Source organism: Marinomonas primoryensis, assembly GCF_013372285.1.
Lineage (GTDB): Bacteria > Pseudomonadota > Gammaproteobacteria > Pseudomonadales > Marinomonadaceae > Marinomonas > Marinomonas primoryensis.
The window spans coordinates 1631102-1861787 of sequence record NZ_CP054301.1 but is presented as its reverse complement, the minus strand read 5'-3'; the positions used below and the strand labels follow the sequence as shown (position 1 = coordinate 1861787).

Genomic DNA, 230686 nt, shown 5'->3' with positions numbered 1-230686 from the left:
AGAAGTTGGCATGCATGAATCAACAATTTCTAGAGTAACAACACAAAAATACATGCACACACCAAAAGGTATTTTTGAACTCAAGTACTTTTTCTCAAGTCATGTCAACACAGCGTCAGGTGGAGAATGTTCTTCTACCGCAATACGAGCTATGATTAAGAAACTTGTGGCTGATGAGCCAGCAAAAAAACCACTAAGTGATAATAAGTTAGCCGCTGTTTTGGCTGACCAAGGCATACAGGTTGCTAGACGAACTGTGGCCAAATATCGAGAGGCGATGAATATCCCTCCTTCCAATGAACGAAAACGACTGATCTAAACGGAAACCATTTCATCATGTCCTTGAAATCATTATTAAAAGCTGAGCTCGTTCTGGCGAAGCAAGATATTGTTAGTAAGAAACGAGTTTTAGAAAGTATCGCCGACGTTGCATCCAATCGGTTGCATTGCAATAACGAGGCCGTTTATGACGCCCTATTAGGGCGAGAAAAACTTGGAAGTACAGGCATAGGTAACGGCATAGCTATACCCCATTGCCGCCTAGAGTCTGCAAACCATACCGCTATTGTCGTTATGTCATTACAAACTCCAATAGATTTTGACTCGATTGATAAGAGAGCCGTTGATCTTATATTCGCCTTAATCGTTCCGCCTAATGAATGCGATCAACATCTTGCAACACTGGCTCAGATCGCAGAATTAGCTCAATCGCCTGAAGCGCTCGACAAGCTACGAACCGCTCAAACCAGCGAAGATCTATTTAATATTTTTGACTCATTAATATAGGAAGTAAAGCATGCAGGAAGAGTCCATCACCATCATAAATAAACTTGGCTTGCATGCTCGCGCTGCTGGCAAATTAGTGGAAACGACGTCACGCTTTTCTTGTGATATCACTATAGAAAAAGACAGTCGCAATGTGGACGGCAAAAGCATTATGGCAATGATGATGCTTGCCGCTGGAAAAGGAACGAGCATTCGAATCAAAACCAATGGAGAAGATGAAGAAGAGGCAATCAAAGCCGTTGTTGAATTAATTAACAATCGTTTTGGTGAAGACGAGTAATACGGCCATGTCAGAGAAAACCACTCTTAATCATCTTAAAACGATTACCGAATCACTCGAATCCGGCGCCACGATGCAAATCCGTTATTTACTTAACGGCGCCTTGCCAGTGCAAGATGTTGCTCGATTATTAGAGTCCTCTCCACCAAAAGAACGTAAGCTTCTCTGGGAGCTAATCGAAGCAAAGAATGAAGGCGAGGTTCTACAATATCTCAGCGAAGATATTGGTGTTCAATTCATGAAGAATATGGATACAGAGCGACTTATCGCCGTATCCGAACATTTTGAAAGCGATGACTTAGCTGATTTATTACAACACTTACCAGAAAAAGTTGTAACAGAAGTCCTTTCTTCAATGACCTCGCAAGACAGAGCGCGGGTCGAAGCACTATTAAGCTACTCGGAAGACTCTGCCGGCGGCTTAATGAATACGGACACGATCACTATACGTCCGAACCTAACGCTAGACATTGTCTTTCGCTATTTGCGCAGACACTCTTCACTGCCCGACATGACAGATAACCTACTTGTTGTCAGCCGCTCCAATCGACTGTTAGGGACACTCCCTCTCACTAAATTATTAGTTTCAGATGTTAGAGCCACCGTTCGCGATGTAATGGAAACAGAATATACCGTTATTAAAGCCGAGACACCGGCGAGTGAAGTGGCTCAACTCTTTGAAAAAATGGATCTTGTTTCTGCACCTGTCATTGATGGCACCACTAAAAAACTACTTGGTCGGATTACCATCGATGATGTGGTTGATGTTATTCGAGATGAAGCCGAACACTCAATGCTAAGTATGGCAGGTCTTGATGATGATGAAGACACCTTCGCCCCCATCATGAAAACCACAAAAAGACGAGCTGTGTGGCTTGGAATCAACCTTATTACCGCGTTCATTGCCTCTTATGTAATTGGACTGTTTCAGAACACCCTTGATCAAGTGGTAGCACTCGCCATTCTTATGCCGATCGTTGCCAGTATGGGCGGCATTGCCGGATCTCAAGTACTAACACTTGTCATACGTGGTATTGCATTAAATCAAATTGGCTCTACAAATACTCGCTGGCTTTTAAACAGAGAGCTGATTGTTGGCCTCATTAACGGCCTTCTTTGGGCAACCGTTATTGCCGCTCTCACCGCACTTTGGTTTGACAACATAAAGATTGCCTATATCATTGCAGGCGCTACCATAATAAACCTGCTATTTGCGGCCGCCACTGGTACACTCCTGCCCATTCTACTAAAAAAGATTGGCATAGACCCAGCGCTTGCTGGCAGCGTAATTTTGACTACCGTGACCGATGTTGTTGGTTTTCTTTCCTTCCTCGGCCTCGCTACTATTTTTCTAATATAGGTTCCCATGACAGACTTTGATCAACTTGAAAATGACGACGAACTCCCTAAAAGCAAATCCCAAGTCAAACGCGAAATGGATGCCTTGCAGGAAGTTGGTAAAAAACTATTAAGCCTGAGTAAAAATCAACTTAAAAAAATTGAAATGTCTGACACATTAAAAGATGCCATTGAAGAATCTGGACGCATAAAACAAAATGAAGCGAAAAGAAGGCACTTACAATATATCGGTCGAGTAATGCGTACAGAAGATCACGAAACGATAGCACAACGTGTCGCTTTACTTGATACAACATCAGCAGCCTACAACAAACTATTTCATCAACTAGAAATAAAACGAGACGCGCTCATTGGCGAGAACAGTAAAGAAGTTTTGTCTCAATATTTAGATGACAACCCAAACCTTGAAGAAATTCAGTTACTTAGACAGCTAATCCGTCTTTCTCAAAAAGAAGCGTCACAAGAAGGCAACACCTCTAATCGAAAGAAACTCTTCCGCCTTTTACGCGAAGTTGAAGAAAAGCGTCTCGGTTTAAAAGGCTAATACTAAACAGTCTTAAGTTAACTGCTTTAAGTTAACTGCCCCGCCCTAAAATACCTTGGCGGTTATTGTTAAGCCAGTATGGAATCCATACTGGCTTTTTCATGCGCTTCTTCTGGCATTTTATTTCACACCAATACGCGCTTTCAGGTCGAGGAACCATTACCTCCCTTTTTGAACTTGATACATTAGTAATCGCTGAGCTTAAAAAATAATTTATTAGCCACTTTTCTATCAATCTAATAGATGTATCACGCACAAAAAAAACCAAACATTTATCCATAATGAAACCAACTCACCGGCCACCACAGAACACCGATACCCTGCTTTGCCCCCTGCGGTGACACTGTCGATGGACCAGTTGTCTTTCATTTCGGGTGGGAAGGTGTCGTTTAGGGTGAGGATGCCTTCTGCGACGAGTTTGGGGTTGCCTGGTAAATCAAGTGTGACGTTGGTGCCTTGGCTGTTGCCTTATTTTTCGGCTATTCACAATTTTGATAGTGCTAAGAAGTTAGCCTCATTTTGTGGGGTTGCACCTCGTGAGTACCAATCGGGAACCTCAATAAATGGTCGGGCAGCAATGTCAAAGATAGGCTCAGCACATTTACGCAAATCGCTTTTACTTCCAGCAATGGTGGCACTAAAATACAATCCAGCTCTTAAAGGGCTGAAAGATCGACTTAGTGAAAAAGGCAAAGCAAAAATGGAGATCATCGGCGCAGCGATGCGTAAGCTCATTCATATCATCTACGGTGTACTTAAAAGTGATGAGCCTTTTGACGAAAATAAAGTTTTCAACGCTTGAAGTTTAAGACGGTATCTGGCCCCAAATTCAGAGAAAAGCGATATTTAGGTTAGGAGGAAGACCATTAGGCCAGTCAAAAAACTTGATCTGACTTAATGGTCTAGGCCACTGCAAAATTGACAGGGTGAACATTCGCTAAATTTAGATGTTGCTTAGCCTGCCAAAGATCATAGGCATCCTGCATGGCCAGCCAGCTCTCTGGTGTTCTGCCAAGCGCTTTAGACAAACGCAATGCCATTTCAGGCGACACAGCGCTCTGCCCTTTCAGCACACGGCTTAACGTGGACGAAGCGACATCCAATTGCTTGGCCAAAAAGCGGCAACTAAAACCCGCTGGCTCAAGATAAACATCGTAAATAAATTCGCCTGGGTGTGGCGGGTTGTGCATATTCATTAGTGATAGTCCTCATAGTTGAGAATGTAAGCATTACCATCAACAAATTCGAAAGTAATACGCCAATTCCCGTTCACAGTAATAGACCAAATCCCATCTCGGTTTCCCTTTAACGGATGCAAGTTAAAACCGGGTAAATTGATATCCTCAATCTCTTGGGCGGTATCGATCGCAGCAAGTTGCATACGTATTTTACGCTGATGCTTTGCTTGAATACCGGAAACGCTTCCTGTTTCGAAGTATTTTTTAAGGCCTTTGTGTTTGAATGTTTTGATCATAAAATAAGTGTAGCGTGGTGCGCATCAACAATCAATAAAAAGCCCACATCGGCGGGCTTTGCTTTTGTTACTTGAAAAGGCTTGTTGCTTAGAGGTCTGTGAAGTTACGTTGGGCGTAGTCTTTGACGCGGGTGATGTTGTCGTTTACCCAGTCTGACTTACCTGAATTAGAAAGCTGAATTAAAAAGCTAGTCGTGCTATTTGCTGTTGCTTTTTTTGTTAGGAAAGTGCGGACGGCTTGGATTAGGTCGATGAGTTCTTTTGATGGAACGATGTTGTTGAGCAGTTGCCTTCCTTGGAGGGAATAGCTGTCTGTTTTCGCTAGTGCTAAGTTGTCTGTGGTTGGTTTTGCTCGTGGAGCTGTTTGGAGTAAATGAAGGCTAGGTACTATTTTTCATTTGACCCCAAATTCAAGTGCTTAACAAACGTATTTACATACGAAATAAAAAATAATCCTAGTAGGGCTATGACAGACCTACGGATTATATCAATACTTTGCTCGGGGAGTTCGCCGCCAATGAAATATGATAGCCACATCATGGAACCACTCAAAATTAACATGGCAGAGTAAAACTTAATAGCTGTTGAAAACCATGTAGTACGGCGAAAATACCCAAAAATAACAGCACTATTTACTGCTACTGAAAGTATCGCTACTAAATCTCCTTGCAACAAAGCCATGATGCTTAGAGCAAGGCTAAGAAAGCACAAAAACAATAATAAGCTGATGAACAGTTTACCTAGTGGTGGTATTGAGTATTCCATATTTGAACCTAATATTTTAATAGTGTGCATTCTCGTTTACACATTCATTGATACTAAAAGACTTTCTCGTTTCCTACCAGTCCAAACAACAACTAAAGCCCACTTAAGCAGGCTTTAGTTGTTTGCTGCTTAGAAGTCTACAAAGTTGCGTTGGGCGTAGTCTTTGACGCGGGTGATGTTGTCGTTTACCCAGTCTGCGTACCTGAATTAAAAAGCTAGTCGTGCTATTTGCTGTTGCTTTTTTTGTTAGGAAAGTGCGGACGGCTTGGATTAGGTCGATGAGTTATTTTGATGGAACGACGACGGGGTCGCTTTGTATCTGCATGGATTTGACGATGTTGTTGAGCAGTTGCTTTCCTTGGAGGGAATAGCTGTCTGTTTCCGCTAGTGCTAGGTTGTCTGTGGTTGGTTTTGCTCGTGGAGCTGTTTGGAGTAGATAAAAACTAAGTACTATTTTTCATCTGCTCCAAACCTACTTTTTAAAAAAATAACGAAAGATAGCTTTACCATTATAAAAAGCATTTTGAAGACCATAAGTTATTGAAAAGCTTAAAGTGCCATATACGAATAAAGCGCCGATAAAGTAAGTGAAACCGTCATTAAAACCGTTAGCAAATACAAAAAAGGGGAAGCTTACTAAGCTACTAAATAATGCATAGAGCCGAGCATACTCCTCAATCTGAGCAGAAAGAACACCTGAAACTAAGCAAATTAAAATTGCTATTAAAATCCCATACTCTAAATTTTGCATATTAATTAAGGCAATGGATAATCCCATAAAAATACCGATTGCTGTCGATCTAACTAAGTTTCGATTCATATTCAAGTACATATAACAGCCTAATAGTCCACATGCTCATTTGAAGATTTATTGATATTAAATCACTACCAGCCTAAACAACAACTAAAGCCCACATCGGGCTTTAGTTGCTTGCGGCTTAGAAGTCGACGAAGTTGCGTTGGGCGTAGTCTTTGACGCGGGTGATATTGTCGTTTACCCAGTCAGGTGTTTGCAGTCGTGCTATTTGCTGTTGCTTTTTTTGTTAGGAAAGTGCGGACGGCTTGGATTAGGTCGATGAGTTCTTTTGATGGAACGACGACGGGGTCGCTTTGTATCTGCATGGATTTGACGATGTTGTTGAAGTTGGTACTTGTCGGTTTCCGCTAGCGCTAAGTTGTCTGTGGTTGGTTTTGCTCGTGGAGCTGTTTGGAGTAGATGAAGGTTAGGTACTATTTTTCATCTGACCCCAAATTCGATAACAAGAAAGCTATACGCCAGACATAAAAAAACCGCATTACGCGGCATTCATATCCGCTGTTAATCGGAACGCCAATCCCGAGCACTGGAATTTGCCAGTGCAAGAGAAATACTAGATCAAGATTCGGGTGGGGTCAATGGTGAAAAGCAAACCATGACTTGTTTGAGTGGATGGGAAGAGTTAACTATTCAATCAGCGACGCTTCAGCGGTCGGCTGCATTGACTTGTTAGAGCTTCCCAATTGTGTAACTGAAACAGTTAATGAGACTGTTGAAACAATCAAAGCAAGAACAGCAACCGCTGTCCCTATCCAAAACTTCTTTTTCTCTTGGCGTAAGCCAGCCAAAATGGAAGTCATAAGAGGGAAATTTACACACTTTGAATCATTTCCAACTTTGAAAGCAAAGAAATGAACATTACTTCCATTATCCTGTTTGTAACCGTACTGCTTCTCTAGATGGTAATACAAGCGGCCAAATACAATATCAGAATCAACTTTCAGCTCGCCTGCAACCTTCTTGCAATCGATCGGGACATAGATTTTCGAATCCCGAGACCCATCACCTCTTTCGAAAGCAACAAAGTCAGAATGATATATACGATAAATCGTATTTAATATTTCTAGATCCGTTGGAATTCTCATATCTCTCCTTGAACTCTGACGCCTCATTAAGTGGAAACTAATGGTTGGCTATGTTTATACCTACGATTCAAATTTTATTGTTCTAACGGATTCTACCTGTTCAAAATCGATGGTAAATGTTTTATGGACAGCCTTATCAGGACACACATGCTAAGAACCTTGAAACACTGATTTTTTAGGTGTGTACCCCATTCAATTCAAGGGGTCAGCAATTCAACGACTCTGACCCCTTGAATCTATGACCCCTTGAATATTTTAGAATATTTTAGAATATCAATTCGGATTATATGGGTAAGCAAATCAATTTAATTTATAGAAATCATGAGATACCCTATATGTAAGGCCAAAATATTTTTATTCAATTTCTATTCCTCATTAAAGACAGCTGTTTTTTCATTTTAAAATTTTTTTCGCCCCTATTAAAATCCATATTTTTCTTTTCTTCTATTAAATGCATCCTCGCCACCTTCAAGAATTTTGGCAGCAAGATTCTGGATATTTGGCTGATCTATTGAGCCTTGATTCTGAATAGGCAAAGTTGCATTTTCATTCGTTGACTCCAAAACTCCAATCCACTCCGCGTCACCAAAAACAGGGATGTTTGCGTTATGAGTAGCAAAAATAAACTGTCTAGTTAGTTTAGCATCTCGCACCTGAGTAACAATTCGCTCTGCTATAAATGCATTGTCTAGATTATCTTCTGGTTGATCCAAAAGTAGAGGGTCTTGGTTATCAAGTAAGAGCATGTGCAATAATGCTGTGCACTGTTGACCTGTTGATAATGAATCAAGTTTTTTATATAAAGGCTCTTCACTACTCGAAACATTCAACTCAATGCTAACCAGATCATCGATCTTAAACTCTTCAATTTCCATTATTTGTTTATTGCTGATTTTTGATAATCTATCAGCGGTAGTAGAAGTCATTCCCCAATTTTTTTCTAATAAAGCAGCCGGTCCTTTCTTAATAGTTTCTGCTAGTAGAGGGGCCGAGAACTCCTCTACTCCTTTCATCCAAGAAAGTCTTCCCTCAGCAACATCAGGTAAACGATAGCTTACAATAAGCTTTATTAATCCAAGTCTATTTCTTTCTGCTGAGTAATTTACCTTTATATTACCCTTTAATTTTCTATTCAGCCTTTTTACGCCCTGTTCAAAGGCAGTAGCTCTGTTTGTTTTTTTCTCGGACAACTCAGCCAGTAGATCCTTTCTTGTAACTATTTCTTTTTTCAGTTTACCTTGTTGAATTAAAAGTTCCGCACGCTTGGGTTTTAATCTCTCGATATTTTTAATTAGATCCCGATATTGCTCACCAATTTGTTTTCCAGTTAAACCTTCAACAGGGGCCAACTTTTTAAACTCTTTACTGATGGAGTCTTCTTGTTTCTCTATGCTTTCTTGAAGCTCTTTATCAAGTAGATCTATCTTCTTCTGAGAATTTTCTGAATCTATCTCCATTTTATCAATAGATAGATTGATATTGTTTTTTAATTCAAATAACGCCAATTTAGAATTTTCAAATATTTTTTTATCGGGAAATTCCTTAATCAATTCCTCAGTTATAAAGTCACCGCATGGGATAGATTCAGAGAGCTCTTTTAGTGCTTCCTTTAACGCGTCCATTTTGTTTAAAACGATTTTAAAAGTACTTCTTTCTGACTCAACGATTGGTAGTAGTTTCAATTTTTGATCTATTCCAAGCTCTTTATATCTATTTTCATCTTCCTCGTGAGCCTTCAAGTCTTCTACATCAGATTCCAAACTAGAAACATTAGATGTTAAATCAAATATATTATTTCTTGTTGTTACTAACAATTCTTTAACTTTTGAAATACCTGACTCTTTCTCAATTTTATCTGTATTTAGAAATCGCTCTACTACTTTTAATTGTTCACTTGATTCTTTAGCAATTTCGTGAATTTCATTTTGACCAAAGATTTCAATATCAGGCAATAAGTCTTTAGGAGAAAAAGTAGAAACAGATCCACTTTCATCTTTTACTATCGGGGATTCACCATAGCGTCTTGATATTTTATATAATTTTCCATGTTTTACTGCTGATTTAACAGTCAACTCAGCAAACCCTGAACTAAGATTCTGCTTTATAACTTTAAGGTGTTGTGCTTTTGTTTCATTACTAATAGGTTCAATATTTAACACATAACGAATTGACTCTATTAAAGTCGATTTACCTGTTCCTCTACCGCCTATTAAAGCATTTAAATGCTCGGAATAGTTGATATGAATTCCATTGAGAAATCCACCAACAAACCTTACAGACTCTATTCTAGAGTAATATTTTTCTTTAATATCAGAGTTGAGGCGAACACGGGATTCAGAATCTGAAAACGCTAATTTAAATGACGAAAAACAAGGTTTTGACATTTTCACCAAACAAGTCGCATTTTCTCTCCTTAATGTTTCAGGATCTTCTATATCTTTAGCATTTATAATAGCAATTTTTTTATCTCGTTTATAATCAGGATTTTTATTTAGAATAATCTGGTAATTTGCTTGATCACCTTGCTCTTTAAGTGCATCTAATGAAGTAGGGATTTGTGCAGCATATAAATTCGGGTTTTTCCAAATATTGTTTAATTTTTGTTTTAAAACTCCGCTATCATCTGTGCAATGCGCAGCATACACAAAGCCACCTTTACCTATAACAGTTGACAAAATAAAGTCTGCACTTTTAGTTGATGGATTTGTACCATTAGAAGTATCAATATCAAACTCGTATAAGTAATTATTTAAAGTTTGAAGACTTGTGTCTTCTGGATATAAGCAAACCAAATGTATTTTTTCACTAGATGCAATTTCAAATCCCGGAAATACAATGACTCCTTGAGAATTAAACGTTTCTTTGATTTTCTCAATAGAATCAACATTACCATGATCGGCTATCCCTACAACTTTTATAGATTCCTCAAGGCAGACTTCTAATAGTTTCTGATTATAATCATCTTCTGAAACATTCTGATTTTCACCACGGTACTTTATATAACTTGCAGGGTTTACTTGTAATGCGCACTTCCAGAATTTTGCCATAGTGTGTTCAAAATCTACATTCATATATTCATCCTTAAATTAAATACCGAGGCTAGCAAGGCTTAATATTTTAATAGTGATTATGCACAATATCACATCTCTTTATTAGAAAAAACAGGGCGTTAATTCCTAAAAAAGAGCGACACCATGAACTCTTACCGATTGATTGTAGTCGTTTTTTTATATTTAACTCAAAAGATTAAGCATTGAATTAATTATTATTTAGACAAACTGAGCCTAATTTTGGGCAATCAAACAATAAACGGTCTAACTCTTAACTCCCCCGCGTATCCGTCAATCTCCCATCGGCCATTGTCGCCACGTCCATGTTGCCCATCATTCCCTGTGTGAATTCGGCTTTGAGTCTTTCTATTACTTGGTCACTGACTTGTTGGTCGTAACTTGGGTTGCCTGTCGGTGTTAGGTGGATTACGGGCGCGAAGGTGATGCTTTTGTTGTTGTTTTGTAGCTGTTGGCTTTGCTTTGCGATGGCGTCTGGTGCGGGTTGGTCGGTTTTGTCGTCTTCAAACCAACCGCCTATGTTACTGCCGATCCATTCTCCTAATGCGCCACCACCCATGCCGCCTGCGATGGAGCCGACAATGCCCCCAATGGCGGTGCCAATAATGGGCACGACGGAACCTATGGCGGCTCCGGCTAATCCGCCAGCGGCGGCACCACCCATTCCCCCTACCATGTCGCCTGCGGTTGCGCCTATTTCGGTTCCGCTGCCGCCTGACATGGCAGAGGCAAGGCTTACACCTTGCATGGCCATGTCCAGTGGCCGAAAGAATCGCCCTGCGCCTTTTAAGGCACCGAGTTTTCCAAATTTGCCAAATCGGCCGCTTGCGCTGGTGCGTCTGGTTGGGTTGTTGCGGTCTGAAATCTGATCTTCATAACCTCTTAGACCTGCGAGTCGGTTACCAATTCGACTGTGTCGCTCACTGTTTCCTAGTGTCTTTCCCCTTGTTCCTCCCTTTCTTCCTGCTCCTGCTCGACCACGTCTTTTTCCTCCTATTCCTCCATAACCCGCGCCTGCGCCGAGTCCGTTTAGTTTGCGGTTGAGTCTATCGAGGGAGCGTGATGCTCGGTTGGCGCTTTGGGTGGTTTGGTCGGTGGTGCTGGTGAGTTTGGTTTTGCCGAGGTTGAAGCGATCGCGCCCGTTACCCAAGGTGAGTTTGGCGAGTTTAAAGGCGATGGCACCGGCTTTGACCACGGCGATGGCGGCGGCCACGCCAAGTAATCCGAAAGCAAGTTGTGGGTTGGCTTCGGCAAAGTCGGCCACGCTGTCCACCACGGACATGAGCGGCGGTAACACGGCGTCGAGCACGGGTAAGAGTCGGTCGCCCAGTACGATGGTCATGCGGTCGAATTTGGCGCCGAGCATGGCGAGTTTGTGGCCACGGGTGGCGGCGCGGTTGGCGTATTCGTCGTTGACGCTGTTGGTACGATCAGCTTGGTTGGCGACTTTGGCAAAGGCGGCTACGAGGCCGTTTTTGTCGTCGTCCAGTGTGGTGACGAGTTTGGCGACGGCGCCTTTTACTTCTTCCCCAAAGAGTTGCGAAATCACCGCGCCTTGGTCTGTGGCGTTGACGTCTTTTAGGCCGCGCATGACTTCTACAAGAGTGCCTTGGGCGTCTTGTTGCATCATGTCGGCCAGTTCTTCGGCGTTGAAGCCGATGCGCCCCATGGCGGTGGAGCCTTGGCGCACCATGACGGCGGCAATGTCCTTTGCCTTGGCGTTCATGTTGTTGCTTAGGTAGTTGGTGGCGTCGGCGAGGTCTAGGGCGTTCTTTTGGGTGAGTCCCATGGCCGCGCGCCATGTGGCGAGGGTGGAACCGGCCTCTTCTGCCGATACGTCCCACGCGACGCTCATTTTGGTGGCGGATTCAGCAAACTGGAGCAGTTGACTTTTTTCGATGCCGGATTGCCCTGCGGCGGTGACGATGTCGGCAATGCCGTCTTGCTTCTTAGCTATGGCACTCCTAATAAGACAACACATTGTTTCAATCAAACAAACTGATGACGCCCTATTTACTCTTATCTGTACACTTTAAGGTTGTTTTTCCCGTTAATCTGAAACTAGACTCACTTGTCCCTTAGAAATCTTGTAATTTTATGACATAATCAAACGTAACAACCGAGAACGCATGAAAATGCCTTTTTTAGAGGGTGTTATAAAAAATGCTACAAAACTAATTTTAGCATTTCTTTAGCACTGTAATACCAAAACACCCTTAAAACGACCCCAAAAAGACGATTAAATGCTAATAGAAAAAACATCAAAAATAGAGCCAAAGCCTTTAAATTCAAGGGATACAGTAGATAGGCGCTTTAGCATTGCACCCATGATGGATTGGACGACTTCAGATTACCGAGTCTTTGCTAGAACGCTTAGCAAAAACACGCTGCTTTATACCGAGATGGTGACCACAGGCGCTTTGTTGCAAGGTAATCATCCTGAAAGATTCTTACGATACGATGAGTGCGAGCACCCTATTGCGTTACAGCTTGGTGGATCAGACGCCGTTGCGTTAGGAAAATGCGCGAAAATGGCTGAACAGGCAGGCTTCGATGAAGTAAATCTAAACGTTGGTTGCCCAAGCGATCGAGTTCAAAACAGTTTGATCGGCGCCTGTTTGATGGCTCACCCTGACAAAGTGAAAGACGCTATGCGTGCGATGCAAGATGCGTGCAGTATTCCGGTGACAATCAAACACCGTATTGGTTTGGATGAGCAAGAAGAATACAGCGTGGTGCGCGATTTTGTTGGTGACATAGCCACTACTGGCATCACGACCTTTATTGTTCACGCGCGTAATGCCATTCTGCAAGGCTTGAGCCCGAAAGAGAACCGTGAAGTACCACCATTGAAATATCATTATGTGCATCAGTTGAAGAAAGATTTCCCAGACCTTGAAATCATCTTAAACGGTGGCATAAAAACCTTAGAAGAATGCCAAGAACAATTAGCACACGTCGATGGCGTTATGGTTGGACGTGAGGCTTATCATAATCCTTGGATACTAAGCCAAGTTGATGAGCAGTTGTTTGGCGGTCAAGCGCTTGTTCATGATCGCTATGAAGCGTTAGACGCTTTTGTTCCGTACGTGGAGCGTAAGCTAGAAGAAGGCGAGCGATTATTGCACCTCACCCGACATATTTTGGGTATTTTTCAAGGAGAAGCAGGCGGCAAACAGTTCCGTCGTTATCTTTCTGAAAATGGTCATAAAGCCGACGCAAAGATAAATGTATTATTAGAGGCCATTGAATTGGTCAAACATCATCAACAAAAAGGATAAAGCAATGAGCAATAAGTTATCTCAACTAAAAGAGTTCACGACCATTGTGGCTGACACCGGCGATATCACGGCAATCAAAGACTTTTTACCTGAAGATGCAACCACTAACCCATCTTTGATGCTTAAAGCCGCGCAAATTCCAGAATACGCTCCTTTCCTTGACCAAGCGGTTGCTTGGGCAAAAACTCAAAGCAACGATAAAGATCAGCAAATTTTAGACGCTGGCGACATGCTTGCGGTGATCGTTGGTACTGAAATCCTGAAATATGTTCCAGGTCGGATATCTACTGAAGTAGATGCCCGTTTGTCTTTTAATAAAGAAGCGACGTTAGCAAAAGCACGTAAATTGATCGCTCTGTATGAAGACGCTGGTGTTTCTCGTGAACGCGTTCTAATCAAAGCCGCGTCTACTTGGGAAGGCATCAAGGCCGCTGAAGAACTAGAAAAAGAAGGCATCAACTGTAACCTGACCTTGCTTTTCTCTTTTGCTCAAGCCAAAGCTTGCGCTGAAGCCGGTGTTTACCTGATTTCACCTTTTGTTGGTCGTATTCTTGATTGGTACAAAAAGTCGACTGGCCAAGATTACACCGCAGAAACCGATCCAGGTGTGGTGTCTGTTACTGAGATCTACAACTACTATAAAGAACATGGTTACAAAACCGTTGTGATGGGCGCAAGCTTCCGTAATATCGGTGAAATCGAACAACTTGCTGGCTGTGATCGTTTGACTATTAGCCCGAACCTGCTTGAAGAATTGAAAAAAGACGAAGGCAAGCTTGAGCGTAAGTTGATTCCAACCACTAATGTGAAACCAGCGCCTGCTGCGGTTACAGAAGCAACTTTCCGTTGGGCTATGAACGAAGACGCAATGGCGACAGAGAAATTGTCTGAAGGTATTCGTAACTTTGCTGCCGATCAGCGTAAGTTAGAAGTCACTTTGGCCTCTATGCTGTAATCATGGCGACTGCGGAAAAAGTTAAAAACGCGACCTAGGTCGCGTTTTTTATGCCCCTTTATTTTATGCTTGCATGCTTCTATCCTACATAAAAGCCACCATGTAACGAGCAACTGATAATGACTGAATTTGAAAAAATGATCCGTGGTGATACTTTTAATGGGATTGATACAGACCTTCGCCTGCGCAGAGAAACCGCTCGTCTAGCGTGCGCCAAATTCAATGCGCACCCAAGTAAAGGCAATTTGCGCCATATTACTCGTTTGTTTGCTGAGTTTGGCAGCGTTGTCATCGAACCCGGTTTTCAGTGTGATTACGGCTCTCAAATTCACCTTGGTAAAAACGTGTTTATTAACTTCCATTGCGTCTTTCTAGACAGTGCACCTATTCATATTGGCGATGATGTCTTGATTGGCCCAGGCGTGCATCTTTATACGGTCGATCACCCAAGAGACGCGAAATTACGTGCTTCGGGTGAATGCTTCACACGACCTATCACGATTGGCAATAATGTGTGGATTGGTGGCGGCGCCAAAATCTTACCCGGCATCAACATTGGCAATAACGCCATTATTGCCGCAAATGCCGTCGTTACTCGCCACGTAGAAGAAAATGAGCGCTATTTCGGATAATCGGCTCAATGTTTTTTTTGCATAATTACGCTAAAAAACCACACTTTCATGCTTTAACGAACGTTCGCTGAACTCTTTCTACAACTGGGTAAGTAATCGGCAATTGTTAAGGAAATACCCTCTTCGCCCCTCTTGTCTCGACAATTTTCTATATACTGCACTGAAACACGCGAGAGAGGTCGCTTTATGAAAAATTGGATTCTATTTTTAGCTAGTCTTGTGGCGCTTGGTGCAAACGCCTCAGATGTCGACATTGGCAATGATTCCTTAAACATCGATCAAATTACACAGTTTAATGGTACTCCATGGGGTATCGCCGTGCTTAATGATCAAGAAGCCATCATCACTATAAAACAAGGTGATGCCTACCGAGTCAATTTAGTCACAGGTGAAAAACAAGCGCTGACCGGACTCCCTACTGTCGATAACGCCGGCCAAGGCGGTTTACTGGATGTGGCTAAGTCGCCCGTATTCACCGAACAAGGATGGTTGTATTTCACCTATTCAAAGCCGTCGAATGAAGGATCACGCACCACGCTCGCACGGGCTAAGTTGGTTAATAACACCCTTACCGAATGGCACGACTTACTCGTCTCAGACTCTGCCACGACGGAAACAAAACACTATGGCGGACGCATAGCCTTTGACGATCAAGACCATGTGTTTTTCTCGGTCGGTGATCGAGGCGTCAGAGAAAACGCGCAAGAACTGACCAATCACGCTGGCAGCATTATTCGCTTAAGCTTGGATGGTCAAGTGCCAGCGGACAACCCTTTTGTAACGCACGCCAACATCAGAAATGAAATTTGGAGTTACGGACATCGTAATCCTCAAGGTTTATTTTATGACACAAACAGCCATACTTTATGGTCAAACGAACATGGACCAAGAGGCGGTGATGAAATTAATCTGATTCGTCCAGGTGCTAACTATGGTTGGCCAATTGTGTCTTACGGCAAGGAATATTGGGGACCTATCGATGTGGGCGAAGGCACAGAAAAAGAAGGTATAGACAATCCTGCTAAAGTGTTTATTCCGTCGATTGCGCCCAGTAGCTTATTACGCTATCAAGGTATTTTGTTTTCCAACTGGAACGGTGACTTTCTATCGACGGCACTCGCATTAAGGCATTTAAATAAGGTGAAAATTGAGGCTAACGGTGAAGTAACAGAAACACGTTACCTTCAAAACTTAGATGAACGACTGCGCTCTATTGCTCAAGATTCAAAAGGGGCACTCTATATTGGTACGGACTCTGGAAAGCTTTTAAGAATCACGCTGACCACGGCCACCACCCTTAAAAATTAAGTTAAGGGCATCCTTTGCTGCCCTTAACATCACTAAAATTTACACTTCTAGAACAACGCAATTTCGTCCGCTGTTTTTGGCTTTATATAAACGTTGGTCAGCAATCGAATATAAATGCTTAAAATCACCACCGTCTTCGTTACTGCTTGAAACACCAATACTAGCCGTATAACAAATATCATGGCCATTAAAGCGAAAAGGCGTGTCGTGAATATACTGACAAAACGACACTGCCCATGCCTTGCTTTTCGACGCTGACATCAGCACACAAAACTCTTCGCCACCTAAACGAAACAGTTGTTCGCTGTCTCCCTCATGAGCTCTCAACCTTTCAGCAAAATCAACCAAGACAGCGTCGCCAATGTCGTGACCATAGTTGTCATTCACTCTTTTAAAATGATCCAAGTCGATTAAAACAAACGCCAGCCCATCGCCATCTTTTTTTGCCGCTTTAAACTGTTGCTCATATTTAGCGATCATATTCCGGCGGTTAGCAAGGCCCGTTAAAGGGTCTGTTGAAGCCACTACCGTTAAGGTAGCCAACATTTTTTTATATATTTTTTCTGCGCCATGAGTAAGCCCCCAGAGAAAAAGATAGGCAAAGACTAAATTGATCACAACACTAACGAGTTGAATACCATGTGGTTCATAGAAGCGTAAATATAAAATTATCGCCACTAACGCGAGGCAACCACCGTTCAACCACACCGCAATACGACGCCCCAACATTAAGTAGGAACTCATAGGAAAAATTAACACCCACACCTGTCTTCCTGAGAACAAAGGCGAAAATGCAACCGTGGCCAAAATGCCTAAAAATATGAAGGACACATAAAAGAAAACGACCCATTGGTAATATTGCCATCGCCTGGGAAGAAACCACACACTGATTGTTAAAATAAGAAGAAAGGTTTCAATAAATGCAACAGTATAATGTTCCGCAAGGATATTGAGAGAAACAAGAATAAGACAGGAAACGCCAATCACCAGTAAAAAAACCTTTAATAAGGTTTCACTGAAAAGGTCATCGTTAAACCAATGAGATACTGGAAGCTTCTTATTCATTCATCACCATTGCTCCAATTATTCAGACCAGCTCGTCTCTTCAGGCTGGTCATTATTAGAAAACGCTTCATCGTCACCCCAAGAGTCATCGCCCCAGGAATCGTCATTGCTATCCTCGCCCCAACTACCATCAACCGAGCCTTCATGTGATTGCTCTTTTCGTGGGGGGTTACCGTCATAAACATCATACGCTCGACTCTGTAAATACACGTCTCGGATAAAGCTGTACCGGTCTCCTACAATCAAAGATTCAGCGCTAAGCAAACGAGCACGAGTATCGACAACATCCAGAGCCATCAATCCCAATTTATCATCACGGCTCAAATTAAGAGCTTCTGTTTCGTCAATATACGTGTATTCAACCGCTAAGCCCGAACCATCACGGACGGTTGAAGGACCAAAAAATGGCAATACTAGATAAGGACCAGATGAGACTCCCCAGTATCCTAACGTTTGGCCGAAATCCTCTTTATAATGTTTTAGCCCCAGCTCGCTTGCGACATCAAAAATACCAAACCAGCCTGCGGTACTATTAATCAAAAAACGAAAAGTGGAAGAGGCCGTCTCATCCCATTTTCCTTGTAATAGATTATTAGTGATGTTTCCAATTTCGCCAAGGTTAGAGAAAAAATTGCTTACCCCTTTTTGCACGGGATTAGGCGTTACCGCTTTATATCCTTTCGCAATGGGCTTTAAAACGGCCCCATCAATGGCATCATTAAAGGTAAACATAGAGCGATTGAAACCCTCCCATGGGTCCTCTTCGGTTGCTGCCACCGCCGCTTGCGAAAGTAGCAGTAAACTCAAAAACAAAGAACCAATCACATTTAGCATTGTATTTTACACACCTTTAAAATGACCTTAATGGAAAAGACACGAACTCTTCCGACACTAAACCAGTTTTTTCACTTCTTGCCATTGCTTTGCCAAACGCTTCTCAGATATTGACTCCAAAGTGCCGACAGACTGGGCAAACAATGAAATACGATACTCTTCTAACATCCAACGATATTTCACTAATTCAGGATCATATAACACTTTATCATCGTGCGCTTTTTTCTGGCGAACATAGGTTTGCCACAAATTTTCTAATTCCGTCACATAGGCATTTTCTTTATTCAAATGGTTTTGAAAACGCTCTAACCTGACTTCAATCCCTTTAAAATATCGCGGCAACTGCCCAAGCCAAAATAACGGTGTATTGCCAATAAAACCAGGATACACCAGCTGACCTAACTGAACTTTAATATCACCGTACACTCTTGTCCAAGGCAGAGGAATACTGCCTTTCATTTTTTTAGCCACGCCCTGATAAGAAGACAATACCCGATACAGCTGTTCTGCCATCTCGTTGGCAACACTCACCAAACTAAGCTTATGTGTCGACACGCACTGTTCAAACTCTTCTTTTGTGCGCGGTAAAGATCGTCCATCTAAAAACACCTTGTCTAACACGGCATTCAACAGATCATCCAATAACGTTTCTTTCTGCCCCAGTGGCGAAAAGATCAACATGGACTCTCTTAAATGCGGTAGGTTCTTTTGTAAATAGCGCATTTCCTTACTTAAAGTCAATTTTAGTAGCGTAATAACGCCTTTTCGGTGTGTTTCTATCGCCGTGTTACGGTCATCAAACATTTTTAAAGCAACGCTTTCCCCTTGGGCGACCAAGGCAGGAAATGCGGTGACTTTAATACCTGCCTGCTTAATTTCTTGGCGCTCTGGAATGCCTTGCTCTGGCCAAGTGGTTAATCCTTCTTGCTCATGTTGCTTCGTACCAAACTTGGCAAAGCTCTCTTGAACAAGATCACTAAATTGCGTTTGGAGTTGCGCAAGATTTTTACCCACTCCTAGCACCTTGCCACGTTCATCAACAACTTCTAGATTTAGAGTAAGATGAGAATCTAGTTTTTCTGCATTCCATTCATTCAGAGGAATATCAATCAGGGTTTCGCGCTTAATCTGCAAGCTAAGTTGCTCAAGCAGGTCACCCTTTTCTTTCGACAAGTTGGGATAGACACGATCCACAAACTGAGGAATCGGCACAAAACGACGACGTAATACTTTGGGGAGCGCTCTTAATAGCGCTTCACAGCGCTCCTTAATAAAGCCCGGCACCGCCCACCCTAGATCTTCTAAACTTAACTGTCTTAATAATCCAACAGGGACTTTTAACGTCGCGCCGTCGGTTTCTTTGCCCGGATCAAACTGATAATCAATCGGTAACGCCACGCCATTCAAACCAAAAGAGTCTGGAAACGCGACGTCGTCCACATGAACGTCTTGATTAACCAAGTCATCACGGGTCATAAGCAGCGCATCGGGAGACTTTTTAACAAAGTATTCTAGGCTTTTTAAGTTACGTACATCCGCGGGTAAACGCTGATCATAAAAAGCAAACACCACTTCATCGTCCACCAAAATATCGCGTGTACGCAGTTTAGCTTCTTGCGTTTCGAGCCCTTCAATCAACGCTTTATTTTTACGAAAAAAGGCTTGTTTGGTACGAAGTTCACCTTCCACCAATCCTGAACGAATGAAAATTTCACGCGACTCTTCAGGGTTTACGTGGCCGTAGTCCATGCGCCGTTTAGCCACAATGACCAATCCATACAAAGACACTTGCTCTTGAGCCATGACGCGCCCTTGAGTGCGCTCAAAGTGCGGATCAAAATATTGACGTTTCACAAAAGGTGCGGCGTATTCTTCGATCCAAACAGGATCAATTCGTGCCGTGACACGCGCATAAAGCTTGCTGGTCTCGACTAATTCGGCGGCCATTATCCATTGTGGTGGTTTTTTAAATAGCATAGAACCTGGAAAGATCGCCAATTTACGTGAACGGCAACCGAGCATTTCCTTGCTGTCTTCCATCTTATTCGCGACTTGTGTAAATAAGCCGGCCAATAAAGATCGATGGATGGCTTCATAATGACGCTCTTCATGCTGAACCTCTTTGAAACCAAGCTGCTTACAGGCAATCATGATTTGACGATGGATATCTCGCCATTCTCGCATGCGCATAAAATTCAAAAATTGCTTACGGCAATATTGACGAAGTTGATTCTGAGATAATTCTTGGCGTTGGGTTTCATAACGCTCCCATAAATTCAGAAAAACGGCAAAATCTGAGTCTTCGTCTTTGTCTACAGCATGCGCTTGGTCAGATTGCGCTTTTTTATCTTGAGGACGCTCCCGTGGATCGGGAACGGATAACGCACTGACAATAATCGCTACTTCTTTTAAGACACTGTGCTGTTCGGCAGCAATCAAGATCCGCCCCAGTTTCGGGTCAATCGGTAATTTGGCGAGCTGTCGGCCGACGGTTGTCAATCGTTCATTTTTCAAAGCGCCCAGTTCTGTCAATGCTTGATAGCCATCGTTGATCATGCGTTTTTCAGGCATTTCAAGGAAAGGGAATTTTTCAACTGGCCCCAACTTCAAATTCGCCATCTGCAAGATAACTGACGCCAAATTAGTACGGAAAATCTCTGGATCCGTAAATTCAGGGCGATTACTGAAGTCTGCTTCGTCATAAAGGCGAATACAAATACCGTCTGCCACACGACCACATCGCCCTGCTCGTTGATTGGCGCTGGCTTGGCTGATTTTTTCGATGGGCAGTTGCTGAACTTTGGATCGCACACTGTAGCGGCTCATACGCGCTAAACCGGGATCAATCACATAACGAATACCCGGAACGGTTAACGAGGTTTCTGCGACGTTGGTCGACAATACAATGCGACGTCCAGAATGAGATTTGAAAATACGCTGCTGCTCGCTCGCACTTAATCGAGCGTACAAAGGCAAAACTTCGGTGCCACGCAACTCGGCTCGGCGTAAAATTTCAGCGGTCTCACGAATTTCACGTTCACCCGGTAAAAACACCAAAATATCACCGGCACCGCGATAGCCTGACGTTCTTTCTTCGGCAATCAATAATTCCACCGCGTCCAGAACTCCATGTTCCATGCTTTGGTCTTCGTCCAGCTCTTCCGAATCTGACTTACTCAATAACGGCTGATAACGCACTTCTACCGGATAGGTTCGACCAGACACCTCAATAACCGGCGCCTTATCGAAATGCGTTGAAAAGCGCTCTACATCGATGGTCGCAGACGTCACAATGACTTTTAAATCAGGACGTGCCGCTAGTACTTGTTTTAAATACCCCAGCAAGAAATCGATGTTCAAGCTTCGTTCGTGGGCTTCATCGATGATAATAGTGTCGTATTTATAAAGCAGTTTATCTTGCTGTATTTCCGCCAGCAAAATACCGTCTGTCATTAATTTGATCAGCGTTTCTTCATTACTTTCGTCGCTAAAACGGACTTGAAAGCCAACTTGCTCACCAAGCTTAACCTGCAGTTCATCACTGATTCGTTCCGCCACACTGCGCGCCGCAATTCGACGGGGCTGAGTGTGCCCAATAAGACCCGCTAAGCCACGCCCTGCTTGCAAACACATCTTAGGCAACTGAGTCGTTTTACCGGAGCCCGTTTCACCCGCAATAATGATGACTTGGTTTTCTTGAATCGCCTTGATAATTTCATCGGCGCGGGCCGCAACAGGCAAACTCTCGTCATAGGTGATTTTAGGCATACGAGCCGTACGCGCTTGGTGCAACGCACTCGACTTTTCGATAATAGCGTCAAGTTCATTTGCCATACGGTCACTGGGTAAACCGTCTTTTCGGCGCTTAGCAAGTTGCTCTTGTTTACGGACAATAAGATGACGATCACGTGTCATCACAGGATGATTTGGCATGGTATTAAAAAAGTATCCTAATTGATTGGCACTGGTGTTATTTGATAAGTGCGCAGCGGGTGCCGTTTCTATCTATATAATTGGAAATTCTAACATTAATCCCCATGAAGAGGTTATAGTGAAACCAATATGCTGCATTTGATCGGCAGCAACCACTCATTGACCAAAAAAGGAAATGGTATGTCTAATCACGTATTTGAAGATAACTCTCTTACTATTGGTAATACGCCACTGGTACGTTTAAACCGCATTGGTAATGGCAATATTTGGGCGAAGCTCGAATCTCGTAACCCTGCTTTCTCGGTAAAATGTCGTATCGGTGCCAATATGGTGTGGGATGCGGAGAAAAAAGGCATTCTAAGCAAAGGCAAATCGATTGTTGAAGCATCCAGTGGCAACACAGGTATCGCCCTGTGCTTCGTTGCGGCGTCTCGTGGTTATCCTATTACGATCACAATGCCATCCAGCATGAGCATAGAGCGTCGCCAAGTTATGAAAGCTCTCGGCGCGACCATCGTATTAACGGAACCAGCGAAAGGCATGAAAGGCGCGATTGCCAAAGCAGAAGAAATTGCACAAGACGAAAACGTGGTACACCTTCAACAATTTGATAATTCCGCCAATCCAGAAATTCATGAAAAAACCACAGGCCCAGAAATCTGGACAGACACCAATGGCGAAATTGACGTTTTCGTAGCTGGCGTTGGTACGGGCGGTACGATCACAGGCGTGAGTCGCTACATTAAAAACACCCAAGGCAAAGCCATTATCAGCGTTGCCGTAGAACCCACCAGCTCCCCTGTTATTACACAAACCATGAAGGGCGAAACGCCATCACCATCGCCTCATAAAATCCAAGGCATTGGCGCAGGTTTTATACCGAAAAATTTAGACCTGTCTATGGTGGATCGAGTTGAGCAAGTGACTAATGAAGACGCGATTGACATGGCAAAACGTCTAATGCGTGAAGAAGGCATTTTATGCGGTATTTCTTGTGGTGCCGCCGTGGTGGCGGCAGAACGATTAAGTAAACTGGCCGAGTTTAAAGACAAAAAAATCGTCGTGGTATTACCTGACTCTGGAGAACGTTACTTGTCTACAGCTTTGTTTGAAGGTGAGTTCACCGACAACGAACTAGTACAGTAAGCTTCCTTATGGCATAAAAAATCCCGCTTAGGCAAACGCTTAAGCGGGATTTTTTGCATCTAAATTAGCGTCATTTATTAATGCACTTTTTTCGTACCGTAACGAACCATGTCTTTGCCGTTTTCATACACATCTGCACTCACCCAGCGCCCCAAGAGCAATTGCTGATTATCATCCAGCACAGCAAGGAATGGGCGGCCGTTTGTATTATTTGTGGCCAACGCAACACCAGCTGCATTAGCAAGGCCTAAGCCTCCGTTTTCTATCGCACGTAAAAACGTCTCAAGCTCGGCTAAGGTTTCAATTACATCGTTGTCATTAATCATTCTATCTACTCTGTTGCATCAATAATGGCGCTAGAATAACAGTTATTGCAGCTCGATAAAAACAGGAAGGTAAGACACATTATGTTGAGAAATGAAAAGTGACGTTTTATGGACTAAAAATGTCTTTAAACATAACAAGATAAAAAAATATGGGGACTCCTCCAAGAAGCCAGCCAAGAATGGAAAATAAAAGACCGGAGTAAATCCCCCCATTAGCAGCAAACTGAGATATTAATATTACCGCCACATAAGATGAAACGATAAAACTAGACACCACGAGAAATAACGCAAGGCTAATTAGAGGACTGTCTAAACTCTTCCCGTAAGCCAACATATAAATACCAAGAACGCCTGCGAAGGATAAAACCGGCACCAAGTATAGAATCAAAAATTTTACGACGGTACTCATGCTTCTTCCTTTGCGTAATGTGTACTCAACAACCTGTTGTGTTGCACATTCGAAGTGGCCCCAGTTAGAACCTATTTCCAGAGAAAATTTAGATTATGAAGCCTCAAAAAGACAAAGCAAAACCCTAAAACGAAGTCAAACGACAGTGTCCAGCGATTGGGCTTGCTTTGGCGAAGGTGCTTTTAAGCAAAAAGGGGTCCGACCCTTTTGCTGTTTTTCTACAAAATGACTTATTTACTTAGTTCAAAACGGTCTTTAGAACGGTTTTAATATACCTTTAATTTATATACAATTCATACCTAAATTTTAATTATCTGGAGTGCTCTGATGCGCCAATTTATAACTCTGATGGCTTTGTTCTTGGGTGGTTGGAGTAGTTTAGTAGCCGCTGCTGACAAAACCCTTGAAATTGGCTATATGCCTATTATTCCTATTTCCCAAGCGTTTATTGTTTTAGAGGGTGATACCTTGGAAAACGCGGGGGTTAGCGATCCTAAATTGTTTCAGTTTCAAAATGGTCCAGCCATTGTACAAGCGCTGTTGGCCGGTCAGTTAGACGTTGCTTATCTTGGTATTGGGCCAGCCATGGTTGCTCGCGCTAAAGGAGCGGATATTAAAGTAGTCGCTTCTAATATTGTTGAGCAAATCAGCATGGTGGCGTTAGGTAGCTTGTCTCCATACTTTGATAACGGTGATGCGAAAACTGCGTTTGCCCGCTTCAAGGCTGATAAAGGTCGTAACGCGGTTATTTCCACTTTCCCTAGAGGGTCTGTGCCAGAAACGGTGTTGCAGTATTGGTTGCAAAACCAGTTAGGCATGAGCCGTGATGAGATTAAGCAAAACATCGACATTATTTACCAAGGTGCCGCTCAAGTTCAACAAGCTCTAATGACCGAAGCTGTAGACGGCGCGGCGATTTTGGAGCCGGTAGTCAGTATCATTCGTGACCGAAAATCCGATGCGAAAGTCGTCGCATCTGGCTCTGGTATGTTCCCAAATCAGCCCGGTGCGGTGTTGGTTGTGCGTGAATCATTAATCAATGAGCATCCTGAGTTGGTGAAAGCATTAGTAAAAGCGCACATCGCGGCAACCGACCAATTGCGTAATGATCCAGAAAAATCGCTGAAATCCGTTGGTAAATATGTCGGTGGCGGTCGCTTACCAGAAAAGATTGTCTTAAATGCGTTGAAAAACTCACATAATCAGTTCCAAGCCGATCCGAATGCCATTATTGACGGCACTCGTATCATGCATGATTTTCAAGCCAGCCAAGGCACACTTAAAGTCAAAGTCGACCTCGAAGCCTTGTTTGATATTCGTTTTTATAACGATCTAGTTAAGGAGTAATTCCCCGTCATGGCATCACAGGCTCATCCTTTAACACGTACCCGATTAGGACGTGCTTTACTGGGAATCATCGGTGTGGCGGCGTTTGTCATGCTCTGGAAATACGCCCAATCAGCAGGTTGGGCAGCAGCAGGCACCATACCAGACCCATTTAGATTGCCACAAGCATTGGCCGATGAGTGGACATCCGAGCGTTTGATGCCAGCGGTTCTTTCTAGTTTGATTCACTACGCTTGGGGCTTGGCGATTGGGACTTTTCTTGGTTTCTTAGTCGGTACATTGGCAGCCTCCTCCTCCTTGCTAGACGCGTTACACGCTTGGTTAGCACGAATTCTTCGACCCATCCCTCCTTTGGCTTGGGTCGTCTTTGCCATTGCTTGGTTCAAAGTCAGCCATGCCGGAGCCGCCTTTGTTATTGCTATAGGCGTGTTCTGGGTAAACTACTTTGCGACCTATTCTGCTGTACGCAACGTGGATTCTCGTTTTTATGAGTTAGCGCGTGCTTTTGGTCAGAATGGGCATTTACGTCAGGCGCTTCAAGTGACTTTACCGGGAGCGGCAACGGGTATTTTCTCAGGCATGCGAACCGGAATCGGTCAAGCTTGGATGACGTTAATCGCCGCTGAGTTGTTGGGCGTTCCAGGTATGGGACAAGAGATGAATTCAGCCGCTGGCGTAGGTGCTTACGAAGTGGTGGTGGTTTACATGCTGATTATTTCTCTGGTTTACACCCTGAGCGATACCCTATTTGGTTTCATTGAAAAGCGAGTGTTAACATGGCGCCCATCCTAAATATTGAAGACTTAAGTTATCACTATGATAACAATCCAGAGCCAGTTTTTGCTGATTTGAATCTTCGAATGGAAGACGGTGAGTTCATCGCGGTCGTGGGTGGCTCTGGTGTTGGCAAATCGACTCTGTTGCGTTGTGTTGCAGGTCTAGCGACGGCAAGTCATGGCAACATCTCTCTTCATGTTGAAGAAGATGATACTCGACGCTCTCGTGGGGTTGTGTTTCAGGATGGTCGTTTAATGCCTTGGCGTCGATTGCGTAGCAATGTGGCTTACGGCCTAAAAGGGCTTAAATTGACGGCAGATGAGAAACGCGCCCGCGTGGATGAGGTGCTGAAACTGGCTAGACTTGAAGAGTTGGCCGAGCGTTGGCCACACCAATTGTCTGGTGGGCAAGTTCAGCGTGGCGGCATTGCCAGAGCATTGGCGGTCCAGCCTCACTTGTTATTAATGGATGAACCTTTCAGTGCGGTAGACGCCATCACCCGTCAACATTTACAAGATCAGTTATTGGCGATCTGGGAACAGACTCGCAAAGCGGTGATGTTTATTACCCATGACATTGAAGAAGCGATATATTTGGCAGACCGTGTCGTGGTGCTGTCTGGCTCGCCTGCGAACATAGTGTTAGACAAACACATAGACCTGCCTCGTCCGCGTCGTCGCGGCACAGACGCATTGCAAAAATTAGCTCAAGACATTGCAAACGCACTTTAATTTTTAAAAGGATACAGTTATGGCTGTTACTCAGTTGTTGATCCATGCGCCAACAGTGGATGCTTTGAAACGAGCTCAGAATAACGCTCGTAATTTGCTTAAATTGGAATCTGATGCCCAAGTGGAAATCGTCGTCAATGGTCCTGCGACGGCGTTGGCTGTCACTTTAAATGACGAGGATATTTTAAGTCGATTGGTAATTTGTCGTAATAGTCTGCAAGCTCAAACACTTTCCGCTCAACCTCAGGTTAGGCAAGTCGACGCAGCGGTTCAGTACCTTGCTCATCAGCAAGCAAAAGGTTGGTCTTACATTCGCGCCTAAGCTGTTTTTCAATCGCCTAGTAAACTACTTTGGTGTTTGTTAATTCGAGGGGGAACCCCATCTTCCGTCTTCCCCTTAAAGAAAGGGGAAGAAACTGAGTGATTTATTGCTTCACCTTCCGTCTTCCCCTTGAAGAAAGGGGAAGAAACTGAGTGATTTATTGCTTCACCTTCCGTCTTCCATTGAAAAAGTGGAAGAGACTGAGTGATTTATTACTCTCACCTTTTGTATTAGTTCGCTTTGATCTGGCAAACCACTTCACCACCTTCAAACACACACAATTCACCTTCTTCCATTTGTTGCCAAGTCTCATCATGGGTCAAAGGTTGTGTGGCGATAACGGTGACGACGTCTTTGTCTGTGGTGACTTCTTTGAAATCAATAATGACGTCTTCGTCTGATAAGGTGGCTTTTTTGAACGGCGCACGCCGGGTGATCCAATGCAATTTGGTGGTACAGAAACAATATAAACGCACACCGTCGGACAGCATCATGTTGAACACGCCACGACTCTTTAGTTGTAAGGCTAATTCAGACAGTATGGTTGATATTTCGTCCAGTGATGGTTCGCTTTCGCCCAAGCGCGCTTGAAGCTGTTCAATGATCCAGCAAAAAGCCCGTTCAGAATCGGTGTTACCTAGTGGATGATACAGTGTGATTGGCAGTGCGTTTGCATCTTCTAGTTGTCCATTGTGCGCGTAAGACCAGGTTTTATCCCACAATAAGCGGCTAAATGGATGCGTATTTAACAAACACACTGCGCCTACGTTGGCTTGTCGAATATGGCTAATGACGATGTCACACTTTAATGATGTATTACTGATTACTTCCGCTATGTCTGAGTCTGCACTAGGGCTTGGGTCATGCAGTGTCCACACATTAGTATCACGATACATTGCCATCCCCCAGCCATCTTTATGAGGACCAGTGCGCCCACCACGAGCGCGTAAACCAGAAAAACTAAAGCAAATATCGGTTGGCACATTGGCACTCATGCCCAATAACTCACACATCGTCTGTATCATCACTCTTAAGGGATTTGTTTTTTTGCATACGTCGATATAAGAATATACCAGCGGCGATAATCAAAATACCGCCTAGATTTAAGCCTATGTACATCATCCATTCTGTTTTTGACAAGCTATCTGTCTTTTCAACGGCCTTAACAACATCTGACGTTTGAATGTCAGCGGCATCAGTTTCAGAAGACAGCTCACCATCTTCTTCCACTTCATTAACCACCGAGACCGCAGGAAGAACCATGACTGGCATCAAATCTCTGTTGGATGAAGGGATCGACATTAATAACATGCTAGTAGGATCAACATCGTCCAATCCTACCGTCGGCGCTTCATCCCCTTTCCGGTTAAAGTGCCAAAAGGGTGTCCAATAGTCGAAACGCAATCCAGTTTGGGTCATGCCAATGAGCTTAGCTCGAACTTTCACATTGTCGTCCGCGGACACTGGAATAATTTTTTCCCAATAACCTTGGCCAACCAATTGCATCTCTTCTGTTTCAGTCGTGCCATTGTTGTAGGTAAACTCAAGCTTTATATTTGAACGTGATACATTCAGTTTCAGGTTGACTGGATGGGCAGAAAAAGCAATTAAATTACCGCCTGGGTTTGTGCCTTTAAAGTCGATAGCAGGATGCACGGTAAAATATTGGCTGAGCTGCCGCGAAAATGTTTTGCCATCCAACAGACTCACTAATTCATAGTTACCCGGTTCAACAATACCTTCTAAGCGCTGCTTAAACTGTCCATTGGTTTGAGTCATATCGTGGGACAAAATCGTTTCTTTTTGCTCTCCACTCAACCGTATTAAGGTTTGCTTTACCGTCACCAAATTCAGAATATTATCATCTTTAATGATCACGTTTTTTTGGAACAAACCAACGGTTGAATAAATAGGTTCATTCACAAATACAATGGGAGCAATTTTAGTAGCTTGGGAGCTTAGGTTGGTAATCACCCTAATGCTGCTACGCTCAAGGTCCACATTATTGACTTGCCACACACCAGCATCCGGCATACGCACTGTGATTAGTGTGTAATGGTCCGATGCCGCAACGGAAGCATTACGATCATTAACCAGAGACAAAAGTGAACCATCTGGCTTAACGACGTGCGGTTGTACGCCATCTTCATGAAATACCACTAACGTTAGCTCATCAATTGCATCATCAACAACAAATTGATTGCCATCAAACGGCAATTCATCAGAAGGTGATGCCTGCGTAAAAATTCGATCAAAGGTATCGAGTAAATCTTCTGGAATGGCGACTTCTGTATGAGTCGCATCGGTTCTTAGCGAAAGAGATTCAAGTAGGTCTTTATCGGTATAACCTGTCATAGACACTGTATGAAGATGAATGTCTCGCTCTTCTAACCTAGCCATTAACTCATTTAAAATACGATCACGAGAGGCTTTGTTCACCACCTCATCCAAACTAATGTCAACCATACCGTCCGTCACCAGAATCCAGTGGCGGTTAAATTCAGGCGCTAAGTTTCCTGAGTCCGGTGTGTCCAGCAAGAGTTTAATAATGGCTTCTAGGTCGGTTTTCACATCCTGCGTGACGTAGCTGTTTACATAGCTGGCTAATTTAGACTTTGTGGCTTTGTTGACGATAGATTCTGGCAACAGCACACGAGGCTCTTCACCAAACAACCAAATGCCTAAGGTCGCTTCTTCTTCAGGGGCGAGATTTGATATAAGACGGAGCGCTTCCGAAGTGAGCTTATCAGGATCACTGATCAGCATACTGCCAGAAGCATCCACAATAACGCGGAATTGAGTGTCCGCCTGACTCAACGGCGCCCAAAAGGACAATACAGCCGATAACAACACAGTATTTATTTTCAACCACTTCACGTTTGCGAACTCCTTGAACTACTTTGCTGAAATTAGCGACCATTCACCGCAACTAAGTTATATCATACGGTTCGGGTGTACCATGTACCCACTTGATAATATGGGTTTCCCATTCTTCTTCGTCAACTGTTTGCTCGTTTACGGCATAGTGTCGAACCGTCAATCCTTGTCGAAGCATTTCTTTGTTACTACCAACCACCAAAGGGTGCCAATTTGGCAACGCTTTCGTTTCGTGTAAAACGCGATAACTGCAAGTATCTGGTAACCATTGAAACTCATCAATTTGATTCGGTGTTAACGTAATACAGCTCGGTACTTCCGTTTTTCGAGTCTCATATACCTTACATTGGCAACTTGCAGCATTCAGCTGATGACAAGAAAGGTTGGTATAAAAAACCTCTTCTGTATCATCATCCTGCAACTTTTGAAGACAACATTTTCCACAACCATCGCAAATAGATTCCCACTCTACAGGAGACATTTTCTCCAATGGCGTGGTTTTCCAAAAAGGTTCGTAACGCTTTGCAATCATTATCTGAACCCGAGTAGTTAATAAACAGCTTGTGTCGGAGTTTTATACAAATCCAACAGATACTCTTCTTTTACTGGCGGTAGCTGCAAGTAAAAGCCTTTTTCCCGAATGCCTTTAATCACATTTTCAGGGTTCGCTCTCGCCAGCTTACTTTCTGCTGTTAAAAGCATGACCATTGCGCTAATCCCCTTTCCAAAGCGTGTCATTAGCTCTTCAGGAATGTCCTTAAGACCTAGGCTTTTCTCTACATACAAATACATCCCGTCATGTTTTGAAGAGCGAAATACTTGTACGATTAAATGCTGTTTCATAAATTTCTCTTAACTAGTTTTGCGCCATCTTAGGACTTTTTTTAATTTTTTCTATTTTTTAAACGTATTTAATATGGGGTCAACAATAACGTCTCGTCGCCACCCTTTTATGGCGGGGTTCTGCCAGTCCACAGGACTACCATCAAACAAGTGTCGCACTAAAGGATCTAACAGTTTACGCTTCATCATGGCTTCTGGCGCAATCTTTAATGTTTCAGATTGTTCGCGAACAAAAGACTTAATCGATTTGGTTAAATCTCCCGCTTGAGAAGGCAACGGCACATCCAACGGCAACTGGTACTCATCCGCAGACAATTCGTTTACCAAAGCGACATTTTGTAAGATCACCTCACCGTATAAACGATGTTGACGTCCAGTCAGTTCTTCTGCCTCAGAAACCGCTTTATGATGAGTCGGTAAGGTATTCGCCAAAGACCATAATGTACGATCTTTTAATATTTGACCTTTAGGAACGTCTTCTTTGCGAGCTTGTTCATCACGCCAAATAAACAACAATCTCAACAGTGTTAAACCGGCTGGAGACAAACGCCACGCCGTTTTAATACCAGCCCAATTCTGCTCAGGGTCAGAATTCATCTGATATTGCCACTTCAGCGACTCACAGTCTTCCAACACCCACTCAAGCATGTTTTTTTCTTCTAAGCGGGCAATTTGCATTGGATACATTTTTGCCAAGTACACAACGTCTAGCGCCGCATAACGTTTTTGTGCATCGGTCAATGGACGTTGAACCCAATCCGAACGCGTTTCGTCTTTTGCGACTTCGATCTGCAAATATTCATGAATCAGCTTCACGTAACTCAGCGACCATTGGGCGCTCGCATAGGCTTCACCGATCTGAGTGTCGTAAAACGGTATTGGTAATACGCCCAATAAACGATCAAATACATCGAGATCTTCAGAACACGCGTGAAACACCTTCATCACAGAAGGGTTCACCATTAAGGTTCGAAGCGGTTCCCATTCGTCGATACTCAATGGATCAATTAGCACGGCTTTATCGCCTTCACTAATTTGAATGAGCCCCGTAATAGGAAAATAGGTCGTGCGGCGAATAAATTCCGTGTCAACCGCAATGACTGGCAACTGCGCCCAGTAATCACACCATGTCGCCAGCGAGTCGTTATCCGCAACCCAAATAATATTCAGAGCATCATCTTGATCATTCATACTAGAGTTTCTTCCGTCCCTCTAGCGCCAACGCCAGAGTATTCCCATCCACGTATTCCAGTTCACCACCCATAGGAACTCCATGAGCAATTCGACTGACGTTGATGTTCAATGTTTTTAATTTCTCGGCGATATAGTGACAAGTGGCTTCACCTTCTACCGTCGAGTTAGTGGCAATAATCGCCTCTTCTACTTCGTTATGCTGTACTAAGGCTTCAAGACGATCTAAGCCCAACTCTTCAGGACCAATGCCATCAATCGGTGACAAGTGCCCTAATAAAACAAAGTAACGTCCTGTGTAAGTACCCGCCGACTCAATTGCCACAACATCCGCTGGCGTTTCAACAATACACAGGCGCTTAGCGTCGCGCTCGGGATCTCGGCAAAGTTGACACTCTGACTCTTCCGTCAATGTACGACAACTTGAACAACGCCCGACTTTGTCGAGCGCTTCACGCAATGAATTCGCCAGTCTATCGGCCCCTTGATGACCACGTTCCAATAAATACAGCGCCATTTTCTGAGCCGATCTTGGACCCACGCCCGGCAAACAGCGCAATGACTCAATTAACTCTTTTATTAAGGGACTGAACAAAGCAAGCTCCTAGAACGGCATTTTGAAACCTGGTGGCAAGGACATACCCGCCGTTGCAGATTCCATTTTTTCTTTTTGACTCACTTCAATATTACGCACCGCATCGTTAACCGCAGCGGCAATTAAGTCTTCTAGCATTTCTTTGTCATCCGCGAACAAAGAGTCATCAATAGACACACGCTTTACATCATGACGGCCTGTCATGACAATTTTCACAAGACCAGCACCCGCTTGACCTTCAACTTCCATATTGGCAACTTCTTCTTGTGCCTTTTGCATGTTTTCTTGCATTTGCTGCGCTTGGCGCATCATGTTACCCATACCACCTTTAAACATAATTTTCTCTCCAAATTAAGCTTTAACTTTAACTGTATCGTAAACCAACTGTGCGCCCATCGTAGCCGATAGCGCCTGCACAACTGGATGTGAATTTAAATGTTCGATGGCGACCTGCAATGCTTCCGCGCGTTTACTCGCCGCAAATTCCTCTGCCGTAACACCACTGGTGTCTTCCACCGTATCTATGATCAAAGGCACAGACATAGCGAAGAAATCGCTTAGTGCCCCTTGCACTTGCTCGTAGCGCACTTGATTGAGCATGTGCCCATATTCCAAAGGCACTTCCAAGCGAATGCCTTGATCACTGGCATCCACTAAGCTGGAATTCATTAAAATATTCTGCACCAATCCCGTCAAAGATAAACGCGGCGCCACCAGCCACCACAACTTCATGGTCAATTCATTATAGTGACTTAACGCAGGCATCGGCATGGCTAATGCGGGTTGCGCTATAGTATCAGGGACTTTTGACAACCGCGTGTCAGGCTCTTTGTTTTCTTCGATCTCGGGTGACGCAATAGGTTCCGCCCCTAATGCATCAACTAAGTCTGCTGCTGGATTAAAGGGATTAATAATATCTGCAATTTCTCGCTCTTCGGCTTCTTCTTCGTCCTCATCATCCTCGTCTGTCGCCGCGTCTAAATACTCAGCTTCCGCGACGACGAACGGCTTATTGTTTTGCTCCGATGATAGAATCGGCTCTGGCTCACTAGCAATCGATTTTTCTTCTGTTAGCGGTGAAACTTGCTCTAATGCTTCTATCACTTGTAGCGGTGTTGTTTCTTTTAACGGCACGGCTTCTTGTGACTGCACGGCTTCAGCTAATTTAGTATCCTCCGACGTGATTGGGATGATTGACTCATTCACCTCAGCCGCCAGCGGTTCAATACTCTCAGCCTCAAAAGAAGATGGCGCCTCAGTAAGAGAAACCTCTGGTGCGTCTTCCCAAGGTGGATGTTCCGCGACAGCAGACGCGAGCGTTTCTTTCTTGTCTATTACTGTTGTCGGTGTCGCCGGCATTATGGATGTCGATGGCGTTTCTATAAGGTCATCGACGGCAACGCCTACTGACTCATCGTCGGGTGTTTTTTTTTCTGTTGTGGCTTGCGGCGAGGCGTCAACTTCCGGCGCTGTTTGGATTGCTGCCGGTGCGCCATGGCTTATCACCATAGGTGGCGTGGGACGGAAGGCAATTAACCTTAACATCAGCATTTCAAAACCAGCACGGGCTGAATGCGCTAGGTATAAATCACGACGGCCAATCAACAAACTCTGATACATAACTTGTATTTCTTCAGAGCTTACATTGGCAGCAATAGTTTGAATTCTAGCCAAATCTCCAAGCTGATCAGCCAGAGCGCCCGGCACCTGTTGCTCTATCGCTACGCGATGCAAGGTGTCCAATAAACTGCCACAAATCGCAGTGAAATCAGGTTGATAATCAGCAAGTTGTTCTATGAGAGACAGTACTTGTGCGGCATTTTTAGAGGCAACCACTTCCAATAAATCCAACACCTGGGCTTGGTTAATCAGGCCCAACATAGCCGTCACACCAGATTCAGAAATAGTGCCATTACCAAATGCAATCGCCTGATCCGTCAAACTCAACGCATCACGCATACTGCCATTAGCCGCTTGACCTATTTGCCATAGCGCGGGCTGATCAAAATTGACCTTCTCTGCATTAAGCACAGTTTGCAAATAATCGACCACGCGCTGTGGTGTCATGTTTTTAAGATTGAATTGCAAACAACGGGATAACACAGTGACAGGGAGTTTTTGCGGGTCGGTTGTCGCCAATAAAAATTTAACGTGTTCTGGCGGCTCTTCAAGTGTTTTTAATAAGGCATTGAAGGAGTGAGTGGACAGCATGTGCACTTCGTCTATCAGGTAGACTTTAAAGCGGCCACGAGTCGGCGCGTACTGCACATTTTCTAATAACTCACGGGTATCTTCTACTTTAGTACGAGAGGCCGCATCAACTTCGATAAGATCAATAAAACGACCTTCCGTAATCTCACGGCAACTGTCGCATGTACCGCAAGGTTCGGGTGAGATTCCATTGGTTTCACAGTTCAAGCATTTAGCAAAAATACGGGCAATGGTGGTTTTACCAACACCACGTGTTCCGGTAAACAAATAGGCATGATGTAAACGCTGTTGGCGCAAAGCATTGACCAACGCTTGGAGTACATGGTCTTGCCCAGCCATTTCAAGAAAATTTTGTGGGCGCCATTTACGTGCTAAAACTTGATAACTCATGATGGATACTGGCTGATAAAAAGCGATTTTTTATTGTACGGCAGTCCGAAGCATTTCGAAACCACTCTTAGTCTACTGTACGACAGGTAATGGGGAGAAATAACAAAAAACTTCACTATAAAGATCAATAGCTTGTATTTAGAACAAAAATTCGCCCAACGCAGTCGGGCGAATGCCAAGCAGACTAGCTCGTTTTGGCTTCATGTACCTTACGCTGACGCTCTTTTTCCAAGGCTTTTTCGACACGATGTTTCTCAACAGCGTCAAACACTTCCGCACCGATATGCTCTTCACCACGAGAACGCGCAAGTTGAACTTGGTGCTCACGCTCGATAAAACGCTGGCGCTGCTCGTCGGTAAACTTATCAAAACAATGCACACAACTCACGCCCTGGACATAGCGTTCGTCTTGCTTTTCGGCTTCCGTGATTGGCATACGACAAGCATGACATTGGTCGTATTCGCCTTTTTCTAAGTCGTGGTTGACAGAAACGCGATTATCAAACACAAAACATTCGCCTTCCCACATAGTGTCTTCTTTCGGCACCTCTTCCAAGTATTTCAAGATGCCACCTTCAAGATGGTAAACCTCATCAAAACCCTGCTCCAACATGTACGCCGTGGATTTTTCACAGCGAATACCGCCAGTGCAGAACATGGCAACTTTTTTGTGCTTAGCAGGGTCTAGGTTTTCTTTTACATAGGTAGGAAATTCGCGGAACGTATCAGTTTTAGGGTTAACTGCATTTTTGAATGTACCGATTTGCACTTCGTAATCATTACGCGTATCGACCAAAACCACATCGGGATCAGAAATCAACGCATTCCATTCGCTTGGTTTAACATACGTACCTACCACGCGTTTAGGGTCAATACCTTCAACACCCATGGTGACGATTTCTTTTTTAAGTTTCACTTTGGTGCGGTAGAACGGCATGCTTTCGTCATAAGATTCTTTGGAAACAATATTGTCTAGGCCGGGTTGCAGATCCAACCACGCCAATAAAGCATCAATACCTTCACGAGGCCCTGCCACGGTGCCGTTAATGCCTTCGCTTGCCAATAATAAAGTGCCACGAATAGCATTATCTTCTAATGTTTTTTGAAGCGGTTCGCGAATGGACTCGAAATGAGGCAGTTCAACAAATTTATAAAGGGCACAAACAACGACGTTAGACATATTCTTTCTCCTATGCGATCTGGAACGTAAAACCAGAGCAATTAAACAAGGCGCGCATTATAGAGATTTACAACGACCTTTTCGAGACTATTACTATAAAAACCTGATACATCATGTGGATTAAAAACAAACATATTGTTTTATTGATCTGGATCAAGCGTCATACTGGTGGTGTTATTAATGCGAAACCAACCCGCAATACTGTGGCGAGTTCGATTGGCCACAACAACCTCATGATAAAAACACTCACTCAAAAAAACCGCCAAACGCCCCTTTTTAGGATAGAAACGCCCTATTTCAATCGTTGGGTCGTTCTCATCGTAGATAACCAACTCACCCCCCTCTCCTTCTTGCCAACCTTCGTTCAAATACAAGACAGTCGATAAAATACGGTTACTTTCACCTTTAAAGGCATCTATGTGCTTTTCATAAAAAGCGCCGGTTTCATAACGAGCAAAATGCGCCTCATAATCAAACAAGCCCAAAAACAATCGACGATTAAGCGCGACACGCAAATCTTCCATCATCTTCAAGAAATCTTTTTTAATCGGTTTGTCCGGGTCGATCCATTGAATATAATCACGGCGAGTGTCTAGAACCACTTGATGATCTTGCTTTCGCCCTACACCTGCTTGCTGCATGTAGGCGATGTGAATATTCTCCACTTCATCCATCAAAGCCTGAGTAAAATCCGTTGAAAAAAAGTCATCCTGAACACTCCAGCCTTTTGTCTGTAAATCTGTCAATACATTGGAGAAAGGCGCTTCACGACTAAACGCTGGGATCGAATTTTCCACATAAAGATGGTTAGTCATAAAGACATCGGTAGACATAGATAGATTAATCACTTTTAAAAAGGCAAAATTGCCACGGGCGCTATGATACTGTAGCCACAACGCCAACACATCAAGATTTCGCCACATAGATTTAAAATAAGATGAGCCAACCGTTCGTATTACGAGACTATCAAAACCAAGCCGTTGAGGCGTCTCTCGCTCACTTTCGCAGCAGCGACGATCCTGCTGTTATTGTTCTTCCTACTGGCGCGGGTAAAAGCCTTGTTATTGCAGAGTTGAGCCGCCTTGCAAAGGGGCGAGTCATTTGCCTTGCTCACGTTAAAGAACTGGTAGAACAAAATCACGCTAAGTTTCTTGCCACAGGTTCTTCCGCTGGTATTTTTTCCGCCGGTTTAAGCCAAAAAACCAGTTCAGCAAAAACGACCTTTGCCAGCATTCAATCCATTTCTGCAAGCCTCACCGCCTTCGATGAACCAGTGAGTCTAATCATCATTGATGAATGCCACCGGGTCAGTATGGAAGAAAGTGGCCAATACAACAAAACCATCGAGCACTTTAAGACGCTCAACCCTAAGGTTAAAATCCTTGGTTTAACGGCAACACCGTATCGACTAGGAAGCGGCTGGATTTATCATCGTCATTACCATGGTTACACTCGCCAATGCACAGACTCTATTTTTAAAAAATGCATTTTTGAATTACCCCTGCAACATATGGTAAAAAAAGGCTATTTAACACCACCGATTCACTATGATGCTGCCATTGCTCACTATGACTTCAGCCTTCTCACAGAAAGCTTAGACGGCGAACAAAACACCGATGATATCGCGTTAAACGAGCTAATCCACAAACACCCTCGCGTCACCAAAGCTGTGGCTGAGCAAATCCTTCAGCTCAGCCAAGATAGACAAGGTGTAATGATTTTCGCGGCGACAATCGATCACGCCAAAGAAATTGCCAGCTACTTACCAGAAGAACAAACCGCCCTTATTACGGGCAAGACTAAAATCAAACAGCGCGACGCGTTAATAGCAAATTTTAAGGCCAGAGAAATAAAATTTCTCGTGAATGTCTCTGTGCTAACTACGGGGTTTGATGCGCCCCACGTAGACGTAATCGCTATTTTACGGCCAACTCAATCCATCAGTTTATTCCAACAAATTGTCGGTCGCGGCCTACGATTAAGCCCAGGTAAAAAAGACTGTTTGATTCTGGATTACACCAATAATGGCTATAATATATTCCAACCGGAGATTGGCGAAAAACGCCCCACTCAAGATTCAGTCGCCGTGCAAATACATTGCCCTGAATGTGATTTTGCCAACACCTTTTGGGGAAGAAAAGACGCCGAAGGTAATATCATTGAACATTTTGGACGCCGCTGTCACGGGCTAGTAGAAACCACTGAAGGTGAAGTGCAATGCTCGTATCGCTTTCGCTTTAAATGCTGCCCCTATTGCAATGAAGAAAATGACATTGCAGCAAGACAGTGCCAACACTGTTCAGAAAAGCTCATCGATCCTGACGATTTATTAAGAAGTGCGCTAAACCTAAAAAACAACAAGGTATTGCGTTGCTCTGACATTACGCCGGAGATCGATGTAAAAGACAAAAGCATCAAAATCACCTATCACGATGAAGATGGATTAACGCTTTCTGAGACGTTTCGCTTTAACTACAAGAAGTCACGACAGGCTTTTAATGATCTTTTCGGCCGCCGCATCGCCAATGGCATCCAATCGGTTCAATTCGACACCCTAGAAGAGGTTGAACCCTTCTTACCCTACCTTCCCACTCCAGATTTCGTCATCGCAAAAAAACAAAAGCAACATTGGCAAGTAACAGAGCACCTATTTGACTACCAAGGCCCTTATCGAAAGGCCAATGAATTACAGTAGAAACGCTAGCCTTTATTTTTAAGCGCATTTCGATAAGACATTTCAAATGGCAGATTCATCCGTTCCAAGTGCGTCATTGCAGCTCCCCCTAACGCCCCTTTCGGCACTCCACTTAACAATACAAACCAGTAGTTGGATATCATGTTCTCAGCAAAAATACCCGCTGTTTTATCATCCACTCCAACTTGTTTGAATCGTTTTACAATACCGTCTGAAATTACCGCCATTTGGTTCGTATGAAAACCGCCTTTTGCCAAGCTATCCAATAATACCTGTCGAGTAAATTCCACATACTCATCATAGAAATCAAACAGCACTTGCGCCATTTGCTGCAAGTAATCCATTGGTGATGAACTGGCTTTTTGAGCAACAACCGCAGCACGAAGTGCCACATCCATCTCATCAAAAAAAATGTCTTTTACTAAGGATAATTTATCGGGAAAGTGAACAAATAGAGTACCGACCGCAATGCCAGCTTGCTCGCTCAAATAACGAGTACTGGTTGCTTCAATGCCTTGTTCTAAAAAGGCGCGCTTAGCGATTGCTTTAATTTTGGATCGGGTATTGGCTTTTTGCTGCTGACGAAGACTCACTTGAACGTTCCTTGAGTAAGATATAAGGAGAGTCTAGCGTGTCTGATTTTCGAAGACGAGTAGAAAATTAACGAACTGAATTTACATTGGGCATAGAAGAACGAGTCAAGGAGCCAGTTAAATCCGACATAAAGGATTCAATACGTTGCGCATTAACACCATAGTCACCGCGACCGGTTCTTGAACAAGAGCGCATATCCACTTGTACCTTGTCAGGTTCTATTTGAGTAATACGAATAACAACGTCATCGCGAAAACCGAAAATAGGTGTACGAGCCGTCGCCTCGACAATGCCGGCTTGCGAGTACTTTGCAACCACTTCCCAGCCACGACTTTCGATAAGATCAGTGACGACCGAATAAACAAAATCTTTACTTTTACTCGTATAAACAGGGAGAACTTCTGGATAATACTTATGCTGAATGGCCGCCCATTCAGGATTATAACTGAGGTTATTTTCGTTGTACTTTCGAATGAAATTAACATTCAAATAAGCAGGAGGAGAATCGGTATCGGTCGTAATATCATTAATCTGAGGCAACCCAGATCTTTGCAAATAAAACCCAATCCACATTGTGCTGTAAACCAAAGACACAATTAATACGAGAAAGAAAAAACGCTGACTCGCAATATTCTTTTCTTTCCGACAAAGCCCTAATGACAACACAGCAAGAAAAGATAGGAATAAAGAGGCAAACACGCTTTTGCGTAACATGGAGAAACCTGTTAATGGCTCAAAAACCCCAATTCGCACCCCAGCAATGGATATAAATGCGACACACCCTACCAACATCAGAAGAATGTATAAAACCGGAGAGATATAACGACTCATAAACAGCTCATATCGAAAAATAATATCTCAACCATATCGTGACTTGATGACAACGAACAGAAGCAAGAAGCTCGTTTTAAATCATTCCTTTGTATTTGCATAATTTCTGTAAGGTTTTCTACAAAAAAGACCCAGCATGGATCTAGACTTGAATCATTATAATCCCGTTTTATCAATGCTTAAGGAACACTACGGCGAAACATATCAACTTCAATATAGAAACAAACCCTCTAGACATGACAGACAAAAAGTCGATAATGTCGCCGTCGAAAAATAGAGCATTCAAGTCATGAAAATAGTGCCAACCAAACACTGCGTCGACATATTACGCGAAGAATGTAAAACGCAATCCATGAGGCCGTTCAAAGCCAGAGGGTCTAACGCCATTCGCTGTCCACATTGCCTAATGGCCGAATTTTCCTGTTTTTGTCATCTTAGAGTAAACCAATCATCCCCTATCGAATTTATCTTACTTTTTCATCGAGATGAAATACATAAGCCAACCAATAGTGGAAGACTCATCGCAGATCTGTTTCCCAACGACACACAAGCATACCTATGGAGCAGAACGGAGCCATCAGCAACACTATTGAACCAACTAAAAAATCGACAAGGACACTGCACACTGCTATTTCCAAATACGCAAACGGCACAAATACAAAAAAGACAACAGCGAAGCCTTGTCCCACAGACAAACAAAACCGATGTAAAACATACTTTTATTATTTTGGACGGGACATGGAAACAAGCAAGCAAGATGTTTCATCAAAGCGAGTGGCTAAAAGACATCCCTCATCTTGAAATAAGCAGCGAGGCGAAGCGCTCTTTTCTTGTGCGCCATTCAAGCCATCAAATACAGTTTGCCACCGCCGAAGTCACCGCCATGTTACTCGACACACTAGGGCACAATGACCACAGTCAGTTGCTGCTTAATTACTACCAGTCATTCAATGCGCATTGCCTCGCAAGTCGAAAACGGAGTCTCAGCCTTCCTATATGAAAGTAAATCACCAAAAAGACAAAACAGAGTGCAAATAACAACCGGCTCTCTAACCCACTTTTAGGTTTCTCTAAATAACAAATTTACCCAACCGTTAGAATGAAACTGCGCTGCTTGCTTCTTCTTTTTACCGACTAAAACAGGCCCGTTATCTAAGAACAAAAAGGTCTTCCACGTACGTTTGAAAACTCCCCACTTAAGTTCAAAAATCAACTCGTTGTGACAGCAAAAAAACACGGTGGTGTCATCACCCCAAGCATCAAAATGTGCCAAGAAACCATCTGGTAGCGACGTCTGATCACTGTCCCATGATTTTTCCCATTGAAGCTTAGTAATTGGCGCTTTATCAGTGGTTTTTTTCAACCAATCTTTATCGGTAAAGTGATCCGGATGCACTTGCTCATCACTAATATAATCTCGCCAAATTTGGGCGGCTCGTTGCTCGCTCAAAAGACGTATTTCTTGCAAATCTTCTGGCTCTACTTTTGGGTCGTTTCGCTTAAAAATCCAATTTTTGGAAAAACATTCTAACGGTTGATACAAGGCGGTTTCCTTAAGAAATCAAAATGATGAAAAAAACTAATCTAACAAGTGAGAAAGGATCGTTTGTTCAATCGGTCAAGCTTATCTAGTATAAGCATTGTTGTAATAAAACAACATTTTAAATAAACATAGCAGGAGAATACCATGGACTCTCAACAACAATATGAAGCACTTTTAGCAAAATGGGGTTACGTCGACACCACAGTTGAAGACCACGCTCGCCGCCAATTGCGCGCTCGCCGTGTAAAAACAGTTGTCGCATTTTTCAAAACCACGGTAAAAGCAATCAAAAAAATCAGCGCTCGTCCACAGCATCTTGGCCAAGCAAGCAACTAAAACCTATAAGAGCAAAACCCATCATTAGTTGGGTGCTAGTATATCGTAAATAGCATTTTTTTAGGGGAGAAAAATAATAAAACCCCTCCCTTCCTTAACACCCACCAAATTCGTTATCATCAATCATTCACTCATAACGAAACATCTTTTCTATGACTTACTCTTACAAAGCAATAATATTTGATTGTGATGGCGTTATTGTCGACACGGAAAATATATCAAATAACATTCTAAAGTCCATGCTGAGCCAATATGGCCTTGAACTTGATGACGAAACATTGCATGCAAAATTTACCGGATTCACCAATCAAGAAAACCTCGCCAACGCCGAAAAATTGTTAGGTAGAGCCCTACCTGAAAATTTTGACGACGATTACCGAAAGCAGTTCCACACCATTATTGAAGCAAGCTTAGAGCCCATTCACGGCGTACGTAATTTGCTCGATAAAATCACCACCCCCATCGCGATGGCTACCAACGCTCGCCGTAAAGAAATGAACTTCAAATTGGATAAAATCCAATTATCTGAACGATTTGCCACACGCTTTTGCGTTGACGACGTTGAAAACGGCAAACCGGCTCCAGATCTCTACCTAAAAGCCGCAAAAGCACTGAATGTCGACCCAAAAGATTGCTTAGTGATTGAAGATTCTATTGCAGGCATTATGGCAGGTAAGGCGGCAGGTATGCGAGTACTGGCGTTTAGTGAAACTATCGATGCAAAAATACAAGCTGCCGCTGGCGCGACAGAGTGCTTTAATACCATGGAAGAACTTGAAGGCTTATTAGGTCTTTAACAAGCCTTCCGATGCTCACTTGAGTAGTGCGGCGTATTCAATAGAAAATCTAGTTAGACATAGACTGCAATTGCTTGAGCAGACTCTTTGGCAACTCTTTAATAACAAGCGTTCCAGAGTCTGCATCAAATACCACCGACTCTCCCAAAAGCTCACTATCAAAACTTAACGTCAGAGCACGTGAACTTCCAGATAATCGTGTGAGTTTTTTCAGTGCGGCTTTTTCGACAAAAATTTCTTTTTCCATCTTAAAGCTATCAGAGTCTGCGATTTCCAAAAACTTATTCGCCTGCTCTATAGAAAACCGAGATTCAACCTGAGAAGCAATGTCCTTGATAGCCAAAGGTTCACGATCTTGAGCTTTCGCCTTACAATGCTCAGAAACCACTTTCTTAAATTCATTTGCCTGCTTAGATGGCAAACCCTCTGATTGACAAAACGCAGAGGTCAAATCCACTAGTTTACGCGTTTCTTTTGCCGCAACTTTAGGCTCATCACAACCAATAAACTGAGTAAAATATTCACTTTCGGACTTAGGAGCACGGCCAAAACGAAACGAGATATAACGCCCTTCGTCACCGGCTTGCCAAGCCGTCAAATTGATACGTAAAGACATGTGCAGCTTTTCTGTTTCAATTTGTTCTATTTGAGACAAACTAAGATCAACACTAAGTCCAATGCCTTTTTTACGCTTCAACATCACTATGTATAAGAAATGCGTGTCGTGCAGCTCATAATGATTAAACCACAACAAACCACCTTCAGCTTCCTCAACAGGCTCTAAGTATGTCAGATACTCTGCTGCACAATCTTTAGTAAACCCTGAAAAATCGACAAAGGTATCGTCCTTAAAATGCTTGGAAAGCAAAGTCGGTAGTTGCGCGCCTTCATCACTTCCTTGCGGATTAACAAAACGCCCTGTATTCATACCTGAACGATTAAATAAATTCGTTACCTGAGCAGAAAGCGCTTCCGCTTGCCCATCAACAGGATTTTCATTCGGGCGTGCGATTAAGATGGCTTTACGCTCACCTTCATGTTTTTGAATCTCATGCACAATTAAGTTGCTAATAGACACCAGCTACCTCTTACGTTTAATATGGATAAATTGCGATCAATTTTTAACCCATCGATTTACAGTAGGATATAGTCCACACCTTAAACACTATGATAAAACCCAAGACCACAAAGAAAGACACAAGAAAAGAGCTAGAGTCTCAGGTAGATCAATTTATCAAGGCGAATGGCACTATCCAACAAGTCAATATGGGTGAGTCCGGTTTAGTTGATGGAAAGTATAGCACGAGCCACATCGGCTTTAACGAACCAAAACAAGACCGCACACCATTAAACCACGTTGTAGCCGCTATTCAACAAAGAAAAAACAGCAAAACGCCACCCACGCCTCCTGCTAAAAAGAGACCTAAGAAAGTCGTCATCTATGATGACTTTGGAGAACCATTGAGATGGGTATGGAAAGAATAAGTAGATAATAAAAGTCTCTTACTCATTCCTTTGAATTACTCCGCCGATACTGCAATAATACTCCGTAGTTTAACTAAATTAAGGAGTTATCATGTCCATTCGATATCTGCACGCCATGATAAGAACGGATAAACCTGAAGAAAGTCATCAGTTTTATACTGAAGGCTTGGGGTTAATTCAAACAAGACGCATGGACAGTGAAAAAGGTCAATTCTCATTGATCTATTATGCAACGGAAAAAGGCGCCCCAGAGGTAGAACTCACCCATAACTGGAGCGACCGCAGTTACATAAGTGGTGATCAATTTGGCCACCTAGCCTTTGAAGTTGATGACATTTATCAAGTTTGCGAAAAATTGCAATCTATGGGCGTCACTATATTGCGTCCACCTCGTGACGGACACATGGCGTTCATTAAAGACCCTAACAATATTTCCATCGAACTTCTCCAAAAAAATGGATCACTTGAAATTATCGAACCATGGGCTTCAATGGAAAACGTAGGAAGCTGGTAGTTACATAAAGTTACATAAAACCATCTTCGTTAAACAAAGCTACAAAAAGGCAATAGTAATATTGCCTTATTCTTTTTAAACTAAACAAATCGTAGAACACAAAGAGTATTCATCACTTCATGAAGACATTCATTAAAACCATCAGCCTCATAGGGGTATTATTTACCTTAAGTGATTTTGCTGTCGCAGAAAGCCTATACGCCTCAAGTGTACAGACTCGTCTTGCTGATGCGGATAGAGATGGTGTTATTGATGCTCGAGATCTCTGTCCAGATACACCAGAAGGCTCAGCTATTGACAACTATGGCTGCCCAAACCAAATAACAAAGTTACTCTCTGTTGAATTAAACGTATTGTTTGACTCTGGTAAAGCCGATATAAAACCTCGATTCTATTCAGAGCTAAAAGACCTCGCGAAATTCTTACAAGATCATCCAGCAAGCACCGTTATCATTGAAGGCCATACGGATAGTAAAGGCTCAAGCGAACTGAACCGTTCACTATCTCAAAAACGCGCCTCAGCAATCGCCGATGTACTTGTTGATAGCTTTAGAATCAAACCAGATAGAGTAAAAGGTATTGGTTATGGTGAAACTCGCCCTATCGCCAGCAACGATACAGACACTGGCAGAAAACAAAATCGTCGAGTAGTAGCAGAAGTTTTTTCAAAACAGCAGCTGTCTAACGAGCGATGGACAATTTATAGCGTAGACCAGAACACAAGTACCGCATTAAACAAAAATTAATTATCGCTCTCCAAAACACGAATAGCTAATGACATTAAAAAACCGGATGCTTAAATAGCACCCGTTTTTTAACACTTGCCTTTACTGTAGATTAATCCCCTTCTTTTTAGAGAAGGCAAGCCAGCGAATACAACTGAAAACACTATTTTATTAAAAACAGTATCTTATTAAAAACAGCACCTTACCCCTTCAATAGACCTTCATTTTTAAACTCAACGGTATAACGTTTTCCACTCATAATTCATCTTATTCTATCTATTATATGACTATGAGATGTCTACAAAAGCGAAGGGCATTCTTACCACAAACTGGCAGCAGCCCCCTCTGAAATTTAAGAATGACTCGATCTTTACGCCTATCAAACACTAGAAAATTCAAATCTAGATAAATCTGCTCACAAAAAAAGCCTACAGTCATGTAGGCTTTTTGAAGTCTTCATTCCGGTGTTACTTAAACATCACACTGAGCTCTCAAGGACATCGCTTTCTGGTAAACGCTCCGAGCGGTAGTGCGTCCCTCTTGCTCAATACGGTCCAGATATGACTCAGTACCTTTTTTCAACAAAGGCCCCCAATCGGAATCATTCATTGGATCATTGACAACATGAATAACGTCCCCTTGATCTTCCGCTTCTTGAAGGCCTTCTTTATCCAACTGATCAAATACGCTCGCCGCTTTCATAGACCATTTCATACCACTATTATCATCAATGACTTTTTTTATCGCTGGTGACAAGCGGTTATAAGAACGCTTATTCATGGTCACTGCAAATAGCCCACTCGCGTATGGAATTTGAAGATGGTAGTTAACTAACTCGTTAACGCGAAAAACCTTCATCGCTTCAAACGGAAAGCTCAAGCCATCAACAACACGTCGTTCAAGAGATTGATAGATATTAGGTGCAGACATACCAACGGGCGACGCGCCCATTTGAACTAGCATCTCCCCACCTACAGCATTGGGTCGACGGATTTTTAAACCTTTAAAATCACTAGGCTTTTGGATGTCTTGATCACGGGTATGAAGATAAGCAGGCCCTGTAGTGAACAAAAATAAAACATGACTATCATCGTACTCTTGATTAATATCACCTTCGTCGTACAGCGTTTGTAAAATACATGCTCCTTGAGGTGCAGAAGAGGAAATACCAGGTAATTGGACTATTTCAGATAAAGGGAAACGCCCTGCATTATACCCCTGAACCAGCGCACTTATATCCGCCAATCCATTCACAGCACCATCATAAGCTCTATTTGCCTTCACGAGTGTTTGAGATGGGTACATTTCAATTTTCAACTCCCCATTTGATTCCTTCGACACTGTTTTTGCCCACTCACTAAATAGCTTAGCCTGTACATCAGAGGTAGCTGGCCAAAAATGCGCGAAACGAAGTGTTGTTTCTGCTAAAACAGAAACTGAAGATAAAGAGATGGACGCCATAATTACACAGCTGCTCATTATTTTTTTCATTTGTCTCTCTTCCTATTACTATTATTTTTGTTTTATTGAATCTGTGTAATAAGCCATAAATACAGATGTAAATATGGTCTTAAAAATACAATTTTTATCTCATATTGAGTGTTTGATCACTTAATACACAAAAGCTCATTCCTTAGTATTAAGACTAACCTGCTCTGTTAATTTTACTAATTGCGCTAACGTACGATTAACAGGGGCATCTAATCCAGCACTGACAGCGGCTTCAACAATTGCACCGTTGATAGCATCGATTTCTGTTGCACGAGCCGCTTCAATATCCTGTAACATTGACGGTTTGTGATTCGAATGATCACGCATGGCCATCTCAACGTTCTCCCAAATGTAATTTTCATTTAAAGAAACCCCATTGGCCTCACCAACGAGAATCGTTTCATGCACAATATTTCGAGCCAATTCTTTAAAAACAGGTGATGGAGTCAGTCTACTAGGCGCAGTACCTGTGATAGCACAGATGGCATTCAGCGCCGCATTAAATGCAACTTTAGACCAAATCACAGCCATGATTTCAGGGTCAATATCTGTTTTTAACGACGCATCATTGAGTAATTTTGCCAAATCAGACAACCAAGCAGGATGTTTCAAACTTGCATCCATGACATGCGAACTAGATGGCCCATGTGAAGCGACATGACCAGGCCCTTTAAGATCTGCTGGTACCAAGGTTGTACCTATCACAATACGATCACGATTAATAAACTTACTGATCCGCTCAGCATTACCAAGCCCATTCTGCAAAGATAAAACCACGGTATTAGACGTGAGAAGGTGGCGAATAGATTCCATTGCCGCCTGGGTGTGCAAGGTTTTAGTAAACAAAACAACAAGGTCAGCTGACTTCTCGATGTCTTTTGCCAGCGCTGCTTTGGCAGGCATTACATAGCGACCTTCGTCTGTTTCTAAAATCACGCCACGTTCATTTATAATCGCAATTTGTTCTGGATTCACATCCACGAACGTAACTTGGTGACCGGCATTGATCAACATGCCACCAAAGTAGCACCCCATCGCACCAGCACCTACCACAGCAATATGCGGTTGATGACCCATTGCGCCATAGTTTTTATCTGATTGTGAAGACATAATGTCGCCCCTACCTTAAGACACTAACCACCCATTGATGGTTATTAAAAATGACTAGATCGGATAATGTCTTGGTCCCATCTGGACCGTCATCCAACGTAATTCGGTAAACTCTTCGATGCCATACTTCCCACCGAATCGCCCATAACCACTGGATTTAACACCACCAAATGGCATCTGAGGTTCATCGTGAACGGTGGGTGCATTAATATGGCAAATGCCGCTTTCTATTCTCTTAGCAACTTTCATCGCTCGCGCTAGGTCTTTGCTAAACACCGCAGCAGACAGACCATACTCACTATCATTTGCGATACAAATAGCTTCTTCTTCATTTTTTACGCGCATCATTGCGACCATAGGCCCAAATGATTCTTCAGTATAAATACGCATCTGTGATGTAACGTTATCGATCAGCGTTGCTGGCATGACAACGCCTTCCGCTTTACCGCCACTGAGTAGTGACGCGCCTTTAGCAAGCGCATCCGCCAAAAGACCATTCAATTTTTTACCTGCTTCAGCTGCAATCAAGGTACCCAATGCATTGCTTGTATCCAAAGGGTCGCCGGCTTTCAACGTGGCCGCTTTTGATGCTAACTTCTGTGCGAATTCGTCTGCAACTGACTCGACGACAATCAAACGCTCAGTAGACATACAGATCTGCCCTTGGTTGAAGAAAGCACCAAACGCTGCAGCCTCTACAGCAGCATCAATATCGGCATCTTCCAGCACAATAAACGGTGCTTTACCCCCCAACTCCAGCAACACAGGCTTAAGATGACGAGCCGCTCGTTCAGCAATAATTCGCCCTACTGCTGTGGAACCAGTAAAGTTGATCCGACGCACTGCAGGTGCATCAATCAATGCACCCACTACGTCCGCAGCGTCCTTTGGTGCATTGGTAATTACGTTAACGATCCCATTACCAAGCCCCGCTTCTATCAACACCTGACCAATCAAATGATGTGTCGCCGGACATTGCTCGGAAGCTTTTAAAATTACCGTGTTACCACATGCAATAGGGGTAGCGATGGCACGAGTTGCCAAAATAATAGGTGCATTCCAGGGAGCAATCCCAACTACTACACCGCAAGGCACACGAATACCCATGGCAAGACTGTCAGGAACATTAGACGGAATAATGTCACCACCAATTTGCGAGGTTAGTGACGCGGCTTCACGCAACACGCCAGCAGCAACCATCACGTTAAAACCAGCCCAAGTAGGCGTAGATCCTGTTTCTTCAACCATGCATTCGATAAACGCATCTTTGTAGGATTCCATCAAGTCAGCGGCCTTAAGCAACAAGCGTCTACGCTCACCGACGCTCGAATCTGACCATGTTTCAAAAGCCACAGATGCAGCGTCTACAGCGGCATTCGCATCGGCAATCGATGCCGCCGCCGCGTCAGTAACGACTTGGCCACTCAATGGATTCATGCGCTGGAAGGTGGCATTGGCCGCTGCGCTACGTGCTTCACCTGCGATTAAAAGTTGATGTGTTTTCATAATTCACCTTTTTTTGGGTTCATTTTATTTTTCGGCAATTTTATCTAAAACTTGTTTTTTATGGCTCAATAGTCGTAGTCGGTACTTCAATCAACATGGGGCCCTGTGCGTCTAATGCTTTCTTAAGTGCCGCTCTAAATTCTTCACGAGTATTGGTTAGTATTGCTTCAACGCCGTAACCTTTTGCGATGGCACAAAAATCCAACCCTGGAACATCAAGACCTGGAGCCGTTTCCGCCTCTAACAAGCGCGAAAACCAACGTAACGCACCATAAGTACCGTTTTTCAAAATAATAAACACCACAGGCACCTTATATTGCGCCGCCGTCCAAAGCGCGGTAATACCATAGTTAGCCGACCCATCACCAATAACCGCGATTACTTGACGATCTGTTGCTAACTGAGCCCCTACTGCGGCAGGCAAACCGAATCCAAGGCCGCCTGAAGCAGGAAAGAAATAGCTCCCTTGATGACGCATTTCTACACGCTGCCAGAAAGCCGTTACCGTCGAAGTCGATTCCTTGACATAGACAGCATCTGCAGGCGCTAATTCGTTTAAATCATCGAAGACTTCTTCAGGTGCTAATGGGCCGTGCTGTGTCGTAGGATAAGGCAAAGGAACAGGCAAACCTTTTGGCATAGGTCGCATAGTTTGCTTTATTTCTGGCAAAACAGATTTCAACATGGCCGCAATATCCGCCACATAAGCATTCCCCATCGGTGCACGAGCAGCTTCTTGCAAATCGCAGGTAACATGAATCAACTCAGCATTTTTAGGTAAATAACGACCCGGTGCATGCTGATGATAGCGAAATACTGGCGCACCAATAACGACGATCAAATCATGACCGTCCAGTTTTTGAGCAATACCCGCCAGCGACGCAGGCAAGGCGCCACGAAAAAGAGCATGACGAGTGGGAAATGGGCAACGCGGCGCAGAAGGCGCAACCCAAACAGGCGACGCCATTTTTTCGGCCAACATAATAGCCAGATCATTTGCTTGATACGCATCCACATCAGGACCCAGCACAAGAACAGGATTCGTCGCTTTATTGATGCGCTGTGTTAATGACGCTAACTGTTCAATAGACAGTGAGCCAGCCGTAGTTACTTCCCGCTCTGCCAATAGCAGCGCATCCTCATCGATCTCTTTATCCCAATCATCATGCGGGATGGAAACATACACAGGCCCTTTTGCTGGCTGATTCGCCATATGAATCGCTTGGCTAATCGCCCTTGGCACATCACCAGAGCAAGATGGCTCATAGCTCCATTTAACCAATGGCTTGGGTAATTGTGCAGCATCTACATTGGATAACATGGCTTCTACGCCCATTAAAGAGCGCGCTTGCTGCCCCGCCGTAATTACCAACGGTGAATGGGAATACCAAGCATTGGTCAAAGCCCCCATCGCATTACCAGTACCCGATGCTGCGTGCAAATTCACTAATGAAGGTTGCTGACTCACAAGAGCGTGACCATCGGCAATACCCACAACAGCGCCTTCATGAAGCGCCAGTATGTACTCGAAATCTGCAGGGAAATTTTTCAGAAAAGGAAGTTCATTCGAACCTGGATTGCCAAACACTTTCAACATGCCATTTTTACGTAAAAGTGTGTAGGTTGTAGAGTGCACTTTATTCATATTGATTATCTCTATGTGATTTCACTATTGAATAACCTTAGCCCCCCTGATTTAATTGAACCAATCAATAGTTTTTCTAACCGAAATAGATAGTATTTATTATGGCTAATATAGATCTGAATCTTATTCGCACTTTTGTAATGCTTTACGACACTCGAAGTGTGACCATAACAGCGGAACAACTCTTTGTGACTCAACCATCGGTTAGCTATGCACTATCGAGATTGAGAGACATATTTAAAGACCGCCTATTTATCAAAACAAAAGGTGGTATGGAGCCCACGGCAACGGCTCTACAACTTTATGATGAGTTAAACCAATCCCTCAGCAAGATAGAAAATACCATAGCCAACGTGCTGCATTTTGATCCTGCTCAGTCGCAAAAACGTTTTTGTGTTGCCATGACAGACTTAGGCGAAATGGCGCTGCTTCCACCTATTTTTGCCCGCTTGCAAAAAGAAGCCCCTAATGTCGAAATGGAAGTCGTACCGCTTGAAATAGATAAAGTGGATGAATGGATGTCATCAGGAAAGATCGATGCTGTGATATGCAGCAGGCAGCTAAATAATCAAAATATCGAACGCCACATCATATTTGAAGAGCGCTATGTCTGTATTATCAATGAAAAATTTGCACCACTGAGCCATGAATTAACCATGCTGCAATTCATGTCACACAAGCACGCTTTGGTTACTCGAAGTCAAGGGCATGGCGCCACAGAAGAAGTTCTTTCACGTTTAGGAGAAAAACGTAAAGTCAGTTTAGAAGTATCTCACTTTTCAATTTTGCCATCAGTTCTAGCAAAAACCGAACTAATCGCAATACTGCCATATAAAATTGCCACCTTCTTTTCTGAAAGTAATCCGCTGAAAATATACGAATTACCTTTTACAGTACCCGCTTTTGAAGTCGCTTTACACTGGCAGTCTCGTCACAACCAATCCTTGTCTCATCGTTGGTTTCGCAACCTTATAGCCAATGCCTTATCTGACCCTCAAAGTCACTAAAAAAGGCTAATTAGCCTTGTTTAGTGACAATAAAACGATAACATCGCTAAGTTGGGATGCCTTTTTTAAAGCGTTCAAGCAATTTAGTACGATAGCTCGACCTCATCGCAGACCCCCAAGGCTTTTTAAGGTTAGTCGAGCATATTACGTAGCACGTACTGTAAAATGCCGCCATGCTTGTAGTAATCCCACTCTTTAGGCGTATCGATACGTACGTCGGCACTAAAGCTGACTTTTTTACCCTCGCTATTCGTCGCGACTAGGGTTACGTCATCGGTTTTATCGTGCAAGCCATCTACATCAAATTGCTCTTGCCCTGTTAAACCAAGTGATTCATAGCTTTCGCCGTCTTTAAATTGCAGGGGCAAGACACCCATACCAATTAAATTAGAACGGTGAATTCGCTCATAACTTTGTGCTACGACGACCTTTACACCTAATAACAGTGAGCCTTTAGCGGCCCAATCACGCGATGAGCCTGTTCCGTACTCTTTACCTGCTAAAATAATAAGCGGCGTATTATTTTCTTGATACGCCATTGCTGCATCGTAAATACTGGCTAAGTTATCGTCGGGTTGAGTGCGAGTAACGCCGCCTTCAGTGCCCGGTGCAAGTAAGTTTTTAAGTCTTACGTTGGCAAAGGTTCCGCGCATCATCACTTCGTGATTGCCTCGGCGAGAGCCATAAGAATTAAACTGCGCTTTTTCTACGCCATTTTCTTGCAAGTATAAACCGGCAGGGGAATCGGCCTTAATCGCACCAGCCGGAGAAATATGGTCGGTGGTGACTGAGTCACCCAGTTTGGCTAAACAGCGTGCTCCTTTAATGCTTGGAATGCCCGGAGGATCGATACTCATGTCATCAAAAAAGGGGGCCTTTTTAATATAAGTTGACGCATCGTTCCAGTCGTAAAGTTTGCCATCCGGTATTTGAATTTGCTGCCAGTGGCTGTCGCCTTCGTATACGTTGGCGTAGCTTTTTGCGAACATTTCTTTAGTAACGGTTTCTTTAACCAGATCGCTGACTTCTTTGACACTTGGCCAAATGTCTTTAAGGTAAACATTTTTGCCGTTGGCGGCTTGCGCTAGAGGCTCCTTATATACGTCTATATCAGTACGACCGGCAATGGCATAGGCAACAACAAGCGGAGGCGAGGCTAAAAAGTTCATTTTAACGTCTTGGTGAATACGCCCTTCAAAATTTCGATTGCCTGATAAAATAGAGCTAACGATGAGTTTGTGTTTTTGGATGGCATCGGATATTTCACTCGCTAATGGGCCCGAGTTACCAATACAGGTGGTACAACCATAACCCACTAAATTAAAGCCAAGACTTTCTAAGTCCTCCATCAACCCTGCTTTTTCTAAGTAATCTGTTACTACTTTAGAGCCTGGCGCCAATGAGGTTTTAACCCAAGGTTTTACATTAATACCCAGTTGTTTCGCTTTTTTGGCAACCAAACCAGCCGCTAAAATAACACTTGGGTTTGATGTGTTTGTACAGCTAGTAATAGCCGCAATAACACAGGCCCCGTCGTTTAACTCAAATTCTTGGCCTTTGAATTTAACTATGGCAGCGCCCTTAATTTGCGCTTCATCAACGGACTCATTAGGGCTAGTTACTGGGCCTTCATTTTCTATGCGTGCTTGCCCTTCACTACTTTTATCGTGACGAGCCATACGTTCATCTTGAAAGTCTTTTAGATGATGGCGAATAACGTCACCCGCTTTATCAAGAGCTATTCTGTCTTGTGGACGCTTAGGTCCTGCAAGACTTGGTACAACATCATCAAGTTTTAACTCAAGTGCATCGGTGTAATCAGCTTCATCACCATTGTTGCGCCACAGACCTTGGTGTTTAGCGTAATTTTCAATGAGTTTAAGTTGCTCTTCATCACGGTTTGTTAAACGAAGATAGCTAATAGTTTCATCATCAATGGGGAAAATACCACAAGTCGCACCGTACTCTGGTGCCATATTGGCAATGGTGGCTCTGTCAGCAAGCGGTAAGTCAGCAAGGCCATCACCGTAAAATTCCACAAATTTACCGACTACGCCGTGGTTACGCAGCATTTCGGTGACGGTAAGGACTAAGTCTGTGGCTGTGGTGCCCTCTGGTAGGCGGCCACTCAACTTAACACCGACAACCTGAGGGATAAGTAAACTAATAGGTTGACCCAGCATAACCGCTTCAGCTTCAATGCCGCCAACACCCCAACCTAGTACACCTAAACCATTAATCATCGTCGTATGAGAGTCCGTGCCCACCAGTGTATCTGGGTACGCAAACTTTTTGCCGTGACGGTCTTCATTAAACACAACACGGGCTAAATATTCTAAATTGACTTGGTGCACAATACCGGTGGCTGGTGGCACTACTTTTAGATTGTCAAAGGCAGTTTGACCCCAACGCAAAAATTCGTAGCGTTCTTTGTTTCTTTCATATTCAAGTTTTGCATTTAGATCAAACGCACCATTATTGCCATAACCATCCACTTGTACTGAGTGGTCAATAACAAGTTCGACGGGAGAAAGTGGATTGATTTTTGCTGGATCGCCGCCCAGCTTTTCCATCGCGTCGCGCATTGCGGCTAAATCAACAATGGCAGGCACACCCGTAAAATCCTGCATGACTACGCGTGCCGGTGTAAAGGCGACTTCTATTGCGGGTTTGGCATGTGGATCCCAATCCAATAACGCTTGAATGTCTTGCTCTTTAACATTCACGCCATCTTCATTGCGAAGTAGATTTTCGAGTAATATTTTTAAAGAAAAGGGCAATCGTTTTGCTTTGTCGCCAAACCCCTTGAGAGAATGAATGTGAAATTGCTCATCATTAACAGTGAGCTGTTGTTGAGTGTCGAAACTATTGTTCATTATTTTCTCCTTATGACAATTGGATAAATATTTTTAAACGAACCTCTATTGTTTTTTTTAAAGCTGAAAAATACATAGCAGCGTAAAACAGTCTGACATGAATCTAGATTAGGTGCGAATAAGTTTTCTTAACTTCAAGCTTTCAAAAGAGTCGTCAATTAATGGACTTTCCAGACTTTACTAGACACCTATTAACGTTAAAATCTAGTTTTCCAAAAAAGTTGCATTCAGCTAGCCTGAGTCATAAGGTTGGTACTAGAAGCAAGCTATTACTGTATTAACAAACTAATAATGGAGCGTCACCATGGTATGGACCCACTTTTGTAGACATCTCATAGCTATATAATAATAGGTAAAGATGAGGTGAATTATGAGTGGGAAACGCTATACCGAAGAGTTCAAAATTGAAGCCGTTAAACAAGTAACAGAGCGTGGTTATAAGATTGCTGAAGTGGCTGAGCGACTTGGCGTTAGTTACAAAAGTATGCATGATTGGATTGCTCGATACCGCAAACCTGAAGCAAGTCGAAAAGCGGAAGATTCCGCTCAGTCAGAGATCCAACGGCTCAAAGCGGAGCTTCAGCGGGTGACCGAAGAGAGGGACATTCTAAAGGAGGCCGCCGTGTACTTTGCCGGGGAGTCAAAGAAAAGTACACGTTCATAAAATCACGGCTCAACGACTATTCTATTGTTGTCTTATGTCGAACACTGCAAGTCCATAGGAGCGGTTTTTACGCTTGGCTGGACCGCCCAAAAAGTCGACGAGAACAAGAAGATGACCAACTTGCCGTTACGATTAAAATGCATTGGCTTGAGAGTGGTTGTGTTTACGGCTACCGCAATATCACCAAAGACCTAAAAGGAGAAGGTAAGTCTTGTGGAAAGAATCGAGTGCTAAGAGTGATGCGCCGTGAGGGCCTAAAAGCGCTCATAGGCTACAAACGTCACCCTGTTTTTTATAGTGGCGCTGAGCGTAACACAGCGCCAAATACACTAAATAGAGAGTTTATTGTCCCAGAGCCAGATCAAGTCTGGGTAACTGATTTTACGTATATCCGGACAAAAGAAGGCTGGCTTTACGTCACCGTCGTTGTGGATCTATTTTCTAGATTGATCGTAGGGTGGTCAATGAGATCAAGAGCAACAGCGGAGTCGGTTATTGATGCTTTACTCATGGCTATTTGGCGGCGACGTCCCACAAAAAAAGTACTGGTACACTCTGATCAAGGCGCTCAATATACCTCGAAAGATTGGCAAACCTTCTTAAAAGATAATAATCTGGAAGCCAGTATGAGCCGTCGTGGTAATTGCCATGATAATGCCGTTGCGGAAAGCTTTTTCTCATTGTTAAAAAAAGAAAGAGTACGCAATCGAACCTATCAAACAAGAAGCGATGCTCGTTCAGAGATTTTTGATTATATCGAGTGCTTTTATAATCCAAAGCGACACCATGGATCCAATGATGGATTATCGCCACTGCAATATGAAAAGCGATATTTTACGGAGCTAGAAACTGTCTAGGAAACTGGGTCCATACCACCAATGGGATCTGACAATACTCATAAAAACAAACTAAGTATTGCGAACTTTGCAGCTATAAAAACAGCCATAGCAAATAACGAAGAACAATTGCTAAAAGAGTTATTAGCAGACCAAGCGATGCAAGACCTTGAAAAAAACTACCTCATTGACTTAGCAAAACTAAGTAACAACCTCATTATTTTAAAGCTACTTGAAGATATTCCTGAAAAAGTATAGGTCAAATCAGTAAAAATCTTAGTGGTTATATCCTAACCAGCGTCAACGATATTTTCATATGATTTCCATTGCGCTGTTGTTTTTCAAGTACCTACCTTCAACACAACTAATCATAAGTATCTTGTAGATTTTCGAGGTTAAAAAAAAGTACTTTAAAGAGTAATAAAAAGGGGATCATTATAGAGTTAATTTGATCTTTACACCCTTATCGTCCCTACTGGGATGCGTTCAAAGATGCGTCACATCAAACTTGAACTCATGTTTAGCAAGAGGGTTAAAACCCAATGGTACAGTTTCATTCGCTAGCCAGTACCGTTTAATATACAGTAGCACTACAGATACACTTCAGCCGCTAGCGGTTCATTTCCGCTACTGCCTGAAAAGCTATTCCGCCAGCACCCGAAATTTCCTGATCAACCACTATCAGTGATGTATCTAACCATCGGCGTGATGATGGCTTTAGTCGGTGCTGTACATGCAACAACCAACAAGGTGTCAGTCGGCGCGGTGTGCTCACACCAGCTGATCGACCGGAATCTGTGAAGGGGCTTAGCCTAGTCGTATAAATGCGATAAAATAATACTAATCATGGAACAACACATATAAGTATTTATGATTACCAAAGACACCCAGTCATGACTTCCTGCAACCTAAATAACCTCCGCAGTTATCTGCGGTAATGCTAGAATTTTTCTTGTAAACCAATAAACAAGGATAATTTAATTTGCGTTATGTAGTCGAAGTGCCACGCCTGTTAGCGTGAATTCTCAACAAAGCTAACACCACTATTATAGAACTTATTCAGATGCCTAAGATGCCCAACGACTCTAAAAATGTATTGCAGCGTGGCTTAGAAAATATTCACCATCCATTTTCCAACTTCATTCGTGCCCAAACAACCTCTAGCCTGTTACTTCTGCTGTCCACAGTCGTAGCCCTTTGGTGGGCAAACTCAGCTTATTCTTCTACCTATTTGAATTTGGTACACACACCGATTGGCCTAATTTTGGGTGAGTTTGAACTGCAAACGTCACTTAAGCATATTATTAATGATGGTTTAATGGTGATATTTTTCTTACTGCTTGGGCTTGAAATTAAGCGCGAAGTGCTTGCCGGAGATCTCGCTAATCCAAACAATAGACGCATGCTGATTTTTTGCGCCTTAGGTGGAATGGTGTGTCCGGCTGTGATTTATTCATTGTTCAACTGGTCATTGGATTCACAAACCGGTTGGGGTATACCTATGGCAACTGACACCGCATTTGCACTGGGTGTATTGACCATCGTGAGAAAAAAAATCCCCGTTAGCTTGTTAGCATTTATTGTTGGCCTCGCCATCGTCGACGATGTCGGAGCGATACTTGTCATCGCAATATTTTACACTCATGAAATATCTATAATATATCTGGCGAGCGCATTTGTGCTTCTTGCTTTTTTGGCGCTAGCTAACTATGCAAGCGTAAGACAACCGCTTTTTTATATCATCGGAGGTGTCGCAACTTGGTGGATGATGCTCAAGTCTGGCGTTCATCCCACAGTAGCCGGGGTCGCCATTGCTTTGACGGTGCCTGCAAGACCAAAGCTAACATCAGAAAAATCGCTTGATAAGGCAAAATCAATAATCAGCTCTATACAGAAAAAAACACATGAAGTGGACGTTCTTGGCCGAAGTGAAGACCACGAGCAGATACAGAAGGTTCGAGATCTATCTGAACGAGCCAGTACCCCCTTGCGTCGATGGGAAGATGCATTGGACTTGCCGGTAGCATTATTCATATTGCCACTGTTTGCACTGACCAATGCTGGCGTAGTATTTAGCATAAGTTCATTTATGGATAGCATTCAGCACCCCGTTGGACTAGGGATCCTTACTGGGCTTGTACTCGGTAAATTTATTGGCATTTCTGGCGCTTGCTGGCTAGGCCTGCGCTACAATATAGGCAGTTTGCCGGCTGGCATTAATTTTAAACACGTTATTGGAGCTTCATTGATTGCAGGGATTGGCTTCACCATGTCCACATTTATTGCCACGCTGGGATTTGATGTGCAGCCTAATCAACTTCATATTGCAAAAACATCGATCTTAATTTCTTCGGTTCTTTCCGCATTTCTTGGTGTGTTATATATCTGGATCATTTCTTCAAAACAACATAATGAGGTAGCTGAGGATCTCTAACCCTCAGCGCCACAAAACCGGGAAAAAATTTAAAGCCATGATGCTCCTTAACATTTTCACCGCTTTTATTGATCAAATAATCTATTACCTATTACGCTAATTCAACGCTAGTCCACTCCTTTTAACAGACCATAAATATCACTTTCGGTCGTTAACACTAACGTGGTATTGGCGTCAATTACACTTCTATAGGTTTCTAGCGTCTTAACAAAGGTATAAAGTTCTTGTGAGTACTTCGATTGATTATAAGCCGATGTATAAATTGCTGTTGCCTTTGCATCAGCAACACCTTGGATAGTTTGAATTTCTTGATAGGCCTCAGACTCTATACGTTGGAGCTCTTTTTCCTTACTACCTATAATTTTTGCTGCCTCGCCAGCTCCTTCGGAACGAAATCGTTCAGCGATTTGCTGTCGCTCACTAATCATTCGCGCGTATATTTTTTGCCTAACACTTTCATTATAATTAATGCGTTTAAATCGAATATCTAACAATTCGATTCCAAATTCTGATAATTTCCCTGATGCCGCCTTATAAATATCTTCTTCTATTTGACGACGCCCCCTTTTTATCGTTAAAAGCCTACCCCTATCAGCATTGACCAAAAGTGGATCAACCTCCGATTCTCTTCCCTTGGTCGTACGAATAATCTCTATTAGCTTATGCTTAGCAACAGCATTACGCGTCTCACCCCCTAGAATATCATCTAACCTTGATTGGGCGCTTCGCTCATCTCTTAATCTTAAAAAATACTGAAGAGGGTCTTTTATGCGCCACCGACCAAACGTATCAACTGTGATATACAGCTTATCCTTTGTTGGCATGTCATTAGCGACCCCGTCCCATAATAGAATTCTTTTTTCAATTCGGTTAGCTTTTTGAATAAAAGGTACTTTTATCTTTAGGCCAGCGTCATTATCAATGCCGCCAACCGGTTTCCCAAACTGGGTAATAATAACCTGTTCCGTTTCATTGACACGATACAACGATCCGTACCCAGCAATGAGTAAAATTATAAAAAAAGCAATGGCGACGTAGATATATTTTTTCATTTAACATCTCCTTTAATTTTATTCAGCTGTAACAGTGGCAATATCGACGCTGCTTTGTCGTCGAGTACAACCTTGTTGGTCACCTTGGGGAGGACTTCTGCCATCGTTTCTAGATACAATCGACGCTTAGTGACTGCCGGAGCTTTTATATACTCTTTAAGTAACGCATTAAATTTATTCGAATCCCCTTCAGCTTCGTTAACGCGCTGTATAGCGTAGCCTTCTGACGACTGTACTTTCTGACTTGCTCGCCCTTTTGCTCTAGGAATCGCTTTATTATATTCACCCCGAGCAACATTGATCACCCGCTCTCGCTCTTGCTTTGCTTCATTAACCTCATCAAATGACGCTTGCACCAGCTTGGGTGGATTTACATTTTTCAGCTGAACCTGATCAATGCGTAAGCCCATTTCATAAAGACTGGTAACCGCTTGCATTTTTATCTGAGCACTAGCTTCAATGTCCTGTCTACCAATGGTAAGTACTTCATCCACTGTTCTATCGCCGACAACCTCTCGCATTACCGATTCTGATATGTCACGAAGCGCCGCGCCCGGATCCCGTACTTTAAAAAGGAAATCAAAGGCATTTACAATCCGAAATTGAATAACCCATTCCACTAAAGCTGTATTTAAATCGCCAGTGACTATCGTTGTTTCCAACTTCCACTCCTTTGGATTTGCTATTTGCTCTGTGAACGTTGCGCCAGGCGTACCAAAACCAAACTCTTCTTTCAGCTGCCTTTTAATTGGTACCTCAATAACGCTATCGACACCAAAAGGAATTTTAAAATGTAAACCCGGATCAACCGCATATTGATACTCGCCGAAGCGCTGCACGATACCAACAGATTCAGCAGAGACGGTATAATAACTGCTGTAACCGATATAGAGTACCAAGGCTATTACAATGCTCATGCCTATTTTTTTCGGCGTAATGGGTATATCCGGTAATTGAAAATCTGTCTTATCCATCAATATTTCCTTTTAAATTTTATTAATTTTTGGTGAATGTTTACACAATTCATATTCTTTAATACGAACAGGCATAATATTAAAATGATTGAGGGGAATATCGGAGAAAAAAGCTTAAAGGCTACGATTTCAGTGGTCGATACAATATCATCAGAAACTGTGTTCTGGTCAAAACAGTCGTTTTAGTCATTATTGCTTACTCAGCTACTACATATACGAACGTACGTTTTTTTTGCTTGATAATTCTATGAAAAATTAAGATGAGTACAGACGTGATGATTATTTAAGTAAACATAGGAAGAACAGATATAACACGTAACGCTTTCAATAGTAACCTTGTTAATTTTTACAACATTTAGACTGACGATGTCCTATAAGGATTTTAAATACAACGTATGGATTTTAAATACAACAGAACGATTTTACACACTAATTAATAATGGACTGCCATATAAAAACATTATCTACTGAAAACTTAATGAACAATATTTAATCACAAATTTATTTTCGTACTATTAAACCTCAAGCCCTAACTTGATGAAAATTTGAACGAGCCAGATGCAATGTAAAATAGTCACTGGAACGCTCGGTAACTAAACCAAATGGATGCCCGCCCCCTAACCAGTGAATGTGTGTGTTACCGTATAGCCTTACCCAAGAAACGGAGGCACATATGCTTGAACGCCTGCAACGCCGATTGGGACTGCAGATTATACTGGGGGTGTCTTTCACCTCGGCAGGTATAGCTGCGCTTTTCGTTATCCTCGCGGTTCCGTTTGACGAAGTCGTTGCCGAAAGTTTCGGGGGTTAACTGGGTGGGTAGCTCGCGATTTGCGGTTGGTTCAACATTGCTCCGTTAGTGCCCATTGTTATTCTTGATCAGCTTGGCATTCAGCCACTATGGTAACATCCGCCTGGGCGCTGACGACAGCCGCCCCGATTACTCTAATCTCACCTGGTGGTATGGACCATTTTTGCTGTGCCGAGGCTTGCTATGGCTTACTTTTTCCTATCACCATAACTTACCCATGCGTATTAGTAATCTGTTCTATCCAATCCTCTGGGAACGCACGTTCAGCCCTGGGGCTGGACAGTAATGTGATCGCCGCAACTCTGTTACTGGCTGGCTGGCGGGCTAGATGCCCTGCAAAACGTGATTACCTCTCTCGGCCTACCCTTCTGCTTTCTTCTAGTTTTTATGACTGTGGCACTTTTTAGAGCGCTCCGGGCAGATTCTAGGGGGTACAGCATGAATGAATTGGTCCAGGGAAGAGCTTTTCTAAAGTAGTAACCACCTCTGAAACCAAATAAGAGAACGACTATGTATCAGAAACTGTTGATTGCTATTGATCCCGAAGACGACGGTGAGGCTAAGTTTGCTCTGGCGACGGCCATAAGCATGCTACCTAAGGGCGGTGAGCTCCACCTTGCCAGTATTTACAGTCCTGGAGATAGCGGTTTTTTCCGTACGTTACCTCCATCACCCCGGAGCAGAAGAAGGCCGAGGTTAAGGAGTCACTTAATCTGCTTGTGCACAAATAATTACCTTTTAATCTTAACGTGAGTCTGTATGTGGTGGCGGGCAGCGCCGGTGAAACACTAGTAGACTTAGCAGGTCAGCTCTGTGCCGATCTGTTGATTTTGGTATCCCGTGGAAGTAACAGTCACTGGCCCCTACGCAAAGTAACTGTGGAGTATATTTCGGTGAATGCACCATGCCCCTTACTTGTGTTGCCGTTACTGGAGAAGGCAGCCTCTTAAGCTAAAATCGAAGAGAGTTATTGAAAAGCCGCACAATGACCATTAATTACTAGATTAATAGATATCTCTTATTTTAGATGCCTAAACACTCCCAAGTGAGTGCCAATATCCATCACCAAATAAAATATGATTTCAAACGCAGGAAATTAAATCAAAAAATGAATTAAGGCTGCCTGAACACTATTGCCTTAAGCTTTCTGCGGAAGCAAACCTATATCTCCAGCAAAAAGAAATATTGAACATTTTCACCTAAGAGCAGGAGCTAAATGAAATAGCGACAACGATAAATACAAATAAAAAATGCCCTTCATTTCAGCCATCTGACTAGTTAAAGCAAATAATACTGCAACGATCAAGCTCAGTGAATTTCTTGCGTATTCATTGCTCTTCTTTTGGGTATTTTCGGAGTCGCTTGTCTGAGCGTTGCCACCTTAATCATTTGAATTTAAAAATTCTTTGGCTTTCGCTATAGAATAATTTACGGCTTGGGACAATTCGAGTTTTGGCGGCATAACCAATTCATCTGGATCGACATGGACATCAAGCACACAGGCATCGGTGCTAGTAAACGCTTCTTTCAATGCATCTACTAACTGTTCAGGGCGACTTACACTCCAACCTTTACCACCACATAAGCGAGCAAACTCGGCAAAATCTGGATTTTTTAATGACGTTTTATAGTCAGGATAACCACTACTTTCTTGCTCGAGTTGAATTAACCCCAACTTAGCATTGTTAAAAATAATAACCTTTATTGGTAATTTTCGATTGACTGCCGTAATAAAATCTTGCATCAACATGCTAAACCCACCGTCACCGATAAGTGCTATCACCTGCCGCTCAGGGAATTTTAATTGCGCGCCTATCGCACCAGCCATACTAAATGCCATCGTAGCTAAGTTTCCCGAGAGGGTAAATAATTGTTGTTCAGTAACCGGCAAATGCCGTGCGACCCACGCGGTCACAGTACCTGTGTCACAAAGAAATATTGCATCTTTGTTCGCAAGCTCCCCAACTGAACGTGCTAGGAGCTGAGGTTTTATTGGCGTGTCTTGCAAATTTTCCTTTTTACCTTGCTCTCTTGACCATTTCATTTTCTGGTGACGACATTCGGTGAGAAAACTGTCGTTATCTTTTTGAGCTAAATCGACAACTAGTTGGTCAAGTACCTCACTTACCTCTCCTACTATTGATACATCAACAGGGCAACGTCGACCTATGTGTCGAATATCTTTATCCACCTGAATGACTTTCGCATTTTTAGGATAATATTCTTTGTAGGGAAAATCGGTACCCAGCATTATAAGTAAATCACAATTCTCTATTGCCTCAAGAGATGGTCGGGTGCCGAGTAAGCCAAGCCCACCTAAGGAGTATTCATGCTCATCCGGCAGTAGTACTTTTGCTTTCAACGACCTTATAAATGGTGCATTACATTTTTTCAACAATGTAAGTAGCTGTTGACGCGCTGAAATAGCGCCAATACCCGCCAGAACAACAACTTTTTCAACCTGCTCAATTAAGCTAAGCGCATTGTTTAATGTTGACGCTAAAGGTTTTGTATTACCCGTTTCAGTGCCCGCTACTGGATGACAGCGAATATTTGCTTCTACTTGCTCCGTGGCAACGTCCGCTGGCAACGCAATATGAGCCACTCCCTTTTCAATTAGCGCACTATTACACGCTTGCTGTATAATCTCGGGGGCACTATCAGAGGCAAACAACGTTTGATTAAATACAGCCACATCGGAAAACAGAGCCGTTGAATTGATTTCTTGATGCGAATGGTTGCCAATTTCGGAACGTGGCAACTGTCCCGTTATTGCAAGGACAGGCGCGTGGTCCAATTTCGCGTCGTACAACCCGTTAAGTAAATGTATAGCGCCTCCTCCAGCGGTACCAACACAAACAGCAAGTTTACCTGTTAACTTTGCTTGAGCTGATGCGGCGAATGCCCCGGTTTCTTCATGACGAACTTGTATAAATTCGACTTTTCCATGACGCCGTATTGCGTCCATCAAATCATTAATCGCATCGCCTGGAATACCAAAGACATGTCGGACACCGTATTTATAAAGTGTCTCCACGATGTGATCGACAACTTTGTGTGTTTTTGTTACAGCCATAAATAACTCTCCAGTCCTAAATAATCTTGTCGATATGCTATTAATAATGGTGTTCGATATTGCAGTTTGCCTTCAATAGCCAAACCAACTGCTCTTCACTATTTTCTATCGAACCTTATCAAGCAAGCTCTCTGCACCTCCAATACCTTAAAGGAGAAATACTATGGAGACAAATGGGGGCATGTTGACCGTATGTTCATCGTAAGCGTCGGTCTGGTTTTAATCGACTGCACACCTTCTTATGACACATCACTCGCTAAAATGGCGCTGGTGATAGCCAACTAGGGGTATTAACAGCAAGTGTATTAGATGCGAAGCTAAAGAATGATTTTGATCCCCCTCGGTATTTTTATAGGCACGTCTTCTGATTAATAAATCTGGTAAGATTGCGGACAATGTATTGAAACGTCAATTAAACCCTAACACACAACATAAAGTGTAGTTCAGCAACATCGTATATGTCAGGACTCATGGAGGTTTTTTGCGCATGACTGCAGTATCAGATTTGCTCTCGACGTATTGTGGGCTGGTCGTTGAATAAAGTGATGGACCGGCATTCTGTCATGAATGCTTTATTGATGGCTGTCTGATAGAGAAAGTCTAGACACAAAGTATTGGTACACAACGATCAGGATAACCAATATATGAGTGCTGATTATTTGGTTTTTATGAAGACACATAATTTGGCTCCGTCAAGGAAGTTCTCTGGACTTGCCAGAATTTGATAGCGCGACTAAGGTGGCGAATCCTGCTAGGTCACCTACGCTGCCAGCAAGTTAAACTGTCTTAGTTCTAATTTCGAATTTCCTTACAATTGCCTTCGTTTAAACTGAGAAAATCCATCAAACATACTGCCCAGCACAATACCCACTCGCCCAAGCCCACTGGAAGTTGTAGCCACCTAACCAGCCAGTCACATCCAACGCTTCACCAATAATGTATAGGCCATTTTGTTTTTGCGATTCAAAGGTTTTAGAGGACACTTCATTGGTATTGACGCCGCCTAACGTCACTTCAGCGGTTCGGTAGCCTTCCGTTCCATTAGGCGCGATATCAAAATGAGTAAGGTAATGAAACAGGTTGTCTATCTGTTCGTTTGAGGTTTGCGCACTGCGCTCTGTTAACCAAGGAAATTCTGTTTTGATGGTGTCTACTAAACGCTTTGGAAGCAAGCTTGATAAGAAACCTTCAAAGCTTTTCTTCGGGGTACTCTGACGCACATCTATTAGCTCCTCCAATGATAAGGTCGGAGAAATATTGATACTAAGCGCTTCGCCAGGTTGCCAAAAATTGGTAATCTGAAGAATAGAGGGACCACTGACACCGCGATGAGTGAACAACAAAGGCTCTTGAAATGTAACGCCATTGGCTGTCGCGGCGATATCACAGGCGATTCCAGAGAGCTCAGCAAGTTGGGCTTTACGATCAGGCTGCACGGTAATCGGCACTAAACTAGCACGTGTTGCTAAAATATTATGGCCTACTTGTTTAGCAATGTCATAACCAAAGCCTGTTGCGCCCATGCTTGGTATCGATAAGCCACCTGTCGCGACAACAAGCGACTCGCAAATAAAATCACCTTGGTTTGTTTTTACCACTGTGTGGCCATCTTGAAAATCGATATTATGGATTTTAGTGTTCAGCTTAAGTCTTGCTCCAGACCATTCTAATTCTGTTAGTAAGATATCGAGTAAGTCTTTGGCCGAGTGCTCGCAGAACAATTGTCCTGGTGTCTTCTCCACATAGTCCAATCCATGACGATCTACTAGATCAACAAAATCTTGTGACGAAAAACGACGTAGCGCCGAGATACAAAAATGCGGGTTGTCGGATAAAAAATGCTTGGGAGCCGCATCCATGTTGGTGAAGTTACAACGCCCCCCTCCAGACATAAGAATCTTTTTACCTGCTTTATTTGCATGATCCAACACCACCACGCTCTTACCTCGATAGCCCGCTGTTGCTGCACACATTAAACCGGAAGCACCAGCACCTATTACGACCACGTCAACTTTATCCACAACCTACCTCATCACTTATTTATGGCTGCATTATAGTGTCTAGCCCTTTTATTGCCATCGAATCTAGTAAGTTTCACGTTTAAAAAAATAAAAAAAAAGGCATAAAAACTTGTCCACAGAAACCGTTAAGAAGGCTGTGGGAATCATAAAAAATCACTTATTTTTCAATCAGATGAATAAAATCAAACATTATTTAATAATTTTTAAAAAACACCTACATCCTGAAAACCATAAAATATTTTTTAGAAAAGCAAACTGTTTTTTATAAATAGCGCTATACAAAATAACTGTTTATATATACAGTACTGTATAAACAACCAGTTAAATAATTCTAGGATGTGGATATGATTAAGCTAATGAGTCCTGTTCGTAATATTCAGAAAGTCGCACTTTTAGGTGTGATTGCTTTAGCCTTGTACGCCCCTGCAAAAGACCTAATTCAATACGTTGAAATGCATTTAGCAAGAGAAAATATTCAAATAGTAGACGCTTCTTTTGGAACTAATATGCCATGGCAAGAATCAAATTCGGCCTACCTAAAAGTAAGCCAGAATGCACAAGCAAGCTTATCCCGTTCTCAAATTATCTATACTAAATTACGCCTAACCAACCCAACTTCTGAGCCGAAGACATACCGTAAAATTTGGCTTAACTTTTCTCATGATAACGGCGATCAGGAATACACAACAGATTACACTTTATACAATACTGAAACACGTCAACGTCTAATTGGACACTCGATCCAATTAGGACCAGACAGTGCAATTGATGTTGTCGCGGCTTATCGATTCATACCAAGCTATAAAAATAAGTCGCCAATTAGTATGAGTGTCTCATGGGAAGGTCAAAACTTATTGAGAGAAAATGCTTGCCAATATAACCTTAAAACTGCGGCGGGTAATACTTTCCAATACCAGTGCGGTGATTGAGTTCTCCGCTCTAGAATTGTAAGGAATGTGCAAAAACACTCATTGATAATCGTTTTCATTTCTAATATCATGTTAATACAACATTCTATTGGAGCTTCAAACATGAAACGGTTATTTACCCCTATCGCAGTCTGCATTACAGGTGCGATGCTTACAGCTTGCGGTCCAGCTGCTGTAAAAAATGAATCCTCTACTGCTACAGCGGATTCTGTTGTCGTTCATTATGCCAATATTGCTGAGGCTATCTATAGTGATTCTTTAATGACAGCAAAAGCATTACGCTCTTCTATTAATGCTCTTCTAGCCGAACCAACTGAAGCTAATTTAAAAGCCGCTCGTACCGCATGGATTGCAGCTCGCGTTCCATATCAACAAAGTGAAGTTTACCGCTTCGGTAATGCTATTGTTGACGATTGGGAAGGCAAAGTTAATGCTTGGCCATTAGATGAAGGTTTAATAGACTATGTTGCTAAAGACAGCTATGGCTCAGAATCAGATTTGAACGCTCTTTACTCTGCTAATGTTATTGCATCAAAAAGCCTAATGATTGGCGGCGTGAAAGTTGACACCTCCAATATCACTCCTGAGCTTATCTCCAATACACTTCAAGAAGCCGATGGCGTTGAAGCCAATGTCGCAAGCGGCTACCATGCCATTGAGTTTTTACTTTGGGGCCAAGATTTATACGGCACAAACCCAGGCGCAGGTGAACGACCAGCAACAGATTTCGATCTAGAAAATTGCACAAATGGCAATTGTGATCGTCGTCGTGACTATTTAGTTGCAGCAACAGACTTACTCATTTCTGACTTAGAAGAAATGGCAAATAACTGGAAAAATAACGGCGACGCTCGCGTTGCGCTACTGGAAAAAACACCAGAAGAAGGTCTTTCTACTATTCTTACCGGAATGGGAAGCCTTGCATACGGTGAATTAGGCGGAGAACGTACAAAACTTGGCCTAATGTTACACGACCCAGAAGAAGAGCATGATTGCTTCTCTGATAACACTCATTGGTCACACTACTATGACGCGAAAGGCATTAAAAACGTCTATTTAGGCGAGTACAAACGTGTTGACGGTAGCTGGATAAAAGGCGCGTCTTTATCCAACCTTGTTGCCCAGAAAAATACGCAGCTAGACGCCGAGATGAAACAAAAGTTAGATGAAACAGAAAGTGCAGCACAAGCCATGGTAGATGCGGCAAAAAAAGGACAAACCTTTGACGTTCTCATTGCAATGAATAACACTAAAGGCAATCAGCTAGTACAAACGTTTGTCGACTCATTAGTGAATGAAACACGCACTACAGAAGAAATCATCCATCAGCTAAATCTTCAGGGCATCGCGCTAGAAGGGTCTGATAGTTTAGATAACCCAAGCTCGGTATTTGAATAATACTGTTATCCCTATAAAAACATGTAAATGGGATACCAGGAAGGATGTGTCATTTAGTCAGTTAATGGTATTTGTCTATTTATGACAGAAAAATTGAAAAGTATTACTTTTTTGATAGCTGGCGTTTACGTCAGCTTTTTTTGTTTTCAGAACGTAGCGATTGCTAGTGATTACTCATCTCCTCTTACTGGAATTGCGCTTGAAGACAAACTCGATTTTTATATTGGTGAAGCGGTATTCCAAAAATTTTGGGTGCCTTCTCCCTCTTCAACCACAGCCAGCGATGGTTTGGGTCCGCTTTATAACACTCGATCCTGCAATAGCTGCCATATAAATAATGGTAGAGGTCATGCTCCTGAAACGGGTGTAAGTGGCGCATCCGTTCCATCTTTTCTAATCCGTCTTGGCAAATCTTATAAAAATACCTCCCCTATTGCTGATTTCATTTATCCTAATATTGGTGATAAACATTATGGCCACCAATTCCAAGGACAAAGCTCCCCAGGCATTCTTCCTGAAGGGGATTACTATCTTACTTATAGTACACATATAGAGACACTAACTGATGAAACCAAGGTCGAATTAAGAACACCAAATATCCATTGGACTAGCTTGAATTATGGAGACTTTGAGGATAGTACAGATGTTACTCTTCTTGTTTCTCCTGCATTAGTCGGAATGGGTTTATTAGATAATATTCCAAGTGATATGATTATTGCCAATGCCGATCCTAGCGACAAAGATAGTGATGGCATCAGCGGTCGAGTGAGCTGGATACCCAATAGTAACGGTAACGAAAATATCCTCGGTCGTTTTGGTTATAAAGCTGCCACGCCCAGTATAACTGCGCAAAATCAGCTGGCATTCAATACTGATTTAGGCTTATCGACACCCCTTAACCCTTCGGCATCAGGTGATTGCACAGAATACCAAAAAACATGCATAGATAGCCCAAATGGTAACAGTACACATTTAGACAATTTAGAAGTTGATCAACAGCAATCAAGATTAGTAGATCTTTTTGTTTCATTGTCTTCACCACCTGCAATGCGCAATCTAAGTGATACGACCTTTCTTGAAGGGAAAAAAGTGTTTGAACAAAGCGCCTGTGCGAGCTGCCACATTCCAAAAATGAAAACAGGTGAAAGCTCAAGTTTTGCCATATTAAACAACCGCACTTTTTATCCTTTTACGGACATGCTTTTGCACGATATGGGACCAGGACTAGCCAGTGGGTTTCAAAGCTTTTCAGCCACCCCAAACGAATGGAGAACAGCACCTTTGTGGGGAATTGGTTTATCTGAAAAAACGTCTGGTAGAGTAGGCTTTTTACATGATGGTCGAGCTCGGACCATTGAAGAGGCCATTCTATGGCATGGCGGCGAAGCCCAAAACAGCAAAGAATATTATAAACAGCTAAACAAAGAACATCGAAAAAAACTCATCTACTTTTTGGAGTCGCTTTAATGACATATTTCCCCAAGCTAGTTGCTTTAGCCATTAGCGCCACAACTCCTTTACTCGCATCGGCTGGCCAATGGGAAGCCCCCCTTAATGGCATTGTTTCTAGTGTTATTACTCAAGGGTACGATTCCTACACAGAATCCTCAAAAGTATTACAACAACGCAGTGAGGCTCTTTGCGCTGCACCTTCTGAACAAGCACTTCAAAACGCTCAAGAAGCATTTCAAGCTAATGCACTAGACTGGCAGCAAGTACAATGGCTTAATTTTGGCCCTGTCACTTACTTTATGCGCTATTACGCTTTTGAATATTGGCCAGATAAAAAAGGGGTAACACAAAGACAACTTAGAGCCCTGAGTCAAGGCGATCCATCCGTCATGGATGCCCCTAAGTTCTGGACATCAGCCAGTATTGCTGTGCGCGGCTTAACCGCTGTTGAAAGCCTACTTTACCATCCAGATTTTGAACCCATACAATCCAGTAATCATTGTCGCTTACTTGAAAAGGTCACTGCACATCATTTTGAGAGTGCTGATGCCGTGGCAAAACAGTGGCAAGAAGGGAAAGCTGAGGACTGGGTTTTTGATGAAGAAGGCACAGGCTTTGACCCTGAGAAAGTGGCTTTAGAGCAATTTTTGCAACAATGGATAGAACACATGTCCGCTGTCAAAGACGCCAAGCTTGAAACTCCGATTGGCTACAATGGACGAGAAAATCTGAAGCTTGCCGAGTTTTATCGAAGCGACTTGTCACTTAAAGCCATACAAAAAAACTTACAATCTTATCGTGAAATCTATCACGCAGGATCTCCCTCTTTATATACAATGGCAAAGCAGACGAACCCAATCCTGGCGACACAGCTGGATGAACAACTCATACAAAATGTGAAACTTTCGCTCCAATTGCCCAATAATTTTTTCCATGCAGACCAGCCAAATAACGACCGTACTTCTATTGCAAGGCCTTTGGTGAAATCGATATCCAATAGTCAGTCCTATCTCGCCAGCCTTGTGACTCAGTTGGGGTTTCAAATTGGCTTTAATAGCAGAGATGGAGACTAGTGGTGCTATCAAGGCGATCATTTCTGACGTTAAGCGGTGCGATGATGGCGACGCCTTCATGGGCCGCTATCACTCAACAGCTTACTAATGAAAAATTATATGCCTCTGCCTATTCCATCAATAGAAAAGAGCACTATTTTGGGGTCTTTGATGGGGATGGAGAAATGGTCTGGAGCACATCACTCACAGATAGAGCGCATGCTCCGCTCATTCATCCTAATCAAAGCATTATTGGCATTGTAGCTCGAAGGCCAGGTTACTTTATTGATTTCTTTAATGTATCAAACAACCAAAGAATAAAACGAATTGAGCCCAGTAAAGACCATCATTTTTATGGGCATGCCCTTTTTACTAATGACGGCTCACACCTCATCACTCAGGAAAATCATTTCCCAACAGGCCAAGGTAAGATATTTGTACGTGAATGGCCAAGCGGAGAAATAATTCAATCTTTTAGCAGTAATGGTATTGGCCCTCATGAATCGGTATTTTTAGATCAGCAGGTGTTAGTGATTGCCAATGGTGGACTTATGACTCATCCAGATAATGATAGAGACATTCTAAACCTCGACACCATGAAACCTAATGTCACCTACCTTTCACTTAATGACGGCCGTGTACTAAATCAGTCCGTCCATAGTAATGACTTACATCAACTGAGCATCCGACACCTCGATGTAAACCAACAAGGCACCGTCGCGTTAGGGTTTCAATATCAAGGCGATATATGGGATCAAGTACCATTAGTTGGTTTATCTCGCGTCAACCAAGCACACATAGAATACCTCCCTATACCTGAAGACGTTAGGGTTCGCTTTAAACAATATTGTGGCAGTGTTTGCTTCGACAAATCAGGAGAAGTGCTTGCTGTGAGCACCCCAAGAGGCGGCCTTGTTGCCTATTGGCATGTAAACTCTAAAACTTTTTTAGGAATAGAAAACTGCCGTGATGTTTGTGGGCTCATTGGAACGGATAATGCTCATGAGTTTTTATTGACTAGCGGCACAGGCACACAACTAAAAAACAACCCAGTACAGAACACCAGTAAAATGATTAAAAAACACCCGAACTTTCATTGGGACAATCACCTTCGGTGCATTAACACATGATTTTTTACGTTAAATTTCAAACTAGCGTAGTCAAATTAAAGATTTTTAGGTACTGTCTATTTAAAGTTGTAAATAGTTACAACTTATTCTTTCGCATTATGAAGTTGATAAATGCTTATTAATTTTCTTAAAAATTATTTTCTGGTTAGTTCTGATCAACCTCTTGGTCGAGAAGAAAAAACCTTCCAGCAAAGTGCCTTAAGAATCTTACTCGCGCTTACTGTTTGTATTTTTTTCATATCGGAGCTCCATTCCCTCTTCATTCCTGGTGAGCTTTCTTTTTTAAGCATAAACAGTGTTTATCTTTGCCTTCTGATTGGCCTGCTCTATTTTAGTAAAAAATACGCCAAAGTGACGGCAGTCTTATTTCTGCTCACATTAGTAACCACAAGCTTTTTATTACTAACGTTAAGTGATGAGTTCCATGCTGAAAAATACGCACTCGTTTCGTTGTACTCACTCCCATTAATTACTCGCTTGCTATTTAGTTTCAGAGCCTGCTTAGTCGCGATGGCAATCAACGTATATCCTTTTTTCTTAATGACATCAGACAGTCTTAACGTCGGCCAATCAGACCTTGCACCATCATTTTATTTTCAACTGCTCACGTTCGTCACACTCAATATTGGACTGCCCCTTGCAGTTTCACGAATCATTCAGACCCTTGAGAGTAACGCTTCTCACATGAAGGTACTTTATCGCAAGCTAAATGATAACTACGCAATGTATGAGGAGTTTTTTGAGAACACAGGTACACCCTCTTTGCTTTGCGATCAGCGCGGCAAAATCTTAAAAGCAAACCAACTTGCACGCGACCTTATCAGCGATTCAAAACAAAAATATCTTCCTGATTCAACCATTACCGATTGGTTGTCTCCGCTTGGCGACACTGGAAGATTTTTCTGGCAATCCAATGTCGCTGAATGCACATTAAAACAAAAAACCAATATTCATATTGAAATTCGCAGAGCGGCGTTAACCCAACATGGCCATTATGTTCTCCACCTACAAAACACCACACAATTACGCGCAATACAGCAAGAACTAGAAAGCACTCAACAAACCAACAGTCGCTTAGCACACTTTGATTTACTTACTCTGTTACCCAACCACAGGCATTTTTGTCATCAGGTAAATCAACGTATAGATGAGCAAGATAGCCATCTAACAGGCGCCATGTTTATTATTCGAATCAGCCATTTTAAATTGCTCAACAAGCAATATGGTAAAGACAGCGCAAATAAAGTTATTCTCAATTTTTCAAAAATGCTTCAAAAGAGGTTGTCAGAGCAAGCAATTATTGGACGCCTGAGAGGCGTGAAATTTTCTTGCTTCGTACCACTAGGACAGACGTATCTAATCCAGAAGAAGTTATCGACCCTTATCCATTCCATTTTACCTAGCCAGATAACGGTTGATGGCAGTAGATTGAATATGGACTATCATGTCGGCATCGCTTACTACCATACCGATGGTAAGACAGCAGAAGAACTATTAGAACATTGTGAGATGGCGTTAGAGTATTCAACGAGCATAGATCGATTTTCGTACTACAACCACAACCTTGAAAATAAGCTAATTGAAGAACACAAGCTTGGCCTAAAGCTCAGCACTGCTATTAAAAATAAAGAAATAAGTATTTGGCTACAACCTCAAGTAACACCAAATGGGCAAATTTGTTCGTTTGAAGCGCTCGCTAGATGGCAAAATAATGGAAAGTTCATCCCCCCTACTTCCTTCATTAAAATCGCAGAAGATTTAGGCTTACTTCCACTTCTGGCTGAAAACCTAGTACGAGAGCTTGTTGTGACACTCTCGCAGTGGCAAAAAGAACACATACATACACCCATCGCCTTTAACCTAGCAGGCCAAGAACTCATGAATGATGGTTTCTTTGCCTTGTTAATGACATTGATTGCAGATAACCCCTGGCTAACCAACATGCTAGAACTAGAGATCACCGAAACCAGTTCAGTGATGACTCACCCATTAATACATAAGCGCCTAAGAAGCTTATCTCAGTATGGTTACTCTATCGCCATTGATGATTTTGGAACGGGGCAAGCCTCATTAGGACAACTTGTCGACATCCCTGCGGATATACTTAAGATAGATCGTCGTTTTATCTCACCTCTTCCGGGAGATCAACGCCATATTGATATCGTGAAGTCCACCATACAGCTTGCTGAATCACTTAACATGAAAGTCATCGCGGAAGGCATAGAAACGAAAGAGCAAGCTAATTTATTGGCAGCTCTTGGCTGCCACACATTACAAGGGTACTACTTCGCTAAGCCTTCACCACTGTCCGACTGGACCGCAAAAGACAACGCAAAAGCAAAAGAATTACGCATGGTCTATTAGCATTGGTTGACTTCATCAAATAATCATCCCCCCCTCAAACGACAGACACAAAAAAGCCAGAGTTCATAATCGAACTCTGGCTTTTTCTATTAAAAAATAGATTAACGAATTTAGAACGCCATGTTCATAGCAACAGAGACAACATTCGCAGATGATTCATAATCAGCTTTTAGCTTTCCTCGACTTGCATCTTCCGTTAAGTTTGTACGATTTACGGACACATCTTCAATCATCACGTGAGTAAAGGCAAAGGTAGCAGATGTCATGTCATTAAAGTCATAAGTCCCACCAATAGATATCCATTTACGATCACCATCCGGTGTTCGAGCTGAACGATACTCATCAGTCACTGGTGAATTATCCATCGCCACACCAGTACGCAAGGTCAGCTTATCAGAATAATCATAGGTCAAACCCGCTGAATACATCCACTGATCTTCAAAGCCAAAAGTGAGAACTGAATTTGATTGAGAACTATCAAAGTTAATATTTAGGCCATCAAGAGATCCCCAACCTGTTTTTATTGCTGTTAAACCAAGAGTTAATTTAGGCGTTAAATCTTGCTCTAAACCTAAGGTAAGCACAGAAGGTAACGTTACCGAATCACTCACATTAGCATCAACTAAACCTTTAGCGGTAGACAAGCCGGTAGAAACCCCCGTATATTTAACATCACCTTTAAAATCAAAATCCACTTCACTTCGATAACCCAAACCAATTCTAGTACCTTTTTTTGGTTCCAAAGCAACACCTAAGCTGTAGCCATAACCAGTATCATCGGCTTCAATTCGGCCAACACCTTCTCCCCCAGCTAACGCAACAGTAGATCCAACACCAGATTCTAAAACAATCTCAGCTTTATGAACCTGCACACTAGCACCAACTGATACCCAATCATTCATACGGTGAGCTAACGAAAAGCTCAAAGCGATATCTTGTACAGCAGTTTCAGTTGCATGAAAACGCCCTGCCCAATCCTGGCCATAATCGCCTGATAAGCCAAAAGGAACATTTAGTGAAATGCCCGCCACAGTCTTATCTGATAAAGGCTTAGCAAGATAAAAAGAAGGCACTAACGTATTATTAACAGAGTCGCTGTTTGTTGAAGACCCAGTTATAGATGATCCCCCAGCGGCAGTTGCATTATTGGCAGAAATATTTGTCACATCCATACTTGGCATGACATAAGCTCCCGACACAAAAACAGTTGTATCTTGGGCATTTACAAAGAGCGCAGGGTTCCAGAAACTGGCAGAGATATCTTCATTAGAAGCTGCTACACCTGCTAACGCTTTACCCGAGGCTGTCGCACTATGATCATTTAGAGCAAAACCCGCTGAATACGCGGAAGATGCAGCAGCCACAGAGGCGGCAACAAGGCTTGCTCTAAACAAGAATTTTGAGGAGGTAGTCATAATAAGCTCCGTTGTTATTTTTATTGGGAATTTTATTTTCTATTATCAAATCACTTATACGCTTCTATTATAGAAGCCCATAACCTGATATTACCAGTAAGTATTTCTTCCGCAATACAATATTGAAAAAATATCATACTAATATGGATAAAAATTACACAAAATAACTTGAGAACAACAAGGAGAAACAGTTAAAGGCAAGAAAATGAGGGAAATCTAGGGTACGAATAATTAAAAATGCCTGAAATGACAAATAGACTCTAAGACAAAGGCTTGATATATACAGAATGAATTGAACAAATGAAAGGCTTGTAAAACGGTAACGCTTTGCCATTAACCACATTACTGTAAAAGCAACATGAAATGGCGGAATGGACGGGACTCGAACCCGCGACCCCCTGCGTGACAGGCAGGTATTCTAACCAACTGAACTACCACTCCAACACGATCTAGTTCTTTTGCTTGTTTGACCAAGCCCACTGTCTAGTTAGTGGTGGGTGTAGAGAGGTTAGAACATTCGCCTTGTAAGTGCGAAAAAAAAGTTACACTATCCAACCCAAAATGACCTTAAATGCAAATATACAAGAAAAACCTTATAAATCAACAAAACATTTTATATTTTCTTTAATCATAAAGATAAAGTTACTTATCTTTATGATTAAAGAAAAAAATATCTGGCCACACATCTTAACAAGAAAAACATAATTACAAATATGTAAAAAATACCTTCGCTTGAAGACGGGGCGTATATTACACTAACCAAATGTATTGTCTAATCTTTTTTAAAAATAGCCTGCCGGACTTTCCAGAATTTGTTCGATAATTATAGTGATAAAATAACATGGCTGGCAGCGACTTAAAGGCTTTACCAGGCACCTATTTGTTTGTCTCTTTTTTTCATTATTAAGTGTGAAGCTCCAACTCAGCCAGTCAATGGACTGTCGGTAAATCTTATGTACATGATTGACTAATTCACACATACGAGATACTTGACACTACTACCTAAATCAAAATGGACTTCCCAGACTCTACAGTTTTCTATCATACTGTCTCAACCCATCTATTAATTGCCATCGCTGATAATAGTACCTCCATCTACAACGATATTTTGCCCAGAAATAAAGCCACCCGCCCTACTTGCCAGCATCACAGCCACGCCGGCAATTTCTTCTGGTTCACCGACTCGACGAAGTGGGGTGCTGAGCAATCGGCGCTGCATAAATTGCTCGTTTTTAAGTAACTCAGAGGCCAAAGGCGTACGAATCAAGCCGGGAGAAATGGCGTTCACTCGAACCCCTTTAGGTCCCCACTCAACAGCTAAATTCCGCGCTAACTGAGCCAATCCAGCCTTCGATAAACTATAGAGCCCAATGGCTTTATTACCTCTTAATCCGGCAATACTAGACATTAAAATCACGGACCCTTGCCCGCGTTCAGCCATATCAGGAATCAACGCAGAGCAAAGTCGTAATGCACTTTTTAGATTGATCGACATGACCAAATCCCAGTCGTCATCGGTGATCAATTCTATTGGACCAGCCGGCCCTTGTACGCCAGCATTCGACACAAAAACATCAATACGGCCGTAAACCGTCTTGGCTTGTTCAACCAGTTTATCGATGTCCTCGTTACGACTTAGATCACAAGCAATAAAAACCACGCCACTTTTCGCGACATACTGGTTTGTCCGATCGGAAGCAATAACCTTAGCGCCATAAGCGGCCATAGTATCGACAATGGCCGAACCTAATCCACCGGATGCGCCAGTAACCAGTACGACCTTATCTTGTAGCGAAAATAGCGTATTCATGTTCATTTTAATAAAGCCCGTTCTACTAGCTTATTAAGATCGCCATCATGCTTAAAACCCACTTCATCGGCAGAAGGGGTTTCTAGCGGTGGAAAGCGCCCAAACAAGTTTTCAATCATTGGATTTGGTTCATAGCTAACGAGCTCTTTCGCGTTTTGCTTATAAACCGAGCCAATAGCATCGACCATTTCTGCCATGCTGAAACAGAGAGTGGGTAAGGTAAAGGTTCTAGTCGCCTTTAGTTTGCTTTCTTCTACCGCTGCGCCATGCATAAGGTTTTCAATAATGTTTGGTAAAGACGATGCCCATGTTTTTGCTTGTGCTGACATAGGGCAAACGAAAGTATGACCTTGGGATAACTCACGAATAATATCGCTAAGAAAAGCCGACAATTGACCAGTTTCAGCTGGAGGACGAGCCAATACACCAGGCAAACGTAATGAGCGACCATCGACCCAGCCACGGCGACTAAAGTCATTAATCATCACCTCACCAACGATTTTATGGGCGCCATAACTCATCTGAGGTTTCAGCGGAGTATCATCGTTGACCAAATCAGGCATGATGCCAAAGACCGCAATGCTACTAGCGAACACCAATACAGGTTTGTGTCCTATCGATTCCGTTTGATTTTTGCAGATATCAAGTAAGGTCATCGTGGCATCAATATTCACACTGCGACCGAGCTGATCATTTTTTTCCGCCATGCCACCGGGAATACTGGCCAGATGGTAAATAACATCCATAGGGAAACGCCCCAGTGTGTCTTTCAGCCATTGATCGTCTGCAAGGTCACCGCTATGTTGCTCAACCACCAAATCGAGTGATGAGCTATCAACAGCCTCATCAAACTGACGATCTAGCAAGGTCAAACGCGAGACCTTGCTTTCTCCAACACAGCCTTGGGACAGGATATGGTTTGCCAGCGATTGTCCAACAAAGCCATTTGCGCCCGTAATTAATACATGCATCTGACAGCCCTTATTTATTTGTTCGCTATGACTTTTTGCTCGATCACGCCAAATGGGCCATCGCGACCATCATCAAATTTCGCCTGCATACGGACACTGTCACCAAAACGCATATACTGAGTTTTAATCTCACCAAGATCGATTTTCTCAATAACTCGCCGTTCAGCTATACACGCTGATCCTGCATCTCGAGATTTATTGGAAACGGTACCCGATCCTATGACACAGCCTGCATTTAATTTGCGAGTTCGTGCCGCATGAGCGATCAACTCAGGGAAAGAAAAATTCATTTCACTACCATGCGGTTCACCAAAACGCTCACTATTCCATGTGATGTTAAGATGCAAATTAAAGCGTCCATTTTTCCAAGCATCCCCCAGTTCATCAGGAGTAACCGCAACCGGTGCAAAACTTGATGATGGCTTGGCTTGTATAAAACCAAATCCCGTTGCCATTTCACGAGGCCCAAACGATCGTAGACTCCAATCGTTTATTTGTACCAACAAACAAATCGCCTGAGCCGCTTCGTTCAGAGTTGCCGCCATAGGTACTGGCCCTGTAATTACACCAAACTCGCCTTCAAAGTCGATACCATCCTCTTCATTTGGCATCAGAATATCTGCAGTTGGACCTTGAAAATCATCGCTCGCACCTTGGTACATCACCGGAATGGTGTCGAAATCGGGAATAGGCTTAGTATTAAACGCTTCTTCCATCAATTTACCATGATTGATAAACGCAGAGCCGTCTAACCACTGCGAACTTCTTGGCAGCGGAGCAAGGCAAGTAGACGGATCAAAATCAAAAGCAGCATCAACTTTTCCTGCGTTTAATAAGTCGTACAAAGCTTGAAGATCGGCGGCTTTTTCTTGCCAATTTTGTACTACTGATAATAAGTTAGGCGCAATAACTGTGGCGTCGACAGCTTTGGTTAAATCTTTTGAAACAACGACTAGACGACCATCTAAGGTGCCATTTGGTAGGGTTGCAAATTTCATTTTATGACTCCTTATTTAGTTAAGGCGTTAGCCAATTGATCGTCGTACTGTCCACCGATTAGGATGAATAAAATACGGCACATTTTTCCTGAGCGATTCGCCCACGCATGGTTAGTACCACGCTGAATAACGACACTACCGGGCTTTAAAATTGCTTCGCCATTATCAACAATCAAGGTCAACTCGCCTTCAATAACAATGCCATAATCCACTGACTCAGTACGATGCATCAAAGGATGAGGAGAATCTTCTTTTACTGTGGAGGCATCTTCATCTCCGACTTTTGAAAACATATCTTTCATCTTGCCTTCCCCCTGAGTCAAAAACTCCTCAGTGTCAGGCGGAATATCAACAAAGCGAATTCGAGTGCCCGCTTTCATCGGTGGTAAAACTACTGGTCCCAGAGTTGGGTCGGTTTGAGCATTGGTGATAGGTGCCGGTGTATCGCTAGTGTTCCATACTTCATGAAACTTAGTGCCTGGAACCGCTTCAAGGTCCATCACAGTATTAAGTGGACCTTTTTCTAAAATAATCGCGTTACCATTTTCATCATGACCCGTGACCACACGGTAAATATCGGGAAAACTCACGGAGTAACCTCTCTAATGTTAAAAAGCACACATAACAAAAAATAAAAAATGGCAGTGAACACAAGCGCGTCACACTGCCCAAGGGAGTTTTTAAATAGGCTGACTTAACGCTATTAGTGACTGTCCCATAATTTTTGAGTGTTCGGCTTTATCGCCACCATGAATCTCGATATGGCACAAGCGAGCGGAGTTTTCGACCACCATGCGACAACGATCCCAACGACGATCATGAAACTTATCAAGCGCCACCTGAACATCATCATTCGCCGCCAACTCATCCGCTAATACGATACCGCTTTCGATACCAATACCTGCGCCAGACGCAAGATGAGGAGTCGTCGCGGCAACCGTATCACCAATCATCACTAGACGACCTTTGTTCCAAGGTGTTTTAACCAGCAAATTAGCAAGCGGACGGTAGTCAATGTTTGCCTCTTCTTTTAATGCATGTGGAATCAACGCTTTTATAATTGGATTAGGAAAATGTTCCATCAAGCCTGCGAAAATTTGTGGCCACGTTTCTTTATCGATGTGTTCTTTCGTAGGACGATCTTCCGTAATAAACATATACATATGAGTATCAGATACTGGGTTTACACCAAGCTTAAGGTGATCGCCCATCCACATGGTCACGCGATTGATCTCAGCGGTACGTGGCATAATCGCACGCCACACGCCCTGACCTATGTATTCAGGATCAGCCACTTCAGGGAAGAATTCTTTGCGTATTTTTGAGTGTACGCCGTCTGCACCAACAACAAGATCATAGTCGTGCGTACTTCCATCGGTAAAAGCCACAACTGCGCCAGATTCATTCTGTTGAATGTCTGTATAAGTGCAGCCCAAGCGGACATTGACACCAGACTCAAGTGTCGCAGTAGACATAATGCGAGCGAGAGTCGGACGAAAAATACCGCCACTGCCTCCCACAGAGGAACCAACTGGGCTTGGCGTTGGTAGCTCCATAATTAAAGGACCATGAGCTAGGTGAATAGCGACTCCATCGGTCACACAACCTTGTTCAACAACTTGCTGATACAGCCCAAGGTTTTCTAATGCACGCATAGACGCGCCATTAATGCTGATACCAGCGCCCAACTCACACCATTCAGGATCAATCTCAACAAGATCAACTTGAATGCCATGACTGCGCATTTTAATTGCTGTGGCCATACCGGAGAAACCACCACCAATGACCAATACTTTATTTACTGCAGCCATTTAATGACTCCTTATTTTTGTTGTCAGTAGAATTAATTAATGTCTGTTAATAAAATTGAGACCATGCCCATCGAATTAACATAAACAGGTACTTTTTCTAGCGTCTTGCCAAGGCAAGGCCCCTGAATACACAACCCAGAATCAGGCTCAAATAAGGCACCATGAGCATGACAAGCAACATGTTGCTTTTTAGCATCCATATAAGCATCTTTACGCCATGCCATCGGTGCGTTATTCACATGAGGACAAGCATTTCGCCAGCCATAAAATTCGTCGTTAAATTTCACCACGAATAGCAAATCCTGCCCGGCCTCGTTTTCTAAAAAGCCTTTCGTGCCGCCTTCTTTAAGATCATCAACATGACAAAGTACAGCGCCGTTTTCAGTCAACATCATCACAACACCTCACTTTTGGAGTCTTCGCTATTAGCGTATTTTGGCTTAAGCAGAAAATGCGCAAGAGCAGGTAATAAAATCAGAGCCCCTAACATGTTCCAAATGAACATAAACGCCAGTAATAACCCCATGTCCGCTTGGAACTTAATCGGGCTAGCTATCCAAGTAATCACCCCTACAGACAAGGTCACACCGGTTAACATCACGACTTTGCCGGTGAAATTAAGCGCTCTTAAGTAAGACTGAGATAAGCTGCTACCTTGACGTAATCCAACCAAGGTAATGGACAAGATATATAAGGCGTAATCGATACCAATACCGACCCCTAAAGCGATAACTGGCAAAGTGGCAACTTTCACGCCCATGCCTAATTGCACCATCAAGGCTTCGACCATAATGGAGGTCAGCATCAAAGGAAGAAGCGCCACAATAACGGCTTTAAAAGAACGGAAAGTAATAAGAGACAGTAAAGCCACAGCGCCATAAACAAGGAACAGCATTTGATACCAAGCGGCTTTTACGGAGATATTGGTCGCCGCTTGAATACCTGCACTACCCGCAGCTAATAGAAACTGCACATCGTCGGTATTATTGTCTTTAGCAAAAGCTTCCACATGATTAACAATGTTGCTCAAGGTGTCTGCTTTGTGATCTTGTAGATAGACATAAACGGTCAACAGATTGCAGCTGCTGTTGTACAAACCTCGTGGTGCGCCCGCCGTAATGTAATTCAACATACTTTGGTTAGGTAAAAACTCGTACCATTTAGGGTTGCCTTCATTTAAGCCAGACAACACACGACGAGATAATAGAGCCAAAGAGTTCGTTGATTCCACGCTAGGAAGCTGACGTAATTGCCACTCAAGTGCGTCTATTTTTTTCAGGGTATCGTATTGAGAACATTGACCGTCAGGCGTTTTTACCATGATCGCCACCACATCACTGGAAGCGCCATAGTGCTGATTCATAAAGGCGATATCTTGATTGTAACGGCTGTCTTGACGTAGTTCAGGAGCCCCTTGATCAAGATCGCCAATCTTCAATTGGGTACTTAGCGAAAATGCCCCAACTGCCAGCACTGCACCTACTATTAAAGCGCCCGTTGCCCATTTACGCTGGGTAAACTTATCTAAAAACACCCATAATGCAGGCAGTTTTTTCGCACTGGTTTGGTCTATGTCGTTTACCACACTACGTTGTGCGGCTTTTTCACCAACACCAACATAAGACAGCATGATGGGCAAAAGAATCAGATTGGTAAAAATCAGTACAGCAACCCCAATAGAGGCAGCAATGGCTAACTCTTGAATCACCTTAATATCGATCACTAACAGCACAGCAAAACCAACGGCGTCTGCCAACAACGCGGTTAATCCTGCAAGAAACAAACGTCTAAAGGTAAAACGCGCCGCCACTAGCTTGTCAAAACCACGGCCAACATCCTGCATAATGCCATTCATTTTCTGCGCGCCATGGCTCATACCAATAGCGAACACCAGAAAAGGCACTAGGATCGAATACGGATCTAATACATAACCTAGCGTAGGCAAAATACCCAATTGCCATACCACCGCTAACATAGAAGCGAATACCACTAAGAAGGTTGAACGCACACAACGGGTATACCAAAACACCATAATAGTCGCGATCAAAACCGCCAATGCGAAGAACCACAAAACAGCCTGTACACCATCGATTAAGTCGCCCATTACCTTGGTGAAACCGGTTATATGGATTTCCAAACCTTCGGCTTGATACTTAGTTCGAAGGTCTTCAAGCACCTTGGAATATTTTGCGTAATCTAAGGCTTCACCAGTGGCATCTTGATTCAGCAATGGCATGTAGATGATAGTGGATTCTTCATCTGCCGCGATCAATTGACCAATTTGCCCCGAACGCGCTACGTTAGCTTTCAATATTTGCAAACTAGCAGGAGAGCCATCGTAACCTTCTGGAATGACTGGACCGCCATCTAAACCTTCTTCGGTTACCCCAATCCAGCGTGTTGAAGGCGTCCAAAGTGATGTCATTTGCACTCGGTCTACACCAGGCAATAAAAACACTTCATCACTGAGTTGACGTAATAACTCTAGATAATGAGCATCATAAATACTGCCATTAGGGTTCACTACGGCAATCCGTAACGCATTGCCTAAACCGGTTAACTCGTTTTCATATTTCAGATAGTTTTGAATATAAACTTGATGTGTTGGTAAGGTTTTTTCAAAACTTGCATTAATAGTTAGCTTAGTTGCTTGCCAACCTAATAACCCCGTTACTAAAGCACAAATGATAATAACGACTAAACGATGATTGAATAACACTCGTTCAATAAAGGAGCCCGAATTCGGGTCAAACTTATCCTCAGGTAAAGCGGCAGTAGACGTATGATGTTTCATTTAAAATCTCCTACATCAATAGAGACAGGCCCATTGATGCTTAAAGCAAGTACACTACCGTTCGCTTTTTCTAGCATATTGGTTAAAGGTGGAAGGCGCTTACGGGTAAGTGGAACGAGTCGATTTTCTCTCAAACCAAGCAAAGTTCCCGCTTGATTCGCCATGATTACTTGGCCATCAGAATGAATAAAAGAGGCCATAATCGACGAACTAATAGGATTTTTAATATCTTTCCAGTGTTGACCATTATCATCGGATAGCAAGGTATTACCCCGTAAACCAGCCAGCACTATTCCATCTTGCTCAAGTAGCTGAGCAGTAAAAAAGCTGCCTTCATAAGGCGTTTCGATGGTTTCGAACGACTGACCATCGTCCATAGAAAGTGCGACAAAACCTTGCTCGCCTGCAACCAGTATGCGCTCACCTTGTTTACGGATGCTGTATAAGTGCAACCCAAATGGATTATCAATTCGGTCCATCCAAGATGCCCAAGTCTGGCCGCCATCGATACTTTCAAAGACAAAGCCATAAGCACCAACAACCACAAGGTGATCTCGTCCAAGCACCAACAAATCTAAAAAAGGTTTGTCTGGGCCGTCGGCAATCAGCCATTTAGCCTGACGAATCGATTCTTCGTCTTTAGATTCTTCAGCTTGTTGTAGTAGCTTTTCTGCTAGCTGGAGACCATTTAGCTGTACTTTCCAATCATTACCACCATTTGTAGTACGCAAAACAATGCCGCCGTGGCCAATGGCATAGCCATTTTCATCATCAAAAAAACTTACTTCAGTCAAAGTCACACTGACTGGAGAAGACAACTGATGCCAGCTTTTGCCATCGTCATCGGAGTGCAAAATCAAACCACGCTCACCAACAGCAACAAAATGATCACCGACAGATGTCACCGACAACAAAACAGAATGCGCGCCCAAATTAGACTCAAGAGCAGGACGATCAATAGCATCAGCAACGGCGGCAATCCCACCTTCCATTCGAAAAAGTAAAAAAGCTGTCAAAGTGAACATAGTGAGCTTACGCAAGAAACTCGCTATGCTCGGTCTCTCTTTCTTCTGGTTAGACATTATCCACCTCACGCCACAGACTCAGATTGAATAGCATCTGATCTGCGCTGAAAAACACGTATAAAACACACAAGTGAAATCGTACCGAACACCAAAGCGGCTATACCAATGCCTTGATAACCAACAAATTTAATGATGGTTCCACCTAAAATTGGGCCAACCGCCGCTCCAATCATTAGCATCGCAGGGGTTGCTGCTAGGGCTCGACCAGACTCGTCTAAACGAGCCAATAAGCCAAAAACAAAGGTATGAGTGAATATCATCAGAGACACAAAACAAGATGCTGAAGCGGCATAAAAAGCGAAGCTACTTGCATTCATCATAATATTGGACAAGATAATTTGTAGAACAGGACCTGTGCATAAAACAACACGGGCAGAAAGGCGTTTTTCAAAAATACCAGCGGATGCCGCTGCGACAATGTTAATCACAGTAAGCACAATTAATACTAACGTCACAGAATCGGTGGAAAAACCTCGATCGTTGCCTACTCGTTCCATAAAGCTAAACGTCATGGCTTGAGTCACTGCCATTAAGCTAATGCCCACAATGCCGTACCAAACGCTAGACGGAATTTTCGTTACAACCTGTTTGGCATTCTCACTGTCTTTTTCATCTAGAACCAAAGAAGGAAAGGCCACAGCACAAACAAAAGCAGCAAACGTCATAATGCCACCAAAGATAATGAACAATGAATGTCCACCCACTGCCTTGGTAATATTGGGAGTTGCGCCCATAAAGACGAACGCCATAATACCCAAGGTAAGCCCGGCAATGGCGAACAATCTGTGCGGATTTTCTCCTCGAGCGAACGTACCATGCGCCATGCTTAGTGCCGCGCTTGAACTGATGCCCGCCACAAGATGCAAAAGAGCCAATTGAACATAGTCATTGGTTTGAGAAGCGGCAAAGAAACATAAACCTGAAGCAAAAAAACCCACGCTGGCGACCATACGTCGATTTAGCTTTTTAAAACACGGAGCAATTAATATGCTAGAGCATACCGCACCAATTAAAAATAAAGTAACTAGGCCACCCGCTTGCTGGCTATCAAAGTGATACGTGGCAACTAATACCCCAATCCATAAAGGTAGCGCTACTAGATCTAACATGCCGGCACTATGGGAAATCATCAAAGCAAGATTGCCTTTAAACCCAAAACGTTGGCTCATCGTACACCTCCGATCAGAAAGGTCGGCTCGCTTAGATCCGCACAGCAATAAATCCCGTATCTCACAGATATCATCAACATACTTTTACCATCCACTTTGTTTATTGTTATTTCGTGGTAACGACGTGTCGTCGCTATTAGTTTTTTATGGGGCAGCAATCAATCATTACTGCTCCTCCCCATAAAAACTTTTCTTTTATTTCAAATACTTGATTAATTTTTTACTTAAATTGATCTACTCATAATCACCATTATTTGGGGTATCTTTTCCTGGCGACCATTTACTTCGGTAACGCAGAAGAAACGCTTGTGAGTTATCTGCACCCATTGGGAACGCACGAGGACTCCAATTTTGATCATGCAAATCCATATCCGCATCCATTTCAATATGACATGCAAATGGGCTGTTGAAATACCAGAACCAATTCGATCCCATAATATGGCGACCCGGCCCCCAAAAGGCTTGATAGCCCTTTTCTACAAACTGAGAACCGTTTTGCATCACTTCAGTAGGACCACCGAAATGGAACGTGAAATGTTCGACGCCTTGCATAAACGGTGGCGCACCAATCAAGAAATGTGTGTGGTGATCTAACGTGCCTGCTGGCTGTAAAAATGGACCAGCGCCTTCAAATCTATCTGTGCAACGGAAGCCCAAACGCTCAACATAAAACGCTTCAGCTTTAACGGGATCAGGTACAAAATACACAATATGAGACAAGGTTCTTGGACGAATTGGACCCGCATCTAGCTGCACCGCTCGATGGTTAACAGGTCGTTGAAATGGAGAACCTGGTACATTGGAGATTTCACCTGCCAAGTTCAACTCTTTACGAGTTGTCACCTGAAAGCCAATCACAAAACCGGAATCATCCGTAGACTCAATAGAGCCATCCGCTAATTGACGAACTTCTCGGTCTTTACTCAGCTCTTCGGTAATCGCCTGAATCGTTGCGGTATCAGCCACACCCATGACTGTTTTACGCATCATGCAGCCATTACCAATACTGGCAGGAATGCTTTCATCTGAGGCATGAGCTAAAACCACAGCGGTGCCATCTAATGCTTCAAAACGCCCGCCTGTTTCAGTTACATCAATAGGAAACAAACCGTAATCTGTTAAAAAGGTTGCACAAGAGGCAACATCCTCAACACCAAAAATGATGGTTTCTAAACCGACTATCTTCATTATTTATAACCTCTTTACGATTAGGCCGTACGACCATTCAATGTCTCTGCAACCCAATCGGCGATATAAGCCCCAGCATTGGCAGAATTATCAAAACTAGAGTGCTGAACGCCCCCTTCACGATCTGTGAAAATCTTAAGCTCTTTTTTAGGGCTATTAACCAACTGCTCGTAGGTTCGATGAGCCCATTTCAACGGAATTTGAGAGTCTTTTTCTCCGTGTGTCACAAGAAATGGCACCTTGATGCGATCTAATACGCCATCTAAATGAACTTTTTCCGCGATCTCCATAAACGCATCCATGTCTTTTGCTCCCCATACCCAACGCACGTGTTTCCAATAATGTGGAACAGGAAAACTGCCTTCTTTTTCTAAGCGACGTTTTTGTACATCTCGCCAATCATGATTCGCTCCCCATACCACACCACAAGCAAATCTAGGCTCAAACGCCACAGCACGAGGACAGTAATAACCGCCCAGAGAAACGCCTTCCATGCCAATGCGTTTGGCATCAATTTCTTCACGGTTTTCCAACCAATCCACAACACGGCTTGCCCAATGTTCGCTATCAAAACGAGCCGTAAAGCCTTGTAAACGAAGCGCTTCACCGGTGCCCGGCTGATCAACAATAAGAGAAGAAACACCTCGTTTAGCTAACCAAGCAGGTAAACCAACGCGATACTTCATTTCTTTTGTAGAGTCCAAGCCGTTAACTTGAACCAAAATTGGCGCTTTACCTTCCTCACCTTCGGCACGCACATAAAGGGCAGAAAGATGTTTGCCTTCGTATGGAATCTCAACTCGTTCACAATTTTCTTTTGCTAGTTCTAATCCACGAGCAAATATTTCTTGAAAACGCTGATACAAGGCTTCTCGACCTTGTGATCCATGCGCCTGTAAACGCTCAGCCGTAAGGTAATACGTTGCTGCGCGACCATACTTGTCACCAGCAGAAATCAAACGACTACGCTCTTCATCCTCTTTAGCCAATTCACATAACTTATCTGCCATGTGTTCCCAGCTGTCACGAAAAGCCTCGGAGCCAGCAGCGTCTTTTGCTTTTGCCGCCTCCTGAAGAGGCGCACACATTTCTTCAATCTCGCCAATACGCGCACCCATTTCTAGGGCAAGGTTGATAGAAAGATCCCATGGGTAATTAGTGGGAAAATAGCGAAACATAAATACTCCAACGTCTTTTATTTGAAAGCTTACAAACAATTTGGCTTGTAAAAAAAGCCCACTCAATCAACCCAAAACCTGTATCAAAGGACGAACGAAGCCAAAAGGGGTAAGGTTACGCCCTCCCTTTGATACAAAGGTAATCGGATTAAATGAGTTTAAATAAAGCTATCGTGTGCCCTGACGCGCTAAGCCTTGACCAGTAAAAGTACTGGTTGGAAAACGTTCTACAGGTTTATTTTGTGAAGACTTATCATTCATCATGTTAGCCACATAAGCCTCACCGGATAACAAGTTATAGAAACCAAAGGTTTGCGGAATCGTTCCTGGGAACTCAGGCATGATGTAGTTAAACTGCCATAGCGTTTTCCATAATTGACCGTTAGAATCCCAGCGATCAGCCAAAGAGCCCTGCCATGTATCTTCATCTAGATAGTATTTACTGCGTACTGCTTGATGACGCTTGCCCTCTGCAAGCGTTGCTTCAACAACCCAAACACGATGTAATTCCCAACGTACAGCATCTGGATTCAAGTGATTTCCAGTAATGGCTTGTTCATCACTGTATTGCAAGAAGCGGTTTTCGTTATAAGGTACGAGTATTTCTTTCTTACCCAATAACTTCCAATCAAACACTTCAGTAGTACCAGAAAACACGCTTAACTCATCGAAGGACATTAAACCAGCCGTGGCAGGTGTAGGTGTGTCACAACAAGCATTTGGTAGTTTACGTACTCGACGCTGACCCGTTAAATACACATATGATTGAGTTTTGTCTTCATCAACGTTCGTACGCCCCGCGATACGCTCTCCGGCACGAATTGGCGGCCCGTAGTTTTCGAGGTTAATTTCCCAGAAATAGCCATCAAATTCTTCGCTTGAACCTTCCTGAAAGTAGTAAGGCATTTGATTCTTTAGTAGACCATCCGTTGTTAAGACAACTTTGCCACTTGATGTAATTTGATACTGGTTGATATCCGCTTCCCAGCTCACACCACGCCAAGACAAACGGTGGTTGTTGATCGCTTCTAGACCATTTTGAGGAATTGGAAATGGGATACCAGCATAAGCGCCAATGATCTTGTGGCCATCTATTTTTGCCTTCAAGGCATTTTGTACTGTGTAGTTGTATACCCACTCTGGTGCTGTCGCCGTTCTATGAGTTGGGTAAACATCTAGGCGATAAGTATCTGGATACTTTTGTAGCATCGCCTTTACACCATCGGTTAACTTATCAGCATACTTATCCATATTCGCTGCAGTCACTGTGTACAAAGGTTTCTCATTTGCGAAAGGGTCTAAGCGCTTGCCACCCAATATTTCACCTTTTATTGGATCATTAAAACCGCCGGTCCAAGCAGGGATAGAGCCATCACTGTTGCCTGCTTTTTCGCCGCCAAAAGGGGTTAAATCCGCACCCAATCGAGCGGCTTGCTCTGGGCTAACAGCAGCATAAGAAGCCAGTGAAAAACAACCTAGTACTGCAGAGGTAACTAAAATACTAAGAGAGTGTTTTTTATTGTTATACATTTTCATTCTCCAAAAAATTAAAAGGTGGTGCTTACAGAAGCAGAGATAAAGTCTCGATCTTTTTGCGACTGCTTGTACGTTGCGTTATTTGAACTGTCATTGAATAGGCCTTCATCGCCTAAATATTTGATATAGCTCAAAGAGGCATTCCAACGATTTAAATACACAGCATTAACGCCGACGTTAATATCACCACCATCATCAACACCAAATGACGAACCTAACGCCGAAGACTTACCCCAAGTATGACCAATGCCAATAGAAGGACTTAGATCAACCCCATCGAAAGCTTGGCGATACATCGGCGAATAAACCATTTTTACGCCAACTGCAGATTTGTCAGCGTTGGGGTTTAATTTGTTTTCATTTTGAGTGGTTCTTACACGAGTGTTCCAAGCGACTTCACCAACAAAACTGGACTCTTTAGATAGGAAATTCGAACCCAAGCTTGCCAACCAAGAGAATTGAGCATGAGCTGTCTCCCCGATCGCATAACCAGGATTTTTATCGTTATCGTATTGCACACCTGACGTTGTTATCGATGTAGCAGCACTCGCTAGAGGTGCATTTACACGATATGAAATTTCACCGGCCAAGCTCCAAATCCCAACGGTTTTCGCCATACTGGCGCCATAAGCTTCAATGCCTTTGGCATAAGCCCATTTGTATTGGCTAGGGTGGAAAGAAGCATCCAAAATCGTGTACATACTACTTGGTGAACTAGAGTCAAAACGGATTGCGTACAAACCAAAGTCCGCATCAAGGTCATAGTCACTCCATTTAAGTTGTAGACCGTATTGACCAGAGTCAGAACCTTCATCATCAGAGGTGTGTGTTGCTGTGTATGGGCCAGCAAGCAGTTTTTCACCGCCTAGTGTATCTCCAGTAGAAAGATAAGAGCCTGCTGGTAGGAAGCGAGATTTCTCCCACTCATAACCCACATAAGCCCCTAAGGAAGCCGTTTCAGAAATTGGAATATCGATCGAAACCTTGCCAGTTGGTCTCATTGTTTCTTTAAAAGTAGAGTTAGGTACAGAGGACAACTTCACCACATCAACTGGCCCTTGAGCGCCAGCAATACCGTTCGCACCAAAAAACAAACTTTCGCCCCACAGCAAACTATGGCGGCCAACACGAATGGTGCCCTCCATTCCATTCATCACAGGGAATCGGGAATAAACAAAAGCATCAAGGATTTCGGCATCTCCCCCCATGGTTTTTTTGGTGGTGTCTGAGAATTCACTGACAGGGCTATGGTTTGAGCTTGTGCTGGTATTGTCCGTATCTTGATGATAAACATCGTCATACCAGGCAGCACCACTTACACGAACCCCAGCATTTTTATAAGACAGGTCAAATTCGGAAAATAGATCTAAACGACTTGAAACCAACCCTTTATCGAAGTTGTTATCACCATCGTTATAATTAGTCGCTCCACTACCTTCAGTTAAACCTGAAGAGGCATCCTTGGTACGAAAAGCGGTACTGTATTTTACGGTATTACCTAGACTGAGCCTTAGATCAGAATTATCTGTTTCTATTTCAAACCCATAGGCAGTAGAAGTGCTAGAAACAATGGCAATAGCCAATGCTTTTAGCCGAAATGGCGTCGAGTTAATTATTTTCACTTGTTCTTCCTCTCAAATTTTATTTTTATGTTTTAAGAACAAGCTAAATGTAAATCACCATAACCTTTCGGAAAAATCCTTTAAACAGAATCAATCATTCGACGCCATCGAATGATCAAGAAGACAATAACCAATAAAAACATCATTAAAGAAATTCAACATAAATGTGTAATCAAAGACGGTTGATTATTTTCATTTATCTACTCGAACTACGAATTTAATTTTCACGTGAAAAATGAATCTAGTGCAAACCACCACAACCATTCGAAAAAAACCTTCTATTAGATAAAACCATTCGATATGATCGAAAGATCATAAAAACAAGAAATCATGAGAATATCTATGCGATTTAAAAAACTCGACCTCAATCTATTGGTAGCATTAGACACTCTACTCACCGAACAAAGCATCACCAAAGGCGCAGAAAAGCTCAACATGAGTCCCTCAGCCTTAAGTAACTCCTTGTCCAGATTACGAGATTATTTTGAAGATGACCTGCTAACACAAATTGGTCGAAGAATGGTCATTACTCCCTTAGGAGAAAGCCTAAAAGTCAGTGTTCGTAACGCCTTAAACAACATCGAAAGCACAATTCTTGTACAACCTAGTTTTGAGCCTCAAACAACGGATCGGATCTTTAGCATTTTCTGCTCAGATTACACACAAACAGTACTTGTGCCTCATGCGTTAGAAATAGTAGGTAAACAAAAAAGTACAGCTCGCTTTCAGCTCTTAGCTCAAGTAGCAAACAACCCACATGAGCAACTCGAACAAGGCAAAGCCGATTTACTTATCATTCCATCCGACTTTATGTCTACTGAACATCCCTGCGACATACTCTATGAAGAAGAATTTGTCTGTGTCGTCTGGAAGCACAGCAAGATTGCGTCAGGAGAATTGACTGCAGAAAAATACGCAGCAGCAGGCCACGTCCTAATGCGACCAGAGGCAACCAAAAAAGATTTTTTTGGTACCTTATTCGCACAAAAATACGGTATTAAACGACACGTAATCGCCACTACCTTCAGCTTTGCTTCTCTACCAGCCTTGGTGATAGGTTCAGAAAATATCGCTACTATCCACGCGAGATTAGCGACAAAAATGGCCAAAGTATGGCCACTCAAAATACTGCCTTTGCCTTTTGATATTCCGCCAATGAAGCAATGCGTACAGTGGCATCAGTACAGAAATAATGATGAAGGGCTTATTTGGTTACGAAATACATTAAAAGAAGCGGCGATCAACATGGATGTAGAATAAACGAAGCTCTGCCATTCGAAAGAGTTCGTCTTTAGAAAGGTTCTATTCACTATTCGCATAGAGTACTAAACAGCAGTGCGTTTCATTTTATTCTAGATAGGGAGTAAAACATGCGTTTTGCTCCCTATCTAGACTATTAGATACTTTTCATAGTTTTATTCATGATAAATGCCATAATCTCAAACCGTTCACTCAGTTATCAATAATAGCAACAGCGCGAGTCCAGCCAGCGGAACCACCACGCACTTTATGAGGAAAACAGGATACGGTATAACCAAAAGCAGGCAAAGCTTCGAGGTTATGCAGTTTTTCCAAATGACAATAGCCTATGTCTCTACCAGCTTTGTGCCCTTCCCAGATAAGAGAGTTATCACCGGTTTCCGCAACTCGTTTAGCCGTATGGCTAAAAGGTGCATCCCAAGACCAAGCATCAGTACCAGTGACTCGTACACCGCGCTCTAATAAATACATAGTGGCTTCATAGCCCATGCCACAACCGATATTACAAAAATCGGGATCTCCTACTGCACTTCCTGCTGCAGTATTGATCAATACGATGTCCATAGGTTGCAGCTCATATCCAATGCGCTTCAGTTCCGCCTCGACATCAGCAGCGGTTACTACATAACCGTTTTCAAAATGACGAAAATCCAGTTTTACTCCAGGACGAAAGCACCAATCCAATGGTACTTCATCAATGGTAATCGCCCTTTCACCGTTGTTCATTGTAGGATGAAAGTGCCATGGAGCATCCAAATGTGTGCCATTATGTGTCGTGAGCTTCACTGTTTCGGCAGCAGCAAACCCGTGACCACCAGGAAACTCATCTGCCGCCACACCAGGAAAAAAGTGATTCGCTTCAGGAACTGTTTCCGCGTGCGTCTGATATGTGATCTCTGGGCGCATAAACGGTGGATCAGTAATAACATCGTTTTCAAGATAAATAGATAGATCAATAAATTGACGTGACATAGCTCTCTTACCCCTTTTTTCCACCCAATGTTTTAGCGAACCAATCTGCAATATAATCGCAGCCAAAACTCATATTATCTGCGCCAACATGCTCGACGCCGCCTTCACGCTCAGTAAAAATTTTAAATTCACGATTTGGTGAATTGACGAGCTGGTCGTAACTTTGATAAGCGTAATCAAGGTTGATCTGGCGATCTTTTTCACCATGGGTAACTAGGAAAGGAACCTTTATTTTTTCCATAACGCCATTCAGAGTCATACCTTCCGCTTTGGCAAAAAAATCTTCCATATTCGTCGCGCCAAATACCCACATAACATGTGCCCAGTAATGCGGAACAGGATTTTCACCCTCGCGCTTTAGACGTTTTTGCTGTACTTCTGCCCAGTTGTGGTTAGCTCCCCACACTGCACCCGCAGCAAATCTAGGTTCGAAAGCAACAGCTCGCGGCGCAAAATGACCACCTAGGGATATACCCGTCATGCCAATACGAGCTGTATCAACATCATTTTTCTGTTCTAACCAATCAATTGCCTTCGACGCCCAGACTTCGCTATTAGCCACAGCAGGCAGCCCATACGTACGCAAGGTTTCACCAGTACCTGGCTGATCAACACAAAGAGTTGATATACCTCGTTTAGCCAATGCTTGCGGTAGGTTTGACCAATACAGCATCTCTTTACAGCTATCCAAACCGTTACAATAAACCACGGTAGGGTGAGGTCCGTCTCCAGGAGCTCGAACATACAAAGCTGGCATCGTGCCGCCATTTCCCAGCGGAACCTCTACGTATTCGCAATTATCCTGACTAAGTAGAATACTTTTTCGAAAAGTAGACTGCGCCTTGTTCCATGTTGCCATGCGATTGGGGTGGCCTTGCCCCTGCATTCTTTCAGCAACCATGAGATACAGAGCGGCTCTTTTTAATTTACTACCCGCAGAAAAATAGCAACCTGCCGCCTCATCTTCATCGGCTAGACCAATAAGTTTGTCAGCCATTTTCACCCACTGCAGTAGAAACTCGTCAGTGCCTGCGTCATCACCATTCTCTGCGGCTTCGCGCAGTGGTTTACACATATCGATGATTTCGCCAATTCTAGCTCCGCTTTCTACTGCAATAGAAACAGATAAGTTCCATACATAATTTGGAAAATATTCAAATAACGCCATATGTTATACCTCTAATTGTTATTATAGTTCTGGATCAGTTTTTTAGCGGGGCGGAGTTGAGGCCTACTGATCCATAATTTTTTAGATGTTTATTAGACTGTGGAGATCTAATTTACATCGTCCACTTTTTCGACTTCAGCATTATATTCAAATACAAAACTGTTTAAGCTTATGAAATAACTAAAAGTATTATGCATACTTACTCAATAATTAAACTGGACTTTCTTCAAAATCAAATTCGTAAGCTGAGCTTATGCATTAATAAATTAATTTCAGCAAAATGGCGTTCAGTTGATTGTTTTCATTTGTTATTCCTCTTCAGTCTTATTTTCATACGTTAAATATAAATCACTGCGACCTTTCAGAAAAAACCTTTAAACAGAATCAACCATTCGATAAGATCGAAAGATCGAAAAAACAGAAAACTAATAATAATATTTGTACGGTTTAAGAACCTCAATCTATTGGTAACATTGGATACTCCGCTCACCGAACAAAGCATCACTAAAGGTGCAGAACAGCTCAACATTAGTCCTTCAGCTCTGAGTAATTCTCTATCCAGATTACGAGATTATTTTGAAGATGACCTGCTAATGCAAATAGGTCGAAGTGGTTTGGACCCACTTTAATAGACATCTCATAGCTATATAATAATAGGTAAAAATGAGGTGCATTATGAGTGGAAAACGTTATACCGATGAGTTCAAAATTGAAGCCGTTAAACAAGTCACTGAGCGGGGCTATAAGATTGCAGAAGTGGCTGAGCGACTTGGCGTTAGTTACAAAAGTATGCATGATTGGATTGCCCGATACAGCAAGCTTGGAGCGAGCAGAAAAGCGGAAGATTCAGCTCTGTCAGAGATCCAGCGACTCAAAGCTGAACTTAAACGGGTGACCGAAGAGAGGGACATTCTAAAGGAGGCCGCCGTGTACTTTGCCGGGGAGTCAAAGAAAAGTACACGTTCATAAAATCACGGCTCCACGACTATTCTATTGTTGTCTTGTGTCGAACACTGCAAGTCCATAGGAGCGGTTTTTATGCTTGGTTAAGTTGTCCAAAAAGTCGACGAGAACAAGAAGATGACGAACTTGCCATCGCCATTAAAGCACACTGGCTTGGGAGTGGTTGTGTTTACGGCTACAGCAACATCACCAAAGGCCTAACAGGAGAAGGCTGGCTTTACGTGACCGTCGTTGTTGATCTATTTTCTAGATTGATCGTAGGGTGGTCGATGAAATCAAGGGCGACAGCAGGATCAGATATTGATGCTTTACTCATGGCTATTTGGCGACGACGCCCCACAAAAAGAGTACTGGTACACTCAGATCAAGGCACTCAATATACCTCGAAAGATTGGCAAACCTTTTTAAAAGATAATAATCTGGAAGCCAGTATGAGTCGTCTTGGTAACCGCCATGATAACGCTGTTGCGGAAAGCTTTTTCTCGTTATTAAAAAAAGAAAGAGTTCGGAATCGGACCTATTAAACAAGAAGTGATGCTCGTTCAGAAATTTTTGATTACATCGAGTGTTTCTATAATCCAAAGCGTCATCATGGATCAAATAATGAATTATCGCCACTGCAATATGAGAAGCGATATTCTACGGAGCTAGAAACTGCCTAGGAAACAGGGTCCATACCAAGTCAGTTAGTTATGCAGATAAAGTAAAATACACTTTAGATACATTAAAGTCACTTGGCAACAAATCTGGTCACAGAAAATTTGTGACAAAAAATATCGAGTTTAGCCTATTAACTAAATCGACCGAAGGTCAAAAAATGAAGAAATACGAGTGTCTGAAGAAATTTTAATAAATGGATAAAAAATGGAATATTCAAGATGGTCACAAATTCGCCACATGATAAATTAAGAGACTGAGAATAATTCAACATTACAATTGAGAAAAGGAAATAAATAATGACTAGGACAGTCATATGCATCAAGGTTTACTAGAGGAATTTCATATGAAAAAATCAAACATATGAGTGGTGGGTGTGGAGAGGTTCGAACTCCCGACATTCGCCTTGTAAGGGCGACGCTCTCCCAACTGAGCTACACACCCGCTTGTAAAGCGTTAACTCTTTGCCATTGACCACATCACTGTAAAAGCAACATGAAATGGCGGAATGGACGGGACTCGAACCCGCGACCCCCTGCGTGACAGGCAGGTATTCTAACCAACTGAACTACCACTCCAACACGATCTAGTTCTTTTGCTTGTTTGACCAAGCCCACTGACTAGTTAGTGGTGGGTGTGAAGAATTCGCATTATAAGGGCGACGCTCTCCCAACTGAGCTACACACCCGCTTGTAAAGCGTTAACTCTTTGCCATTGACCACATTACTCTAAAAGTAACATGAATGGCGGAATGGACGGGACTCGAACCCGCGACCCCCTGCGTGACAGGCAGGTATTCTAACCAACTGAACTACCACTCCAACACGATCTAGTTCTTTTGCTTGTTTGACCAAGCCCACTGTCTAGTTAGTGGTGGGTGTGGAGAGGTTCGAACTCCCGACATTCGCCTTGTAAGGGCGACGCTCTCCCAACTGAGCTACACACCCGCTTGTAAAAACGGTAACGCTTTGCCATTGAGCACATCACTATAAAAGCAACATGAAATGGCGGAATGGACGGGACTCGAACCCGCGACCCCCTGCGTGACAGGCAGGTATTCTAACCAACTGAACTACCACTCCAACACAGTCTAGTTCTTTTTTGCTTGTTTGACCAAGCCCACTGTCTAGTTAATGGTGGGTGTGGAGAGGTTCGAACTCCCGACATTCGCCTTGTAAGGGCGACGCTCTCCCAACTGAGCTACACACCCGCTTGTAAAGAGCGTTAACTCTTTGCCATTGACCACATTACTCTAAAGTAACATGAATGGCGGAATGGACGGGACTCGAACCCGCGACCCCCTGCGTGACAGGCAGGTATTCTAACCAACTGAACTACCACTCCAACACGATCTAGTTCTTTTGCTTGTTTGACCAAGCCCACTGTCTAGTTAGTGGTGGGTGTGGAAGGTTCGAACTCCCGACATTCAACATTCGCCTTGTAAGGGCGAAGAATCAAAAGAACTTTAACTTACCTCAACCTACATTGCAGAGCATTCTAACCTAATCACCATTAAAATCAATAACTTGTTGATAATTTTATTGGCTCTTAATGATTCAGCTAATGTAACTAATGAGCATTTAGTTCCAACTTTTTAAAAAAAGTTGTCACAATGTATCATTACCTACTCATTTTATTTACCAACAAACAATGAGCTTCGCTCTTCAACGGGCGCAAATAATACAACAATAATTTTTTATGTCTAGCTTTCATTCTACTTTTAAAAAAAAGATTTTAGAAAGTTCATTTTCTTTTGGTAAAACGGATCAAGCCTTGGCTTCCAACTAGTCCAAGAAATTTTTTAAGCTCAGTTTAATTCGACTGTAGTTACAGGCTTTGGTGTGGTGAATTGATAAAATACGGCTAACGCCATGATGGAACGGGAACACATCGCCTAGCCGACTAATGGCAGTAAAGTATGAAGAGACGGTCTAGATTTATTGAGCATGTTGAATCCGGAAGAAATCGCAAAATTTGGCCTTGGTACATCTCTTTTACGAAGCACCTCAGTATTTAAATTCATATTGAAAAAAAGAAGCGCATACCATCCATAAAAAATGATTAATTACTCTACAAATACTCCAATTATATGCAATTATATTTTTTTATATAATTCGCAATTTCCTATTAGAGGCGCAGCAACAATCACACTGCTTTGCTTCTCATGAATCACTTCTAGCATTAATTCGTTTCATGTTATTTTTGACATAGCAAGTTGCCTTGGAACCAGCTCCACCAAATCTACGTTTTGGCTACAAAACTACTTAAGCTTTAAAGAATAGCTCAGCAAACCAAAAAACATTAAAAAATTCACTTTCGACTAACGCCTGAATCTCAGAAAATTCTCAGCTACACTAGATGCCGACAATCGTTGATATTTTAAGGTAGTACATTATGACCTCAATAAAGTTTTCAAACATATTTGAAGTGGTGGCTGCGAACGAGGAGGAAGCACTGAGTCTAAAGGCCCAAGCAGAATTAATTGGTGTGATTCGTGATTTGGCTGCTAAAAATGGTTGGTTACATATCGAGGTCTGTGCTGAAGGAAACAGTATTATGATTAAGCAGGTGAAAAGCCAAGTAAATCGCAATCGACTAAGTGAAGCTGAATTACTTGAAGGACTAGATTTTCATACAGCTCACGCAGATGAACTGTTTCTCAATGTGGATGACGAGCTCGCTGAAGCTCTAATAGATCAACTCAATGAATTAGAGCTGCCTTTTATTGTTCGATCTCATAAAGTCTCGCAAGAAACGTACGGGAAGTGGAATCAACCGTTCCGAATAAAAGCGGACCCTGACTTTATGACAGACCGAAAAGATATCGTTGAAGATGCTGGACGATTTGGCCCTGATTAATAGAGCTTTTGTCTAGTTAACATCTAAGATCTAAATATCAACCCCGCTTCAATTAATCCTAGCAACCATAGGCAAATGAAATGTTAGTTACAAACGAAATAACACAAATGGCCAAAGCTATATTAACCCAGTTGCCAATTCTGAATGGTATAGCGAACTCTGATGAGCACCAACAAGCCCTTATACTCTTAGAAAACTTGATAGAGAACTATGATGAAAACCTTATCATTATTGAAGCTTTGAGCAATGTCATTGCACGATATGAGGATGAGTCAGCTGAGTTTGATGCTTTCAATAAACGACAGATAGCTATAAATCCAGAGACTGCAATGCTAAAAGTCTTGATAGATCAGGTCCTAAACAATACAAATCAGGTCTGAGTTCGTTACAAGCAAAAAATCCGACGTACCATTGCGAAACATGTCGACCCTAAATAACACAACATAACCGCATTAGTCTCGACTTGATCTGACAATTCTACTTAAAATGTAGAGAGTTACCCGTTTTGATAAAGGTGTCGAATCTTCAATCAAAACAAACAAACAAACAAACAAACAAAAGGTAACCCTCTATGTTGCATGCTAACAATTCCATCATTAAACACAAAGCAGGTTTGCTCAATCTTACAGAAGAGCTCACTTAAGACGGTAACCTTGATGCGTTAATCAATCGATCTAGACGCACACCCAATATCAAAAACAGAGTTGATGACGCAACGAAAAACGCAGTCATTGACTATGCTATTGCTGAACCGGCGCATGGACAACATCGCACTAGCAATGAGCTTCGTAAAAAAGGTGTCTTCGTATCCGGCAGTGGCGTTCGCTCGATCTGGCTGCAACACGGTTTAGAAAACTTCAAAAAGCGCCTCAAAGCCTTAGAACAAAAAGTAGCCGAAGATGGCATCGTATTGACGGACGCTCAAGTAGCGGCTCTTGAAAAAAGAAAGACGATGACGAAGCGTGTGGCGAGATAGAAAACGCCCACCCAGGCTATCTGGGCTCTCAAGACACTTTTATGTCGGTAATCTCAAAGGGGTTAGCAGGATTTACCAGCAGACCTTTGTTGATACTTACAGTAAAGTAGCCTTTGCAAAGCTCTACACAACCAAAACGCCCATTACGGCCGCAGACATTTTGAATGACAGAGTATTGCCGTATTTTGAGCGCAATGACTTGCCTATGCCTCGCATCTTAACGGATCGTGGAACCGAATATTGCGACAGAGTAGAGCAACATGATTATCAGCTTTATCTTGCGATCAACGACATAGATCATACGAAGACAAAAGCCATGTCGCCACAAACCAATGGCATCTGTGAGATATTCCATAAAACGATACTGAATGAGTTTTATCAAGTGACGTTTCGTAAGAAACTTTACGATAGTCTAGAGGCTCTGCAAAAAGATCTGGACGAATGGATGGTCTATTACAATAATGACCGAACTCATCAGGGAAAAATGTGTTGTGGAAGGACGCCACTGGACACATTACTTGATGGAAAAGCGGTCTGGGCTGAAAAGAATTTAACCCAGATCTAAACTGACAGACATCGGCTCAAAATGAGGTAACTGTCAGATCAGGTCTGAGCTAGTACAACGCCGCCGACTCTGATACACCAAGACAAGTCACACGCATAACAAACACCAAGATGCTGTATGGATATACAGTATAGTTTTAAGCAGCACGAATGACCAAGTGAATTTTTGTAAGAGGGAAGATTTCCAATGTCTTTGAAAAGTTGAAGCTGAATCTCTGGATTAACAATTAACATATCAAGCAAAGCATCGTTTTTATACCAAAAAATTCACATAAAAACCAAGCCCTATACCCGTCGTACAGCTTATTTGAGATGGTGGCGTTCATATTAAAACAAAAAGTGATCACCAAAGACCGTATCCGTTTACCCAGCACAGTTCCTTGTAATCTAGCACTATAAACCTGGGTTAGATTCTACTGATTATCTTGTACGGCAACAGGGATATACTCCGCCAAATCACTCAGTGTGCAGTCAAAATAAGCACAAAGCTTATCCAAGTTATCAGTTACCGTACTGTAGCCTTTCTGATTAGCCATTTTAGATAATGTAATACGGTTAATTCCTGTCTTCTCAGACACCTCAACCATTGTTATACGCCTGTCTTCTTGAAAAGACTTTTCTGCTAAAAGCTCTTTTAATTTAAATCTCAACATTCTTCACACCATACAAATGTATAAATATATTTACATTAATATATTGACAGGGACTTTAACGTCTATTAGGATAAATTCAAATGCTTATATATATTAACATTTTAATTCATTTGACATACTAAAGGATCAATATATGAACACGTACCTTAGCACAGAACAACTGTCAGAGAGAATCCAATACACGTCTCGTACCATCCGAAATGAGCTTGTGGACTCTTGCCTGTATGAAGGACGTCATTACATCCGTCCATTCAATCGACGCAAGATTCTATTTATTTGGGAGAATATAGAGGCAGACATGTTGCTCCAAGATGACTCTTTAGCTTTAGCGTTCACAGAGGAGGTTTAAATATGGCTAGTGTCAGTATCCGAAAAGAAACCAACACCCTGTATCTAGATTTTCGCTACATGGGTAAACGCTGTCGTGAGCAAACAACCTTAAAGCCAACTTCAGCGAATCGAAAAAAATTAGAACGAGTACTTGTTCAAATTGAGTCAGAAATAATAGCTGGTACTTTTCGTTATAAATCGCATTTCCCAGACAGTAAGTCTGTAGAGCAATTTGCCAATTTAGAATTGCAATTACATCAGCCAGATGAATGGAAAAGGCAAGAAGAGCATATTGAAGTGCCAACTTTTGCAGAATTCGTCGCAGGCTGGATAGAGCGTAATAAAGTTGCTTGGCGCCGCTCTCACATCGTTAATATCGAAAGCATTGTGTCCAAACACTACTTACCATTTTTTGGAAAGGTAAAAGTCGACGACATCACCCGTAATGACATCTTAAAATTTCGCACCGTACTCGCCAAAGTCCCAGGTCGAAATGGCAAAGAAAGCCTAGCAAACACACGAATCAATAAAGTAATAACCCCATTGAAACGTATTTTCGAGGACGCCGCCGATGAATATAACTTTACCACGCCATACATCCGTATCAAACCACTTAAAAGCCCAAAAACAGATGCAAATCCCTTTACCATCGAAGAAGTAAATTTGATCCTCGATACCATGCGCATAGATTATCGTGATTACTTCCTAATTCGATTTTTTACAGGTATGCGCACTGGGGAAATTGATGGACTGAAATGGAAGTATGTAGATTTTAATCATAAGGTAATCAAAATTCGCGAGACAATCGTTGCAGGTGAGGAAGACATAACCAAAACAGAGTCCTCCGTGCGTGATATTCATATGAGCACGCCAGTTTATAACGCTTTGATGCGTCAGAAAAAGCACTCAGAGCATTTTGGCAAATTCGTATTTTGCAACCGTCATGGTGATGCAATTAAGCATAACAATGTGACTCAGCGTATCTGGTATCCCCTTCTCAAACGCCTAGGATTAGAAAAACGACGCCCTTATCAAACCCGCCACACGGCTGCAACTTTGTGGCTGGCTTCTGGCGAATCACCTGAATGGATTGCTCGTCAAATGGGCCATGCCAACACCTCGATGCTTTTTCGAGTGTATTCTCGCTATGTCCCTAACCTAACAAGAATGGATGGCTCAGCAATCGAAAAACTATTACAAAATAAGTTGGGGGTAAAATATGCATAGCTTATATGCTCAGCCAAATTTGTCAGAGGCTACAACCAGCAAACGTTTTAAAGGCTGCTATCTACTAGAATCCGTGAAAGTAAAAATCACAGACACTGGATGGCCAATACGCGTTGCCACCATAAAAGACGTGCAAGATCAAAACTCATTAGAGCTTCGGTTACTCGGCGATGATTTTTTAGCTATCAACGTGTTTATTAGTGACTATATTCAGCTAGAAGCAGCAGTTAAACGTTACAGAAATGGGCTTGTTTACTATTTAGCTTGGTATGAACCGGTTACAGGCTTTTTAATGAAGCCAAATACTCATGGCAAAGACATCGTCAATCAGACTGATAAAAAAGCATGTTTACAGATACTAAGACAGCGAATCCTGTTTTTCTCATCAAAAACAGAGCAGTCTTTATGTTTTAGCATACTCAAAAACTTTAGCCATGACTTTTCACTCTATGCGTTACAGAGCCTTTGCCAGCAACTGTCTAACTTAAACGACAACCGACTGATCGTTGAGCTTGTTTACCAAGTTGAAAAACAGAGCGATGAAATTGGTTATATTGGAAAGCTCTTAGATCAATTGCTCAACAAGCAGCCCTATCATATTTTGAACTCATCGGTATAACGTTCTCCACTCATAATTCACCTCATTTTTACCTATTATTATATAGCTATGAGATGTCTATAAAATTGGGTTCATACCACATTTAAGTCGCACTGGATACATATTAATTACTTTGTTAAAGTAGTGAGTGTATTAGTCCTAACGAGCTTTTTAGGGCTACTGGTCGCTTGTGGAGATTACGGGCAAGAAGATAGCACTGGACATAGCCATAGTCAAAACTGATGGTCCACCCAAGCCCTATTATCAATATTTGGATAGTTTGTTGAATGCAAAAACACACAATTATACTAGCTCTACTGTCTGCGGCTCTATTTGGAGCCGCAACCCCAGCCAGTAAATGGCTTTTAGCTGGATTAACGCCATTTCAATTGGCTGGCTTTTTATATCTAGGGGCCGCGCTTGCGGTTGCTCCCGCCTTTTTCAGCAAAGAGACATTATCCCTCCCTCCAATTAGCGATAAAGCTAATCTATTAAGGTTGCTTGGTGCAGTGGTTTTTGGCGGGATTTTGGGCCCGGTTCTATTATTGTTTGGATTAAGCCTTGCAGAAGCAGGGTCAGTTTCTCTATGGCTCAACCTTGAGCTTGCAGCAACAGCTGTCATCGGCGTGCTATTCTTTCGTGATAATTTGAGTGTTAACGGGTGGATCGGTGTGCTGGCAGCAATGCTGGCAGCATCACTCCTCTCTTGGTCACAGGGCAGCGCGAGTATTGCTGCCGGAGCTTTGGTTCTTCTTGCCTGCATTTGTTGGGGGCTAGATAACCACCTTACCGCACTGATTGATGGGATATCTCCCAGCCAAAGTACTTTTTGGAAAGGTTTAATAGCAGGAAGTGTCAATCTATCGATAGGTATTGCACTGGATCCGCTTAGCCTTGATACAAAAACAATCGTGGGTGCCTTATTGGTTGGAGCCATGTCATATGGTGCTAGCATTGTATTATATATACGAGCAGCACAGGGAATGGGCGCGACACGTGCACAAGTGATTTTTTCGAGTGCACCATTCTTTGGTGTCGCATTGTCAGTTTTGTATTTAGGTGAATCAATATCAGAAGTTCATCTGCTAGCCGCCGCAATATTTATTGCCGCTATTACCCTCCTATTAAGAGATAGACACTCTCATACTCATATGCATAAAAAAATGAGTCATAACCACACGCACCGACATGATGATAGTCACCATAACCATAACCACCCAGATATGTCTCCTTCAATTCGACATACACACCACCATACACATTCACATGTAGAGCACAAACATCCCCATTGGCCGGATCTTCATCACCGTCACTCCCATAAAGACGATGATAAATAGCCATCCATGGGTAAGTTTCAAACAGCTGGTTTATGATCATTCACTATAAAATACTTCTTGCAATTCTCATCATGCTACTTACATTGACAGGCATACCTGCGGTCAGTGAAGCTTCTTCCCATGGTCTTGCTGAACTAACTGGTGACACATCAGAAGAACATACGCATCATGATGCTAGCAATCACAGTCACGAGTCTGTAGATTGCCCAGTAATTCAGCATATTGTTGACCGCATGTTGTTAGCTCATCAAACTACCTCACCGGCTAGCGACTCCCCTCGTAGTTTTCGCTACCGCATTGATCGACCACCTAAATAGTTTTACAAATCAAATCTTGCAATAAAGCTTTAACGCAGCTTTTTTAACCAATTTTTTTGGAGTTTTTCATGTCGTCAATTTTATTTGATATCCATGTACGTGCAGCCGCTGTTAGTCGCCGCCTATTCTGGATATTTCTAACATTCGCTCTACTCTGTACAAGCGTCGATGCGTTCGCTCATGCAGTCGCAGAGGGTGATAAAGGATATATACAGGAAATTACCGGAGTAAACCTCATTGCTTTCATGTACCTAGGTGCCAAGCATATGGTTACCGGTTATGATCACCTATTATTCCTTCTTGGAGTTGTTTTTTTCCTCTACCGTATGAAGCACATCGCCATCTATGTAAGCTTATTTGCGCTGGGACATTCCAGCACAATGATATTAGGTGTGTTTTTCAATATAGGCATTAACAGCTACATTATTGATGCCATCATCGGACTTTCCATAGTATACAAAGCGTTAGATAACCTTGGAGCCTACCAACGCTGGTTTGGTGTTCAACCTAATACTAAAGGAGCCACCTTAATCTTTGGATTTTTCCACGGCTTTGGCCTTGCTTCGAAAATCATAGAATACGACATATCTAAAGATGGACTAATTCCAAACCTAATTGCATTCAATGTCGGCGTTGAAATAGGTCAGTTAATGGCTCTCGCTATGATTTTAATTGCTATAAGTTTCTGGCGTATGACTAACGGATTCTTCCGTCATGCCTATACTGCCAATGTTGTCATGATGGGGGCAGGATTTCTGCTCATCGGCTATCAACTTACTGGCTATTTTATTGCTTAATTTTGGAGAGTTTTTATGTATAACAACGATATTCCCTCACGCAGTGAGTTACCCAGTTCAGCAAAACTAATTCGTTCGACTATAATTTCCGCTATAGTCGCACTGGTATTGCTTGTCACTATAGTAATGCCAGCAGAGTATGCAATAGACCCCACTGGAATAGGTCGCCTTCTAGGATTAAATCAGATGGGTGAAATAAAAGAGCAACTTGCTGACGAGGCTATTGCTGACGCCGCGGCGCAGTTAACTACGATGAGCTCACCGGCTAAGGAACGCTCCCGAGAGCCTTTAAATCAAATCGAATCAGCTGTCGTTAAGCCTGCTTTAGCAGCTCCAATACAACCTATATGGGAGGATGAAGTGCGAGTGGTTCTTTCTCCAGGCGAAGGAACTGAGTTCAAACTCACTATGAATATGGGTGAAACTGCTAACTTTCATTGGGTAACCGATGGTGGCTCGGTCAACTTTGATACCCACGGTGATGGCGGTGGAAAATCTATTTCCTACGAGAAGGGGCGCGGAGTCACGGAAGATGAAGGAGAATTAACGGCAGCATTCACTGGAAATCATGGTTGGTTCTTCCGTAACCGAAACAATAATGACATTACGCTAGTGCTCCGCACTCGAGGAAATTATAGAGAATTGAAACGAGCAATCTGATGTAGTTGATCTTAAAATCATTATTAATCGGGCAAGTCTAACTCGCTCAGTTTGTACTAGCTCAGACCTGATCTGACAGTTACCTCATTTTCAACCGATGTCTGTCAGTTTAGATCTGGGTTAAATTCTTTTCAGCCCAGACCGCTTTTCCATCAAGTAATGTGTCCACTGGCGTCCTTCCACAACACATTTTTCCCTGATGAGTTCGGTCATTATTGTAATAGACCATCCATTCGTCCAGATCTTTTTGCAGAGCCTCTAAACTATCATAGAGTTTCTTACGAAACGCCACCTGATATAACTCATTCAGTATCATTTTATGGAAGCGTTCACAGATACCATTGGTTTGTGGCGACATGGCTTTTGTCTTGGTGTGATCAATGTCGTTGATCGCAAGATTGGACTTCCCAGACTTTACAAAACAAAAATTGACATGAAAACCTACCTAAATCGAGGCTTTCATAAACTTCAAGTATATCGTCACCATTGGTTTCATCATTCCATTTATTCATAGACTAAAAAATGCTTCCTTATATTTCCACACTTGTAGATATCGAAAAAAGAAACTCTTAAGTTGTCTTATATATAAATAGCAACTAATATGTCTCTATAAATTAAAAAGCAACTTATTAGTTTCCTTATGATAAATCTACTACAGCAAATTAAAAACCGCCGTTTAGCACTGAAACTCAAGCAGAATGAAATGCCAATGCGTATTGGTATTTCAAGGCAGCAGTACCAACGGCTTGAAGCAAAAGGCAATCCAAGACTCGATACTCTTGAACTGATTGCCAAGGGTCTCAATAGCGACGTAATGCTGATTCCAAAAGAAAAGCTGAATGCTGTTTTAGCTGTTCTTGAAAGTGATGGTAACAACACATCTTTACCGCACAAACAGCCTGATCATTCTGATGAACAAAAAAAACTATCGGATGATCCATGGAAAGGGCTATTAGGGGATGGAGATGAAGATGACAACGGAAATTAATGTTCTTAAGTTGACGTTACATGGCCATCTAGTGGGGTATTTGGCGGGTACAAAAAATGGACGTAATGTTCTTCATTTTGCTGAAAGCTATCAATCTAATATCGCACGCCCTACTTTTAGCTTAACCACCCACCCAAATTTTCCACGCGCCAATAAAATGCTATCTGAGCCATGGGCTACAAACCAACGCCTGCACCCTATTTTGTCTAATCTATTGCCTGAAGGTTCATTACGAGAACTAATCGCTCAAGGACTCAAAACTCATGTTGATAATGAGTTCCATATTTTGTCTTATCTGGGTATGGATTTACCGGGTGCATTAGTCGCTGAACCGATGGAGCCAGAAGATGTTCCTGTACATTTATTCTCATCTCATGGCCAAGTAAAAGCGGTTAAATTTGACAAACTTAGCCAAGAGAACAAGTTCTCCTTGGCTGGTGTTCAAATGAAGTTTTCCATGAAGGAAGAAGACGGACGATACAACTTGTCGAAAGACAATGTGCTTGGCGATTGGATTGTGAAAACACCTTCAACTAAACACAAGGAAGTGCCTGCTAATGAATTCACAGCCATGACTCTCGCTTCCCTCATTGGCGTAGATATTCCTGAAATAAAATTGGTCGAGATAGACCAATTAGACAACCTTCCTCAAATCAATCTTCCTGATGAAAAATTGGCCTTCGCTATAAAGCGGTTTGACCGACATGACGATCAACGCATTCATATGGAAGACTTTGCTCAAGTTCTTGTGAAGTACCCACATGAAAAATACAGTTCAGGCAACTACGAACAAATAGCAAAAATCCTGTATCAGTTTTCTGGTGATGGTCTAAATGACGCCCAACAACTTGCCCGTCGTTTACTTGCCAACATCCTATTAGCAAACGGCGACGCCCATTTGAAAAACTGGAGCTTACTGTATTCAGACCAAATCACACCCAGACTTTCGCCTGCTTACGACATAGTCACCACCAGTGTTTATATTGAAAACGAACAACACTTTGCCCTTAATCTCGCAAAGACGAAGGCTTGGTATGATGTCTCATATAAACACTTTGAACATTGGGCTACTAAATCAGATATTCCATGGCGAGCGATCAAACCGCATCTGGACGATGTGATGGAAAAAGCCAGAACCCTTTGGCCGAACGCGCTAAAAGACCTACCAATGAATGAAGATCACAAACAACAGCTAAGAGCCCATTGGCAAAGGCTTCATGAGGATTTTCGGATTTAATACTGTCTAGTAAAGTCTGGAAAGTCCAGGTGCCGATTTATCTCTTTTAAGACACAGCTATGCCACACATATATTCTTACGTTGGTATGCGATGAGATACCCTGATGTCATTAATGAGCTAAGAGATCGAAATGAATGGTTCTACTCAAATGAAGCAATGGCTTACAGCGCCATATTTTTCGTCATGGAAGCTCGGTCAATCATTCAAAAGAGACTGACATGGTTCATCTTATGAAATCGATGGGGCATAGATTTGTCGACACTTTTTTGCTGTCTATTGCCATTCTTATTTTGTTGTCTATAACCATGCCCAGAAGAAATATATGGCACAACGTGGATGGGAAAATTTGCCGGTGAGTACTGGTTTCATTCAGGCCAATATTCCTAAAATGAAGTCCAGAACAACGATTTCTCAGATAAAAGAAAAAAATTTAGTTGGAGTATTGAAGTTCTTTCAATCTAAAGAAATCTAATGGTATTGAGGTGGATAGACTACCCAGGTTTGATCTGTACTAGCTCAGACCTGATCTTACTATGTTTACCGAAGCCTTGAATATTCATGCAAAAGGGCTTGTTTAAAAATCAAACAAGCCCTTTGTAAGGTTAAAACACTCTACTTCTAAAATAGAGCATTACATTATTAAAATTATCCATTGAGTTGTCTAATAGTAAGCTTTCCTTAGCCGATTTCCCTTCAAATATTGGATGATTTATAGGTCTTTTAAAAAAATCAAAAATTGCACCAGAAGGCGCACTCATAGCAATACTCTCATGGGTCTTCAACAGCAGAATCAACCTATCGATCACATCTTGATTTAGTTCAAACTGCTGTTTATCCTTTGCCATTCCCTTCCACTCATGCCATGAAGATAAAGGAATGCAACCCAAAAGTTGACACACCTCTTCATCTGATAAGGCCCATTTTTCATCTGATGCTTGATCAGCCAACCAGCTAATACAAAACGTGATCGCTTTTAAATACTGTGCGGTTTCATTAGTCATATTTTCAACCTCATTACACATTCGTTTTTAATAAATAGTCCTGTTTAAATTATCTCAATAAGATAATGCGACCCATTTTTAATGCCTTTTACGCATTGTATTGAGCCGCTTTTGACCTTCAAATGGCTTGAACTTAATAAAACAGACAGCTCACCGCTCGCATCACAAATTTTAATGGGAGTTGTTTCGTTCAAAGCACTATTATCCAATCCCTCAAGGCGATAACTCCCAATAAAAGCATTGTAAGACGGGATACTTTTCACGGATGGGTATAAACCAATTACATTATTAAGTTGTGGTGGTTTGAAAAAGGCCTTATTACCGTGTATCTCTAAATTCAGCCTCCCAAGAAGAAAGCTGAGCCCTATCATCTCCTCATGTTCGTTCAAGCTGTTTATTTGCGTAGAGACCCAAGAACTAAAAGCCAATTCATCAACAACGCCCAAACCTGTGCCAAACTTTTCAACAACCTTTTTTAGTTCATCGTCATTCAATGAGTGCAACAGGTCGAACATAACATCTTGGACTGAACGGTGGATCAAAGGTAATTCACTAACAATACTGCTCATAGCGCCTCTCCACTTACTTCAAAACCACTGGACATCAAAAGTGTTTCAAACGCAGAACCATCACGACGAGTCAGGTTAGGCACATAACGTGAGTACACGGTAAATAACATTTGGGTGGTTGTATGGCCCATTTGTCTTGCGATCCACTCAGGGTTCTCCCCTGCTGCTAACCATAATGTCGCGGCGGTATGTCTTGTTTGATAAGGTTTTCTACTTTTGATGCCAATTTTTTCAAGTGTTGAATACCAAATGCGCTGAGTAACATTTTGGTGTTCATAGCTGCCACCAGCACGATTACAAAACACGAATTTAGAATGCCCAAATGATACTTTCTTTTGTTCTAATAATGCCTCATACACAGGTGGAGACATCTCAACTTCACGACGTGATTCAAGTGTCTTAGTCGTATCAATACGTCCCTGCACGACGGTTTCTCTCACCAAAATCTGTCGATTTTCAAAATCAACGTACTGCCATTGCAGTCCATCTATTTCCTCAGTACGTAAACCCGTAAAAAAGCGCACAATGTAGTAATTTCGAAAATCTGAGCGTACATAACGGATAATCTTCTTCACTTCATCCAGCGTAAAAGGCTCAATATCCACTCTAGGCACTTTTAGGGGTTTTAATCCAATAGCAGGCGACGTAAACTCATATCGGTCGGCGGCATCATCTAAAATCATTCTTAGTGGCGTCATAATGTGGTTAATCCTATCGTTAGAAAGCTCACTGTCCCCTGTTTCGTGACTCACTTTGGCGAGGGATGCACGAAATTTCAGGATCATGGCTTTGGTTATGTTGCCGACTCTTTCTTCCCCAAAATACGGGACGAGACGGGTATCTAAAGTTCCTTTGATAGAAGTCCGGTAAGACCGTTTCCATCGTAAAATATTCTCTTCAAGCCACTCTTGTGAGAACTCAGAAAACAACGGCGTATCCGGTCGTTTTTGAACCTCAGTGACAACATGCTGAACTACCTCCTTTTTTACTTTCGGTACTTTTTTACTGCCCGGAAAGAACTTCTCATAATCGAACTCTCCAGTTTTCAATGCTAATTCAATCTTCTTAACCGCTGCTTCCATACGCTTCATATTGGCAGGCGTATTTTCTAACTTGGTGTATTCTTTAAAACGCTTCCCCTCATAACGAAAGTTGAAATACAACTTTCCATCTTGCCGAACTCCTATACTAGCCACGGTAAACACCTCCTGAGGCCATTGGGATCAAATCATCCACTTCATTTTCTCTTGCACTTGTCATCATCTGCTCTTCGATTGCCTCCCATAAATAAAGAACCTTTCTTGCGTTGAAAGGGCGAATATAGTGCTTGCCTTCAATAAAACGTTATCTCTAAGAACGTCATTGATGTACTTAGGATGGTATTTAATGCGGTTTCCTAACTCTTGTGCTGTAAGGCATGTAGACATATTTCTCCCAGTGAATTTTATTGCTTATGAGGAAACTATATAGCAAATAAGTTTCCTGACAAGCACTTTTTAAACTTTTTTGCTTTTTAAACAACTTAAACGGTATTATTGCTGAAAATTAAAGAGACTATGCTGATGCTAAGATTCAGGCTGAAAGAGCTAATTCAGGATAAATCCTTCAAAGAAGGTAGAAGAGTGACACTAGGGGAAGTTTCAGAGGCTACAGGCATCCATAAGACTACCTTGTCACGGTTGCAAAACCCAACAGGCTACAACACGACAACAGAGACGATAAATTTACTTTGTAAGTATTTTCAGTGTGAAGTTGGGGATTTGGTTGTATATATTAATGATTAGAATTGATTAATATATACAACCAAATATATCGAGATAAATTACTAGCGTTGCCCACCAGTAATCATTTCAAACACTAACTTACCGAATCTAGCCGATTTGGCAGGGTCTGATAGTAGTTGTATCATTTGGTTCTGGTGTGCAGAACCACTACTCATAATCGCGTCGTCCATGGCTCGAGAGAAGTCGCCTAACATAGCCTGCTCTGCGCTATTTTCATTAATTTGTCTCATCACCAATTCGTTTTCCATCACCTTATCTTTTACCGTATTGGCATAATTCACCATGTCCGCATCTGTCAGTTCATCGGTGATAAACAGTTCATTTAAGCGAGTGATGATTTGTGATAAAAACTCTTCTTTTGGATCTTTGGCTTTTGCCGTGCCCATAGAATCGCCTGGCTCTAGCTCATAACCTGCCGCATCTTCTTTCAGTTGAATATCTTGTTGGCGTATTTTTGATAATCGGTAATGGCTAAGCACAACATGCTTTAAGTCGATTTGATCTTCTTCAACGGCCGCCTCACGCAGCATGGGACGTAAATTGCGGGCGTATAAGCTCAGCTTTTCTAAACCCTTATCATCGTAATCGACAATCTGAGACATGAATTCATAGAAGCGAACAAAGGTGCCTAAGTCCTTTTTAAAGATTTCTAGGGCATCTTTTTCTTGCTTGCAGTCTTTAAAGGTATTCTCTGCATTTGCCATGAGCACCGCGTCACCTGTTTTCTTGGTGCGCTCAAACATGTCTTTTGCTTTTTTGTATTCGTCTAATGCCGATTTGTATTTAAGCGTCCAGCGCTCAACCGCTGGCTTACAGATATTCGCAATGGCGGCGTTACTTTTAGATTTTACGTAAAAGGCATCACAGAACTGATCAACTTCACGCGTAGTGAAGATGCCCGCTGCTCGTAGCTTTTCAGACAACTCAAAAATCAAGTTAGGATCAGAGACATCCGCTAATTCAGCGGTTTGATAATAAGGTTGGAACGCACTCAAAATATCATCAGGCTCATTAAAGAAGTCGAGTACAAATGTTCCTGTCTCTGCTTTGCTAGGAAAGATACGGTTTAAACGAGATAGCGTTTGTACGCATTCCACGCCACCCAGCTTTTTATCCACATACATGGCACAAAGCTTAGGTTGATCAAAACCTGTTTGAAATTTATTGGCAACGATCATGACTTGGTAATCATCACTATCAAAGGCTTTACGCATGTCTCGGCCTTTAAGACCTGGGTTCATATTACTCTCTGTAAACTTTTCACCAATCAGCGCAGTACTGTTTGGATCTGCTTCCGTGAATTCCACCTCGCTAGAAAACGCCACCATAGCCTGCAGCTGGCTATAGCCTTTTTCGCCCTTCTTGGAGGTAATGTACTTATCGAAGCCTAGCTTATAGCGTACGGCTTCTTTACGAGAGCTAGTAACCACCATCGCCTTAGCTTGGCCGCCTAATAACCCCATCACATTGTCTTTAAAATGCTCAACAATAACCTGAACCTTTTGGCTAATGTTGTAATCGTGCAAACGCACCCACTGGTTCAGTTTTACCTTGGCTTTTTTACTTTCAACTTCTTGATCGCTACCTTCTATCTTCATGGCAAGGTTATAAGCCACCTTATAGTTGGTATAGTTTTTTAGCACATCAAGAATAAAACCTTCTTCAATTGCCTGGCGCATGCTGTACACATGATAAGCCTTGGGCAGGTTGTCAGTTTTATTCGCGGGTTCGTCAGGCTTAGGTAGGCGCCCAAATAGCTGTAGTGTTTTATCTTTAGGGGTCGCTGTAAAAGCAAGATAACTTAAGTTTTTAGAGGCTCTACGTGACGCCACCGCAGCGTCCAAAATATCGTCGGTAGTTAATTCTTCATCCTCCGCCTTACCTGAAGCATTACCATCAATCATCAGTACTTCTTTTAGCTGACGAGCGGTGCTGCCTGTTTGCGAGCTGTGGGCTTCATCGGCAATAACCACGTAGTTGCGCTCTTTCAAGTTGACGTTGTTTTCTATCGCCTTTAGAACAAACGGGAAGGTTTGAATGGTCACAATAATAATAGGCTGCGAATCCATTAAGGCATTCGCCAACTTCTCTGATTTAGAACCATCCCCTTCATTGCGATTAATACGGCCAACCAAACCATCGACGGCGGTAAACTGAGAAATGGTTTCTTGCAATTGATCGTCCAGCACCGTTCTGTCGGTTACGACAATGACTGAATCAAACAACTTTTTGCCTTCTGAAGTATGAATCGCCGATAACTGGTGCGCCGACCACGCAATGGAATTCGACTTACCCGAACCCGCACTGTGCTGAATCAAATACTTTTGCCCTGGGCCTTCTTCTTTGGCCGCATTTACCAGTTTATTCACCACATCCCACTGGTGGTAGCGTGGAAAAATTAGTGTTTCTTTCTTGTATTTACGGCCTTCCCAGTCTTCTTTGTCTTCAATTTCTAAATGCACAAAGCGGGCAAGAATATTCAGTAGATTGTCTGGCTGTAATACTTCATTCCACAAATAATCGGTCGCGTACTGGTTAACATCTTCAGGAACGTCATTACCTGCACCGCCTTCTTTGGTGCCTTTGTTAAAGGGTAAAAAGAAGGTGTCGTTACCGTCTAAACGAGTCGCCATATACACTTCGTATTGGCTAACCGCAAAATGCACTAAGGCACCGCGCTTAAACGTTAATAGCGGCTCTGGCTTTTTGGTTTCAGGGTCTATTGGGGGGCGAGTCGTCTTATACTGGGTAATCGCATTTTGAACGGCTTGTTTGAATTCAGATTTCAGTTCTAAGGTTGCAACAGGCAAACCATTTACAAACAACACCAAATCAATACGCCATGCCTTGGCTTTTTTACCTGTCGCTGCCAGTTCTTCTTCTGTTGCCCAAGGCGAATACACCAACTCAGGCACAACGCGTAAACGGTTTTGCTTGTAACGTACTAGCGTATCTGGGTTTAAGTCATGCTCGGGTTTAAACTGGCACAAGTTAAAGCGCGTGCCTCGATCCCGTAACTCATGGCGCAGCACCCCTAATGTTCCGAAAGTACGCATAGTACGGTGAGAGGCGTTATTGTCATCACTAGAAAGCGCTTTGTTTAGCTGTGAAGCCACACGCTCTAAGAATTTACGCTCGGTATCATTAGGATAAAGCACACAGAACTTTTGCCATTGTTCCTCTTGGGTGTCTTTTACAAAACCCAATATATCTTCTTCGTACAGCGCCAGTTCACGGTTGTATTTTTTAGGATCACCCAACAACCAGCCATTGCTTAAAAGCTGTTGGATCATTTCATTTTGAAACGCGAACTCACTGGCGCTTGCCATACTAGAATTTCCTTATCTGTTATTTTTTTGGCAAACGCTTAATCGCTTGCTCTAAATCTTTATCAACTTGGCTAGGTGTCGCATCAATCACACGCTGAAAAGTATCATATTCCAGCGAAGCCTTTTGTTTAGCCTGTAGTGCTGAAACAGTCCCTGCATTATTTAACAATTCATAATCACTTAAACGTAAAAAATCATCCAGTTTAGTGCTCCAATCTGCCATTTTCATCAAACGACCACGCTCAGCTTGTAGTTCAGCAAATTCTAAATAAGAACTTACCAAGCGATTAAGCTGGTTTAATTCTTGTTCAGACAAGTAGTTTTTGGCCGTTGTCATATCCGCTCTACGGGGCTCATCACCTACAAAGTGCGTTAACCCGACATTAGGCTTTTCAGCATCGGCTCGCAGATAAATTAATTCAGCCGCCGTATGACCATGCGTCGCCCAATGCATCTTATTTTGTACTTGCGCAAAGAATTTTTGGCTGGTTTCAGCTTTACCATCATAATCAATACTGGTGGCATAAATATCACAAATTTTGCGCCAAAAGACTTTTTCAGAAGAACGTATATCGCGGATACGCGCTAACAGCTGCTCAAAGTAAACGCTGTTATCTGGATGTTTCAAGCGCTCGTCATCCATGACAAAGCCTTTCACCAAATACTCTTGTAGAGTGGCGGTTGCCCATTTACGGAACTGTGTACCCTGAGTAGAACGTACTCTATAACCCACGGCCAATATGGCTTCTAAGTTGTAGTGGTCTATATTACGACTGACCTGCCTGCTGCCTTCTTCGCGAACTATCCGGAAATTCCGGATGGTTGCATTTTGATCAATTTCAGCTTCTTTATAAATATTCTGAAGATGCTCATTAATCGTGCGTACATCCTTTTGGTATAGATCAGCAATCAAAGCCTGAGTTAACCACAGCGTATCGGATTCAAAGCGGCACTCTATACGGGTTGAACCGTCTGCGGCCTGAAAAAGAACAAACTCCCCTTGTGGGGCTAAATCACTCATAAAATCCCTCTTAATATTAATCTGGCGTCCAGTTCCTGACGTCGATTTTTCCAGTAACGGCAGCGGAGATTAGAGCTGTGCGGCGTTCTTGCAATAACACTACAGCGTTATTAGCTTTATCAATAAGATTACTAAACTTTTCTTTCTGTAAATTAATATAATCAACTATTTCACTTTGTTCAGATGCAGGAGGGACTGAAGCTAATATTTCATTTAGGATAGCTATATTAATAACACCCATTGTTCCGCCTCGACTCAACAGTTCAAACTGCTTAAAAACCATCTCGCTTTTCAGTAACTCCCTGATGTAATACGGGTCATGATCTTGACTGATTTCAGCTTTAATCAATCGTGGATTAATTATTCCAGGCTCAGCACCTTTCGGAAAAACAGCAATCTTCCCAAACGTTCCTACACAACTAATAAGAATTTCTCCTTCACCTACAATATAACGAGATAACTCTAGGTAATTTTTTTCATTGATATAATAGTCACCAATTGTGAAGTTATTTGGTATAACTTGCTCTTGTCCATAAACCTTATAGCCATGCTTAACATACATATCTTTGGTGATACTTGAACCAAAAGGCCCCGCTATAATTCTGTCACAGAGAAACTTGAATTTTTTCACCTCCCAATGCTCCGGCACTTCACCTAACCACTCCACGCCTGAATCACGCATTGGGGCGTCTGGATTCAGACCTTTGGTAACGGCGTGGCTGATAACGGCTTGGCGTTTTTCTTTTAACAGTGCAATGAGTTGTTGTTGTTTTTCGATCAGAATGTCGATTTTTGCGGTTTCGTGATCGAGGAAGTTGGCGATTTTTATGACTAGATCATCGCTTGGCCGTGGCACAGGAAATCCATTCATATTTTCCTGTGTCATTGTAGGCATACCACTTCCAGTATTACTTACATCAATTTTGGCTTTTATAAGTTTAGAATTTAATAAATAAGATAAAAACCTTGGATCTATTTTTGACGATTTCATTAATGCCATTTGTGGATTAATAGTCATCGGCTCATCTACATTTTTCACTATTGTTGACTTACCGAAAGTTGAACCAGTTTTAACCATTAATACATCACCATTAGCAACCATGATTTCAGGTGACTCGTAATACTTAATCCAACTTAAGTATGATCTTTTATCTAAAGTAAATTTATCATCATTCACATTTGAAGGGCTTAGAACTATTGCACCTTCACTCTCATCAACAATATCGTTTACCGTATACCCACGAAAACCTATTCTCCCAAAAATAGAAACCGTATATTTTAATTTCGTAACTTCCCAATCAATAGGCACAAAACCAAGCCATTCCACACCAGAATTTTTATATTCCTCATATGCTTGATACTTACCCATAAACTAACCCTCCTGTTGAGGATTTTTTCGTGAGTGCAAGGCGTGCCTGCGCGGAGCGAGGGCGCATAGCTTGTCTATGTAACCGAACGAGCACAGCCACAACGCAGCAATCGCGGAAAAAGGCCATCAGGAGTGCACCTCCTGAAGTAGATTCATAATCTCGGCACTAACCTTATCCAAATCCGCATCAATCTCCAGCAAGTCTCTTGGCGGCTGGTACTGATAAAAGTGGCGGTTAAAAGGTATTTCATAACCCACTATGCCGATTTCACCATCGATGGCATCACGCTTAGTTGCATCTATCCAAGCGTCTGGCACGTGTGGTTGTACTTCTTTTGTGAAGTAGGCTTCGTTTAGCTCATTCACGGTTTGAGTTGGGTCTAATGCTACGTTTTCGTTATCGCGCAAGTCACCGTCTGGCTTGTACTCAATAACTTGAGTCTTGCCATCCAGCTCGACCTTGAATAGTCCATAAAATGGATTGGCTGAACCCGACTTGTGAACCTTCTTGATAACCTTTTCCGCTTCTGGGTTTTTCCAGCTTACCGCTGCGGTAATGGCTTTGAGTTCTTTAGTGTCTAGTTTGATACCTTGTGCTTTCGCCGCGGCTTTTACAATGGCGTCGAATTGGTTCATGTCGTTGTGCTGCTGAGTGCCAATATGGGCTTGCAGCTTTTTGGCTTTTAGTAAAATGACTTTTTGTGCTAGCCACATTTTTCTGTCTAACAACTCTTTTATCTTGGCTTCTTTTACATCACTGAAGTTGGCTTTTAGATGAACGCGTATTTCAACTTCGTTCTCTGCTAGTACGCCATACCCTTTATTACCCGCCGCAGGCGCTTCACAATCTTCATCATCGCTCCAAGGCTGCTCTGAAGAGTGACCAAAGGTTTCATAAATCCACTTCATTGGTGCTTCTAGTGGTTTATTAGCAAAACGTAGTTCTTCTAAGCGCTCGTCACTGAACTGAAAGCTTTCACGCAAAGGCCGTTCGATAGTGATACGGCGATAACCAAACTCATGGGTATTGAATATTTTAGCGGCAAAGGTTTTGGGGGCTTCGACTTTTGGGTTGCTTGCTTGGCGGCCACGGTTTGATTTTTGTTCAGCAGGTTTCTGTAAGTCAGTTGCGTCTATCACTTCAAACGCGCCAAAGGTGCGGGTGATTAACGCGATATCGTCGATGCTCATTTCATTACGTTTAGAACCTAATGATTTACGCATTTTACTGCTTAGGTTAACGCCGTTAATCAGCTGCACCTTGCCTTTACGTTCGGCTTGCTTGTTGTTGCTAAGAATCCAAACATAGGTAGCAATACCTGTGTTGTAGAACATGTCAGTCGGCAGCGCGATGATGGTTTCGAGTAGATCAGCTTCTAAAATGTAGCGACGGATTTCCGATTCGCCTGAACCTGCGCCGCCAGTAAACAAGGGGGAACCGTTAAGAATAATACCAATGCGACCACCGCCATCTTTACTGTCCCGCAACTTACTAATTAGGTGTAATAAAAATAATAATGAGCCATCACTTACCCGTGGTAAGCCTGGGCCAAAACGACCATCGAAGCCTTTCAGGGTGTGTTCGTCTTTAATGCTGGATTCGATTTTTTTCCAATCCACGCCAAACGGCGGATTGGAGAGCATGTAATCAAAATATTCTGAATAGAGTTGATCATTCGATAAGGTGTTACCCAGCTTAATGTTATCAACCTCTTGGCCTTTGATCAGCATGTCAGCTTTACAGATGGCGTAACTCTCTGGGTTTAACTCTTGGCCAAAGGCTTTCATGATGCCTTGTGGGTTGAGTTCGTGCAGATATTCCATACCCGACGATAAGAACCCGCCTGTACCTGCCGTTGGGTCGTAAATGGTACGAATGATGCCAGGCTTAGTCAGCGCATCGTCATCTTCCATGAATACTAAGGCTGTGGTCAGGCGAACGATGTCGCGCGGGGTAAAGTGCTCCCCTGCTGTTTCGTTTGAGCCTTCCGCAAAACGGCGAATCAGTTCTTCAAACACCAAGCCCATATCGTGGTTCGAAATCCCATTAGGGTTAGAAGGTGACTGTGGGCTTAGATCGGTACTTTTTACTTTTTGAACCACTTTATACAGCAAATCAACATCGTTGAGTTGTGCGATAAATTCAGCAAATTTGAAGTGCTCGAATATCTCGCGGGCATCTTTGGAAAAGCCTTGAATATAACTTTCAAGGTTATCTTTGATACCCGTTGCACCTAGCTTAGATAGATCCATTTTCGAGGTGTTAAAAAAGCTTAAACCGTTTGGGTTGTCGGGTGTTTGCGTGGCACGTAATAGGAACTTTTCTTGCGCTTCCTCTGGTAGGTTAAGCGCTTGAATTTCATCGTATTTCGCCAGAACCGCGTCTTTAGACTCTTCTAGCACACCTTCTAAACGGCGTAACAGGGTAAACGGTAGAATGATGCGGCCATATTGGCTTTGTTTGAAATCTCCGCGAAGTAAGTCGGCAATCGACCAGCAAAAAGCGGCTAAATTTGTAGGTGTAGGTAAATCTGTGTTGCTCATAGAATGTCAGCTTTTAAAATTTCGTATTAATGGATACAAGAGCGTAGGAAGGAAAAACGAATAACATTAATAGACCGAAGCATAAACGCTCTGGGTTATCCTTAACCTGCTGTTTTTTTGATCAGCAATAATGATATTTTTTTATAGTCAATATTTATACCGTTTTGGCGCTGTTTGAGCAATGTTGAAGGGAGAGGATTCGTGCAATAAAAAAATTAACGCGCTTACGATTGTTCATAAAGTTTGTACTAAACATTAAGAAAACTCATTTACACCAGATATAGGGTTTGAGGCAATACAACCGCCACACGACTGCAAACACATTTGAATTTTGTAAATGCTGAGATTAGAAAGATTTCTAAGAGTCACACACAAGTAATAGTTGAGGGTAAAGGTCACTGTTTTCACCAATATTAAGTGGCATGGGACAAAAATGGGCCAAAATCAGATACAAAAAAGCCGAACACTGGGTTCGGCTTTCGTATCTTACACTCTCTAATTCAGGAAAGTAGTAAGTATAATTTTGGTAGGACTAGGCGAATTCGAATCGCCTGGCTCTACCATGTCAATGTAGAGCCAGGCTAAGTAACTTAAAAAAGGAGTATACTTAACTTTTTCAAGTTTTAACATTGGGATGACCTTCTCTCTTTCTTGGTTTATTTGAGATAATACGCTACTGATTTAATCTTCTCTAACCACCCAAACACCATTTTTCTTAGGACCTTGGTACTCCAAGCGCCCTTCTTCCTTTAGCTTCGACGCAGCCCGCTCCACTGTTCTCAATGATTTGCCTATTCTCTTTGCTACATCAGCTAATGTAAGCTCGGGACTTATAGCTAACGCAGCCAGAATTTGGTCTGGGGTTTTTACCGACACTTTAACCGCCACTTCTACCGTCACTTTTTCTTCTGACTGGATTGCTTCCGTAAGTGACTCGTTAATAGCGGATAACAAAAACTCAATAAAGACACTGCAGTCAGACTTGGCGTCCGCTTCTCGAAGCGATTGATAGTATTCTTCTTGCCTCGCTTTGATGACGGTTTCTACCGGCAAAAATGCAAGTAAAGGATGCCAACGTTTTAATACTAATGTTTGCCAGAAACGACCTATGCGGCCATTCCCATCACTAAACGGGTGAATAAATTCAAATTCATAGTGAAATGCTGCAGAGGCGATAAGAGGATGTGCATCCGTCTTTTTCAACCAATCCATTAACTGAATCATAAGTCGCGGCACTTGGCTTGCTGGTGGTGCCATATGCACTAACTGATCTCCCCGATATATACCTGCACCACCACTTCGCCATTGCCCTGCGTCTGTTAACAGTCCTTTCATCATGATGGCGTGTACTTCAAGCAAATCATCACCGCTTGTTTCATGCCATCTTTCCATCGATTCATAAACAGCAAAGGCATTATGAACTTCTTGAATCTCTTTTGGTGAACCAAGGACCGTCTTACCATCAACCAAAGCCGTAACCTGCTCTAACGATAAAGTATTCTGTTCGACTGCAAGAGAAGCCTGGATAGTACGTATGCGGTTTTCTTTTCTTAGCTTAGGAACAAGCTTATCTTTATTCGTTGCCGTCCACTCACCGACTTGCTGAGAGATTTCAGCGACCAAACGCATCATGGTATGGGTCAATTCAAAAGGTGGCGAGTAAGGCATACTAAAACAATTCCTAGACTTAAATGGTAAAAGTATCTTGAGGCCGAGGCGGTAGGTAACAGGATTAAATTCATTGCATCCTGACGGTTCATATTATCACTGAATTGTGACGCTAAGAAAGATATACGGGCTTAGTTTAATCAGTAAACTCTAGCATTCAGTCTTTCCTGTAACCACTCCCGCACTTCTTCCTCAATCCACCCAACAGCTCTAGGCCCAAGCTGTATGGGCTTTGGAAACTTACCTTTCGACATATAGGCGTAGATACTTGATCTAGATAAACCTGTTGTATTTATCACTTCTTTTAACTTCATAACTCGCATATTGGTGCCCCCACATAAGCGACAACTTTTAAATTTTGGCTGGACCAATGTACGATATAAATGAATCATGTTTGGTGCCCACTTTGGGTCCTTATTTTATTCATCCAAACCGCCGAATATATAAGCTGAACAGTCGCAAACGCTTTTGTTGATCTTTGACATTAAGGGGTTTTGTAATGAATCACTGTATCTCAAAACATCAAAGCAGCACCTCAGTGCTTTTCCAACAGTTTCAGTAAAAACATGGCGTGACTAAACTGATGGATTGATACGGTTTCACCCAGCATTTTCAGCTGCTCTATCGCACACGACTTAAATACTGCACCGCCTACTCGCCTATTTATTTTATTTGTTGCGAACTTAATACTAAGCTGGCAACCCTTAAAAGCCGCGTTTGCTTCATTCATTTGAAAGGTCGGAATAAAGATTTTCTTCATGGAGTCGTACCATGACTGTTCCCAAGCCTGCATTAGTGCTGTTAATGCATTCTGACTTTTCTGCTTGCATTGAATTAGATGTATGAGAAGTTGGTAAAAAACCGGATCCTTGAAGTAATTTCTTGCTTCATAGAGACGAGATTGCCCAATAAAATCAACGCCCTCTTCGTTTGAAGGTATTTGATACGCCCTATAAGAGACCTCATTTACCAGAACCGACTGGTACGCTTGCCTTATTTTCGAGACATATTGATGTGTCAACCCATACTGAAGTTCTGATGGTTGCACTGGATTTAAATCAGGGGCTTCTCTAGCCTGTCTATCAACATCCTCAAGATACCTGAGCGCTCTTTCCATTTTTTGAATCTGAATAACATGAGTGGAGATACTATTTTTATCTCTGGCGCTTAATACCGGCTTTTGATCAAACGACTCAATTTGGTATGTTCCACCTTCAAGAGGGCTTTTTTTTTGAGTTTTTTTTAGTACTACATAACTTGCAGATAACCCTTGTTCACTCTTCATCTCCGTGAAGCGCTTCCGGTTAACACGAATAAGCTTAGAAAGCGTACTATCCAATTTCTTAATTTTTTTGAAGTCATTTTCAATAGACAACCACTTCCAGTAATCCATTAAATGAGTGTAAGAGGACAAGGTTGTTGTAGCACTAGAATGACCAATCATTAGCGCCAGCGCTGGAAGCAACGCATGACGAGTAGTCGGTGTAGCAATAGCCACTTCAGTAAAACGCTGTTGATATTCTGAAAAAGTGTCTGTGCGTATCCACTCCTTAACTACTCTTGCAATAGGGTCACACTGCTTATCATTCAAAATCAACGCGGTTGCAGCAAAGCTAATACAAGTATGGCGACCATCATGAAGACGCATATCTGGATCACCAGTGACCAGTTTCAAACACTCAATGACTCGACTAAATTGATTGTCCATGTGACGTAATTCGCTTGGATTCATTGAATCAAAAAAAAGAGGAATAGATCTACTACCTTGCTGTTTTGCTTTATCAATATGCGACTCAAGTATCAACCGCTCTGTCTGACTAAGATACAAAAAATACGGAATACGACGATTGCCGCTTTTTGATTTCACCCGCACTGTTTCACTTGATATACGATTTGTCCTCACATAGAGCACTTGATCTTGAACAGAAAAATCTCTTAGCTTTAAACGTCTTATCTCTTCACGGCGAAGTCCCAGTCGACAACACAATATTAAAATTGCTGCGTTAGTGTAACGCTCCTCAATAGTCAAATCTTTATCTGTGAGTAATATTGAGAGCGCTTGGTCATACTCCCATGGCATGATGAGCCTGCCAGTTTTATTATCTTCGTTGGCATCAACATCTAAGTCATGAAAATCGACCTGAATAATGCCGAAATGCTTCTGAATCTGGGAGTGGAAATCTGCGAGAATCTTTGCTCGTTCAGCTCGATTCACCACCTCTCCAGCATCAATAACATTTTGATAAACCTCCAATAAATCTTCGTAATCAAATGTTGTAAACGATTTATTAGCAGCAAATTCGCATAAGCCTGGTACCAGTTTAGAAAAATATGTTGTTATGGATGAGGATGCCAATCCTCCATAGCGCTGCCCTTTTCTACCGGAGGCACTGTATAGCCAGGTCAATATAAGAACAACAATTTCAGGAAGCTCTTGTGAATTTTTCACCAAGTCAGATAGATTTTTAGAGTCGTCTGAAGAGATCAATTCCTGCCAAAAGCTCTTAATTTTCTCTTTTGATGTGCCGGGATAGTGTTCAAACTTTTGGCGAAACTCTGACATGAATTTTTTGTAGTACTCATTAGTACGCACTACTTTCTTTAAAAATGTACGTTCTGGTACAAGGCTCATGTGTGACACCTTACTTGAAGGCATTATGTAGCGATGTTCGCGGTTTAACATTCTTAGCAGGGTATGTTCTGTTAATCCTTTTACTTTTAGTGTTCCTTGACGCAATCCATATAAACAACCTGTTTCGGACAATCGAGGCGCATGATCAATGAGTTGGAAAAGCTTGCTGAAGGTCATCTTTTTATTGTGTAACTGTCTCAATAATGACGTGAATTTATTAAATATGACATCAACTGATTTATCGACTTCAATTTCTGAACAACGACCATTCATTAGATCCTCTAACCCTTTTGGGTAAAGAAGGATGCATTGTTTGTCAGCCTTCTTCACTAGCATTGCTAAAAGCAATGCAGACAACCCACCAAATAAAACCAAACCTTTACTTTCTATATCCGCTGTCAGATAGCCATTCCGATATTTAACCGAGCTGATGGCCACAGTTTTATACAAGTTCAACGGAGAAAGAACGCCTGTACCATCTAATATCATCGAAAAAAGTAGAATATTACTTAAAGTCTCAACAGATACTTTTTTGTGAAAATCCAATAAAACTTCTGCAAAATCATAGAAGGAAGCTTGAATTTTGCTATAGTGACGCTCACAAAGCATGACGTCATAAGGCAATACAGCCTGAGCAACTGGCGACTTCTTAAAGTAACGACATAAGGCCGCATTAAAATCATCATTACTTATTATTTCTTGTATATCAGCCTTCATTTTAGCGTTATTCACTAAAATTAAGGCTTGCTCATGAATATATGGATCTTCCCTGTAAAACTCAGCTAAAACTTCATAAAAATCTCGATTTTTTGTTATTGCATTATCGAGAACAGACTTTAGCGCCGATTGCATCTCTTGATTTATAGCTTTTGATTTAGCGTGTGTTTTTTTACTTACCGACTTTGGTAGGAACTGTCCTTTGTTGTACATCTTTGAGTGAGAAAAACTTGTTCGCGCAAGTAAGCTAAATCCCAGCTCATCAAGACATCTTGATATCGCATTTCGATGTACTTCAACTTCAGGACAGTCATGCTGCATTAAAGAAGTATTTTGAAACGAATGCATATCGGCAGATATGTGTCCCATTTGATGATCTAAGAATGGGGTTCCCTCTTCGTAGGAAAAAAGCATATGGTAAGATAAATGACGCATTGCATTCTGCGGCAAAGACCAATCCTGCCCCATAAATACTTCGATTTGAGCCGTGCTAGGCGTATCAAACGTACCATCATCCTGCCACAAGCCGAGAAAAGAGGCATAACTATCTCGATGAATGGATGCTTTTAGCTTTACAGCCGCCTTTTTATCCAATAAGCGAGCGCACTTAATGATTTGTTCAAGCCATCCTAGGGTATTTTGAATCTGCCGAGTCATCAACTCAGGAACAGGAATAATGCGGGTAGCACTTTCACCAAAATGAATCTTGTCAGCCACTAGCACACTTGTGTAATCATCGTTCCAGCAGTAATGCTCAACAAACATACTCTTATTACGACGGTGGCTAGTGACCACGGAAAACATCAAAATAGTATATGAAACAAGCTGATTGTAAGTCTCTCGTAAATCGCTAAGAGACCTACACTTTCTCACTTTTTTTAGGGCGTCATTTAAAGCATCAACTCTGTTGATGAGGTGCTCGGAAAACACCGTTTTATTAATACCGAGCCTAGACCCTACAATTAATGCGCCATCAGAATACGTGAAAGACCGCTCAAACTCCAAATCCAGCACATCAGCGCAGGCATCGATGAAAGCTACCTGAGAATTATTAGCCGTGTCCGCCATGTAATAATGCCAGGTCGATAAGCCGAATTCATTATTGCCAAATATGAGTGCGGCCTTATGTCTACCGTATTTCGATGCAACACATCCATACAACAGATACCGGAACATCTTGTGAGTAAAGCTTCTATTGAAGCCAGAAGACTGAACGATTTCTCGGCAGGCCAGAGTTAGATGTCTACTCGCGTTTAATAGTATATCGTTTGGTATGATTTGCTCTATCACCCCAGTTTGATCCCCACTAAAAAACGCTCTCAGTAAGCTCAAAAACTGCTTGGGGATTGGCAACTTTAACCAGCTAGAATGGTGCATGAGCCATTTGATATCTGCCTCACTAGGCTGGTAGCTATCGCAAATATCCAGTTCTTTACGCCAATACACACCAGATTCGAGATCAATGATTCCATAGCAGGTATCCAGCTGATTAAATGCGTCATTATCACTCTCTGATCGAGCAATATGTAATCCAAGAACTTCATGCAGCTTTAAAGACGTTAACATTGTGAGAAATGCAAGTGCTGAGCTTGCAGAAGGTTTCGCTGTATTGATCCATAGAACTGTTTTATTGAGCTCAAGGGGGGACAGGCGGTAACTAACAAACGAAAGACCAAACTGTTCTTTAGTGGTGAGAATTTGATTTCTGAATATCTCACGTTCAGCCCTGACTGCTGGACTAATTGCGTCTGGCTCTAGCTCAATAGTATCAACTTCAGGTGCATCTTCGACATCCAAGTCGTTTCCAACAAAAGGGAAAGGCGTGACATGAACGAAGACTGTAACATCAGAATCAGGCCGTCTTTTTCGTATCTTGGTAATATTTTGAAAAGGTTGCTCTTCTTTATAGTTTGCGCAAAAGTTCCAGCCGTTACGCACCATTCTTAAATATGCATTGGATACCGTGTACTGCCCTATAATTTCACTACAAAAGTAGTCCAGTGTCGCAATTGTCGTCAGTTGTTTAGGGATTAGCTTTATCTTTGAAACATAGGCTGTACTCGATAATATTAACCGAATCTCTTTAGCAGCCTCGGACAATGTGATGAAGTTGAAAACAGATTTATCCGAGACAGAGCCATAGAATATCGACGTCTTGAGCTTATGAACGGTGATTTGATCAGCTTCAGCGTGTAAGTTAGCCTCTAGCGACAAGAGGGAAAGAAGTGGAAATTGGCTTATTTTATTTTCACAAATACCGTGGCTTTGGATTAAAGCAGTTTTATAGTCTGAATCAGGTAAAATATTGGATTCATCTAAAGCCTTATTGACTTCTGTGTCTCGTGATTTCGTAAAATAAGTACAAAGTAACACTCTACCTAGGCGCTGTAGCCTAGGCGTGGGAAACTCAGAACTAATATTTTTCAATGCTTTATCGAGTAATGAGCGCGTAATCAAGAAGGGAGTTCCATCTGACAGCTACTAGGCGTAAAACTTATAAGTTCATATAGGTTAGCCTTTAGCTGCTTTACTTTGAAGTCATAGAGCTCATAGCTGTCAATTGAAAAACCATTACTGTTGTGCAATGCCGAATACTGTTCAGCATTTACTATTATTTTCTTTTTCCCTTTGCCACTCTTGGGAGCTATCTCAATACTAGGTTCTTTCTTATGCGCATCACTTATTTCAAATTCTAGAAAAAACCGTTCTTCTGTTTCAGGACTAAACTCTGGTTTTTCAGGTTCTCCAAGGATGTTTATGTTATGCGGGTTCTTATTTCCTTCAACTTTGATATCAAACTCGGTAGCATCCTCGTTTTTCGCTATTTCATTGAGTATTTTAACAGCTTCGTAAGCATCATTAATATTTGAGAAACCTGAAACTGAATAAGATGCTGATGCTGGCTGATCGACTTCGTTTAGCTGTTTTATTGATTTCGATATACCAGCTAAATGTAGATCTAAAACTTCACAGACAATGTCTTTTAGAGAATGGATAAGATCGGGTTCACTGTCTGAAAAGTCATAATTTACTTGGGTATGATCTTCTAATGCCGCGACTGAAAACTTTGTAGCATCCAGTTTAAAGCCTGCCTTCTTCTTTCGAGCTTCTACAGGGGAATTTTTACTGTTAGCAATTTTAGCCAAGAGCGTTGTTAGACGGCCAATCAAGTCTACTGATGAGTTTCCACTATTATTAATATTTTTAAACACAATGGCATTTCGCTTCTTATCAATCGAGATCCCTTTAAGCCCTACGTTAATTTCGTATACTGTTTCTACCATTGCAACCTCCAAACACTTTTAATACCGATTTTTAAGCGGTAACTAGTTGATCGTGTTTAGAATCTACACAGCTTTGTCAAAAAAACAAAACATAGACGACATATTATGACGCCTATTTACAAAAAAACACATTTTTATATTTAACTCATTTCCACCTCTAACATTTGTAAACGCTCAGACAACCCAATTAATGTCGCCGCCTCTTGAAGCAGATCCTGCTTTAATGAAGAAGGCTCCCGCACAATAATCTCAGAACCTTGGCTACGCAACCAACAGTAAGTATCCCAATCGTCTGGGATAACAGCCCTAAGAAAAAGCCATTCATCGCTTGATGTTTTTAAAATCAGTTGAGAGTCACTTAATTTTGTTTCCTTAAGCCTTCTCGCTAAACCTTTAGAAATAAGAGCTTCTAGATGAATTGATTGATCAGAATACTTCAGGCTTGGCTCACCACTATCAATATAATTCTGAATAGAAAAGCTAGAATTTGGGCGAAAATCTGTTAACGAAAGCTTCAAGGATTTAAAACGTTGGAGAGCATACTGCCTAACGTCCTGATAATCGTTGTAAGACCCTAATACGAAAGTAGCGCTTTTTCGAATCATTAATCCATAGGGGTGAAGTGTGAACGACTGCGTACCATCTTTTTTATGGCTATCATAAGAAACATCCAAAGCTTTATTTGACATAATTGCATCACACACAGTAGTCCATACACCTGAATCAATCGAAGCAGGCATCAGTGTTTTACTATCCGAAATGATTTTTACTTTCTCCAGCCAGTTGGTATAAGTTTTATCGGAATAGGATTGAAGAAAACTTTTTGCTCGGTTTAGCTGAGGAGATAGTTGAGCCAGCAGTGGAGCTGGCATTATTCCAAGGAGATACTCGTTTACCAGAATGGTGCTCACCGCTGAAGAAACATCCATAGCAGCAAAACTACCCTGATAATCTGAAGAAAAACGCCACCTGTGAGGCCGAGCCCTGTTATTGCAAGTAATCGGATAATGTTTAGTAAGATCCACTAGGTCACGCTGTAATGTACGTAGAGTTAATGATGTTCCTTTCTTTTCTAGTTTTTCAAGTATGTCTTTTGTTGTAACACCCTGCTTTGGCTCGATCGGTATTAGTTCAAGTATATTTATGTATCTAATGACGGAGTTCATAGCTATAACTCATTATAAATTTATATTGAATTCTACCCCAGCAGACATTTTGAATGCTCAATAGATAGCATAACCTTAGCAAAATACGCCTCATTTATACGACTCAGAACATCACAAAAAACAGCCGCCCCCTTTCTCGCTCTTGATAGCTTCAATAGGACTCAAATTATTGAGCTCCACACATGGTGCTCTTAACCATTTTTGAGCGTTCTCCTTGTTATCAAAAAAACCTTTCGGCGAGAACAAATATTTGCTCTGCACACTTTAACTCCGTTTCATATTAAGGACCTTTACGCATACTCTCCAAACTCTATTTTTCGTAACGTTTGCCGAACCGCTTTACGACCATCATCGGTTTCAAGAAGTGATGCAGGTATATGTCCACCTAATGCAACTATTCTTGAATGCATCCACTCATTAGCAAGCTCAACTGATTCATAAACTTTAGCTGCATGGATATATACTCTCAACACATCAATCTGACCGGCAACCACACACGAATGATTATCGCGATACTTTTCAAAGGTTTTAACAATACCCAATAATTCTTGTAACTCATAACTACTGGATGAATGGTGAAGCAAACCGACTACCATCTCTTCAATGCTCAAATACAATTTGAGTCGCCTTGGATCATCATTTTTTGTTTTGAACGTCATATAAACATCATCCTAATCGTAAGCATAGAACCGAATTCAAGTCCGAAGTGCGACACTTTTTATTTCAAGCAGCTAAGCACATTTTCTTAAAACGATAGCTGGCTACTTGAACCCTAAACATTTCCTAGGACGGTAATTAATCCGCCCCATAGCGAAGTTGATTCTCTCTTCTGTAACGCCTCTTAAGTCGATGCCTTTGGGCACATATTGCCTTAAAAGACCGTTACTATTCTCATTCGCACCCAAGAACTGTATGGATGAGCAAAATACACTTTCGCCTCTAGTGCTTGAGCTATCTCAGCATGGAGCGCAAACTCTCGACCATTATCTGCAGTGATAGTATGGACGTACTCTTTAAACGGCTCCAATAGTTCTATCGTAGCTTGGGTCACATCTTTGGCTGATTTTGAGGCGACCTTCTTTATAAGAAAAAAATGCGTCTTCCTTTCCAATAAGGTAACGATAGAACCCGTGCCGTGTTTACCCAAAACGGTGTCTATTTCCCAATCACCAAAACGTTTTTTCGTATCGACTATCGCTGGGCGTTCATCTATGGAGACCGCATTCTTGATTGCTTCCGCTTTGGTTCGTTTCCCTTTACGATAACGCTTTCGGCCTTGTCTTAAATAACGATAGAGTATCCCTTTATTTCTTTTGTCATCATGAATATATTGATAAATCCATTCATGACTGACTGGAACACCCCTCTTTTTTAAAACATTCGACACCTGCTCTGGGCTCCAGTCGAGCTTAATGAGAATACGAATATAATCATTGGTCTTTGATGATATTTGATACTTGGCTGACGTTTTTCGCCTTATCAAACAGGCGACCTGAGCTTTGTCAGGACAATATGATTTTTTTTTGTGTTTCGCTTTAGTTCACGATAAATCGTGGCTCTATGGCAATTAAGTGCCTGCGCTATATTTGAAACTGACATTTCTTGTTCTAATAGAGCAGAAATCTGGTATATTTTACCTTCGGGCAACTGCTGATAATTCATGTTTGTACTGCTTGTTTTTGTGGTGAAAAGAAATGCACCAACTTCAGCAATTGGCTTCTCCTACACCTGTCTTGCAGTGTCGCACTTATTATTTGAATTTAGGAGATGTCGCACTTCGGACTTGAATTCGGAAGTAACAAAAAGACATAAAGCAAATATCTGAATTGTTTTTATTCTAACTTTTTTTAGCTTAAAGACCATTTCACTCTTGCAATTGTCAACGAACTGAGAGTGAAAAATATTGCACTTTAGTATTGTTAAGTTTTTTGTATTTTTTATGATTATTTTTCTGGTATCTTGGTATATGATTTTTAATTTTATTAATGAGTACTTGAAAAAATCCCATCAAAAAAATAGTTTTAAAATTACACGGAGAATTTAATGGACAATGCTTTTCTAAATCTTTTTTTCGAGAACCAAGAAAATAGTCCTATTTTTTTAAGTGGTTTCATCTCTCGACAGCCGATTTTGAACTCAAAAGGTAATGTTGTTGCCTATGAAATAATTTACAGCGAATCAAAGAGTCATACTACTTCAGTCATTAATCATGATTCTATCTTCACAGATTCAATATTGTTGTTTGGTATGCTAGAATTTTCCAGTAAAAAACGCGCTTTTTTTAACATTCCAAAGCGTTTTTTAAACTCTGAAATACTTATTATTTTACCACCAGATAAAGTCATTATTGCATTGACATCAGAGACATTGAACAATACAGAAACAAAACATCATATTAACAATTTAGTTACCAAAAACTTTTCGTTTTTCTCAGAAACATCTCAATTAAAAGTCAATAAAAAAATTATAGAAAAAATTAACTATATAAAAATAGATTTTAATAGCGATATTGTTAAAATGTCTTGTGATATTAATTTCGTAAAACAGCTAAACCCTGACTGCATGATAATAATTCGAAATATAAAAACTTATTCCGACTATGAATTATTATCTGACTTTGATGTGGATTTATTTCAAGGTCCTTACTTTTCAACACCACAAAAAATTAAATTAACAGAATTCAAACTTTCGAGTAATTCGATAAATGAACTGCTTAGAGTTAATCTTGATGAAGATTTTGATTTTTCTAAAATTGCTGAAATTGTAAAAAAAGATTCATCGATGACAACTCGTTTTCTCCGTTTAGCTAACAGTGCTGGGCGAAAAAAAATCAGTATTCGTAGCATTGATCATGCATTAATTTACCTGGGCCAATATGAAGTAAAGAAAGTCATTACACTTTTTATTTTGACGGAATCCGCTAATAATAAGCCTGAAGAACTTTGCAAACAAGCTCTCATCCGTGCAAAATTTTGTGAAGCCGTTATCAATATTTATGACCCAGAAAAGTCATTTCAGGCTTACCTCGTTGGATTGTTGTCGGTATTAGATGCAATTTTCGATTTCCCAATAGAACGAATATTACCCTCTCTTGGTTTAAGCGAAGAATGCAATCGAGCTATTATAAACTATGAAGGAATTCTAGGAATAATACTAAAAAAAGCCATCCAATTAAGCGAAGAGAGAATTGAAGATAATGAGGCAATTCTTAATATTTCTGAAAGTGAATTAAACATAATGTATTTGAATGCATTATTAAATACAGATTATATTTTTAATAATTACTGATAAAAAACAATACAACAGAATTAAAAAATCAAAAACATATCGCTCAGAGAGCTACAACTTAGATCTCAACATTAACCGACACACTTGGTATAGATAAGAGAGTCAGTTGCCTATAGGCTTCGAGTTCTCACACAATCCACCCAGGTCGTCCAAAAATGAACAACCAATATAAGCAACTGACGCTAAAAGAACGATACCAGATTGAAGGTCTAAATGAACTAGGGTTTTCGGCAAGAACCATCGCAACAAAGATGGAACGAAGCAATAAAACGATTGCTCGTGAACTGAGGCGATGCCTCACTAGTAAATATTGTGCTAAAGTGGCTCACGATCAGAATGCAGGCTCGCAAGTTTACAAAACGAAGTCAGGAACTGATCGATAAAGTGGAAGGCTCACTCAAATTGAGCTTCACCTCAGAGCAAATAGCAGGACGGTTAGCCAGAGAGATACCAACACTAAAAGTCTGTTGTAATACCGTCTACACATTGTGTTTGCGCAAGGGTGGAGGCATCAATTGGCAAGACGAGGAAAGCGTTATAAACCACGTAAAGACACGATGGCAGGCGCTCACTTGATTCCTAACCGAGTCGATATCGACCAGCGCCCTAAAGAGGTTGATGACAAACAAGAAATAGGCAATTGAGAAGGAGATACGGTTTATGGTCAAGATGGCTATCTCGTCACGTTGACGGAGCGAGTCACCAAGCTTTTATTGACCTGTCGCGTTAAGAACAAGACGAAAAAATTGGTCTCTAAAGCCATTAAAAAATTGTTAAAGCCTTTTAAGCATGTTTGCCATAGCATTACGTTTGACAATGGAGGCGAGTTTGCAGGCCATCAAAGCATTGCTAAAGCGCTGAAATGTAAAACCTATTTTGCTAAGCCCTATCACTCATGGCAGCGTGGTCTCAATGAAAATACCAATGGACTATTGAGACGTTTTTATCCTAAAGGGTTCGCCATAGGTCAGCTCACCGAACAGGACATTGCGGACACGCAAATGTTAATCAATTTTAGGCCTAGAAAATCGCTAAACTATCTCACTCCAATTGAAGTATTATTAAATAAGCGTGTGTCACTTATTGCTGCAATCTAGGCAATGATTAAATTTCCAATGTCGTTAAATTATCTCATGATGGCTCAGCAACCGATACTCGATGAAAAAAAGACATTTTCGGGTACGAGCTATTATTCCGTGGAAAGGATGCCCTCAATGCAAATATTACCGACAATGATGCTGCTACAAGCCAAGTATTAGTCAATCTATGCATTGGAATTACCAAATTAGAAACTCAGTTAATAAAATCATTTTTCATTAACATTACAACCGAATTTATCTTGTCATACGCCTTTTTTCCTATCAATCCAGAGACAGTTTACATAGAAATTATTGAAGACCAAAAAATCACCTCAGAGGCTGAGGTATCCCCACAAATTTACTCATGAATAGGCTCCTTGTTTTAGCTGCTGGACTAGTTGCCTGATGCCGTCCTGCCATTCCTTTTTTGGTATCTGGAAACGGGTCATAATGGCTCGTTTCCCAAGGTAAAAGTGTGACAGAACTCTTCGCTTACGTAGAGTGTTCACCTGAAAGCGTTTTGCATAGCCTGTCAGCTCTATGACTTTACCGATTAAAACAAGCAGAAGCGCAGTGACAGTTGTAAGCAGGATTAAGTTGCTCAACCGTTCTATCTTTGATGTAAAGTTCAACTCAAACCCCAGGCCGAATCGGCTGCTTTTCATATCGCGAAAACCTTCTTCAATTTGCATTCTCGTTTCATATGCTCTGACGCAACGCTTCGCAAAAAGACGGTTCACAGGAAGAGAAGACACTAATAACCAAGGTTCTTTTGCCCCTCTGGCTGCGGTAAGCGAAGATAAAGAAGCACGTCTTTTACCTTTTTGATTGATAGAGTGACGCCCTTTCGGTGAGCTCTTGTAAAGGACAAACTGATTGGTGATTGGGCTAGATTGACGATGTTTAAGCTCTAGATGCTTAGGCTTTTGATTAGCACTAGAGAACAAAGTGGATATGCAGCGCCAAGCTTGAAGCGAGTAATCATAGTACTTACGCGGCCTTCTGACTCGTCCGACATAATCCCAGCCCTGTTTCACAACTTCATCTAACCAAGGCGTCTTATATCCAGCATCCGTTACAATGATGGGCTTTGCTTTACTTGGAATCAGTGCTTTTAAAACACTTAAAAATTGCCGATGTGTTTTAGGCTTTTCTTTTGTGAGCTTGTCATGCACTTCTTCATAAAGCGTAATGGATCGCCCCTCAAAAGCCATGCTGGCACGAATTAGAAAGTGTTGTCCACGAGCATCTAAATCAGACCAATCCACGCTAATGATTGGACGCGTTTGAATCACAAAGAGTCGGCAGATATAAGCGTAAATCGATAATGCTTCGCGGTGTAAATTCGGGTTGGAGAGCAATCGGTCTGAGCGTTTAATGCGGTGCTTTTCGTACGCTTTTGATTGGATGCCTCGACCGATATTAGTCACGGTGCAAAGATTGCCTTGCGCTAAGCTGAGTACACAAGCTGATAGCGCCTTGCGTCGAGTTTTATGCATATTTGGTCTGACAAATGGAAGGATTTTGTTCAGAATAGACGTCGCGTTCATGGCTCTCGTGTTTGATTGTTTTTGGCGAAATTATTGATCACCAAGGGCCATGAACGTTCCCTTCTTATGTTAACTAATTGTTATTTATATCAAATTCGAGGGGATACTTCAGCCTCAGAGGTTATTAAATCTGTTAAAAAATGGAAGCTAGCTGGTTATCGATTTTTTTAGATTAGTATCAATTTGAAGCAGATTATCACTCGTTACTACCATACGCATCCATTGTTAAAATTGACGTTCTTCTCACACCACCGAATGCTTATGTAGACGAACTCAACGAATTAAAATCAAAAGGCATCATTTAAGTTGTAGAGATAGTGGAAAATCTAGCCATGTTTGAACTTTGCAAGAAACTCGGATTTGACTTGTTTCAGGGTTACTTTTTTCAACGACCTGAAATTATAAAGGGGCGAAAAATCAATTCGACTGCAAGAAGCGCGATCGCGCTGGTTAACACACTACAGAATCAAAACGTAACCATTGAAGAAGTCACACGCCTAGCCACTAATGAACTCAAACTATCCTATCAACTACTCCGTATTCTTAATAGTCCCGTCTGTGATATCAAAAAAACTGTCGTATCAATACAAGAAGCTGTCGTGTTTATTGGATTAAACCAGCTAAAAAAATGGGCACTTTTGATTACATTGTGCTCCTCTACCAAATCGCCACAGCCATTGTTAAAAGTACTTTTGACACGAGGGCGTTACTGCCAACTACTGGCAGAAAGTAAACAATCAGAACGTGGAGACTCGGCCTTTATGGTGGGATTATTATCGAGCATAGAAGTCGTTTTTAATCTAGAAAAATCCATTGTACTGGATGAAATCGCCTTAGATAAAGGTTTGTACGATGCCATCATGAACCAGTCGGGAGAGTTAGGTACTTATCTTACACAAACACTTAACTTCGAAGCACAAAACTGGCGCTATCTCGACGCTTTGAAAGTGGATGAAAGAACCACGCTAAACAAGGCGTTCTTAGAGGCCATGGTTTGGACAGATGTCATGATTAGCGGAGTAAAATTAATAAATACAATAGTCCCTAACTTCGTTACTTTAGAGACTGCAGGAGTGGACTTGAATTAGCCAGAAAACCTTCTTCATGGCGAAGAGTGTTTTATCTCAGCCGATTCTGGTTACCGCTTCATTCAAAAACGAGAATAGCTAAAGCAGGTTAAAGCCGACTGGTTTATCGCAGAAATTTCGAGCAAAATCAAAAACCTAAAGAAGCGACCAATAAAGAACAAGCAGCCATTCCAAACGGAATAAATCAAAGCAAGTATCCGAACAACGGTTGAGCACCCTTTTCGAATTATCAAACGTCGGTTTGATTTTAGAAAAATTATCTACTGAAGTCTGGCTAAAAATAACAACAAGCTTGCTATGCTGTTTGCCCGTGCAAAGCGTTTCGGATTGATCAGATGATACGAGCCTCAAAGGTTTAATTCGCTTATAAACCACTAAACAAGGTTCAATTATCTTGTTTAGTGGTAAGAAAGTAACAAACTAGCCACATTACTCACTACCATTGGCTTTAAAGAAAATTAAAGGGCACAGCTCGACTTGATCGCATGCTCCAAATCAAACAGAAAATCAGGATCATTAATTACCAAATCCATGGCAAGAGAGCGACTAACGATACCGGCTTCTGGCAGCATCTGGATGAAAGTTCTTATAAAACGTTTCAGGAAGGCGCGCATAGCAGTATTAGTCTCGACTTGATCTGACAGTTCTTGATGAAAGGGAAAGAGTTACCCTGTAATCGAAGTGTTCAACTACAGGGGTACGCTCAGTTTTTTAATTTATCGCTTAAATCCCATGACCAAATCTTTAAGTTGATTCGCCACGTTATCTAGTTCTTGAACCGCTACTCCAGCTTGAATCGATTTTTCAGTACAGTCTGTAGACAAGGATGAAATACTAATGATTTGTCGGTTAACCTCATCAGAAACTAGAGCCTGTTCTTCAACGGACGCTGCCATTTGAACAGACATATCCACTATTAAATTCATATCGTTAGAAAAGCTATTAAGCATTGTTTCTGTTTCACTCACATTGACCAAACCACTTTCTGCAGAAGAACTACATTGCGACGCTATTTCGACAGAATTAGAAACAGAACTTCTGAAATTCGTAATGATGGCGTAAATTTTCTTAGTCGATTCTTGTGTACGCTGCGCTAACTGCCTAACTTCATCCGCTACGACCGCAAAGCCACGTCCATGTTCGCCAGCTCGAGCCGCTTCGATCGCGGCGTTAAGTGCCAACAAATTTGTCTGTTCTGCTATTTGTTCAATAATGCCAGCCGCATCAGCAATATTGGTAGTTTGAGATTCTAATTCTCTTATAGAGTTAGTGATTTCTTCTACGCTTTTGTTTAGAGACACAATTGAATGTTTAGAAAGACTGGACAACTCGACACCTTTAGTCACTTTTTCCCTTGCGGACATCGCATTGTCTGCTGTTTCTTGAACGTGCTTAGACACTTCAAAAATAGCCGTACTCATTTCATTCATTGCCGCCGCGACTTGTTCGGTTTCATTAGACTGCTTGTCCATATAAAACTTAGTATCATTCGTAGCACTCAGGCCTATTTTCGACTCTCTGCTCAATTCATTGGCGGAGTTTTCAATACGGCACAATACAGTATTCAAGTGAGATAATTCACTCAAAATAGCCACTTTAATACTTCCTACAGTAGAGGCGTCATCTGTGTAGGTAGCAACTGCTACAGGGTGCTTAAAAGAGTTAAAAAGCAAGCTCTCAATCGACAACAAGGTTTTTTTGAATGAGTAATGCTGATAACTAACAAAAGTACATACCTCGACAAGAACAGCCAAACATAATAATAACCAATTATCTTTAAATACAAAAAAGCTGGATACCAACAATGCTAAAAATAACACTGAACTAAAAGCACCTTGCGGAACCTTTGGCATCGACGTCTTAGCCGCATTGAGACGTGTGTAGTAATTATTTGCTCTTTTAACGTCTTCAGGTTTCGGTGAAACACGCACACTTTCATACCCAACAACTTTCCCCGCAACGGTGACGGGCGTCACATAAGCATTTACCCAATAATAATCGCCATTCTTACACCTGTTCTTTACCAGCCCCATCCATGGCTTGCCTGCTTTAAGGTGTTCCCACATAATGGCGAATGCTTGTGGGGGCATGTCTGGATGTCTCACAACGTTGTGCGACTTGCCAACAAGCTCATTTCTCTCGAAACCACTTATATTAATAAACTCGTCGTTACAATAAGTAATCACACCTTTTAAATCTGTGGAGGTAACAAGAGTCGTTCCTTCTGGTAGAACAATTTCTTGATCCGTAATCGGAAGATTTTTTTTCATTTTTAGTTCCTCAAATTAGTTATACAAGAGGGTTTTCCAAAATAGTAACCTGGTATGGACCCAGTTTCCTAGACAGTTTCTAGCTCCGTAAAATATCGCTTTTCATATTGCAGTGGCGATAATCCATCATTGGATCCATGGTGTCGCTTTGGATTATAAAAGCACTCGATATAATCAAAAATCTCTGAACGAGCATCGCTTCTTGTTTGATAGGTTCGATTGCGTACTCTTTCTTTTTTTAACAATGAGAAAAAGCTTTCCGCAACGGCATTATCATGGCAATTACCACGACGGCTCATACTGGCTTCCAGATTATTATCTTTTAAGAAGGTTTGCCAATCTTTCGAGGTATATTGAGCGCCTTGATCAGAGTGTACCAGTACTTTTTTTGTGGGACGTCGCCGCCAAATAGCCATGAGTAAAGCATCAATAACCGACTCCGCTGTTGCTCTTGATCTCATTGACCACCCTACGATCAATCTAGAAAATAGATCCACAACGACGGTGACGTAAAGCCAGCCTTCTTTTGTCCGGATATACGTAAAATCAGTTACCCAGACTTGATCTGGCTCTGGGACAATAAACTCTCTATTTAGTGTATTTGGCGCTGTGTTACGCTCAGCGCCACTATAAAAAACAGGGTGACGTTTGTAGCCTATGAGCGCTTTTAGGCCCTCACGGCGCATCACTCTTAGCACTCGATTCTTTCCACAAGACTTACCTTCTCCTTTTAGGTCTTTGGTGATATTGCGGTAGCCGTAAACACAACCACTCTCAAGCCAATGCATTTTAATCGTAACGGCAAGTTGGTCATCTTCTTGTTCTCGTCGACTTTTTGGGCGGTCCAGCCAAGCGTAAAAACCGCTCCTATGGACTTGCAGTGTTCGACATAAGACAACAATAGAATAGTCGTTGAGCCGTGATTTTATGAACGTGTACTTTTCTTTGACTCCCCGGCAAAGTACACGGCGGCCTCCTTTAGAATGTCCCTCTCTTCGGTCACCCGCTGAAGCTCCGCTTTGAGCCGTTGGATCTCTGACTGAGCGGAATCTTCCGCTTTTCGACTTGCTTCAGGTTTGCGGTATCGAGCAATCCAATCATGCATACTTTTGTAACTAACGCCAAGTCGCTCAGCCACTTCAGCAATCTTATAACCACGCTCTGTTACTTGTTTAACGGCTTCAATTTTGAACTCTTCGGTATAGCGTTTCCCACTCATAATTCACCTCATCTTTACCTATTATTATATAGCTATGAGATGTCTACAAAAGTGGGTCCATACCAACCTTGAAATAAATCACAGCTCATACTTTTTAAAATCATCACCTGTTGTTTGCCTTCTACGCCTTCGGCTACCACTTTTATATCATTTATATGTGCTATTTTTATTATGGATTCGACCATGCCATCTCCTCGGCGTGTGCCCAAGTTATCTATAAATAATTTATCAATTTTCAAGTAGTCAATATTAAAAGAGTAAAGGTAACTCAGTGATGAATACCCTTTACCAAAATCATCTAACGAAATACTAAGCCCAGACTCTACGCTCCAGTAGTGCTACCGCTTGCTCTCCTTTTCTTTTCTAAGACTTTACGACTGTAAATATCTTCTATCATATACAGATAATAGTATTTTCCTATCACAACTGTAGTCAGGTAGCCCAACTCTACACTTCGTTCGCTTTTTTAGCTGTATAATGTGTTGGCTTGTTATGGACATTTATCGACTTAGTTTTGCCTCGGTGATTCAGCATGCCATACACGGTAAAAACTCGACTCACAAGCAATATACTCACCTCTATCGGCGAGTATGGGTACAATTTGGCTAGCGGTAATGAGGCAAACTATTTACTGTTACACATATCTAGCACGGTTTTTTTCAGCTTGACTCAGTTTGTTCCCAAGCTCCGGCCTCCTTGCGGTTGGCCTTTTATCTGCACTAATGTCACCGTCTATTCGCCAACGCTGTAAGGTTCTTTTTGATAATCCAATAACTCACAGGCCTTATCTTGCTTCGCACCTGATGCTAACCCACTGCGCATGTTTCTGCCTATCGGTCAGCGAACTCAGCCTTTCTCTTTTTCCTTATAATAGGTACCGAACTTTTTTCTTAGTACGAGCAAGGCTGCATCTACAGCTAATGCTTTATCCTTTCTGCGTAACTCGCGTTCTAGCTCGTTAATGCATTTTTTGTACGTCTATTTCTCAGGTATTATCTTGGTTTTGTTTGGCGACTTTGTTGCTGTATTATCGGCAATGCAAGCTTGTTTCCGTGCGTTGACTTGCTCAGGGCATAAGCCCTTATCTCGGCAATATTCACTTAACTCAACAGCCGACAGTGTGGCGGTCTCGAATGTAACAGAAAACCTTTCCTCACTTGACCACTTATCCGATGCACTTATTTTTGGCACATTTAGACCTGAGATATTAAATGGCTTTTGCCAACTATATAGGGTTGAGAGGTTAATGCCTTCTTGCTATGCAAACTTGCGAACCGACAAACCACTTTGACTAAATTTGTTTAATATTGCTTCTTTAAATAGACCTGAATGCCGTTGATAATTCACTTGCTTTAACTTGCCGCTCCCTGTTTATTCTTAAATCAATTGAGGCAAAAACTATCCTGACATAGGGAATACCACAAATGAGAGTAACGTAAAGCTGGAATGATGCTGTAAACATAAGTCTTTTGTTCCTGTTGAAAAAACAAAAGACTTATGGGATTTTTGAAGAAAATTAAAACGCGTGGTTTACTGGTCGCTTACCATAGCAATTCACATTTTTACTTTCCAAACTTCAGCTAATGCCCTGCGCAGTGAGTGTACCTACGTACCTTCTATCCGAAAATAAGATGTGGTTAATTAACCAATTTCGCAAAAACATAATGAGTTCGAACATGTGTTCATCTGAAAATTCAGTTAATACCTTTTTAGAAAGTGTGTTTAAGTCGGCGCGTAATTTTTCATGGATTACAAAATGCCTATCAAAACTCTTGTAGTTTGCGCGCTTCAATAAGGCTTCTTCATCACTGAGTTGCTTAAGAACATAAGCGACACATTCTTGTACAGATGTCTTACTAGCATCCAGAGTAGGTGATGTTAATAACGTAGCATAAATGCTGTTAATCAGTTCAAATAGTTTTTTGTGCTGCTTATCTATACTCGGAATGCCAAGCACAAAACCATTATGCCAGGTGGCGATTTCCATTACGTCGGAATTGATATCATTTTCTTTAGATTTAATCGCAGAAAAAAGCGCGTCAGGAAGTTTAAAGCGGTCAATCATTTGCACTAATGAGCGGCTTAAATACGTCATTTCTACTACACGTTGTAAGTCCTTGCCAGCGTTTCTCTCAACATCTTGGGCAATATCGGCTACCCGAACCACGTTTTTTGCCACCTGGTCCGCAACAATAGACTGCTCCTCTGCGGCAGTCGCAATTTGAGCGTTTATATCAGATAACTGCTCAATATCGTCAGCAATGGTAACTAAGCCTTCATTCAGTTCTCGGGTGTTTTTTACAACTGTTTCACTTTTTTCTCTGGTTGTGTGCATTACTTTGACAGCGTATGAAGTGCCTTTGCTGAACTCTTCAATCATGTGCCGAATTGAATTAGTGGCTTCATTAGTTTTGGCTGCAAGGCTACGTACTTCATCGGCTACCACGGAGAATCCCCGTCCTGCTTCGCCTGCACGGGCCGATTCAATTGCTGCATTTAACGCTAAGAGATTGGTTTGGTCAGAAATACCTGCAATGACGTCCAATATGGAATATATCTGCTTGCTGTTTTCATTAAGCTGATTAATGGCAGAAACACTGTTTTGAATTTCTGTCGCCATCGCCTGAATTAACTTAATAGTATGCATGGCACTTTGTTCGCTTTTCTGCGCATGTGCTTTGACTTCAATCGATTTAGCACTGGCCATTTCGGTATTTTTAGCGACCTCGGCTACAGTAGAGGCCATTTGGCGCACGGCGGTAGCCAGTTGCTCGGCATTTTGGTGTACCTCACCCATTCCTTCAGCTGTTTGGGTTACGCTGAGTTTTAGCCTTTTTGTACGTTTATCTTGCTCATCTGCGGTGTCATAAATTGCAGCCATTACTGAAGCTAACCCTTTTGCCGTTTCGCCTAACATCCAACGAATTGACTCCCTAGGCCCTCTGGGTTCAATGGTAAAATCACCAATCTGAATACGAGAAACACGCTTTATAATTGTTTCCGGATCTGCACCCAACATGTTTCTGATTGAGACAATTGCTCGCCATATGAGTAATGCACATAGCAGAGCAATAGCCATACCAATAATTTCAAAATAGCGCTGTGTTGAGCGAATGCTCTCAAGGTTTGTTAAATTCACATCATTGCTGTAATTTAAAAGAGCAGACTTGAGCTCATCCATATGTGTTTCTAACAGCTCAAACTCAGATAGAAATTTATCGATTGAAGATGATTGTTGCTCCTCAAAAGCGACTGCAAATGACAGGGTATATTCCTTAATGCTGGTATCTAAACCGTGAAGAGGCAATTTGGTAAACTGTGCTTTTTCTTTCACCTCCTGCACTAAACTATTCATTAACGCCGCTTTTTTTCTACCTTCTTCTAATAGTTCATTACGACGTGAGGTCAGTTGCGTGGCACGAACTTCAAACACTAACCCCCGAAGTCCCTCATGGTACATGTCTAATGTACCAAGTTGCATCTGAATATCAGCCAGTGCTTTGAGATTATCGACAATCATTTGTCGTTTTTCGCCAAGTCCTGTAAAAACCAGTAAACCTTAGATCTCAACAATAACCGACACACTTGGTATAGATAAGAGAGTCAGTTGCTTATAGGCTTCGAGTTCTCACACAATCCACCAAGGTCGTCCAAAAATGAACAACCAATATAAGCAACTGACGCTAAAAGAACGATACCAGATTGAAGGTCTAAATGAACTAGGGTTTTCGGCAAGAACCATCGCAACAAAGATGGAACGAAGCAATAAAACGATTGCTCGTGAACTGAGACGATGCCTCACTAGTAAATATTGTGCTAAAGCGGCTCACGCTCATGCTTCCACGATCAGAATGCAGGCTCGCAAGTTTACAAAACGAAGTCAGGAACTGATCGATAAAGTGGAAGGCTCACTCAAATTGAGCTTCACCCCAGAGCAAATAGCAGGACGGTTAGCCAGAGAGATACCAACACTAAAAGTCTGTTGTAATACCGTCTACAGCATTGTGTTTGCGCAAGGGTGGAGGCATCAATTGGCAAGACAAGGAAAGCGCTATAAACCACGTAAAGACACGATGGCCGGCGCTCACTTGATTCCAAACCGAGTCGATATCGACCAGCGCCCTAAAGAGGTTGATGACAAACAAGAAATAGGCCATTGGGAAGGAGATACGGTTTATGGTCAAGATGGCTATCTCGTCACGTTGACGGAGCGAGTCACCAAGCTTTTATTGACCTGTCGCGTTAAGAACAAGACGAAAAAATTGGTCTCTAAAGCCATTAAGAAATTGTTAAAGCCTTTTAAACATGTTTGCCATAGCATTACGTTTGACAATGGAGGTGAGTTTGCAGGCCATCAAAGCATTGCTAAAGCGCTGAAATGTAAAACCTATTTTGCTAAGCCCTATCACTCATGGCAGCGTGGTCTCAATGAAAATACCAATGGACTATTGAGGCGTTTTTATCCTAAAGGGTTCGCCATAGGTCAGCTCACCGAACAGGACATTGCGGACACGCAAATGTTAATCAATTTTAGGCCTAGAAAATCGCTAAACTATCTCACTCCAATTGAAGTATTATTAAATAAGCGTGTGTCACTTATTGCTGCAATCTAGGAACAAATAAAGAACAATACAATAGGTGTAAATGTCATTATTCTGAGTTTTGTATAATAGGGTACTTTAATCATATTGTTATTGTCCTAGTTCATTTGTTGATTCAAGGTAAGAAACACTTTTTTCCCGCTTATCCAGAGTGAAAGTCATTCTTCAATCTCCGGTTTACTGTACTAGCTCAGACCTGAACTGACAGACATCGGTTTAAAACGAGGTGACTGTCAGTTCAGGTCTGAGCTAGTACAACTGATGTACTGAAATCGACTTCAATAATCAACCACTTTAAGATCTCTCTTAATAGGTATTCTCATTGTAAAAAGGCTACCTTGATTAAGCTCACTTTTAACTCTGATATCACCACCATGCTCTCGCATGATTCCATCAGCTATCGTCAACCCCAAGCCAATGCCGTTACCTACAGGCCTAGTGGTAAAGAAAGGATCAAATATCTTATCTAGATGATCAATCGGTATGCCCATACCATTATCAGACACCTCTATTTCGAGCCATTCTCCTTTTTGTCGAGATTTAATAGAGATCATTCCTTCTCCTACGATTGCTTGTTTGGCATTCATTATCAGGTTGAGAAATGACTCTTTAATTTTAGTTTTACAACAAAGTATAGGCTGTAGTATGGCTAGATCAGTTTTAATTTTGACCTGCTCTGGAAGATGCTCACGTACAATAGCGAGCGCAGATTGAATGCATTCATTCAGGTCATTCATCGCATAGTCAATATGAGTTGGTGTAAAAATATAATTTTTCAGGCCTTGAACTATATCCCGAATTCTCTCTGTACCTTCGATAGATTCGTGTAAAAGTATATCTATATCTTCATTCATAAACTCCAGATCATATTGCATACACAGATGATTAATTTTATCTTGTTGTTCTTTTTTCGCCTCACTATCTGTGAACTTTAATAACAGCGCATATTCCGCAATCAGGCTCCGATAGTTTTGTCCGTACTCTATTAAAGAATGTAAATTGCTCATAACAAAGCCAATAGGGTTATTGATTTCATGTGCTACACCCGCTACCAGCACACCAAGTGATGCCATTTTTTCAGCTTTTAATAATTTAGTCTGTGCTTTTTTAATGTCTGAATTTGCTTTTTCCAACTCTGTATTTTTGATTTCAATCTGCTTGGTACGTGTCTCTACACGGTCTTCTAGAGAACGGTTTAGCTCCGTAAGCTTCGCTTCAAATTGATCTCGACGAGCACTGGCGTCCTTGAGATTAAAAGCCATAATATTAAATGCGTTGGCCACATCGGCAATTTCATCCTGCCCTTTAATTGGAAGCTTAATATCCAGATTACCTGCCGATATTGATTTCGCGGCTGCACTCAACACTTTAAGTTGACCAGTTAGAAACCCGCCAAGTAAAAAGGAGAATAACGCCACAAGTCCCATTTCTACAATGGCGATGATGATGCTGCGATTTTCAGCTTCTTTAATCTTAGCGCTGATACTGTTAATATCTAGCCCAATTTCAACTCGACCATAAATCACGCCTCCCTCTAAGATATTAGCAAACGTATCAAATACACCATCAGCGACATCTTCTACCCTTTTATCAGGGAAAAAAGGGAAACTGATGTAATCTTTTTCTACTGCCTCAGCAAACAAGTTGCCGTCGGTTCCAATGACTCTTGCATAAACCAAATCAGGATTAACCAAAACATCTTTTACAAACGCATCCAAAGACGCTAAGTCATAGGAAAGCACCGCATTTTTAGTCGTTGTCGCAAACAGTGTTGCCGTACTAGAAGCGCGCTTGGTGAGGGTCTCATAGTTAGTGCTACGCAAGTAGTCCAGTGTTGTAGTGACCAACAACACCAGCAGCAATGCTTCAATGGCTGCGATACCGATGATAGTTTTTAACCTAAGCGACACAGGACTTCCTTTTTACAATGTTATTTAATAAGCTCATCCAGCAGCTTTATGTTGAGTGCTCTTACATCATCCCAATCGGCATTTTCAGCAAGAGCGAAATTCTTAATGTGAATGGTTTTAAGCAATTCGATTCCTTCTGAATCATCACTCATACCCAGTAGCGCTTGTTTAATTTTCACTACGGTTTCTGAGCTAACACGCGGATGAGCTGCAATAGCGTGAGGGGTATAACCTGGCGTTGTCCATAATATTCGCAACTGATCCCTCACCTCAGGCGGTGCTGCATTGAACGTACGAATAACACCGCCACCTGCTGCAAAGAAGCCACGAGCAACGCCTAAATAAACTGACTCATGAGATGACACATATTGAGGGATTATATGAATTCCATGTTGTTCAATGGTAGATCGTGGAATCACACTGGCCGCAAAAGCAGCAGGTGATGGAAATGCCATTTTTTTATCCTGTAAGTCATCCAGATTTTTTAATGAACTACCTTTGCTTACTACGATAATCCCCTTAATCTGCTTATCTTTTTGTCTGGCTATCGCTTCATAACCGGGGAGCTGATGGAATACGGTATAATGGTATGGGTTCATATAAGCAATATCATACTCACCGGCGGCTAATCGCTTTTCAAACGTTGGTATATCTTTAGCGGTACTAAAACGAATATCTTCACCGGTTTTATCGCTTAAATATTGGAATATAGGTGCCCATCGTTTCGCCAGTGTACTTGCAGATTGCTGCGGCACAATACCAAAAGTAAGGCTGTCAGCACTAACTGTAGATACTGCAAAAAAAAAACGAAACATATATCACACGATATAGAATGGTTTTCATCATTTATTATCTCTGATAGTTTGTTTTTCGACATGAGTAATCCATGAAACTACTTCATGCAGTAGACCTTGTGACTGAAGCAACGGAAAGTTGAGCCCTGATTCATAATCAAGAGCACTTATTTTAAGTTTTCGAGAGTAATTAACAATTTTTGCAACATATAAACGACAACACAACAAGGTTTTTTGCTCTGCTCTTTCCGGAATACTCTGATATAAAATAGCATTGACGAATGCACTATCAAACTCCCACATAGCTAACATATATGCGCCGGCAACATCCTCTATGAGCGGAAAAATATCACTACCATCAGAGTTACTTTGCATCCTCGTAGTCGTTGATATTAATTTACCTATGTTATGCATTAATCCCACTAAAAAAGCATCATCAATCTCTCTGCGATCGCACCCACTCGACACACATAATTCTCGACAAAGTAGCGCAACATCCATAGCCTCAGAACTTAATTGATCACGTAAATGACTATCATTGATTCCAGAATTTTCAAACACGCCAAAGCAAAATACAAGATTTTTAGTTAACTCTATTCCTATTCGAGCAATCGCTTCGTGAGTAGTCCATACCGGACGAGCGAAACCAAGAAAAGCCGAGTTAGCCAGTTGTAATAACTTCGCCAATATGTAAGGTGACTGATTAATTATCCCAGCCATATCCCGTGTATCTGACCTATTACTCTTCAGACACTCAAGCAGTTTCTGATACAACCTAGGCTCTACCGGAATATGTTCTATTGTACCGAGCTGATGACGAAGGGCCTTGGAAATAGGCAGCGCACGTATACATTTGACACGCTGTAATATGCGAACAAAGCTTTTTAATTCGAAGGGTTTGGCAATCAAAACATGGGCAACATCTGCCATGTCGAGAGCCCCCTCAACAGAAGTGTCGCCCGTTAACAGAACTCTTATAGACTCAGGTGATTTTTGGCTTACGGTACGCAAAAAATCAATGCCATTCATTTCAGGCATCCGCTTGTCGCTGATGACTACCCATGGATCAAAATCCGCCAATAACCTCAACGCTTCTTGCGGAGAAGTGCATAATTTCAACTCCCAATCACGACATTGTTGACGCAGCCCTCTTCGCAATGAATTGAGTACCATCCCTTCATCGTCTACAAATAAAGCTCTTGGTGTATCCATCATGTTGATAATTTCCATTAAATCGACATTCCACTATATAAATAATTTTTTCCAATTAAAGGCTGGTTCTCGAGTAAAATACGAAATTCTTCTGCAGATACTGGCGGGCTGTAAAAATACCCCTGAATTTCGTCACATTTAAGATGCCGTAAGGTATCCAGTTGTGCCTGAGTTTCTACGCCCTCTGCTACTACCGACATATCTAAGTCATGCGACATTTGAATAATATTTTTAACCAAGCATTTTTTTTCATTAGATTTAGGCAGACCTATAATGAATGAACGGTCAATTTTAAGGCTATCTACTGGTAATCGATTTAAATAACTTAGCGATGAGTAGCCTGTACCAAAATCATCAATCGCTAAACTAACACCGAGTGCTTTTATTTCATTGAATAATTGCAAACTGTTATCAATATTTTGCATCAAATAAGTTTCGGTAATTTCCAGTTGCAATTGATCGGGAGAAATACCTGTAATCTCTATAATATTTTTTATTTTTTCAGGCAATGTATTACTCATAAGCTGACGGCCAGAGAGGTTAACTGACATCAAAAACGGTGGTAACCCCTCTTTCTTCCAGATCTGACTTTGATAGCAAGCCTTAGATAGCACCCACTCACCTATAGGTTCTATTAATCTGCTGGACTCCGCCAAAGAGATAAATATAGCGGGCGAAATCACTCCCAGAGAATGATGCTTCCAGCGTAACAAGCATTCAGCTCCCACAATATGTCCTGTCGACATACATACCTTTGGCTGATACACGACTGAAAACTGGTTCCGTTCCAGTGCTCGGTATAAGTCACTTCGTAAAACCATTTTTTCTTTGCTTATATTATTCATAACGGGTTGATATCGATGAAAGCCAATACCTTCCAGCCGTTTAAAATAATTAGCGGCTACTTGTGTATTTCTAAGTAACAATTCAGACGTATTACCATCAACATTACTGATACCATAGCCCACATTAAAAGAGACATGTAATTCCCGCTCTGCAATATTAATTAAATCATCAAACGGATATAATAAAGATTTTATTAAACCTTGGATTTCTTCTTCTGAGCCTGAAAATGGCATAATGAGTGCGAACTCATCACCGTTCATTCGACCCAAAAAACTACCATTAGGCTTGCTCAACATCAACTGTTCCATAATGACTGCTAACAGTTGATCCCCCTCTTCATATCCAAGGCTGTCGTTAAAACTCTTAAAATTTACAACATCCAAATATAAAGCGGTTGACCGAATATCACTCTCCATCCATTGATTCAGTTGATCAATAAGTTCGCCGCGAGATAAAAGGTGATCGACGCCGAACAGCACTTCTGAAGACTGCATCCTTAGAGAAGATTGTGAAAAAGATGAACTCAATGCATCTAATATTTCACTTTCATTCCAAGGCTTGATCAGAAACTTGTGTACTGCACCACTGTTTAAGGCATTAGTGACAGCACCGAAATCCGCGTAACCGCTTAATATCAACCCCATAACATGTGGAAATCGTTCTTTTACTTCAACTAACAACTCCCCACCGGTCATTCCGGGCATTCTATAGTCTGTCAAAACAACCTGTATGTCAGGATTGTCCTGCAGAACCTCAAGGGCTTTGACTCCGCTCTCTGCGCTTAAAATCTGATAGCCCGTGCGCCGCAAAACGCGTTTCAAAGCATTTAAGATCGCCGTTTCATCGTCAACCAGTAACAGTGTGCGCTGCATATTATCTTCTTCCTTAACACAAAGCGTCCTGAAAATTTAGCTTTACATCCTAAATACTATCTCTTCAGTAATTATTAATTCAAATTCGTAATAATAATTACGATACACCTAGATATAGTTCACGATAACAAACATGCCACTAAAGACATAACAATTATTAGTAATTTTTTGACATATGTGACTTTTATGCATATTATTAAGGACAAAATTAGAACATAGGTGCACACTATCGATAATAAAACAGCTAAAATTGCCGTTTATCTGATATTAGAAACCTGTCATAAAACGTGGGACTTACTCTGCATTGATGATGAGTCTAGTGTAATTAGTTCACTAAAATAGCTACTTCTTAAAGCCACTAATCAGGTATTTACTGCGAGTGGAGTGTTAACAGCTCTATTTAATGAGGACGCATAATATTAATCTGTGGTATGGACCCACTTTTATAGACATTTCATAGCTATATAATAATAGGTAAACATGAGGTGAATTATGAGTGGAAAGCGTTGTACCGATGAGTTCAAAATTGAAGCCGTTAAACAAGTCACTGAGCGCGGCTATAAGGTTGCAGAAGTGGCTGAGCGACTTGGCGTTAGTTACAAAAGTATGCATGATTGGATTGCCCGATACAGCAAACCAGAAGTGACCAGAAAAGCGGAAGATTCCGCTCAGTCAGAGATCCAGCTACTCACAGCTGAACTTAAACGGGTGACCGAAGAGAGGGACATTCTAAAGGAGGCCGCCGTGTACTTTGCCGGGGAGTCAAAGAAAAGTACACGTTCATAAAATCACGGCTCAATGACTATTCTATTGCTATCTTGTGTCGAACGCTGCAAGTCAATAGGAGCGGTTTTTACGCTTGGCTGGACTGTCCAAAAAGTAGACGAGAGCAAGAAGATGATGAACTTGCCATCACCATTAAAACGCATTGGCTTGAGAGTGGTTGTGTTTACGGCTACCGCAATATCACCAAAGACCTAAAAAGAGAAGTCAAGTCTTCTGGAAAGAATCGAGTCCTAAGGGTGATGCTCCGCGAGGGTTTAAAAGCACTAATAGGCTATAAAAGTCGCCCTGTTTTTATCGTGAGTCTGAACGTAATACGGCTCCAAATACACTAAATAGAGAGTTTTTTGTCCCAGAACCAGATCAAGTATGGGTAACCGATTTCACGTACATCCGGACAAAAGAAGGCTGGCTTTACGTGACCGTCGTTGTTGATCTATTTTCTAGATTGGTCGTAGGATGGTGAATGAGATCAAGGGCGACAGCGGAGTCCGTTATTGATGCTTTACTCATGGCGATTTGGCGACGACGCCCCACAAAAAGAGTACTGGTACACTCAGATCAAGGCGCTCAATATACCTCGAAAGATTGGCAAACCCTCTTAAAAGATAATAATCTGGAAGTCAGTATGAGTCGTCGTGGTAACTGTCATGATAATGCTGTTGCGGAAAGTTTTTTCTCATTGCTAAAAAAAGAAAGAGTACGCAATCGAACCTATAAAACAAGAAGTGATGCTCGTTCAGAGATTTTTGATTATATCGAATGCTTTTATAATCCAAAGCGACACCATGGATCAAATAATGGATTATCGCCACGGCAATATGAGAAGCGATATTTTACGGAGCTAGAAACTGTCTAGAAAACTGGATCCATACCACTGATCATTTCAGATATACGTAAGTCTGAAATGATCGGCGCTTAACCACTGACTAAAGTCGCACAAGATTATCATTAAACGGTGCACCTTCTGTTAACCGGATACTCTGAAATCGAATCAATTATTTCTGCATTCAATCACGGTAAGATCCATCAATACATTCAAAAATACTGGGACAATGATGAAATTTTACTAACCATTGAACAAAAACTTGGACACAAAGAGTTTGCTGAAAGAAATCAAATTACCAAAGGAAAAAACCACATTAAAAGCGTTTTATAACTAATCAGTATGAATAACCTCTTGGGCTGTAAGCAATCAATGATGGCCGGCCATCTATGTGTCTTAATTTATTACTACACTTAGGTTATGAAAAAACCCGGATATACCCTCTCACATTGGCAGGACTTCGGCGGAATTTGGGTTTACTATGTATGGCGCAGACGTTACTAAAATCCCCTTATTCTAATCTGACTGAGGTACAATGAATATTGTATAAAAACCACCCAGAACAAGCTTATACAGCAATTACTCCTGTTTGGCATTTATCTATATGAACGCATAAATGACATCAGGGTTCATCAACATCTACAAGGTGAGCTTATCCCTGAAGAGTCGCGCATTTTAGCCATTGCCCGTGGTTTTACAGCATTAACAAAAGGAAAAAATTTGAACACGGTTAAGTAAACATGATGCTCTCGAGTGCTTGTCTCAAATAGCAGGCAGCGCCTATGATACAGAGATCTTATAACACCTGCCTGAGTTAGTTTGTGAGTTGGAGTGCGACATTATTGAGCAGGATGAAAATAAGCCCAATATGGTTCTCTCCAGAGATATCATGAGCTGTAAGGATGTATTATTACCTGATGGCCACACCCTAATACCAGACAGTATCAAACGTATTTCCTGCTTTGAGAAAAAAGACAAGCAACTTCTAACGACATATGTCTTTCAAGAGAACAAAGAGTTGGAATCAGTTAAGGAGGATGCGAGTAAGTACTTTTCCTTATCTTGGAAACCTCATGATACGGGCCTATTCATTACTATACTGGAACTTTTTCGCAGGTGTTTTAAGTAAAAAGTGTCAAATTTATATTTTTATCTAATACTGAAATATAATCTAAAAGGAATCATATATGAAAGATATCCTGTATAATATGATTGAAGAGATGGTAACAAATCACTTTGGTATGCAAATATGGAATGACAAACTGGATACTGCGGCTACAGAAGGTGCCGATACCGCTGAACAAAGCTATCCGAGTACGCATTTATTCGAATTAGTTGACATTACCTGCGAAAAATCAAATCTGCTTTCTGAAAGGATTATTGAAACACTTGGTGAATGTACGTTTCACCGCTTGCACAATCGTAATCTTAGTTTCCTTGAGAAGGAACCTACGCTAAAACCTTATCTTAGAAGTATAGAGTCAGTTATTCATGTATAGGCAAGAGAGCTTTATCAAGACCCAAGTCTTCCTAGTTTTGAATACTACGATACGCCAGATGACCACATGATCATGCACCACTACCCACCTCGAAAACTCTGTATTCTTGCTAAAGGGCTTATTCGTGGTTCTTCTAGTCATTATGCTGAACAAATATCGCTTTCACACACCTATATGCATAAAAATGACCATCGTTGCGATTTAAGGATTACTTTTCACCATGACTGATAACCATTATAAGATTGCATACGAGCGTGAGAAAAAAAACAGATTACTAGCTGAGGCATTGCTTGAAGAAAAATCCCGCTCACTCTACCTCTCTAATCAAGAGCTTGCCGAGAGCAATCAGCACCTTAAACTACACCAAACCATTATTCTTCGTAATGAAAAACTCGCCACTATTGGCACACTTTCAGCCGGAATCGCGCATGAGATAAACAATCCTCTGTCATTCATCTCTAGTAATATTGAAATGCTCAAGACCTATTGGGCATCCTGCACGGATATGTTTTCTTTACTACAGAAGTTAATGCAAACGGCGGCTTTTTCAGATGAGGTCACCTTGCACTTGAATACATTTATAGAGAGTCATGACATGATCTTCATCCATGAAGAGACACCTGAGCTTCTCTCTGACACAGTCGATGGACTCGTACGCATTAAAGAAATTGTCAATAACCTTCGTATTTTTGCACATAGTCAACCTACCGATTACTCAGAGGCGGATATAAATCAGGGCATCCGCAACACACTTAAAATACTGAATAGCCAGATTATCGACGCTCAGGTGAGTATAAAGTTAGATTTAAAACCAATCGCAAGTGTTATGTGTAATCTTGGCGAAATTAATCAGGTTTTACTGAATTTAATTGTCAATGCAACACATGCAATGGAAAAATCCCCAATAAAACAACTCACCATATCAAGCCAAAGCGATTCAGATCAGATCATAATTATTGTCTCGGATACTGGGTGTGGAATTTCTAAAAGTAAACTCGGTGACATTTTTTCGCCTTTCTTTACGACAAAAGAAGTCGGCAAAGGAACGGGGATGGGATTATCAATTGCCCACGGTATTATCGAAAATCATGGTGGCGAAATTGAGTTCACAAGCAAGCAAGGAGAAGGAGCTACATTTATAGTAAAATTACCCACAATGATTAATAATCAGCCGAAGGAATGAAATACACGTAAGCTTTACGGCGACTATAGACGGTCCAAACTATTACTGAGATAATATAATTTATATAATTTATAATTAGTGCCTTTTCCCAATAGGATACTCTTTCCTCAATTATTAATTCTCAACAGGATTGTCAAAGAATGAAAACTCTCACAACAGGAGAGATTGCTAAAATATGCGATGTCCATCTAAGAACGGCCATTCGCTGGATTGAGCGCGGCGATCTAAAAGGCTTCAAGTTACCTGGACGAGGCAATAACCGTGTCCGCCATGAAGACTTTATTGAGTTTCTTAATCAACATGGAATGCCAATACCCGAGGAGTTCAGAACCGATAATTCCAAGCGCATTTTGATTGTCGATGATGAGTCACTCCTTGCTAAATCTATACAGCGAGTTCTCAAAGGCGCAGGCTATGACACGATGATTGCCACTGATGGATTTTCAGCAGGCTCTAAGCTTAATAGTGAAAAACCCGCACTGATGACCCTTGATCTGAGTATGCCAGGAATAGATGGTTATGGCATATTAGAATTTGTCCGAGCATCTGACAAACTCAAAAACATTAAAATCTTGATCATTTCAGCACTAGATGAAGAACAGCTACAGGCCACAATTGCAAAAGGTGCAGATTCTTTTTTACAGAAACCTTTTGCTAATAGCGACCTACTAAAAGCCGTTGAGCAACTTATTAATTAAACGGTAAATAGCGAGTATTTATTCAGACTTGGTCTGACAGTTTTTCTGTTTTTAAATGGTGATTGTCAGTTTAGATCTGGGTTAAATTCTTTTCAGCCCAGACCTCTTTTCCATCAAGTAATGTGTCCAGTGACGTCCTTCCACAACACTTTTTTCCCAGATGAGTTCGGCCATTATTGTAATAGACCATCCATTCGTCCAGATCTTTTTTGCAGAGCTTCTAGGGAACATGCGAATAAGCTCCTCTTATGAGACAATCTCGCTTTAAGCCTTCGAACCTAAACTATGTCACACCAACTCACCTTTTCAGACAGCGAGCTCAACAACAAACGGCATAAAACCCGTAAATAAATTTTCTTTCGCGCATGAATGAGTTGATGTCCTGCGATCAACTAGAAGCGGTTATTCAGCCGCTTTATCCCAAATCAGACAATGGAAGAAGACCTTATCCGCTATCTACCAAGTTCCGGACTTTACATGCAACATTGGTACAACATGAGTATTCCAGCGATGGAGGATGACTTGCATGAGATCACGTCCATGGGTTTGTTTGCTGTCTTATCGTTAGATAACTCCGTTCCTGAACACACTACCATCATGAATTTCAGGCTCTTATTAGAAAAACACAAACTCTCGCGCCAGCTATTTAAAGAAATGAATAGATAGCTTTCTGACGCAGGTATTTACCTCAAAGAAGGCACCATTGTGGACACGACTATTATTGAGGCGGCCAGCTTAACGAAGAATAAAGCCAAAGAAAGAGACCCTGAGATGCATCAAACTCAGAAAGGTAAGCAGTGGTTCTTTGGCTTAAAAGCCCATATTGGCGTTGACGTTAAAACGGGGTTAACTCAGAGCGTATGTACAACGGCGGCCAACGTTCATGACATCACGGAAACAGCGAGTCTGCTTCATGGCGAAGAGCGTTTTATCTCAGCCGATTCTGGTTACCGCTTCATTCAAAAACGAGAATAGCTAAAGCAGGTTAAAGCCGACTGGTTTATCGCAGAAATTTCGAGCAAAATCAAAAACCTAAAGAAGCGACCAATAAAGAACAAGCAGCCATTCCAAACGGAATAAATCAAAGCCAGTATCCGAACAACGGTTGAGCACCCTTTTCGAATTATCAAATGTCGGTTTGATTTTAGAAAAATCATCTACCGAAGTCTGGCTAAAAATGATAACAAGCTTGCTATGCTGTTTGCCCGTGAAAAGCGTTTCGGGTTGATCAAATGATAATAGCCGCAAAGGTTTAATTAGCTTATAAACCACTAAACAAGGTTCAATTATCTTGTTTAGTGGTAAGAAAGTACCAAACTAGCCACATTACTCACTACTATTGGCTTTAAAGAAAATTAAGGCGCACAGCTCGACTTGATAGCATGCTCCTGATCAGACAGAAAATCAGGATCATTAATTACCAGATCCATGGCAAGAGAGCGGCTCACGCTACCAGCTTAAGGCTCCTGGCAGCATCAGGATGAAAGTTCTTATAAAACGTTTCAGGAAGGCGCGCATAGCTGTTGTCAAAATACATTCGTGTCATGGGCTTGAGTCGGTCCCTTGCTATTCAGTTGAGGTCTTGTAATCGCATTCATCTCACGCATCCCAGAATTATGAATTCGAAACGACACAGGGGGGCTATTAATAATATAAAGGTTTGTCAATTTAATATTGAAACGCTATTATTGTCATATGAATTATTCATCTGAACGTATAGCTGACCTATTGGTTCACCTTGTGCGACGCTCAGTTCAGCGTTCGGCCTCTGAACTGACAAGTGCGCAGTGGTCTGCCTTGCGCTTTTTTGCCCACGCAAACAACTTCTCCCGGCAACCTTCCGCTTTTGCCAGTTTCCATTGCACCACCCGAGGCACAGCCTCTCAAACCGTAAAGTCCTTGGTGAAGCTCGGGTATCTGGAGCGCAGCCGTGGACTGAGTGATCGACGCAGTGCTGTCTTCGACGTAACGTCGCCTGGCATGGAAGCCCTGAATACCGACCCACTAAAGACGTTGGTTCAAACAATTGATGACTTACCTCAAGAGCAGCGCGAATCCCTGTGCGCTTCCCTGCTAACATTCAACAAGGGATCTCAGGAAGTTGGCGCGAAGACACAATTCGGGACTTGCATAAACTGTAAACACTTCAGACAAAGCTGCCTGAACTCTGGGTTTTGTAATCATTCTGCGGCGGCGCTGGATGTCTATGAAATAGACAAACTGTGTTGCAAGTTCTCAAGCATTTGATTGATCCTTACCTCCCAGCTTCATTTCGCGTGTCCAATAATTACATCACTGAGGGTTCGATTGCGCGAACGTTCGGTGAGGGTGGGGGCATTTGATAAAGCTGCTCATCCTTGCGTCGGCAGGATGAAGGGTCATAAGGTTGTGTTAGATAGTGAACGAACTGACGAAACCACAGGTTGAGCTGGCGTTCGGGTTATGCAAGACAAACTGTGCTCCTTGTAGCCCCTCCTGATAATCGACCATTGCGCCTACAAGATACTGGTAGCTCATGGGGTCGACCAGAAGACTCATGCCGTCTTTTTGAATCACTGCGTCTTCATCATCTTGCACCTTATCGAGCGAGAAGCCCTACTGAAATCCAGAGCCACCGCCGGTTACGAACACCCGAAACTTCAGGTTCTCGTTGCCTTCCTCTTCGACCAATTCACGTACTTTGGACACCGCACTTTCACTGAGACACAGCGGGGTTATGGTGTGTTCCTGGACTATGCTTAAAATTGCCTCCGGGTACTTTGGTATTTGACTGTTTTTTACATCACGTGTTTGGCTGTGCTAAACGTTGCAAATGTTTTTTAGCTATGGGATCGCCCTGCTCTGCTGCAAGACGATACCAATGGCCCGCCAGGGTCATATCCAGCGCGATACCTGAGCCATTTTCGTAAAGTTCGCCCAGACTACGGTGTGCTAAAGCAAAATTTTGTTGTGCGGCGAGCTGCATCCAATAAAAAGCGATGGTCTCATCTTTAGGCACTCCACGGCCGCGCAAGTATCGTATCGCCAATAAACGTTGCGCACGGGCGGAGCCGTGTCCAGCATCGGTTTGTAAAGCCTCCACCGATTCTTCCCATGCCAAAAACGCTTTTTTTTCGTTAAGCTGATCAGCCATACCTGTGTCTCCTATCAATCTTTTCGTCACGCCTAATAACGTCTACACTCAGGTGGTTTTTCGATCAAATTCTTCGTTATTTTTTTGGGTCATGACGAGCAGCTATAATACGACGACCCGCCAACTTCGAAGAACTGCAACGGCTTCAACTGATAGTATTTTTCTTCTATGTCTTTCGATTGCTCTGCGTATGGCTGGGTCATGACTTCCTGCAGTTCTCGAAGTAGAGAGTAATTACCGGCAGCTGCTTGCTGATACGCAGGCACAACGAACCACTCCCGCAAACTGTATTTCGGGTTGACGAGTTTCATCTGTTGAGAGAGTTCCTCACGAACACCATGCGTAGTTAACGTTGCGTCGGTTGTGCCGACAATACCGACAAGCGTTTGCCATTTTGTGAGCCACTCTTCCCAACGCTTGTAAATGCCTTCGAGGTCTGCTTCACAATCTGAAGCTTTGTAAAAGCTTTTTTTAAGTACGCAAATGCTGTCGGGCACCGTAGAGAGCTGGCGAAAGAAAATGGTGTAATCAACAGGCGTTTGTACCATCAACGTTTCGAGCTCACTGAACAAGCCTTGGTTAAAAGTGGCGAGTCCAAGTTTGGACGCCCACATTTTCTTCATTTGCGTTTGTATTGCTTTCGGAAAATCACTTTGGATCTCGTCGAGCTCAATTAGACAGTCCTGATGCGCCGTCAACAACGGGCGTAACGCCGAACAAAACGTGTGGAAGTTACGTTCGGCGGCTTCTGGCTGATTCAGGAACGAGAAGTGATGTCCGCCGCCCGTCCACGGCTGGTACTGCGGATCAAATACATCGCAGAATCCGAAGGGACCGTAGTCTAAGGTGAAACCGCCGGCTGCACAGTTGTCACTGTTGAAGTTTCCCTGGCAGTAGCCGACACGAATCCAGTTCGCTACAAGCGATGTGAGTCGACCGCGAAACTCACGCGCAAGCAACACTACTTTTTCGCTGGTTGCCAGGTTCTGATCGATAACGTCACCGTATTCACGGTCGATCAGGTGCAACACAATCTGCTCAAGCTCTTCCATCGCTTGCGGGTGTTCTTTCTTGCGTGCACGGCGACCGAAGAGCTCCAGTTGACCAACCCGAATAAACGAATGTGCAACCCGCGTCGAGATGGCGACAGCGTCCGATACCAGCGTGTCCGGGTCTCTTGAATGTGAGCCTTCCGAATACCAGGGCCTCCTGACCTTCTCTGTTTTCGAAACGTACAAACTCAGTGAACGCGATGTTGGCACACCAAGCGCGTGCATGTGCTCCTGCGCCAGAAACTCCCGAACACTCGACCGCAGAACGGCCCGGCCGTCCGCGCCACGGCAGTATGGCGTGCGGCCGCCACCCTTAAGCTGCATTTCCCAGCGCTGACTGTTGATAACGGCTTCGAGCACCGAAATGGCGCGGCCGTCGCCGTACCCGTTGCCGGTTTGGAACGGGCACTGTTGAACGTACTCGGTGCCAAAGATGGAAAGCGCGTAGCCACATGCCCAACCGACCTTGCGCATTGGTTCTGGAACGAATGCGATGTCGCCGGAGAACACGCGAACAAAGTCGGCCGACTGTGCCATGCTGTCGGCGAAGCCCAATTCGCGAAACAGGTTTTTGCTGTGCGCGACGTACTCTGGGTTTTCGATTGGCGTGGGAGTGACGGGAACATAGTGGCCCGTGAAAACTTGTCGTGGGGCGTGGTCATGTCCATTTACTGTCGCTTCAGGGTCGCAGTTGAGGGAATCCATGAGCGAATAGTTTACCAACGTTGCAAGATCGTTGAGCGTCGAAATAGTAGAGGCGGTTTTCTGAGGCGGTCGCTTTATCACAATGACTCCTTTTAAAGTATTTCCCAAAAATTGGCCCGAGTAAGACAGCCAGCTTCATCTCGGCGCCTCCGACTGGCTGAGATGACGCTTCAGCCTTGGTTTGGCCATGATTATCGTCAGTAATCTGTCTGGCGGGGATCTTGGTATTTTCACGCGTCCAACGAGCTTGTGGCTTTGATTTCTGCCGCCAGAATAACAGCGAATTCCAGTTCATAAGCCTATCTTTTCCACTTTGTTTGGAACACCAGTAACCACCAAAATCAGTAGATCGGCATCGTGTTGTCTACTTGCAAAGCACAGGCATGTTCGCCTCCGATCAGATTTATCACCTGGGAAAATCCTGTCGTTTTAAAAGCAGGACAACGTCCATACTGCGCACGCCATGATGACAAATGCAGATAATTGAACTCTCCGCATCCAGCTCAGAGAGTTTGCCAGGAAGAGTATTCATAGGTATCGGAAACGCTCCCATTTGACAGGCCTGGAACTCCCAAGGCTCACGAACGTAGAGTAATACCGGTTTTTTTGCGTTCCGTACTCTCCAACCATTCGGCTAGTTCTGGTGCTGTCAAACTCTGCAAAGTTGGCTCCTTCGTCAGCCGTAATGTTATTCAGCAAAAGCCGATTTAAGCAGTTGCTGTAATTCACCCTGCTCAAACATTGTGATCACAGTTCCGAGCTTCTAATATGTAGTTTCTTAATCTGTTTACTTTCAGCATTTTGTCTTCATAGTTGCCTTATAAAACGATTAGATTCATTACTTGAAATATTGTCGTATTGAAATTATTATGTCAAGGTAATATCGTTACGCTATCTTTTTCCTGCTTGAGTAACTGCAGGTTACATCTGTCATCTGGCTGAACCAAAAATTATGACGATCGTTTTAATCGGTACAGTGGTGAGAAAAAGTAGACCTTTGCTGATTGAGAGTTTAATGGGTATTTGAGCATTAGTCAGGGACCTGCTACCGAGCGGAAAACTGGCTAGCTATGAAAGGACAACGGAACGAGGCAGACAAGATAACAGGTGGCTTGGGGTTAATACTGTTCACTTAAGCGGAACAGCATTACGAGATATCGGATATCTCGTCTTTGATTGCTTGACCACGCGAGGTCGATTAGGCCTCGCTTTCTTTCTCTCCAAAAACAAATTACACACCCCAGACCTTAGCTCCTTAAGGCGCATTCCTGTCTTCGATTCTGGCTTAGCCGCTGCCATCACGATCAAGTTGGAAGCAATAAAAGTAAACGCCATTTTAAAACGCACATCGCTCGCTCGTTGACCATGTGATGCCGCCGCATGACTCGCCTCTCGACGCACGATGTTGTATGCCAGTAGCATCCCCCACATTTCTTGATAGATTAAATCGACTTTCTTACTGCGCAACGTAATGGCGTTGTTAAGCATGGAAGATTTGATGTCACGAAATCCCAGTTCAATTTCCCATCGCTGATGATACAACTGAGCAATCTTGTCAGCAGGATAGTTACTGATAGGAAGTGATGTCAGTACCGTCTTAGCTTTACCTTGAACGTCATAGGTTATGGCTCGTGCATCCCAGTATTCAGGCAGACTGGGGTTCTTTTTGCGTGCTTGTGGGGAGACTTTCATACGCCATAACGCATCACCGTCTCCGTATTCTTCAATGACCTCATACACAGTATTGCTGCGTTTTGGGATTAACCAGTGTCGTTTATTCCCTCCGTTCATCAAGGTATGCATGAGATTAGCACTCCAAAAATTTCGATCTAGGAGTGTGATACTGCGATCAGGAATTTTATCTAACATAGCTTCAGCTCTAGGAGTGTGATACTGCGATTAGGAATCTTATCTAACATTGCTTCAGCTAATGGCGTTTCAGCTTTTCGATAACGTCCAATCTGAGTATCTAGAATAATGTGAGAATGCGTATTCATCAGAGCAACACAACGCAATAACGGATAGGCGCTCTGCTTGACGGTTGTATTGCTAGCGCTACCGAAGTATTCTCGTAACTCTGGTGTGTCCGGGGTGCGAAAAACGACACCATCTATTGCGAATACTTGCAGCCCTTGCCAATCATCCTGAGCAAATCGCTCATTGGCCCAATGTTCACCTGTACGCTGAAAAAGCCACTGCATAGGATCAGAACCAAGGCGCTGCCTCGCTTGAGATACGCCACTTTTGGCAAGGAGCTACTCCGACGCTAATCCTTCCGAACAAATATTTAAGCGTCTCGCCACTTCTTCGATCGCTTCATCCCGAAAAAGAGCCATACCTAACACTAGCCAAAGAACTTGATCTTCAGGTAGACGTCGTCGTCTGATGCTCGCTTTTGAAGAAAGGGTTAATGCAGACTCGATCCATTCAACAGGAATATTCTGGGTGAAGGTCGAGTGATCTGAGAATGAATGAAGTTCATCGATGCTAAGAAGTAACTGCTGAATAGACACAAAAAAATCCGATTAAGAAAGCTTAATCGGATTTTCTGAGACTATTCAATTAAATTCAATCCTTAAGTGAACAGCATTAGGCTTGGGGTCGACTTTTGTAAGCCTTTGACACACCATTAGAGGCAAGCTCTCGACGCCACTGGCGCTAACTGATTCGAGTAGAGTTTCTCTCGTCGAAGCAACGTAACTAACCCACCGTGTTTACAGGCATCAGCTTGTTGTATGATGGATATCTTATACTCAGTACTAAAGAATCGGCGAGATCGTCTTTACAAATCAGGCGACGGCTTAACTTGCAGATCAACCGTTGTATTCTTTGGTATGTACCCCCCCTAATACACCCTGATTTGTATGTTGTCTTAAAATCAGCTTGTTCAACTTCAGGTTGACACACAGGGAAGTAAAAGAATAGTCACAAGTATGTATCACCTGTAAGCTTTATACATAAAGACTGCAAACAATTATTTTTCACGAAAAAATCGTTTAGAATACAACGAGCTTCACGTAATTTTTTAGTTAACTCTTAGAGAAAAATATTTCGCATACAACTTGCCTTAAATTAAAAAGTAAGGAAATAATATATGAGTGATCTTAAACTGATCCCGACTACCCTCATTCACTCCGAGCCAACTGGAAGTGGGAAAAAATTCGTTAACGCTAAAGGCATAACAGCGATTAAAAACGGTATCAAAGCGTCAAGCAAGGAAATCCAAGAGCGCCTTAGAAAACCGTCTTGGCTGCGAGTAAAAACCACCGATAGTAAAGTGTATAACGGTACTAAAAAAATCGTTCACGAGCATAAACTCAGTACCGTCTGTGAAGAAGCGATGTGCCCCAACATTGGTGAGTGCTGGAGTTCAGGAACCGCGACCATTATGCTCATGGGTGACACTTGTACTCGTGCTTGCCGTTTCTGTGCCGTTAACACCGGTAACCCACAAGGCTGGCTGGATAAGGATGAAGCTAAAAATACAGCGGAATCCGTCAGACTGATGGGACTGAAGTATCTCGTTCTCACTTCGGTAAACCGCGATGACTTAGATGATGGTGGCGCTGGCCACTACGCGAGTGTCGTCAAACGTGTTAAAGAAGAAAACCCGAATGTCGCCGTTGAAGCGTTGACACCGGATTTTCAAGGTGTTTTAAGCTGCATAGAGACGGTCGCAGACAGTGGCATCGTCGTGTTCGCCCAAAACATAGAAACGGTGAAGCGACTCACTTACCCAGTGAGGGATCCACGCGCCAGCTACGAACAAACCCTTGCGGTGTTAAAACACGCTAAAGAATACAAACCAGAGGTACTTACCAAAACGAGTATCATGCTTGGGCTAGGTGAGACAGAAGATGAAATCATCGAAGCGATCGACGATTTACGCGCAATAAATTGTGATATTTTGACGTTTGGTCAATACCTACAACCAACACCAAATCACTTATCTATTGAACGTTATGTTACACCACAAGAGTTTGAAAAATATCGCCAGTGGGGTCTTGATAGAGGGTTTGTCGAAGTGGTGTCGGGGGCTCTTGTTCGCTCTAGTTATCGCGCAGAACAAGTACTCATGAAAAACAATGTCGGCCTAAGTAGCAATAATCAATAGTAATCTCTGCGGATAACAACGCTCTTTGTTCTGCTCAAAGAGCGTGATCTGTATCCAATCTTATAGCTGCCCAATGAATATACCTAACTAATCGTGGCCACTTAACTCATCACCTGTCCGTAACAGCACCTTCTGAAGCACTGGATACCAGTTTGGCATATTTCGCCAACACACCTCGCGTATATCTGGGCTCAGGTTGTTTCCAGCGATTTCTTCGATCAGTCAATATGTCATCACTGACATCCAAAAAGAGAGTACGTGTTTCAGCATCAATGATGATCTTATCGCCATCCTCTACAAGAGCAATCGTTCCTCCGTCAAAAGCCTCTGGCGTGATATGCCCCACCACAAAACCATGTGACCCACCGGAAAAGCGTCCATCGGTTATCAGAGCGACGTCTTTACCAAGGCCTTTGCCGATAATCGCCGAGGTTGGCGAAAGCATCTCACGCATTCCCGGCCCCCCTTTTGGACCTTCGTAACGAATCACAACCACGTCTCCCGCAATGACTTCACCGTTCAGTATCCCTGTCAATGCCTCTTCTTCACTGTGATAAACACGCGCAGTGCCTTCAAAGCGTAATCCCTCCTTACCGGTAATCTTAGCCACGGCACCAGTTGGTGATAAGTTGCCGTGCAATATGACTAAGTGAGAGTCTTTTTTAATGGGGTTATCAAACGGTCGGATGATATCTTGGCCAGCGGGATAATCAGGCACTTGAGATAGGTTTTCAGCCAGCGTTTTACCTGTCACCGTGAGCGTATCACCGTGTAGCAGGCCTGCGCTGAGCAAGCGTTTCATCAGCGGTTGAATGCCACCAATGGCCACAAGTTCGGACATCATATATTGTCCACTAGGACGAAGATCCGCCAAAACAGGGGTCGTTTTACCTATTTCAATAAAGTCATTGAGAGTTAACTCGACATTCATAGCGTGGGCCATGGCTAACAAGTGCAATACTCCGTTTGTAGACCCCCCAGTGTTATAATCACACGGATAGAGTTTTCGAAAGCTTTACGCGTCATGATATCACTTGGCTTGATATCCCTAGCCAATAGCTCAAGTACCTGCTGGCCAGCACGAAAGCAGTCTGCGCTCTTATCTGCTGAACTCGCTTCTTGTGCAGATGAACCTGGCAGAGACATACCCAATGCTTCAATTGCAGAGGCCATTGTATTCGCGGTATACATCCCACCACATGAACCTGGGCCAGGAATAGCGGTATCTTCCACCTGTTTCAGCTGAATCAAATCTATCTCTTTTTTAGCATGTTGTCCCACGGCTTCAAACACTGAGACGATATCCGTATGGTTCGCACCGGGTTTAATCGTACCGCCATACACAAAAATCGCTGGGCGGTTTAAACGCGCCATACCGATAAGACAACCAGGCATATTTTTATCACACCCTCCTACGGCGACAAGGCCATCAAAGCCTTCGCAACCTACTACGGTTTCAATAGAATCCGCGATAACTTCTCTAGACACTAGGGAGTACTTCATACCCTCAGTACCGTTAGCTATCCCATCTGAAATAGTAATGGTATTAAAGATTACAGATTTGCCACCAGCCGCATCCGCTCCCTTTCCAGCCTCTTCCGCGAGTTTATTAATGTGCATGTTACAGGGGGTAACATTCGCCCAAGTTGATGCAATACCGATTTGCGGCTTGTTAAAATCATCATCGGTAAAACCTACCGCACGCAACATCGCACGAGCTGGGGCGCTTTCAACGCCATCCACTACTTTCGACGAATACTTGCGCATGTTATCGGTGATCTTGGTCATTTCGAAACTCCTTAGATGATCGTTTGTGATCTGAAATAGGCGGGTTAATGTCTAAAGCCAATAAATAGTTAACGATGAAAAAACCAAATAACGTCTGATTGACACTTACAGGCTAGGATAGTTGCAGGGGTATCACACTTAATACTTGACTAAAATACTCAACTATAAAGTTACAATAACCCAGTATTTAAATCAAGTATTCCATCGAACCACAAATGGTCCTTATCTCATTGGGCTGCAGCAACCCTCAAAAGGGTATTGGCACTTCCCAGAATTTACTGGCTTATTGCTAGGGAACATACGATCAAGTCGAGTTGCGCGCCTTAACATTCTGAAAAGTTCAATGGCAGTCAGTAATGCGCCTGGTTTATCACTTTTCTACCACTAAACAAGATAATTGAACCTTGTTTAGTGGTTTTTAAACGGATTAACCCCTTGCCGCTCGGGTCACCTGGTCAACTCAAAACACGTTTGCAAGAGCAAACAGCATAGCGAGCTTACTGTCATTTTTAGCCAACCCACGATATATAGCTTTTCTAAAACCAAACTGACACTTGATGATTCTAAAGGGATGTTCGACTTTTGCTCGAATACTGGCTTTGATATATCCCGTTCGGATGGGCTGTTTATTTTTTATAGGGTGTTTTTTTAAGATTCTTATTTTGCTTGCCATTCTTTTCGAAAAATAGCTGCAATCAACCAGTCTGCTTTGACACCTTTTAACTCTTCTCTCTTTTGAGCGCCACGATAGCCAGAATCCGCCGAGACAAAACACCCTTCGCCTTGAAGAAGGTTCGCTGTTTCCGTGATGTCATGAACGTTGGTCGCCGTTGTACTTACGCTGTGAGTTAACCCCGTTCTAGCGTCAACACCAATATGAGCTTTTAAGCCAAAGAACCACTGCTTACCTTTCTGAGTTTGATGCATCTCAGGGTCTCTTTCTTTGGCTTTATTCTTCGTTAAGCTGGCCGCCTCAATAGTAGTCGTGTCCACAATGGTACCTTCTTTGAGGTAAATACCTGCGTCAGACAGCCATCTATTCACTTCTTTAAAAAGCTGGCGCAAGAGTTTGTGTTTCTCTAATTAGTGCCTGAAGTTCATGATGGTGGTGTGATCAACTATTTAAATAAGTAATAGGGCTATCTAACGATAAGTCAGCACACAAGCGGATAGACGTAATCCCATACAAGTCATCCTACATCGCTGGATCGCTCATGCTGTACCAATGTTACATGCAATGAATACGGAGCATGGTAGATAGCGGATAAGGTCTTCTGCTTTTCCCTGGTTTAGGATAAAACGGCTCAATAATCGCTTCTAGTTGATCCCAAGGCATCAACTCATTCATGCGAGAAAGGAAAATTTCCTTACGTGTTTTACGGCGTTTGTTGTTGAATTCGCTGTCGGCAAAAGTGAGTTGGTGTGACATGGTTGAGGCTCGAAGACTTAAAAAGAGATTGTCTCATGAGAGGGACTTATTCGCATGTTCCCTAAGCTGTTCTGTTGCAATTTTTGGAAGCAGACCTGAAAGTTGATCCCGAGCAAGGACCCACGTTAATGCAGTAGGTGTATCCATGGTTTCAAAATTAATTGGGCTTTTGTCTTTAAAGCTCCATTTATACTTGTGCTTGGATTTATCACAGTTTAGGCCGAATTGCTTTGTTAGCGCTTTAAGGTCTCTCTGGAGAGTACGTATTTGAACGCTAAAACCTTTCCCTTCTAATGCCGTTTGTATCGTTTCGGCCGATATAGAACGATCTGGTTTATCCGGAATAGCCCTTAGGATCTCTATTTGACGAAATAATGCAGTGTAATTAGTACCCATTCCTCGACTCCCTGAGTAAATATAAAATCCCACACAACTAACGCTTAATGCAAAGACTCACGCAGAAGCACGAACGACAAAAAGAAATTACTTTTTAAAGTGCTCTGGTCACATTGGTTTTTCAGCTTCGTCATAAAATACCAATTAGCCCTAACAATTAATTTCTTTATTAGTCAGTTAGTTATGAGAATGTAGAAAAATACACTTTAGGTACATTAAAGTCACTTGGCAACAAATTTGGTCACAGAAATCTTGTGACCAAAAATATCATGTTTACCGAATGGACTAAAACGAGCGAAGGTCAAAGAATGGGCTAAAATAGGTATCTGGGAGTATTTTAATGAATGGATTAAAAATCGGATTATTCGAGATGGTCACCATATGGTCACATATTCGCCACATGATAAATTAAGAGACTGAGAAGAATTCAACATTAACAATTAAGAAAAGGAAATAAGTAATGACTAGGACAGTCAGATCTATATATATCAAGACTTACTGGCATAAGGTTATATAACAAAATCAGTCATATTACTGGTGGGTGTGGAGAGGTTCGAACTCCCGACATTCGCCTTGTAAGGGCGACGCTCTCCCAACTGAGCTACACACCCGCTTGTAAAGCGTTAACTCTTTGCCATTGACCACATTACTCTAAAAGTAACATGAATGGCGGAATGGACGGGACTCGAACCCGCGACCCCCTGCGTGACAGGCAGGTATTCTAACCAACTGAACTACCACTCCAACACGATCTAGTTCTTTTGCTTGTTTGACCAAGCCCACTGTCTAGTTAGTGGTGGGTGTGGAGAGGTTCGAACTCCCGACATTCGCCTTGTAAGGGCGACGCTCTCCCAACTGAGCTACACACCCGCTCGTTACCTAACATCAATAAACACGGGCTTTTCTTAGTAAGAAAAGTCGTGGTGCCGCCACCAAGAGTCGAACTCGGGACCCTCTGATTACAAGTCAGATGCTCTACCAACTGAGCTATAGCGGCATTACATGACGCAGTTCACTTTTATTTAAACTTCTTTAAAAGAAGTGGTGCCGCCACCAAGAGTCGAACTCGGGACCCTCTGATTACAAGTCAGATGCTCTACCAACTGAGCTATAGCGGCTTAAATAAAAGCAAAATCTTTTTTTATCCTACAAGAGGACTATGACCAAAAAATGGTGCCGCCACCAAGAGTCGAACTCGGGACCCTCTGATTACAAGTCAGATGCTCTACCAACTGAGCTATAGCGGCATTTCTCAAGTTTTGGTCGGGACGGCAGGATTTGAACCTGCGACCACTAACACCCCATGCTAGTGCGCTACCAGGCTGCGCTACGCCCCGATGCAAACAACAACTATGTCGCTGTCAGCGGGTGCGTATATTACTATAACGAATTGAAAAGGGAAGACTTTTATATATTTTTTTTTGATTTAATCATGCGATAACAATTAAGTAGATCCATCGCTTAAACATTGATCTAAGTATCATTCATCTTAACTCTTCAATAGCAGTAAGATAAGACTTACCCATCAGTCAACCTAATATAAAAAAACAACCTCAGAGGGCAGCTAGACACAAAAAAACCATCCGAAATGGATGGTTTTTTTTCAAAAAAGAAAAACTATTCTTGCATATAGTCTTCTACCTTTGACTTAAGCTTTTGCCCTGGCCGAAAAGTAACTACCGTACGCGCAGTAATTGGGATTTCTTCCCCCGTTTTGGGATTTCGACCTGGGCGCTGACTTTTTTCACGCACTTCAAAATTGCCAAAGCCAGATAACTTAACTTGCTGCCGCTCTATTAGTGAATTACGTACGACATCAAAAAAATCTTCAACCAGATCTTTTGCGTCTTTTTTAGTCAAACCAATTGAATCCACTAAATTTTCAGCAAGGTCCGCTTTTGTCAACGACCCCATAAACCTACCCCCTTACAACGGCTCCCAACTGATCAAACAACGCCGCTACTGTTTGCTCGACAGAGTTGCTCACTTCTTCATCACTAAGAGTGTGTGAAGGATGTTGCCACGTCAAGCCCAAAGCGACACTTTTTTTCGTCTCATCAATACCTTGTCCCTGATAAACATCAAAAACCAAGACACTTTTAAGCGCATCACCTGCAGAACTCAAAATCACTTTCTCTAACTCACTCACAGCAACAGCACGATCAACCAACAAGGCCAAGTCACGACGCACTTCAGGGAATTTAGAAACCGCTTTATATTCAGGCAAAGAAGCCTGCAGAACGGCCGACAAGGCAATATCAAAGACATACAAAGGCTGGTTAACCCCTAACTCTTTAGACAACTGAGGATGCAGCTCACCCATTACACCAACAAACTTGCCTTCAACAAAAATATCAGCTGAACGACCCGGATGAAGAAAAACGCAATTAGACGGCTCGTAACTCGGCTTGCCACCATCATTCAGCGCAAACAACGCTTCAACGTGTGCCTTAAGGTCATAAAAATCAACCTTCTCACTATTATGATACCAAGCTTCAGCATCACGAGATCCAGCGATCAAACCAGAAATTTGCTGCTGCTGATCTAACTTATCTAAGGCATCAACAGAACCAATGAAACGACGCCCTGTCTCAAACAAACGTACACGAGACTGCTGACGATTTTGATTATGAAGATACGCTCTTACCAACCCCGGTACCAAACTAGGACGCATAACGCCCATATCAGCAGAAATCGGATTCGCCAGTGGCACAGGCTCTATCTCAGGCAAAAATTGCTTGCTTAAAACTGGGTCAATAAAGCTGTATGTCACCGCTTCCTGATAACCCTGAGACACTAGAATTGATCGCAGTACTTGAATTTGAGCTTTCGTCTCAGACAAAGGTGTAAAATTCACCGCCGCCTGAGGCATAGAAGACGGAAGATTATCATAGCCATAAATCCGCGCCACTTCCTCGATCAAGTCCGCTTCAATAGCAATATCAAAACGATGAGATGGCGCTTTGGTCAGCCAAGCCTCATCCGTTACCTCAATCATATCCAAACCAAGACGAGTCAGAATATCCGTCACAAGGTCTTTATCAATTGACATAGCCAAATATTGATCAAGCTTCTTACGACGCAAAGTCACCACTGCCGCTTCCGGCAATGACGCTTCGTTTACCGCATGAGTAATAGGGCCAACCTGACCGCCTGCAATTTCAACAACCAGAGCTGTCGCACGCTCTATGGCTCTTTCTTGTAAGGTAGCGTCCACACCACGCTCAAAACGATGTGACGAATCTGTGTGCAATCCATAGGAACGCGCTTTACCCGCCAAAGCAAGCGGCGTAAAGAAAGCACTTTCTAAAAAGATGTCTTTCGTTTCCTCATTAACGCCAGAGCCTTTGCCGCCCATTACGCCGGCAATGGCCAATGGCGCTTTCTCATCAGCAATCAATAAGGTATCTTCACGAAGAGCAATATCTTGCCCATCAAGCAAAGTGATCTTCTCTCCTGCCGTTGCCATTCGCACAACCACAGACCCTGACAAGTTCGCCAAGTCAAACGCATGCATTGGCTGGCCCAGCTCAAGCATCACGAAGTTAGTAATATCAACAATAGGATCAATCGAACGAATACCACTACGACGAAGCTTCTCAACCATCCAAAGAGGTGTTTGTGCGCTAACATCGACACCACGTACAACTCGGCCCAAATAGCGAGGACAAGCATCTGCCGCATCTACTCGCACAGAGAAAGTATCATCAATAACCACTTGCGCCGGAATAACGTTAACCGGTGTCACATCAGTCTTGTTTAAAACACCCACTTCACGCGCCAAGCCAGCGACGCTTAAACAGTCACTGCGATTAGGCGTTAAATCAACATCAATAATCTGATCATCCAACCCTAAAAAAGCACGAAAATCTTCGCCAACCTTAGCGGATGATGGCAACTCCATAATACCGTCATGGTCATCACTCAAACCCAACTCAGAGGCAGAGCACAACATACCAAACGACTCAACTTGACGAAGCTTGGCTTTTTTGATTTTGAAATCTGCACCTAATACGGCACCAATTTTTGCAAAGGGGATTTTAATACCGGCACGCGCATTTGGTGCGCCACAAACCACTTGAAAAGCCTCTATACCATCAGACACTTGACAAACTTGCAGCTTATCAGCATTTGGGTGAGGCTCAGCGCTGATAATTTCACCTACCACCACACCAGAAAACGCAGAGGCAACAGGTAAAACTTCATCCACTTCAAGGCCAGCCAGAGTGATTTGAGCCACCAAATCATCACTACTAATGCTTGGGTTGACCCACTCTCTTAACCAATTTTCACTAACTTTCATAAAAACATCCTAGGTCGAGGGGTTACTTGAACTGCTTAAGAAAACGTAAATCGTTCTCGAAGAACATACGCAAGTCTTCTACTTTGTATCGCAACATAGCAAATCGTTCGACCCCCATACCAAAAGCAAAGCCCGTGTATTTCTCTGAGTCGATACCCGACATTTCTAGTACTTTAGGATGAACCATGCCGCACCCTAAGACCTCTAGCCAAGACTCTTCACCTTTACTGTTGGTGCGCATGATATCCACTTCAATAGAAGGTTCAGTAAATGGGAAATAACTAGGACGGAAGCGCACTTTCAAATCATCTTCAAAGAAGACATTCAAAAACTGCTGCAGGATACCTTTTAGATCAGCGAAAGAAATATTTTCGTCAATCAACAAACCTTCAACTTGATGAAACATTGGTGTATGCGTTTGATCTGAATCACAACGATAAACACGGCCTGGACAGATAATTCTAATGGGTGGCTGGGTCGTTTCCATTGTGCGCACTTGAACAGGTGATGTATGCGTTCTTAATACTGTCGTTGGATTGAAGTAAAAAGTATCTTGCATAGCGCGCGCCGGATGATGCGCAGGAATATTCAAGGCTTCAAAATTGTGATAATCGTCTTCGATTTCTGGCCCTTCAGCCACATCAAAACCAATACCCCGGAAAAAGGTTTCAATACGCTCCATCGTACGAGTCACGGGATGCAAACCACCCACTTCTTGACCCTTACCCGATAGAGAGACATCGATAGTCTCAGTCGCCAGCTTGGCATTCAAAGCGGCCTTCGCTAGCGCTGTTTTGCGTTCGGTGATTTTTTCTTGAACTTGCCCTTTGGCTTCATTCACCAGCTGACCAAATTTTGGTCTATCCTCTGCTGAAACACTACCAAGCTGTTTCAACAAAGTGGTCAGAGCGCCCTTCTTTCCTAAATAATGCACACGCACATCATCCAGAGCGGACTCACTCTCAGACGCAGCCACTGCGCTAAGCGCATCAGCAAGAATCTGCTTTAGGTTCTCCATTTACACACTCCAAAAAATAAAATAGGGGAAGAGCCGTTGGCTCTTCCCCTATCAAAGACTGCATTGAATCATTCGCTCTATTAAGACAATATCTTTCAAGACCGAATCACTCTAAGGCTACGTCAGAAATTAAGCCAAGCTTGCTTTCGCTTTTTCAACGATTGCAGCAAAAACTTCTTTTTCGTACACAGCTAGGTCAGCCAAGACCTTACGGTCAATTTCAATTGCAGCTTGTTTCAAGCCAGCAATGAAACGGCTGTAAGACAGACCATTGATACGTGCAGCAGCGTTAATACGAGCAATCCACAAAGCGCGGAATTGACGTTTACGCTGACGACGGTCACGGTACTGATACTGACCAGCTTTGATAACAGCTTGTTTCGCTACACGAAATACACGGCTACGTGCACCGTAATAACCTTTAGCTTGCTTTAAAATCTTCTTGTGACGGCGACGAGCCTGAACACCACGTTTTACGCGAGGCATAATATAAACCTTATACTAATAAATTAATGAACTAAAAAATCTAGACCTAGATGTATGGCAACATGCGTACAATTAACGCTTTGTCACTTTGCGCAACCTTCTTCATAGTACGAAGATGACGCTTACGCTTAGTCGATTTCTTAGTCAAAATATGACTAGTATGAGACTGCTTATGCTTAAAACCATTCGCGGTACGTTTGAAGCGCTTAGCTGCGCCACTGTGTGACTTAATTTTGGACATGATAAAACCACTCTCGCATTCGTTAATGTTAGTGTAATTTCCTAAAAACACGATTTTTAAAACCTAAGTTTATAAAATCGCGTTATTTAAAATTACTTCTTCTTTTTGGGGCCTAGCACCATAGTCAATTGACGACCTTCCATTTTCGCAGCTTGCTCTACTGCACCATATTCCTCTAAGTCTATAGCGACTCGATTCATAAGTTGCATACCAAGCTCCTGATGGGCCATTTCACGACCGCGGTATCTTAGCGATACCTTAGCCTTATCCCCGCCTTCAAGGAAACGTATCAGGTTGCGGAGTTTTACCTGATAATCCCCTTCCTCCGTCCCTGGACGGAATTTCATTTCTTTAACCTGAATCTGCTTCGCATTTTTCTTTTGAGCCGCTTTCGCTTTCTTTAGCTCAAAAATATGCTTGCCGTAGTCCATGATTTTACAAACAATCGGATCTGAATCAGCAATTTGCACCAGGTCAAGCGTCGCATCTTGTGCTGCTTTAAGTGCCTCTTCAAGCGAGACAACGCCAACTTGTTCACCGTCGACAGCAATTAAGCGCACTTCGGTAGCTCGAATGTTCTCGTTGATTAGAGGACGCTGCTTACTAGCGGCACGTCCACGATTCATATTACCTTTTATAGTACTATCTCCACTTCTTGTTTACGGCTACGGCGAGCAACTTCTTTTTGAAGCAAACCTTCAAAATCAGAAAGACTCATCACTCCAAGATCTTCACCAGCACGAGTTCGAACGGCAACTTGTTGCTGTTCGACCTCCTTATCACCAACAACGATCATGTATGGGACTCGTTGAAGTGTATGCTCGCGAATTTTAAACCCGATCTTCTCGTTTCTCAAGTCAAGTTTTGCTCTAAAGCCATTTGAATTTAATCTTTTTGCCAAATCAGAACAATAGTCTGCTTGGCGATCTGTAATGTTCATGATAACAACTTGTTCGGGCGCAAGCCAGACAGGAAACGCACCTTCTGTCTCTTCAATCAAAATTCCAATGAAACGCTCAAGTGAACCCACTATCGCTCGGTGCAACATAACCGGCGTTTGGCGCGAACCATCTTCTGAGACATATTGTGCACTCAAACGAGTTGGCATAGAAAAATCAACCTGAATGGTACCACACTGCCACACACGACCAATGGCATCTTTCAAAGAAAACTCAATTTTAGGCCCATAAAATGCACCTTCTCCTGGCAGCTCTTCCCAGTCAAGCCCAGCTGAGTCCAATGCGTGAGCTAAGGCTTTTTCAGACTTATCCCACACTTCATCAGAACCAACTCGCTGCTCTGGACGAGTAGACAAGCGATAAATAATATTATCAAAACCAAAGTCTGCATAAACCTCATGCAACAAATCAATAAACTCAGACACTTCTTGCTGAATCTGGCCTTCTGTTACAAAGATGTGACCATCGTCTTGAACAAAATTACGAACTCGCATTATACCATGTAAAGCACCAGAAGGCTCATTACGGTGACAAGAGCCAAATTCTGCCATTCGAAACGGCAAATCACGGTAACTTTTCAACCCCTGATTATAAACCTGAATATGACACGGGCAATTCATCGGTTTTACGGCGTAATCACGATTTTCAGAATGCGTAGTAAACATATTCTCGTGATATTTACCCCAGTGCCCAGATTTCTCCCAAAGCACTCGGTCAACAATCTGCGGTGTTTTTACTTCTTGATAGTTATTATCAAGCTGTTTTTGTCGCATATATTGTTCAACAGCTTGGTACAAGCGCCATCCTTTAGGATGCCAAAACACCATTCCAGGCGCCTCTTCTTGAAGATGAAAAAGATCTAACTTCTTACCTAACTTGCGATGATCACGCTTTTCAGCTTCCTCAATACGAGTCAAATAGGCCTTTAATTCTTTTTTGTCATTCCAAGCCGTACCATATATGCGCTGTAACATTTCATTGTTAGAGTCGCCGCGCCAATAAGCACCCGCCAATTTCGTCAATTTAAAATGACGCAATACACGAGTATTTGGCACATGAGGACCACGACACATGTCCATATATTCTTCGTGACAATACAAGCCAACTTCTTTTACAGACTGATCCATGCCGTCAATCAAGGCAACTTTATAGGTTTCACCACGATCAACGAATTGCTGGCGAGCATCCGCAATTGGAGTCATTTTTTTAACAACATCGTAGTCAGTTTTAACCAATTCTCCCATACGTTTTTCAATGGCCGCTAAGTCGTCTGGCGTAAAAGGGCGTTCATAAGCGATATCATAATAAAAACCCTCGCCTATCACGGGCCCGATTGCCATTTCTGCGGTGGGATACAACTGTTTAACGGCGTGACCAACAAGATGCGCAAATGAATGGCGAATTATCTCGACACCGTCGTCATCCTTCCCAGTAACGATACTCAATTTGGCATCGTCTGAAATAAGTTCACAAGCATCGACCAGCATGCCATTTATACGACCAGCCACTGTCGCTTTTGCAAGACCAGGACCGATATCTTCAGCCACCTGCATAACAGTTACTGGGTTTGAAAAAGAGCGTTGACTGCCATCAGGCAAAGTAATTACAGGCATTTTATTCCCCTATCGGAGTCAGTGGTGCTCCATACTAAAGAGCACATGTAAATTTCAGCGCATAAATTATCATTTTTCGATTATTCATGCGAATCTAATTTAAATAACGCTATTATTGTACGCACTATGGCCATTCGTAAAAATCAAGGCATTTTTATCTCATTCAGCCATAGACATTCTCTGCATGCAGAGTAAAATTACCCTCTGTTTTGCATAGACTTCTATTTACTGAAAGGCCGTATGGATTCCAACAATCTTGATAACTACTGTATTGAGACCACTCAATCAGAACCCGACCTATTAATCGAACTGGTTGAAAAGACCTATTCGGACATGGGTTACCCAAATAAGTTATCCGGAAAAACCATTGGCCGTACATTGAAGCTTCTAGCAAGGATCGCACAACCTAAACGAGCTCTCGAGATTGGCATGTTTACAGGCTATTCAGCACTATCAATAGCTGAAGGGATGCCAAATGACGGTGAGCTCATTTGTTGCGAAACAAACCCAAGAGCCATTGAGTTTGCTCAATCTTTTTTTGATCGCAGTGCACACGGTAAGAAAATCAAACCGATTTTTGGCCCTGCGCTAGATACGATCAAATCCCTTGAAGGGGAATTTGACTTTGTCTTTATTGATGCTGATAAACGCAATTACCTGAACTACTATGAAGCCGTTTTACCGCTTGTTAGATCTGGTGGCCTTATTATTATTGATAACTCCTTATGGCAAGGAAGAGTTCTAGCCCCAAAAGAAAACAGCGACATCGCTGTCAACCAAGTCAACCGCTTGATTGCGCAAGACAAACGAGTTGAGAATGTTCATCTGAATGTTCGCGATGGTCTTAACATCGTCGTAAAACACTAATCCTATTTCTTATAAGCCCCATTCGCCTTTGGGTCACCTCAGGCGAATGGGGCTTATGTGCTATTAAAAAGATATTATGCAGAGGCAACGATTTTGGTCGTTTTTAAAATCACGAATAACATCTCCGGGAAGCACTATATTGGTACTTCTTTCAACAGCGGTTTCCAACGTTTTGAGCAATACATTGAAGCAACGAACGAAGGCCTAGATTTCCCCTTATACAATGACATCAGGGAAAGTGGCGTTGAAGCATTCACGGTTGAAGAGCTGTTTGAAACCAGCGACAAGCAAGAGCTATATGAATTAGAAACAGACTATATTTCTATTTATAATGGCGAAAGCTTACGTGGCTACAAAATAGCCCAGACAGCTGAAAAAGCCGCCAATCTAAACACAGGTAAAAAAGCGCTTTTTGACGCCAATGGCGTATCAACGGCAGAACAACCTAAGAAAACAAGAAAGGCCGCCGTAAAAAAGACCGTAGCACTCCCAAAAAAAACACTTGAGCCAACACCAACCGCTCATGCCTTCTTTGGAGAGCTCATTGGCGAAGAAAGACTAGACGTTCCTGTCACGACAGTAACGGAGAAAAAAAAAGCACCGCCTCGAACAAAAAGTAAAGCCAGCACTCAGAAAATGCTAAATGAGGCCGAAAAAACATCAAAAAAAGAACGCGAAGATAAGCTAAAAGCCCAGCAACAGGCCGAGGCAGAAGAGATGGCCCTGATCATGGCAAAAATTGATGTCACCTCCAAGTCGGCAACGTCTGCATTTCGAAAGCGAAAAAGCTAAAAAGCTAAAAAGCTAAAAAGCTAAAAACATCATTTTAAAAAAAACCAGTTGACTATACATCAACTGGTTTTTTTATTTAGACCCTTTAAAGCTTTGTTTAGCCTATGATCTAGCCTTCTTAAGCGTCTCAGAAATCATAAAAGCCAACTCCAAAGATTGATCAGCATTCAAACGAGGGTCGCAATGAGTATGGTATCGATCAGCCAGATCAGCCTCAGTCACCTCGAAGGCACCACCAACACATTCTGTTACATTTTGACCAGTCATCTCAAAATGCACACCACCTGCATAGCTACCTTCTGCACTATGAACCTGAAAGAACTGCTGAACCTCTCTTAAGATATCATCAACACGGCGCGTTTTATAACCCGTTGATGCCTTAACCGTGTTTCCATGCATTGGGTCGCTACTCCAAACCACATTCTTGCCTTCTTTCTGAATGGCTTGAATCAGCTTAGGCATTCCGCTCTCAACTTTGTCAGCCCCCATACGAACAATTACATTCAAACGGCCCGGCTCATTTTCAGGGTTTAATACATCACACAAACGCACCAAATCTTCAGGATCCATTGAGGGGCCTGCTTTTACACCAATAGGGTTTTGAACACCACGTAAAAATTCAACATGCGCCCCATCTAGCTGACGAGTACGATCTCCAATCCACAGCATGTGCGCAGAACAATCAAACCAATCACCAGTCAAACTATCCTGACGAGTAAGCGCCTGCTCATATGGCAATAGCAACGCCTCATGGGATGTATAAAACTCAGTTTCCTTTAATTGGGCCAAACCTGGACCAATACCGCACGCCTCCATAAACTGCAGAGCATCATCAATTTTTCCAGCAACACTATGAAAACGACTGCCCGCAGGACTGGTATTCAAAAAGTCCAAGTTCCATTGATGAACTTGGTGTAAGTCAGCGAAACCGCCTTGAGCAAACGCTCGAAGTAAATTCATCGTAGACGCACTTTGATTATAAACCTGTACCAAACGCTCTGGATCAGGAATCCTAGCTTTTTCATTAAAATCAATACCATTGATAATATCACCACGATAACTCGGCAATTCAACACCATCGATCACTTCTAAGCCTGCAGATCTCGGTTTGGCAAACTGCCCTGCCATACGGCCGACCTTTACAACAGGACATTTCCCTGCGTAAGTAAGGACAACCGACATCTGCAACATAACCTTAAAGGTGTCACGAATATTATTAGCATGGAATTCAGCAAAACTTTCAGCACAATCACCACCTTGCAACAGAAATGATTGCCCATTAGCCACTTGCGCCAATGCCTTTTTAAGCTGACGAGCTTCACCTGCAAAAACAAGAGGAGGCATTTTACCCAACGTAGCCTCGACCTGAGCGAGATGCTCCGCACTAGGATAAACTGGCTGCTGAAGCGCCGTTTTTTCTTTCCAGCTTGTTAGTTCCCACTGTTTCATAATCTTCTACAACCTTTTCTACAAATCATTTTTTAATATTTACTAACGAGCAACAACCCAAAGTATTTCAGCGTCTTTTACTGACAACGAAACAACCGCGTGTCCCATAGTGGCGTCATAATATACACTATCGCCCTCCTTCAGCTCTATCGGCTCATAAAGTTCAGTGAAAAAATTAATCTTACCCTGTAAAACCAAGAGAAATTCCTCACCATCATGGCGAACCCATTCCTTAAACTCAGAAAAAGATCGAGCCCGAACTTTTGTTTTAAAGGGCACCATTTTTTTACGACTAATCGAATAATTTAAAAGTTCATGCTCATACGTAGCCGTAGGGTGAGGCTCTCCTTTTCCTTTATGAGTAATATCCCTCCTCCCCGCAATAGAGTGCTCACTCGCCTCAACAAAAAGCTGCGGTAAATCCATTTCCAATCCATTAATTAACTTTTGAACAATAGTAAAGCTTGGCGAAACCTGGTCATTCTCAATTTTTGAAAGCGTTGAACGAGCAATACCTGTTCTTTTACCCACCTCCTCAAGCGTCCAGCCTTTCGCAAGACGGATTTCCTTTACACGCTTACCCAGCTCTAACGGCTCGACAAAGCGATCAGGGTCTGAAGCTGTGGCTGTTTCTAATGACGGACGGCTAACCATAATTCTCCAACACTACCTTTTAAAGAAAACATAACTAAAAAACGACCAACCAAATAGTAAGAGAACCTAATCGACTAAGAATACTAATTTTTCAATAAAGGCTTCATGGCCACTACGCACCGAGAAAGATCAAAACCCTTTCCAGCAACTTGTGACATCAAGTCATTATAATCACCGCCTTTCCCACTCTCCAACAACACCCACAAAACTGAGGATCGAGTTCCAGTCCTACAAAAAGCCAATGTTTTTTTATTCTCAGCCAGAGCACTACCTTGTAAATCAACTTGCTCTTGCGACAGCTTAGCCAAATCAATTGGATTATTTATATACTCCATTCCCAACGCTTCGGTTGCGTTACGAATACTTTCACCTAGCGGCTGATCATCCGATTCAGCTTCAGGACGATTATTAATAATCCTTTCAAACCCTTTCGACTTAAGAGCGGCAACCTCCTCTTTTAGAAGTTGAGGAGCAACGAAATAAAACTCGTCGAGTTGAATTGGATGGCTCATAACTACTTACCCTTTGAAGTTAATTTAAGAGCGGTATAACACCTTAATAAGATGAAAACCAAATTGTGTTTTTATCGGCCCTTGCACTTTAAATAAAGGCCCACCAAAGACAGCTTTGTCAAAGGCCGGTACCATATCACCCTTGCGAAATTCCCCAAGATCTCCACCTTTTTTACCCGAAGGACAGGTAGAGAATTGTTTAGCTAACTTATGAAAATCAGCGCCTTTATCCAACTTAACCTTTAAGGAATCCGCTTCCACCTTAGTTTTTACCAAAATATGACATGCACTTGCCGTCGACATCCAAACTCCTATTACTCAATTTAACTAGATAAAACATGTTAACCTATTTAGTATAATAGGATTAACTAAAAGCTATGATTAATCTTAAAACAGTATCGGCACAAAAGCTGTATCAACATCAATAATAGGCGACCTTAACATGAGCAATTATGCAGCAATCGGCGACCTCTCCTTTCTCCTTGTAGAACCTTCAGACACTCAAAAAAAAATCATCACTAAAGCCTTAGAAGAAGCAGGCATCAAACAAATAGAGTACGCAAATAACATTGAAGAAACCATGTCATCGCTATCTTCTTTTCCACCAGACTTAGTTATTTCCTCAATGTATCTTCCTGACGGATCAGCTAATGATTTAATCGACAAAATTCGAAAAAATGAAGAAACTGAAAGCCAACACTTCATGCTAATTTCCAGCGAAAGAAACCGAGAACAACTAGAACATCTTAGGCAATCCGGCGTACTTGCCATATTACCAAAACCTTTCACTAAAAAAGATCTTAAACGCGCCATCCACGCCACTCTCGACCTCATTGTCGAGGAGGAGATCGACTTAGAAATGTTCGACCCAAGAACACTCCGCGTTTTGGTGACAGACGATAGCCGCATGGCGAGAAAACACATTAGCAAAACACTTAACACTATGGGCATAGAGGACATTCAATTTGCTGAGAACGGCAAAGAAGCCATTGAATTACTTAACACAACAGAATTCGACCTTATTGTTACCGATTACAATATGCCAGAAATGGATGGCAGAGAACTAACTGAGGCAGTCCGACAAGACCCAGCATTAGCCCACATACCTATACTAATGGTCAGTTCAAATTCTGAAGACAGCCAACTATCGAATATCGCCCAAGAGGGAGTCGATGCTATTTGCGGAAAGCCTTTCGAACCAGCCATTGTCAGGCAACTATTAGCAAAAATACTAAACTAAAGGCATAAAAAAAGAGCTTCAAAGGAAGCTCTTTTAAATATTAGGATATCAAAAAATAAATTCAATAATGCGCCATCAACGCTACAACTATTGGCTTATTCGCCTCTGGAAAGTCGTAGGACACCAAATCAGAAACAGCAACCCAACGGACTTCCTGCCCTTCTTTGCCAACGGGCTCACCATCAAATCCTGTCACCTTATAAAAGAACAATTCAACCGATTTATCACCGTAATCATGAGAAATTGTTTTAAAAAACTCACACTCAGTTATAGAAATTCCACATTCTTCTTTTAATTCTCTTACCAAAGCCACTTCTGCAGACTCAGAAGCTTCACACTTTCCGCCAGGAAACTCCCACAAACCACCTTGATGTTGCTTAGAATTCCTAAGAGCGACAAATACGCTATTATCACGAAGGATAATACCAACCGCCACCTTTACTCGAATCAAGTACGATACTCCGCATTGATAGTGACGTATTCATGTGAAAAATCAGTTGTCCAAACAGTATCAGACGCCTCACCCATTCCAAGATCAACACAAATGTGAATCTCTTGTGGCTTCATCGCCTGCTTACCATGCTCTTCAATATAGTCAGGTGAGCGACAGCCATCGCGAGCAATCTCAAATCCATTGATATGCAACTGAACTCGATCCACATCTAATTCACTAACACCAGCACGACCAACTACGGCCAAAATCCGACCCCAGTTTGGATCTGATGCAAATAAAGCGGTCTTAACCAATGGCGAATGCGCTATTTCAAAGGCTGTTTTTGTGGCGTCACTTTCGTTAACCGCACCAATAACCTCCACCGTAACAAACTTAGTAGCCCCTTCGCCATCACGGACAATAGCATGAGCTAATTCTTGCATTACTTCAGTAAACGCCACAACAAAAGCTTGAGCCAATGGCTGATCAACGGATGTGACAACCGAATTACCAGCCATACCTGTTGCTACAGCAATACAAGAATCATTTGTTGACGTATCACTGTCGACAGTAATACGATTAAAGCTTTTATTCACAACACTTTTCAAAATTGCCTGGAGAACATCGACATTCATTGCAATATCGCTGCATACATAACCCAGCATAGTCGCCATATTTGGACGAATCATGCCTGCACCTTTAGAAATACCAGCGATAGTATAAACTTTGTCTTCAAATTCGAAGGTACGAATAGACCCTTTTGGCAAAGTGTCGGTTGTCATAATGCCAACACCCGCAGCATGCCAATTTCTACCAGACAAGTTAGCAAGAGCGGCAGGAATAGCTGCAATAATTTTGCCTACAGGTAAAGGTTCACCAATAACACCAGTAGAGAAAGGGAGTATAGACTCCACACCAACATCCACCTGAGCAGCTAAAGCCTCACAAGACTTCAATGCAGCGACAAGACCTAATTTACCTGTACCAGCATTAGCATTACCTGTATTGATCAACAGATAACGGCTACCAGCCAAACCTAAATGTTTTTGACAAACACGAACAGGCGCTGCACAAAAAGCATTTTGAGTAAAAACACCCGCTACCGAAGCACCTTCACATAACTCAAAGATAACAATATCTTTTTTATTAGGCTTTTTAATACCAGCTTCTGCAACACCTATTCTAATCCCTTTAATTTCTGGGATGAGAGGGAAATCGTGTAATCCTACCGCCATTTAAGCTTTCTCCAGTTAAATCAAACTACCGTGACATTGTTTATATTTTTTACCAGAGCCACACGGGCAAGGCTCGTTACGCCCTACCTTAGGTTGCTCTTGAGCAGTATTAGACTCAGAAGGTGTATCAGACAGGGAGTTCAAAGAATCATGAACCATGCTCACTGTCGTTTTTTCATCTTGCTGCCTACGAGACTCTTCAATTTTTTCAGCTTCTTCCGCAGACTGAACCTTTACGCGCGTTACAATTTGAATCACTTCAAATTTTATTTGCTCTAACAAGCCCTGAAATAACTCAAAGGCTTCTCGCTTATACTCCTGCTTAGGATTTTTTTGTGCATAGCCACGCAAGTGAATGCCCTGCCTAAGCATATCCATCGTCTGGAGATGCTCTTTCCAAAGCGTATCTAGAACCTGTAAAAGGACCTGTTTCTCAAAAGCCCTGAAAGGCTGGACACCAGCAATAGCTTCTTTCGCTTTATAATCATCAATAAAACTATCAAGTATTTTTTGACGAAGCGGCTCTTCATAAAGCTTTTTATCTTCTTCAACCCATTTAGAGACTGGAAGCGTAAGACCGAATTCATTACGAGCCTTCTCCTCTAATCCTTCAAGATCCCACATATCGAAGATACTTTGCGGCGGTATAAATTCATCAACGAGCCCTGTAACAACCACTTCTCTCATAGCAGAAATAGCGTCAGATAAATCATCAGAGACCATCATTTCAAAACGTTGACGATAAATAACCTGACGCTGATCATTTGCTACATCATCATACTCTAGCAACTGCTTACGAATATCAAAGTTACGACCCTCAACTTTTCGCTGAGCTTTTTCAATCGCATTTGAAACCATCTTGTGCTCGATAGCTTCGCCTTTCTCCATCCCAAGCGCCATCATCATTTTTTTAATGCGATCAGACATAAAAATTCGCATTAAGTTATCTTCTAATGACAAATAAAAGCGAGAGGACCCTACATCACCCTGACGACCAGCACGCCCACGCAATTGGTTATCAATACGACGAGATTCATGGCGCTCAGTACCAATAATATGCAAACCACCCGCAGCCAGAACAGACTCGTTACGCAACTTCCAATCGGCTTTCAGAGCATCAATACTATCTTGACTAGCACCATCGCCTAGTTGAGCCAACTCAACTTGTAAATTACCACCCAGAACAATATCCGTACCACGACCAGCCATATTTGTAGCAATAGTGACAGCACCAGGGCGACCTGCATCAGCAACAGTCTGAGCTTCACGCTCATGCTGTTTAGCATTAAGAACATTATGTTTAACATTCTTTTTAAGAAGATAATTCGACAACAGCTCAGAATATTCAATAGACGCGGTGCCAACCAATACAGGGCGACCCTCTTTGACTATCTCTTCAATGTCCAACACAATTGCTTCGAACTTGTCTTCTGTTGACATGTAAATCAGATCATTAAAATCTTTACGCTGAACCTGACGATTCGTCGGAATAACAATAACGGTTAATCCGTAGATTTGCTGAAATTCAAACGCCTCCGTATCCGCAGTCCCTGTCATGCCAGAAAGCTTTTCATATAAACGAAAATAATTCTGGAAGGTAGTAGAGGCTAAGGTTTGGCTTTCTGCCTGAATCGTCATCCCTTCTTTTGCTTCTACAGCTTGATGAATACCTTCAGACCAACGACGACCAGCCATAGTTCGGCCAGTGTGCTCATCAACAATAACAACTTGGTCATCCTGAATAACGTAATCTATATCTTTCTTAAAGATAACATGCGCTTTCAAACAAGCATGAACATGGTGTAATAGAGAAAGGTTGCCTGCAGCATAAAGGCTTTCACCTTCACCAAGCAAACCTTGCTCTACCAACCAACCCTCAACAAAGGAGTGGCCATCTTCAGTCAGTTCAATGCTTCGTTGCGATTCGTCAAAAATATAATGCCCTGTAGGCTCTTCACTTTCGCTCTCCTCTTGTTTAACAAGAAGAGGAGCAAGCATATTAATTTTACGATACTGCTCAGAACTATCTTCAACCGCACCAGATATGATAAGAGGCGTTCTCGCTTCATCTATGAGAATAGAATCAACCTCATCCACAACAGAGAAGTTTAAATCACGCTGCACACGATCCTCTAAACGAAAAACCATATTATCGCGAAGATAATCAAAACCAAATTCGTTATTGGTTCCATAGGTAATATCGCATAAATAGGATGCTTTTTTCTCATCTCTATCTTGACCCGAGAAAACGACACCAACACTCATATCTAAGAATTCATAGAGAGGTCGCATCCAGTTAGCATCACGCTTAGCAAGGTAATCATTCACAGTAACAACGTGAACACCTTTTGAAGACAGTGCATTTAAATAAACAGCAAGTGTGGCAACCAGCGTCTTACCCTCACCAGTACGCATTTCTGCAATTTTGCCTTCATTCAATACCATGCCGCCGATAAGCTGAACGTCAAAATGGCGCATCCCCATTACACGACGACTGCCTTCACGGACTACCGCAAACGCTTCGGACAAAATGGAGTCAAGCGATTCCCCTTTATCAAGACGGTCTCGAAACTCACTGGTTTTTGCAGATAAGTCATCATCCGAGAGTTTTTGAAGGGATTCTTCAAGTTGATTTATCTGTGTAACGACTTTTTTATATCGTTTCACTTCTCGGTCATTCTTTGTACCGACAATTTTTTTAATTACAGTTCCTAACATCTTGAACTCAACGTAGCCAATTAGTAATAAATAGAGTCTACCACGGTAATGTGTGACAAAACATGAAATATCAAGGACCTAAATGCAAAAAAAGCCAGGCATATAGCCTGGCTTTTCAAAATACGATCAAGAATTAATCAGTTATTACGCACCAACAAAAGCCGGCTCAACATAGGAGATTGGTGTTGTTTGTGCTGCATCTTCATAAACAACATATTCCCAAGCATCCTGATGCTCAAGCAAAGCCAACAAAAGTTTATTATTTAACGCATGCCCAGATTTATACGCTTTATATTCTCCAATCAAACTATGACCAAGAAGATAAAGATCTCCGATCGCATCCAAAATTTTATGACGCACCAATTCATCTCGGTAACGCAACCCTTCATCATTCAACACACGGTAATCATCAAGAACAATAGCGTTCTCCATATTTGCACCGCGAGCAAGGTTGTTATTCTTAAAGTATTCAAGGTCTTTCATGAAACCAAATGTTCTAGCACGACTAATTTCTTTTACAAAAGTTGTCGTCGAAAAATCAAATGATGTACTTTGAACATCTTCACCAATAGCTGGATGCTGAAAGTCTATAGTGAAAGACAAGCGAAAGCCTGAATGCGGTTCAAGAGAAGCAAATTTATCACCTTCATCAACTCGAATAGGCTTTTTAACTCGAATGAATTTTTTAGGTGCATTTTGAGCTTCAAGACCAGCCGACTGAAGAAGAAAAACAAAAGGACTAGCACTTCCATCCATAAGCGGAATTTCACTAGCACTCACTTCTACATAAGCATTATCCACACCCAAACCAGCCATTGCAGATAACAAATGCTCTACGGTACTTACCTTCACATCACCCTGACATAAAGCCGTAGCAAAATTTGTTGACCCAACCGCTCGTGCATCACCATGAATCTCAACAACTGGATCCAGGTCTGTACGAACAAATACAATACCTGTGTTCACAGGTGCAGGTTTTAGTGTCAAATACACTTTTTCGCCAGAGTGTAAACCCACTCCAGTTGCTCGAATAATGTTTTTTAGTGTGTGTTGGCGTACCATTTTATTCCTACATTTTTATGACTAGACACTAATCTTTACAAAATAGTATCAATAACACATTTTTTATACAATCCAATGCACTTACATTGCATCTTTCTTACTCAAACTAATCAGCTTGACGACGCAAAAACGCTGGAATGTCCAAATACGATAATTTATCGCCACTTGAAATAGAGCCTGAGTCAGCAGACCCATTCTTTTCATCCAAGTTTTTCTCTACCATGTCCACCTTCGTCTTCTGTGAAGGCTTTGGCACAGATTGAGCAACAGTCATTTTTGAATCACTACTTTCAACAACTTGCTCTACCTTAGCCATAACTGGTTGAGAGACAACAGATTCACCTACAGCAGACTTCATTTCAACTGCAGATCGACCCTCTAAACCAGTTGCAACCACCGTGACTCGCATTTCATCACCTACACTAGGATCAATTGCACAACCAATCACGACGGTAGCATCTTCCGATGCATATTCTTCTATAATGCCACCAACCTCGGTAAATTCAGACAAGCCAACTTCCTCGTTAGCTGTGATATTTACCAGCACACCTCGTGCGCCTCTAAGGTTGATATCTTCTAATAATGGGTTATGTATTGCAGCCTCAGCCGCTACCCTTGCTCTATCTTCGCCAGACGCAGATCCTGTACCCATCATCGCCATACCCATTTCAGACATGACCGTTCTCACATCTGCAAAATCGACGTTGATCAAACCTGGGCGCATAATAAGATCTGTAATACCCTGAACCGCATTAAACAAAACGTTATTCGCTTCGCCAAACGCTTTCAATAATGTAATATTTTTGCCTAATACAGGCAAAAGGCGCTCATTAGGGACAGTTATTAATGAGTCGACATTTTCACGCAACTCTCTGACACCCTCTTCAGCCACTCTAGCGCGACGACGACCTTCAAATGGAAAAGGCTTAGTAACAACAGCGACCGTCAAAATACCTAATTCACGAGCCACTTTTGCGATAACAGGTGCAGCACCCGTACCTGTTCCACCACCCATACCAGCCGTGATAAAAACCATGTCCGCACCAGTAAGTAGCTGGGTGATTTTTTCTTGATCCTCTAAGGCTGAATCTCGCCCTACTTCTGGATTTGCTCCGGCACCCAACCCTTTAGTAATGGTTGAGCCAAGCTGCAAAGAAACCCCTGTCTCGAATCCTATCAACGCTTTAGAGTCAGTATTGGCACATATAAACTCAACACCTTCTAATCGGTTTTCAAGCATATGACGGACAGCATTCCCGCCTCCGCCGCCAACACCTATAACTTTAATTACAGCATTATCTGATAAATTATCTTCAGCTAAATCAAAGACATTCATGGGCTTATTGCTCCTCAATAAATTCACTATCAATTCTGACTATATATAACTTTGAAACCAGTGTTTTAATTTCTGCCACGCCTTCGTTGCACTGAAGGATGGCCCGATTTCTTTAGGAGCCAGAACTGATGATTCTCGTTTAGTTTGCGTCTTAGACATCATCCGTTTCGAGATTTCGGTTACTTCAGCCTCTTTACTACCATAAACCAATAATCCAACACTTGTTGAATATATAGGGTTATCGACAATGTCAGACATTCCTTTAGTACAATCTGGTAAAGATAATCGAACTGGCATCTGAAATACCTTCTCTGCCAACTCCGCCGCACCTTCCATAAGCGACGTACCTCCAGTAATTACAATACCTGCAGGGATACGCTCCGCATAACCACTGCGTCTTAATTCATCCAGAATTAAGCTGTAAATTTCTTCATATCTAGCTTCAACAACCTCTGTCAAAGCATGACGAGTTATCGATCTTGGTTGACGATCACCAACACTCGGCACTTGCAAAACCTGATCTGTAGATGCCATTGAAGACATCGCACAAGCATATTTCACTTTAATCTCTTCAGCATGTTGAGTTGGTGTACGCAAAGCCATCGAAATATCATTTGTTACCTGATCGCCAGCCACAGGAACCACGGCAGTATGATGTAAGGCACCATCAATCCATACAGCAATATCAGACGTCCCTGCACCAATATCAATCAGACAAACACCTAAATCTTTTTCATCTTCACTCAACGATGACTCACTAGAAGCAAGCTGAGATAAAATGACGCCATCCACACCTAGACCACAACGTTTGATGCACTTCTCTACATTCATTACGGCGTTCACAGCACCAGAAATCAAATGCACATTTGCTTCAAGTCGAACTCCAGACATACCAAGAGGGTCTTTAATACCTTCTTGAGAGTCTATATGGTATTCCTGAGGCAAAATATGAAGTACTCGCTGATCAGAAGATATCGGTACCGCTTGTGCAGCATCGATAACTCGATCAATATCTTCTTTCTGCACTTCGCCATTTTTAACAGCGACAATACCATGAGAATTTAAGCTGCGAATGTGACTACCAGCCACACTGACATAGACAGAATGTATATTACAACCGGCCATCAATTCAGCCTCTTCAACTGCACGTTGAATGGACTGAACCGTTGATTCTATATTTATAACAACGCCGCGCTTCATTCCTTTTGAGCTATGAGAGCCTATACCGACAATTTCCAAACTACCGTCAGCCAGAACCTCACCAACTAAGCAGATAACTTTCGATGTGCCTACATCCAAACCGACTATCATTTCACCATCCCGGCATTACGTGTTGTTATGACATAACCCTTATTGCTGTTTAAAAAAGCAACAAACAGGCCAATATCATTTATTTTTTTTCCAACCCACTGCCACCCCATGTGGATAGCGCGCATCGACTGATGTTATTTGGTCTATTCTACCCGATAAATCACTTTTATACACCGCTATAAAGCGCTGTAATCTCTCTAAAATCTCTTCTCTACCAAGCTTAACCTTGACGCCATTGGTGAAAACAATACTCCAAGCACCTCTTGGCTCTAATGTGAGAGTAGCAACACGCAGAGACGTAAATGCAAGCACCTGACTTACTAAGCCAAACTGCTCAAGAACCACATCACTCGAATCTTCAGGACCGTACAGCTTTGTAAGCGGCAACTCAGGGACCTCACGCGGCGTAATCACTACCGCAGAAGTGGATATCAATTGCCGATCCCCCCAGTATGCAAGAGGGGTATATTCATGAACAAGGACCTGCAATGTATTTGGCCAAACTTTACGAATTTCTGCACTTGCCACCCATTCCGATGACAAAACAACGACCAATGAGTCGGATAGAGAAACACCCAAAAGACTCTGCCCAAGTAAAGAAGAAAAATCTGCCTGCAAATCATCTTCTACTGCATATTTAAAATCGCCTTTTATCTCGATTTTTTGAATAGCAAACCAAGTATCAGGCGAATCATTGCTTTGAAAAGAGGCGACTAATACTAACAAGACAGCCCCGATTAACGCTGCCATCCTCATAAATCAATCACGCTCGACTTCACCCCAAGCATTTTGCGCAATCTTCTCCACAAGTGAAGCATAGTCAATCCCAACATAATTAGCCGCCATAGGCACTAAGCTATGGGATGTCATGCCTGGCGCAGTATTTACTTCTAACACCCAAAACACTCCAGCAGAGTCACGCATTACATCAACACGCCCCCAACCAGAACAACCTAACGAACGATAAGCATCAAGTGCCAACATTTGCAGCTCATTCTCATCATCTTCATTTAAACCGCAAGGCAACAGATATTCCGTATCATCCGCTACGTACTTCGCCTCATAGTCATAAAGTTTATGGTTAGGTGCAGGCTTTAGCCCTATAGGCGGATAAGCCACATCGTCGATAACCGTAATCGTAAACTCTGGTCCATCTACAAATTCTTCAACCAATATATCAGAGTCATATTCAAGAGCCTTTAAAAGCGCCTCATCAAGTTCCGCTCGATTCATCGCCTTATTAATCCCAATGGTAGAACCTTCTCTAGAAGGCTTAATAATCATTGGGTAAGACATCTGCTCTTCAACGACATCCGCATCCGCATAATCCACAAAAGATAAATAAGCTGGCGTGGGTATTCCAATACCATGCCAAAATCGCTTAGTTAAAACTTTATCCATCGCAAGACCACAAGCCAAAGGTGAACTGCCTGTATAAGATTTACCCATCATTTCAAGCAAAGCCTGAACTCGGCCATCTTCACCTTCACCGCCATGTAACGCAATGAAAGCAAGATCAAACTCAATCGCTTGCAATTGAACAATTGGATCTAACTCAGCATTAGGACCGTAAAGATCAAGCTCTACCACTTGAAAACCTTTAGAACGAAGTCCTTCTGCAACTAAAGGCCCGCTTTGCAGCGATACTTCACGCTCTGCTGAACGGCCACCATAAATCACCGCAATCACGGATTCTTTTAGTGTCTTGAACATATTAAATCCCGCTCACTGATAAATTCTTAGATACCGTACCAATATCACCAGCACCTTGCGTAATAAGTAAGTCACCTTCACGTAAAACATTACTTAAAATAGAGCGCAAATCTGTTTCACTACCAACATGAATTGGATCAACATTACCGCGCTGACGAATACTGCCACACAAAGAACGACTATCTGCGCCGTTAATTAGCGTTTCACCTGCCGAATAAACATCCAGCAACAGCAAAACATCAACTTGGGATAGTACTCTTACAAAATCTTCATAAAGATCACGAGTTCGAGTGTAACGATGTGGCTGATAAACCATCACTAAACGCTTCTCAGGCCAACCGGCTCGAATTGCTTTGATCGTAGCCAACACTTCACTTGGATGATGGCCATAATCATCAACAAACATCACATTTGAGCCATTAGGAAGTTTTAATGGTTTCTGCTCTTGAAAACGACGCCCCACTCCTTCAAACCCCATAAGACCAGCCTGAATAGCCGTTGCATCCACACCCAAGTCAGTCGCAACGGCAATCGTTGAAAGTGCATTAAGCACATTATGGCGGCCCGGCATTGGCAAACGGATCTTCAACGGCTCACCCTCAGGACGATGCGCCAAGAATTCACAATGGCGCCCCGTTTGTACGATGTTCGTCGCGTAAAAATCTGCTTCTTGCTCAATACCGTACGTCAAAACAGGACGACTTAACAACGGCAGAATTTCTCGAACATTTTCATCATCCACACACATCACAGCCAAGCCGTAAAAAGGTAAATTATGAACAAACTCAACAAAAGCATGCTTAACTTTTTCAAAATCACCATCATAGGTATCCATATGATCCTGATCGATATTTGTCACGATGACCGTTTGTGGCTGTAAATGAAGAAAAGAAGCATCACTCTCATCCGCTTCGGCAACCAGATACGCACTGACACCCAATTGCGCATTTGCGCCAGCACTGGTTAAACGCCCTCCAATCACAAACGTTGGAGCTTCACCTGTCGCGGCCAATATTGACGCCATCAAACTGGTTGTCGTTGTTTTCCCATGCGTACCAGCCACCGCTATGCCGTGACGGTAACGCATTAACTCTGCAAGCATTTCCGCTCTGCGAACGATTGGAATACGATGCTCTTTACCCCAAATTATCTCTGGGTTTTCAACATTAATTGCCGTTGAAACAACAATGACATGAGCGTCATATACGTTTTCTTCTAAATGCCCCAAATACACCTTTATGCCTAACTCCTCCAAACGCTCTATTGTAGAAGAAGACTTAAGGTCCGACCCAGACACGCGATACCCTTGATTATGCAATACCTCTGCGATGCCACACATACCAACACCGCCGATGCCAATAAAATGGATATTTTGAATACGACGCATAGTAGGAATATCGTACTGAACTTTATTATCAATCATGTTTTTATCAACCTTAAACAGCATGCAACGACGTCTTGCGTCGCATTTGGACGAGCAACGAGCTTCGCCTGCTCGCCCATCTTTAATAATGTATCTTCACTTTCTACAAATTTAGAAAGCAATGAGATAATTTTTTCACAGGTCAGCTGAGCCTGTGGTAACAAATAGGCGGCCCCTACTTGCTCTAAATATCGCGCATTGGCAGTTTGGTGATCATCTATGGCGTGCGGGTAAGGCACTAAAATTGAAGGGAGCCCAGCTATCGCCAACTCACTCACCGTCATCGCCCCAGCACGGCACAAGACAACATCCGCCCAGTAATAAGCCTGATCCATATTCTCAAGATAAGCTTCTACCCGAGCCTCAACCTTCGCAATTTTATACTGTTCAGAGACCACGTCAAAATTACGCAACCCAGTTTGATGCCAAACATCCAAGCGTTGAGTAGAAGGCCAGTTTAACAAAACTTGAGGGATAACATCATTAATCGCTTTCGCCCCCAAACTCCCGCCAACAACAAGTAAACGTAATGGTCGCGCTACGCCATTTCTCGGCATGCGAACGTGCTGCTCTAAAATATCACTTCGAATGGGATTACCTACACTAATGGCGTTTGGAATTGCTCCATCAAAAGCCTGCAACTTAAGACTGGCAACTTTAGAAAGCAGCTTATTGGTCGTACCGGCAATGGCATTTTGTTCATGTATCGCCAGAGGAATACCTAAAATTCGAGCAGCTACACCACCGGGGCCAGCAACAAAACCACCCATCCCCAAAACAACGTCAGGTTTAACTTTCTGTAACACTGCGATTGCCTGACCAATGGCATGCAAAACTCTAAAAGGCGCAACTAATAGACCCAACACCCCTTTTCCTCTAACACCTTTTATCGACAAAGAATGCAAAGCAATATCATAATCAGCGACAAGCGCTTCTTCCATGCCACCTTTTGAGCCCAGCCATTGGACATCCATTCCTTTATCTTTAAAAGCCTGAGCACAGGCCAGCGCAGGATAGATGTGCCCCCCCGTACCGCCTGCCATTATGATAATTTTTTTAACATCGCTCATTTGTCGCTCTCTTTAACTTTCACTTCAGCCGATCCTATAGAATCGCAATCACTTTCAGCGCGTCGATTTTCAACATCGACTCGCGCAATAACAAATAAACTCGCCAGTGTGATGATCAAGCTACTGCCACCATAACTAATCAAAGGAAGTGTCAGCCCTTTGGTCGGCAAAAAGCCCGTATTAACACCAATATTGATGATGACCTGAGCCAAAATAAGAATAGAAAAACCGAAACACATATAAGCAGCAAACGGACGAGACAACGCCATAGCGTCATGACCGATTTTAAACGCCCGACCAACCATTAGGGCAAACAAAACAATCAGCAACAAACCGCCAAACATTCCGGTTTCTTCGACCCAAATAGAAAATACAAAATCGGTATGAGCCTCGGGTAAATAAGACAGTTTCTGCACACTGTTACCCAAACCCAAGCCAAACCACTCCCCACGACCATAAGCAATCAAAGCCTGGCTCAACTGATAGCCCTCATTAAAAGGGTCAGCCCACGGGTCGATAAAATTCATCAAACGCTTTAATCGATAGCTTTCCGAAATAGCCACAACCCCTAACATAGCAACCGCAGCAATCATCAAAAGCAAAAATTGATATAAAGGAGCGCCACCTAAAAAAAGCAACACCATCACCGTGCCAAGCAAAACAACAGAAGCACCAAAATCCGGCTCAAAAAGCAAAAACAACAAAAAAACGCTACAAAGACAAAGAGGGAGTACGAAACCCACCCAACCTTCTCTCACTCGATCAGCTCTGCGTACCAAATAGCCGGAGACATAAACCACCATGCAAACCTTCGCCACTTCCGAAGCCTGAAGGTTAAATACCACTAAATTAATCCACCGACGGCTGCCGTTTACACTTTTTCCAATGCCCGGAACCAGCACTAGAATCAGCAAAATCAACGACAACCCCATCATCAGAATCCCCCATTTTTGTAGCTGACTGGTTGGTAATGACAACAATAGAAAACCTGAGATTAAACCTAAGACAAGATAAAAAGCCTGCCGACCCATAAAGAAATAAGGGTGACCATGAAGGCTTTCTGAAATAGAAATAGACGCACTTGACACCATCACCATCCCCAGCGCCAAGATAGAGATAACAGAGGCAACAAAAAGAGTATCAATCCGGGCAAACTCCTGAAGAGACACCCGATCAAACACTTTAAACCATGTCATAACTCAGCAACCAAACGAGCAAAATGCTCACCTCGCACTTCGTAGCTTTTGTACATATCCAAACTCGCGCAAGCGGGTGAAAACAAAACGATCTCACCCTCTTTAGCATCTTGAGAGATACTTGATACAATCTGATCCAAAGAATCAAAACGTTTAACCTCAGTACCTGGCAACATCACCTCGGCGATACGGTCAGCATCCTTACCAAACAAATAAACGACTCTCACAAAATCAGTTACCGATTTTGTTAAAGGGCTAAAGTCAGCGCCCTTGCCATCTCCCCCAGCAATAAGAAGAATATTCTTTCTTACCACCGAACCTAAACCTTGAAGCGCCGCCAATGTAGCGCCCACATTAGTGCCTTTTGAATCATTAATATACGTAACACTATGAAGGGTTCGAACCGTCTCACAACGGTGAGGCAAGCCGCCGAATTCTTTCAGCACATCCCCAACCGCATTCGACATAACATCCACCCCTAACAGCTCAAGCATTGCCAGCGCTGCCAGTACATTAGCGTGATTATGCGAACCTTTTAGGGCAATTTGAGACGTATGATAAAGTCGCTCAACACCGCGACACAACCATGCTCCATCGCCATCTTTAAGCATACCAAACTCTTTTAAATCAGGACTTTTCGTCGTAAACGCTCGAACAGGGGTTGTATCCGCCAATAGTGGTGCCGTCAGGATATCTTGCTTATTACAAACAGCCGCTTTACAACCACGATAGACTCTTTGCTTTACACGCTGATATTCATAAAGATCATCATATCGATCCATATGATCTTCAGACACATTGAGAAGACACGCTAAATCAGCTTGAAGTGAATGAGTCGTCTCAAGCTGAAAGCTAGATAGCTCAAGCACATAAAAATCCGTATTAGGAGAAAGAAGATCTAAGGCAGGCGGCCCTAAATTACCACCGGCCTTGGTATTTTTACCGCAAGCCTGAAGCAACAAAGCGACTAACGTTGTTACCGTGCTCTTTGCATTAGACCCCGTGATAGCAACAAAAGGGGCATCCACATAATCACGAAATAAATCAATATCACCGCGCATGAGTACACCACGAGCAGCTAAGCGCGCTAACACTGGCGTGCGCAATGCAATCCCTGGACTAACATACAGTTCAGTAACACCAAGTGTTTCAAGTACTGCTAGATCACCCGTAAAAATACGATCTTTAGGACAATACTCTTTTGCCTGCTCTAACCCTGGGGGATTTTCGCGAGAATCCACCACATAAAAATCAACACCTTTACTGGCTAAGAAACGTACGCAAGACAAGCCTGTCGCACCCAAGCCTACAACGGCTCTTACCCGGTCTGACCCGATTAACGACATGCAAAACTCCTAACGTACTTTTAAGGTGGCTAAGCCTACTAAAACAAGACACACAGTAATAATCCAAAAACGAACAATTACTTTAGGTTCAGCCCAGCCTTTTAACTCGAAATGATGATGAATTGGCGCCATTCTAAATATCCTGCGCTTTGTTAACTTATAAGAAGCAACCTGTAAAATAACAGACACCGTCTCCATCACAAAAACGCCGCCCATAATAAACAGTACCAGCTCTTGACGAACGATGACGGCAATAGTGCCCAACGCAGCACCTAAAGCCAATGAACCAACATCCCCCATGAATATTTGTGCAGGATACGTGTTAAACCACAAGAAGCCTAACCCCGCCCCAGCCAATGCGGCACAAAAAACAAGCAACTCCCCAGAACCATGCACATAAGGGATTAATAGATAATCAGCAAAGCGGATATTCCCGGTAAGATAAGCAAACACTCCCAGCGCACCACCAACCAAAACGGTCGGTAAAATAGCCAAACCATCCAGACCATCGGTTAAATTAACCGCATTACTTGTACCAACAATAACGAAATACGTTAGTACAATAAAAAACACGCCCAAAGGAATAGCAACGTCCTTAAATAAAGGCACAATCAATGCGGTTTCTGCTGGCGTACTGGCGGTGTAGTACAAATAAAATGCGGCCGCCAAACCAAATATACTTTGCCAAAAATATTTCCATCGACCTGGAAGACCGCGCGGATTTTTCTCAACCACTTTCCTATAATCATCTACCCAACCCACAACGCCAAATGCCAACATAACCAACAAAACGACCCATACATATTGGTTACGTAGATCTCCCCATAGAAGGGTACTGACGGTGATTGAAAAAATAATTAGCGCTCCACCCATCGTAGGTGTACCTGCTTTTGCTAAATGAGTCTGAGGGCCATCACTACGAACCGACTGACCAATTTGCAGACGCTGCAACAAGCGAATCACTTTATTACCAATCAAAAGCGAAATGGCCAGCGCGGTAAGAACACCCAAAATGGCGCGAAGCGACAAGTAGTTGAATACTGTAAAAAATGTATGGTATTTACTTAAATAAGCCGTTAGCAGAAGTAACATTGGTAAGGAATATCCTAATTATTTAATGCTTCAATGACATTTTCCATTTTAGCCGAACGAGAACCCTTCACTAAAATGGCATGCTTTTTATCGAGTTGGCGAACTACCGTCGCCGCCTCATTATGTGTATTACAAAATATAGCGTTACCGCCCTTACTTCTAAAGGCGATACCGGCAACAGCGGCTATGGGTCCGACACAAATCAAACACGATATACCTTTGTTCTTAGCATATAGCCCTAGTCCGCGGTGAATCTCATCTTGTTGATCTCCGAGTTCACCCAAAGCACCTAAAATCAACCATGTCTCATCAACTAATTGCATTGCAAGAACATCAATAGCCGCCTCAACAGACGTTGGGCTGGCATTGTAACAATCATTAATTAATAGAGCTCCATTTTTTGTTTCAAGGCGCTCTAGTCGGCCCGAAACAAGCACAGGTGTCGCCAACGCACCAACCGCGAATTTAAAATCTATTCCTATTACTAACATAGCCAAAACCACAGCCATACCATTCGCTATTTGGTGCAGACCCGCCCCTGCAATAAAAACAGGCAATACTTCGCCATGATAATGGAATGTCACCTCACTAAACTCTGCACTTAAGCTAACATCAGAAGCATAAAGGCTTGCCGCTTTAGTAAAGCCAAACGAATAAATTGTACGACCCGCAGCCAAGCCACACCAATAATCAAAATAAACGTCATCCGAATTAAGAATAATCGCCGCCTCAGGTGAAGAACCTGAAATCAGTTCGCCTTTTTCTTTTGCAATACCCTCAAGACTACCTAACCCTTCAAAATGGCTGCCATTTGCATTAGTCAATATGACAACATCAGGCACCGCAATCTTCGCCAATAGCGCTATTTCACCTGAGAAACTGGTGCCTGCCTCAATCACGGCAACATCATGATGCGCTTCCAGCTCTAGCAATGTTTGCGGTAAACCTATCTGATTATTTAAATTGGCGCGTGTTTTTAACACACTTCTACCCGCCAATGACTGCGCCAGCCAATCCTTTACAGTTGTTTTACCATTACTTCCTGTAATACAGACAACAGGCCCTTTAAACGCCTCTCTAATAAGACGAGCAATAGCACCGTAAGCCAATGTTGTATTAAGAACTTTTACATACGCAGGCACATCAAGAGCTTGTTCAGAGACCACACCAACAGCGCCATCCCGAACCGCTTGTGCTACATAATCATGCCCATCAAAACGCTCGCCTCTTAAGGCAATAAAGACACAACCACTGACTATTTTTCGCGTATCCGTCACAACCGCACTAACAGTATGATCTGAACCGATCAACTCTCCACCGCAAGCCAGCGCGATATCCGAAAGAGCAAGATTAATTAACATAAGATTTCACCGCTTTCAGCGCCTCTTCTTTATCGTCAAAATGATGTTTTATACCCTGAATATCTTGGTAAGACTCATGACCTTTACCAGCAATAAGAACCACATCATTTGGTGTCGCTGATAAAATAGCATTAGCGATGGCAACACGACGATCCGGCTCTACACTAAACAACTCATCATCATATGTTTGCGCTAAAGCATCCAGAAAAATTTGCTCTATTGATTCTGTTCGTGGGTTATCCGACGTCAACCATACATAGTCAGCATTTTGCAGAGCCGCAGCCATCATTAAAGGCCGCTTACCTCGATCCCTATCACCGCCACAACCAAAAACACAAATCAAGCGACCACTGCAGTGCTCTTTCAATGCCTGCAAAGCGACTTTTAACGCCTCTGATGTATGAGCAAAATCCACAACAATAAGTGGCGCATTAAGCTCTTGCACCTTATCCATACGGCCAGGTGCACCACGTAAAGCAGACAACCCCCTTACTAACGCACTTTTATCATCTGCAATACTCCACATACTTGCTAATGCAGCCAACGCATTCTGAACATTAAAACGCCCTAACAATGGTAAAAAAACGACACCTTCACCTTCAGGGTGACACAAAATAAAGCGACACCCTGAAGGTTCTAATATCAAATTTTTAACATAAAAATCCGCTCTTGAATTTTGCTCACTATAATAATGACAACTTGAACCCTCTGCCGCTTCCGCCATAAAATGCGCATAACTATCATCGAGACAAAATATAGAATTTGACACACTTTTAAACGCAAACAAACGCTGCTTTGCCGACGCATAAGCCGTCATATCGCCATGGTAATCAAGATGATCACGTGAAAGATTGGAAAATACAGCCGTCTGGAAAGGCACGCCATCAACGCGTCCCTGATCCAGTGCATGAGAAGATGCCTCAAATGCAACAAGACCTACACCAGAGCCAGCCATCGCCATTAACGTAAGGTGCAAGGATAATATATCTGGAGTCGTCTGCTTGGCTTCCGACAAATCGTTTAATGGACCGATACCAAACGTTCCCACTAAACCACTATTCAAACCAATAAACTGCGCCAACTGAGCAATGTAATAACAAATCGATGACTTACCATTGGTTCCAGTGACAGCGACAATATGTTTCGGCATATGTCCAAAATAACTATGCAAGCAAGCCACTAAAAGTTCAGTCGGATTATCAACAGAGATAAGCTCAATATCATCGCGCTTCAAACACAACCCTGTTGGAACAACGGCCACTTTACAACCTAATGAAATCACACTGTCCAAATAGTCCCAGCCATTTGTCGCAACCCCCGGTAAAGCGAAAAAAACACACTGAGGGTCTGCTTTTCGACCGTCCGTTTCTACATGAGTATATATAGCAGAATGCGAGCTACTCCCTGAAGAATAGCCCGCCAAATTTAGTAATTGAATATGAGTCAGTTGTGCCATCTAGCCACCCTGCACCACTTGATAAGGAACCTTTTTAGGCTCTAATCGAACTTCTCTAAGACCCTCAGGTAGATCAGGGTAAATATTCAGTGTCGTTAACGCTCCCTCCATTACACGCGAGAAGACAGGTGCTGCTACTTCACCACCGTAGTATTCACGGCCCTTGGGATCATTAATCATCACCACCATTGCTAATCTAGGGTTAGAAGCAGGCGCCACACCGGCAAACAAAGCAATATATTGATCGTATTCATAACCTTTAGAACCTACTTTATGAACTGTCCCCGTTTTGCCCGCAACTCGATAACCAGGAATTTGAGCTGCCTTACCAGAACCTCGCTGAACAACGCTCTCCATCATTTTAATGACATCTTGAGCGATTTTATGCGGAATAACCTGTTTACCATCAGCGGGAATGTCTTGTTTAAAAATTGTCACAGGAACGCGATAACCGCCATTAGCTAATGTCATGTACGCTTGCGCCAGTTGTAGAGTTGAGACAGACAAACCATAACCATAGGCTAACGTCGCAATTTCTGACGGGTGCCATTTAGGGTGCGACGGAAGAACACCGGAAGCTTCTCCAGGAAAACCAATACCGACTTGTGACCCTATACCGAGCTCATAATCCATGTTCCATATTGCATCTTGAGGAAGTGATAAGGCTATTTTTGATGCCCCCACATTGCTCGACTTAATCAGTAGTTTTTCAAAATCAATCACACCATAATTAGCTGCATCACGAATGGTAAAACGACCAAAGCGCAAATAACCAGGTGACGTATCAATTGTTGTCTCGGTCGTATATTGCCCAGACATGAGTGCAGCAGAAATAGTAAAAGGCTTCATTGTTGAGCCTGGCTCAAACAAATCAATCACTGCTCGATTACGCAGCTCTTCATATTCTAATTTAGAACGATCATTTGGGTTATACGATGGCTGATTGACCATCGCCAGAATTTCACCCGTTTTAACGTCTAGGATAACCGCCGACGCCGACGTAGCTCTATGCTCGGTAACCGCCGCCTTTAGCTCTCGATACGCTAAGTATTGCAGCCTAAGATCTATACTTAACTCAATATTTTCACCTGGATGCTCGGCCTCTTCCACACCAACACCACGAATAATATTCCCTCTGAGATCTTTCACATAACTACGTCGCCCAGGTTGGCCTTCTAGTGCTTGATCGTAGGCAAGTTCAATACCCTCTTGTCCTTTATCATCGATATTGGTAAAACCAACAACATGTGAAGCGACTTCAGCGGCTGGATAATAACGCTTATACTCTTTGGTTTTACTCACACCAACAACATTCGCTGCCATAATAGCATCGGCTTCATTAGGCGGGATTTGGCGTTTCAAATACATAAAAGAACGACTTTCATTAGCCTCGAACTTTTCTTGCAGCCACGCTCGACCAACACCCATAACCCCCGCAAGGCGTTTAATTTCTTGTTCAGGCCCAATATTTAAAGAAGGATCTCGTTGGATTTTCCATAACGCTTTAGGGTTAGCTATAATAGTCCAAGTTGGTGTACTAACAGCCAGCGGCTCCCCACGCCTATCCAAAATCATCCCTCGGGTAGCAGGTATAGACTCCGTTCTTACTGCTCGAATTTCGCCTTGATTCTGCAAAAAAGCTTTATCTACAACTGTTAAATAGAACAGTCGTCCGCCAGCGACAAGAAACAACAGCAAAGCAATGCCGTACACAAATCTAAAGCGCCATTTTCCTGGGGTGTGGACACGATTTTCAATATTCATGGCTTCACTATTATCAATTCATCCTGAGAGGGGGTGTGCATTTTTAAATCCTTTATCGCCGCCTGTTCCAAGCGACTGGGTTGAGTTAGCGCACTCTGTTCAAGCAGCAACTGCCCCCATTTCACTTCATAATCCACTTCATCCTGCCTCAGCGTTTGAAGATAAGAGAAGCTCTTTCTAAAATCGTAAACCTGTGTGACAACAGCGATTGACACCATGGCCAATATCAAAACACCGATAGCAAATACCACCGGTGCAACATTCGCCTTAATCACTTACGCGCTCCAAAACCCGTAGCACAGCACTACGAGATCGCACATTCTCACTCACTTCAGATAGAGACGGCTTAATCGCTTTACCTACCGTCTTAAACTTAATATCAAGATGTGCATTGCGAATTGGTAAATGTCTTGGCAACTCAGGCCCTTTCGCTTGCAACTTCATAAACCGCTTAACAATACGGTCTTCAAGAGAATGAAAACTGATAACCGCCAATCGACCGCCCACTTTCAACGCTTTCGTCGCGGCTTCAAGCCCAATTTCTAAATCACCAAGCTCGTTATTAATGTAAATTCGAATACCTTGAAATGCCCGAGTAGCAGGATTTTTTCCTTTTTCCCAAGCAGGGTTTGCTTCAGCAATAATTTTTGACAGTTGGAGTGTTGTTAGAATTGGCGTATGAGAGCGGTATTCACAAATAGCTTTTGCAATGCGACGAGAGAATCGCTCTTCGCCATACTGATACATGACATCAGCCATGTCTTTTTCTCTGACGGTCGCAACCCATTGAGCAGCACTAATACCCTTATCTGGATTCATCCGCATATCAAGTGGACCATCGTTCATAAAGCTAAAACCACGCTCAGCATCATCGATCTGAGGAGATGAAACACCCAAATCCATCATTACGCCATCCACTTTATCGACACCAAATACGTCTGAAATATGCGTAGCCATATTGGCAAAACTGTCTTGGACAATCGAAAATCGTGAATCTTCTTGCTGTAACAGTTCACCATGCCGAATCGCCACAGGATCTTTATCAAAACCAAGCAGGCGACCTGCTTCTAATCGCTCTAAAACCAAACGAGTGTGCCCGCCACGACCAAAGGTTCCATCTACGTAAAGGCCATTCTTGTCGGTTACCAGCATATCGACGGATTCATCGAGCATGACGCTTATGTGTTCTGCCATCGTCTTTGTCATAAAGAAATATCCATCATGGTTTCAGTTTGTAGGTCCTCAAGCGCATCTTGGGACAAATAATCTTCGCGCTGAGCCTCCCATTCTTCCTGGCTCCAAATTTCTAGTTTTTTGCCTTGACCAAGAATGGTTAATTTTTTATCTAAACGAGCAAACTCGCGTAACGGTGCAGGTAATAAAATCCGACCCGCTTTATCAACCTCTAAATCGGTAGCATGCCCTACTAAAAGGCGCTGAAGACGTCTAGCCTGCGGCTGAAAAGAAGGCAACTTGTCTAATTTTTGCTGGATCAATTCCCATTCAGACAAGGGATACAACAACAAGCATCGAGAAACAGGATCTATGGTGACAACCACACCATCTTCGTCATATTGAGCAAGATCATCGCGCAAGCGTGCTGGAAGCGACATTCGCCCCTTCACATCCACACTGACTTGATGAATCCCTCTGAACACACTCATATCCCACTTATCGACACTTTATCCCACAATTTAACACTTTTTTTCTAAAATAGTAAAAAAATATTGATTAATGATAAAAAAACAGAAAAACAGGCACAAAAAAACCGCTCATATAAGCGGTATTCGATCAGCAACATAAGGAGTTCAGAAAAACTGAAATAATAACGATATGAGAAAACTCACACGCAAAAAAGGCCAAGAATACTGAAACCCTTTAGGTATTTTGTTTTACATGAGAAGTTAACAAAGAAAGGAAAATGCAAGTTGGCCGATAAGCCGGGTTCTGTCGTGGACAGTCATTCATCTAATACGTACATCACTGCACGTCTTTAGCAACCTACCCGAACTCAGCGCGGGTCACGCCAAAGAGTTCCTATTTGGTCTTGCTTCAAGTGGGGTTTACCTTGCCACGAGCTGTTGCCAGTCGCGCGGTGCGCTCTTACCGCACCATTTCAACCTTACCGGCAGTAAACTGCTTAGGCGGTGTATTTTCTGCTGCACTTTCCGTAGGCTCACGCCCCCCAGGCGTTACCTGGCACTTTACCCTGCGAAGCCCGGACTTTCCTCCCCCCAATAAATTGAGCGGCGACTGCCTAGCCAACTTGCGAGGCGCATATTACTTACCTAAACAAACAATAACAAGGGCTTTTTCAAGAGTGAAAATAAATAAGACACAGAAACATCAAGCCAACGGTAACTGAAAGCACACTTCCAAACCTCCTTCCTCCCGATTACGAGCCGTTATCTGACCTTTATGTGCACGAATAATACGCTGGGAAATCGTAAGACCAACACCAAAGCCGCCACTATTCGCCCCCCTTGCTTCAGAAGAACGATAAAAAGCATGGAATATCTTCTCTAACTTATCATCAGACACGCCGGGACCATTATCACGAACATAGATAAAGGCAAATCCAGATTTTTCTTGCGTTTCTACTTCAATAACGCCGCCACCGCCCGAATAAAAACAAGCATTACGTAAAACATTCTCGATAGCGTGCCGCAACTGAAGAGGGTCGCCCAATATGGTTTTTGGCACACGACCAGACTTAGAAACGGAAATCCCCTTGAGCTGACTTTCAAAACTTACGTCATCAACAATTTCCCCAAGCCATTCCTGCAAATTCATCTCTTCTTTTATAAGAGAGGCAGCTTCTAGTCGACTCAAAGTAAGCACCTGACCAATCAACTCATCAAGCTCATGAAGCTCTGTACGAATACGACACAAATAGCCTTTTTGGGATTCAATGCCGTACTTATCCTCCGCAATAGTTAGCGCCACCTCAATCCTTGCTAGCGGAGTCCTTAGCTCATGAGACACATCCCTCATTAAACGCTCTTTAGACGAAAGAAGCGTTTCTATTCTAACCGCCATTTCATTAAACTCTCGCGCCAATTTACCAACTGCGTCATTTCTTCGGGCTAATTTATTTTCAACCCTCGCCGTCATATCTCCTTGCCCGAAAGACCTAGCAACTCTCTGTAACTTCAACAAAGGGCCTAACAACCAGTAAGCTAATACACCACTAGACACTAGTAAACCAAGCAAAGAAAAACCCACCACAGCGCCAGGTGCTAGCGAATCGATCTCGGGGTTCGGTTTGAAAATCAGCAGATATTGAACATTATCTCCACCAATCACTTGAATAAATTGGCTGTGCAGAAAATCGGCAGCAGGCCGACTGGTCACACTAGGGGTGTTCTGCTCCCTAAAATTACGAGGCAACGACTTAAGAAGAGGCCGACCATTTTCTTGATATAGATAAATAGTGCCAGACAGTCTCTTCTCCGCTTTTTTTGTCTCTTCTTGCAGTGAAGTAATACCAAACTTTTCATATCCAGCCACCAACTGAACACCAACATCACCCAGTAAATCAGCTGATACTTGGTTGCGCTTCTGGATTAACTGAACCATCCCTAAACCGATACTAACCACAATAATATTGGACAGCAGCACCACCAGAAACACACGCAGAAAAGTATTTTTCATAAAAAACTAAGCACCTTACTCATTTGACACAAAGATATAACCTACACCACGCACTGTCTTGATTCGAGGATCTCCGCTTTCTAAATTGCCAATTTTTTTGCGTAAATTGCTGATATGCATATCCAAACTACGGTCATACATAGTCAACTTACGACCAAGTGCTTTTTCTGAAAGTTCCTGCTTAGTCAACACTTGCCCAGGCGCCATTAACATGCATTCTAGTAAGGTGTACTCAGACGTCGTTAGCTCAACCAGCTCGCCCTCCAAATAAACCGTACGATCTTTTCGACGCAACAACACGCCAGAAAGCTCTATGTCAGCCGTTGGATCACCTTCACGCTCCTGACTCGCTCTGCGCAAAATCGCTTTAATTCGAGCCAATAACTCTCGCGGATTAAAAGGTTTAGACAAATAGTCATCCGCCCCCATTTCTAGCCCAAGTATACGGTCAATATCATCCCCTTTTGCTGTCAGCATAATAACGGGAACCGCACTTTTATTACGAATCTGCTTTAAAGTCTCAAAGCCATCCAATTCTGGCATCATGACATCGAGAATAATAATATCTGGCATATCCGCAGCCATAAGCTCTAATGCCTCACGACCATTCCAAGCATGCGCTACCTCGTAACCCTCACCGTCAAAGTATTCTTTAATCAAATCCGATAAACGAGCATCATCATCAGCAAGCAATAACTTAACCATAAATATTCCCTCTTATTTTTTCATTGTTTAGCAGGCAGTTACATTGCCATAAATTCAATTGTAAATATTACCTTAGCGCCAGACAAACACCTTCCCCTCTTTTCACTCTATTTACAAAGAATACTAATATGATGAACTTAGCTACCCAGAAAAACAAAAAAAGTCGCAAAATGCGACTTTTTTTAAAAAAACGAAACCTACAATACCAACCCTACTGTTTAAAAGGATCGCGAATTACAATTGTCTCATTACGGTCTGGTCCAGTAGAGATAATATCAACTGGAACACCAACTTGCTCTTCTAAAAAGCGAATGTAAGCCTGAGCATTTGCTGGTAAAGCGTCGAAGCTTGGAGCACCAACAGTAGATTCAGTCCAGCCAGGCATTTCTACATAAACTGGCGTGGCATTCTCGTAACCTTCACTGTCAACTAAACAACCAGCAACGGGTGTACCATCTGCATTTGCATAAGACACGCAAATTTTGATGACAGAAGAACCATCCAACACATCAAGCTTAGTCAAACAAATACCGGAGACTGAGTTAATCTGAACAGCATGACGTAAAGCCACGGCATCAAACCAACCACAACGACGCGAACGACCAGTAGTCGCGCCAAACTCATGACCACGCACACCTAAACGCTCACCGTCTTCATCAAACAATTCCGTAGGAAAAGGGCCAGAACCAACACGAGTGGTGTAGGCTTTCGTAATACCAAGAACATAATCTAGATACAATGGACCAAAACCAGTACCTGCAGGTGCACCACCCGCCGTCGTATTAGATGACGTAACGTATGGGTAAGTACCGTGATCAACATCCAACAATGAACCCTGAGCACCTTCAAACATGATGTTCGCACCCGCTTTACGCAAGTCATGCAGCAAAGTAATAGTGTCAGCCACCATCGGACGTAGAAACTCAGCCATCTCCAAGCCTTCCGCATAAACCTCATCAAAGGAAATCGGATCCACTTTATGGTATTGAGTTAGCACGAAATTATAATATTCAAGCACTTCTTTAAGCTTGGTAGCAAAACGCTCAGAATCCAATAGGTCTCCAACACGTATAGCACGACGCGCTACCTTATCTTCATACGCAGGCCCAATACCACGACCCGTTGTTCCAATTTTTTTCTCGCCTTTGGCAAGCTCGCGAGCCTGATCAATCGCAATATGATAAGGAAGAATCAAAGGGCATGCCGCACTAATTTTCAAACGATCTACAGCAGGAACACCTTGCTCCAAAAGCTCAAGCACTTCCGTTTTCAACGCCGCTGGGGACAACACCACACCATTACCAATGATACATTGAACGCCTTCACGCAAAATACCAGAAGGTATCAAGTGCAAAACCGTCTTCTTACCATCAATAACCAAGGTGTGGCCTGCATTATGACCACCTTGAAAACGCACAACAGCAGCTACATCTTCAGTAAGTAGGTCTACAACCTTACCTTTACCTTCATCACCCCATTGAGTGCCTAGAATAACAACATTTTTACCCATAATTTCAGGTCTCATTTAGATAGTTCTTAAAGAAAAGTCTAGTTTTGAACCGGCATCAACTGCCAGGTATCATCAACAAAATCCAGCTTAAAATCAGCATCTCCAGTGTAAAGGTCATCCAAAACCTCTACCACTCGGTACCCTTCAGCACGCAAAGAATTCGCTTTTTTCCAAAGCGCATCACTTGAGCATATTGGCGATAAAACAGTTTTTGGCTTTTTGACAATAATATCCGTCAAAGAAACCAAGGCTTTTACATCCGTACTAAAACCTGTCGCGGGTCGAGAACGACCAAATACCTGCCCAATATTATTATAACGACCACCACGGGCGATCGCATTACCATGGCCGGGAACATAAGCCGCAAAAACAACACCGGTATGATAACTATAAGAAACCAAGTCACTCAAATCAAAATGCAATCCAACAGTAGGAAAGCGCTGACAGATAGACTCACTAACCTCTTGCAATAAGACAATTGCATTACGAATCGACTCATTTACACCACCAAGCAATTCAGTAGCGCTCAGCAATACCTCTTTACCACCACATAAACGCGGCAAACCAACTAACCACTTCCTTTCAAGATCACGCAAACTAAGTTCTTCTACATATCGATCTAGCTCAGGCAAATCTTTTGCTTTATACAATTCAATCAGTTTGCCTTTCTGATCCGCACTAAGGTCGCATGCAGCTAAAACCCCACTAACAACATCAACATGCCCTAGATCAAGAACAACATTGGACAAGCCAGCCGTAGATAAAGTCTGCAACATCAAAGACAACACCTCGACATCGCTTTCTACACCACCATGACCATAAATTTCTGCCCCTAACTGAATAGGGCTACGAGTTCCATCCAAACCTGCAGGCATTGTTCTCAAAACACTGCCACAATAACTCAAACGCTGAACACCATTGTCTTTAAGGCAATGGGCATCTATACGCGCAACTTGCGATGTAAAATCGGCGCGAATACCTAGAAGTCGACCTGATAATTGGTCAATAACTTTAAATGTTTCAATTTCTAGGTCTGAGCCGGCTCCCGTAAGAAGGGAATCCAAATACTCTAAAAGAGGAGGTATTACTAGGTGATATCCCCAGCTTTCATGGAGATTAAGCAGCGTTCTTCTAAGGTGTTCAATTTTAGCGGCTTGCTCAGGCAACGCCTCATCAACCCCATCAGGAAGTAACCAGCGATCTGCTAATGACATTAAATTACCCTCTTAGCTTCGTGTCAGCAAAAGAAGCATTAATCCAAGAAACATACTAACCGCCCCCAGAATGCGTAAATTCGAATCTGAGCTCGCGATTGCTTTTACCATTATTTCCCGCCAAAAATTCGGGGCGAGAAAAGGCAAAAAACCCTCGACGATCAATAAAAGGCTGACGCCAATGAGCAGCGACTGCAACAATTCCTGCATAGATTCTCTTTATTTTGATCATTAAAAAACCGGGCTTAGCCCGGCTTCTGTAATAGTATCATGTTTCCTATTTTAACAAATAGGCTTCATATACGATTATTGATGAATATCCACTCTATTTAGTGAAACCACCGGTAGAGCTATTCAAATACTTAAAGAACTCACTGTCTGGTTCAAGGACAAACAAATCGCTGCTACCATTAAAGCTTTCGCGATAAGCCTGAAGACTACGATAGAATTCGTAAAATTCAGGATCTTGAGTGTAAACGTTAGAGTAAATTGCCGCCGCTTTAGCATCACCATCACCACGGATCATCTCCGCATCACGCTGTGCTTCAGCTTCCAAAACAACTTGTTGGCGATCTGCGTCAGCACGAATACCCTCAGCAAGCTCCAAACCTTTCGATCTGTGTTCACGAGCCTCACGCTCACGCTCAGTACGCATACGAGCGTAAACAGATTCACTTACATCAGGTGGTAGATCGATGCGTTTGACTCGGATATCTACAATAGAAATACCCAACTCATTCTGAGCAACTCCATTCAGCTCATCACGCAACCCTGTCATCAACTGGTCACGCTGCCCTGAAACAACTTCATGCATCGTTCGTTCGCCAAACTTATTTCGCAAACCAGTGTCCACTCGCGAAGATAAAATTCGATTAGCAATAATTTCATCACCAGAAGTGGCTTGATAAAACTTAACAACTGAATCGATCTTCCACTTCACATAAGAATCAACGACAACCGCTTTTTTCTCCAACGTCAAATAACGCTGAGGACGAGAGTCCATTGTCAAAATTCGAGCATCGAAAATCTTAACTTCGTTTACAATTGGAAGCTTAAAGTGAAGGCCAGGCTTTACATCGCCTCGCACAATCTCACCAAACTTAAGTACCACTGCACGCTCTGTCTCATTCACGACAAAAAGCGTTTGAGAAGCAACCAACATGCCGAGAAGAACCACAAATAAAACTGAAAAAGAAAAGCCTTTCATTAGTTTCTGCCCTCTCTACGAACGGTTGAATTCTGACGTTTACGTATCTCATCAAGAACTTGATCTGTCAACGCCCCAATATTTCCTGAACTTGCAGAACCCGCACCTTTAGATGACTCTGGACGCTGCTTCATTAGCTGATCCAAAGGCAAATACATCATGTTATTTCCACCTTGAGTGTCAACAACAACTTTATTCACATCTTTATAGACCGACTCCATCGTTTCAATATACAAACGACGACGAGTGACGTCTGGCGCTTTAGTATACTCGCGATACAAACGATCAAAACGATCAGCCTGACCACTAGCCCGAGCAACTATCTCAGAGCGATAAGCCTCAGCTTCCTCTCTGATACGCTGTGCACGACCTCGAGCTTCAGGAATAATACCATTAGCATAAGACTCGGCTTCATTACGTACTCGCAACTCATCCTCTTTCGCCTTAATAACATCATCAAACGCTTCTTGCACTTGATTCGGCGCCTGAGTATTTTCAACGTTAACCTTCGAAATCAATAAGCCAGTACCATAAGCATTGCTATAATCTTGAATACGAACTTTAACTTCTGCCGCCAATAACTCTCGACCTTCTGTCAAAATCTGATCCATTTCAGAACTACCCACTACATGACGAAGCGCACTTTCTGTCACTTGAGCAAGTGATTCTTCAGGACTACGAACGTTAAGCAAGAAATCCTTTGGATTTTGAACGGAGTATTGAACCGAAACACCCACTTCAACGATCGCATCATCAACTGTCAGCATCAATGCCTTATGGTCATGGGAACGAACCTTCGTCACATTAACCTTAGTAACAGAATCAATCATAGACGGATTCCAATGCAAACCAGGCATAACAGTTGAGTGATATTCTCCTAAACGAAGCACAACACCCCTTTCCTGCTGATCTACCTGATAGACACCAGTCGCACCCCATAAACCCAACACAGCAAGCAAAACAACAGCAATTAAACCGCCACCAAACTTACCAGACATACCGGAGTCTCCACCGTTGTCGGAGCCGCCAGACTTGCGGGATTTTTTAACACCGAACATATCCATCAATTTACGAAAAGCCTCATCTAAGTCTGGAGGACCTTGTTCTTTTCCTCCAGGCTTACGACCCCAAGGGTCATTATTGGCATCTTTTTCACGATCTCCATCTGGGCGCCCAGCACCATTATTACGGTTTTTATCTGGATTCCATGGGTCATTGTCGTTATTACCCGGTTCATTCCAGGCCATACTACGTCTCCACTTTATTTTAATGATAATTCTGTACAGCTTACACGGCTTCGATCTGATCCTCAGACATGCCAGCACGAGCCAAGATCTGCAAATAATCTTTTTTAGGTAACTTTACATCAAGAACAAATCGGCCCGTTTCATCAAAGCGCTCTGATTTCACAGCCCCATGTTCGAACAACATCGCCCTTAAGCGCCCATACTTACTGGACAAATAAAGCGTTTCACTAAAAACATCTACCGCCAACAGTTCAGCGATTGCCTGCTTAAGCAAATCAATACCTTGACCATCACGAGCAGACAACCAGACTCGCAAAGGGTTCCCCTCTGCATCTCTGTCTATTCGAGGCTCAGACATTGGCAATGCGTCTATTTTGTTAAATACTATTAAGGTTGGCACCTCATCGGCACCAATTTCTGCCAACACAGTATCAACATGCGCCATATTCTGATCACGATAAATATCAGCTGCATCCACTATATGCAACAATAAATCCGCCTCGGAAGACTCTCTTAAAGTCGCCTGAAACGCCTTAATTAATCTATGTGGTAGCTGACGAATAAACCCGACGGTATCCGCCAAAACAATCGAACCAATCTGCTCAACATCCAAGCGTCTTAAGGTAGGATCAAGTGTGGCAAACAGTTGATCCGCCGCAAACACATCCGCACCTGTCGCTCGATTGAATAATGTAGACTTACCTGCGTTGGTATAACCAACCAAAGAAACCGTTGGCACAGAAGACCGATCACGTGACCGACGATTTTGATCACGCTGAGAATCCACTTTACTCAATCTTTTTTGGATTGCCTTGATACGCTCTCGTAACAAGCGACGATCTGTTTCAAGTTGAGTTTCACCCGGACCACGCATGCCTATCCCGCCCTTCTGGCGCTCTAGGTGAGTCCAACCACGAATAAGACGAGTTGAGGTGTGCTGCAATTGAGCAAGCTCCACTTGCAACTTACCTTCGTGTGTTCGTGCGCGCTGAGCAAAAATATCTAAAATTAACCCAGTGCGATCAAGCACCCGACATTGTAAAGCACTTTCTAAATTACGCTCTTGGGAAGGAGACAAAGCATGATCAAAAAGAACGACTTGCGCCTCCTCTCGATCTACAATATCTTTTATTTCAGCTAACTTGCCAGTACCAATAAAGTATCTCGCATCAGGCCGCTGACGAGATCCTGTAACAACAGCCACAGGATCTGCGCCAGCAGAAATAGCTAACTCAACGAATTCTTCTGGCCCATAAGATTCATTTTTATCATTAAAATCTATATGGACCAATACTGCTATTTCACCACTATCTGGTCGTTCAAAAAACAATCTGGTATTCCTCTGTTTGCCGTATTATAGACAAACTATTCAGCAGCATCTTCCGGCTGATCAGGAGACGGGATGCGGATAGTACGAGAAGGCACAACCGTAGAAATGGCATGTTTATAAACCATTTGACTAACGGTATTTTTTAACAAAATCACAAACTGATCGAATGATTCGATTTGACCTTGAAGTTTAATTCCATTTACAAGAAAGATAGACACTGGCACTCTTTCTTTACGTAGAATATTTAGATAAGGGTCTTGTAATGATTGCCCTTTTGACATTTGAATCTCCTTAAGTAAGCGTAAAATATTAAATTAAATATTGATAAAACAATACTGTAGATACTACACCAAATCTTTATCCATTTCCCCTATATAATCCTGCTTTCAATATAATTCAAGGTCTCGGCCAAAAGATCTTTTGACAAACTGTCAAAAATCATCAAATCATCCCAACCCCTCAACCAAGTAAGCTGCCTTTTAGCCAGTTGACGAGAAGCAACAACACCTTTAAAGATAGCATCATCTAGCAAATCGTCACCTTCTAAATATTGCCATAGCTGCCGATAACCAACACAGCGCATAGAAGGCATATCAATTGACAAGTCACCACGCTTATATAAGCTCTCCACTTCAGCCAAAAAACCCTGATCCATCATGTCGTAAAAACGCCGCTCAATTCGAGCGTGCAACACACTTCGCTCTTTTGGCATCACCGCCATATTAATCATATCAAAAGGCAAAGAAACAGCCTCTTGCTGAGCCCAGAACTGGGTCATGGTTTTACCAGTTAATCGATACACTTCAATAGCGCGCTGTAAACGCTGCGGATCATTAGGATGGATACGAGACGCAGCCTCTGGATCGATTGTTTGCAATTCCTCATGCAAGGCAACCCAACCTTTTTCAGCTGCCTCAGCTTCAATCACAGCTCGAAGCTCCACATTGGCTTGCGGCATTTCTGCCAAACCTTTTTGCAAAGCATTGAAGTACATCATAGTCCCTCCCACCAAAAGCGGGGTCTTACCTTTCGCCAGAATTTCCTGAGACTGCTCAACCGCATCAAATACAAAATCTGCTGCCGAGTAAGATTCAAGCGGATCGATAATATCGATCAACCGATGAGGCGCCCTTGCTAACAATGCCGCATCAGGCTTTGCTGTCCCAATATCCATGCCTTTGTAAACAAGAGCGGAATCAACACTGATAATTTCAAAATTATGGTGCTCAGCTAACTCAACTGCTAGCCCGGTTTTCCCAGAAGCCGTTGGCCCCATCAAACAAACAACATGTGGCTTTGCCATTTTAACGCCCCCTCAAAAAGAGTTTATCTAAGTCAGACATACTCAAGTGCGCCCAAGTCGGTCGACCATGATTACACTGTCCACTTCGCTCCGTTATTTCCATATCACGAAGAAGACTATTCATCTCTGCAATTGTTAATTTGCGATTCGCTCGAATCGCGCCATGACAAGCCATGGACGCCATCAATTCATTCGCACGCGATTCCATTAGATCTGATATACCATTTGCTGATAAATCACTAATCACATCACGAACTAGACCTTCAACATCGCCTCGAATCAGTATAACGGGAACCTCTCGAACCATGGCACTTTCTAACCCAGTTCTTTCCACACGAAACCCAAACGCCTCAAAAACAGTACTGCTTTCCTCAACCAAATCCGCTTCACTTTGCGACACGGCGATATTAATAGGCACCAGTAAAGGCTGTGATGAGATGTTTTTTTGATAAAAGGCCGTTTTCATTCGCTCATAAACAATGCGTTCATGGGCGGCGTGCATGTCGACCAGGATAAGCCCCTGCTCACTCTCGGAAAGAATATACACACCATGCAACTGAGCAACAGCGAAACCTAAGGGAGGCACCGCTTGATAATCCACATCTTGCCCAAAAGCAGAGACATCACTTTGCCCAAGCAAACTTAAGGGGGCAGCCTCTCTCACCTCTCCTGTTTCAGGGTCAACCGTCTCAGTTTGTGACGTGTACTCCTGAGCATAACCAGAAAGACGGCGCATCCCATCAAGCTGACCACGAACATCTGAAGAGCTTGGCGAGCTTGACGCTGACCTCATCCAATCCATTGCAGATGAAGCAGGACGATTTGACAACTGTAAAGCAGACTGCTCTGTAATTTCCGACTCATTCGATGATGTTTCTTGCATTCCGGTGGGTGCTGCATCCGATTCAGGCCTCACATCCGCAATGGCTTTATGTATGCGACTGAACAAAAAATCATGAACCAAACGTCCATCGCGAAACCGTACCTCATGCTTTGTTGGGTGCACGTTTACATCAACAGTGGAAGGATCCAGCTCGAGATACAGAACAAAAGTAGGGTGACGACCATTATATAAAACATCGCGATACGCTTGACGAACAGCATGTGCCACCAATTTATCTTTAACCACTCGGCCATTCACAAAGAAGTATTGTAGATCCGCCTGAGACCGAGAAAAGGTGGGCAAACCAATCCATCCCCACAAGCGTAACCCCGCGGCTTCAACATCCAGTGTCAACGAGTTTTCTATGAATTTTTTACCCAGCAAGGTCGCCAGCCTGTGTTCAGCATGAAGCTGATCCGTTACTGGACGAAGATCATAAACTTGCTTACCGTTGTGACTTAAACGAAAACCTGTCTCATAACGACTGAGCGCCAACCTTTTCACCACCTCTTCAAGATGGGCAAATTCTGTTTTCTCTGTGCGCAGAAACTTTCGACGGGCGGGTGTATTAAAGAACAAATCACGCACATCGATAGTTGTACCTTGTGGATGCGAAGCTGGGCGTACGGCTGTTGCCATATCCTTCCCTTCCGCCTCGACTCGCCATGCCTCTGACTCATCTTCAGCCTGAGAGGTAAGGTGCATTCTGGAAACAGAGCTAATACTCGCTAACGCCTCACCACGAAACCCAAGTGTACGAACTGCCTCTAAGTCATCCAACGTTATGATTTTACTCGTTGCGTGACGACTCAAAGCTAAGGACAAATCATCTTTCATAATCCCCATACCGTTGTCCCGTATTTTTATACGCCTAACGCCGCCCTGCTCCACATCAATATCTAGCTGAGAAGCACCAGCATCTAGGCTATTTTCAAGCAGCTCTTTCACAACGGAAGCTGGACGCTCAACCACCTCACCGGCAGCAATCTGGTTGGCTAAACGTGGTGACAAAAGATTAATTCTTTGCATGAGCAACCTTTAATTAATAACAAAAGGGAATGGAATTCTATCCAGCGGGGATGACTAGCTTCTGACCAATCCAAATAACATCGTTTTTCAGATCATTCGCTTGTCGTATAACAGCGAGGGACACCTGATTACTGCGCGCGATCTCAGAAAGTGTGTCGCCTTTCTCAACGGTATAAACAAAGTCAGTATGATTACCTTGCTTCCAGGCAATCAGCGTTCCATCAGGCGCGTTCTTCGTAAAATATTCAACAACACCGGTGGCAATGGAAGCCGCTAACTTAACCCGATACGCTCTGCTAGAAAGATTTTTTGCCTCTGTTTTGTTTGATACAAAGCCTGTCTCGATCAATATCGATGGTATATCCGGTGATTTTAGTACAACAAAACCAGCTTGCTGCACACTGCCTTTATGCAATACTGCAACACCTTTCATTTCACCCAAAACACTTTTACCAATATTAAGACTCATTTGAATCGTCGAATTCATCGACATATCCAATAATACTTCCGCCAACAACTGATCCTTATCATCCAACGAAATACCACCGACCAGATCCGCCGAGTTTTCTTGCTGGGCCAACCAGCGCCCCATTTCAGAACTTTTACCACTAAGAGATAGCGCCCACACAGAAGCACCGCGAGCGCTCGACTTAGTAAAAGCATCCGCGTGAATCGAAATCATTAAATCGGCATTTGCATCACGCGCCACCCGCGAACGGTCACGAAGAGCAAGATAAGTATCTGTCGAACGCGTCAAGACCGCTTTAAAACCGTCTACCGCATTGATTCGACTCGCCAACTCCTTGCCAATAGATAAAACAATATCCTTCTCTCGAACTTTGTATTGCCCCAAAGCCCCTGGATCCTTACCGCCATGCCCTGGGTCTATCGCGATGACGATATTACGTTTTTCTTTTGACAGGTTTGCCAAACTTTTTACTATCGTGGCAGGCTTGCGAACACCATATTCAAGCTCGACAAGAATCCGTGGACCATAAGTACCATTTGCCGCAAGAACAGTACTTTTTGCCCTGACCTTCTGAGCCAAATCAAGCACAAAGCGCACCCCACTATCACGCTTAGCGTAGCGTACACGCATCAACACATCAGAGGATAGCGCAGATAAGCCATTTACGACGGCTGCATCTAACACAACATCGCTAATATCTAAAACAATGCGCTCAGGGTTTGACAGAGGAAATATTCGATGCTCTGAAACATCAGAAAGCTCAAATACCAAACGCGTCACCCCTTCTTGTTGAGCAACACGTATATCTCGAACTTCGGCGGCAAAAATCCCCAAAGACGCGACAGACAGAATTAAATTAATAAAAACAAAAAGACAAATGTGAAATTTAGTATGCATATCAGACAGCTAGCTAGTATATCTGACACACTATAACTGCTGATTAAATGGATCTCAATCTTACTTATAGTAAAGACTTCTATACATCAAGAAGTTATGACCTCTTGTAAAACTTTTAGAGCAGCCAAACCTTTTTCTGTTTGCGCCTCTAAAGAGACATGACGACCCTGACGAATCAGGTTCAAAGAGACCACCAAATCCGCCTCTGGCAACGCCCCACGCCCCATTTCCGCCCACTCAATCAGGCACAAACCACTTTCAGTGAAGTAATCCCGAATCCCCATAAACTCAAGCTCTTCTGCGTCGCTAACGCGATACAAATCAAAATGATACACTTCCAAATTGGGTAACTCATATGGTTCAACGATGGTGTAAGTTGGACTTTTCACGGGCCCTTGATAACCTAGACCTCGCAGCACCCCTCTCACCAGTGTGGTTTTTCCCATCCCAAGATCACCCTCTAGATAAACCACCCCACCCACTTTCAATGCAGATGAAACAACCTCTCCCAGGCCCTCCATCGCCACCTCACCGTAAACATCTTTTTCTATTCGCATTACTTATTAATCCTCTCTACACCCAAAAAGAGCAAACACAAAAAACTCACGTAATTCTAATACAGAAGGCTTTTGAAACAAGCACCAATACCCCATAATCAGCAAGCTAACAACATTAACATCACAACGAAGGACATTTATGGATTGGCTTCTCATTTCACTCATTGCCATTGCCGTATTTATTACAGGCATCTCTAAAGGAGGATTTTCTGGCGCATTCGGTATTATGGCCGTACCACTCATATCCCTTCAAACCTCTCCCATCTTTGCTGCCGCCATCATGCTTCCCATCCTGTGTATTATGGACATATTTGCCGTACAAAAGTTCTGGGGGAAATGGAGCAACGAACAACTCATTAAATGCATTCCAGCGGCTATCGTCGGGGTTATTATTGGAGGATTGACCGCATCATGGTTTTCGTCTGAGTGGCTAAAAATAATGGTGGGAATTATTGCGGTAGGATTTGTTCTAAACTCATGGCCAAGAAAAAACTGCACAACTCAACCAAAACCACTTAGTGCCATAGCTGGAAAGCTCTGGTGCGCTCTCGGCGGCCTCACCAGCTTTATCGCCCATGCTGGCGGCCCACCAATGAGCGTTTACTTACTTAGAGCAAACCTTCATAAAACGCAGTACGTCGCTACCGCAGCAGTGATATTTACCGCAATTAACTATGTAAAACTCATTCCATATAGCATGCTTGGGCAACTAAACACTTCAAACATACTTCTGTCTCTTTGCTTTACCCCTATTGCTTACCTAGGCGTTCAACTCGGCGCTTGGTTGCACTATAAAATATCAACCGCGCTATTTTTTAAATTCATGTATGGTTTTCTATTCCTAACAGGGATCAAGCTAATCTGGGACGGAGCCTCTGCGATTATTTAATGAGCCTTAAACCCCTAAAGCGCATCAAATACCTTTTAGATCCTTCGGAAATGGAATTTATACCTTATCGTCTAAACCAAACATGGTTCGACGATAATGCTGAAGCTCACCAATAGATTCTAGAATATCATCCATCGCTAGATGTGAACCTGATTTTTTAAACCCTTCTAACGCCTCTGGCTTCCAGCGTTTTGCCAATTCTTTCACCGTACTCACGTCAAGATAGCGGTAGTGAAAAAATCTTTCTAGGGCTGGCATGTAACGATATAAAAAACGACGATCTTGACCAACACTGTTACCACAAATAGGCGAAACTCCAGCGGGAACGTATTGCGCTAAAAATTGGATGGTTTCAGACTCTGCCTGCTCCATACTGATAGTAGAAGACAACACTCTCGCTGTTAGACCAGAATCACCGTGATGCTGAGTACACCATTCATCCATTGCATCCATCACCGGCTTTTCCTGATGTATTGCAAGGCTCGGCCCCTTAGCCAACACATTTAAATGTTTGTCTGTGACCACTGTCGCAATTTCAATAATGGTATCACTCTCTGGATCTAACCCTGTCATTTCAAGGTCAATCCATACTAAATTCTCTTCATTTAAGCTCATAACCTTCCAAGTCCTTTATTATCAATGCCAAGCATTATACTCTATGCGCCTTACTATATGATCAGACGAGCCTAATGTCGAAGCGAAAACTTACCAAACAACAAACTTGGCGAATTGAAAGAATTCACAAGGAACGCGTAGAACGCACCCAAAAACGCGGCGATATCGCTGAAGAGCTCCTTCAGTCATCTGATCTTGGACCCGAAACCGAAGGTATGATCATTTCCCACTTCGGCACACAAGTCGAAGTCGAAGGTACGCAAGAGCCCTTTATTGGTATTTCCACGCGCTGTAATTTACGCGCCAATTTAGGCCAACTCGTTACAGGCGATAAAGTTGTCTGGCGTCCTAAGCAAAATGAAGGCGGCGTTGTTGTCGCCACGACACCAAGACACACGTCACTGTCTCGTCCAGACATGCACGGAAGATTGAAACCCGTTGCGGCCAACATTGATCACATTGTCGTTGTGATTGCCGCGGAACCTGTCGCTCATGCAAACTTAATTGACCGTTATCTAGTTGCCGCTGAAACCGTTGGCATTCCTCCAGTGATACTACTTAACAAGTGCGATCTAATAGACGACAGCAATCAAGCCAGCTTAGATAATCTTTTAAAGACATACGAAGACCTAAATTACAAAATAATCAGAACATCAATCAAGCATCAAGAAGGCATGGAATCGCTTTACAGTTTCTTGCAAGATAAAACCAGCGTATTTGTCGGACAATCTGGTGTCGGTAAATCATCCCTTATTGGTACCATACTTCCCGATATAGATATTACGATTGGTGAACTCTCTCAAAAACGAAAAAAAGGTGTACACACCACAACCACAGCTCGTCTATTCCACATGCCAAAAGGCGGAGATCTTATTGACTCTCCGGGAATACGTGAATTTGGTTTATGGCATATCTCTGAGGAAGAACTTCTGAATGGTTTTATCGAATTTCAACCACATATTGGCTATTGCCGATTCCGTGATTGTGCTCACGAAAAAGAACCAGGATGCGCAATTCTTCAAGCATTAGATAAAGGTGAAATAACAGAGCACCGCTTCCAAAGCTTCTTAAGAATTAAACAGTCTATTCGGGAAAATCAAGCCTTTTAAAAAATTGCTTCAGGAGACAATTGTAAATCAGATTGCTGGGCAGGGGTTCCAAAATTACGGAGATTTTGATCCAGCATTTTCTTATAAGCTTCATCTGTCAATAAAGTAATACTGATTCGTCTATTTTCAGCACTACCTGTATCAAATCGGTTGTAAGGTATAGTGTCTGATAAACCTATTACTTGAGCAATACGCCCATCTTCAACACCACCTTCCTCTAGTATACGACGCGCAGCGTTCGCTCGTAACGCTGATAAATCCCAATTATCCAACCTACCTGAACCACTAAACCTTGATGAATCTGTGTGCCCCGTAATCACAATAGGATTGGCCACCTTGTTAAAGATGGAAGACATAGTAAGCAAAGTATTTTCAATATCCGGCATCATTCGGGCACTACCGCGCTCAAACATAGGCTCATCAGGATCATCCAATAACGTGATCCGAACGCCAATAGGTGTTACTTCAATACGCAAATTTTGCTGCTCAGAGAGTAGAATATTCATTCTTCCCATCTCTTTTTGCACCATATCGTTAATGCTTTTTGCATCCGCTGAATCAGGGCCATTCCCAGCACGCAAATCTCTTGACTCGACATCAGTACTGCCAGACTCAGGAAGCTGTAAATCCAATTTTTTCTCCGTACTTTTTGCTGGACTCCCACCAAGATCGATAGGATTGGCACTATAACCTGCCACAGAGGCCCCCATTGGATCTTGGAAATACCCCTCAATACTGGCCAACTCTTCAGGCGTGGCGACACTTAATATCCATAAAACCAAAAAGAGAGCCATCATAGCCAAAGCAAAATCTGCCAAAGCTATTTTCCAAGCACCACCATGGTGTGCAACTTTTTTGATTTTCTTAACCCGCCGAATAACCAGGCCATTAGAACCTAAAGCCATCTAACACTCCCCAAAACTTGCTATAAGCCCATACTAGCGGTATTGCTTAAGATCATCTGACAATTCAATAAAACTTGGACGCATATCCGGAGGTAGCAACTTACGCCCCGTCTCGACTGCTACAGGCGGTGCGTAACCAGAAACAATCGAATTTAAACACGCTTTAATACACAAATACGCTTTTAACTCATGAGCTCCTAGGCTCTCCAAATGCGAAGCCGCCGGCCCAGCAAACCCATAACCAAAAAAGATACCCAAAAACGTCCCGACTAATGCCGCTGCTACGTGTGAACCAATCTCTTCTAATGGGCCACCTATCGCCCCCATAGTGATAACAATACCAAGTACCGCAGCAACAATACCAAACCCAGGCAAAGCCTCCGCTACACGATTCAATGCATGACTAGGAGCAATAAGCTCTTCTTGAATCTGCTCAATTTCATTGTCCATAATGGCGTCTATTTCATAAGCGGGCAGACCTGTTAACGTAAAGATCCGATAATTGTCAGTTAAAAACTCTACCACCTCATGATCACGCACCACATCAGGAAAACGATTAAACAACTCACTGGTAAAAGGAGACTCAATATCCTCCTCAATAGACAAAAAACCATCTTGGCGGCTTTTTTGAAAAAGACAGTACATCAAACCTAATAACTGAAGGTAAAAACGCTTATTATGACGGCTCCCAGAAAAAATCTGAGGCAGCATAGTGAATACTTTTTTCTGAACAATAAGCGGATTCGCTACCATGAAGGCGCCCAATGCCGCGCCACAAATAATAATCACTTCAAAAGGCTGCCATAACGCCAACATATTACCATGAGACGCCAAATAACCCGATACAACACTAACGATAACAACCAGTACGCCAGCTAACGCAAACATATTCCCTTCCTTAATACTGACAAAGTATGCTCTCACCTCAATATACAGTATGATTAATGAGATAAAAAATATAAGAGCACTTTATACACTCATAAACAACCGAGTCACTAATGTAACCAGCTATGAAAGACAAGTCACCTTCTGGCCTAAATGAATGGCTTCATTTCCTTAAGAATAAAAAATTTCCGGTTAAAGCCGTCAATTTATCTCGTCTTAAAACCCAAATAAAAAGAACGGAAGACACACTTGATGGCATGCAAGCCAATATAGCATCAGATCCGCTATTGGCTTTCGCCATCCTTAACGAAGCAAATCGAATCATTCCAAATAAAAACAGCGAAATAAAAACACCGTTTCATGCTGCCGCCATGGTCGGAATGAACGGTATAGCCAAGCTGTTTCCTCGATTCGCCCCCTACGACATTAAAACAACACAAAAAATACCTCATGTAGCCGCTTTTTTAAGCGAAATACAAACCAGCTACGAAGCAGCAACCATAGCAAGACACTGGGCAATCGAAAAATTAACCAGCCATGAAGATGATATATTTTGGATAACACTTTTTCGTGATGCTGCAAGATGGCTGTTGTGGTTCTACGCCTACCCAACCATGATGTCCATTAGGCAAAAAATCAAACAAGGCGAAAAAGCCAGCCAAGCAGAGCTAAGTACTTTAGGGTGTCGCATTGATGAGCTCACGGTACACCTTTGCTCTCATTGGGGCACACCACAAAAAGTCATTGAGTCTTTTCTAACCAAACACATACCTAACGCAAAAGAAATGCAAGCCCTAGCGCATTTGGCTCACCATCCAGACGAATTACCAGGTTTTACCGAAGACAAAAGACTCACCATTTTAATCAACAACCCGCTCATCTTCTCTTATTGCGCAAACAAGGTTGCTCATGAAGCCAGTTTGATGCGATGGGATTCTAAAAATCTGCCTTTTTTCTACCGTGTCGTCGCGACAGTCATGCATCGTCGCCTTGGAGAGGTCATCCATACCGCTCATTTAGCAAGCACCGAAGCCGCCACTTTGTACAATAACGGTGGAAAAATATCTCTTGCACAACAACTCCTTGACCCCAACCTATTCACTGGCAAAAACACACCCAACCAAAAAACAAAAGTCACGTTATCTCCTATTTCAGCACTGAAAAAAGCGCTCAGTCAAAAAGGCGACATAGACACAAAACAGAAGGCAAACCTTGCCCTGAAAACAATCAAGCAAGCCATACCAAACGCACAACACAGTATTATTTTTAAGCATTCAAACAACAAAGTATCTCCGATGTTTCAATCTGGCTATAACATAGAAATAATTAAAGCCATCTTATGGAGCTCACAATCAAGCGTGTTTGAAAAACTATCCAAAAAACGCTCAGCAAGCCACTTATCCGGACAAAAGCTAGACAACCTATTAAAAGACTTACCACATACAGCTGACCAAATAATTGACACCAATAGCCACCTCATCCTTGCCTCAACACAGACATCAAAAAATGAAATGGCAATATTTTGGCTAGAAACCCGCACAGAATTCAATGAGAAAGATTACAAAAACCTTAAACAAATCGTGTCTTTAATCAGCCACAGCACACCATAAATTCAATAACTCAGGATAAATACCGTGACTAAAGATCAACTTTTTGCCTTTGCGCAACATATCACTCCGCAAAAAACACTGTCTCGCACCATTGGCCGCATTGCGGAATGCGAAAATACTTGGGTAAAAAACACCTTTATCAATCAATTTATCAAAAAATACCAAGTAGACATGTCTGAAGCAGTTAATAGCGACCCTTTGTCTTACCGCAACTTTAACGACTTCTTTACCCGAGCCATTCGTTCAGAGCTGCGCCCAATATGCGAACAAAAAAACGGAATTGTCTGTCCTGCCGACGGAGCAGTCAGCCAACTTGGTGAAATAGAACACGGCACTTTATTACAAGCCAAAGGCCACACCTACAGCCTGACCAGCCTCTTAGGTGGCGATGCTTCACTATCCAACCAATTCCTTGGCGGCTCTTTCGCAACCGTTTACCTCTCTCCAAAAGATTACCACCGTGTACACATGCCACTTACCGGCAAACTGACGAAAATGATCCATATACCTGGCAAGCTGTTCTCAGTGAACAAAGTAACAGCCGAACAAATTCCAAGCGTCTTTGCTCGTAACGAACGCACGGTTTGTATTTTCGACACAGAAGCCGGCCCAATGGCGGTAATATTGGTAGGCGCTATGATCGTAGCCAGCATAGAAACCACATGGGCGGGACAAGTTACACCATTCAATAAAAACGTAGTGACTTGGGATTACAGCGAACTAAATAAAATTGAAATCAAAAAAGGCGAGGAAATGGGACGCTTCAAACTTGGCTCTACCGCCATCGTTTTGTTTGGAAAAGACGCCGTCAAATGGGAGGAGTCCATACAAGCAGAAACACCTACTAAGATGGGCATGCATTTTGGACAAATCAAAGAGAAGTAAACACCACACAACCCCCAATAAAAAAGCCTGCTTCATATGAAGCAGGCTTTTTTTGTACTCGAAGAAATCACAACACTAGGTTATGGCAAGTCGTCTTCTAGCTCTTCTTTTGGTGCTGGAACAAGGTCTTCTCGTTTCACATCCAACGCGAGCAATAAGTTTGCCGCTACAAAAACAGAAGAATAAGTACCAACAACTATCCCTACTAACAAAGCCATAGAGAAGTTATGTATCGCTTCACCACCAGCCACAAACAATACAACCAACACAAACAAGGTCGTTAATGACGTAATTAAAGTACGACCCAGCGTTTGGTTAATCGATTCATTGACAAGGTCATACGGCTCAGTATCCCGCATGATACGGAAGTTTTCGCGAATACGGTCACACACTACAATAGTATCGTTAAGCGAATACCCAACGACGGCCAACAATGCAGCCAATACCGTCAAATCAAACTCCACCTCAAATATTGAGAAAAAGCCCAAAGTGATAATGACATCGTGAACAAGCGCCGCTACAGAGGCAAGCGAAAACTTAAACTGAAATCGCACCGCAACGTAAATCATGACGACAGCCAAGGCGAGTAACATACCTAAGCCACCCTGCTCACGTAACTCCTCACCCACTTGAGCGCCAACAAACTCAGATCGCTGAAGCAAAACCTTATTGGTCCCATCACTCTGAAGTGTAGACAACACCTCATCACCCAGTGTTGGCGTATAAGAGTTAGCCATACGAACCACAACATCGGTTGACGAACCAAAGTTCTGCACAACCACATCGCCATAGCCGTTTTTGCCTAACAACTCACGAACATCGTCTAGGTTAGGAGCCTCATCATAAGTCACCTCAACCAAGGTGCCGCCCGTAAAGTCCAAGCCGAATTGCAACCCCTTAGTCGCTAAAGAACCAAGAGAAATTAGGATCAACGTAATCGAAAAAATAGCCACGATTTTACGCATTGCCATAAATGGAATATTTGTCACTTTCATGGCGCTCTCCTAAATATACAGTTTCTTATTTTTACGGCCGCCATACACAAGATTCACCTGCGCACGCGTCACAACAATCGCCGTAAACATCGAAGTAAGAATACCAAGCGACAACGTCACCGCGAAACCTTTCACCGGACCCGTACCCACTGCAAACAAGATAACAGCAACAAGCAATGTCGTAATGTTGGCATCTAAAATAGTCGTAAAGGCGCGGTTAAAACCAGAATGTATTGCCTGCTGGCTGCCAACACCGCTTGCCAACTCCTCTTTTATCCTAGAGAAAATCAACACGTTGGCGTCCACCGCCATACCCATGGTCAGTACAATACCCGCGATACCAGGCAGTGTCAGTGTTGCTCCCATGATAGACATACACGCCATCAAAAGAATGATATTTAGGGCCAACGAGACATTGGCAAAAATACCAAACACCTTGTAATAAACCAGCATAAACAACATCACAACCAATAAGCCGATTTGAGCAGAGCTAACACCAAGCTGAATATTTTCTGCCCCCAAACTCGGCCCAATGGTACGCTCTTCGACAAAATAAATTGGCGCAGCCAAAGCACCGGCACGAAGCAAAAGAGCCAACTCAGAAGATTCACGCGGACTGTCCAAACCTGTAATTCGGAATGAGTTGCCCAACGTTGTTTGAATCGTCGCTAAAGAGATAATACCTTTCTCACTGTAGCTTCGACGCACTTCTTCCATTTTGCCTTCTTCATTTTCAACAAAACGACTACGAGACTTATGCTCGATAAACACAACACCCATATTACGACCAACAGCAGAACGAGTTACTTTACTCATTTGCTTACCGCCTTTGGAGTCCAAGCTGATGTTGACCTGAGGCTGGCCATTTTCATCAAAAGACGAACTCGCATCGGAAACACTGTCACCCGTAATAATTAGATCACGCTCTAAACGCGCAGTGCGACCACTACCATCACGAAAAGTCAGAGTCTCTATATCTGACCCGCTATCATCCAAACCCGCTTCTAAATGGAACTCTAGATTAGCTGTCGCACCGATGATACGTTTTGCCGCTGCGGTATCTTGTACACCTGGCAACTCAACAACAATACGATTACTGCCCTGACGCTGCACCAATGGCTCAGCCACACCCAGTTCATTTACACGGTTACGTAAAGTCGTTAAGTTTTGCTGTAAAGCATAGGATTCAATTTCTTTCTTCGACGCTTCAGTAAAGCTGATGTCTAAGTAAAATTCAGCTTCATCTTGATGAGTACCATAACGATAGTCAGGGAATTCATCTTTCAACAAATTCTCCGCCAACGACAAATCGACCTCTTGCAAGAAACGAATCGAAAGCACACCGTCTTCAATATCGACACTGCGATAACGCACACGACTCTTACGCAACGACGCCTTCATTTCACTCGCACTGACCTCAAGCTTTTGCTTAAGGGCCGCTGGGGTATCCACCTCTAACAAGAAATGCACACCGCCGCGAAGATCCAAACCTAACTTAGCAGGACCCGCCCCCAAAGAGGACAGCCAGTCCGGTGTAGTAGGAACAAGGTTCAATGCTGTTACAAAATCATCACCCAATGCTGCCGCCACGACAGGCTTGGCAGCAAGTTGGTCCTCACCACTATTAAAGCGCAAGGTACCGCCAGCAGAAGTAAGCTCTGCTTCTTTTAATTCTATATTTGCTTTTGAAAGCGCACTT

The 230686-nt window shown here is 42.5% G+C and carries 187 protein-coding genes, 16 tRNA genes, 1 other RNA gene and 15 pseudogenes (2 of these 219 cut by a window edge); 67 read left to right on the top strand and 152 right to left on the bottom strand.

Going from position 1 to position 230686, the window contains the following annotated elements:
- The 6 genes from MP3633_RS08515 to MP3633_RS08490 form a co-directional block, all read left to right on the top strand.
- Positions 1-319, top strand: partial view of an RNA polymerase factor sigma-54 gene (locus MP3633_RS08515; protein ID WP_176335223.1) — the final stretch only. The gene continues 1160 nt to the left of window position 1, outside the view; 319 of the gene's 1479 nt are visible here — the last part of the coding sequence; its start codon lies off the left edge, out of view; the stop codon is at positions 317-319.
- A gap of 17 nt (positions 320-336) precedes the next feature.
- Positions 337-786 (top strand): PTS IIA-like nitrogen regulatory protein PtsN, encoded by a 450-nt coding sequence (ptsN, locus tag MP3633_RS08510; protein WP_112139128.1) that lies wholly within the window; start codon positions 337-339, stop codon positions 784-786.
- Between the two features lie 10 nt (positions 787-796).
- Positions 797-1066, top strand: coding sequence for an HPr family phosphocarrier protein (locus MP3633_RS08505; protein WP_112139130.1), 270 nt, complete (start codon positions 797-799; stop codon positions 1064-1066).
- 7 nt (positions 1067-1073) lie between these two features.
- The gene (gene mgtE, locus MP3633_RS08500; RefSeq protein ID WP_176335222.1) at positions 1074-2426 is read left to right on the top strand and encodes a magnesium transporter; all 1353 of its coding nucleotides are present in this window, start codon (positions 1074-1076) and stop codon (positions 2424-2426) included.
- A 6-nt stretch (positions 2427-2432) separates the two neighbouring features.
- A complete protein-coding gene (yjgA, locus tag MP3633_RS08495; protein WP_112139134.1) occupies positions 2433-2969 on the top strand; it encodes a ribosome biogenesis factor YjgA in 537 nt (178 codons plus the stop codon).
- A 349-nt stretch (positions 2970-3318) separates the two neighbouring features.
- Positions 3319-3771 (top strand): transposase, encoded by a 453-nt coding sequence (locus MP3633_RS08490; protein ID WP_244959913.1) that lies wholly within the window; start codon positions 3319-3321, stop codon positions 3769-3771.
- A 100-nt stretch (positions 3772-3871) separates the two neighbouring features.
- Here MP3633_RS08490 and MP3633_RS08485 read toward each other — a convergent pair whose 3' ends face one another.
- The 7 genes from MP3633_RS08485 to MP3633_RS08455 form a co-directional block, all read right to left on the bottom strand.
- The gene (locus MP3633_RS08485; RefSeq protein ID WP_176335221.1) at positions 3872-4165 is read right to left on the bottom strand and encodes a HigA family addiction module antitoxin; all 294 of its coding nucleotides are present in this window, start codon (positions 4163-4165) and stop codon (positions 3872-3874) included.
- On the bottom strand, positions 4165-4443 hold the full coding sequence (locus MP3633_RS08480) for a type II toxin-antitoxin system RelE/ParE family toxin (RefSeq protein ID WP_176335220.1): 279 nt from the start codon (positions 4441-4443) through the stop codon (positions 4165-4167). Before MP3633_RS08480 ends, MP3633_RS08485 begins: the two co-directional genes overlap by 1 nt.
- A 387-nt stretch (positions 4444-4830) precedes the next feature.
- Complete coding sequence (locus tag MP3633_RS08475; RefSeq protein ID WP_176335219.1) at positions 4831-5208, bottom strand: hypothetical protein; 378 nt, start codon at positions 5206-5208, stop codon at positions 4831-4833.
- Between the two features lie 472 nt (positions 5209-5680).
- The gene (locus MP3633_RS08470; protein ID WP_176335218.1) at positions 5681-6028 is read right to left on the bottom strand and encodes a hypothetical protein; all 348 of its coding nucleotides are present in this window, start codon (positions 6026-6028) and stop codon (positions 5681-5683) included.
- 623 nt (positions 6029-6651) lie between these two features.
- Positions 6652-7110 carry a hypothetical protein gene (locus MP3633_RS08465; RefSeq protein WP_176335217.1) on the bottom strand — a complete coding sequence of 153 codons (459 nt, stop codon included), beginning with the start codon at positions 7108-7110 and terminating at the stop codon, positions 6652-6654.
- Positions 7111-7529: 419 nt separating this feature from the next.
- A complete protein-coding gene (locus tag MP3633_RS08460; RefSeq protein WP_176335216.1) occupies positions 7530-10181 on the bottom strand; it encodes a TrlF family AAA-like ATPase in 2652 nt (883 codons plus the stop codon).
- A 250-nt stretch (positions 10182-10431) separates the two neighbouring features.
- Positions 10432-12159: a phage tail tape measure protein gene (locus tag MP3633_RS08455; RefSeq protein WP_244959958.1), complete on the bottom strand. Its 1728-nt coding sequence runs from the start codon at positions 12157-12159 to the stop codon at positions 10432-10434.
- A 262-nt stretch (positions 12160-12421) separates the two neighbouring features.
- Between MP3633_RS08455 and dusA the strand changes: the two genes are divergently transcribed.
- The 4 genes from dusA (at position 12422) to MP3633_RS08435 (ending at position 16354) form a co-directional block, all read left to right on the top strand.
- Positions 12422-13459, top strand: coding sequence for a tRNA dihydrouridine(20/20a) synthase DusA (gene dusA / locus MP3633_RS08450; protein WP_176335214.1), 1038 nt, complete (start codon positions 12422-12424; stop codon positions 13457-13459).
- A gap of 4 nt (positions 13460-13463) precedes the next feature.
- Positions 13464-14414 (top strand): transaldolase, encoded by a 951-nt coding sequence (tal, locus tag MP3633_RS08445; RefSeq protein WP_176335213.1) that lies wholly within the window; start codon positions 13464-13466, stop codon positions 14412-14414.
- Between the two features lie 119 nt (positions 14415-14533).
- Complete coding sequence (locus MP3633_RS08440; protein ID WP_176335212.1) at positions 14534-15046, top strand: sugar O-acetyltransferase; 513 nt, start codon at positions 14534-14536, stop codon at positions 15044-15046.
- A gap of 186 nt (positions 15047-15232) precedes the next feature.
- On the top strand, positions 15233-16354 hold the full coding sequence (locus tag MP3633_RS08435) for a PQQ-dependent sugar dehydrogenase (protein WP_112139157.1): 1122 nt from the start codon (positions 15233-15235) through the stop codon (positions 16352-16354).
- A 39-nt stretch (positions 16355-16393) separates the two neighbouring features.
- Here MP3633_RS08435 and MP3633_RS08430 read toward each other — a convergent pair whose 3' ends face one another.
- Genes MP3633_RS08430 through hrpA form a run of 3 tightly spaced genes read right to left on the bottom strand, consistent with a single transcriptional unit; the run spans position 16394 to position 22186 of the window.
- Positions 16394-17419, bottom strand: a complete 1026-nt coding sequence (locus tag MP3633_RS08430) for a GGDEF domain-containing protein (protein WP_176335211.1) — start codon at positions 17417-17419, stop codon at positions 16394-16396.
- 18 nt (positions 17420-17437) lie between these two features.
- Positions 17438-18253, bottom strand: a complete 816-nt coding sequence (locus tag MP3633_RS08425) for an MlaA family lipoprotein (protein WP_176335210.1) — start codon at positions 18251-18253, stop codon at positions 17438-17440.
- Between the two features lie 57 nt (positions 18254-18310).
- Positions 18311-22186, bottom strand: a complete 3876-nt coding sequence (gene hrpA, locus MP3633_RS08420; RefSeq protein WP_176335209.1) for an ATP-dependent RNA helicase HrpA — start codon at positions 22184-22186, stop codon at positions 18311-18313.
- A 180-nt stretch (positions 22187-22366) separates the two neighbouring features.
- Between hrpA and cysK the strand changes: the two genes are divergently transcribed.
- A complete protein-coding gene (gene cysK, locus MP3633_RS08415; protein WP_176335208.1) occupies positions 22367-23332 on the top strand; it encodes a cysteine synthase A in 966 nt (321 codons plus the stop codon).
- 77 nt (positions 23333-23409) lie between these two features.
- Here the strand turns inward: cysK and MP3633_RS08410 are convergent, their stop codons facing one another.
- Together MP3633_RS08410 and MP3633_RS08405 are read right to left on the bottom strand one after the other, a co-directional pair.
- A complete protein-coding gene (locus MP3633_RS08410; protein WP_176335207.1) occupies positions 23410-23658 on the bottom strand; it encodes a hypothetical protein in 249 nt (82 codons plus the stop codon).
- 106 nt (positions 23659-23764) lie between these two features.
- Positions 23765-24067, bottom strand: a complete 303-nt coding sequence (locus MP3633_RS08405; protein ID WP_176335206.1) for a hypothetical protein — start codon at positions 24065-24067, stop codon at positions 23765-23767.
- A 327-nt stretch (positions 24068-24394) separates the two neighbouring features.
- Between MP3633_RS08405 and MP3633_RS08400 the strand changes: the two genes are divergently transcribed.
- Genes MP3633_RS08400 through MP3633_RS08385 form a run of 4 tightly spaced genes read left to right on the top strand, consistent with a single transcriptional unit; the run spans position 24395 to position 27244 of the window.
- Positions 24395-25414, top strand: coding sequence for an ABC transporter substrate-binding protein (locus tag MP3633_RS08400; protein WP_176335205.1), 1020 nt, complete (start codon positions 24395-24397; stop codon positions 25412-25414).
- A gap of 9 nt (positions 25415-25423) precedes the next feature.
- Complete coding sequence (locus MP3633_RS08395; protein ID WP_112139173.1) at positions 25424-26206, top strand: ABC transporter permease; 783 nt, start codon at positions 25424-25426, stop codon at positions 26204-26206.
- Positions 26191-26922, top strand: coding sequence for an ABC transporter ATP-binding protein (locus MP3633_RS08390; protein ID WP_176335204.1), 732 nt, complete (start codon positions 26191-26193; stop codon positions 26920-26922). The genes MP3633_RS08395 and MP3633_RS08390 overlap by 16 nt, the downstream gene beginning before the upstream one ends.
- Before the next feature lie 19 nt (positions 26923-26941).
- Entirely contained in the window at positions 26942-27244 is a 303-nt protein-coding gene (locus MP3633_RS08385; protein WP_176335203.1) for a DsrE family protein, read from the top strand.
- Positions 27245-27474: 230 nt separating this feature from the next.
- Here the strand turns inward: MP3633_RS08385 and MP3633_RS08380 are convergent, their stop codons facing one another.
- From MP3633_RS08380 to MP3633_RS08335, 10 genes are all read right to left on the bottom strand, one after another.
- On the bottom strand, positions 27475-28257 hold the full coding sequence (locus MP3633_RS08380) for a class II glutamine amidotransferase (RefSeq protein ID WP_176335202.1): 783 nt from the start codon (positions 28255-28257) through the stop codon (positions 27475-27477).
- Positions 28250-30121 (bottom strand): VWA domain-containing protein, encoded by a 1872-nt coding sequence (locus MP3633_RS08375; protein ID WP_176335201.1) that lies wholly within the window; start codon positions 30119-30121, stop codon positions 28250-28252. Before MP3633_RS08375 ends, MP3633_RS08380 begins: the two co-directional genes overlap by 8 nt.
- A gap of 52 nt (positions 30122-30173) precedes the next feature.
- A complete protein-coding gene (locus MP3633_RS08370) occupies positions 30174-30653 on the bottom strand; it encodes a YcgN family cysteine cluster protein (RefSeq protein WP_176335200.1) in 480 nt (159 codons plus the stop codon).
- A 17-nt stretch (positions 30654-30670) separates the two neighbouring features.
- Positions 30671-30964: a YcgL domain-containing protein gene (locus MP3633_RS08365; protein WP_112139184.1), complete on the bottom strand. Its 294-nt coding sequence runs from the start codon at positions 30962-30964 to the stop codon at positions 30671-30673.
- A gap of 51 nt (positions 30965-31015) precedes the next feature.
- Positions 31016-32155 (bottom strand): ribonuclease D, encoded by a 1140-nt coding sequence (gene rnd / locus MP3633_RS08360; protein WP_176335199.1) that lies wholly within the window; start codon positions 32153-32155, stop codon positions 31016-31018.
- 1 nt (position 32156) lies between these two features.
- A complete protein-coding gene (gene recR / locus MP3633_RS08355; protein ID WP_112139188.1) occupies positions 32157-32750 on the bottom strand; it encodes a recombination mediator RecR in 594 nt (197 codons plus the stop codon).
- A gap of 9 nt (positions 32751-32759) precedes the next feature.
- Positions 32760-33086, bottom strand: a complete 327-nt coding sequence (locus MP3633_RS08350; RefSeq protein WP_112139190.1) for a YbaB/EbfC family nucleoid-associated protein — start codon at positions 33084-33086, stop codon at positions 32760-32762.
- Between the two features lie 15 nt (positions 33087-33101).
- Positions 33102-35351 (bottom strand): DNA polymerase III subunit gamma/tau, encoded by a 2250-nt coding sequence (gene dnaX / locus MP3633_RS08345; protein ID WP_176335198.1) that lies wholly within the window; start codon positions 35349-35351, stop codon positions 33102-33104.
- A 184-nt stretch (positions 35352-35535) separates the two neighbouring features.
- Entirely contained in the window at positions 35536-36531 is a 996-nt protein-coding gene (gene trhO / locus MP3633_RS08340) for an oxygen-dependent tRNA uridine(34) hydroxylase TrhO (RefSeq protein WP_176335197.1), read from the bottom strand.
- Positions 36532-36671: 140 nt separating this feature from the next.
- A complete protein-coding gene (locus MP3633_RS08335; protein WP_244959911.1) occupies positions 36672-37346 on the bottom strand; it encodes a 2OG-Fe(II) oxygenase in 675 nt (224 codons plus the stop codon).
- 122 nt (positions 37347-37468) lie between these two features.
- Here MP3633_RS08335 and radD point away from each other — a divergent pair, with 122 nt between their 5' ends.
- Complete coding sequence (gene radD, locus MP3633_RS08330; RefSeq protein ID WP_176335195.1) at positions 37469-39226, top strand: DNA repair helicase RadD; 1758 nt, start codon at positions 37469-37471, stop codon at positions 39224-39226.
- A 5-nt stretch (positions 39227-39231) separates the two neighbouring features.
- On the opposite strand, the gene MP3633_RS08325 is transcribed toward radD, so the two are convergent.
- Entirely contained in the window at positions 39232-39819 is a 588-nt protein-coding gene (locus MP3633_RS08325; protein ID WP_112139200.1) for a TetR/AcrR family transcriptional regulator, read from the bottom strand.
- Between the two features lie 67 nt (positions 39820-39886).
- Positions 39887-40651 (bottom strand): DUF1499 domain-containing protein, encoded by a 765-nt coding sequence (locus MP3633_RS08320; RefSeq protein WP_176335194.1) that lies wholly within the window; start codon positions 40649-40651, stop codon positions 39887-39889.
- Positions 40652-40940: 289 nt separating this feature from the next.
- Here MP3633_RS08320 and MP3633_RS08315 point away from each other — a divergent pair, with 289 nt between their 5' ends.
- Complete coding sequence (locus MP3633_RS08315; RefSeq protein WP_176335193.1) at positions 40941-41651, top strand: tRNA-uridine aminocarboxypropyltransferase; 711 nt, start codon at positions 40941-40943, stop codon at positions 41649-41651.
- A 60-nt stretch (positions 41652-41711) separates the two neighbouring features.
- On the opposite strand, the gene MP3633_RS08310 is transcribed toward MP3633_RS08315, so the two are convergent.
- On the bottom strand, positions 41712-42194 hold the full coding sequence (locus tag MP3633_RS08310) for a DUF2947 family protein (RefSeq protein ID WP_176335192.1): 483 nt from the start codon (positions 42192-42194) through the stop codon (positions 41712-41714).
- A gap of 144 nt (positions 42195-42338) precedes the next feature.
- On the opposite strand from MP3633_RS08310, the gene MP3633_RS08305 reads away from it, so the two are divergent.
- Both MP3633_RS08305 and MP3633_RS08300 read left to right on the top strand, forming a co-directional pair.
- Positions 42339-42530 (top strand): hypothetical protein, encoded by a 192-nt coding sequence (locus MP3633_RS08305; protein WP_112139210.1) that lies wholly within the window; start codon positions 42339-42341, stop codon positions 42528-42530.
- A 152-nt stretch (positions 42531-42682) separates the two neighbouring features.
- Positions 42683-43327 carry an HAD family hydrolase gene (locus MP3633_RS08300; RefSeq protein ID WP_176335191.1) on the top strand — a complete coding sequence of 215 codons (645 nt, stop codon included), beginning with the start codon at positions 42683-42685 and terminating at the stop codon, positions 43325-43327.
- A 49-nt stretch (positions 43328-43376) separates the two neighbouring features.
- On the opposite strand, the gene MP3633_RS08295 is transcribed toward MP3633_RS08300, so the two are convergent.
- Positions 43377-44405: a nucleoid-associated protein gene (locus MP3633_RS08295; RefSeq protein ID WP_176335190.1), complete on the bottom strand. Its 1029-nt coding sequence runs from the start codon at positions 44403-44405 to the stop codon at positions 43377-43379.
- Between the two features lie 89 nt (positions 44406-44494).
- Between MP3633_RS08295 and MP3633_RS08290 the strand changes: the two genes are divergently transcribed.
- From MP3633_RS08290 to MP3633_RS08280, 3 genes are all read left to right on the top strand, one after another.
- Positions 44495-44812 (top strand): hypothetical protein, encoded by a 318-nt coding sequence (locus MP3633_RS08290; protein WP_176335189.1) that lies wholly within the window; start codon positions 44495-44497, stop codon positions 44810-44812.
- A 91-nt stretch (positions 44813-44903) separates the two neighbouring features.
- Entirely contained in the window at positions 44904-45326 is a 423-nt protein-coding gene (locus MP3633_RS08285; RefSeq protein WP_112139218.1) for a VOC family protein, read from the top strand.
- A 119-nt stretch (positions 45327-45445) separates the two neighbouring features.
- Positions 45446-46072, top strand: coding sequence for an OmpA family protein (locus MP3633_RS08280; protein ID WP_176335188.1), 627 nt, complete (start codon positions 45446-45448; stop codon positions 46070-46072).
- Between the two features lie 450 nt (positions 46073-46522).
- Here the strand turns inward: MP3633_RS08280 and MP3633_RS08275 are convergent, their stop codons facing one another.
- From MP3633_RS08275 to mdlC, 4 genes are all read right to left on the bottom strand, one after another.
- Positions 46523-47542: a TRAP transporter substrate-binding protein gene (locus MP3633_RS08275; protein WP_176335187.1), complete on the bottom strand. Its 1020-nt coding sequence runs from the start codon at positions 47540-47542 to the stop codon at positions 46523-46525.
- 135 nt (positions 47543-47677) lie between these two features.
- Positions 47678-48652, bottom strand: coding sequence for a ketopantoate reductase family protein (locus MP3633_RS08270; protein WP_176335186.1), 975 nt, complete (start codon positions 48650-48652; stop codon positions 47678-47680).
- Between the two features lie 54 nt (positions 48653-48706).
- Positions 48707-50158, bottom strand: coding sequence for an aldehyde dehydrogenase (locus MP3633_RS08265; protein ID WP_176335185.1), 1452 nt, complete (start codon positions 50156-50158; stop codon positions 48707-48709).
- A 58-nt stretch (positions 50159-50216) separates the two neighbouring features.
- Positions 50217-51803 (bottom strand): benzoylformate decarboxylase, encoded by a 1587-nt coding sequence (gene mdlC, locus MP3633_RS08260; protein ID WP_176335184.1) that lies wholly within the window; start codon positions 51801-51803, stop codon positions 50217-50219.
- Between the two features lie 101 nt (positions 51804-51904).
- Between mdlC and MP3633_RS08255 the strand changes: the two genes are divergently transcribed.
- Complete coding sequence (locus MP3633_RS08255; protein ID WP_176335183.1) at positions 51905-52810, top strand: LysR family transcriptional regulator; 906 nt, start codon at positions 51905-51907, stop codon at positions 52808-52810.
- A 131-nt stretch (positions 52811-52941) separates the two neighbouring features.
- Here MP3633_RS08255 and acnA read toward each other — a convergent pair whose 3' ends face one another.
- A complete protein-coding gene (gene acnA / locus MP3633_RS08250) occupies positions 52942-55686 on the bottom strand; it encodes an aconitate hydratase AcnA (RefSeq protein WP_176335182.1) in 2745 nt (914 codons plus the stop codon).
- Positions 55687-56056: 370 nt separating this feature from the next.
- On the opposite strand from acnA, the gene MP3633_RS08245 reads away from it, so the two are divergent.
- The 3 genes from MP3633_RS08245 (at position 56057) to nhaA (ending at position 59620) form a co-directional block, all read left to right on the top strand.
- Positions 56057-57207 (top strand): IS3 family transposase gene (locus MP3633_RS08245; RefSeq protein WP_176334288.1). Its coding sequence is split into 2 segments (ribosomal slippage): positions 56057-56294 and positions 56294-57207, totalling 1152 coding nucleotides; the frame shifts between segments, so codons are not numbered across the junction.
- Between the two features lie 21 nt (positions 57208-57228).
- Complete coding sequence (locus MP3633_RS08240) at positions 57229-57444, top strand: hypothetical protein (RefSeq protein WP_176335181.1); 216 nt, start codon at positions 57229-57231, stop codon at positions 57442-57444.
- Positions 57445-58258: 814 nt separating this feature from the next.
- Positions 58259-59620 (top strand): Na+/H+ antiporter NhaA, encoded by a 1362-nt coding sequence (gene nhaA / locus MP3633_RS08235; protein ID WP_176335180.1) that lies wholly within the window; start codon positions 58259-58261, stop codon positions 59618-59620.
- A gap of 107 nt (positions 59621-59727) precedes the next feature.
- Here nhaA and hflC (MP3633_RS08230) read toward each other — a convergent pair whose 3' ends face one another.
- Positions 59728-60672 (bottom strand): protease modulator HflC, encoded by a 945-nt coding sequence (gene hflC / locus MP3633_RS08230; RefSeq protein WP_176335179.1) that lies wholly within the window; start codon positions 60670-60672, stop codon positions 59728-59730.
- A complete protein-coding gene (gene hflK / locus MP3633_RS08225; RefSeq protein WP_176335178.1) occupies positions 60669-61646 on the bottom strand; it encodes an FtsH protease activity modulator HflK in 978 nt (325 codons plus the stop codon). Before hflK (MP3633_RS08225) ends, hflC (MP3633_RS08230) begins: the two co-directional genes overlap by 4 nt.
- 866 nt (positions 61647-62512) lie before the next feature.
- Between hflK (MP3633_RS08225) and MP3633_RS19130 the strand changes: the two genes are divergently transcribed.
- Positions 62513-62743 (top strand): BCCT family transporter, encoded by a 231-nt coding sequence (locus tag MP3633_RS19130; protein WP_176335177.1) that lies wholly within the window; start codon positions 62513-62515, stop codon positions 62741-62743.
- 1095 nt (positions 62744-63838) lie between these two features.
- Here the strand turns inward: MP3633_RS19130 and MP3633_RS08205 are convergent.
- Positions 63839-65533 (bottom strand): thiamine pyrophosphate-dependent enzyme, encoded by a 1695-nt coding sequence (locus MP3633_RS08205; protein WP_176335176.1) that lies wholly within the window; start codon positions 65531-65533, stop codon positions 63839-63841.
- 842 nt (positions 65534-66375) lie between these two features.
- Positions 66376-67554, bottom strand: coding sequence for a BaiN/RdsA family NAD(P)/FAD-dependent oxidoreductase (locus MP3633_RS08200; protein WP_176335175.1), 1179 nt, complete (start codon positions 67552-67554; stop codon positions 66376-66378).
- Between the two features lie 344 nt (positions 67555-67898).
- Here MP3633_RS08200 and MP3633_RS08195 point away from each other — a divergent pair, with 344 nt between their 5' ends.
- From MP3633_RS08195 to MP3633_RS08170, 6 genes are all read left to right on the top strand, one after another.
- Positions 67899-68483 carry a hypothetical protein gene (locus MP3633_RS08195; protein ID WP_176335174.1) on the top strand — a complete coding sequence of 195 codons (585 nt, stop codon included), beginning with the start codon at positions 67899-67901 and terminating at the stop codon, positions 68481-68483.
- A gap of 102 nt (positions 68484-68585) precedes the next feature.
- Complete coding sequence (locus tag MP3633_RS08190) at positions 68586-69881, top strand: imelysin family protein (RefSeq protein ID WP_176335173.1); 1296 nt, start codon at positions 68586-68588, stop codon at positions 69879-69881.
- 81 nt (positions 69882-69962) lie between these two features.
- A complete protein-coding gene (locus MP3633_RS08185; RefSeq protein ID WP_176335172.1) occupies positions 69963-71348 on the top strand; it encodes a di-heme oxidoreductase family protein in 1386 nt (461 codons plus the stop codon).
- The gene (locus MP3633_RS08180; protein ID WP_176335171.1) at positions 71348-72406 is read left to right on the top strand and encodes an imelysin family protein; all 1059 of its coding nucleotides are present in this window, start codon (positions 71348-71350) and stop codon (positions 72404-72406) included. Before MP3633_RS08185 ends, MP3633_RS08180 begins: the two co-directional genes overlap by 1 nt.
- 2 nt (positions 72407-72408) lie before the next feature.
- A complete protein-coding gene (locus tag MP3633_RS08175) occupies positions 72409-73515 on the top strand; it encodes a DUF1513 domain-containing protein (protein ID WP_176335170.1) in 1107 nt (368 codons plus the stop codon).
- A 111-nt stretch (positions 73516-73626) separates the two neighbouring features.
- Positions 73627-75879, top strand: coding sequence for a putative bifunctional diguanylate cyclase/phosphodiesterase (locus MP3633_RS08170; protein WP_176335169.1), 2253 nt, complete (start codon positions 73627-73629; stop codon positions 75877-75879).
- A gap of 110 nt (positions 75880-75989) precedes the next feature.
- On the opposite strand, the gene MP3633_RS08165 is transcribed toward MP3633_RS08170, so the two are convergent.
- The 15 genes from MP3633_RS08165 to MP3633_RS08095 form a co-directional block, all read right to left on the bottom strand.
- The gene (locus MP3633_RS08165; protein ID WP_176335168.1) at positions 75990-77294 is read right to left on the bottom strand and encodes an OmpP1/FadL family transporter; all 1305 of its coding nucleotides are present in this window, start codon (positions 77292-77294) and stop codon (positions 75990-75992) included.
- A 364-nt stretch (positions 77295-77658) separates the two neighbouring features.
- A tRNA-Asp gene (locus MP3633_RS08160) sits at positions 77659-77735 on the bottom strand.
- Positions 77736-78357: 622 nt separating this feature from the next.
- A complete protein-coding gene (locus MP3633_RS08155) occupies positions 78358-79110 on the bottom strand; it encodes an SDR family NAD(P)-dependent oxidoreductase (protein ID WP_217909066.1) in 753 nt (250 codons plus the stop codon).
- Positions 79107-80075 (bottom strand): NAD-dependent epimerase/dehydratase family protein, encoded by a 969-nt coding sequence (locus MP3633_RS08150; RefSeq protein ID WP_176335167.1) that lies wholly within the window; start codon positions 80073-80075, stop codon positions 79107-79109. The genes MP3633_RS08155 and MP3633_RS08150 overlap by 4 nt, the downstream gene beginning before the upstream one ends.
- 14 nt (positions 80076-80089) lie before the next feature.
- The gene (locus tag MP3633_RS08145; RefSeq protein ID WP_176335166.1) at positions 80090-81073 is read right to left on the bottom strand and encodes a fumarylacetoacetate hydrolase family protein; all 984 of its coding nucleotides are present in this window, start codon (positions 81071-81073) and stop codon (positions 80090-80092) included.
- A gap of 11 nt (positions 81074-81084) precedes the next feature.
- On the bottom strand, positions 81085-81663 hold the full coding sequence (locus tag MP3633_RS08140) for a cupin domain-containing protein (protein WP_176335165.1): 579 nt from the start codon (positions 81661-81663) through the stop codon (positions 81085-81087).
- A gap of 90 nt (positions 81664-81753) precedes the next feature.
- Entirely contained in the window at positions 81754-82884 is a 1131-nt protein-coding gene (locus tag MP3633_RS08135; RefSeq protein WP_176335164.1) for an FAD-dependent oxidoreductase, read from the bottom strand.
- A gap of 32 nt (positions 82885-82916) precedes the next feature.
- The gene (locus MP3633_RS08130) at positions 82917-83279 is read right to left on the bottom strand and encodes a Rieske (2Fe-2S) protein (RefSeq protein WP_176335163.1); all 363 of its coding nucleotides are present in this window, start codon (positions 83277-83279) and stop codon (positions 82917-82919) included.
- Positions 83279-85678, bottom strand: coding sequence for an efflux RND transporter permease subunit (locus MP3633_RS08125; protein ID WP_176335162.1), 2400 nt, complete (start codon positions 85676-85678; stop codon positions 83279-83281). Before MP3633_RS08125 ends, MP3633_RS08130 begins: the two co-directional genes overlap by 1 nt.
- On the bottom strand, positions 85675-86760 hold the full coding sequence (locus MP3633_RS08120; protein ID WP_176335161.1) for a WD40/YVTN/BNR-like repeat-containing protein: 1086 nt from the start codon (positions 86758-86760) through the stop codon (positions 85675-85677). The genes MP3633_RS08125 and MP3633_RS08120 overlap by 4 nt, the downstream gene beginning before the upstream one ends.
- Positions 86761-86768: 8 nt before the next feature.
- Complete coding sequence (locus tag MP3633_RS08115) at positions 86769-87932, bottom strand: MFS transporter (protein ID WP_176335160.1); 1164 nt, start codon at positions 87930-87932, stop codon at positions 86769-86771.
- Between the two features lie 234 nt (positions 87933-88166).
- A complete protein-coding gene (locus MP3633_RS08110) occupies positions 88167-89120 on the bottom strand; it encodes a VOC family protein (RefSeq protein WP_176335159.1) in 954 nt (317 codons plus the stop codon).
- Between the two features lie 20 nt (positions 89121-89140).
- Positions 89141-90298: an alpha/beta hydrolase family protein gene (locus tag MP3633_RS08105; RefSeq protein WP_176335158.1), complete on the bottom strand. Its 1158-nt coding sequence runs from the start codon at positions 90296-90298 to the stop codon at positions 89141-89143.
- 168 nt (positions 90299-90466) lie between these two features.
- Positions 90467-91828, bottom strand: coding sequence for a DUF1329 domain-containing protein (locus MP3633_RS08100; RefSeq protein ID WP_176335157.1), 1362 nt, complete (start codon positions 91826-91828; stop codon positions 90467-90469).
- A 17-nt stretch (positions 91829-91845) separates the two neighbouring features.
- On the bottom strand, positions 91846-93456 hold the full coding sequence (locus MP3633_RS08095; RefSeq protein ID WP_176335156.1) for a DUF1302 domain-containing protein: 1611 nt from the start codon (positions 93454-93456) through the stop codon (positions 91846-91848).
- Between the two features lie 342 nt (positions 93457-93798).
- Here MP3633_RS08095 and MP3633_RS08090 point away from each other — a divergent pair, with 342 nt between their 5' ends.
- Complete coding sequence (locus MP3633_RS08090; protein WP_176335155.1) at positions 93799-94716, top strand: LysR substrate-binding domain-containing protein; 918 nt, start codon at positions 93799-93801, stop codon at positions 94714-94716.
- Between the two features lie 192 nt (positions 94717-94908).
- Here MP3633_RS08090 and MP3633_RS08085 read toward each other — a convergent pair whose 3' ends face one another.
- Both MP3633_RS08085 and MP3633_RS08080 read right to left on the bottom strand, forming a co-directional pair.
- Positions 94909-95688, bottom strand: coding sequence for a cyclase family protein (locus MP3633_RS08085; protein ID WP_100636386.1), 780 nt, complete (start codon positions 95686-95688; stop codon positions 94909-94911).
- A gap of 7 nt (positions 95689-95695) precedes the next feature.
- Entirely contained in the window at positions 95696-96856 is a 1161-nt protein-coding gene (locus tag MP3633_RS08080) for an alpha/beta hydrolase family protein (protein WP_176335154.1), read from the bottom strand.
- Between the two features lie 464 nt (positions 96857-97320).
- On the opposite strand from MP3633_RS08080, the gene MP3633_RS08075 reads away from it, so the two are divergent.
- Both MP3633_RS08075 and MP3633_RS08070 read left to right on the top strand, forming a co-directional pair.
- The gene (locus tag MP3633_RS08075; protein ID WP_280526407.1) at positions 97321-97485 is read left to right on the top strand and encodes a LysR family transcriptional regulator; all 165 of its coding nucleotides are present in this window, start codon (positions 97321-97323) and stop codon (positions 97483-97485) included.
- A 46-nt stretch (positions 97486-97531) separates the two neighbouring features.
- Positions 97532-98481 (top strand): annotated as a pseudogene (locus tag MP3633_RS08070) (IS3 family transposase).
- Positions 98482-98844: 363 nt separating this feature from the next.
- Here the strand turns inward: MP3633_RS08070 and MP3633_RS08065 are convergent.
- The 8 genes from MP3633_RS08065 to MP3633_RS08030 all read right to left on the bottom strand — a co-directional run bounded on the left by MP3633_RS08065 (position 98845) and on the right by MP3633_RS08030 (position 99820).
- Positions 98845-98920 (bottom strand) — tRNA-Val (locus MP3633_RS08065).
- Positions 98921-98977: 57 nt separating this feature from the next.
- Positions 98978-99054, bottom strand: a tRNA-Asp gene (locus MP3633_RS08060).
- 50 nt (positions 99055-99104) lie between these two features.
- Positions 99105-99164, bottom strand: a tRNA-Ile gene (locus MP3633_RS08055).
- Positions 99165-99220: 56 nt separating this feature from the next.
- Positions 99221-99297: transfer RNA gene (locus MP3633_RS08050), tRNA-Asp, on the bottom strand.
- A gap of 50 nt (positions 99298-99347) precedes the next feature.
- Positions 99348-99423, bottom strand: a tRNA-Val gene (locus MP3633_RS08045).
- A gap of 58 nt (positions 99424-99481) precedes the next feature.
- Positions 99482-99558, bottom strand: a tRNA-Asp gene (locus tag MP3633_RS08040).
- A gap of 52 nt (positions 99559-99610) precedes the next feature.
- Positions 99611-99686 (bottom strand) — tRNA-Val (locus MP3633_RS08035).
- A 57-nt stretch (positions 99687-99743) separates the two neighbouring features.
- Positions 99744-99820, bottom strand: a tRNA-Asp gene (locus tag MP3633_RS08030).
- A gap of 1050 nt (positions 99821-100870) precedes the next feature.
- Here MP3633_RS08030 and MP3633_RS08025 point away from each other — a divergent pair.
- The 3 genes and pseudogenes from MP3633_RS08025 to MP3633_RS08015 all read left to right on the top strand — a co-directional run bounded on the left by MP3633_RS08025 (position 100871) and on the right by MP3633_RS08015 (position 102876).
- Positions 100871-101335 (top strand): hypothetical protein, encoded by a 465-nt coding sequence (locus MP3633_RS08025; protein WP_176335153.1) that lies wholly within the window; start codon positions 100871-100873, stop codon positions 101333-101335.
- An 80-nt stretch (positions 101336-101415) separates the two neighbouring features.
- Complete coding sequence (locus MP3633_RS08020) at positions 101416-101715, top strand: hypothetical protein (RefSeq protein ID WP_176335152.1); 300 nt, start codon at positions 101416-101418, stop codon at positions 101713-101715.
- A 191-nt stretch (positions 101716-101906) separates the two neighbouring features.
- Positions 101907-102876 (top strand): annotated as a pseudogene (locus MP3633_RS08015) (IS481 family transposase).
- A gap of 412 nt (positions 102877-103288) precedes the next feature.
- On the opposite strand, the gene MP3633_RS08010 reads toward MP3633_RS08015, so the two are convergent.
- Positions 103289-103528, bottom strand: a complete 240-nt coding sequence (locus tag MP3633_RS08010) for a helix-turn-helix domain-containing protein (RefSeq protein WP_176335151.1) — start codon at positions 103526-103528, stop codon at positions 103289-103291.
- A gap of 133 nt (positions 103529-103661) precedes the next feature.
- Here MP3633_RS08010 and MP3633_RS08005 point away from each other — a divergent pair, with 133 nt between their 5' ends.
- From MP3633_RS08005 to MP3633_RS07975, 7 genes are all read left to right on the top strand, one after another.
- A complete protein-coding gene (locus tag MP3633_RS08005) occupies positions 103662-103877 on the top strand; it encodes a hypothetical protein (protein WP_176335150.1) in 216 nt (71 codons plus the stop codon).
- 2 nt (positions 103878-103879) lie between these two features.
- Entirely contained in the window at positions 103880-105085 is a 1206-nt protein-coding gene (locus tag MP3633_RS08000) for an Arm DNA-binding domain-containing protein (protein ID WP_176335149.1), read from the top strand.
- Complete coding sequence (locus MP3633_RS07995; protein WP_176335148.1) at positions 105078-105704, top strand: hypothetical protein; 627 nt, start codon at positions 105078-105080, stop codon at positions 105702-105704. The genes MP3633_RS08000 and MP3633_RS07995 overlap by 8 nt, the downstream gene beginning before the upstream one ends.
- Positions 105705-105970: 266 nt before the next feature.
- Positions 105971-107020 (top strand): DMT family transporter, encoded by a 1050-nt coding sequence (locus MP3633_RS07990; protein WP_176335147.1) that lies wholly within the window; start codon positions 105971-105973, stop codon positions 107018-107020.
- Between the two features lie 32 nt (positions 107021-107052).
- Entirely contained in the window at positions 107053-107337 is a 285-nt protein-coding gene (locus tag MP3633_RS07985) for a hypothetical protein (protein WP_176335146.1), read from the top strand.
- A gap of 68 nt (positions 107338-107405) precedes the next feature.
- Complete coding sequence (locus MP3633_RS07980; RefSeq protein ID WP_176335145.1) at positions 107406-108134, top strand: HupE/UreJ family protein; 729 nt, start codon at positions 107406-107408, stop codon at positions 108132-108134.
- Positions 108135-108242: 108 nt separating this feature from the next.
- Positions 108243-108794 (top strand): transmembrane anchor protein, encoded by a 552-nt coding sequence (locus MP3633_RS07975; RefSeq protein WP_244959909.1) that lies wholly within the window; start codon positions 108243-108245, stop codon positions 108792-108794.
- 109 nt (positions 108795-108903) lie between these two features.
- Here MP3633_RS07975 and MP3633_RS07970 read toward each other — a convergent pair.
- Positions 108904-109191, bottom strand: a pseudogene (locus MP3633_RS07970) (integrase core domain-containing protein); the annotation flags it as partial.
- Positions 109192-109434: 243 nt separating this feature from the next.
- Here MP3633_RS07970 and MP3633_RS07965 point away from each other — a divergent pair.
- Positions 109435-109782 carry a helix-turn-helix transcriptional regulator gene (locus tag MP3633_RS07965; RefSeq protein WP_176335143.1) on the top strand — a complete coding sequence of 116 codons (348 nt, stop codon included), beginning with the start codon at positions 109435-109437 and terminating at the stop codon, positions 109780-109782.
- Positions 109766-111019 carry a type II toxin-antitoxin system HipA family toxin gene (locus tag MP3633_RS07960; RefSeq protein ID WP_244959907.1) on the top strand — a complete coding sequence of 418 codons (1254 nt, stop codon included), beginning with the start codon at positions 109766-109768 and terminating at the stop codon, positions 111017-111019. Before MP3633_RS07965 ends, MP3633_RS07960 begins: the two co-directional genes overlap by 17 nt.
- 603 nt (positions 111020-111622) lie before the next feature.
- On the opposite strand, the gene MP3633_RS07955 is transcribed toward MP3633_RS07960, so the two are convergent.
- From MP3633_RS07955 to MP3633_RS07945, 3 genes are read right to left on the bottom strand one after another with little or no spacing between them, the layout of a single operon-like run.
- Positions 111623-112021, bottom strand: coding sequence for a hypothetical protein (locus MP3633_RS07955; protein ID WP_176335141.1), 399 nt, complete (start codon positions 112019-112021; stop codon positions 111623-111625).
- A gap of 44 nt (positions 112022-112065) precedes the next feature.
- The gene (locus MP3633_RS07950) at positions 112066-112590 is read right to left on the bottom strand and encodes a hypothetical protein (protein ID WP_176335140.1); all 525 of its coding nucleotides are present in this window, start codon (positions 112588-112590) and stop codon (positions 112066-112068) included.
- On the bottom strand, positions 112587-113786 hold the full coding sequence (locus MP3633_RS07945; RefSeq protein WP_176335139.1) for a site-specific integrase: 1200 nt from the start codon (positions 113784-113786) through the stop codon (positions 112587-112589). The genes MP3633_RS07950 and MP3633_RS07945 overlap by 4 nt, the downstream gene beginning before the upstream one ends.
- A 360-nt stretch (positions 113787-114146) precedes the next feature.
- Here MP3633_RS07945 and MP3633_RS07940 point away from each other — a divergent pair, with 360 nt between their 5' ends.
- Complete coding sequence (locus MP3633_RS07940) at positions 114147-114374, top strand: helix-turn-helix domain-containing protein (protein WP_342356111.1); 228 nt, start codon at positions 114147-114149, stop codon at positions 114372-114374.
- 41 nt (positions 114375-114415) lie between these two features.
- Here MP3633_RS07940 and MP3633_RS07935 read toward each other — a convergent pair whose 3' ends face one another.
- The 12 genes and pseudogenes from MP3633_RS07935 to MP3633_RS07880 all read right to left on the bottom strand — a co-directional run bounded on the left by MP3633_RS07935 (position 114416) and on the right by MP3633_RS07880 (position 133766).
- The gene (locus MP3633_RS07935) at positions 114416-117703 is read right to left on the bottom strand and encodes a type I restriction endonuclease subunit R (protein WP_176335138.1); all 3288 of its coding nucleotides are present in this window, start codon (positions 117701-117703) and stop codon (positions 114416-114418) included.
- Between the two features lie 19 nt (positions 117704-117722).
- Positions 117723-118724, bottom strand: coding sequence for a virulence RhuM family protein (locus MP3633_RS07930; protein WP_176335137.1), 1002 nt, complete (start codon positions 118722-118724; stop codon positions 117723-117725).
- Between the two features lie 16 nt (positions 118725-118740).
- Complete coding sequence (locus MP3633_RS07925; protein WP_176335136.1) at positions 118741-120093, bottom strand: restriction endonuclease subunit S; 1353 nt, start codon at positions 120091-120093, stop codon at positions 118741-118743.
- 126 nt (positions 120094-120219) lie between these two features.
- Entirely contained in the window at positions 120220-122637 is a 2418-nt protein-coding gene (locus tag MP3633_RS07920; protein WP_176335135.1) for a type I restriction-modification system subunit M, read from the bottom strand.
- A gap of 681 nt (positions 122638-123318) precedes the next feature.
- Entirely contained in the window at positions 123319-124305 is a 987-nt protein-coding gene (locus MP3633_RS07915; RefSeq protein ID WP_176335134.1) for a Fic family protein, read from the bottom strand.
- A gap of 140 nt (positions 124306-124445) precedes the next feature.
- Positions 124446-124619, bottom strand: coding sequence for a helix-turn-helix transcriptional regulator (locus MP3633_RS07910; protein WP_244959954.1), 174 nt, complete (start codon positions 124617-124619; stop codon positions 124446-124448).
- A gap of 221 nt (positions 124620-124840) precedes the next feature.
- Complete coding sequence (locus MP3633_RS07905; RefSeq protein ID WP_176335132.1) at positions 124841-130111, bottom strand: site-specific integrase; 5271 nt, start codon at positions 130109-130111, stop codon at positions 124841-124843.
- Positions 130108-130938 (bottom strand): hypothetical protein, encoded by an 831-nt coding sequence (locus MP3633_RS07900; protein ID WP_176335131.1) that lies wholly within the window; start codon positions 130936-130938, stop codon positions 130108-130110. The genes MP3633_RS07905 and MP3633_RS07900 overlap by 4 nt, the downstream gene beginning before the upstream one ends.
- Positions 130939-131078: 140 nt before the next feature.
- Complete coding sequence (locus MP3633_RS07895) at positions 131079-132104, bottom strand: helix-turn-helix transcriptional regulator (protein ID WP_176335130.1); 1026 nt, start codon at positions 132102-132104, stop codon at positions 131079-131081.
- 111 nt (positions 132105-132215) lie between these two features.
- Positions 132216-132365 carry an MbcA/ParS/Xre antitoxin family protein gene (locus tag MP3633_RS19125; protein ID WP_176335129.1) on the bottom strand — a complete coding sequence of 50 codons (150 nt, stop codon included), beginning with the start codon at positions 132363-132365 and terminating at the stop codon, positions 132216-132218.
- A 29-nt stretch (positions 132366-132394) separates the two neighbouring features.
- Positions 132395-132763, bottom strand: coding sequence for an MbcA/ParS/Xre antitoxin family protein (locus MP3633_RS07885; RefSeq protein ID WP_176335128.1), 369 nt, complete (start codon positions 132761-132763; stop codon positions 132395-132397).
- Positions 132764-132827: 64 nt separating this feature from the next.
- A pseudogene (locus tag MP3633_RS07880) lies at positions 132828-133766 on the bottom strand (IS30 family transposase).
- A 381-nt stretch (positions 133767-134147) separates the two neighbouring features.
- Between MP3633_RS07880 and MP3633_RS07875 the strand changes: the two are divergent.
- Together MP3633_RS07875 and MP3633_RS07870 are read left to right on the top strand one after the other, a co-directional pair.
- Positions 134148-135392 (top strand): EAL and HDOD domain-containing protein, encoded by a 1245-nt coding sequence (locus tag MP3633_RS07875; RefSeq protein ID WP_176335127.1) that lies wholly within the window; start codon positions 134148-134150, stop codon positions 135390-135392.
- 155 nt (positions 135393-135547) lie between these two features.
- Positions 135548-136489, top strand: a pseudogene (locus MP3633_RS07870) (IS30 family transposase).
- 344 nt (positions 136490-136833) lie between these two features.
- On the opposite strand, the gene MP3633_RS07865 reads toward MP3633_RS07870, so the two are convergent.
- On the bottom strand, positions 136834-137970 hold the full coding sequence (locus MP3633_RS07865; protein WP_217909064.1) for an IS4 family transposase: 1137 nt from the start codon (positions 137968-137970) through the stop codon (positions 136834-136836).
- Between the two features lie 383 nt (positions 137971-138353).
- Here MP3633_RS07865 and MP3633_RS07860 point away from each other — a divergent pair, with 383 nt between their 5' ends.
- A complete protein-coding gene (locus tag MP3633_RS07860; protein ID WP_176335125.1) occupies positions 138354-139109 on the top strand; it encodes an EAL and HDOD domain-containing protein in 756 nt (251 codons plus the stop codon).
- Positions 139110-139825: 716 nt separating this feature from the next.
- Here the strand turns inward: MP3633_RS07860 and MP3633_RS07855 are convergent.
- The 5 genes and pseudogenes from MP3633_RS07855 to MP3633_RS07835 form a co-directional block, all read right to left on the bottom strand.
- Positions 139826-141379, bottom strand: coding sequence for a methyl-accepting chemotaxis protein (locus MP3633_RS07855; RefSeq protein WP_176335124.1), 1554 nt, complete (start codon positions 141377-141379; stop codon positions 139826-139828).
- A 68-nt stretch (positions 141380-141447) separates the two neighbouring features.
- A protein-coding gene (locus MP3633_RS07850; protein WP_176334288.1) for an IS3 family transposase occupies positions 141448-142598 on the bottom strand; the annotation gives its coding sequence in 2 pieces (ribosomal slippage) (positions 141448-142361 and positions 142361-142598; 1152 coding nt in all).
- 32 nt (positions 142599-142630) lie between these two features.
- Complete coding sequence (locus MP3633_RS07845) at positions 142631-142870, bottom strand: EAL domain-containing protein (RefSeq protein ID WP_244959952.1); 240 nt, start codon at positions 142868-142870, stop codon at positions 142631-142633.
- A 40-nt stretch (positions 142871-142910) separates the two neighbouring features.
- Positions 142911-143945: pseudogene (locus MP3633_RS07840) on the bottom strand (transposase family protein); the annotation flags it as partial.
- 229 nt (positions 143946-144174) lie between these two features.
- Positions 144175-146118 (bottom strand): bacteriohemerythrin, encoded by a 1944-nt coding sequence (locus MP3633_RS07835; RefSeq protein ID WP_176335123.1) that lies wholly within the window; start codon positions 146116-146118, stop codon positions 144175-144177.
- Positions 146119-146254: 136 nt separating this feature from the next.
- Between MP3633_RS07835 and MP3633_RS07830 the strand changes: the two genes are divergently transcribed.
- Positions 146255-147211: an IS30 family transposase gene (locus MP3633_RS07830; RefSeq protein ID WP_176335122.1), complete on the top strand. Its 957-nt coding sequence runs from the start codon at positions 146255-146257 to the stop codon at positions 147209-147211.
- A gap of 266 nt (positions 147212-147477) precedes the next feature.
- Here MP3633_RS07830 and MP3633_RS07825 read toward each other — a convergent pair whose 3' ends face one another.
- Genes MP3633_RS07825 through MP3633_RS07810 form a run of 4 tightly spaced genes read right to left on the bottom strand, consistent with a single transcriptional unit; the run spans position 147478 to position 152833 of the window.
- Positions 147478-149109: a sensor histidine kinase gene (locus tag MP3633_RS07825; protein WP_176335121.1), complete on the bottom strand. Its 1632-nt coding sequence runs from the start codon at positions 149107-149109 to the stop codon at positions 147478-147480.
- Between the two features lie 20 nt (positions 149110-149129).
- The gene (locus MP3633_RS07820) at positions 149130-149924 is read right to left on the bottom strand and encodes a phosphate/phosphite/phosphonate ABC transporter substrate-binding protein (RefSeq protein WP_176335120.1); all 795 of its coding nucleotides are present in this window, start codon (positions 149922-149924) and stop codon (positions 149130-149132) included.
- A 27-nt stretch (positions 149925-149951) separates the two neighbouring features.
- Entirely contained in the window at positions 149952-151133 is a 1182-nt protein-coding gene (locus tag MP3633_RS07815; RefSeq protein WP_176335119.1) for an HDOD domain-containing protein, read from the bottom strand.
- A complete protein-coding gene (locus MP3633_RS07810; RefSeq protein WP_176335118.1) occupies positions 151133-152833 on the bottom strand; it encodes an EAL domain-containing response regulator in 1701 nt (566 codons plus the stop codon). The genes MP3633_RS07815 and MP3633_RS07810 overlap by 1 nt, the downstream gene beginning before the upstream one ends.
- Positions 152834-153325: 492 nt before the next feature.
- Between MP3633_RS07810 and MP3633_RS07805 the strand changes: the two are divergent.
- The 4 genes and pseudogenes from MP3633_RS07805 to MP3633_RS07785 all read left to right on the top strand — a co-directional run bounded on the left by MP3633_RS07805 (position 153326) and on the right by MP3633_RS07785 (position 157822).
- Positions 153326-154475 (top strand): annotated as a pseudogene (locus tag MP3633_RS07805) (IS3 family transposase).
- A gap of 1154 nt (positions 154476-155629) precedes the next feature.
- Positions 155630-156169: pseudogene (locus MP3633_RS18980) on the top strand (heme NO-binding domain-containing protein).
- Positions 156162-157124, top strand: coding sequence for a sensor histidine kinase (locus tag MP3633_RS07790; protein WP_176335116.1), 963 nt, complete (start codon positions 156162-156164; stop codon positions 157122-157124). Before MP3633_RS18980 ends, MP3633_RS07790 begins: the two are co-directional and overlap by 8 nt.
- A 140-nt stretch (positions 157125-157264) precedes the next feature.
- Positions 157265-157822 carry a response regulator gene (locus MP3633_RS07785; protein ID WP_176335115.1) on the top strand — a complete coding sequence of 186 codons (558 nt, stop codon included), beginning with the start codon at positions 157265-157267 and terminating at the stop codon, positions 157820-157822.
- 70 nt (positions 157823-157892) lie between these two features.
- Here the strand turns inward: MP3633_RS07785 and MP3633_RS07780 are convergent.
- Positions 157893-158033, bottom strand: a pseudogene (locus MP3633_RS07780) (IS481 family transposase); the annotation flags it as partial.
- 74 nt (positions 158034-158107) lie between these two features.
- On the opposite strand from MP3633_RS07780, the pseudogene MP3633_RS07775 reads away from it, so the two are divergent.
- Positions 158108-159078: pseudogene (locus MP3633_RS07775) on the top strand (IS5 family transposase).
- Between the two features lie 439 nt (positions 159079-159517).
- Positions 159518-160069: a MarR family winged helix-turn-helix transcriptional regulator gene (locus MP3633_RS19120; protein WP_425324753.1), complete on the top strand. Its 552-nt coding sequence runs from the start codon at positions 159518-159520 to the stop codon at positions 160067-160069.
- 144 nt (positions 160070-160213) lie between these two features.
- On the opposite strand, the pseudogene MP3633_RS19115 reads toward MP3633_RS19120, so the two are convergent.
- The 5 genes and pseudogenes from MP3633_RS19115 to MP3633_RS07750 form a co-directional block, all read right to left on the bottom strand.
- A pseudogene (locus MP3633_RS19115) lies at positions 160214-160402 on the bottom strand (iron-sulfur cluster assembly accessory protein); the annotation flags it as partial.
- Positions 160403-160604: 202 nt separating this feature from the next.
- Positions 160605-160955, bottom strand: coding sequence for a tetratricopeptide repeat protein (locus tag MP3633_RS07760; protein ID WP_176335113.1), 351 nt, complete (start codon positions 160953-160955; stop codon positions 160605-160607).
- An 89-nt stretch (positions 160956-161044) separates the two neighbouring features.
- Positions 161045-162793, bottom strand: coding sequence for a protein adenylyltransferase SelO (locus MP3633_RS07755; protein ID WP_176335112.1), 1749 nt, complete (start codon positions 162791-162793; stop codon positions 161045-161047).
- A gap of 325 nt (positions 162794-163118) precedes the next feature.
- Positions 163119-163313, bottom strand: a pseudogene (locus MP3633_RS19110) (rhodanese-like domain-containing protein); the annotation flags it as partial.
- Between the two features lie 527 nt (positions 163314-163840).
- Positions 163841-165219, bottom strand: a pseudogene (locus MP3633_RS07750) (IS4 family transposase).
- Positions 165220-165806: 587 nt separating this feature from the next.
- Here MP3633_RS07750 and lipA point away from each other — a divergent pair.
- Entirely contained in the window at positions 165807-166826 is a 1020-nt protein-coding gene (gene lipA / locus MP3633_RS07745; protein ID WP_176335111.1) for a lipoyl synthase, read from the top strand.
- A gap of 109 nt (positions 166827-166935) precedes the next feature.
- On the opposite strand, the pseudogene ilvD reads toward lipA, so the two are convergent.
- The 17 genes and pseudogenes from ilvD to thrS all read right to left on the bottom strand — a co-directional run bounded on the left by ilvD (position 166936) and on the right by thrS (position 179059).
- Positions 166936-168614: pseudogene (gene ilvD, locus MP3633_RS07740) on the bottom strand (dihydroxy-acid dehydratase).
- 460 nt (positions 168615-169074) lie between these two features.
- Positions 169075-170043: pseudogene (locus MP3633_RS07735) on the bottom strand (IS5 family transposase).
- Between the two features lie 33 nt (positions 170044-170076).
- Complete coding sequence (locus MP3633_RS07730) at positions 170077-170439, bottom strand: hypothetical protein (RefSeq protein ID WP_176335110.1); 363 nt, start codon at positions 170437-170439, stop codon at positions 170077-170079.
- A gap of 535 nt (positions 170440-170974) precedes the next feature.
- Positions 170975-171050: transfer RNA gene (locus tag MP3633_RS07725), tRNA-Val, on the bottom strand.
- Between the two features lie 56 nt (positions 171051-171106).
- Positions 171107-171183: transfer RNA gene (locus MP3633_RS07720), tRNA-Asp, on the bottom strand.
- A gap of 50 nt (positions 171184-171233) precedes the next feature.
- Positions 171234-171309: transfer RNA gene (locus MP3633_RS07715), tRNA-Val, on the bottom strand.
- Positions 171310-171360: 51 nt separating this feature from the next.
- Positions 171361-171436, bottom strand: a tRNA-Thr gene (locus MP3633_RS07710).
- 45 nt (positions 171437-171481) lie between these two features.
- Positions 171482-171557 (bottom strand) — tRNA-Thr (locus MP3633_RS07705).
- A gap of 53 nt (positions 171558-171610) precedes the next feature.
- Positions 171611-171686, bottom strand: a tRNA-Thr gene (locus MP3633_RS07700).
- A gap of 13 nt (positions 171687-171699) precedes the next feature.
- A tRNA-Pro gene (locus MP3633_RS07695) sits at positions 171700-171776 on the bottom strand.
- Between the two features lie 280 nt (positions 171777-172056).
- Entirely contained in the window at positions 172057-172353 is a 297-nt protein-coding gene (locus tag MP3633_RS07690) for an integration host factor subunit alpha (protein WP_176335109.1), read from the bottom strand.
- A gap of 4 nt (positions 172354-172357) precedes the next feature.
- On the bottom strand, positions 172358-174742 hold the full coding sequence (gene pheT, locus MP3633_RS07685) for a phenylalanine--tRNA ligase subunit beta (protein WP_176335108.1): 2385 nt from the start codon (positions 174740-174742) through the stop codon (positions 172358-172360).
- Positions 174743-174764: 22 nt separating this feature from the next.
- Entirely contained in the window at positions 174765-175760 is a 996-nt protein-coding gene (pheS, locus tag MP3633_RS07680) for a phenylalanine--tRNA ligase subunit alpha (protein ID WP_176335107.1), read from the bottom strand.
- A 129-nt stretch (positions 175761-175889) separates the two neighbouring features.
- Positions 175890-176246, bottom strand: coding sequence for a 50S ribosomal protein L20 (rplT, locus tag MP3633_RS07675; protein WP_112139413.1), 357 nt, complete (start codon positions 176244-176246; stop codon positions 175890-175892).
- Positions 176247-176292: 46 nt separating this feature from the next.
- Entirely contained in the window at positions 176293-176487 is a 195-nt protein-coding gene (gene rpmI, locus MP3633_RS07670) for a 50S ribosomal protein L35 (protein WP_112139415.1), read from the bottom strand.
- Positions 176488-176579: 92 nt separating this feature from the next.
- Complete coding sequence (gene infC / locus MP3633_RS07665; protein WP_112139417.1) at positions 176580-177113, bottom strand: translation initiation factor IF-3; 534 nt, start codon at positions 177111-177113, stop codon at positions 176580-176582.
- An 8-nt stretch (positions 177114-177121) separates the two neighbouring features.
- Positions 177122-179059 carry a threonine--tRNA ligase gene (gene thrS, locus MP3633_RS07660; protein WP_176335106.1) on the bottom strand — a complete coding sequence of 646 codons (1938 nt, stop codon included), beginning with the start codon at positions 179057-179059 and terminating at the stop codon, positions 177122-177124.
- Between the two features lie 240 nt (positions 179060-179299).
- Here thrS and MP3633_RS07655 point away from each other — a divergent pair, with 240 nt between their 5' ends.
- Positions 179300-179926 carry an O-methyltransferase gene (locus MP3633_RS07655; RefSeq protein ID WP_112139421.1) on the top strand — a complete coding sequence of 209 codons (627 nt, stop codon included), beginning with the start codon at positions 179300-179302 and terminating at the stop codon, positions 179924-179926.
- Positions 179927-179983: 57 nt separating this feature from the next.
- Entirely contained in the window at positions 179984-180718 is a 735-nt protein-coding gene (locus MP3633_RS07650) for a GIY-YIG nuclease family protein (RefSeq protein ID WP_239495513.1), read from the top strand.
- 102 nt (positions 180719-180820) lie between these two features.
- Here MP3633_RS07650 and MP3633_RS07645 read toward each other — a convergent pair whose 3' ends face one another.
- The 4 genes from MP3633_RS07645 to ppiC form a co-directional block, all read right to left on the bottom strand.
- The gene (locus MP3633_RS07645; protein ID WP_112139423.1) at positions 180821-182167 is read right to left on the bottom strand and encodes a class II 3-deoxy-7-phosphoheptulonate synthase; all 1347 of its coding nucleotides are present in this window, start codon (positions 182165-182167) and stop codon (positions 180821-180823) included.
- A 42-nt stretch (positions 182168-182209) separates the two neighbouring features.
- Positions 182210-182821, bottom strand: coding sequence for a helix-turn-helix domain-containing protein (locus tag MP3633_RS07640; RefSeq protein WP_112139425.1), 612 nt, complete (start codon positions 182819-182821; stop codon positions 182210-182212).
- 83 nt (positions 182822-182904) lie between these two features.
- On the bottom strand, positions 182905-183333 hold the full coding sequence (locus MP3633_RS07635; protein WP_176335105.1) for a protein tyrosine phosphatase family protein: 429 nt from the start codon (positions 183331-183333) through the stop codon (positions 182905-182907).
- Between the two features lie 24 nt (positions 183334-183357).
- On the bottom strand, positions 183358-183636 hold the full coding sequence (gene ppiC, locus MP3633_RS07630) for a peptidylprolyl isomerase PpiC (RefSeq protein WP_112139429.1): 279 nt from the start codon (positions 183634-183636) through the stop codon (positions 183358-183360).
- 139 nt (positions 183637-183775) lie between these two features.
- Between ppiC and MP3633_RS07625 the strand changes: the two genes are divergently transcribed.
- Positions 183776-184573 carry a response regulator gene (locus MP3633_RS07625; RefSeq protein ID WP_176335104.1) on the top strand — a complete coding sequence of 266 codons (798 nt, stop codon included), beginning with the start codon at positions 183776-183778 and terminating at the stop codon, positions 184571-184573.
- 61 nt (positions 184574-184634) lie between these two features.
- On the opposite strand, the gene mutT is transcribed toward MP3633_RS07625, so the two are convergent.
- The 33 genes from mutT to tsaE all read right to left on the bottom strand — a co-directional run bounded on the left by mutT (position 184635) and on the right by tsaE (position 221094).
- Entirely contained in the window at positions 184635-185024 is a 390-nt protein-coding gene (gene mutT, locus MP3633_RS07620) for an 8-oxo-dGTP diphosphatase MutT (protein ID WP_244959905.1), read from the bottom strand.
- Positions 185021-186241, bottom strand: a complete 1221-nt coding sequence (gene argJ / locus MP3633_RS07615) for a bifunctional glutamate N-acetyltransferase/amino-acid acetyltransferase ArgJ (protein WP_176335103.1) — start codon at positions 186239-186241, stop codon at positions 185021-185023. The genes mutT and argJ overlap by 4 nt, the downstream gene beginning before the upstream one ends.
- Before the next feature lie 15 nt (positions 186242-186256).
- Entirely contained in the window at positions 186257-188959 is a 2703-nt protein-coding gene (gene secA / locus MP3633_RS07610) for a preprotein translocase subunit SecA (RefSeq protein ID WP_176335102.1), read from the bottom strand.
- 144 nt (positions 188960-189103) lie between these two features.
- Positions 189104-190021, bottom strand: coding sequence for a UDP-3-O-acyl-N-acetylglucosamine deacetylase (gene lpxC, locus MP3633_RS07605; protein ID WP_112139437.1), 918 nt, complete (start codon positions 190019-190021; stop codon positions 189104-189106).
- Positions 190022-190127: 106 nt separating this feature from the next.
- Positions 190128-191357, bottom strand: a complete 1230-nt coding sequence (gene ftsZ, locus MP3633_RS07600; RefSeq protein WP_112139439.1) for a cell division protein FtsZ — start codon at positions 191355-191357, stop codon at positions 190128-190130.
- A gap of 39 nt (positions 191358-191396) precedes the next feature.
- On the bottom strand, positions 191397-192668 hold the full coding sequence (gene ftsA, locus MP3633_RS07595; protein WP_112139441.1) for a cell division protein FtsA: 1272 nt from the start codon (positions 192666-192668) through the stop codon (positions 191397-191399).
- 75 nt (positions 192669-192743) lie between these two features.
- Positions 192744-193418 carry a cell division protein FtsQ/DivIB gene (locus MP3633_RS07590; RefSeq protein WP_244959903.1) on the bottom strand — a complete coding sequence of 225 codons (675 nt, stop codon included), beginning with the start codon at positions 193416-193418 and terminating at the stop codon, positions 192744-192746.
- Between the two features lie 9 nt (positions 193419-193427).
- Entirely contained in the window at positions 193428-194381 is a 954-nt protein-coding gene (locus tag MP3633_RS07585; RefSeq protein ID WP_176335100.1) for a D-alanine--D-alanine ligase, read from the bottom strand.
- Position 194382: 1 nt separating this feature from the next.
- On the bottom strand, positions 194383-195804 hold the full coding sequence (gene murC, locus MP3633_RS07580) for a UDP-N-acetylmuramate--L-alanine ligase (RefSeq protein WP_176335099.1): 1422 nt from the start codon (positions 195802-195804) through the stop codon (positions 194383-194385).
- Positions 195801-196874: an undecaprenyldiphospho-muramoylpentapeptide beta-N-acetylglucosaminyltransferase gene (gene murG / locus MP3633_RS07575; RefSeq protein WP_176335098.1), complete on the bottom strand. Its 1074-nt coding sequence runs from the start codon at positions 196872-196874 to the stop codon at positions 195801-195803. Before murG ends, murC begins: the two co-directional genes overlap by 4 nt.
- The gene (gene ftsW / locus MP3633_RS07570; RefSeq protein WP_176335097.1) at positions 196871-198070 is read right to left on the bottom strand and encodes a putative lipid II flippase FtsW; all 1200 of its coding nucleotides are present in this window, start codon (positions 198068-198070) and stop codon (positions 196871-196873) included. The genes murG and ftsW overlap by 4 nt, the downstream gene beginning before the upstream one ends.
- Positions 198067-199416, bottom strand: a complete 1350-nt coding sequence (gene murD, locus MP3633_RS07565) for a UDP-N-acetylmuramoyl-L-alanine--D-glutamate ligase (protein ID WP_176335096.1) — start codon at positions 199414-199416, stop codon at positions 198067-198069. Before murD ends, ftsW begins: the two co-directional genes overlap by 4 nt.
- A 9-nt stretch (positions 199417-199425) precedes the next feature.
- The gene (gene mraY, locus MP3633_RS07560) at positions 199426-200508 is read right to left on the bottom strand and encodes a phospho-N-acetylmuramoyl-pentapeptide-transferase (RefSeq protein WP_176335095.1); all 1083 of its coding nucleotides are present in this window, start codon (positions 200506-200508) and stop codon (positions 199426-199428) included.
- A 14-nt stretch (positions 200509-200522) separates the two neighbouring features.
- A complete protein-coding gene (locus MP3633_RS07555) occupies positions 200523-201869 on the bottom strand; it encodes a UDP-N-acetylmuramoyl-tripeptide--D-alanyl-D-alanine ligase (protein ID WP_176335094.1) in 1347 nt (448 codons plus the stop codon).
- The gene (locus MP3633_RS07550) at positions 201859-203325 is read right to left on the bottom strand and encodes a UDP-N-acetylmuramoyl-L-alanyl-D-glutamate--2,6-diaminopimelate ligase (RefSeq protein ID WP_176335093.1); all 1467 of its coding nucleotides are present in this window, start codon (positions 203323-203325) and stop codon (positions 201859-201861) included. Before MP3633_RS07550 ends, MP3633_RS07555 begins: the two co-directional genes overlap by 11 nt.
- Positions 203326-205089 (bottom strand): peptidoglycan D,D-transpeptidase FtsI family protein, encoded by a 1764-nt coding sequence (locus MP3633_RS07545; protein WP_176335092.1) that lies wholly within the window; start codon positions 205087-205089, stop codon positions 203326-203328. It abuts the gene before it with no gap.
- Positions 205086-205364: a cell division protein FtsL gene (ftsL, locus tag MP3633_RS07540; protein WP_176335091.1), complete on the bottom strand. Its 279-nt coding sequence runs from the start codon at positions 205362-205364 to the stop codon at positions 205086-205088. Before ftsL ends, MP3633_RS07545 begins: the two co-directional genes overlap by 4 nt.
- Positions 205357-206295 (bottom strand): 16S rRNA (cytosine(1402)-N(4))-methyltransferase RsmH, encoded by a 939-nt coding sequence (gene rsmH / locus MP3633_RS07535; protein WP_176335090.1) that lies wholly within the window; start codon positions 206293-206295, stop codon positions 205357-205359. The genes ftsL and rsmH overlap by 8 nt, the downstream gene beginning before the upstream one ends.
- Positions 206292-206747: a division/cell wall cluster transcriptional repressor MraZ gene (gene mraZ, locus MP3633_RS07530; protein ID WP_176336765.1), complete on the bottom strand. Its 456-nt coding sequence runs from the start codon at positions 206745-206747 to the stop codon at positions 206292-206294. Before mraZ ends, rsmH begins: the two co-directional genes overlap by 4 nt.
- Positions 206748-207009: 262 nt before the next feature.
- Positions 207010-207358, bottom strand: an RNA gene (gene rnpB, locus MP3633_RS07525) — RNase P RNA component class A.
- Positions 207359-207435: 77 nt separating this feature from the next.
- Positions 207436-208743 carry a HAMP domain-containing sensor histidine kinase gene (locus MP3633_RS07520; protein ID WP_176335089.1) on the bottom strand — a complete coding sequence of 436 codons (1308 nt, stop codon included), beginning with the start codon at positions 208741-208743 and terminating at the stop codon, positions 207436-207438.
- Between the two features lie 15 nt (positions 208744-208758).
- A complete protein-coding gene (locus tag MP3633_RS07515) occupies positions 208759-209448 on the bottom strand; it encodes a response regulator transcription factor (RefSeq protein ID WP_112139465.1) in 690 nt (229 codons plus the stop codon).
- Between the two features lie 211 nt (positions 209449-209659).
- Positions 209660-210958, bottom strand: coding sequence for an adenylosuccinate synthase (locus tag MP3633_RS07510; RefSeq protein WP_112141696.1), 1299 nt, complete (start codon positions 210956-210958; stop codon positions 209660-209662).
- Between the two features lie 38 nt (positions 210959-210996).
- Positions 210997-212172, bottom strand: a complete 1176-nt coding sequence (locus MP3633_RS07505) for an ATP phosphoribosyltransferase regulatory subunit (protein WP_112139467.1) — start codon at positions 212170-212172, stop codon at positions 210997-210999.
- Between the two features lie 12 nt (positions 212173-212184).
- Positions 212185-212382, bottom strand: coding sequence for a DUF2065 domain-containing protein (locus MP3633_RS07500; protein WP_176335088.1), 198 nt, complete (start codon positions 212380-212382; stop codon positions 212185-212187).
- 115 nt (positions 212383-212497) lie between these two features.
- The gene (gene hflC, locus MP3633_RS07495) at positions 212498-213379 is read right to left on the bottom strand and encodes a protease modulator HflC (protein ID WP_176335087.1); all 882 of its coding nucleotides are present in this window, start codon (positions 213377-213379) and stop codon (positions 212498-212500) included.
- Positions 213379-214626, bottom strand: coding sequence for an FtsH protease activity modulator HflK (hflK, locus tag MP3633_RS07490; protein WP_112139474.1), 1248 nt, complete (start codon positions 214624-214626; stop codon positions 213379-213381). The genes hflC (MP3633_RS07495) and hflK (MP3633_RS07490) overlap by 1 nt, the downstream gene beginning before the upstream one ends.
- Positions 214627-214666: 40 nt before the next feature.
- Complete coding sequence (hflX, locus tag MP3633_RS07485) at positions 214667-215956, bottom strand: ribosome rescue GTPase HflX (protein ID WP_176335086.1); 1290 nt, start codon at positions 215954-215956, stop codon at positions 214667-214669.
- A gap of 35 nt (positions 215957-215991) precedes the next feature.
- Positions 215992-216237, bottom strand: coding sequence for an RNA chaperone Hfq (gene hfq, locus MP3633_RS07480; RefSeq protein WP_112139478.1), 246 nt, complete (start codon positions 216235-216237; stop codon positions 215992-215994).
- An 89-nt stretch (positions 216238-216326) separates the two neighbouring features.
- On the bottom strand, positions 216327-217259 hold the full coding sequence (gene miaA / locus MP3633_RS07475; protein WP_176335085.1) for a tRNA (adenosine(37)-N6)-dimethylallyltransferase MiaA: 933 nt from the start codon (positions 217257-217259) through the stop codon (positions 216327-216329).
- 1 nt (position 217260) lies between these two features.
- The gene (gene mutL, locus MP3633_RS07470; RefSeq protein ID WP_176335084.1) at positions 217261-219171 is read right to left on the bottom strand and encodes a DNA mismatch repair endonuclease MutL; all 1911 of its coding nucleotides are present in this window, start codon (positions 219169-219171) and stop codon (positions 217261-217263) included.
- Between the two features lie 37 nt (positions 219172-219208).
- A complete protein-coding gene (locus MP3633_RS07465; protein ID WP_176335083.1) occupies positions 219209-220537 on the bottom strand; it encodes an N-acetylmuramoyl-L-alanine amidase in 1329 nt (442 codons plus the stop codon).
- An 86-nt stretch (positions 220538-220623) separates the two neighbouring features.
- Positions 220624-221094 carry a tRNA (adenosine(37)-N6)-threonylcarbamoyltransferase complex ATPase subunit type 1 TsaE gene (gene tsaE, locus MP3633_RS07460; protein WP_176335082.1) on the bottom strand — a complete coding sequence of 157 codons (471 nt, stop codon included), beginning with the start codon at positions 221092-221094 and terminating at the stop codon, positions 220624-220626.
- A gap of 139 nt (positions 221095-221233) precedes the next feature.
- Here tsaE and MP3633_RS07455 point away from each other — a divergent pair, with 139 nt between their 5' ends.
- Positions 221234-221983 carry a sulfite exporter TauE/SafE family protein gene (locus MP3633_RS07455; RefSeq protein ID WP_176335081.1) on the top strand — a complete coding sequence of 250 codons (750 nt, stop codon included), beginning with the start codon at positions 221234-221236 and terminating at the stop codon, positions 221981-221983.
- A gap of 57 nt (positions 221984-222040) precedes the next feature.
- Here MP3633_RS07455 and orn read toward each other — a convergent pair whose 3' ends face one another.
- Positions 222041-222598 (bottom strand): oligoribonuclease, encoded by a 558-nt coding sequence (gene orn / locus MP3633_RS07450; protein WP_176335080.1) that lies wholly within the window; start codon positions 222596-222598, stop codon positions 222041-222043.
- A 74-nt stretch (positions 222599-222672) separates the two neighbouring features.
- On the opposite strand from orn, the gene rsgA reads away from it, so the two are divergent.
- Positions 222673-223707 carry a small ribosomal subunit biogenesis GTPase RsgA gene (gene rsgA, locus MP3633_RS07445; protein ID WP_176335079.1) on the top strand — a complete coding sequence of 345 codons (1035 nt, stop codon included), beginning with the start codon at positions 222673-222675 and terminating at the stop codon, positions 223705-223707.
- Here rsgA and MP3633_RS07440 read toward each other — a convergent pair.
- Positions 223704-224612 (bottom strand): flagellar motor protein MotB, encoded by a 909-nt coding sequence (locus MP3633_RS07440; protein WP_176335078.1) that lies wholly within the window; start codon positions 224610-224612, stop codon positions 223704-223706. The genes rsgA and MP3633_RS07440 overlap by 4 nt on opposite strands.
- Positions 224613-224645: 33 nt before the next feature.
- On the bottom strand, positions 224646-225500 hold the full coding sequence (motA, locus tag MP3633_RS07435) for a flagellar motor stator protein MotA (protein ID WP_112139495.1): 855 nt from the start codon (positions 225498-225500) through the stop codon (positions 224646-224648).
- A gap of 122 nt (positions 225501-225622) precedes the next feature.
- On the opposite strand from motA, the gene MP3633_RS07430 reads away from it, so the two are divergent.
- Positions 225623-227107: an HDOD domain-containing protein gene (locus tag MP3633_RS07430; RefSeq protein WP_176335077.1), complete on the top strand. Its 1485-nt coding sequence runs from the start codon at positions 225623-225625 to the stop codon at positions 227105-227107.
- 24 nt (positions 227108-227131) lie between these two features.
- Complete coding sequence (asd, locus tag MP3633_RS07425; RefSeq protein ID WP_176335076.1) at positions 227132-227992, top strand: archaetidylserine decarboxylase; 861 nt, start codon at positions 227132-227134, stop codon at positions 227990-227992.
- Between the two features lie 80 nt (positions 227993-228072).
- On the opposite strand, the gene secF is transcribed toward asd, so the two are convergent.
- Entirely contained in the window at positions 228073-228987 is a 915-nt protein-coding gene (gene secF / locus MP3633_RS07420) for a protein translocase subunit SecF (RefSeq protein ID WP_176335075.1), read from the bottom strand.
- Positions 228988-228996: 9 nt separating this feature from the next.
- Positions 228997-230686: the 3' portion of a protein translocase subunit SecD gene (gene secD / locus MP3633_RS07415; RefSeq protein WP_176335074.1), read on the bottom strand. 164 nt of this gene lie beyond the right edge of the window; only the last 1690 of its 1854 coding nucleotides appear in the window; its start codon lies off the right edge, out of view; the stop codon is at positions 228997-228999.

Coding starts and splice junctions, on each gene's coding strand:
- ptsN (WP_112139128.1), top strand. CDS start 337: ATGTCCTTGAAATCATTATTAAAAGCTGAGCTCGTTCTGGCGAAGCAA.
- MP3633_RS08505 (WP_112139130.1), top strand. CDS start 797: ATGCAGGAAGAGTCCATCACCATCATAAATAAACTTGGCTTGCATGCT.
- mgtE (WP_176335222.1), top strand. CDS start 1,074: ATGTCAGAGAAAACCACTCTTAATCATCTTAAAACGATTACCGAATCA.
- yjgA (WP_112139134.1), top strand. CDS start 2,433: ATGACAGACTTTGATCAACTTGAAAATGACGACGAACTCCCTAAAAGC.
- MP3633_RS08490 (WP_244959913.1), top strand. CDS start 3,319: ATGGACCAGTTGTCTTTCATTTCGGGTGGGAAGGTGTCGTTTAGGGTG.
- MP3633_RS08485 (WP_176335221.1), bottom strand. CDS start 4,165: ATGAATATGCACAACCCGCCACACCCAGGCGAATTTATTTACGATGTT.
- MP3633_RS08480 (WP_176335220.1), bottom strand. CDS start 4,443: ATGATCAAAACATTCAAACACAAAGGCCTTAAAAAATACTTCGAAACA.
- MP3633_RS08475 (WP_176335219.1), bottom strand. CDS start 5,208: ATGGAATACTCAATACCACCACTAGGTAAACTGTTCATCAGCTTATTA.
- MP3633_RS08470 (WP_176335218.1), bottom strand. CDS start 6,028: ATGAATCGAAACTTAGTTAGATCGACAGCAATCGGTATTTTTATGGGA.
- MP3633_RS08465 (WP_176335217.1), bottom strand. CDS start 7,110: ATGAGAATTCCAACGGATCTAGAAATATTAAATACGATTTATCGTATA.
- MP3633_RS08460 (WP_176335216.1), bottom strand. CDS start 10,181: ATGAATGTAGATTTTGAACACACTATGGCAAAATTCTGGAAGTGCGCA.
- MP3633_RS08455 (WP_244959958.1), bottom strand. CDS start 12,159: ATGTGTTGTCTTATTAGGAGTGCCATAGCTAAGAAGCAAGACGGCATT.
- dusA (WP_176335214.1), top strand. CDS start 12,422: ATGCTAATAGAAAAAACATCAAAAATAGAGCCAAAGCCTTTAAATTCA.
- tal (WP_176335213.1), top strand. CDS start 13,464: ATGAGCAATAAGTTATCTCAACTAAAAGAGTTCACGACCATTGTGGCT.
- MP3633_RS08440 (WP_176335212.1), top strand. CDS start 14,534: ATGACTGAATTTGAAAAAATGATCCGTGGTGATACTTTTAATGGGATT.
- MP3633_RS08435 (WP_112139157.1), top strand. CDS start 15,233: ATGAAAAATTGGATTCTATTTTTAGCTAGTCTTGTGGCGCTTGGTGCA.
- MP3633_RS08430 (WP_176335211.1), bottom strand. CDS start 17,419: ATGAATAAGAAGCTTCCAGTATCTCATTGGTTTAACGATGACCTTTTC.
- MP3633_RS08425 (WP_176335210.1), bottom strand. CDS start 18,253: ATGCTAAATGTGATTGGTTCTTTGTTTTTGAGTTTACTGCTACTTTCG.
- hrpA (WP_176335209.1), bottom strand. CDS start 22,186: ATGCCAAATCATCCTGTGATGACACGTGATCGTCATCTTATTGTCCGT.
- cysK (WP_176335208.1), top strand. CDS start 22,367: ATGTCTAATCACGTATTTGAAGATAACTCTCTTACTATTGGTAATACG.
- MP3633_RS08410 (WP_176335207.1), bottom strand. CDS start 23,658: ATGATTAATGACAACGATGTAATTGAAACCTTAGCCGAGCTTGAGACG.
- MP3633_RS08405 (WP_176335206.1), bottom strand. CDS start 24,067: ATGAGTACCGTCGTAAAATTTTTGATTCTATACTTGGTGCCGGTTTTA.
- MP3633_RS08400 (WP_176335205.1), top strand. CDS start 24,395: ATGCGCCAATTTATAACTCTGATGGCTTTGTTCTTGGGTGGTTGGAGT.
- MP3633_RS08395 (WP_112139173.1), top strand. CDS start 25,424: ATGGCATCACAGGCTCATCCTTTAACACGTACCCGATTAGGACGTGCT.
- MP3633_RS08390 (WP_176335204.1), top strand. CDS start 26,191: ATGGCGCCCATCCTAAATATTGAAGACTTAAGTTATCACTATGATAAC.
- MP3633_RS08385 (WP_176335203.1), top strand. CDS start 26,942: ATGGCTGTTACTCAGTTGTTGATCCATGCGCCAACAGTGGATGCTTTG.
- MP3633_RS08380 (WP_176335202.1), bottom strand. CDS start 28,257: ATGTGTGAGTTATTGGGCATGAGTGCCAATGTGCCAACCGATATTTGC.
- MP3633_RS08370 (WP_176335200.1), bottom strand. CDS start 30,653: ATGATTGCAAAGCGTTACGAACCTTTTTGGAAAACCACGCCATTGGAG.
- MP3633_RS08365 (WP_112139184.1), bottom strand. CDS start 30,964: ATGAAACAGCATTTAATCGTACAAGTATTTCGCTCTTCAAAACATGAC.
- rnd (WP_176335199.1), bottom strand. CDS start 32,155: ATGAATGATCAAGATGATGCTCTGAATATTATTTGGGTTGCGGATAAC.
- MP3633_RS08350 (WP_112139190.1), bottom strand. CDS start 33,086: ATGTTTAAAGGTGGTATGGGTAACATGATGCGCCAAGCGCAGCAAATG.
- dnaX (WP_176335198.1), bottom strand. CDS start 35,351: ATGAGTTATCAAGTTTTAGCACGTAAATGGCGCCCACAAAATTTTCTT.
- trhO (WP_176335197.1), bottom strand. CDS start 36,531: ATGTCTAACGTCGTTGTTTGTGCCCTTTATAAATTTGTTGAACTGCCT.
- MP3633_RS08335 (WP_244959911.1), bottom strand. CDS start 37,346: ATGACTAACCATCTTTATGTGGAAAATTCGATCCCAGCGTTTAGTCGT.
- radD (WP_176335195.1), top strand. CDS start 37,469: ATGAGCCAACCGTTCGTATTACGAGACTATCAAAACCAAGCCGTTGAG.
- MP3633_RS08320 (WP_176335194.1), bottom strand. CDS start 40,651: ATGAGTCGTTATATCTCTCCGGTTTTATACATTCTTCTGATGTTGGTA.
- MP3633_RS08315 (WP_176335193.1), top strand. CDS start 40,941: ATGAAAATAGTGCCAACCAAACACTGCGTCGACATATTACGCGAAGAA.
- MP3633_RS08305 (WP_112139210.1), top strand. CDS start 42,339: ATGGACTCTCAACAACAATATGAAGCACTTTTAGCAAAATGGGGTTAC.
- MP3633_RS08300 (WP_176335191.1), top strand. CDS start 42,683: ATGACTTACTCTTACAAAGCAATAATATTTGATTGTGATGGCGTTATT.
- MP3633_RS08290 (WP_176335189.1), top strand. CDS start 44,495: ATGATAAAACCCAAGACCACAAAGAAAGACACAAGAAAAGAGCTAGAG.
- MP3633_RS08285 (WP_112139218.1), top strand. CDS start 44,904: ATGTCCATTCGATATCTGCACGCCATGATAAGAACGGATAAACCTGAA.
- MP3633_RS08280 (WP_176335188.1), top strand. CDS start 45,446: ATGAAGACATTCATTAAAACCATCAGCCTCATAGGGGTATTATTTACC.
- MP3633_RS08275 (WP_176335187.1), bottom strand. CDS start 47,542: ATGAAAAAAATAATGAGCAGCTGTGTAATTATGGCGTCCATCTCTTTA.
- MP3633_RS08270 (WP_176335186.1), bottom strand. CDS start 48,652: ATGTCTTCACAATCAGATAAAAACTATGGCGCAATGGGTCATCAACCG.
- MP3633_RS08265 (WP_176335185.1), bottom strand. CDS start 50,158: ATGAAAACACATCAACTTTTAATCGCAGGTGAAGCACGTAGCGCAGCG.
- mdlC (WP_176335184.1), bottom strand. CDS start 51,803: ATGAATAAAGTGCACTCTACAACCTACACACTTTTACGTAAAAATGGC.
- MP3633_RS08255 (WP_176335183.1), top strand. CDS start 51,905: ATGGCTAATATAGATCTGAATCTTATTCGCACTTTTGTAATGCTTTAC.
- acnA (WP_176335182.1), bottom strand. CDS start 55,686: ATGAACAATAGTTTCGACACTCAACAACAGCTCACTGTTAATGATGAG.
- MP3633_RS08240 (WP_176335181.1), top strand. CDS start 57,229: ATGGGATCTGACAATACTCATAAAAACAAACTAAGTATTGCGAACTTT.
- nhaA (WP_176335180.1), top strand. CDS start 58,259: ATGCCCAACGACTCTAAAAATGTATTGCAGCGTGGCTTAGAAAATATT.
- hflC (WP_176335179.1), bottom strand. CDS start 60,672: ATGAAAAAATATATCTACGTCGCCATTGCTTTTTTTATAATTTTACTC.
- hflK (WP_176335178.1), bottom strand. CDS start 61,646: ATGGATAAGACAGATTTTCAATTACCGGATATACCCATTACGCCGAAA.
- MP3633_RS08205 (WP_176335176.1), bottom strand. CDS start 65,533: ATGGCTGTAACAAAAACACACAAAGTTGTCGATCACATCGTGGAGACA.
- MP3633_RS08195 (WP_176335174.1), top strand. CDS start 67,899: ATGATTAAGCTAATGAGTCCTGTTCGTAATATTCAGAAAGTCGCACTT.
- MP3633_RS08190 (WP_176335173.1), top strand. CDS start 68,586: ATGAAACGGTTATTTACCCCTATCGCAGTCTGCATTACAGGTGCGATG.
- MP3633_RS08185 (WP_176335172.1), top strand. CDS start 69,963: ATGACAGAAAAATTGAAAAGTATTACTTTTTTGATAGCTGGCGTTTAC.
- MP3633_RS08180 (WP_176335171.1), top strand. CDS start 71,348: ATGACATATTTCCCCAAGCTAGTTGCTTTAGCCATTAGCGCCACAACT.
- MP3633_RS08170 (WP_176335169.1), top strand. CDS start 73,627: ATGCTTATTAATTTTCTTAAAAATTATTTTCTGGTTAGTTCTGATCAA.
- MP3633_RS08165 (WP_176335168.1), bottom strand. CDS start 77,294: ATGACTACCTCCTCAAAATTCTTGTTTAGAGCAAGCCTTGTTGCCGCC.
- MP3633_RS08155 (WP_217909066.1), bottom strand. CDS start 79,110: ATGAACATGAATACGCTATTTTCGCTACAAGATAAGGTCGTACTGGTT.
- MP3633_RS08150 (WP_176335167.1), bottom strand. CDS start 80,075: ATGCATGTATTAATTACGGGCGCAAATGGCTTTGTTGGACAATCGCTG.
- MP3633_RS08145 (WP_176335166.1), bottom strand. CDS start 81,073: ATGAAATTTGCAACCCTACCAAATGGCACCTTAGATGGTCGTCTAGTC.
- MP3633_RS08135 (WP_176335164.1), bottom strand. CDS start 82,884: ATGGCTGCAGTAAATAAAGTATTGGTCATTGGTGGTGGTTTCTCCGGT.
- MP3633_RS08130 (WP_176335163.1), bottom strand. CDS start 83,279: ATGATGTTGACTGAAAACGGCGCTGTACTTTGTCATGTTGATGATCTT.
- MP3633_RS08125 (WP_176335162.1), bottom strand. CDS start 85,678: ATGAAACATCATACGTCTACTGCCGCTTTACCTGAGGATAAGTTTGAC.
- MP3633_RS08120 (WP_176335161.1), bottom strand. CDS start 86,760: ATGTCTAACCAGAAGAAAGAGAGACCGAGCATAGCGAGTTTCTTGCGT.
- MP3633_RS08115 (WP_176335160.1), bottom strand. CDS start 87,932: ATGAGCCAACGTTTTGGGTTTAAAGGCAATCTTGCTTTGATGATTTCC.
- MP3633_RS08110 (WP_176335159.1), bottom strand. CDS start 89,120: ATGAAGATAGTCGGTTTAGAAACCATCATTTTTGGTGTTGAGGATGTT.
- MP3633_RS08105 (WP_176335158.1), bottom strand. CDS start 90,298: ATGTTTCGCTATTTTCCCACTAATTACCCATGGGATCTTTCTATCAAC.
- MP3633_RS08100 (WP_176335157.1), bottom strand. CDS start 91,828: ATGTATAACAATAAAAAACACTCTCTTAGTATTTTAGTTACCTCTGCA.
- MP3633_RS08090 (WP_176335155.1), top strand. CDS start 93,799: ATGCGATTTAAAAAACTCGACCTCAATCTATTGGTAGCATTAGACACT.
- MP3633_RS08085 (WP_100636386.1), bottom strand. CDS start 95,688: ATGTCACGTCAATTTATTGATCTATCTATTTATCTTGAAAACGATGTT.
- MP3633_RS08080 (WP_176335154.1), bottom strand. CDS start 96,856: ATGGCGTTATTTGAATATTTTCCAAATTATGTATGGAACTTATCTGTT.
- MP3633_RS08025 (WP_176335153.1), top strand. CDS start 100,871: ATGACCTCAATAAAGTTTTCAAACATATTTGAAGTGGTGGCTGCGAAC.
- MP3633_RS08020 (WP_176335152.1), top strand. CDS start 101,416: ATGTTAGTTACAAACGAAATAACACAAATGGCCAAAGCTATATTAACC.
- MP3633_RS08010 (WP_176335151.1), bottom strand. CDS start 103,528: ATGTTGAGATTTAAATTAAAAGAGCTTTTAGCAGAAAAGTCTTTTCAA.
- MP3633_RS08005 (WP_176335150.1), top strand. CDS start 103,662: ATGAACACGTACCTTAGCACAGAACAACTGTCAGAGAGAATCCAATAC.
- MP3633_RS08000 (WP_176335149.1), top strand. CDS start 103,880: ATGGCTAGTGTCAGTATCCGAAAAGAAACCAACACCCTGTATCTAGAT.
- MP3633_RS07995 (WP_176335148.1), top strand. CDS start 105,078: ATGCATAGCTTATATGCTCAGCCAAATTTGTCAGAGGCTACAACCAGC.
- MP3633_RS07990 (WP_176335147.1), top strand. CDS start 105,971: ATGCAAAAACACACAATTATACTAGCTCTACTGTCTGCGGCTCTATTT.
- MP3633_RS07985 (WP_176335146.1), top strand. CDS start 107,053: ATGATCATTCACTATAAAATACTTCTTGCAATTCTCATCATGCTACTT.
- MP3633_RS07980 (WP_176335145.1), top strand. CDS start 107,406: ATGTCGTCAATTTTATTTGATATCCATGTACGTGCAGCCGCTGTTAGT.
- MP3633_RS07965 (WP_176335143.1), top strand. CDS start 109,435: ATGATAAATCTACTACAGCAAATTAAAAACCGCCGTTTAGCACTGAAA.
- MP3633_RS07960 (WP_244959907.1), top strand. CDS start 109,766: ATGACAACGGAAATTAATGTTCTTAAGTTGACGTTACATGGCCATCTA.
- MP3633_RS07955 (WP_176335141.1), bottom strand. CDS start 112,021: ATGACTAATGAAACCGCACAGTATTTAAAAGCGATCACGTTTTGTATT.
- MP3633_RS07950 (WP_176335140.1), bottom strand. CDS start 112,590: ATGAGCAGTATTGTTAGTGAATTACCTTTGATCCACCGTTCAGTCCAA.
- MP3633_RS07940 (WP_342356111.1), top strand. CDS start 114,147: ATGCTGATGCTAAGATTCAGGCTGAAAGAGCTAATTCAGGATAAATCC.
- MP3633_RS07935 (WP_176335138.1), bottom strand. CDS start 117,703: ATGGCAAGCGCCAGTGAGTTCGCGTTTCAAAATGAAATGATCCAACAG.
- MP3633_RS07930 (WP_176335137.1), bottom strand. CDS start 118,724: ATGAGTGATTTAGCCCCACAAGGGGAGTTTGTTCTTTTTCAGGCCGCA.
- MP3633_RS07925 (WP_176335136.1), bottom strand. CDS start 120,093: ATGGGTAAGTATCAAGCATATGAGGAATATAAAAATTCTGGTGTGGAA.
- MP3633_RS07920 (WP_176335135.1), bottom strand. CDS start 122,637: ATGAGCAACACAGATTTACCTACACCTACAAATTTAGCCGCTTTTTGC.
- MP3633_RS07915 (WP_176335134.1), bottom strand. CDS start 124,305: ATGCCTTACTCGCCACCTTTTGAATTGACCCATACCATGATGCGTTTG.
- MP3633_RS07910 (WP_244959954.1), bottom strand. CDS start 124,619: ATGAAGTTAAAAGAAGTGATAAATACAACAGGTTTATCTAGATCAAGT.
- MP3633_RS07900 (WP_176335131.1), bottom strand. CDS start 130,938: ATGGTAGAAACAGTATACGAAATTAACGTAGGGCTTAAAGGGATCTCG.
- MP3633_RS07895 (WP_176335130.1), bottom strand. CDS start 132,104: ATGAACTCCGTCATTAGATACATAAATATACTTGAACTAATACCGATC.
- MP3633_RS07885 (WP_176335128.1), bottom strand. CDS start 132,763: ATGACGTTCAAAACAAAAAATGATGATCCAAGGCGACTCAAATTGTAT.
- MP3633_RS07875 (WP_176335127.1), top strand. CDS start 134,148: ATGGACAATGCTTTTCTAAATCTTTTTTTCGAGAACCAAGAAAATAGT.
- MP3633_RS07865 (WP_217909064.1), bottom strand. CDS start 137,970: ATGCATAAAACTCGACGCAAGGCGCTATCAGCTTGTGTACTCAGCTTA.
- MP3633_RS07860 (WP_176335125.1), top strand. CDS start 138,354: ATGTTTGAACTTTGCAAGAAACTCGGATTTGACTTGTTTCAGGGTTAC.
- MP3633_RS07855 (WP_176335124.1), bottom strand. CDS start 141,379: ATGAAAAAAAATCTTCCGATTACGGATCAAGAAATTGTTCTACCAGAA.
- MP3633_RS07835 (WP_176335123.1), bottom strand. CDS start 146,118: ATGATTGTCGATAATCTCAAAGCACTGGCTGATATTCAGATGCAACTT.
- MP3633_RS07830 (WP_176335122.1), top strand. CDS start 146,255: ATGAACAACCAATATAAGCAACTGACGCTAAAAGAACGATACCAGATT.
- MP3633_RS07820 (WP_176335120.1), bottom strand. CDS start 149,924: ATGTTTCGTTTTTTTTTTGCAGTATCTACAGTTAGTGCTGACAGCCTT.
- MP3633_RS07815 (WP_176335119.1), bottom strand. CDS start 151,133: ATGGAAATTATCAACATGATGGATACACCAAGAGCTTTATTTGTAGAC.
- MP3633_RS07810 (WP_176335118.1), bottom strand. CDS start 152,833: ATGCAGCGCACACTGTTACTGGTTGACGATGAAACGGCGATCTTAAAT.
- MP3633_RS07790 (WP_176335116.1), top strand. CDS start 156,162: ATGACTGATAACCATTATAAGATTGCATACGAGCGTGAGAAAAAAAAC.
- MP3633_RS07785 (WP_176335115.1), top strand. CDS start 157,265: ATGAAAACTCTCACAACAGGAGAGATTGCTAAAATATGCGATGTCCAT.
- MP3633_RS19120 (WP_425324753.1), top strand. CDS start 159,518: ATGAATTATTCATCTGAACGTATAGCTGACCTATTGGTTCACCTTGTG.
- MP3633_RS07760 (WP_176335113.1), bottom strand. CDS start 160,955: ATGGCTGATCAGCTTAACGAAAAAAAAGCGTTTTTGGCATGGGAAGAA.
- lipA (WP_176335111.1), top strand. CDS start 165,807: ATGAGTGATCTTAAACTGATCCCGACTACCCTCATTCACTCCGAGCCA.
- MP3633_RS07730 (WP_176335110.1), bottom strand. CDS start 170,439: ATGGGTACTAATTACACTGCATTATTTCGTCAAATAGAGATCCTAAGG.
- MP3633_RS07690 (WP_176335109.1), bottom strand. CDS start 172,353: ATGGGGTCGTTGACAAAAGCGGACCTTGCTGAAAATTTAGTGGATTCA.
- pheT (WP_176335108.1), bottom strand. CDS start 174,742: ATGAAAGTTAGTGAAAATTGGTTAAGAGAGTGGGTCAACCCAAGCATT.
- pheS (WP_176335107.1), bottom strand. CDS start 175,760: ATGGAGAACCTAAAGCAGATTCTTGCTGATGCGCTTAGCGCAGTGGCT.
- rplT (WP_112139413.1), bottom strand. CDS start 176,246: ATGCCTCGCGTAAAACGTGGTGTTCAGGCTCGTCGCCGTCACAAGAAG.
- rpmI (WP_112139415.1), bottom strand. CDS start 176,487: ATGTCCAAAATTAAGTCACACAGTGGCGCAGCTAAGCGCTTCAAACGT.
- infC (WP_112139417.1), bottom strand. CDS start 177,113: ATGAATCGTGGACGTGCCGCTAGTAAGCAGCGTCCTCTAATCAACGAG.
- thrS (WP_176335106.1), bottom strand. CDS start 179,059: ATGCCTGTAATTACTTTGCCTGATGGCAGTCAACGCTCTTTTTCAAAC.
- MP3633_RS07655 (WP_112139421.1), top strand. CDS start 179,300: ATGGATTCCAACAATCTTGATAACTACTGTATTGAGACCACTCAATCA.
- MP3633_RS07645 (WP_112139423.1), bottom strand. CDS start 182,167: ATGAAACAGTGGGAACTAACAAGCTGGAAAGAAAAAACGGCGCTTCAG.
- MP3633_RS07640 (WP_112139425.1), bottom strand. CDS start 182,821: ATGGTTAGCCGTCCGTCATTAGAAACAGCCACAGCTTCAGACCCTGAT.
- MP3633_RS07635 (WP_176335105.1), bottom strand. CDS start 183,333: ATGAGCCATCCAATTCAACTCGACGAGTTTTATTTCGTTGCTCCTCAA.
- ppiC (WP_112139429.1), bottom strand. CDS start 183,636: ATGTCGACGGCAAGTGCATGTCATATTTTGGTAAAAACTAAGGTGGAA.
- MP3633_RS07625 (WP_176335104.1), top strand. CDS start 183,776: ATGAGCAATTATGCAGCAATCGGCGACCTCTCCTTTCTCCTTGTAGAA.
- argJ (WP_176335103.1), bottom strand. CDS start 186,241: ATGGCGGTAGGATTACACGATTTCCCTCTCATCCCAGAAATTAAAGGG.
- secA (WP_176335102.1), bottom strand. CDS start 188,959: ATGTTAGGAACTGTAATTAAAAAAATTGTCGGTACAAAGAATGACCGA.
- lpxC (WP_112139437.1), bottom strand. CDS start 190,021: ATGGTACGCCAACACACACTAAAAAACATTATTCGAGCAACTGGAGTG.
- ftsZ (WP_112139439.1), bottom strand. CDS start 191,357: ATGAATGTCTTTGATTTAGCTGAAGATAATTTATCAGATAATGCTGTA.
- ftsA (WP_112139441.1), bottom strand. CDS start 192,668: ATGATAGTCGGTTTGGATGTAGGCACATCGAAAGTTATCTGCTTAGTT.
- MP3633_RS07590 (WP_244959903.1), bottom strand. CDS start 193,418: ATGGCAGCGTTAATCGGGGCTGTCTTGTTAGTATTAGTCGCCTCTTTT.
- MP3633_RS07585 (WP_176335100.1), bottom strand. CDS start 194,381: ATGTTCAAGACACTAAAAGAATCCGTGATTGCGGTGATTTATGGTGGC.
- murC (WP_176335099.1), bottom strand. CDS start 195,804: ATGATTGATAATAAAGTTCAGTACGATATTCCTACTATGCGTCGTATT.
- murG (WP_176335098.1), bottom strand. CDS start 196,874: ATGAGCGATGTTAAAAAAATTATCATAATGGCAGGCGGTACGGGGGGG.
- ftsW (WP_176335097.1), bottom strand. CDS start 198,070: ATGACATGGTTTAAAGTGTTTGATCGGGTGTCTCTTCAGGAGTTTGCC.
- murD (WP_176335096.1), bottom strand. CDS start 199,416: ATGTCGTTAATCGGGTCAGACCGGGTAAGAGCCGTTGTAGGCTTGGGT.
- mraY (WP_176335095.1), bottom strand. CDS start 200,508: ATGTTACTTCTGCTAACGGCTTATTTAAGTAAATACCATACATTTTTT.
- MP3633_RS07555 (WP_176335094.1), bottom strand. CDS start 201,869: ATGTTAATTAATCTTGCTCTTTCGGATATCGCGCTGGCTTGCGGTGGA.
- MP3633_RS07550 (WP_176335093.1), bottom strand. CDS start 203,325: ATGGCACAACTGACTCATATTCAATTACTAAATTTGGCGGGCTATTCT.
- MP3633_RS07545 (WP_176335092.1), bottom strand. CDS start 205,089: ATGAATATTGAAAATCGTGTCCACACCCCAGGAAAATGGCGCTTTAGA.
- rsmH (WP_176335090.1), bottom strand. CDS start 206,295: ATGACAAAGACGATGGCAGAACACATAAGCGTCATGCTCGATGAATCC.
- MP3633_RS07520 (WP_176335089.1), bottom strand. CDS start 208,743: ATGAAAAATACTTTTCTGCGTGTGTTTCTGGTGGTGCTGCTGTCCAAT.
- MP3633_RS07515 (WP_112139465.1), bottom strand. CDS start 209,448: ATGGTTAAGTTATTGCTTGCTGATGATGATGCTCGTTTATCGGATTTG.
- MP3633_RS07510 (WP_112141696.1), bottom strand. CDS start 210,958: ATGGGTAAAAATGTTGTTATTCTAGGCACTCAATGGGGTGATGAAGGT.
- MP3633_RS07505 (WP_112139467.1), bottom strand. CDS start 212,172: ATGTCATTAGCAGATCGCTGGTTACTTCCTGATGGGGTTGATGAGGCG.
- MP3633_RS07500 (WP_176335088.1), bottom strand. CDS start 212,382: ATGCAGGAATTGTTGCAGTCGCTGCTCATTGGCGTCAGCCTTTTATTG.
- hflC (WP_176335087.1), bottom strand. CDS start 213,379: ATGAAAGGCTTTTCTTTTTCAGTTTTATTTGTGGTTCTTCTCGGCATG.
- hflK (WP_112139474.1), bottom strand. CDS start 214,626: ATGGCCTGGAATGAACCGGGTAATAACGACAATGACCCATGGAATCCA.
- hfq (WP_112139478.1), bottom strand. CDS start 216,237: ATGTCAAAAGGGCAATCATTACAAGACCCTTATCTAAATATTCTACGT.
- miaA (WP_176335085.1), bottom strand. CDS start 217,259: ATGGCAAAGCCACATGTTGTTTGTTTGATGGGGCCAACGGCTTCTGGG.
- mutL (WP_176335084.1), bottom strand. CDS start 219,171: ATGCAAAGAATTAATCTTTTGTCACCACGTTTAGCCAACCAGATTGCT.
- MP3633_RS07465 (WP_176335083.1), bottom strand. CDS start 220,537: ATGCATACTAAATTTCACATTTGTCTTTTTGTTTTTATTAATTTAATT.
- tsaE (WP_176335082.1), bottom strand. CDS start 221,094: ATGCGAATAGAAAAAGATGTTTACGGTGAGGTGGCGATGGAGGGCCTG.
- MP3633_RS07455 (WP_176335081.1), top strand. CDS start 221,234: ATGGATTGGCTTCTCATTTCACTCATTGCCATTGCCGTATTTATTACA.
- orn (WP_176335080.1), bottom strand. CDS start 222,598: ATGAGCTTAAATGAAGAGAATTTAGTATGGATTGACCTTGAAATGACA.
- rsgA (WP_176335079.1), top strand. CDS start 222,673: ATGTCGAAGCGAAAACTTACCAAACAACAAACTTGGCGAATTGAAAGA.
- MP3633_RS07440 (WP_176335078.1), bottom strand. CDS start 224,612: ATGGCTTTAGGTTCTAATGGCCTGGTTATTCGGCGGGTTAAGAAAATC.
- motA (WP_112139495.1), bottom strand. CDS start 225,500: ATGTTTGCGTTAGCTGGCGTACTGGTTGTTATCGTTAGTGTTGTATCG.
- MP3633_RS07430 (WP_176335077.1), top strand. CDS start 225,623: ATGAAAGACAAGTCACCTTCTGGCCTAAATGAATGGCTTCATTTCCTT.
- secF (WP_176335075.1), bottom strand. CDS start 228,987: ATGAAAGTGACAAATATTCCATTTATGGCAATGCGTAAAATCGTGGCT.